The 230686-nt window shown below is 52.9% G+C and carries 212 protein-coding genes, 3 tRNA genes, 1 pseudogene and 1 other annotated feature (2 of these 217 only partly in view); of the genes and pseudogenes, 94 read left to right on the forward strand and 122 right to left on the reverse strand.

All coding sequences use genetic code 11. The features are described 5' to 3' along the window. Positions 1-469, forward strand: partial view of a hypothetical protein gene (locus ABSH60_RS00980; RefSeq protein ID WP_390972314.1) — the 3' portion only. Its footprint begins 845 nt before the window's first position; only the last 469 of its 1314 coding nucleotides appear in the window; the start codon falls outside the window, past its left edge; its stop codon occupies positions 467-469. A 662-nt stretch (positions 470-1131) separates the two neighbouring features. Here the strand turns inward: ABSH60_RS00980 and fliE are convergent. Next, positions 1132-1446: a flagellar hook-basal body complex protein FliE gene (fliE, locus tag ABSH60_RS00985; protein ID WP_390972316.1), complete on the reverse strand. Its 315-nt coding sequence runs from the start codon at positions 1444-1446 to the stop codon at positions 1132-1134. A 282-nt stretch (positions 1447-1728) separates the two neighbouring features. On the opposite strand from fliE, the gene fliF reads away from it, so the two are divergent. The 14 genes from fliF (at position 1729) to ABSH60_RS01055 (ending at position 14286) form a co-directional block, all read left to right on the forward strand. Continuing rightward, positions 1729-3435 carry a flagellar basal-body MS-ring/collar protein FliF gene (gene fliF, locus ABSH60_RS00990; RefSeq protein ID WP_390972318.1) on the forward strand — a complete coding sequence of 569 codons (1707 nt, stop codon included), beginning with the start codon at positions 1729-1731 and terminating at the stop codon, positions 3433-3435. After that, entirely contained in the window at positions 3432-4424 is a 993-nt protein-coding gene (fliG, locus tag ABSH60_RS00995) for a flagellar motor switch protein FliG (RefSeq protein ID WP_056769895.1), read from the forward strand. The genes fliF and fliG overlap by 4 nt, the downstream gene beginning before the upstream one ends. Beyond that, positions 4417-5187: a flagellar assembly protein FliH gene (gene fliH, locus ABSH60_RS01000; protein WP_122095051.1), complete on the forward strand. Its 771-nt coding sequence runs from the start codon at positions 4417-4419 to the stop codon at positions 5185-5187. Before fliG ends, fliH begins: the two co-directional genes overlap by 8 nt. Further along, the gene (fliI, locus tag ABSH60_RS01005) at positions 5184-6548 is read left to right on the forward strand and encodes a flagellar protein export ATPase FliI (RefSeq protein ID WP_122095049.1); all 1365 of its coding nucleotides are present in this window, start codon (positions 5184-5186) and stop codon (positions 6546-6548) included. The genes fliH and fliI overlap by 4 nt, the downstream gene beginning before the upstream one ends. A 77-nt stretch (positions 6549-6625) precedes the next feature. Further along, on the forward strand, positions 6626-7072 hold the full coding sequence (gene fliJ / locus ABSH60_RS01010) for a flagellar export protein FliJ (RefSeq protein ID WP_056769886.1): 447 nt from the start codon (positions 6626-6628) through the stop codon (positions 7070-7072). Continuing rightward, positions 7069-8421 carry a flagellar hook-length control protein FliK gene (locus ABSH60_RS01015; protein WP_390972322.1) on the forward strand — a complete coding sequence of 451 codons (1353 nt, stop codon included), beginning with the start codon at positions 7069-7071 and terminating at the stop codon, positions 8419-8421. The genes fliJ and ABSH60_RS01015 overlap by 4 nt, the downstream gene beginning before the upstream one ends. Positions 8422-8617: 196 nt before the next feature. Then, a complete protein-coding gene (gene fliL, locus ABSH60_RS01020; protein WP_056769878.1) occupies positions 8618-9118 on the forward strand; it encodes a flagellar basal body-associated protein FliL in 501 nt (166 codons plus the stop codon). A 7-nt stretch (positions 9119-9125) separates the two neighbouring features. Then, the gene (fliM, locus tag ABSH60_RS01025) at positions 9126-10142 is read left to right on the forward strand and encodes a flagellar motor switch protein FliM (RefSeq protein ID WP_056769874.1); all 1017 of its coding nucleotides are present in this window, start codon (positions 9126-9128) and stop codon (positions 10140-10142) included. Continuing rightward, positions 10135-10551 carry a flagellar motor switch protein FliN gene (fliN, locus tag ABSH60_RS01030; protein WP_056769872.1) on the forward strand — a complete coding sequence of 139 codons (417 nt, stop codon included), beginning with the start codon at positions 10135-10137 and terminating at the stop codon, positions 10549-10551. Before fliM ends, fliN begins: the two co-directional genes overlap by 8 nt. Then, positions 10551-10982 (forward strand): flagellar biosynthetic protein FliO, encoded by a 432-nt coding sequence (gene fliO, locus ABSH60_RS01035; protein WP_390972325.1) that lies wholly within the window; start codon positions 10551-10553, stop codon positions 10980-10982. Before fliN ends, fliO begins: the two co-directional genes overlap by 1 nt. Next, positions 10979-11758, forward strand: a complete 780-nt coding sequence (gene fliP, locus ABSH60_RS01040) for a flagellar type III secretion system pore protein FliP (protein WP_056769869.1) — start codon at positions 10979-10981, stop codon at positions 11756-11758. Before fliO ends, fliP begins: the two co-directional genes overlap by 4 nt. Before the next feature lie 113 nt (positions 11759-11871). After that, positions 11872-12141: a flagellar biosynthesis protein FliQ gene (gene fliQ, locus ABSH60_RS01045; RefSeq protein WP_056769862.1), complete on the forward strand. Its 270-nt coding sequence runs from the start codon at positions 11872-11874 to the stop codon at positions 12139-12141. Between the two features lie 3 nt (positions 12142-12144). Beyond that, complete coding sequence (gene fliR / locus ABSH60_RS01050; RefSeq protein WP_056769860.1) at positions 12145-12933, forward strand: flagellar biosynthetic protein FliR; 789 nt, start codon at positions 12145-12147, stop codon at positions 12931-12933. Positions 12934-13071: 138 nt separating this feature from the next. Next, positions 13072-14286, forward strand: a complete 1215-nt coding sequence (locus ABSH60_RS01055; RefSeq protein ID WP_390972328.1) for a hypothetical protein — start codon at positions 13072-13074, stop codon at positions 14284-14286. A gap of 74 nt (positions 14287-14360) precedes the next feature. Here ABSH60_RS01055 and ABSH60_RS01060 read toward each other — a convergent pair whose 3' ends face one another. The 11 genes and pseudogenes from ABSH60_RS01060 to nfsA all read right to left on the reverse strand — a co-directional run bounded on the left by ABSH60_RS01060 (position 14361) and on the right by nfsA (position 25518). After that, positions 14361-15167 carry a histidine phosphatase family protein gene (locus ABSH60_RS01060; RefSeq protein WP_390972330.1) on the reverse strand — a complete coding sequence of 269 codons (807 nt, stop codon included), beginning with the start codon at positions 15165-15167 and terminating at the stop codon, positions 14361-14363. Between the two features lie 26 nt (positions 15168-15193). Continuing rightward, complete coding sequence (locus tag ABSH60_RS01065; protein ID WP_390972332.1) at positions 15194-16489, reverse strand: OprD family outer membrane porin; 1296 nt, start codon at positions 16487-16489, stop codon at positions 15194-15196. Positions 16490-16839: 350 nt separating this feature from the next. Further along, positions 16840-17997, reverse strand: a pseudogene (rlmC, locus tag ABSH60_RS01070) (23S rRNA (uracil(747)-C(5))-methyltransferase RlmC); the annotation flags it as partial. 70 nt (positions 17998-18067) lie between these two features. Next, positions 18068-18526 (reverse strand): YbjO family protein, encoded by a 459-nt coding sequence (locus ABSH60_RS01075; RefSeq protein ID WP_056769846.1) that lies wholly within the window; start codon positions 18524-18526, stop codon positions 18068-18070. A gap of 73 nt (positions 18527-18599) precedes the next feature. Beyond that, positions 18600-19445: a putrescine ABC transporter permease PotI gene (gene potI, locus ABSH60_RS01080; RefSeq protein ID WP_056769843.1), complete on the reverse strand. Its 846-nt coding sequence runs from the start codon at positions 19443-19445 to the stop codon at positions 18600-18602. Further along, a complete protein-coding gene (potH, locus tag ABSH60_RS01085) occupies positions 19442-20395 on the reverse strand; it encodes a putrescine ABC transporter permease PotH (protein ID WP_056769840.1) in 954 nt (317 codons plus the stop codon). Before potH ends, potI begins: the two co-directional genes overlap by 4 nt. Before the next feature lie 12 nt (positions 20396-20407). After that, complete coding sequence (potG, locus tag ABSH60_RS01090) at positions 20408-21541, reverse strand: putrescine ABC transporter ATP-binding subunit PotG (protein WP_056769838.1); 1134 nt, start codon at positions 21539-21541, stop codon at positions 20408-20410. A 166-nt stretch (positions 21542-21707) separates the two neighbouring features. Next, the gene (potF, locus tag ABSH60_RS01095; RefSeq protein WP_122095037.1) at positions 21708-22817 is read right to left on the reverse strand and encodes a spermidine/putrescine ABC transporter substrate-binding protein PotF; all 1110 of its coding nucleotides are present in this window, start codon (positions 22815-22817) and stop codon (positions 21708-21710) included. A 428-nt stretch (positions 22818-23245) separates the two neighbouring features. Further along, on the reverse strand, positions 23246-23731 hold the full coding sequence (locus ABSH60_RS01100; protein WP_056769832.1) for a YbjN domain-containing protein: 486 nt from the start codon (positions 23729-23731) through the stop codon (positions 23246-23248). 143 nt (positions 23732-23874) lie between these two features. Beyond that, positions 23875-24777: a 30S ribosomal protein S6--L-glutamate ligase gene (gene rimK, locus ABSH60_RS01105; protein ID WP_390972336.1), complete on the reverse strand. Its 903-nt coding sequence runs from the start codon at positions 24775-24777 to the stop codon at positions 23875-23877. An 18-nt stretch (positions 24778-24795) separates the two neighbouring features. Then, a complete protein-coding gene (nfsA, locus tag ABSH60_RS01110; protein ID WP_390972338.1) occupies positions 24796-25518 on the reverse strand; it encodes an oxygen-insensitive NADPH nitroreductase in 723 nt (240 codons plus the stop codon). A gap of 281 nt (positions 25519-25799) precedes the next feature. Between nfsA and ABSH60_RS01115 the strand changes: the two genes are divergently transcribed. After that, positions 25800-26066 (forward strand): GrxA family glutaredoxin, encoded by a 267-nt coding sequence (locus ABSH60_RS01115; protein ID WP_056769821.1) that lies wholly within the window; start codon positions 25800-25802, stop codon positions 26064-26066. A gap of 99 nt (positions 26067-26165) precedes the next feature. Here ABSH60_RS01115 and ybjM read toward each other — a convergent pair whose 3' ends face one another. Continuing rightward, positions 26166-26537, reverse strand: coding sequence for an inner membrane protein YbjM (gene ybjM, locus ABSH60_RS01120; RefSeq protein ID WP_056769819.1), 372 nt, complete (start codon positions 26535-26537; stop codon positions 26166-26168). Between the two features lie 326 nt (positions 26538-26863). Between ybjM and ABSH60_RS01125 the strand changes: the two genes are divergently transcribed. Beyond that, complete coding sequence (locus ABSH60_RS01125; protein ID WP_056769816.1) at positions 26864-28546, forward strand: aspartate:alanine antiporter; 1683 nt, start codon at positions 26864-26866, stop codon at positions 28544-28546. A 289-nt stretch (positions 28547-28835) separates the two neighbouring features. Here the strand turns inward: ABSH60_RS01125 and ABSH60_RS01130 are convergent, their stop codons facing one another. The 5 genes from ABSH60_RS01130 to ABSH60_RS01150 all read right to left on the reverse strand — a co-directional run bounded on the left by ABSH60_RS01130 (position 28836) and on the right by ABSH60_RS01150 (position 32130). Beyond that, positions 28836-29057, reverse strand: a complete 222-nt coding sequence (locus ABSH60_RS01130) for a DUF6434 domain-containing protein (RefSeq protein WP_217203888.1) — start codon at positions 29055-29057, stop codon at positions 28836-28838. A gap of 28 nt (positions 29058-29085) precedes the next feature. Beyond that, entirely contained in the window at positions 29086-29487 is a 402-nt protein-coding gene (locus ABSH60_RS01135; RefSeq protein ID WP_238485149.1) for a bleomycin resistance protein, read from the reverse strand. A gap of 137 nt (positions 29488-29624) precedes the next feature. Next, the gene (ompC, locus tag ABSH60_RS01140) at positions 29625-30734 is read right to left on the reverse strand and encodes a porin OmpC (protein ID WP_122095019.1); all 1110 of its coding nucleotides are present in this window, start codon (positions 30732-30734) and stop codon (positions 29625-29627) included. A gap of 600 nt (positions 30735-31334) precedes the next feature. Then, entirely contained in the window at positions 31335-31622 is a 288-nt protein-coding gene (locus ABSH60_RS01145) for a hypothetical protein (protein WP_056769791.1), read from the reverse strand. Then, entirely contained in the window at positions 31615-32130 is a 516-nt protein-coding gene (locus tag ABSH60_RS01150) for a GNAT family N-acetyltransferase (RefSeq protein ID WP_390972342.1), read from the reverse strand. Before ABSH60_RS01150 ends, ABSH60_RS01145 begins: the two co-directional genes overlap by 8 nt. Before the next feature lie 333 nt (positions 32131-32463). Between ABSH60_RS01150 and ybjG the strand changes: the two genes are divergently transcribed. Further along, the gene (gene ybjG, locus ABSH60_RS01155) at positions 32464-33069 is read left to right on the forward strand and encodes an undecaprenyl-diphosphate phosphatase (protein WP_056769790.1); all 606 of its coding nucleotides are present in this window, start codon (positions 32464-32466) and stop codon (positions 33067-33069) included. A gap of 72 nt (positions 33070-33141) precedes the next feature. Here ybjG and ABSH60_RS01160 read toward each other — a convergent pair whose 3' ends face one another. Beyond that, positions 33142-34353, reverse strand: coding sequence for a serine hydrolase (locus ABSH60_RS01160; RefSeq protein ID WP_056769787.1), 1212 nt, complete (start codon positions 34351-34353; stop codon positions 33142-33144). Between the two features lie 304 nt (positions 34354-34657). Continuing rightward, on the reverse strand, positions 34658-35581 hold the full coding sequence (locus ABSH60_RS01165) for a LysR family transcriptional regulator (protein WP_056769786.1): 924 nt from the start codon (positions 35579-35581) through the stop codon (positions 34658-34660). Between the two features lie 156 nt (positions 35582-35737). Here ABSH60_RS01165 and ABSH60_RS01170 point away from each other — a divergent pair, with 156 nt between their 5' ends. The 3 genes from ABSH60_RS01170 to ABSH60_RS01180 all read left to right on the forward strand — a co-directional run bounded on the left by ABSH60_RS01170 (position 35738) and on the right by ABSH60_RS01180 (position 39220). Next, positions 35738-37171 carry a M20/M25/M40 family metallo-hydrolase gene (locus ABSH60_RS01170; RefSeq protein WP_390972346.1) on the forward strand — a complete coding sequence of 478 codons (1434 nt, stop codon included), beginning with the start codon at positions 35738-35740 and terminating at the stop codon, positions 37169-37171. Next, positions 37168-38451: an MFS transporter gene (locus ABSH60_RS01175; RefSeq protein ID WP_217203892.1), complete on the forward strand. Its 1284-nt coding sequence runs from the start codon at positions 37168-37170 to the stop codon at positions 38449-38451. Before ABSH60_RS01170 ends, ABSH60_RS01175 begins: the two co-directional genes overlap by 4 nt. Before the next feature lie 148 nt (positions 38452-38599). Beyond that, positions 38600-39220 carry a glutathione S-transferase N-terminal domain-containing protein gene (locus tag ABSH60_RS01180; RefSeq protein ID WP_390972348.1) on the forward strand — a complete coding sequence of 207 codons (621 nt, stop codon included), beginning with the start codon at positions 38600-38602 and terminating at the stop codon, positions 39218-39220. 50 nt (positions 39221-39270) lie between these two features. Here ABSH60_RS01180 and ABSH60_RS01185 read toward each other — a convergent pair whose 3' ends face one another. Further along, positions 39271-40422, reverse strand: a complete 1152-nt coding sequence (locus ABSH60_RS01185) for a PQQ-dependent sugar dehydrogenase (RefSeq protein WP_390972350.1) — start codon at positions 40420-40422, stop codon at positions 39271-39273. Between the two features lie 301 nt (positions 40423-40723). Between ABSH60_RS01185 and ABSH60_RS01190 the strand changes: the two genes are divergently transcribed. The 3 genes from ABSH60_RS01190 (at position 40724) to yicI (ending at position 45701) form a co-directional block, all read left to right on the forward strand. Beyond that, positions 40724-41797 carry a sugar ABC transporter substrate-binding protein gene (locus tag ABSH60_RS01190; protein WP_136376193.1) on the forward strand — a complete coding sequence of 358 codons (1074 nt, stop codon included), beginning with the start codon at positions 40724-40726 and terminating at the stop codon, positions 41795-41797. A 180-nt stretch (positions 41798-41977) separates the two neighbouring features. Then, positions 41978-43345, forward strand: coding sequence for a glycoside-pentoside-hexuronide family transporter (locus ABSH60_RS01195; protein WP_056769772.1), 1368 nt, complete (start codon positions 41978-41980; stop codon positions 43343-43345). Between the two features lie 31 nt (positions 43346-43376). Beyond that, a complete protein-coding gene (gene yicI / locus ABSH60_RS01200) occupies positions 43377-45701 on the forward strand; it encodes an alpha-xylosidase (protein WP_390972353.1) in 2325 nt (774 codons plus the stop codon). Positions 45702-45763: 62 nt separating this feature from the next. Here the strand turns inward: yicI and xylR are convergent, their stop codons facing one another. From xylR to xylF, 4 genes are all read right to left on the reverse strand, one after another. Next, positions 45764-46951 (reverse strand): D-xylose utilization transcriptional activator XylR, encoded by a 1188-nt coding sequence (gene xylR, locus ABSH60_RS01205; RefSeq protein WP_056769768.1) that lies wholly within the window; start codon positions 46949-46951, stop codon positions 45764-45766. A gap of 180 nt (positions 46952-47131) precedes the next feature. After that, positions 47132-48331 carry a xylose ABC transporter permease XylH gene (gene xylH, locus ABSH60_RS01210; protein WP_122095009.1) on the reverse strand — a complete coding sequence of 400 codons (1200 nt, stop codon included), beginning with the start codon at positions 48329-48331 and terminating at the stop codon, positions 47132-47134. Further along, positions 48324-49865, reverse strand: a complete 1542-nt coding sequence (locus tag ABSH60_RS01215; RefSeq protein WP_390972355.1) for a xylose ABC transporter ATP-binding protein — start codon at positions 49863-49865, stop codon at positions 48324-48326. The genes xylH and ABSH60_RS01215 overlap by 8 nt, the downstream gene beginning before the upstream one ends. 68 nt (positions 49866-49933) lie before the next feature. Beyond that, the gene (gene xylF, locus ABSH60_RS01220; RefSeq protein ID WP_056769764.1) at positions 49934-50926 is read right to left on the reverse strand and encodes a D-xylose ABC transporter substrate-binding protein; all 993 of its coding nucleotides are present in this window, start codon (positions 50924-50926) and stop codon (positions 49934-49936) included. A gap of 381 nt (positions 50927-51307) precedes the next feature. On the opposite strand from xylF, the gene xylA reads away from it, so the two are divergent. The 4 genes from xylA (at position 51308) to ABSH60_RS01240 (ending at position 56041) form a co-directional block, all read left to right on the forward strand. After that, positions 51308-52627 (forward strand): xylose isomerase, encoded by a 1320-nt coding sequence (gene xylA, locus ABSH60_RS01225; RefSeq protein WP_056769763.1) that lies wholly within the window; start codon positions 51308-51310, stop codon positions 52625-52627. Positions 52628-52733: 106 nt separating this feature from the next. Then, a complete protein-coding gene (xylB, locus tag ABSH60_RS01230) occupies positions 52734-54185 on the forward strand; it encodes a xylulokinase (RefSeq protein ID WP_390972358.1) in 1452 nt (483 codons plus the stop codon). Positions 54186-54951: 766 nt separating this feature from the next. Beyond that, entirely contained in the window at positions 54952-55356 is a 405-nt protein-coding gene (locus ABSH60_RS01235; protein WP_122095003.1) for a CidA/LrgA family protein, read from the forward strand. Continuing rightward, positions 55349-56041, forward strand: a complete 693-nt coding sequence (locus tag ABSH60_RS01240) for a CidB/LrgB family autolysis modulator (protein ID WP_056769757.1) — start codon at positions 55349-55351, stop codon at positions 56039-56041. Before ABSH60_RS01235 ends, ABSH60_RS01240 begins: the two co-directional genes overlap by 8 nt. A 180-nt stretch (positions 56042-56221) precedes the next feature. Here the strand turns inward: ABSH60_RS01240 and flgL are convergent, their stop codons facing one another. From flgL to flgB, 11 genes are all read right to left on the reverse strand, one after another. Further along, positions 56222-57184: a flagellar hook-associated protein FlgL gene (flgL, locus tag ABSH60_RS01245; RefSeq protein WP_390972360.1), complete on the reverse strand. Its 963-nt coding sequence runs from the start codon at positions 57182-57184 to the stop codon at positions 56222-56224. A gap of 63 nt (positions 57185-57247) precedes the next feature. Then, on the reverse strand, positions 57248-58903 hold the full coding sequence (gene flgK / locus ABSH60_RS01250) for a flagellar hook-associated protein FlgK (protein WP_056769754.1): 1656 nt from the start codon (positions 58901-58903) through the stop codon (positions 57248-57250). Positions 58904-59090: 187 nt separating this feature from the next. After that, positions 59091-60041: a flagellar assembly peptidoglycan hydrolase FlgJ gene (gene flgJ, locus ABSH60_RS01255; RefSeq protein ID WP_056769753.1), complete on the reverse strand. Its 951-nt coding sequence runs from the start codon at positions 60039-60041 to the stop codon at positions 59091-59093. Then, the gene (locus ABSH60_RS01260; RefSeq protein ID WP_056769751.1) at positions 60041-61147 is read right to left on the reverse strand and encodes a flagellar basal body P-ring protein FlgI; all 1107 of its coding nucleotides are present in this window, start codon (positions 61145-61147) and stop codon (positions 60041-60043) included. Before ABSH60_RS01260 ends, flgJ begins: the two co-directional genes overlap by 1 nt. 10 nt (positions 61148-61157) lie before the next feature. Continuing rightward, positions 61158-61874, reverse strand: a complete 717-nt coding sequence (locus tag ABSH60_RS01265; protein ID WP_122095614.1) for a flagellar basal body L-ring protein FlgH — start codon at positions 61872-61874, stop codon at positions 61158-61160. 138 nt (positions 61875-62012) lie between these two features. Then, positions 62013-62795 carry a flagellar basal-body rod protein FlgG gene (gene flgG / locus ABSH60_RS01270; protein ID WP_056769747.1) on the reverse strand — a complete coding sequence of 261 codons (783 nt, stop codon included), beginning with the start codon at positions 62793-62795 and terminating at the stop codon, positions 62013-62015. 21 nt (positions 62796-62816) lie between these two features. Next, positions 62817-63572: a flagellar basal body rod protein FlgF gene (locus ABSH60_RS01275; RefSeq protein ID WP_056769745.1), complete on the reverse strand. Its 756-nt coding sequence runs from the start codon at positions 63570-63572 to the stop codon at positions 62817-62819. 29 nt (positions 63573-63601) lie between these two features. Further along, entirely contained in the window at positions 63602-64849 is a 1248-nt protein-coding gene (gene flgE / locus ABSH60_RS01280) for a flagellar hook protein FlgE (RefSeq protein ID WP_122094997.1), read from the reverse strand. A 177-nt stretch (positions 64850-65026) separates the two neighbouring features. Next, entirely contained in the window at positions 65027-65716 is a 690-nt protein-coding gene (gene flgD, locus ABSH60_RS01285) for a flagellar hook assembly protein FlgD (protein WP_056769742.1), read from the reverse strand. Between the two features lie 11 nt (positions 65717-65727). Further along, a complete protein-coding gene (flgC, locus tag ABSH60_RS01290; protein ID WP_056769739.1) occupies positions 65728-66132 on the reverse strand; it encodes a flagellar basal body rod protein FlgC in 405 nt (134 codons plus the stop codon). A gap of 6 nt (positions 66133-66138) precedes the next feature. Next, the gene (gene flgB / locus ABSH60_RS01295) at positions 66139-66549 is read right to left on the reverse strand and encodes a flagellar basal body rod protein FlgB (protein WP_056769737.1); all 411 of its coding nucleotides are present in this window, start codon (positions 66547-66549) and stop codon (positions 66139-66141) included. 164 nt (positions 66550-66713) lie between these two features. Here flgB and flgA point away from each other — a divergent pair, with 164 nt between their 5' ends. From flgA to ABSH60_RS01320, 5 genes are all read left to right on the forward strand, one after another. Then, complete coding sequence (gene flgA / locus ABSH60_RS01300) at positions 66714-67439, forward strand: flagellar basal body P-ring formation chaperone FlgA (protein ID WP_217203899.1); 726 nt, start codon at positions 66714-66716, stop codon at positions 67437-67439. 204 nt (positions 67440-67643) lie between these two features. Next, on the forward strand, positions 67644-67946 hold the full coding sequence (flgM, locus tag ABSH60_RS01305; protein ID WP_056769736.1) for a flagellar biosynthesis anti-sigma factor FlgM: 303 nt from the start codon (positions 67644-67646) through the stop codon (positions 67944-67946). 21 nt (positions 67947-67967) lie between these two features. Further along, on the forward strand, positions 67968-68405 hold the full coding sequence (locus ABSH60_RS01310) for a flagellar export chaperone FlgN (protein WP_390972365.1): 438 nt from the start codon (positions 67968-67970) through the stop codon (positions 68403-68405). A gap of 317 nt (positions 68406-68722) precedes the next feature. Further along, positions 68723-69502, forward strand: a complete 780-nt coding sequence (locus ABSH60_RS01315) for an MBL fold metallo-hydrolase (RefSeq protein ID WP_056769733.1) — start codon at positions 68723-68725, stop codon at positions 69500-69502. Positions 69503-69631: 129 nt separating this feature from the next. Continuing rightward, positions 69632-70606, forward strand: a complete 975-nt coding sequence (locus tag ABSH60_RS01320; RefSeq protein WP_390972367.1) for a helix-turn-helix domain-containing protein — start codon at positions 69632-69634, stop codon at positions 70604-70606. Positions 70607-70730: 124 nt separating this feature from the next. Here the strand turns inward: ABSH60_RS01320 and ABSH60_RS01325 are convergent, their stop codons facing one another. Continuing rightward, positions 70731-70934 (reverse strand): helix-turn-helix transcriptional regulator, encoded by a 204-nt coding sequence (locus ABSH60_RS01325; RefSeq protein ID WP_056769729.1) that lies wholly within the window; start codon positions 70932-70934, stop codon positions 70731-70733. Between the two features lie 423 nt (positions 70935-71357). Here ABSH60_RS01325 and ABSH60_RS01330 point away from each other — a divergent pair, with 423 nt between their 5' ends. The 8 genes from ABSH60_RS01330 to ABSH60_RS01365 are packed head-to-tail and all read left to right on the forward strand — an operon-like array spanning position 71358 to position 79437. Further along, entirely contained in the window at positions 71358-72374 is a 1017-nt protein-coding gene (locus tag ABSH60_RS01330; protein ID WP_390972369.1) for a 3-oxoacyl-[acyl-carrier-protein] synthase III C-terminal domain-containing protein, read from the forward strand. Continuing rightward, positions 72371-73387 (forward strand): NAD-dependent epimerase/dehydratase family protein, encoded by a 1017-nt coding sequence (locus tag ABSH60_RS01335; RefSeq protein WP_390972371.1) that lies wholly within the window; start codon positions 72371-72373, stop codon positions 73385-73387. The genes ABSH60_RS01330 and ABSH60_RS01335 overlap by 4 nt, the downstream gene beginning before the upstream one ends. Next, positions 73380-74186 carry an MBL fold metallo-hydrolase gene (locus tag ABSH60_RS01340; protein WP_390972373.1) on the forward strand — a complete coding sequence of 269 codons (807 nt, stop codon included), beginning with the start codon at positions 73380-73382 and terminating at the stop codon, positions 74184-74186. The genes ABSH60_RS01335 and ABSH60_RS01340 overlap by 8 nt, the downstream gene beginning before the upstream one ends. Next, a complete protein-coding gene (locus tag ABSH60_RS01345; protein WP_390972375.1) occupies positions 74183-75475 on the forward strand; it encodes a F390 synthetase-related protein in 1293 nt (430 codons plus the stop codon). The genes ABSH60_RS01340 and ABSH60_RS01345 overlap by 4 nt, the downstream gene beginning before the upstream one ends. Further along, positions 75468-76076, forward strand: a complete 609-nt coding sequence (locus ABSH60_RS01350; RefSeq protein WP_390972377.1) for a phosphatase PAP2 family protein — start codon at positions 75468-75470, stop codon at positions 76074-76076. The genes ABSH60_RS01345 and ABSH60_RS01350 overlap by 8 nt, the downstream gene beginning before the upstream one ends. After that, positions 76069-77193 carry a sterol desaturase family protein gene (locus tag ABSH60_RS01355; RefSeq protein WP_122094987.1) on the forward strand — a complete coding sequence of 375 codons (1125 nt, stop codon included), beginning with the start codon at positions 76069-76071 and terminating at the stop codon, positions 77191-77193. Before ABSH60_RS01350 ends, ABSH60_RS01355 begins: the two co-directional genes overlap by 8 nt. 22 nt (positions 77194-77215) lie before the next feature. Next, a complete protein-coding gene (locus tag ABSH60_RS01360) occupies positions 77216-78319 on the forward strand; it encodes a fatty acid desaturase (RefSeq protein ID WP_390975647.1) in 1104 nt (367 codons plus the stop codon). Beyond that, positions 78316-79437 (forward strand): fatty acid desaturase, encoded by a 1122-nt coding sequence (locus tag ABSH60_RS01365; RefSeq protein WP_390972379.1) that lies wholly within the window; start codon positions 78316-78318, stop codon positions 79435-79437. The genes ABSH60_RS01360 and ABSH60_RS01365 overlap by 4 nt, the downstream gene beginning before the upstream one ends. Here ABSH60_RS01365 and ABSH60_RS01370 read toward each other — a convergent pair. From ABSH60_RS01370 to ABSH60_RS01425, 12 genes are all read right to left on the reverse strand, one after another. Then, positions 79418-79843, reverse strand: a complete 426-nt coding sequence (locus ABSH60_RS01370) for a flagellar protein FlhE (RefSeq protein WP_205965071.1) — start codon at positions 79841-79843, stop codon at positions 79418-79420. The two genes, ABSH60_RS01365 and ABSH60_RS01370, sit on opposite strands and share 20 nt — an antisense overlap. 4 nt (positions 79844-79847) lie before the next feature. After that, positions 79848-81929 (reverse strand): flagellar biosynthesis protein FlhA, encoded by a 2082-nt coding sequence (gene flhA, locus ABSH60_RS01375; protein ID WP_056769715.1) that lies wholly within the window; start codon positions 81927-81929, stop codon positions 79848-79850. Beyond that, positions 81922-83073, reverse strand: coding sequence for a flagellar biosynthesis protein FlhB (gene flhB / locus ABSH60_RS01380; RefSeq protein ID WP_056769714.1), 1152 nt, complete (start codon positions 83071-83073; stop codon positions 81922-81924). Before flhB ends, flhA begins: the two co-directional genes overlap by 8 nt. 221 nt (positions 83074-83294) lie before the next feature. Next, positions 83295-83939 (reverse strand): protein phosphatase CheZ, encoded by a 645-nt coding sequence (cheZ, locus tag ABSH60_RS01385; RefSeq protein WP_056769712.1) that lies wholly within the window; start codon positions 83937-83939, stop codon positions 83295-83297. Positions 83940-83947: 8 nt separating this feature from the next. Further along, on the reverse strand, positions 83948-84337 hold the full coding sequence (gene cheY, locus ABSH60_RS01390) for a chemotaxis response regulator CheY (protein WP_056769710.1): 390 nt from the start codon (positions 84335-84337) through the stop codon (positions 83948-83950). 46 nt (positions 84338-84383) lie between these two features. Further along, positions 84384-85433 (reverse strand): chemotaxis response regulator protein-glutamate methylesterase, encoded by a 1050-nt coding sequence (locus ABSH60_RS01395; RefSeq protein ID WP_056769709.1) that lies wholly within the window; start codon positions 85431-85433, stop codon positions 84384-84386. Then, entirely contained in the window at positions 85433-86305 is an 873-nt protein-coding gene (cheR, locus tag ABSH60_RS01400; RefSeq protein ID WP_056769706.1) for a protein-glutamate O-methyltransferase CheR, read from the reverse strand. Before cheR ends, ABSH60_RS01395 begins: the two co-directional genes overlap by 1 nt. Positions 86306-86374: 69 nt before the next feature. Then, positions 86375-88045, reverse strand: a complete 1671-nt coding sequence (locus ABSH60_RS01405) for a methyl-accepting chemotaxis protein (protein ID WP_390972383.1) — start codon at positions 88043-88045, stop codon at positions 86375-86377. Positions 88046-88113: 68 nt separating this feature from the next. After that, entirely contained in the window at positions 88114-89808 is a 1695-nt protein-coding gene (locus tag ABSH60_RS01410; RefSeq protein ID WP_056769703.1) for a methyl-accepting chemotaxis protein, read from the reverse strand. Positions 89809-90000: 192 nt separating this feature from the next. Next, positions 90001-90594: a hypothetical protein gene (locus ABSH60_RS01415; protein ID WP_122094977.1), complete on the reverse strand. Its 594-nt coding sequence runs from the start codon at positions 90592-90594 to the stop codon at positions 90001-90003. 8 nt (positions 90595-90602) lie between these two features. Then, positions 90603-90899, reverse strand: coding sequence for a hypothetical protein (locus ABSH60_RS01420; protein ID WP_056769698.1), 297 nt, complete (start codon positions 90897-90899; stop codon positions 90603-90605). 197 nt (positions 90900-91096) lie between these two features. Beyond that, a complete protein-coding gene (locus ABSH60_RS01425) occupies positions 91097-92572 on the reverse strand; it encodes an MFS transporter (protein ID WP_390972386.1) in 1476 nt (491 codons plus the stop codon). Positions 92573-92688: 116 nt separating this feature from the next. Between ABSH60_RS01425 and ftrA the strand changes: the two genes are divergently transcribed. Together ftrA and ABSH60_RS01435 are read left to right on the forward strand one after the other, a co-directional pair. Then, positions 92689-93699 (forward strand): transcriptional regulator FtrA, encoded by a 1011-nt coding sequence (gene ftrA, locus ABSH60_RS01430; protein WP_390972388.1) that lies wholly within the window; start codon positions 92689-92691, stop codon positions 93697-93699. A 522-nt stretch (positions 93700-94221) separates the two neighbouring features. Then, positions 94222-94512 (forward strand): Bor family protein, encoded by a 291-nt coding sequence (locus ABSH60_RS01435; protein WP_217203912.1) that lies wholly within the window; start codon positions 94222-94224, stop codon positions 94510-94512. Between the two features lie 479 nt (positions 94513-94991). Here ABSH60_RS01435 and cheW read toward each other — a convergent pair whose 3' ends face one another. The 7 genes from cheW to ABSH60_RS01470 all read right to left on the reverse strand — a co-directional run bounded on the left by cheW (position 94992) and on the right by ABSH60_RS01470 (position 102915). Continuing rightward, positions 94992-95489 (reverse strand): chemotaxis protein CheW, encoded by a 498-nt coding sequence (gene cheW / locus ABSH60_RS01440; RefSeq protein ID WP_056769601.1) that lies wholly within the window; start codon positions 95487-95489, stop codon positions 94992-94994. 97 nt (positions 95490-95586) lie between these two features. Beyond that, a complete protein-coding gene (cheA, locus tag ABSH60_RS01445) occupies positions 95587-97608 on the reverse strand; it encodes a chemotaxis protein CheA (RefSeq protein ID WP_390972390.1) in 2022 nt (673 codons plus the stop codon). Between the two features lie 4 nt (positions 97609-97612). After that, complete coding sequence (motB, locus tag ABSH60_RS01450) at positions 97613-98767, reverse strand: flagellar motor protein MotB (RefSeq protein ID WP_122094965.1); 1155 nt, start codon at positions 98765-98767, stop codon at positions 97613-97615. Next, a complete protein-coding gene (gene motA / locus ABSH60_RS01455) occupies positions 98764-99654 on the reverse strand; it encodes a flagellar motor stator protein MotA (RefSeq protein ID WP_056769595.1) in 891 nt (296 codons plus the stop codon). Before motA ends, motB begins: the two co-directional genes overlap by 4 nt. Before the next feature lie 182 nt (positions 99655-99836). Further along, entirely contained in the window at positions 99837-100445 is a 609-nt protein-coding gene (gene flhC, locus ABSH60_RS01460) for a flagellar transcriptional regulator FlhC (protein WP_056769593.1), read from the reverse strand. Positions 100446-100467: 22 nt separating this feature from the next. After that, positions 100468-100812, reverse strand: a complete 345-nt coding sequence (gene flhD / locus ABSH60_RS01465; RefSeq protein WP_056769592.1) for a flagellar transcriptional regulator FlhD — start codon at positions 100810-100812, stop codon at positions 100468-100470. A gap of 1278 nt (positions 100813-102090) precedes the next feature. Beyond that, entirely contained in the window at positions 102091-102915 is an 825-nt protein-coding gene (locus ABSH60_RS01470) for an SDR family oxidoreductase (RefSeq protein WP_136377239.1), read from the reverse strand. 327 nt (positions 102916-103242) lie between these two features. Then, positions 103243-103364 (forward strand) — a sequence feature (His leader region). A gap of 95 nt (positions 103365-103459) precedes the next feature. On the opposite strand from ABSH60_RS01470, the gene hisG reads away from it, so the two are divergent. Genes hisG through hisIE form a run of 8 tightly spaced genes read left to right on the forward strand, consistent with a single transcriptional unit; the run spans position 103460 to position 110609 of the window. Beyond that, entirely contained in the window at positions 103460-104359 is a 900-nt protein-coding gene (gene hisG / locus ABSH60_RS01475) for an ATP phosphoribosyltransferase (protein ID WP_056769589.1), read from the forward strand. A gap of 4 nt (positions 104360-104363) precedes the next feature. Beyond that, positions 104364-105680: a histidinol dehydrogenase gene (hisD, locus tag ABSH60_RS01480; RefSeq protein WP_390972394.1), complete on the forward strand. Its 1317-nt coding sequence runs from the start codon at positions 104364-104366 to the stop codon at positions 105678-105680. Then, entirely contained in the window at positions 105677-106804 is a 1128-nt protein-coding gene (hisC, locus tag ABSH60_RS01485; RefSeq protein WP_390972396.1) for a histidinol-phosphate transaminase, read from the forward strand. Before hisD ends, hisC begins: the two co-directional genes overlap by 4 nt. Before the next feature lie 14 nt (positions 106805-106818). Then, positions 106819-107883, forward strand: coding sequence for a bifunctional histidinol-phosphatase/imidazoleglycerol-phosphate dehydratase HisB (hisB, locus tag ABSH60_RS01490; protein WP_371414295.1), 1065 nt, complete (start codon positions 106819-106821; stop codon positions 107881-107883). Further along, positions 107883-108473, forward strand: a complete 591-nt coding sequence (hisH, locus tag ABSH60_RS01495; protein ID WP_056769583.1) for an imidazole glycerol phosphate synthase subunit HisH — start codon at positions 107883-107885, stop codon at positions 108471-108473. The genes hisB and hisH overlap by 1 nt, the downstream gene beginning before the upstream one ends. A gap of 5 nt (positions 108474-108478) precedes the next feature. Beyond that, complete coding sequence (gene hisA, locus ABSH60_RS01500; protein ID WP_122094958.1) at positions 108479-109216, forward strand: 1-(5-phosphoribosyl)-5-[(5-phosphoribosylamino)methylideneamino]imidazole-4-carboxamide isomerase; 738 nt, start codon at positions 108479-108481, stop codon at positions 109214-109216. Next, complete coding sequence (gene hisF / locus ABSH60_RS01505) at positions 109198-109971, forward strand: imidazole glycerol phosphate synthase subunit HisF (protein WP_056769579.1); 774 nt, start codon at positions 109198-109200, stop codon at positions 109969-109971. The genes hisA and hisF overlap by 19 nt, the downstream gene beginning before the upstream one ends. Before the next feature lie 23 nt (positions 109972-109994). Then, positions 109995-110609, forward strand: coding sequence for a bifunctional phosphoribosyl-AMP cyclohydrolase/phosphoribosyl-ATP diphosphatase HisIE (hisIE, locus tag ABSH60_RS01510; RefSeq protein WP_122095611.1), 615 nt, complete (start codon positions 109995-109997; stop codon positions 110607-110609). 71 nt (positions 110610-110680) lie between these two features. On the opposite strand, the gene wzzB is transcribed toward hisIE, so the two are convergent. From wzzB to galU, 18 genes are all read right to left on the reverse strand, one after another. Beyond that, a complete protein-coding gene (gene wzzB / locus ABSH60_RS01515; RefSeq protein ID WP_122094956.1) occupies positions 110681-111673 on the reverse strand; it encodes an LPS O-antigen chain length determinant protein WzzB in 993 nt (330 codons plus the stop codon). 195 nt (positions 111674-111868) lie between these two features. Continuing rightward, positions 111869-113278, reverse strand: a complete 1410-nt coding sequence (gene gndA, locus ABSH60_RS01520) for an NADP-dependent phosphogluconate dehydrogenase (RefSeq protein ID WP_217203918.1) — start codon at positions 113276-113278, stop codon at positions 111869-111871. Between the two features lie 146 nt (positions 113279-113424). After that, complete coding sequence (gene cpsG, locus ABSH60_RS01525) at positions 113425-114795, reverse strand: phosphomannomutase CpsG (RefSeq protein WP_390972399.1); 1371 nt, start codon at positions 114793-114795, stop codon at positions 113425-113427. Between the two features lie 4 nt (positions 114796-114799). Continuing rightward, positions 114800-115543 carry a glycosyltransferase gene (locus ABSH60_RS01530; protein ID WP_390972401.1) on the reverse strand — a complete coding sequence of 248 codons (744 nt, stop codon included), beginning with the start codon at positions 115541-115543 and terminating at the stop codon, positions 114800-114802. 2 nt (positions 115544-115545) lie between these two features. Continuing rightward, positions 115546-116961, reverse strand: coding sequence for a mannose-1-phosphate guanylyltransferase/mannose-6-phosphate isomerase (locus ABSH60_RS01535; RefSeq protein ID WP_217203921.1), 1416 nt, complete (start codon positions 116959-116961; stop codon positions 115546-115548). A 7-nt stretch (positions 116962-116968) separates the two neighbouring features. Beyond that, positions 116969-117427, reverse strand: a complete 459-nt coding sequence (locus ABSH60_RS01540; protein WP_217203922.1) for a GDP-mannose mannosyl hydrolase — start codon at positions 117425-117427, stop codon at positions 116969-116971. Between the two features lie 4 nt (positions 117428-117431). Beyond that, the gene (locus tag ABSH60_RS01545) at positions 117432-118394 is read right to left on the reverse strand and encodes a GDP-L-fucose synthase (RefSeq protein ID WP_122094944.1); all 963 of its coding nucleotides are present in this window, start codon (positions 118392-118394) and stop codon (positions 117432-117434) included. A 2-nt stretch (positions 118395-118396) separates the two neighbouring features. Further along, entirely contained in the window at positions 118397-119503 is a 1107-nt protein-coding gene (gene gmd / locus ABSH60_RS01550; RefSeq protein ID WP_122094942.1) for a GDP-mannose 4,6-dehydratase, read from the reverse strand. After that, positions 119500-120546 carry a glycosyltransferase gene (locus ABSH60_RS01555; RefSeq protein WP_390972404.1) on the reverse strand — a complete coding sequence of 349 codons (1047 nt, stop codon included), beginning with the start codon at positions 120544-120546 and terminating at the stop codon, positions 119500-119502. The genes gmd and ABSH60_RS01555 overlap by 4 nt, the downstream gene beginning before the upstream one ends. Positions 120547-120576: 30 nt before the next feature. Further along, positions 120577-121758 carry an EpsG family protein gene (locus ABSH60_RS01560; RefSeq protein ID WP_122094939.1) on the reverse strand — a complete coding sequence of 394 codons (1182 nt, stop codon included), beginning with the start codon at positions 121756-121758 and terminating at the stop codon, positions 120577-120579. After that, positions 121755-122666 (reverse strand): glycosyltransferase, encoded by a 912-nt coding sequence (locus tag ABSH60_RS01565; RefSeq protein WP_390972406.1) that lies wholly within the window; start codon positions 122664-122666, stop codon positions 121755-121757. The genes ABSH60_RS01560 and ABSH60_RS01565 overlap by 4 nt, the downstream gene beginning before the upstream one ends. Further along, positions 122653-123903 (reverse strand): oligosaccharide flippase family protein, encoded by a 1251-nt coding sequence (locus ABSH60_RS01570; RefSeq protein ID WP_390972408.1) that lies wholly within the window; start codon positions 123901-123903, stop codon positions 122653-122655. The genes ABSH60_RS01565 and ABSH60_RS01570 overlap by 14 nt, the downstream gene beginning before the upstream one ends. Positions 123904-123910: 7 nt before the next feature. Beyond that, positions 123911-124471 carry a dTDP-4-dehydrorhamnose 3,5-epimerase gene (gene rfbC / locus ABSH60_RS01575; protein WP_122094933.1) on the reverse strand — a complete coding sequence of 187 codons (561 nt, stop codon included), beginning with the start codon at positions 124469-124471 and terminating at the stop codon, positions 123911-123913. Between the two features lie 3 nt (positions 124472-124474). Then, positions 124475-125353 carry a glucose-1-phosphate thymidylyltransferase RfbA gene (rfbA, locus tag ABSH60_RS01580; RefSeq protein WP_122094931.1) on the reverse strand — a complete coding sequence of 293 codons (879 nt, stop codon included), beginning with the start codon at positions 125351-125353 and terminating at the stop codon, positions 124475-124477. Positions 125354-125401: 48 nt separating this feature from the next. Next, on the reverse strand, positions 125402-126301 hold the full coding sequence (gene rfbD, locus ABSH60_RS01585) for a dTDP-4-dehydrorhamnose reductase (protein ID WP_390972410.1): 900 nt from the start codon (positions 126299-126301) through the stop codon (positions 125402-125404). Continuing rightward, the gene (rfbB, locus tag ABSH60_RS01590; protein WP_390972412.1) at positions 126301-127386 is read right to left on the reverse strand and encodes a dTDP-glucose 4,6-dehydratase; all 1086 of its coding nucleotides are present in this window, start codon (positions 127384-127386) and stop codon (positions 126301-126303) included. The genes rfbD and rfbB overlap by 1 nt, the downstream gene beginning before the upstream one ends. A 54-nt stretch (positions 127387-127440) precedes the next feature. After that, positions 127441-128481, reverse strand: coding sequence for a UDP-N-acetylglucosamine--undecaprenyl-phosphate N-acetylglucosaminephosphotransferase (gene wecA, locus ABSH60_RS01595; protein WP_217203931.1), 1041 nt, complete (start codon positions 128479-128481; stop codon positions 127441-127443). An 891-nt stretch (positions 128482-129372) separates the two neighbouring features. Continuing rightward, complete coding sequence (gene galU, locus ABSH60_RS01600; RefSeq protein WP_056769545.1) at positions 129373-130260, reverse strand: UTP--glucose-1-phosphate uridylyltransferase GalU; 888 nt, start codon at positions 130258-130260, stop codon at positions 129373-129375. 462 nt (positions 130261-130722) lie between these two features. On the opposite strand from galU, the gene ABSH60_RS01605 reads away from it, so the two are divergent. Next, positions 130723-132312 (forward strand): TerC family protein, encoded by a 1590-nt coding sequence (locus ABSH60_RS01605; protein ID WP_217203962.1) that lies wholly within the window; start codon positions 130723-130725, stop codon positions 132310-132312. A 60-nt stretch (positions 132313-132372) separates the two neighbouring features. Here ABSH60_RS01605 and asmA read toward each other — a convergent pair whose 3' ends face one another. The 4 genes from asmA to apbC form a co-directional block, all read right to left on the reverse strand. Continuing rightward, on the reverse strand, positions 132373-134223 hold the full coding sequence (asmA, locus tag ABSH60_RS01610) for an outer membrane assembly protein AsmA (RefSeq protein WP_390972415.1): 1851 nt from the start codon (positions 134221-134223) through the stop codon (positions 132373-132375). A gap of 43 nt (positions 134224-134266) precedes the next feature. Continuing rightward, on the reverse strand, positions 134267-134848 hold the full coding sequence (dcd, locus tag ABSH60_RS01615; protein WP_056769537.1) for a dCTP deaminase: 582 nt from the start codon (positions 134846-134848) through the stop codon (positions 134267-134269). 38 nt (positions 134849-134886) lie between these two features. After that, a complete protein-coding gene (udk, locus tag ABSH60_RS01620) occupies positions 134887-135528 on the reverse strand; it encodes a uridine kinase (RefSeq protein ID WP_056769536.1) in 642 nt (213 codons plus the stop codon). A gap of 146 nt (positions 135529-135674) precedes the next feature. After that, positions 135675-136787: an iron-sulfur cluster carrier protein ApbC gene (gene apbC / locus ABSH60_RS01625; RefSeq protein ID WP_056769534.1), complete on the reverse strand. Its 1113-nt coding sequence runs from the start codon at positions 136785-136787 to the stop codon at positions 135675-135677. A 161-nt stretch (positions 136788-136948) separates the two neighbouring features. Here apbC and metG point away from each other — a divergent pair, with 161 nt between their 5' ends. Beyond that, positions 136949-138979 carry a methionine--tRNA ligase gene (gene metG, locus ABSH60_RS01630; RefSeq protein WP_136375907.1) on the forward strand — a complete coding sequence of 677 codons (2031 nt, stop codon included), beginning with the start codon at positions 136949-136951 and terminating at the stop codon, positions 138977-138979. Positions 138980-139022: 43 nt separating this feature from the next. On the opposite strand, the gene ABSH60_RS01635 is transcribed toward metG, so the two are convergent. Next, entirely contained in the window at positions 139023-139295 is a 273-nt protein-coding gene (locus ABSH60_RS01635) for a DUF1127 domain-containing protein (RefSeq protein ID WP_217203934.1), read from the reverse strand. 168 nt (positions 139296-139463) lie between these two features. Here ABSH60_RS01635 and ABSH60_RS01640 point away from each other — a divergent pair, with 168 nt between their 5' ends. The 3 genes from ABSH60_RS01640 to ABSH60_RS01650 all read left to right on the forward strand — a co-directional run bounded on the left by ABSH60_RS01640 (position 139464) and on the right by ABSH60_RS01650 (position 142962). Then, complete coding sequence (locus ABSH60_RS01640) at positions 139464-140882, forward strand: PLP-dependent aminotransferase family protein (RefSeq protein ID WP_056769528.1); 1419 nt, start codon at positions 139464-139466, stop codon at positions 140880-140882. A gap of 245 nt (positions 140883-141127) precedes the next feature. Continuing rightward, entirely contained in the window at positions 141128-142072 is a 945-nt protein-coding gene (locus ABSH60_RS01645) for a hypothetical protein (RefSeq protein WP_390972419.1), read from the forward strand. A gap of 200 nt (positions 142073-142272) precedes the next feature. Next, positions 142273-142962, forward strand: a complete 690-nt coding sequence (locus tag ABSH60_RS01650) for a fumarylacetoacetate hydrolase family protein (protein WP_390972421.1) — start codon at positions 142273-142275, stop codon at positions 142960-142962. A 20-nt stretch (positions 142963-142982) separates the two neighbouring features. Here the strand turns inward: ABSH60_RS01650 and ABSH60_RS01655 are convergent, their stop codons facing one another. The 6 genes from ABSH60_RS01655 to bglF all read right to left on the reverse strand — a co-directional run bounded on the left by ABSH60_RS01655 (position 142983) and on the right by bglF (position 150116). Next, positions 142983-143789: a hypothetical protein gene (locus ABSH60_RS01655; protein WP_122094910.1), complete on the reverse strand. Its 807-nt coding sequence runs from the start codon at positions 143787-143789 to the stop codon at positions 142983-142985. Next, on the reverse strand, positions 143789-143986 hold the full coding sequence (locus ABSH60_RS01660; RefSeq protein WP_056769520.1) for a hypothetical protein: 198 nt from the start codon (positions 143984-143986) through the stop codon (positions 143789-143791). The genes ABSH60_RS01655 and ABSH60_RS01660 overlap by 1 nt, the downstream gene beginning before the upstream one ends. A 174-nt stretch (positions 143987-144160) precedes the next feature. Then, complete coding sequence (gene ansP, locus ABSH60_RS01665; protein WP_056769517.1) at positions 144161-145642, reverse strand: L-asparagine permease; 1482 nt, start codon at positions 145640-145642, stop codon at positions 144161-144163. Between the two features lie 231 nt (positions 145643-145873). Beyond that, a complete protein-coding gene (gene licT, locus ABSH60_RS01670) occupies positions 145874-146722 on the reverse strand; it encodes a BglG family transcription antiterminator LicT (RefSeq protein ID WP_122094908.1) in 849 nt (282 codons plus the stop codon). An 85-nt stretch (positions 146723-146807) separates the two neighbouring features. After that, on the reverse strand, positions 146808-148205 hold the full coding sequence (locus ABSH60_RS01675; RefSeq protein WP_390972424.1) for a 6-phospho-beta-glucosidase: 1398 nt from the start codon (positions 148203-148205) through the stop codon (positions 146808-146810). 36 nt (positions 148206-148241) lie between these two features. Further along, entirely contained in the window at positions 148242-150116 is a 1875-nt protein-coding gene (bglF, locus tag ABSH60_RS01680) for a PTS beta-glucoside transporter subunit IIABC (RefSeq protein ID WP_390972426.1), read from the reverse strand. Positions 150117-150848: 732 nt separating this feature from the next. Between bglF and ABSH60_RS01685 the strand changes: the two genes are divergently transcribed. Then, the gene (locus tag ABSH60_RS01685; protein WP_056769510.1) at positions 150849-151115 is read left to right on the forward strand and encodes a helix-turn-helix transcriptional regulator; all 267 of its coding nucleotides are present in this window, start codon (positions 150849-150851) and stop codon (positions 151113-151115) included. A gap of 119 nt (positions 151116-151234) precedes the next feature. On the opposite strand, the gene ruvB is transcribed toward ABSH60_RS01685, so the two are convergent. From ruvB to aspS, 6 genes are all read right to left on the reverse strand, one after another. Further along, positions 151235-152242, reverse strand: a complete 1008-nt coding sequence (gene ruvB / locus ABSH60_RS01690; RefSeq protein WP_056769508.1) for a Holliday junction branch migration DNA helicase RuvB — start codon at positions 152240-152242, stop codon at positions 151235-151237. 8 nt (positions 152243-152250) lie between these two features. Beyond that, positions 152251-152865, reverse strand: a complete 615-nt coding sequence (gene ruvA / locus ABSH60_RS01695; RefSeq protein ID WP_013575037.1) for a Holliday junction branch migration protein RuvA — start codon at positions 152863-152865, stop codon at positions 152251-152253. Between the two features lie 87 nt (positions 152866-152952). Next, on the reverse strand, positions 152953-153474 hold the full coding sequence (ruvC, locus tag ABSH60_RS01700) for a crossover junction endodeoxyribonuclease RuvC (protein ID WP_056769506.1): 522 nt from the start codon (positions 153472-153474) through the stop codon (positions 152953-152955). A 108-nt stretch (positions 153475-153582) separates the two neighbouring features. Further along, complete coding sequence (locus ABSH60_RS01705; RefSeq protein WP_056769504.1) at positions 153583-154326, reverse strand: YebC/PmpR family DNA-binding transcriptional regulator; 744 nt, start codon at positions 154324-154326, stop codon at positions 153583-153585. Between the two features lie 25 nt (positions 154327-154351). After that, positions 154352-154798, reverse strand: coding sequence for a dihydroneopterin triphosphate diphosphatase (gene nudB / locus ABSH60_RS01710; protein ID WP_390972429.1), 447 nt, complete (start codon positions 154796-154798; stop codon positions 154352-154354). Beyond that, positions 154798-156594 (reverse strand): aspartate--tRNA ligase, encoded by a 1797-nt coding sequence (gene aspS, locus ABSH60_RS01715; protein ID WP_136375653.1) that lies wholly within the window; start codon positions 156592-156594, stop codon positions 154798-154800. The genes nudB and aspS overlap by 1 nt, the downstream gene beginning before the upstream one ends. 335 nt (positions 156595-156929) lie before the next feature. Here aspS and ABSH60_RS01720 point away from each other — a divergent pair, with 335 nt between their 5' ends. The 6 genes from ABSH60_RS01720 to ABSH60_RS01745 all read left to right on the forward strand — a co-directional run bounded on the left by ABSH60_RS01720 (position 156930) and on the right by ABSH60_RS01745 (position 161124). Continuing rightward, positions 156930-157505: a hydrolase gene (locus ABSH60_RS01720; RefSeq protein WP_122094900.1), complete on the forward strand. Its 576-nt coding sequence runs from the start codon at positions 156930-156932 to the stop codon at positions 157503-157505. Between the two features lie 89 nt (positions 157506-157594). Continuing rightward, on the forward strand, positions 157595-158413 hold the full coding sequence (locus tag ABSH60_RS01725) for a DUF72 domain-containing protein (RefSeq protein ID WP_390975650.1): 819 nt from the start codon (positions 157595-157597) through the stop codon (positions 158411-158413). 110 nt (positions 158414-158523) lie between these two features. Further along, positions 158524-158919 (forward strand): MAPEG family protein, encoded by a 396-nt coding sequence (locus ABSH60_RS01730; RefSeq protein ID WP_122094898.1) that lies wholly within the window; start codon positions 158524-158526, stop codon positions 158917-158919. A 124-nt stretch (positions 158920-159043) separates the two neighbouring features. Further along, positions 159044-159787: a carboxy-S-adenosyl-L-methionine synthase CmoA gene (gene cmoA, locus ABSH60_RS01735; RefSeq protein ID WP_056769494.1), complete on the forward strand. Its 744-nt coding sequence runs from the start codon at positions 159044-159046 to the stop codon at positions 159785-159787. Continuing rightward, entirely contained in the window at positions 159784-160755 is a 972-nt protein-coding gene (cmoB, locus tag ABSH60_RS01740) for a tRNA 5-methoxyuridine(34)/uridine 5-oxyacetic acid(34) synthase CmoB (RefSeq protein WP_056769492.1), read from the forward strand. The genes cmoA and cmoB overlap by 4 nt, the downstream gene beginning before the upstream one ends. Before the next feature lie 225 nt (positions 160756-160980). Next, on the forward strand, positions 160981-161124 hold the full coding sequence (locus ABSH60_RS01745; protein WP_390972432.1) for a hypothetical protein: 144 nt from the start codon (positions 160981-160983) through the stop codon (positions 161122-161124). 463 nt (positions 161125-161587) lie between these two features. Here the strand turns inward: ABSH60_RS01745 and cutC are convergent, their stop codons facing one another. Beyond that, positions 161588-162346, reverse strand: coding sequence for a copper homeostasis protein CutC (gene cutC, locus ABSH60_RS01750; protein ID WP_217203941.1), 759 nt, complete (start codon positions 162344-162346; stop codon positions 161588-161590). Positions 162347-162467: 121 nt separating this feature from the next. On the opposite strand from cutC, the gene ABSH60_RS01755 reads away from it, so the two are divergent. After that, entirely contained in the window at positions 162468-163616 is a 1149-nt protein-coding gene (locus ABSH60_RS01755; RefSeq protein WP_390972434.1) for a PatB family C-S lyase, read from the forward strand. Here ABSH60_RS01755 and ABSH60_RS01760 read toward each other — a convergent pair. Then, entirely contained in the window at positions 163613-164173 is a 561-nt protein-coding gene (locus ABSH60_RS01760) for a VOC family protein (RefSeq protein ID WP_156361945.1), read from the reverse strand. The genes ABSH60_RS01755 and ABSH60_RS01760 overlap by 4 nt on opposite strands. A 218-nt stretch (positions 164174-164391) precedes the next feature. On the opposite strand from ABSH60_RS01760, the gene argS reads away from it, so the two are divergent. Further along, positions 164392-166125: an arginine--tRNA ligase gene (gene argS, locus ABSH60_RS01765; protein WP_056769482.1), complete on the forward strand. Its 1734-nt coding sequence runs from the start codon at positions 164392-164394 to the stop codon at positions 166123-166125. Between the two features lie 66 nt (positions 166126-166191). Here argS and murJ read toward each other — a convergent pair whose 3' ends face one another. The 4 genes from murJ to rimJ form a co-directional block, all read right to left on the reverse strand. Continuing rightward, the gene (gene murJ, locus ABSH60_RS01770) at positions 166192-167727 is read right to left on the reverse strand and encodes a murein biosynthesis integral membrane protein MurJ (RefSeq protein ID WP_056769481.1); all 1536 of its coding nucleotides are present in this window, start codon (positions 167725-167727) and stop codon (positions 166192-166194) included. Between the two features lie 167 nt (positions 167728-167894). After that, positions 167895-168806: a Gfo/Idh/MocA family oxidoreductase gene (locus tag ABSH60_RS01775; protein WP_390972437.1), complete on the reverse strand. Its 912-nt coding sequence runs from the start codon at positions 168804-168806 to the stop codon at positions 167895-167897. Between the two features lie 12 nt (positions 168807-168818). Next, on the reverse strand, positions 168819-169472 hold the full coding sequence (locus tag ABSH60_RS01780; RefSeq protein WP_390972439.1) for a DUF480 domain-containing protein: 654 nt from the start codon (positions 169470-169472) through the stop codon (positions 168819-168821). 9 nt (positions 169473-169481) lie between these two features. Further along, complete coding sequence (gene rimJ, locus ABSH60_RS01785; RefSeq protein ID WP_056769474.1) at positions 169482-170069, reverse strand: ribosomal protein S5-alanine N-acetyltransferase; 588 nt, start codon at positions 170067-170069, stop codon at positions 169482-169484. Between the two features lie 212 nt (positions 170070-170281). Between rimJ and mdtH the strand changes: the two genes are divergently transcribed. The 3 genes from mdtH (at position 170282) to ABSH60_RS01800 (ending at position 173002) form a co-directional block, all read left to right on the forward strand. Continuing rightward, positions 170282-171487 carry a multidrug efflux MFS transporter MdtH gene (mdtH, locus tag ABSH60_RS01790; RefSeq protein WP_390972441.1) on the forward strand — a complete coding sequence of 402 codons (1206 nt, stop codon included), beginning with the start codon at positions 170282-170284 and terminating at the stop codon, positions 171485-171487. Positions 171488-171643: 156 nt separating this feature from the next. After that, complete coding sequence (grxB, locus tag ABSH60_RS01795) at positions 171644-172291, forward strand: glutaredoxin 2 (protein WP_056769471.1); 648 nt, start codon at positions 171644-171646, stop codon at positions 172289-172291. 147 nt (positions 172292-172438) lie between these two features. Further along, the gene (locus ABSH60_RS01800) at positions 172439-173002 is read left to right on the forward strand and encodes a lipoprotein (RefSeq protein ID WP_056769470.1); all 564 of its coding nucleotides are present in this window, start codon (positions 172439-172441) and stop codon (positions 173000-173002) included. A 64-nt stretch (positions 173003-173066) separates the two neighbouring features. Here the strand turns inward: ABSH60_RS01800 and ABSH60_RS01805 are convergent, their stop codons facing one another. The 4 genes from ABSH60_RS01805 to ABSH60_RS01820 all read right to left on the reverse strand — a co-directional run bounded on the left by ABSH60_RS01805 (position 173067) and on the right by ABSH60_RS01820 (position 177067). Beyond that, positions 173067-173651 carry a molecular chaperone gene (locus ABSH60_RS01805; RefSeq protein ID WP_122094880.1) on the reverse strand — a complete coding sequence of 195 codons (585 nt, stop codon included), beginning with the start codon at positions 173649-173651 and terminating at the stop codon, positions 173067-173069. Between the two features lie 60 nt (positions 173652-173711). Continuing rightward, on the reverse strand, positions 173712-174452 hold the full coding sequence (locus ABSH60_RS01810; protein ID WP_390972444.1) for a PHP domain-containing protein: 741 nt from the start codon (positions 174450-174452) through the stop codon (positions 173712-173714). 66 nt (positions 174453-174518) lie between these two features. Next, positions 174519-175460 carry a glyoxylate/hydroxypyruvate reductase GhrA gene (gene ghrA, locus ABSH60_RS01815; RefSeq protein WP_390972446.1) on the reverse strand — a complete coding sequence of 314 codons (942 nt, stop codon included), beginning with the start codon at positions 175458-175460 and terminating at the stop codon, positions 174519-174521. Positions 175461-175585: 125 nt separating this feature from the next. Continuing rightward, positions 175586-177067, reverse strand: a complete 1482-nt coding sequence (locus ABSH60_RS01820) for an oligopeptide:H+ symporter (RefSeq protein WP_390972448.1) — start codon at positions 177065-177067, stop codon at positions 175586-175588. Between the two features lie 393 nt (positions 177068-177460). Between ABSH60_RS01820 and ABSH60_RS01825 the strand changes: the two genes are divergently transcribed. The 3 genes from ABSH60_RS01825 (at position 177461) to ABSH60_RS01835 (ending at position 177835) form a co-directional block, all read left to right on the forward strand. Next, positions 177461-177550: transfer RNA gene (locus ABSH60_RS01825), tRNA-Ser, on the forward strand. Continuing rightward, entirely contained in the window at positions 177508-177651 is a 144-nt protein-coding gene (locus tag ABSH60_RS01830) for a hypothetical protein (protein WP_217203949.1), read from the forward strand. Before ABSH60_RS01825 ends, ABSH60_RS01830 begins: the two co-directional genes overlap by 43 nt. A 94-nt stretch (positions 177652-177745) precedes the next feature. After that, a tRNA-Ser gene (locus ABSH60_RS01835) sits at positions 177746-177835 on the forward strand. A gap of 316 nt (positions 177836-178151) precedes the next feature. Here the strand turns inward: ABSH60_RS01835 and astE are convergent. Genes astE through ABSH60_RS01860 form a run of 5 tightly spaced genes read right to left on the reverse strand, consistent with a single transcriptional unit; the run spans position 178152 to position 184304 of the window. Continuing rightward, the gene (astE, locus tag ABSH60_RS01840) at positions 178152-179132 is read right to left on the reverse strand and encodes a succinylglutamate desuccinylase (protein WP_390972450.1); all 981 of its coding nucleotides are present in this window, start codon (positions 179130-179132) and stop codon (positions 178152-178154) included. A 20-nt stretch (positions 179133-179152) separates the two neighbouring features. Next, complete coding sequence (astB, locus tag ABSH60_RS01845; protein ID WP_390972452.1) at positions 179153-180496, reverse strand: N-succinylarginine dihydrolase; 1344 nt, start codon at positions 180494-180496, stop codon at positions 179153-179155. Positions 180497-180506: 10 nt separating this feature from the next. Continuing rightward, the gene (astD, locus tag ABSH60_RS01850) at positions 180507-181985 is read right to left on the reverse strand and encodes a succinylglutamate-semialdehyde dehydrogenase (protein ID WP_390972454.1); all 1479 of its coding nucleotides are present in this window, start codon (positions 181983-181985) and stop codon (positions 180507-180509) included. Then, complete coding sequence (gene astA, locus ABSH60_RS01855) at positions 181982-183055, reverse strand: arginine N-succinyltransferase (RefSeq protein WP_390972456.1); 1074 nt, start codon at positions 183053-183055, stop codon at positions 181982-181984. Before astA ends, astD begins: the two co-directional genes overlap by 4 nt. Positions 183056-183083: 28 nt before the next feature. Next, a complete protein-coding gene (locus ABSH60_RS01860; protein ID WP_390972458.1) occupies positions 183084-184304 on the reverse strand; it encodes a bifunctional succinylornithine transaminase/acetylornithine transaminase in 1221 nt (406 codons plus the stop codon). Between the two features lie 239 nt (positions 184305-184543). On the opposite strand from ABSH60_RS01860, the gene ABSH60_RS01865 reads away from it, so the two are divergent. The 7 genes from ABSH60_RS01865 (at position 184544) to ABSH60_RS01895 (ending at position 191975) form a co-directional block, all read left to right on the forward strand. After that, complete coding sequence (locus ABSH60_RS01865) at positions 184544-184798, forward strand: hypothetical protein (protein ID WP_390972460.1); 255 nt, start codon at positions 184544-184546, stop codon at positions 184796-184798. A 281-nt stretch (positions 184799-185079) separates the two neighbouring features. Next, a complete protein-coding gene (locus ABSH60_RS01870; RefSeq protein WP_056769447.1) occupies positions 185080-186066 on the forward strand; it encodes an autoinducer 2 ABC transporter substrate-binding protein in 987 nt (328 codons plus the stop codon). Positions 186067-186224: 158 nt separating this feature from the next. Beyond that, positions 186225-187763 carry an ATP-binding cassette domain-containing protein gene (locus ABSH60_RS01875; RefSeq protein WP_390972462.1) on the forward strand — a complete coding sequence of 513 codons (1539 nt, stop codon included), beginning with the start codon at positions 186225-186227 and terminating at the stop codon, positions 187761-187763. After that, the gene (locus ABSH60_RS01880; protein WP_056769443.1) at positions 187756-188745 is read left to right on the forward strand and encodes an ABC transporter permease; all 990 of its coding nucleotides are present in this window, start codon (positions 187756-187758) and stop codon (positions 188743-188745) included. The genes ABSH60_RS01875 and ABSH60_RS01880 overlap by 8 nt, the downstream gene beginning before the upstream one ends. A gap of 1 nt (position 188746) precedes the next feature. Continuing rightward, positions 188747-189700, forward strand: a complete 954-nt coding sequence (locus ABSH60_RS01885) for an ABC transporter permease (protein WP_122094864.1) — start codon at positions 188747-188749, stop codon at positions 189698-189700. Between the two features lie 29 nt (positions 189701-189729). After that, on the forward strand, positions 189730-191370 hold the full coding sequence (locus ABSH60_RS01890; protein ID WP_183847509.1) for an FGGY-family carbohydrate kinase: 1641 nt from the start codon (positions 189730-189732) through the stop codon (positions 191368-191370). Further along, positions 191367-191975 carry an SIS domain-containing protein gene (locus ABSH60_RS01895; protein ID WP_056769438.1) on the forward strand — a complete coding sequence of 203 codons (609 nt, stop codon included), beginning with the start codon at positions 191367-191369 and terminating at the stop codon, positions 191973-191975. Before ABSH60_RS01890 ends, ABSH60_RS01895 begins: the two co-directional genes overlap by 4 nt. Positions 191976-191986: 11 nt before the next feature. Here ABSH60_RS01895 and ABSH60_RS01900 read toward each other — a convergent pair whose 3' ends face one another. Beyond that, positions 191987-193408 (reverse strand): PLP-dependent aminotransferase family protein, encoded by a 1422-nt coding sequence (locus tag ABSH60_RS01900; protein WP_056769435.1) that lies wholly within the window; start codon positions 193406-193408, stop codon positions 191987-191989. A gap of 367 nt (positions 193409-193775) precedes the next feature. Here ABSH60_RS01900 and spy point away from each other — a divergent pair, with 367 nt between their 5' ends. The 4 genes from spy (at position 193776) to ABSH60_RS01920 (ending at position 197665) form a co-directional block, all read left to right on the forward strand. Then, entirely contained in the window at positions 193776-194276 is a 501-nt protein-coding gene (gene spy, locus ABSH60_RS01905) for an ATP-independent periplasmic protein-refolding chaperone Spy (protein WP_122094860.1), read from the forward strand. A gap of 290 nt (positions 194277-194566) precedes the next feature. Further along, entirely contained in the window at positions 194567-196651 is a 2085-nt protein-coding gene (locus tag ABSH60_RS01910; protein WP_217203958.1) for a carbon starvation CstA family protein, read from the forward strand. Beyond that, positions 196644-196949, forward strand: coding sequence for a YbdD/YjiX family protein (locus ABSH60_RS01915; RefSeq protein WP_056769431.1), 306 nt, complete (start codon positions 196644-196646; stop codon positions 196947-196949). The genes ABSH60_RS01910 and ABSH60_RS01915 overlap by 8 nt, the downstream gene beginning before the upstream one ends. A gap of 371 nt (positions 196950-197320) precedes the next feature. Further along, positions 197321-197665 carry a phage holin family protein gene (locus tag ABSH60_RS01920; RefSeq protein ID WP_390972467.1) on the forward strand — a complete coding sequence of 115 codons (345 nt, stop codon included), beginning with the start codon at positions 197321-197323 and terminating at the stop codon, positions 197663-197665. Positions 197666-197956: 291 nt separating this feature from the next. Here ABSH60_RS01920 and ABSH60_RS01925 read toward each other — a convergent pair whose 3' ends face one another. Continuing rightward, positions 197957-200044 carry a glycosyl hydrolase family 18 protein gene (locus ABSH60_RS01925; protein ID WP_390972469.1) on the reverse strand — a complete coding sequence of 696 codons (2088 nt, stop codon included), beginning with the start codon at positions 200042-200044 and terminating at the stop codon, positions 197957-197959. A 509-nt stretch (positions 200045-200553) separates the two neighbouring features. On the opposite strand from ABSH60_RS01925, the gene ABSH60_RS01930 reads away from it, so the two are divergent. From ABSH60_RS01930 to ABSH60_RS01945, 4 genes are all read left to right on the forward strand, one after another. Then, positions 200554-200994 carry a hypothetical protein gene (locus ABSH60_RS01930; RefSeq protein ID WP_056769424.1) on the forward strand — a complete coding sequence of 147 codons (441 nt, stop codon included), beginning with the start codon at positions 200554-200556 and terminating at the stop codon, positions 200992-200994. A 28-nt stretch (positions 200995-201022) separates the two neighbouring features. Further along, complete coding sequence (locus ABSH60_RS01935) at positions 201023-201574, forward strand: putative peptidoglycan-binding domain-containing protein (protein ID WP_390972471.1); 552 nt, start codon at positions 201023-201025, stop codon at positions 201572-201574. A 198-nt stretch (positions 201575-201772) separates the two neighbouring features. Beyond that, positions 201773-202717 carry a LysR family transcriptional regulator gene (locus tag ABSH60_RS01940; RefSeq protein WP_122094854.1) on the forward strand — a complete coding sequence of 315 codons (945 nt, stop codon included), beginning with the start codon at positions 201773-201775 and terminating at the stop codon, positions 202715-202717. A 191-nt stretch (positions 202718-202908) separates the two neighbouring features. After that, the gene (locus tag ABSH60_RS01945; RefSeq protein ID WP_390972473.1) at positions 202909-204702 is read left to right on the forward strand and encodes a glycoside hydrolase family 19 protein; all 1794 of its coding nucleotides are present in this window, start codon (positions 202909-202911) and stop codon (positions 204700-204702) included. Between the two features lie 73 nt (positions 204703-204775). On the opposite strand, the gene nac is transcribed toward ABSH60_RS01945, so the two are convergent. Next, entirely contained in the window at positions 204776-205702 is a 927-nt protein-coding gene (gene nac / locus ABSH60_RS01950) for a nitrogen assimilation transcriptional regulator NAC (RefSeq protein ID WP_390972475.1), read from the reverse strand. A 469-nt stretch (positions 205703-206171) separates the two neighbouring features. Here nac and ABSH60_RS01955 point away from each other — a divergent pair. Continuing rightward, positions 206172-206247: transfer RNA gene (locus ABSH60_RS01955), tRNA-Asn, on the forward strand. A gap of 243 nt (positions 206248-206490) precedes the next feature. After that, entirely contained in the window at positions 206491-207810 is a 1320-nt protein-coding gene (shiA, locus tag ABSH60_RS01960; RefSeq protein WP_136376860.1) for a shikimate transporter, read from the forward strand. A 65-nt stretch (positions 207811-207875) separates the two neighbouring features. Here the strand turns inward: shiA and ABSH60_RS01965 are convergent, their stop codons facing one another. Beyond that, positions 207876-208517, reverse strand: a complete 642-nt coding sequence (locus tag ABSH60_RS01965) for a glutathione S-transferase N-terminal domain-containing protein (RefSeq protein ID WP_390972476.1) — start codon at positions 208515-208517, stop codon at positions 207876-207878. A 91-nt stretch (positions 208518-208608) separates the two neighbouring features. On the opposite strand from ABSH60_RS01965, the gene ABSH60_RS01970 reads away from it, so the two are divergent. The 3 genes from ABSH60_RS01970 to ABSH60_RS01980 all read left to right on the forward strand — a co-directional run bounded on the left by ABSH60_RS01970 (position 208609) and on the right by ABSH60_RS01980 (position 212666). Continuing rightward, positions 208609-210093, forward strand: coding sequence for an AMP nucleosidase (locus tag ABSH60_RS01970; protein WP_256370263.1), 1485 nt, complete (start codon positions 208609-208611; stop codon positions 210091-210093). Positions 210094-210207: 114 nt separating this feature from the next. Then, positions 210208-211638: an EmmdR/YeeO family multidrug/toxin efflux MATE transporter gene (locus tag ABSH60_RS01975; RefSeq protein ID WP_056769414.1), complete on the forward strand. Its 1431-nt coding sequence runs from the start codon at positions 210208-210210 to the stop codon at positions 211636-211638. 317 nt (positions 211639-211955) lie between these two features. Next, complete coding sequence (locus ABSH60_RS01980) at positions 211956-212666, forward strand: YopT-type cysteine protease domain-containing protein (RefSeq protein ID WP_390972478.1); 711 nt, start codon at positions 211956-211958, stop codon at positions 212664-212666. Between the two features lie 78 nt (positions 212667-212744). Here ABSH60_RS01980 and ABSH60_RS01985 read toward each other — a convergent pair whose 3' ends face one another. Then, entirely contained in the window at positions 212745-213227 is a 483-nt protein-coding gene (locus ABSH60_RS01985) for a DUF805 domain-containing protein (RefSeq protein ID WP_056769411.1), read from the reverse strand. 51 nt (positions 213228-213278) lie between these two features. After that, a complete protein-coding gene (locus tag ABSH60_RS01990; protein ID WP_056769409.1) occupies positions 213279-214349 on the reverse strand; it encodes a LacI family DNA-binding transcriptional regulator in 1071 nt (356 codons plus the stop codon). Between the two features lie 280 nt (positions 214350-214629). On the opposite strand from ABSH60_RS01990, the gene ABSH60_RS01995 reads away from it, so the two are divergent. Further along, complete coding sequence (locus ABSH60_RS01995) at positions 214630-215886, forward strand: maltoporin (RefSeq protein WP_056769407.1); 1257 nt, start codon at positions 214630-214632, stop codon at positions 215884-215886. 263 nt (positions 215887-216149) lie between these two features. Here the strand turns inward: ABSH60_RS01995 and ABSH60_RS02000 are convergent, their stop codons facing one another. The 6 genes from ABSH60_RS02000 to ABSH60_RS02025 form a co-directional block, all read right to left on the reverse strand. Further along, complete coding sequence (locus ABSH60_RS02000) at positions 216150-216467, reverse strand: glucose PTS transporter subunit EIIB (RefSeq protein ID WP_390975653.1); 318 nt, start codon at positions 216465-216467, stop codon at positions 216150-216152. A 73-nt stretch (positions 216468-216540) separates the two neighbouring features. Continuing rightward, a complete protein-coding gene (locus tag ABSH60_RS02005; protein WP_390972481.1) occupies positions 216541-218604 on the reverse strand; it encodes a beta-galactosidase in 2064 nt (687 codons plus the stop codon). A 67-nt stretch (positions 218605-218671) separates the two neighbouring features. Further along, positions 218672-219823, reverse strand: a complete 1152-nt coding sequence (locus tag ABSH60_RS02010; RefSeq protein WP_390975655.1) for a glycosyl hydrolase 53 family protein — start codon at positions 219821-219823, stop codon at positions 218672-218674. Between the two features lie 64 nt (positions 219824-219887). Continuing rightward, the gene (locus ABSH60_RS02015) at positions 219888-220739 is read right to left on the reverse strand and encodes a sugar ABC transporter permease (protein ID WP_122094837.1); all 852 of its coding nucleotides are present in this window, start codon (positions 220737-220739) and stop codon (positions 219888-219890) included. 14 nt (positions 220740-220753) lie between these two features. Then, positions 220754-222055 (reverse strand): carbohydrate ABC transporter permease, encoded by a 1302-nt coding sequence (locus tag ABSH60_RS02020; protein WP_056769398.1) that lies wholly within the window; start codon positions 222053-222055, stop codon positions 220754-220756. A 78-nt stretch (positions 222056-222133) separates the two neighbouring features. After that, positions 222134-223360, reverse strand: coding sequence for an extracellular solute-binding protein (locus tag ABSH60_RS02025; RefSeq protein WP_056769396.1), 1227 nt, complete (start codon positions 223358-223360; stop codon positions 222134-222136). A 275-nt stretch (positions 223361-223635) separates the two neighbouring features. On the opposite strand from ABSH60_RS02025, the gene ABSH60_RS02030 reads away from it, so the two are divergent. After that, positions 223636-224739 carry a sn-glycerol-3-phosphate ABC transporter ATP-binding protein UgpC gene (locus tag ABSH60_RS02030; protein WP_390972484.1) on the forward strand — a complete coding sequence of 368 codons (1104 nt, stop codon included), beginning with the start codon at positions 223636-223638 and terminating at the stop codon, positions 224737-224739. Between the two features lie 71 nt (positions 224740-224810). Here ABSH60_RS02030 and ABSH60_RS02035 read toward each other — a convergent pair whose 3' ends face one another. Together ABSH60_RS02035 and ABSH60_RS02040 are read right to left on the reverse strand one after the other, a co-directional pair. Continuing rightward, positions 224811-225143, reverse strand: coding sequence for a DUF496 family protein (locus ABSH60_RS02035; protein WP_013574907.1), 333 nt, complete (start codon positions 225141-225143; stop codon positions 224811-224813). Positions 225144-225322: 179 nt separating this feature from the next. Beyond that, the gene (locus ABSH60_RS02040) at positions 225323-226420 is read right to left on the reverse strand and encodes an FUSC family protein (RefSeq protein WP_056769392.1); all 1098 of its coding nucleotides are present in this window, start codon (positions 226418-226420) and stop codon (positions 225323-225325) included. 225 nt (positions 226421-226645) lie between these two features. On the opposite strand from ABSH60_RS02040, the gene sbcB reads away from it, so the two are divergent. Next, entirely contained in the window at positions 226646-228073 is a 1428-nt protein-coding gene (gene sbcB / locus ABSH60_RS02045; protein WP_390972486.1) for an exodeoxyribonuclease I, read from the forward strand. Between the two features lie 716 nt (positions 228074-228789). On the opposite strand, the gene ABSH60_RS02050 is transcribed toward sbcB, so the two are convergent. Together ABSH60_RS02050 and ABSH60_RS02055 are read right to left on the reverse strand one after the other, a co-directional pair. Beyond that, the gene (locus ABSH60_RS02050; protein ID WP_056769390.1) at positions 228790-230166 is read right to left on the reverse strand and encodes an APC family permease; all 1377 of its coding nucleotides are present in this window, start codon (positions 230164-230166) and stop codon (positions 228790-228792) included. Between the two features lie 504 nt (positions 230167-230670). Continuing rightward, a protein-coding gene (locus ABSH60_RS02055) for a glutamine synthetase family protein (protein WP_136376455.1) crosses the window boundary here: on the reverse strand, positions 230671-230686 show its end. Its footprint extends 1409 nt past the window's final position; only the last 16 of its 1425 coding nucleotides appear in the window; its start codon lies beyond the right edge, outside the window; the stop codon is at positions 230671-230673.

Genomic DNA, 230686 nt, shown 5'->3' on the forward strand with positions numbered 1-230686 from the left:
AACCGATATAGGTGAAAAATGCTTTAACCAACACGTTGATGCCAACTTTAAAAATAGTCTGTCTGAATTCATTAAGCACCCTTCAATAATATTCATGCTCCCATTTGATTCTGGAGTAAAAAGCCAATTAACTGAAAATTATTTTCATGTATACAAAGCCATGGATTTAATAATTAACAACAAAGGCTTTTACTATCAGTTAACATTGATGAAGGATTACTTATTCAAAGATTATAGGTTTTTAATTTTATTAGCCTCGCTCATACTTTCACTTTCATTCAGAAAAAATGAACTCTCTGGTTTACTTTTCATTGTCTCAACTATTGGGTGCTCTCAATTTTATATGGCTTTCTTTGGTGAAGGGTATAGAGACATGTCAAAGCATCTTTTCGGGATGAACTTCAGCTTTGACCTACTTTTATTCGTTTCAATAATATATATATTCAGATTTTCATGTAAGTCAAAATGAAGTGTTGCCACTCTTTTTGAGTGGCATTACCAATCAGAACATACAATTAAATCTCGAAGAAATTTCCTGTAATATGGGTATTAATCACCCATATTTACTATGCGCAATATCAAGTAATCTTCTGATGAATTAGGAGACGCATCAAAAATTAATCACTTTATTACCATCCGTAATGTTGTTGTGTTACCACCATCATTCGTCATAAAAAAGCTGAATACCCCTGATACTCATCCAATTATGTTGAAATATTCCAGGTTACATCGAACGTGCTGTCTGACTTTTAAAATTATTAGCTGACGGGAAAATGGCCCTCGGAAGACAATACCACTGTAATCAGATTATGCGATTGTGGTAATTCGGTCTGAGTTGCTCGTAACTATAATAATACGAACAGGGTATGCTTTCGAAGCAATATAAGGAGCTCATGTACTCTTATATTTGATTGGTATCTTCTCAACCAAAAAATGTTGGCGGCCAATTTCCATCAGTATGAGTTCCACTAAAGATATAATTTTCTGTCACTTTAGAGCCTGAGCTATTGCGACTTCTGTCAAATGTACACTCTTCAATTGGATCTTGGCCTTTAGATTACGTAATTAAACATTTCAACACTGTACTCAACTGCGGTAATAGCTGTAGTTCCTGAAGATCTTGCTAACCACCTACACCGACATATTCATCACATCCTGATACGCCGCCACCAGTTTATTTCTGACCTGCACGCCAAGCTGTAATGAAATAGAGGATTTTTGCAGATCGACCATCACATCGTTGAGGCTGACGCCTGGCACGCCCATCTCGAGTTTTTCAGCCTGCAGTTTGGCGCTGTTTTGCGTCTCACTGATCTTGCCTAATGCCGCTTTCAGTTCGCTGGCAAAACCGGCTTCTGACGTGGTGTCGGTCTGCTTAGCCGCGCCTGCCTGCACTGCAGTGGCCTGCATTTGCTGTAAAACACTCTCAATGCCTTGAATTGACATGCTTTCTCCGCTTAACGCTCTGTCGGTGACCAATGGGGTTCTTTCATGGAATGACACCCTATCACATCAGTTTTTTCCTAAACGCCATAATTGACCGCAAAAACCATGGCTTATCGGGCCATTAACTTTGCCCTGCGCGACAAATAATGGCTCACCTAGAAAATAGGCCTGCCTGTGTGGGGGTTTGAAAAATGTCACGCTTCACCGATTGCGCACCTGGGAGTCTGTTTTGTTAAGAGACAACATGAACACCACCGTCCAACAGCTAAATAGGGATCTTGTATGAGTTCCGCAATAGCCGGCGCAGAAAACCCTGGAAGCGGTTTCACTGCTCTGCTTAATCGCCTGCGCGCCAACCCAAAAGTCCCTATCGCCATTGCTGCTGCGGCAGCCGTGGCTATTGTTGTTGTTATGATGTTGTGGGCTAAGCAGCCTACTTATAAGGTGCTGTTTAGCAACCTCAACGACAAAGATGGTGGCGCGGTCGTCACCCAACTGACGCAAATGAATATCCCTTATCAGTTTTCTGATAACGGTGGCGCAGTCCTTATTCCCGCTGACAAAGTGTATGAAACCCGTCTGAAACTGGCTGCGGCCGGTTTACCGAAAGGCGGCGCCGTCGGTTTTGAACTGATGGATCAGGAGAAATTTGGGATCAGCCAGTTCAGCGAGCAGATCAACTATCAGCGCGCACTGGAAGGTGAACTCTCCCGCACCATCGAAACGCTGGGCCCGGTCTCGAGCGCCCGCGTGCATTTAGCCATTCCGAAACCTTCTTTATTCGTACGCGAACAGAAAAACCCTTCCGCTTCCGTCACCCTGAATCTGCAACCGGGCCGCGCCCTTGATGATGGCCAGATCAACGCCATCGTTTATATGGTGTCGAGCAGCGTTTCCGGTTTACCTCCGGCCAACGTCACCGTGGTCGATCAGAGCGGACACTTACTGACGCAGTCAGACAGCAATGGCCGCGATCTCAATGCGTCACAGCTGAAATACGCCAACGAAGTGGAAGGCCGCCTGCAACGCCGCATTGAAGCGATTCTGCAACCGGTGGTCGGCAACGGCAACGTGCACGCACAAATCACCGCGCAGATTGATTACGCCACCCGTGAACAAACTGACGAAAATTACCAGCCGAACGGTGCTGCGGATAAAGCCGCCGTACGTTCCCGCCAGCTCAGCACCAGCGATCAGATTGGTGGCTCTTCAGTGGGCGGCGTACCGGGTGCGCTGAGCAATCAGCCCGCACCGGCAGCGACAGCACCGGTGACCACACCGCCTGCGGCCAACACGGCTCAGAATCAGGCTGGCAACGCTCAGAACGGCGCACAAAACAGCACGGCGAACCGTTCAACGGTGCCATCGAACAGCCGTCGTGATGAAACCACTAACTATGAAGTGGATCGCACCATCACCCACACCCAGCACAGCGCCGGTGCGGTACAGCGCCTGTCTGCGGCAGTGGTCGTCAACTATCAGGTGGGAACGGATGGCAAATCCAAACCGCTGACCGACGAACAGTTGAAGAAGATCGACGATCTGGTTCGCGAAGCGATGGGCTTCTCTACCGAACGTGGCGATACGCTGAACGTGGTGAATACACCGTTCAACGAAGCCGCGGATGACACCGCAGAGTTGCCGTTCTGGAAACAACAGGCGTTCTTCGACCAACTGATCGATGCCGGTCGCTGGTTACTGGTGCTGATTGTGGCCTGGATACTGTGGCGCAAGATTGTTCGTCCGATGCTGCGCAAACAGCAGGCCGAGAAAGAAGCCATTGCCGCCGCTGCCCTTGCCGCTTCCATGCCACAACCTGAAGGCAGCAAACCGGTCAAACTCAGCACCGACGAGCTGGAGAAACGTAAACGTTCACAGCAGCGCGTCAGCGTCGAAGTACAGACTCAACGAGTACAGGAGCTGGCCGATAAAGATCCGCGTATCGTCGCCCTGGTTATCCGCCAATGGATGAGTACCGAACAACCATGACTATGACCGGAACTGAAAAAAGCGCCATTTTGATGATAACCCTGGGCGAAGACCGTGCGGTGGAGGTGTTCAAACACCTCTCCCCGCGTGAAGTTCAGCAAATCAGTGGCGCGATGGCGAATATCCATCAGATCTCCAACAAGCAGCTGGCCGAGGTCCTGAATGAATTCGAGGACGAATCCGAGCAGTATGCTGCGCTGAGTGTGAACACCAGCGAATACCTGCGTTCAGTGCTGACCAAGGCGCTGGGCGAAGAGCGTGCCTCGAGCTTGCTGGAAGACATTCTCGAATCGCGCGAAACCACCAGCGGCATGGAAACGCTCAACTTCATGGAGCCGGTGATTGCCGCCGATCTGATCCGCGACGAACATCCGCAGATCATCGCCACTATCCTGGTGCACCTGAAACGGGGTCAGGCGGCCGATATTCTGGCGCTGTTCGACGAGCGTCTGCGCAACGACGTCATGCTGCGTATCGCCACCTTTGGCGGTGTCCAGCCAGCGGCGCTGGCCGAGCTGACCGAAGTGCTGAACAACCTGCTCGACGGCCAGAACCTCAAACGTTCGAAGATGGGCGGTGTTCGTACGGCAGCAGAAATCATCAACCTGATGAAAACTCAGCAGGAAGAAGCGGTTATCGAAGCGGTGCGTGGTTACGACGGCGAACTGGCACAAAAAATTATCGACGAGATGTTCCTGTTCGAAAACCTGGTGGACGTGGACGACCGCAGTATCCAGCGCCTGTTGCAGGAAATCGAAGGCGAATCGTTGCTGGTGGCATTGAAAGGTGCCGAGCAGCCACTGCGCGAGAAGTTCCTGCGCAACATGTCGCAGCGTGCTGCCGACATCCTGCGCGACGATCTGGCCAACCGTGGCCCGATGCGTATGTCTCTGGTCGAGAACGAACAGAAAGCCATCCTGCAAACGGTTCGCCGTCTGGCAGAGTCTGGCGAAATGGTAGTCGGCGGCGGCGAGGATTCTTATGTCTGATCCAATGAATGACCAGCCGGTACCGGAAAAGAAAACCGCTGAAGAGCGGCAGACCGAGCGTCTTAACGCCCTGCCGTGGCAGCCGTGGCGGCCGGGCGATCTGGCGATGCCCTCTTTCGCCAGCCCGCTTGAGCCTTTGTTTCAGGAAGGTGAAGAAGAGCAGGACGACGGCCAGCCCAAGGTGCAGGTCGATCAGAATGAGCTGCTGAACCTGCAACGCCGCGCCGAGCAGCAGGGTTTTCAGCAAGGTCTTGAAGCCGGTCAGAAACAGGGTTACGCCGCCGGATTTCAGTCCGGTCAGGAAGCCGGGCAACAGCAGGGTTTACTGGAAGGTCAGCAACAGCAGGCCGTTCTCACCGAACACTGGCAGCTTCTGGTGGCCGATTTCCAGCAAACGCTCGACGCGCTGGACAGCGTGATCGCCTCGCGCCTGATGCAAATGGCGCTGACCGCTGCCAAACAGATTTTAGGTCAGGCCCCGATTTGTGACGGTTCCGCCCTGCTCACTCAGATCCAGCAGCTGATCCAGCTGGAGCCGATGTTTAAAGGCAAACCGCAGCTGCGCGTCAACCCGGCTGATTTTGAGCGGGTCGAACTGCAACTCGGCGCCAGCCTCAGTATGCACGGCTGGCGTTTGCTGGCAGATAATCAGATCCACAGCGGTGGCTGTAAAGTCAGTGCGGAAGATGGCGATATGGATGCCTCGATTGCCACGCGCTGGCATGAACTGTGCCGCCTCGCCGCGCCGGGAGATCTCGGATGACCGCCCGCCTGAGCCGCCTGCTGAAATCCCTCGACGATGCGGAAAAACGCATGAGCCGCACGCCGACCGTGCGCCGTTATGGCCGTCTGACCCGCGCGACGGGGCTGATCCTCGAAGCCACCGGCTTGCAGATGCCGCTCGGCGCCACCTGTCTGATTGAACGTCATGACGGCAAAGTGGTGCAGGAAGTAGAAAGCGAAGTGGTGGGTTTTAACGGCCAGAATCTGTTTCTGATGCCACTGGAAGAAGTCGAAGGTATTTTGCCGGGCGCCCGCGTTTACGCGCGTATTTCTCCCGACGGCCACATGGCCGGCAAGCAGCTTCCGCTCGGCCCGCAACTGCTGGGCCGCGTGCTTGACGGCAGCGCCAAACCGCTGGATGGCTTACCGCCACCGGACACCGGCTATCGCGCCGCGCTTATCACTCCGCCGTTTAACCCGTTGCAACGTACGCCGATCACCGACGTACTGGACGTGGGCGTGCGGGCCATCAACGCACTGCTGACCGTCGGTCGCGGCCAGCGAATGGGCCTGTTTGCCGGTTCCGGCGTGGGTAAATCCGTTCTGCTCGGCATGATGGCCCGCTACACCCAGGCCGATGTGATCGTGGTCGGGCTGATTGGTGAACGTGGACGTGAAGTCAAAGACTTCATCGAGAACATTTTAGGTGACGAAGGCCGCGCCCGTTCCGTGGTCATCGCAGCACCGGCCGACGTCTCGCCGCTGCTGCGTATGCAGGGAGCCGCCTACGCCACGCGCATTGCAGAAGATTTCCGTGACCGTGGGCAGCACGTGCTGCTGATCATGGATTCCCTGACCCGCTACGCCATGGCCCAGCGTGAAATCGCCCTTGCCATCGGTGAGCCACCGGCAACCAAAGGCTATCCGCCTTCCGTTTTCGCCAAACTGCCTGCGCTGGTTGAACGCGCAGGGAACGGCATTAGCGGCGGCGGTTCGATTACCGCCTTCTATACCGTACTGACCGAAGGGGATGACCAGCAGGATCCGATCGCCGACGCCGCCCGCGCCATTCTTGATGGCCACGTGGTGTTATCGCGCCGTCTGGCGGAGTCCGGCCACTATCCGGCCATTGATATAGAAGCGTCGATCAGCCGTGCCATGACATCGCTTATCGACGACAACCAGTATTCCCGTGTACGAAATTTCAAACAATTGTTGTCCAGCTACCAGCGTAACCGTGATCTGGTCAGCGTCGGTGCCTACGCGGCAGGCAGCGATCCGATGCTCGATCGCGCCATCCGCTTGTACCCGCAAATGGAGAACTTTCTCCAGCAGGACATCATGGAACGCAGCACGTATGAAGACGCCTGTCTGGAACTGAACATGCTGTTCCCTGGCTAAGACATTACACACAGAACTATATCCATCAACGTGCGCGCTGTATCAGGGCAAACAATGAAGGGTATGAGGAATATCGAATGGAAAGTTCATCACCATTGATCACCCTTTGTTCTCTGGCGCAAAAAGCGCTGGATCAGGCGACCAATCATTTGGGGCAAATCCGGCAATCGCATTCTCAGGCTCAGGAACAGCTCACCATGCTGCTCAACTATCAGCGTGAGTACCGCGAAAAACTGAACACCACCATGACCGGCGGAATTGCGGCCAATACCTGGCAGAACTACCAGCAATTTATCGGCACGCTGGAAGTGGCGATTGAACAGCATCGCAAGCAGTTGCAGCAATGGGATCAGCGGCTCAATGCCGCCGTCAATCAGTGGCAGGATAAACAACAGCGACTGAATGCGTATCAGACCCTGCAAACCCGTGCCAGTGAACAGCAGCGTTCGCATGAGAACAAGATGGATCAAAAGCAGAACGATGAATTTGCCCAACGCAGCGCTTACAGGAAAAAAACGCTATGAATCTGAATATCTTGCCTGCGGCCGTCACCTCGGTGAAAACCACCGTTTCCGCGGCCTCTTCCAGCACGGCGTCGGATGCTGTCGCCACCGGTGATGTTTCCACGACCGGCGCCACCGCAGATTTTGCCAGCCAGTTGCAGGCGCAGCTGGGCGAAAAACTCGATCCTAAACTCGCCAGCCAGTTATCTCAGCTCGGCCAGAAAATCAGTGCCAAAGGCCAGATCCTGGACAAAGCCACGCTGACTCAGGCCGTGACCACCGGCGAAGAAGACGGCAGCCTGGCGCTGGACGACAGCGACCTGAGCAAAATGATTGCGGCGATCCAGTTGTTGCCCAACGGCAGCCTGAAAGGCACCGACCCTTCTGCGGTCAAAAATACCGCGCTCACCGATAAAGACAAAGACACCCAGGCTGACGACGCTACCTCCCTGCCGGTGCAGGCGCTGTTTGCCCAGCTCGCCGCGCAACAGCAACCGGCGCAGCCACTGACCACCGCGACCGCGGCTTCGGCGCAGTCCGCCTTGTCCTCAGACACCGCCGATGCCGATAAAAAGAGTGCATTACTTGCCGGGCTGACCACCACCGCCTCTTCAGTGCTGGCCGATGACGGTAAAACCGCCGTGACCGACAGCAGCGCACCGGCCACGGCCAGTACCGCCACCGCGCACGCGGCAGGCAAAAACACCTCCGCCGCCAGCCCTGATTTCTCCAGCGCGCTGGCTGCGATGACCGCGGCTAACGGCAATGTCGCCGTGGCGGCACAGACCGACAGCCGGACGCCGGACAGCGCCCTGAACCTGGTGAACAACGCCGCGGTGGCCGTCTCTTCTGCGCCGGTGTCAACCACGCCGACCACCACCAGCGCCGTGACCGCGCCGTCCACGCCGTTGCTCAACGCGCAGCTGGGGACGCCGGAGTGGCAACAGCAACTCGGTCAGCAGGTGATGATGTTCAACCGTCAGGGGCAGCAGACCGCCGAGTTGCGCCTGCATCCGCAGGATCTGGGTTCCATCCAGATCAGCATGAAGATTGAAAACAACCAGGCGCAGTTGCACTTTGTCTCAGGTCACAGTGCGGTGCGGTCCGCCATTGAAGCCGCGATGCCTGATCTGAAAACGGCGCTGGCGGATAACGGCATCAGCCTCGGTCAGAGCAGCGTCGGCAGCGACAGCTCGCAGTGGCAACAGGCGCAACAGCAAAGTTCACAATCCGGTTCGCAGCAGGGGAACGCTTCAAGCTGGGCGGCCTTTAATGCCGGTGGCGTGAATGCCGCGGCAGACGCCCTGCCGGTGCCGGTGTCGCTCGCACAGCGTCTTGGCGGTAACAACAGCGTCGATATCTTTGCGTAATTGTTCGCAAAATTGTTTCAGGTAGTTGCTGACGGTCAGTGTTCACTTAATTCAAACGGCAGAGCTGACCTTATTTTTCCCGCCTATTCTGACTATTGAACAACAGGATAAGCGGGATAATCATTTTCAGAATTGATCCGGCAGGTTGGGCTTCCCTCAGCTTATCTGCCCATACTTACAGGAAATCGCCTCATCCATGTCTGACTCCGCTCTCTCGGCCTCGCGCAAAAAAAAGCGACCGCTTTTAATGATTCTGCTTTTACTGGTGGCCCTTGGTGCTTGTGGTGCGGCGGGTTACGCCTGGTGGATGTTGCACAAACAGCAGTCAGCACCGGGTTCGCAGACCGCTGAAGTGAAAAAAAATGAGCCGCCGGTGCCGCCAATTTTCCTGGCGCTGGACACCTTTACCGTCAACCTGCAAACGCCGGATAACGATCCTGACCGTGTGCTTTACATCGGCCTGACCCTGCGTCTGCCGGATGAAAAAAACCGCGCCATCCTGAATGAGTATCTGCCTGAAGTCCGCAGCCGCTTGCTGCTGTTACTTTCACGCCAGAAAACGTCGGATTTAGTCAGTGAAACCGGCAAGCAGCAACTGGTGCAGGAAATCAAACAAGTTCTGGACGTGCCACTGGTCAAAGGTCAGCCCCCACAGGCGATCAACGACGTGCTTTTCACTGCTTTCATACTGCGATAAACAAATTATGGGCGACAGCATTCTTTCACAGGCCGAGATCGACGCACTGCTCAACGGTGACAGCAGCGACAGCGCGGCTGAAACCACAAAAGCGAAAACGCTGGCGTCCGACGACGGCGTTAAACCTTTTGACCCCACGACTCAGCGCCGCGTTGTCCGCGAGCGTCTGCAGGCGCTGGAAATCATTAACGAGCGTTTTGCCCGTCATTTCCGTATGGGGCTATTTAACCTGTTGCGCCGCAGCCCGGACATCACCGTCGGGCCGATCAAAATTCAGCCTTATCACGATTTTGCCCGCAACCTGCCGGTACCGACCAACCTCAACCTGATCCACCTCAAACCCTTGCGCGGGACGGCCTTATTTGTGTTCGCCCCGAGCCTGGTGTTTATCGCGGTGGATAACCTGTTTGGCGGCGATGGCCGTTTCCCGACCAAAGTAGAAGGTCGTGAATTCACCCACACCGAACAGCGCGTGATTAAACGCATGCTGACGCTGGCGCTGGATGCTTATGAAGATGCCTGGAGCGGCGTTTACAAACTGAGCGTCGAGTACGTCCGTGCGGAATTGCAGATCAAATTCACCAACATCACCTCTTCCCCGAACGATATCGTGATCACGACGCCGTTCCACGTGGAAATCGGTGCGCTGAGCGGTGATTTCAACATCTGTATTCCCTTTAGCATGATTGAACCGATCCGTGAGTTGCTGACCAATCCGCCGGTCGAGAACTCCCGTCATGAAGAAAGCCAGTGGCGCGAAAATCTGGTGACCCAGGTTCAGCAGTCCGAACTGGAACTGGTGGCAAACTTCGTCGAAATCCCGCTGCGTTTATCTCAGATCCTGAAACTGCAACCGGGCGATGTGCTGCCGATTGAAAAGCCGGATCGCCTGATTGCCCACGTCGACGGCGTGCCGGTCCTGACCAGCAAATACGGCACCTTAAACGAACAATACGCTCTGCGCGTTGAACATTTGATCAACCCAATTTTAAATTCTCTAGATGAGGAACAGCCCCATGAGTGACACCAATAAACCGTCTGACGCCGGATCGGATAACGTTGACGATTTATGGGCTGATGCGTTTAACGAACAACAATCTGCGGGCAGCGCCAAAGCGTCAACCGAGGGTGTTTTCGCCGCGCTGGGCGCCCAGGAAGGAGCAGGCAGTTTGCAGGATATCGATATGATCCTCGATATTCCGGTCAAGCTGACCGTGGAGTTAGGCCGCACCAAGATGACCATTAAAGAGCTGCTGCGCCTGTCGCAGGGTTCCGTGGTTTCCCTTGACGGTCTGGCCGGTGAGCCGCTGGATATTCTGATCAACGGTTATCTGATTGCTCAGGGTGAAGTGGTGGTCGTGGCTGATAAATACGGCGTGCGCATCACCGATATCATCACGCCATCAGAACGTATGCGTCGTCTGAGCCGCTGATGAGCCAGACTGCCGCGACGGATTCCCCGTACCTTTCCGGGGCGGTGACGCCCGCCACTGCCCATGCCTCCGCGCCGGTGGTGCCCGCCAGTTCCGTGCTGACGCAAGTCAGCTCCGTGCTCGGCGGTATTCTGCTGCTGATTCTGTTTATCGGCTGGGTGGCGAAACGGACCGGTCTCGCACCGCAGGCAAAAAATAACAAGCTGCTGAAAATCACGTCCAGCTGTCAGGTCGGGCGCAGTGAAAAAGTGGTGATTGTGGAAGTGGACAATACCTGGCTGGTGCTGGGCGTGACCGCCCACAACATCACACCGCTGCATACCCTGAGCGCGCCACCGGCCGATATCACGTCGGGCGCTGCTGCCGACAAGCCCGCTGATTTCCGTCAGCTGATGCAAAAAATGTTGAAACGTCCGGGAAAGCAGGCATGACCTTCTTGAGTTCCGTAGTTAACGCTGTCCGTCAGCGTCCTGTTCGCTTGCTTACCCGTTGTCTGCCGCTGCTGCTGCTCGCCAGCCCCGCCGCGTTTGCGCAATTACCGGGCATCATCAGCCAGCAAATGGCGAACGGTGCGCAAAACTGGTCATTGCCGATCCAGACGCTGGTTTTCATCACCACGCTGACCCTGCTGCCCGCGATGCTGCTGATGTGTACCAGCTTTACCCGCATTATCATCGTGCTGGGTTTATTGCGAAACGCCCTCGGCACGCCGTCTGCACCGCCGAACCAGGTTCTGCTCGGCCTCGGGCTGTTTCTGACCTTCTTCGTCATGGCGCCGGTTTTCGACAAGATTTACACCGACGCTTATCAGCCGTTCACTGAAAACAAAATCAGCATGCAGGATGCCATGGATAAAGGCGCTCAGCCGTTGCGTGAATTCATGCTGCGCCAGACCCGTGAAAGTGACCTCGCGCTGTACGCCCGCCTCGCCAACCTGCCACCGCTGGCTGGCCCGGAAGCGGTGCCGATGCGTATTTTGTTACCGGCTTACGTCACCAGCGAACTGAAAACGGCTTTCCAGATTGGCTTCACGGTCTTTATCCCGTTCATGATTATCGATCTGGTGGTGGCCAGCGTGCTGATGGCGCTGGGGATGATGATGGTGCCGCCCGCCACTATCTCACTGCCCTTCAAACTGATGCTGTTCGTGCTGGTGGATGGCTGGCAGTTGCTGCTCGGATCGCTGGCGCAGAGTTTCTACAGTTAATTCATGCCGTTGCCTGATTTTATGGGCGTCAGCGTCGCCGTCAGTGCGGGCACTGCCGGCGTAAAAATGACACGTAAGCCCGCCCACGCAGGTTCACATTTAAAGAGAGATCTATGACTCCTGAATCGGTAATGGCGATTGGCAATGAAGCGATGAAAGTCGCACTTGCGGTCGCTGCCCCGCTGCTGCTGGCTGCGCTGGTCACCGGTCTTATCGTCAGCCTGTTGCAGGCGGCGACGCAAATCAACGAACAAACGCTGTCCTTCATTCCGAAGATCCTGGCGGTGGTGGCGACCATCGTCATCGCGGGTCCGTGGATGCTCAATCTGCTGCTTGATTACATGCGCACGCTGTTTTCCAGCCTGCCGTACATCATCGGTTAACCTATGGTTTCTTTTGACAGCACCCAGTTAGCCGGATGGCTGAGCATGTATTTCTGGCCGATGCTGCGCATTCTGGCGCTGATCAGCACCGCGCCGATCACCAGCGAAAAACAGGTGCCGAAAAAGGTTAAAATTGGCCTCGCGGCGATGATCACCTTTCTGATCGCCCCGGCTCTGCCGGTTGTCGACACCCCGATTTTCTCCACGCCTGCGCTGTGGCTGACCATGCAGCAAATCATGATTGGTACCGCGCTCGGCCTGACCATGCAGCTGGCGTTCGCCGCGATCCGCATGGCCGGTGAAATCATGGGCCTGCAAATGGGCATCTCCTTCGCCACGTTCTACGATCCCAGTAACCGCCTGAACTCTCCGCTGCTGGCACAATTTCTCAACCTGCTGGCGGTGCTGCTGTTTCTGAGTTTCAACGGTCATCTGTGGTTGATTTCCCTGCTGGCCGACAGTTTCCACACCTTGCCGATAAGCCCCAATCCGGTGAATGCTCAGGGCTTCATGGCAGTTGCACAGGCGGGCAGCATTGTGTTCAGCGGCGGCCTGATGCTCGCCCTGCCAATTGTCACCCTGCTGCTGACACTCAACATGGCGCTCGGCATACTCAACCGCGTGGCGCCGCAGCTTTCCGTTTTCGTCATCGGTTTCCCGCTGACACTCAGCATCGGTATTCTCTCCATCGGTATGATGATGCCGCTGCTTGCGCCATTCAGTGAGCATTTGTTCAGTGAAGTATTCGATAAACTGGTGTTAGTCATGAACCAGCTGGCGACCGGACGTTAATATGTCTCTCCCGATGTCCGCGGGTGCTGAGGGTGTATTTATAAAGATTTGCAGCGTATATTCATGTGCCGGGTCATTTCGTGCCCATGACTTACTTATTTAATTAAGATAAAAAGAAAATACAGGGATCAATTTTCTATGACGACTGAAATGGAATCTGAAGTCAAAAGAACAGCCGCCGGGCCACTGCTTTGCTTTATCATTATGATGTCTGCGGGCGTAGCTATCTTTGTTATGCCCGCAAGTTTCCTGATTGCTGTTCCTGCGTTAGTGTTATTTTCGATGGGTTATTTTATCTATTATTTGATCCATACCGGACAACATAAAAAAATCCTTTCCGGTATTATCATCAGTCTCGTTATTACGATCCTCGTCATGATGATCCCGGTCTTCGGATGGATCGCACTGTCGCTCTGGATTTTCTATAATATTTTAAGATCTCTTAAAACGATTAAAAACTTACTTCCTGGGGCCCTGTTCAGCGCCATCCTGTTTGCATTATTAGTCACTCCGGGGATTCATAATTTTAGCGCTTACTCACCTTCTGCACAGTTATCGCTCATTTGCTTCATCGCCTATACCTCACTGACCGTCATATATTGTCTGCGTCTCAACAGGCTTCGGCTGGATACGCAGACTACGCTGTTTAAATGCTCCATGATGTGGCTTTCTGCGCCGATGATTTTCTTGCTCGTCGTGTCGATTGTCGCGTCAGTGAGAACAGCTTTCAGGGCACAAACGTCAATCATTCAGTCAAAGATTAAAGTGCCGCAGCAAGTTTCCGGTTATATGCGCGGAAATACTGCCGTCCAGGGTTACACGCGCAATATTACGCAGACCATTACGACCACATCCACCACGTTGCTGCCGGGAAGCGGGGCTGTGGCAGCATCAGCTGCACGATCGCTCGGTGATACCACCTCGACCGAAGGACTTAGCAGAGATCCCTGGCATATGAATGATGTCACCTCAACCGATAAAGCCCTGCATTTTTACCGTGATGATGAGATGGACACGCTTAAGCTCGGTAAATTTTTAACGTCCCTGAATGCCAGCATTAAAATGCCGCTCCTCAGAGCAGAAGACGTATTATTTTACTTTGATGATACGGTGTTTGGCAGTGGCGCTCGTGGCGTTGTTATTACCCGGAGTGAAATGATTTGTGACTTAGGAAAAGCATACAAATGTTTCCGTCTTGAATTAAGCGATATAAAAGCCCTGTCGATAAGTGGTAGCCTGAATAAGACCATTAAAATTTTGACGCATCATTCAGCACAGCATCAGTTTACCCTGACTCAGTCCAATAAAGGCGCTGAAAAACTTTTCTATGTGTTGAACACGCTGATCCCATAATCGAAATAAGCGCAACAGAGTCCTCCCTGTTGCGCTTATTTTATCTGACGTTACATCAGGCAAACGGTTTCAACCTAATTCCCTTTCCCTTTCTCCACGTAATGCATGTCCCCGATTTTACCGACCGTAAACTTACCGTCTTTATACTTGATCACCGTGACGCTGGCGTTCTGTAATGGCGCACGCAGGTTTTCTTCAGGCGTCATCCCTTCGAGCATCGCCAGAATCGCCATGCCGTGAGAGACGATCAGCACATTGCCGCCGCCCTGTGCGCTGACTTTGCGGGCGATATCTGTCAGTGCGGCCTGCATACGCTGATGGACCTGCGCCGCGTTTTCGGTGGTGTGCGACGGATCAACCTCAGCCAGCGTATTCATCATGGTTTTCAGCGTCACCTGACCGTTATTCAGCGCCTGCGTCAGGGCAGCGAAATCTTTATAGCCGAGTTTTTTCGCCACCGGCTCCCACATCAGTAATTCATGTTCCCCTTCAAACGGGCCGAAGAAGGTTTCACGCAGGCGCTGATCTTCGCTGACCGGCAGGGGTTGCCCGGCTGAGGCTAAGGCAATTTTTGCCGTCTGCCGCGCGCGGCCAGCATCACTGGAAAAGGCAGCGGTAAAGTGAATGTCTTTCAGGCCGCGGCCAAGTTGTTCTGCCACTTCCACCCCGGCGGAGGTCAGCGGCGTGTCTGACCAGCCCTGCGCCCGGTGCGCGGCGTTGAACAAGGTTTTACCATGACGGGTAACGTAAAAAGTCACTTCTCCCTTTTCACCGGCGGCCTGAACCCCAGGCGTCGCCGCCGACACCGTTACGCTGCTCAGGAACAGCGGCAGGCTGAAAGCCAATAAAGAGAACAGCGTTTTCGTTAAGCTATTTTTCATAACAGCATCCTTATCATTGAGGTTAATTAAAAGATTTTGAATTTGTAGTCCAGACGGAATTCCGCCGCAAAACTGTCGGTATCTTTAATATTGCCGTGGTGATCGACAATCGGCGCGGTGCCTTTATGTTCATACGTCCGGCCAGGACCAATCAGGACGAAGAGAGACAAATCTTTCAGCTTTTTCGATGCCGGTTTCCAGACGGAATACAGGTTGAATTCCCCCTCCTGCACCGACTGCCCCTGATAATCGAAGAAACCGTAGTGGGTATTAATGCCGACTAACACCTCCGGAGTGAGGTTGTAACCGACGTCCAGCGACAGCACTTTTTCTTCGTCACGCATGTAATCGAGCCCCGCAGTGGTCATCGAGTTAAAGGTGCCGCGTGAATTTTTGCTCATGTGCCTCGGATACATGCCGATACCGCCGTCTTTATTGGCCTCGGTATAAGCCAGCCCGCCTTTGGTGACCCAGCCGTTGTGTTTCCAGGTCACGTCGGTGGCGTAGTGATTCGCACGGGTGTCGAAATCTTTTTTGCTGTTCGCCATGCTGTTCCATTTATCCAGCCCTTCGGTCATGTATATCTGCACGCCATAAGACAGCGCTTTATTTTGTGTTATTTTCAGCTCGAGGCCATTTCTGCGCAGATAATCTTCACTCTCGCCATAGAAATACAGCGCGGTCAGATTGTCGGTTTTGACCTGAATATCACCGGTATAAATGGCGTTTATCGACTTTGAATCGCTGGTCTGAAAATCCACTTTATCCGGTGAGTCACGGTTTGATGATCGGGTGACGTAACCCAGACGTAACCGGTAGGCGTCGTAGGTAATATCCCCGCTCCAGCCCTGATACGTATTAGGCGCAGCACGCATCGATGTGGTTAATACGCCCAGTTTAAGCAGTTTCCAGCCGCCGTAGAGATTGGCATCCACTCCGCCTTCAGATAATTTTGCCTTGCCATAAATCTGACCGAGTTTATTGAAACCTTTCGCCTTACCCTCATCGTTATACAAAATACCTCTCGACGCGAAATTATCGGCGGCGGCGAGTTTGATTACGCCATAATAAGAGGCATCAACACCGATAACGTCGGAGAGATATCCCGACGTGTAATCCAGTGACAGCCCCTGCCCCCATGCCGAGTGAACGTAGCGTTTATCCGTTTCGCCTTCATTCAGGTATTTCCAGATATTGTGCGTACCGAATTCCAGCGAACTTTTTTTGATAAAATCCGTTTCTGCAATATCGTCGATCCCGGCACATGCCAGTGCGGGAACACAGAGAAGCCCTAATGCCAGTGCCCGTGCGTGCTTTTCCATAGCCTGTTTTTCCATTGCGTCATAACCCGAGGTAGAGTGATTTTTCTGGGTGCATTTATGACAGGCAAAAAAAAACCTGAACAGAAATCCCCCGAGGCGCGCGAGATTTCAGTTCAGGTTTTGCCTGCTGATGCAGTAACAATCCGGAGGCAAACATAGCGGGTTTACGAAACTAAAAACATGAAGACAATCCGCTTTTACGGATTAAAAAAAGGATTTGTGAACTCAGTCATGATTATTCCCCCCGCGTTAAATCAATAACCTCTCTGCCGGTAACACGGAAGTAACCGATATATTTATACGTTCTTTTACCAGGGGCCGGGAATAACACCTGACGCTGTCAGCGTTAATTACCGTGGAGCGTCATGGCGAATTAATAACGCCATCACTTCATAGTGCGCGGTGTGCGGGAACATGTCGAAAAGCTGGACGCGCGCGATGCGGTATTCCGGCAGCAGCGCCAGATCTTTCGCCATCGTCTGCGCATTGCAGCTGGAGTAAAGCACGGTGGATGGCGCCATGCGGCTCAGATAATCACACAAGGTTTTACCGATACCGCGACGCGGCGGGTTCACCAGCACCAGATCGGGCACCTCGCCCTTTCCGGTGGCGAAACCGGTGGAATCGAGCGCCTGAAACTCAACGTTTTGCAGCCCCAGCCGCGCCGCCGATTCTTTCGCGCAGGAAATGGCTTCAGCGCTGATTTCAATACCGGTCAGTTTCATCTGCGGCGTCGCGCAGTGCAGCCCGAAACCGCCCACACCGCAGAATAAATCCCACATGCTGGCGATATTACCGCGCTCGCGCACCCAGTCGCGCGCCGTGGCATAGAGTTTTTCGGCCACCTGCGGATTGGTCTGGAAGAAACTTTGCGGGCGGATAAACAGCGGCACCTGGTTGAAATCCTCTTCCAGCCGCTGAACGTCGGTCAGCGCAATTTCCGTGTCGCCTTCGAGAATAGCCATGTGCACCGGCTGAAGATTGGCAGATATCACTTTCAGCTGCGGCAGTTGCTGTTGCAGCCAAGGCAGTGCGGCCCGCAGTTGCGCCAGTTTGGTGTCCGAGCGCAGAACAAAACGCAGCATCATGCCGCCGTCTTTCCGGCTTTCTGTCAGTAACAGGAATTTCAGTTCGCCGCGCTTACGGGCGACGTTATACGGCGTCAGCCCGGCGCGGGCGATAAAGGTTTTGAGAACGGAAAACACCGCCGGAAAACTGGCCGGATAAAGGGGGCAATCGCATAAATCGACCGGCGTGCCGTCGCGGTGCAGCATGCCCAGCAGCGGTCGTTCAACGCTGCCGCTGACTACCATTTTGGCTTTATTTCGAAAAGCGCGCTCTTCGCCGGTCACCGGTTCACACCATTCGCCCACCGGCAGCCCGCTCAGCAGATCGTGCAGATCTTGCTGTTTGTCAGCCAGCTGGCGGGAATAGGGTTTGTCGAGCCACTGGCAGGAACGGCAGGTTCCTGCGGTGTAGAGTGCGCAATGCATGAAAGAAGTCCGGTCATCAGATGCTGAAAAAAACTGGCGCGCAGTGTACCACCACGCGGCCCGAAAGGCTCACTGGCAGCCGGACTTATTTATTTTCAGCCTTACGTCTGGAAAAGTAGCGACGGCTGCTGGCAGGCAGAAAGAGCAACAACAGGATCGCCATATCGGGGATTTTTTGCTCCAGCAGCGCTAACAAGAATTCGCCCTGCGTTTCAACGTTAAAACGAAAGATACGTGGCCCGAACCAGTCAAATGACGCCAGCAACATATAGCTGACCACGATGGCCTGACAGCCGATAAACGCCCAGCGCCCCCAGCGGCGTGCACGCATCATGGCGTAAGCGGCACGGCATTCCACCAGAATAATCACCAGGCTGGCGAGCATGATGAAGCAATTGAGCCAGGATTCGGCGCTGACTTCGATAAAACTCATCAGCCCTGAAAAGCCCATGGCATCGAGTAACAGTATGAATTCCAGGCAGCGCGTCGCCACAATGGCCGACGCGCCTATCATTACCGGAACGGGGATAAAAGAGAGTCTCATACTTCCTTGTTGTTTCCTTTTCTTATGGTATTCAACTGCTAATCCCCTGAATCATGGGTGTTGCGTCAAGGCGTTAACCTCGTGCAGCGCGCTGGATCTCCTTCACTCTCTGCTTTTCAGCCCGCGACATAAACCACCAGGCAATCATGCCGATGATGCCAACCACCAGCAGGATCAGCGTCGCCAGTGCGTTGATTTCAGGGTTGACGCCCATGCGCACGCTGGCAAAGACCAGCATCGGCAAGGTGGTCGCGCCCGGCCCGGCGACGAAACTGGCGATCACCAGATCGTCGAGCGACAGCGTAAACGCCAGCAGCCAGCCGGAAATCAGCGCCGGAAGGATCATCGGCAAGGTGATGATGAAAAACACCTTCAGCGGCGTTGCCCCTAAATCCATCGCGGCTTCTTCGATTGAGCGGTCCAGCTCGCGCAAGCGCGCAGACACCACCACGGCGACGTAAGCGCTACAAAACGTCACGTGCGCCAGCCAGATGGTGAACATGCCGCGCTCGGCGGGCCAGCCAAAGGCGTGCCCCATCGCCACAAACAGCAGCAGCAGCGCCAGCCCGGTGATCACATCCGGCATAACCAGCGGTGCGGTCAGCATAAAAGCAAAGCCGGTCGAACCGCGAAAACGCCTGAAACGCACCATCACCACCGCCGCCAGTGTGCCGACAATCACCGCCATCGTGGCCGCTGCCGTGGCAATCGTCAGGCTCATGCCCACGGCGTTGATCATCGCGGTGTCATGGAAAAGCTGAGTATACCAGCGGGTAGACCAGCCCGCCCAGACCGTCACGAGCTTGGAGCTGTTGAACGAGTAAATAACCAGCATCAGCATCGGTGCGTACAAAAACGTAAAGCCGATGATCAGAATAAGAATTCGCCACGGCGAACGGACAACCGGTAACTTATTCATTCTTTGTCTCCCAGCTCTTTGTTTTGATATTTGTGGAACCACAGGATCGGCATGATCAGCAGTAACAGCATGATCACCGCCACCGCAGAGGCCACCGGCCAGTCGCGGTTATTAAAGAATTCCTGCCACAAAATGCGGCCGATCATGATGCTGTCCGGCCCGCCAAGCAGTTCAGGGATCACGTACTCACCGACCGCCGGGATAAACACCAACATCGAACCGGCAATAATCCCGCCCTTGGTCAGCGGCATGATCACTTTAAAGAAGGTTTTCAGCGGACGCGCCCCCAGATCCAGCGACGCTTCCACCAGCGAGTAATCCATGCGGGTCAGCGCCGTGTATATCGGCAACACCATAAACGGCAGATAGGAATACACAATGCCGATGTACACCGCCAGATTGGTGTGCAGGATCACCAGCGGCTGATCGATAACGTGCAGCCACATCAGCACATTGTTCAGCACGCCGTTGTCTTTGAGAATGCCCATCCAGGCATACACGCGGATCAGGAACGACGTCCATGAGGGCAGGATCACCAGCAACAGCAGAATGTTGCGCGTCGAGACTTTACTGTGCGCCACCGCCCACGCCAGCGGGTAACCAATCACCAGACATAGCGCCGTGGACACCGCCGCGACCTGAATGGATTGCAGATAAGCTTCGATATACAGCGGATCGTCGGTAAGCGAAATGTAATTGCCGATGTTGAGCGCGATATCCAGCATACCGTCCGAAAAGGTCACCAGATCGGTATACGGCGGAATGGCGCGCGCCATTTCGGCAAAACTGATTTTAAAGACAATCAGAAACGGCAGTAAAAACAGCAGCAGGAACCACACCAGCGGCAGCAGGATCACCAGCTTGCGGCCATGACGCTGTTGCAGACGGCCCATCAGCGCGTTAAAGCCACCCGGAGGTTTACTGACCGGTTGTTCAGAGATTACAGACATATTCAGCCCCTCTTAAACGGTCAGCACGACGCAGCTGTCGGCTTCCCAGCACAGGCGCACTTCATCGCCCCAGGTTGGCATGCCTTTGCGGAAACGGTGGCCGTTCTGCAACTGCGCGGTAATCATCTGTCCGCTGTGTAATCTGACGTGATAAATCGACAGATCCCCCAGATACGCGATGTTCACCACTTCGCCGACCGCAAAGTTGCTGCCATCTTCCGGCACCTCTTCACAGAGCATGATTTTTTCAGGACGCAGCGCCACATACACCGGCACACCGTCGGTCACCGACACATCCACGTCCACTTTCAGCGGATGCACCAACCCCGGAGAGGTCAGGATCAACGCATCGTCCAGACGCTCTTTCAGTACGCCTTCGAACACGTTGACCGAGCCGATAAACTCCGCGCTGAAACGGCTGGTCGGGTGCTCATAAATCTCTTCCGGCTCGCCGATTTGCACGAACTTACCGCGGTTCATGATGGCGATTCGCCCGGCCATGGTCATGGCTTCTTCCTGATCGTGCGTGACCATGACGCAGGTCGCGCCCACGCGCTCAAGAATATCCACCACTTCCAGCTGCATCCGGTCGCGCAATTTTTTATCCAGCGCGCCCATCGGTTCATCGAGCAGTAATAATTTCGGACGCTTCGCCAGGCTGCGGGCCAGTGCCACGCGCTGACGCTGACCGCCGGAAAGCTGATGCGGCTTACGTTTGGCGAATTCCTGCATGTGCACCAGCGTCAGCATTTCTGCCACACGGCTTTTGATTTCCGCCGAGGGTAATTTGTCCTGCTTGAGCCCGAACGCAATGTTTTGTTCCACGGTCATGTGCGGGAACAATGCGTACGACTGGAACATCATGTTGATCGGTCGCTGATAAGGCGGCACCTGCGAGAGATCCACGCCATCCAGGACAATCTGACCCTGCGTCGGCTGCTCGAAACCGGCCAGCATGCGCAGCAGCGTCGATTTGCCACAGCCGGAAGCGCCCAGCAGAGCAAAAATCTCGCCTTTATAGATGGTCAGACTGACATCATCCACAGCGGCCTGGCCGTCAAAAGACTTGGTTAAATTGCGGATCTCCAGTAAAGGCGTGAAACCTTTCTGGGACTTAGGCTGCGGGCGGGGAATAGCGTCGTTCACTCAGAGAAATCTCCGGTATCAGGATAAAGCAGATTCAAATAAGCATAACAGTCAGGGGAAAAAGTGCCTGACCGCTATGCCCAAACTAGGGCCGGAAGCAAAACGTCAGCGGCCCCGCCATGAACAGGCGGAGCCGCTGAGAAGTCTTCCTGACTTTTAAACGGTATTATTTGCCCGTCTTAACCTTTGTCCATGATCTTGTGATCACGCGGTCAATCTTCGGATCCTGAACTTTCAGGCTGAAGAGTTTGGCCTGCACATCCGCTGGCGGATAAATGCCTGGGTTATTACGCACATCTTCGTTGACCAGCGGCGTGGCCGCTTTGTTGCCACTCGCGTAATACACGGTGTTACTGATTTGCGCGATGACTTTCGGCTCCATCAGGTAGTTGAGGAACTGATAGGCTTCATCGAGATTTTTCGCATCCGCAGGGATTGCAAACACGTCAAAGAAGGCCAGCGCCCCCTCTTTCGGAATGCTGTACGCCACGTTCACGCCATTTTTAGCCTCTTTCGCGCGGTTAGACGCCTGCATCACATCGCCAGCCCAGCCAATCGCCACACAAATGTCGCCGTTCGCCAGATCGTTAATGTATTGAGAAGAGTGGAAATAACGGATGTTAGGACGCAATTTCAGCAACAGATCGTTCGCCGCACCGGTGTAATCAGAGGCTTTGGTGCTGTTCGGATCCAGATGCAGGTAATTGAGCACCGTGGCATAAATTTCTGCCGGGGCGTCTAAGAAGGAGACACCGCAGCTTTTCAGCTTCTCTAAGTTTTCTGGTTTGAGCACCAGATCCCAGCTGTCCACCGGCGCATCTTTACCCAGCACCGCTTTTACTTTTTCGACGTTATAACCGATACCGGTGGTCGCCCACAGGTAAGGAATCGCGTACTTGTTACCCGGATCGTGTTGCGCGACCATTTTCAACAAGTCTGGATCGAGGTTTTTATAGTTAGGCAGTTTGCTTTTATCCAGCGGCTGGAACACGCCCGCCGTCAGCTGGCGCTCAAGGAAACTGGCTGAAGGCACCACTAAATCAAAACCGGTGCTGCCTGCCATCAGTTTGCCTTCCAGCACTTCGTTGGAATCAAACACGTCGTAAACCACTTTAATGCCGGTTTCCTTCTGGAAATCAGGCACGGTGTTTGGCGCGATATAATCGGACCAGTTATAGATATGCAGCGTTTTCTCTTCCGCAGACGCTGTGACGGACGCGGCCATTACCAGACCGGCGACAACACCCGATAACCACTTTTTACGCAGGGTGAACATCCGTTACTACCTCCAAGCCAGGGGAATATGTCATTGAATTTGCATCACTGAAATGGATACAAAACCCTTCACTACCAAGCCAACTGCCGGGCACGAAAATATGCATAGGCATTCAATGTTGGCGAATACGCTGCCTGCGAATTAACCGTTTGGTTTTACGACGTAATCACGCTTGATGCAGAGTCAGAAGCATAGCGCCTGCAACCCGCGTGTACCAGCCTCCTGAGACAAAACCGGCGTTTATCGATTAATTATGCAAATTTGATGTACAGCGTCTGGCATTTTAGCCATTAACAAAGTGAAATATAGGGCAACATCGGGTAAACAGCAGCATAACTTATCGCGAAAGCGAATAAAGGCAGCGGAGCCGTGGTTGTTACGGCTCGCAGGAAAGGATCTTTAAAGGAGAGAAAAAATTAAAAAAGGGATCAGTGCAGTAACGGCAGATTGACCGACGTGGCAGGTGCGCCGTCTTCTTCTTCATCACCGATAAACAGCAAGTCATTGGCATGAGCTTCGAGAATGATCATCGACATCTGCTCTTCTGCCTGTTGCAGGAAGAAGGAGAACTGCTCATGGGTCACGCCTACTGCGATAGTCAGCGACTGACAAACAATCAGCTTCGGTAAATTATCGTCCTGAATATCCACGAAGGCTTTGATGGTCAGCGAGCTGGCATTGATCGAGCTTAAATCAGCCACCAGCGGGATCAGCGCCGTCGGCTTCACTTCGGCCAGCGCCGAGAACAAAATCACGTTGTCCACAATGTCGAGCTTGGCATCAAAAATGCCATCGAAATTCTGCATATGCGGCAGATGGAGAGCCTGACAGGAATCACACTCGAAAAAAGAAATGCCCAGCTGATCAAGCCAGCGCCGCAACAGCGCTAAATCAGGGACGATGAGCGAATCCATAGAATGCCTCACGAGTTCAACAACGAAAATAACCCCTTCCGTAATGCGCAGGGCCTTACGAAGGGGCGATAGCTTACGGAATTATGCCGGCCAGCGCTACGATCAAAACCGCCTTGATCAACATTAGGCCGATCAATTGAGAATTAGCCGCCGGATTTTAAGCGAAAACCCGGTTTCGCACGCTGTTCGATGTAATCGATCATCATCCCGGCGATGTCCAGACCGGTGGTCGTCTCGATACCTTCCAGCCCCGGTGATGCGTTGACTTCCATCACCAGCGGCCCGCGATGTGCCCGCAGAATATCCACCCCTGCGATATCCAGCCCCAGCGTCTGCGCGGCTTTCACCGCAATGTCTTTCTCCTGCGGGGTAATTTTGACTTTTTTCGCCGTGCCGCCGCGATGAAGATTGGAACGGAAATCACCCGGTTTGGCCTGACGCTCAATGGCCGCAACCACGCGCTTTCCTACGACCAGACAACGAATGTCCCGCCCTTCTGCTTCGCGGATATATTCCTGCACCAGAATATGCGCATTCAGCCCGCGAAACGCGTCAATCACGCTTTCTGCTGCCTGACGGGTTTCCGCCAGCACCACGCCGATCCCCTGCGTGCCTTCCACCAGTTTCACCACCAGCGGCGCGCCGCCGACCAGCGCGATGAGATCTGAGGTGTCGTCCGGCGCATTGGCAAAGCCGGTAATCGGCAGATCAATGCCTTCGCGCGCGAGGATCTGCATTGAGCGCAATTTGTCGCGCGCCCGGGTGATCGCCACCGATTCATTGAGCGGAAAACTGCCGAGCATTTCAAACTGGCGCAGCACGGCGGTGCCGTAGAACGTGATCGCCGAGCCGATGCGCGGGATCACGGCCTGGTAAATATCGAGCTGCCGTCCGCGATAATGCACACTGGGCGCGGCGGGATTAATGTTCATATAACAAGACAAAGGATCGATGATGTCGATCTCATGCCCCCTGCTCTGCGCAGCTTCCCGCAGGCGTTTGCACGAATACAAAGACCCGTCACGGGAAAGAATAGCAATCTTCATCCGACACTCCGTCGCCGTTTAGCGCGTTGCCCAACCTTGCTTATGCAATGCGTCCAGCATAAACGGACGCTGTTCCTTTTTCAGGGTACGAACGATCAAATCACTCCAGGTATCACGGCGTGCATTGCTGTCACGCTGCAAATAATACTGACTCAGCGCTTCGTCATATTCCGCCAGCACCTCTTTGTTCAGCGGCTGATAGCTGTTTTCATGCACCAGCATAGACTGCGGCATACGTGGCTTCACCTGATGATCCTGCGCCGGAGTACCGATGCAAAAACCAAACAGCGGCATGACAAATTTAGGCAATTTCAGCAGCGCCACAACGTCTTCAACCTGATTACGAATGCCGCCGATAAACACGCCGCCCAGCCCAAGTGACTCAGCCGCCGTCATCGCATTTTGCGCCATCAGCGCGGTATCCACACACCCCAGCAGCAATTGCTCGGCAAGGCCGAGCTCAGCCTGCGGATTGATTTGCTGGTTACGGTTGAAATCAGCGCAGAACACCCAAAATTCAGCAGCGCTGGCAACGTATTTCTGACCGCCGGTATAATCCACCAGCTTTTCACGAAGTACCGGATCGGTGATACGAATAATTGAAGAGCACTGCAAAAAGCTGGATGTCGATGCACCCTGTGCCGCCGCAATGATGGCTTCACGCTGTTCATCTGACACAGGCTGATCGGTAAAAGCACGGATGGAACGGTGGGAACGCAGGAGATCGATAGTCGGTGTCATGAAAAATCCTTGGACTGAAAAATAATATACATCAGCGCTCAATGATTGATGCTGCGCACGCCCTTTGCAAGTCTGGCGGCATCAATTGCTTTAACAATATGCTGTCGTAAAAAATGGCTTTCTGTTCATTTGGATAGGTCAAAGGTATCGGACTGACAGGTAATTCCTGCTTTTTTTTATGGTTTGCAACAGGCATAGTAGCGACATCAAAAAGGTGATGTAGTTAACAAAACGAATCGTTTCCTTTTCATTCATTTTTAAAATCAAACAAAGGAGTCTCCATGTTTGCAGTAATTTTCGGGCGTCCTGGCTGTCCTTATTGTGTCCGTGCAAAAGAGTTGGCTGAAAAACTGACTGAAGAACGTGATGATTTCAACTTCCGCTACATCGATATCCATGCAGAAGGCATCACCAAAGCCGACCTGGAAAAAACTGTTGGCAAACCGGTTGAAACGGTTCCACAGATCTTCCTTGACCAGCAACACATTGGCGGCTTCACTGATTTCGAAGCTTATGCGAAAGAGCATCTGGCATTGTTCAGCAACTGATCCGGCGTTAACAGACGGTCAGTCAAAAAAAATAAGATGACACACAGCATAAAGGCGCTCACTGAGCGCCTTTTCTTTTGGCTTTTACTTATCGCCCGTTCAGGAATGTCTGAACTGGCGGTAAGCTGTCATCAGCAAATGGATCAGCATCGCACCCAGCACGCACCAGAAAATGGCGCTGGTGGCATAAGCCAGCTCCTGCACCGGCGGGCGTATGCGGGGGAAGAACGCCCAGCGCAGCAGAAAACATAAAGGTATAGAAGTCAGTCCGCCGACAAAAGACGAGAATATCGGCGACTCCCTGGCGATCATTGCCGTTAACATGCCGGGCAGCAAAAATAAAAGCAGACCGTATTCAGGACCAGGCCCGGTGTTTCTGACCACGATCCAGCTGTTTTTTAAAGAAATAAAAATCACGATAAAACAGAGACAACACAGAACCGGGGCTCTGACCTTGCGCCAAAGTGCCATTTTACTTCCTCCATAAAGTTGGCGAGTTTTCACAGGCTTTGATGAATTGCATTTGATGCGGTTTTTACCTGACAGAGCCTTCTGGCTCACTTCCCTGACGCGCCACGCAATCCCGCGTAACACAAATTAGGCGTTTACATCATTTTATCCGGGCTTTTCTCTGGCTGAAGAGACGTTCTATGATTAAAATGACGCCCGAACCCTGCTTTTCCCCGTCGTCTGCACTGTGCATACGCGGAGTAAACACGCAGGAATGTTCTCTTTCTGAATTTATCCTTTACATTCTCCCATATCAAGAATTTGTTGGTAAACAATAAGTTATCCTTGTGAATATAAACGTCGCTAGTTTGTTAAACGGGAATTACATCCTGTTATTATTTGTAGTTTTGGCGCTCGGTCTGTGCCTTGGAAAAGTGCGTCTGGGCTCCGTTCAGCTGGGAAATTCTATTGGCGTATTAGTGGTTTCCCTGCTTTTAGGCCAGCAGCATTTCAGCATTAACACCGAAGCGCTCAATCTTGGTTTTATGCTGTTTATTTTCTGCGTGGGCGTCGAAGCCGGACCCAACTTTTTTTCGATTTTCTTTCGCGACGGCAAAAATTATTTCATGCTGGCGCTGGTAATGGTCGGCACCGCGATGCTGCTTGCGCTCGGCCTTGGACGGTTGTTTGGCTGGGACATCGGCCTTACCGCCGGTATGCTCGCCGGCTCCATGACCTCCACGCCGGTGCTGGTGGGTGCGGGAGACACGCTGCGCAATACCATGGGCGGCAACAAAATGCTCGGCCCGGAACTCGACAATCTGAGCCTTGGCTATGCACTGACCTATCTCATCGGGCTGGTCAGCCTGATTTTCGGCGCACGTTATCTGCCAAAACTGCAACATCAGGATTTACCGACCAGCGCGCAGCAAATCGCCCGCGAACGCGGTCTGGATACTGACAGCAAACGCAAAGTGTATTTACCGGTAATCCGTGCCTATCGCGTCGGGCAGGAGCTGGTGGCCTGGGCGGATGGCAAAAATCTGCGTGAACTGGGGATCTACCGCCAGACCGGTTGCTACATCGAGCGTATCCGTCGTAACGGGATTTTGGCGACACCTGACGGCGACGCGGTATTGCAGGTCGGCGATGAAATCTCACTGGTCGGCTACCCTGACGCGCATTCCCGGCTCGATCCGAGTTTCAGAAACGGCAAAGAAGTCTTCGACCGCGATCTGCTGGATATGCGCATCGTGACTGAAGAAGTGGTGGTGAAAAATAACCACGCGGTCGGTAAACGCCTCAGTCAGCTCAATCTGACCGATCAGGGCTGTTTCCTGAACCGCGTCATCCGCAGCCAGATAGAAATGCCGATCGACGACAGCATTGTGCTTAACAAGGGCGACGTGTTGCAGGTCAGCGGCGATGCGCGCCGTGTGAAGAGCGTGGCAGACCGCATCGGGTTTATCTCGGTACACAGTCAGGTCACGGATTTGCTGGCCTTCTGTGCATTCTTTATTGTCGGCCTGATGATTGGCCTGATCACTTTCCAGTTTAAGAACTTCACCTTCGGTATCGGTAACGCGGCAGGTCTGCTGTTCGCCGGGATCCTGCTCGGCTTCCTGCGCGCCAACCACCCGACTTTCGGCTACATCCCGCAGGGTGCGCTGAACATGGTGAAAGAGTTTGGCCTGATGGTGTTTATGGCAGGCGTCGGCCTGAGCGCAGGCGCGGGCATCAACAACGGTCTGGGGGCTATCGGCGGGCAGATGCTGGTTTCGGGGCTGATCGTCAGCCTGGTACCGGTGATTATCTGCTTTATCTTTGGTGCGTATGTTCTGCGCATGAACCGCGCCTTGCTGTTCGGCGCAATCATGGGGGCGCGAACCTGCGCGCCTGCGATGGAAATCATCAGCGACACCGCCCGCAGCAACATTCCTGCACTGGGTTACGCCGGAACCTATGCTATCGCTAACGTATTACTGACGCTGGCCGGGACACTGATTGTCATCATCTGGCCGGGAGCGTGACGTAAGTTATTGATGCGTAATGTGGAAAAATAAAATCAATAATTTTTTTAAAATTTTGCCACATGAAACGAACTTTTATAGTGGGAAGCAGTCTTAATTAGTGCCACTGCTTTTCTTTGAAGTCCCCAAATTTGGAGAGCCCGTCAATCCCGCCTCGTTAGGTTCAAGATTGATGGGTTTTTTCTTTTCTCCTTTAAAATCATTCATTAACCATCAGATAACGCCCTGCTTCGTTGCCCTGGGACAGGAAAACTTCGCCCTGAAAAATGCCGCATTTCATCTTTTTCCGTCAGCCGTTCTTTGGCTCACCATGTCGCCGCGTCCATTCATCCGCCACGTCACCCAGGCTTTTGGGTGTGTCATTACGGATCCACGCCATGAAATCCCGATCAAAGGTAAAATCCTCACCGCATTCCTTTTTTAGAAAGCGTCTGACATTTTGGGTGTTCTTATAGCTCTCATTCACGCGAGTCTGACGCGTTAATGGCTCACTGTGCCAGTCAAATACCATGCTTGTCTCCTGCGGGAGTTGCCCCCTCTCAATTCTCGATCACCCTGATAAGCGAACCGTCGATATCAATCATTACGCCCATTTTCATGCCCCATGACTGGGTTTCTGGCAGATGAACGCACGGGCGTGAATGAGGATCTTCGCCAATACCGGCAGCCTTAAAGGCTGCAAACATTTCATCGACATTATCCACACGCAGGCAGCAACTGAACCAGCTGGTTTGTGGATCAAGATCGGTATGCAGGAAAAACTCCAGCGTGATGCCGCCGCGAACCATGATAAGCCAGCTGTCATCGACGTAGGTCGTGGTAAAACCCACACTGCCGTAGAATTGTTGGGTGTGTTCGAAGTTACGGGAAGGAAGATTGGGTGTCGCGTGATCGGTCATGGCGGCCTCGGCTAATGACAGGTTTATCAAAGGATAAGCCATGATGCCTCAGGTCGCGCGGGAATTAAACGCTTAAGAGAAACGCTGAATGCCATAAAACAAAAAACCCTTCCCGACCGGGAAGGGAATCAGACACAGCAGACTAACAGGCCCGAATTAAATCTGGGCAAAAGGGTTTATCAGAACTGATAAACCAAACCTACCGCCACAATGTCATCGGTGTTGATGCCAGCGTTGCGGGTAAAGCGGGTGTCATCCATCAGGTTGATTTTGTAATCAACGTAAGTGAGCATATTTTTGTTGAAGAAGTAAGACGCGCCGACATCAACATATTTGGTCAGGTTCTGGTTGCCATAACCCTGGATGTCTTTGGCGTGAGACTGCACGTATGCCAGGGACGGACGCAGACCGAAATCAAACTGGTACTGTGCAACGGCTTCGAAGTTCTGCGCTTTGTCTGCATAACCGTAAGCGGTGCTGCCTGCTTTACCGAAACGGTTGGCGTTGTAGCTCTGGGTGTACATCGCTGCCAGGTAAACGTTGTTGGCATCGTATTTCAGGCCGCCGCTGTAAGCCGTAGCTTTATCGCCGTCACCGAGGATCGCCGGGTTGTTACGGCCATTTTGTTCGTTGGTACGGTCTGACGCCATCATTGCTGCAGCAGCACTGAAGCCTTCGCCCAGATCATAGGTCACGGACATGCCGTAGCCGTCGCCGTTTTGTGCCAGTACGTCACGGCCATTGTTGGTTTCAGTCGCGCTGCCGTTTTTACCCTGATATTGCACTGCAACATCCAGGCCATCGACCAGGCCGAAGAAGTTCTGGTTACGGTAAGTCAGCACACCGTTCGCACGCTGGAACATGAAGTTGTCTGCGCCGTAGGTATCGCCACCGAATTCTGGCAGAACGTCAGTCCATGCTGCGACGTCATACATCACGCCGTAGTTGCGGCCATAATCCAGTGAACCAAACTCGGCGAATTTCAGACCCGCGAAGCCGACACGTGTGTAGTTATTAGCATCTTCGCTTTCTGCTTTGTTCAGTGCAGCCTGATATTCCCACTGGCCGTAACCGGTCAGTTCGTTGTTAATTTGTGTCTCACCACGCAGACCAAAACGCATATAAGACTGGTCACCGTCTGAGCCATTATCGCTGGAGAAATAGTGCAGGCCATCAATTTTGCCGTAGAGGTCAAGTTTGTTGCCGTCTTTATTATAAATCTCTGCAGCGCCTGCAGTGCCGGCCATCATCAGAGCGGGAACAACCAGAGAAAGTACGCGTAATTTCATCATCAATATCCTTGATTAATTTATAAACTATAATTTTTGCCATCGGGCAGTATTAATTACTCGCTACTGTGAAGATTTATATCTTCTTCAGGTCCTGAGCAGATGGACGTCAAATTAAACGAGGATAAGTTCCGTTGCAACCAGAAAATATTTGAAATAAATTCCGTTTAGGAATGATTTAAAAATATAACGACTGACCTCAATGTTATTAACATCGGCTGTTATATGAGTGCATATTTTATATAAGACTTTTCCAAACCACCCATTAAAACACTTTACTATCAGTAATATACAACAAAATAAGCCTATCTTTTTTATTATTACATTTTGCAAACACCTGGCGGAATAAATGCTAATTATCTTAATCAGATTATTATTATCTGCCACAAGTATTGTCAGGCAACTTATTAGAAGTGTAAGTTTTTGTATAGATCCGGGGCTGACCTTAACGTTATTATTGCGATTCAAACTAAAATAATTTACCAAAATGAATACAGTGAACCGGTGAAATAATCATTATTCACTTTCAACGCCAGGGTTACGGAATTAAAAAAACCACCTTGCCGGTGGTTTTTTAGACTCTTTCTGCCCTGTCAGAGATTACATAATACGAACGAGGTGCTTATCTTTGCCGCCTAAACGTCCGTCAGTCTGATTCCATTCTTTTTCATACGCCTGATAGGCAAATACAAAAGCCTGATGTCCGTCTTCAAAATTCTGATCGGGACGTTTGTGCCAGCCAGAATAAGCGTCGTAGCGTAAAATTTCATACACGCCTTCCACCGGACGAATAAGGTAGGTGTAATGCTCACAAAACTCCGGCGCATAGGGAATATCTTCCCCTGCTTCCAGAGTGATGAACAGACCGCCGAGACGTAACTTAATCATTGATTTCCTTTTTCATGATCCACAACCGGGTGGTTTGCGTGGCGGTCACATAGGTATTCTCCGTCACCTGATGCATCCCCTGACGCTGATAAAACCCGATAGCGGGCAGATTGCTTTGCAATACATCCAGCCACAATACCGGCTGCCGGTGCGCTCTGGCAGCGGCTTCTGCCGCGGCAAAAAGCTGGCTACCGAGTCCCCGCGAACGGCTGTCCGGGGTGAAATAGAGTTTGCAGAGTTTCGCTCCCCGGCCTTCTGCCTGATCCAGCGGCTGATCGAAATGCAGTTTCGCAAAACCTGCAACGACGCCCTTTTCCACCGCCATAAGCCAGCAGTGGCCGGGGTCGTCTAAACTGCCCAGCATCTCTTCATCGCCAAAATCCTGCACCAGAAAGGCTTCCAGCTCGTCGCTATTGTGCCACAAACTGCCGAAATAGTGGCGGTACGTCTCCCTGCCCAGCTTCTGCAGGGTGATTAAATCCTCAATACCCGCCTGGCGGATCTCCATCAGGTTACTCTCCCTTATCTGCTTGTCTGTATGCGGTTCACGCGAAAATTGACGGGCAATAAGGCGTATTTTTATAGGAGTCATTCCCATGACGCAAAACATTTACGTTTGTCAGGGTTTCCGGCCTGCTTAAGGTTTCATTAAGTTCCCGCTCATAGAATCACCGGCATCGGGAAACTATACGGCACGTCAATGAGTTTGATATTCAGACGATCCCCCCTATATCTTCACGGCAGCATAAACTATCGTGGAACCCACTTTTAGATGTGTTGTCAGTGATTTACTGGCACATTTTTAGGGCTTTTTTGGCCTTTTTTTGATGAGGGTATGTTTATGGAGCAGTTGAACCATCTGCTTTTTTTATGGATTAACGCCACGCCGGCTTCGCCGGAAGCACTGATTAAACTGGCAATATTTCTGGCGGATGATCTGATTATGATCGTCCCTCTGTTGATTATAGGTTTGTGGCTGTGGGGGCATCGCGAGCATATCGGTCAGCAACGTGAGCTGGTCAGCAAAACCGCCATTGCGCTGTTGTTCGCTATGTCGACGGCCAAGGCGCTGTCTGAACTCTTCCCGCACGCGCGCCCGTTTGTTGAAGGGTTTGGCTATAATTTCCTGCATCACTCCCCTGACGACTCTTTCCCGAGCGATCACGGGACGGCGATCTTCACCTTCGCGCTGGCCTTCCTGTTCTGGCATCGTCTCTGGTCCGGCGCGTTGCTGATGGTCACGGCGGTCAGCATCGCCTGGTCACGGGTGTATCTGGGCGTGCACTGGCCGCTGGATATGCTCGGTGGATTCCTGGTCGGCATGCTCGGCTGCCTGTTCTCACAGCTGGTCTGGAATCTGTTCGGCGAGCAGATTAACGCGCTGATGTGTAAAATTTACCGTTTCGGCTTTGCCTTCCCGATCCGCAAAGGCTGGGTACGCGGCTGACAGACAAATCCTGTTCGACGGACAAAAAAAGCGAGGCCACGTGAGCCTCGCTTTTTTATTGCGCTACGGTCATTACTTACCGAAAACGCTGCTGTACAGTCCGCTGATTTTCATCATCACGAAGTCCCAGATGCGGCTGAAGAAACCGCCTTCTTTCACTTCCTGCAAAGCAACCAGCGGGTGCTGATCGATGACTTTTCCGTCCAGACTGAAATCAACCGTTCCGACCACCTGGTTTTTCGCCAGCGGCGCTTCGAGCTGAGGCGTGGTCAGGTGGAAGCTGGCTTTCAGGTTTTTCAGCTGGCCCTTCGGCATGGTCAGTGACGCATTCTCCGCGACGCCCAGCGGCACCATTTTTTCATCACCGAACCAGACGCGCTGGCTGGTAAAGGCATCACCGGCTTTGATCGGCGTCAGCGTTTCATAAAAACGGAACCCCCAGGTCAGCAGGCTTTCACTTTCATTGAAGCGGATACGGTCGCTCGGCGCGCCCATCACCACGGCAATCAGGCGCATCCCGTTAGCGTCACTCGCCGAAGACACCAGATTATAGCCCGCGCCGGAGGTGTAACCGGTTTTGATACCGTCCACGTTCAGGTTGGTGCTCCACAGCAGGCGGTTACGGTTAATCTGCTTGATGTGATTGAAGGTGAATTCTTTTTCTTTATGCAGCGCATATTCTTCCGGCGTATCCCGGATCAGCGCCTGCGAAAGCAGCGCCATGTCGGTGGCCGACGTGTATTGCCCGTCAGCATCCAGCCCGTGCACCGTTTTGAAATGGGTATTTTGCAGTTTCAGCTGCTCGGCGTACCGGTTCATCAGGTTAACGAAGGAATCCTGACTGCCCGCCACGTAATCCGCCAGCGCGATGCTGGCGTCGTTACCGGACTGGATCACAATGCCTTTATTCAGTTCTGAAACCGGCACGCGGTCACCCGGTTTCAGAAACATCAGGGAAGAGCCGCGCAACACCGGATTACCGGTCGCCCAGGCATCGTTACCGACGGAAACCAGATCGTCTGATTTGATTTTTCCGGATTTAATCGCCTGCCCGACCACATAACTGACCATGATTTTACTCAGGCTTGCCGGGTCGAGACGTGCGTCAGGATTAGACTGTGCGAGGATCTTCCCGCTGTTGTAATCCATCAGCACCCAGGATTTTGCATTGACCTGAGGGGCTACCGGGGCGGTGTCCGCCTGAGCGGCGGGAAGCGCCAGCAGCATTACTCCACCGCCCAGCGCGTAAATGAAAGTCCGTTTGAATTGGGAAGAAATTGTCATAGGTATCAGGGCTTTTGTCCGGGTAACTGAAATTTATCTTATCTTTCAATCAGATTGTGCAAGTCTGCAGGTGTAAAAACTACTGCTTTCCGGGGCTGGAATAAACCTAAATAGTGTAAAGATCTTAAGATTAGATGAGATTTCCGGCACGCGCCTCTCCGTTTCTGGCCGGTTCAGGCGCCTCCCGGCATGCGCTGGCGCATTATCTGAGGCTATTTGTAAACATACTAATATATAAAATATCTATAACTATAAACGCCTTACTGCCAGCAGGGCGCCAGGGTTTTGCGCGCAGCCTCGCAAATCAGACATTAAAATCACGAATAAACGCCTCGCTCTCACGTGCCACTTCATCCCGGATAAAATCGATAAACTGACCCACAGCGGCAGAGTGTTTTTTCCCTGCCGGCGTTTGCAGCTGCAATGTCCGCTGGCTGAGTTGTTCGATGTTGACGGATTTAACCCGCAGGTTGTCGCGCCGGGCTTTGTACATGATGGAAAAATGGCTGCACGCCACGATCGCGCCCGGCGTTTGCACCATAAAATCGTACAGCGTCGAAAACCGGTTACAGCTGACCGCGGGCTCAAGGAAAATGCCGCTCATCCGGCAGGACAGATCAAACAGCTGGCGGATGGTGCTGCCCTGCTCGTTCATGGCCAGCGGGTAAGGATGCAGATCGGTCAGTTGCAGGTCGCCTCCGGCCAGTGGGTGGTTCTGGCGCATCACCATGCGCACCGGTGCGGGAAAGGACGCCATGATATCCACACCCCGCTCCGCCACCAGGCTGAACTGTAATGCCAGATCCACGTCACCGCTATGGATCATCTCCGAGACGTCCCCCGCCGTTCCCACATTCAGATAAAACATCACGCCCGGATTAATAACGCGAAAACGTGAAAAAAGCTGCGGCAGCAAATCAAACGCCAGACCGTCGGTACAGGCCATGCGGATCACCGTGCGCCGCACCGCATTCAGCCCCTGAATTTCGGCAATGGCGTGTTCCATATCCATCATGCTTTTGCGCACATGGTTTTCCAGGATCTGGCCGGCGTCGTTAAGCACCATTCCGCGCGCGTGCCGCTCAAACAGCGGCGCACCGATCCGCTCCTCAAGGCGCTGGATCTGGCGGCTGATGGCCGACACCGCCACAAAAAGTTGTTTGCTGGCGCCACTCAGCGAACCGGTATTGGCGACGGCGAGAAAATAACGGATCTCAGCGCTTTGCATAATGGAGTTGCCTCATAAGTGTGCAGACGAGCATTACAATAAAAGCAACGCTAACTTGCAATTATTATTATTGTGGCAACGCTTACGCAGCGCTTAGAGTGAAACTGCTAAAAAAACCAACAATAAGATCACAAACACACAATAAGCAGGTTCCTCATGACAGCGGAAAATATCGTTGAACAGGCGTTAGCCTGGTTTGATCAGGGTGAATACCAGCGCATTCTGGCGCGCAGAGTGGCGATAGCCACGGAAAGCCAGAGTAATCAGCGGGATGATGAACTGGCCCGTTACCTCGATGAAGAGATTAAACCGGCGTTATCTGCGATGGGCTTCACGCTGCTCAGCGTTGATAATCCTCACGCCGCCAACCGGCCTTTTCTTATCGCAACCCGTATTGAAGACAGCGCGCTGCCCACCGTCCTCAGCTACGGTCATGGCGATGTGGTGTTCGGGGACGATGAAAACTGGCGCAGCGATCTCTCGCCCTGGGCATTGAAAGAAGAAGGCGACCGCTGGTACGGGCGCGGCACAGCGGATAACAAAGGCCAGCACAGCATTAATATCGCAGCGCTGGAGCAAATCTTCAAAGCACGCGGCGGGCGTCTGGGCTTTAACTGCAAGCTGCTGTTCGAAATGGGCGAAGAAATCAGTTCGCCGGGTCTGGCAGAACTTTGCCGCAACTATAAAGAACAACTGAGCGCAGATATTTTCCTCGCCTCTGACGGGCCGCGTCTCAACGCCGTCCGTCCGACCCTGTTCCTCGGCTCACGCGGCGCCGTCAATTTCCGTCTGACCGTCAATGCGCGCGACAACGCCTATCACTCCGGCAACTGGGGCGGCCTGCTGACCAATCCGGGCACGCAGCTGGCCAACGCGCTGGCGTGTCTGGTGAACCAGCACGGTCAGTTACAGGTCGCGGCGCTGAAACCGCCTGCGGTCAGCGAAGCCATTCGCGACATTCTCAGCGACGTTGAGGCCGGTGGCGGCGAAAACGATCCGCAGATCGACCCTGACTGGGGCGAAGAAGGGCTGACGCCTACCGAACGCCTCTACGCATGGAATCAGCTGGAAGTGTTGTCATTCCTGACCGGCAATCCACAGCGCCCGATGAATGCCATTCCCGGCCATGCCACTGCGGTGTGTCAGCTGCGCTTTGTGGTCGGTACCGACTGGCAGCATCTGGCGGAACACGTTCGTGCGCATCTGGACGCCCGGGGCTTTCCACAGGTCGAGGTGGAATTTATGCGCGGCTCTCCGGCAACGCGCTTCGATCCGACTGATCCGCTGGTGGACTGGGCGCTGGACATCATGCAGCAGACCACCGGCAAAAAACCGGCACTGTTACCGAATCTGGGCGGCTCGCTGCCTAACGATGTGTTCGCCGATATCCTCGGCCTGCCGACCTTGTGGGTACCGCACTCCTATCCGGCCTGCGGGCAGCACGGCGTCAACGAACACATGCTGATTTCGGTTGCCCGTGAAGGGCTGGCGATCATGACCCACCTGTTATGGGATCTGGGCGAAAGGGGCACAGCCCTGCTCAGTCAACATCACGCACATCACAGCGCGCAAGCCGGAGTTGTTCAATGAGCCAGATAACTGCATCTTCAACCCCGCTTAAGGGAACGGCAGAAAAGCCGAACCTGATGAAAACGTTGTTTGCCACCTGTATCGGCAATGCGCTGGAGTGGTTCGATATCGCGATTTACGGCTTCTTCGCCAGCTATATCGCCCACGCCTATTTTCCGACCTCAGATCCGACCGTCTCGCTGCTGCTGACCTTTGGCAGTTTCGGCGTTTCCTTCCTGATCCGCCCGCTGGGCGCAATTGTGCTGGGGGCTTACGCCGATAAACACGGGCGAAAAGCATCGTTACTGATGTCCATCAGCCTGATGATGATCGGCGGTCTGATCATTGTGGTCACGCCGTCTTACGGCACCATCGGCATGGCGGCACCGCTGCTGATCCTGGCCGCACGCCTGATTCAGGGTTTCTCCGCAGGCGGCGAGTTTGGCAGCTCCACGGCATTTCTGGTGGAACATTTCCCCGAGCGTAAAGCCTTCATCGCCAGTTGGCAGTTTGCCACCCAGGGCGCGAGTACGTTACTGGCGTCGGCGTTTGGCCTGGGATTGTCTGCCATCCTGACCGAAACTCAGTTGCAGGACTGGGGATGGCGTATTCCGTTTATCTTCGGCCTGCTGATTGGACCGGTCGGGTTGTACATCCGCCGTCACATCAAAGAGTCGGAAAGCTTCCGCACTGCTGAGAAATCCGCGTCTCCGCTGAAAGAGATCGTCCGGGCGCAGAAAGGCCTGTTTTTCATCGCCATCGGGCTGATGGTCGTGTCAACGGCCATTAACTACATGCTGAACTATGTGCCGACGTATGCCACGAAAACGCTGCATCTGCCCGCGTCGGCCGGGTTTACCGCGACGCTGTCTGCCGGGATAATTCTGACGGTGGTGACGCCGCTGATGGGATTATGGGCTGAAAAAGTGGGGCGTCTGCCGCTGATGTGGGGCTCACTGGTGCTGTTGCTGATCACCATTTATCCGGCATTCTGGCTGATGCTGGAATACACCTCCGCGCTGTCACTGCTGTTGCTTATCAGCTGGCTGGCGCTGCTGAAATCAGTGTATTTCTCCGCCGTCCCGTCGATGATGGCGGATCTGTTCCCGATCACCACCCGCGCAAGCGGTATGGCTATCAGCTACAACGTTGCCGTGACCGTGTTTGGTGGCTTCGCACCGTTCATCTGTACGCTGCTGATTTCCGCCACCGGCAGCAGCCTGGCACCGGGTTATTACCTGATGGTCGTCGCACTGCTCAGCGTCATTTCCCTGTTTAAAGCGCAGAAGTTACAACGCTAATCTGCCCTTCCCGCACTCAGCGGCGGCTACACCCTGTCGCTGAGTGTTACTTTTTTCCCTTCGCATAATTCTTCGCCGTGGCCTATAGTTTTAGCCAGTCATCATCAAAAAAAGTCCGTATTTTCATATTGAAAACAAGGGGTTCTGAATGATTACCGTATGGGGACGTGAAAACTCGACCAACGTCAAAAAAGTGCTGTGGATGCTGGATGAACTGGAGCTGGCGTATAACATCGTCAACGCAGGCGGCGCCTTTGGCAAGAATACTGACCCGGCTTATCTCGCTTTAAACCCGAATGGTCTGGTGCCCTGCTTTCAGGAAGATGATTTTGTCTTGTGGGAATCGAATGCCATTCTTCGCTACCTTGCCGAATGTTCCGGCAAACCGGAATTCTGGCCTGCCGATGCGCGGCATCGCGCCAGTATCGACAAATGGCTGGACTGGGCGAGCAGCTCGCTGATCGCCCCTTATCGTCAGGTCTATCAGACGCTGGTGCGCATTCCGGAACCGGAGCGCGATATGGCGCTGGTTGCCTCGGGCATGAAGGTGTTTGAGAAATACTGGGCAATTGCCGATGCCGTACTGGCAAAGCAAAAATGGCTCTCCGGCGAAACGTTCGGGATCGGAGATATCCCGCTGGGGATTTATGCGTATTCCTGGTACTCGCTGAACATTGAGCGTCAGTCGCATCCGAACGTTGAGCGCTGGTATCAGCAACTGGCACAGCGCCCGGCCTTTATCAAACGCGTGATGATCCCGCTGAGTTAAGGCCGTTTCTCCTGGGTTACCGGCGGGTCATCCGACCCGCCTTTTTCATGTTAAGCACCCGGCGCAATCTTCAGTAATTTGCCGTCACTCTCATCCGTCAGCACATACACGAAGCCATCCGGCCCGGTCTGCACTTCCCGGATGCGTTCCTTGCGGTCGGTCAGCAACCGCTCTTCACCGGTGACTTTATCGCCGTCAACGGTCAGACGGATCAGAGATTCCCCCGCCAGCGCGCCGATAAACAGCGAATGTTTCCACTGCGGGAAACGGTCTGCGTTATAAAACGCCATCCCGCTCAGCGCAGGAGAGACTTCCCAGTAATAAATCGGATCAACGGCACCGTCGATGCGGGTGCCTTTCGCTTCCGGAATAGGCTGCCCGGAATAATTGATGCCAAACGTCGCCAGCGGCCAGCCATAGTTTTTACCGGGCTGCGGCAGATTCACTTCGTCCCCGCCGCGCGGGCCGTGCTCCGATTCCCATAAGGCGCCGGTCCACGGATTGACGGCCAGACTCTGCGGATTACGGTTGCCATAAGTCCAGATCTCCGGCCTGGCATTCTTATCGTTAACAAACGGGTTGTCCTGCGGCACGCCCCCTTCCGGGGTCAGACGCAAAATCTTGCCCTGCAACTGGCTGAGATGCTGGGCGTTAATTCGCTGATTGTTGTCGCCGGTGGACATGAAGATATTGCCCTTCGCATCGAAGGCAATCCGTCCGCCGAGATTGATGCCGCTGCTGAGCGCAGGCTGCTGGACGAAGATCACTTTAAAGTCGTCGAGACTTTTATTGTCAGACGACAAGGTGCCATATCCCAGCGCCGCATGGGGTTCGCCCTTCTCGCCGGGCTGAGTGAAGGTCAGATAGACACGCCGGTTTTTGGCAAAGTCAGGAGATAAGCGCACGTCCCATAACCCGGCCTGCCCGCTGACCCACACGCGCGGCACACCCTTGAGCGGGGCCGACATTGCGCCGTCAGGCTGCCACAGGCGCATCTGCCCGCTGCGCTCGGTGATCAGCGCGCCCTGATTATCGGGCAGAAAAGCCAGCGACCACGGGTGATCCAGTCCGCTGGCAAGTTCAGTGACTTCTGCACGCGCAGACGCCGGTGAGATAGGGGCTTTCGGAGCCGCGTTAGCGTGGGTGGCCAGCAGGGCCAGTGCGAAAACGGGCAGTAAGGTGTCGCGGAAAGGATAAGTCATCAGGCTTCCTCCGGGGGCATCTTTCAGGTGTGTGCTTTTAGTCTAGGCCATGTCTCTGATTTTGCTCAAAGACTGCCCTCCTCCTATAACTAACAGGAATAACGCCGCGATGAAATATAATAACAACAAAGCATTCCCTCCTTCTTAACATATCGGTAGACTGCTCCGACAGAATAGACGTCTGGACAGACAGACTTCTGTACATCCTCATTCCGGAACGCCCATTTGGCGCGCCGAAACTATCCCAGGGTCATGCTGACATCGCTGCGATCATCTGCCGCACCGACGGAGTTGTTAAATAATGAAAAGAATATCCGCCTCTTTACTGGCACTGAGCCTGTTCTCCGCCCTCCCGGCATTCGCCGCGGATGCCACGCCCGCCCCTGTTCCGGCGGCGATTGCACAACATAATGGCCCGGTGCGTATCGCCATTGTGCGTAATCTCGGTTCTGACGATAACACCACCCAGTTTCTGGCCGGTGCCATCAAACAAGGCCGCGCGCTCGGCTTCAAGGTCGATACATTTCTGAGTAACGGCGACGACGCCAAATTCCAGGATTTCGTCAATCAGGCCATTAGCCAGAAATACGACGGCATCATTCTCTCGCAGGGCCGCGGCCCGTATTCCGAGGCGCTGGTCAAGCGTATCGCGGCGGCGGGTATTGCCGTTTCGGCATTTGATACCGAAGTACCGGAAAATATTCCCGGCGTCACGGTAACCCGTCAGGACGACGCATCCCTGGCGAAAGCCTCCGTCGGCCAGTTGGTGAAAGATTTCAACGGCAAAGCCAACATCGTCAAACTATGGGTGGCCGGTTTCCCGCCGATGGAACGCCGTCAGAAAACCTATGAAGCGATTCTGAAAGAAAATCCGGGGATTCATCAGCTGGAATCTATCGGCGCCGTGTCCTCAGACGTACAAGGCGACACCGCCAACAAAGTCGGTGCTATTTTAGCGAAATACCCGAAAGGTCAGATTGATGCCATCTGGGGTGCGTGGGATGCATTCAGCCAGGGTGCCTATAAAGCGCTGAAAGAAAATGGCCGTACTGAAATCAAACTCTACAGTATTGATGTCTCGAATCAGGACCTGCAACTGATGCGCGAAAAAGGCAGCCCGTGGCAGATGACCGCTGCGGTGGATACGCAGCTGATTGGCGCGGTGAACCTGCGCATCGTGGCGCTGAAAATTGCCGGTGAGAAAACGCCAGCCACCTATGAATTCCCGGCGCAGACCATTGCGCAGTCTCTGCTGCTGAGCCAGCCTGACGGCATCAACGTGACCGGATTGAGCAAAATTATTCCAGGCTGGGGAAAATCAGAAGATTTTACCGCGCCGTGGTTTGCCACGCTGGAAGCAAAGTACAAAAAATAACCCTCTGAAACCTCCCGAAACGGGAGGTTTTTTCACCCATTCTCCGCTCAACTTTCCGCCTTTTGCCCCCTGCGATCACAGAAATAAAGAAACATAATTTCAGAAGCAAAAATCTCAATAGCCCTTGCCCCCGCCAACCGTTAAAACCTTACTCTCCCTTTTCATATGGACGTTGAAGCAATGAGTACAGAAATCCTTTCAGTCAAGGAAAAGATTGGTTATGGATTAGGCGATGCTGCCAGTCATATCATTTTTGATAATGTCATGTTGTACATGATGTTTTTCTACACCGATATTTTCGGGATCCCGGCCGGTTATGTCGGCACCATGTTCCTGCTGGCACGCGCACTGGATGCGATCTCTGACCCCTGCATGGGATTACTGGCCGACCGTACCCGCACCCGCTGGGGTAAATTCCGCCCATACGTGCTGTTTGGCGCAATCCCGTTTGGCATCGTCTGCGTGTTTACGTACACCACGCCAGAACTGAGCATGACCGGCAAAATGATTTACGCGGCCATCACTTACACGCTGCTGACCCTGATGTACACCGTGGTCAATATCCCGTATTGCGCACTGGGCGGGGTGATCACCAACAATCCTGAACAACGCATCTCGCTGCAATCCTACCGCTTTGTACTGGCTACCGCAGGCGGCATGCTGAGTACCGTACTGATGATGCCGCTGGTGAATTACATCGGCGGGGAAAATCAGGCCGTGGGTTATCAGGGCGGCATCGCCGTGCTGGCGATTGTGGCGGCAGTGATGCTGGCAATCTGCTTTGCCACCACGAAAGAACGTATCGATCCGGGCAAACCTACCGGCACCATGCGCGAAGATTTGCGTGATATCTGGCACAACGACCAGTGGCGTATTGTCGGCCTGCTGACCATTTTGAACATCATGGCGGTTGCCGTGCGCGGCGGGGCAATGATGTATTACGTGACCTACATTCTGGGCAATCCGGTACTGTTCGCCTGGTTCCTTGGCGTTTACTCCGTCGGCAACCTGTTCGGCAGCGCGCTGGCAAAACCGCTCACCGACTGGAAATGTAAAGTCAGCGTCTTCTGGTGGACCAATGCCATTCTGGCCGTTCTCAGCCTGTGCATGTTCTTCCTGCCGGTTAACGGCAGCGTCCTGATGTTTATCTTCATCTTTGTTATCGGCGTTTTGCATCAACTCGTGACGCCAATTCAATGGGTTATGATGTCCGACACCGTCGATTACGGTGAATGGAACGATGGCAAACGCCTGACCGGCATCAGCTTCGCAGGCACCCTGTTCGTCCTGAAATTGGGCCTGGCACTTGCCGGCGCCATGATCGGCTGGATGCTGGCGGGTTCTGGTTATCAGTCCGGCGCTGCCATCCAAAACAGCGCCACCATGACCAGCATTGTCGCGCTGTTCACGCTGGTTCCGGCAATCTGCTACCTGCTGAGCGCCATCATCTGTAAACGCTATTACATTCTGCGCACCCCGCTGTTACGTCGCATCATCGACGAAGTCGCGCAGGGCATCCGCCGCAATCAGCAAGAATTTATGAAATGAATTGGAAGCAGTGTAAAAGGAGGGTTTTACCTTGAAAATTAGTGACGGTAACTGGTTAATCCAGGACGGACTCACACTCACGCACCCGTTACAGGTGTTTGAAGTGCAGAGAACGGGTAACGAGATGGTGATTTACGCCGCGCCGAAAGACGCGTCTGAACGCGCCAGCCAGCTTGATTCGCCAATGTTTACGCTGCGATTTTTCTCGCCGCAGACCGGCGTGATTGGCGTGCGCATTACTCACTTTGACGGCGAAGTAGACAAAGGCCCGCACTATCCGCTGATTCAGTCGGATACGCCGGAATTGCGCTTTGAAGACAACGACGAGTTTGCCGCGTTACACAGCGGTTCGCTGTCGGTACGTGTGACCAAAGGCAACAACTGGACGCTGGATTTCCTGCGCAATGGCCGTCGTATTACCGGCAGCGTGGCAAAATCTAACGGTTACGTTCAGGACGGCAACAGCCAGAAAACCTACATGATGGAGCGGCTGGATCTCGGCGTCGGCGAAACTGTGTACGGGTTGGGCGAGCGCTTCACCGCGCTGGTCAAAAATGGTCAAACTGTTGAAACCTGGAACCGCGATGGCGGCACCAGCACTGAGCAATCCTACAAAAACATTCCGTTTTATCTGACCAACCGTGGCTACGGCGTGCTGGTGAATCATCCGGAATGTGTGTCTTTTGAAGTCGGTTCAGAAAAAGTCTCTAAAGTTCAGTTCAGCGTGGAAGGCGAATACCTGGAGTATTTCGTCATCGACGGCCCGACGCCGAAAAACGTTCTCGACCGTTACACCCGTCTGACCGGCCGCCCTGCACTGCCGCCAGCCTGGTCGTTCGGTCTCTGGCTGACCACCTCGTTTACCACCAACTATGATGAAGCCACGGTTAACAGCTTCATCGATGGCATGGCCGAGCGTGAACTGCCGCTGCATGTCTTCCACTTCGACTGCTTCTGGATGAAAGCCTTCCAGTGGTGTGATTTCGAATGGGATCCTCAAACCTTCCCTGACCCGCAGGGCATGTTGCAACGCCTTAAGGCGCGCGGGCTGAAAATCTGCGTGTGGATTAACCCGTACATCGGCCAGAAATCCCCGCTGTTCCATGAAGGCAAAGAGAAAGGTTATCTGCTGAAACGTCCTGATGGTCGCGTCTGGCAGTGGGACAAATGGCAAGCCGGGATGGGCATTGTCGATTTCACCAATCCGCAGGCCTGTGAATGGTACGCCGGGCACCTGAAACGCCTGGTGGATATGGGCGTCGATTGCTTCAAAACCGATTTCGGCGAACGTATCCCGACCGACGTCGTCTGGCATGACGGCTGCGATCCGCAGAAAATGCACAACCACTATGCGTTTGTGTACAACAAACTGGTGTACGAAACGCTGCAGGAAAAACTCGGCGAATCCGAGGCCGTGTTGTTTGCACGCTCCGCTTCTGTCGGCGCGCAGCAATTCCCGGTGCACTGGGGCGGCGACTGCTACGCCACCTACGAATCAATGGCGGAAAGCCTGCGCGGAGGTCTGTCGATCGGCCTGTCCGGTTTTGGTTTCTGGAGTCATGACATCGGCGGTTTCGAAAACACTGCGCCGGCGCATATCTACAAACGCTGGTGCGCGTTCGGATTACTGTCGAGCCACAGCCGCCTGCACGGCAGCAAATCCTATCGGGTACCCTGGGTCTACGATGATGAAGCCTGCGATGTGGTACGTCAGTTCACGCAGCTCAAATGCCGCCTGATGCCGTATCTCTACCCTGCGTCAGCGCAGGCCGCCAGCCACGGTACGCCGGTTATGCGCGCCATGATGCTGGAGTTCCCGGACGATCCGGCGTGTGACTATCTGGACAGGCAATACATGCTGGGCGATAACGTTCTGGTTGCGCCGGTCTTCAGCGAAGAAGGCGATGTGGATTTCTATCTTCCGCAAGGCCGCTGGACGCACCTGCTGAACAACGACGTCGCGGAAGGTTCGCGCTGGCATCGTCAGCAGCATGGTTTCGACAGTTTGCCGCTGTATGTGCGTCCCAACACGCTGCTCGCGCTGGGGAGCAATGATCAGAAACCGGATTACGATTACAGCGAGAAGCCGCAATTCCATCTGTTCGAGCTGGAAGACGGTGTGATTGCTGAAAGTCAGATTACGGATCTGCAAGGGAATGTGGTCTTTACCCTGAAAGTTCAGCGTACAGGCAACACGCTGACGCTGAACAGCGAAGGTAAGGCTACTGACTGGACGCTGTGCCTGCGCAATATTCATCAGGTAGAACATTGCGATCTCGCCAGCGCCTCTGACACCGCGCAAGGGATGATGATCACCCCTGAACACGGTAACCGCCAGTTCGTGATTACCTTATAAAACACTTCTACCCTGCCCCGGCGCTGATTAAGCACCGGGGCAGTTTATGCAAACCTTCTGTTTCAGCTCTCCTGATAAACGCCTTCACCATGAATGCTGCGGTATTCTTTTGGCGTCATTTCATAGCCTTTTCTGAACACCGAATAAAAATATTGCAGTGAAGGATAACCACACATTTGCGAGATTTCGTTAATTGAGATCGACGTCGCCGCCAGCAGATTACGGGCGCGGTCGAGTTTCTCTTCGTGGATAACACCGTGGATCGTCTGCCCTGTTTCATCTTTGAAACGCTTTTCAAGATTCGAGCGAGACATGCCAATGGCATCCAGCACCTGTTCCACTTTGATCCCTTTACAGGCGTGGTAACGGATGTAATGCATCGCCTGGATCACCGCCGGATCACGCAGTGATCGGAAATCGGTAGAGCGTCGCTCAACCACCTTCACCGGCGGCACTAAAATGCGCTGCAACGGCAAATCGCGCTGATCTAGCAGCTGATGCAGTAACTTCGCCGCACGATACCCCATCTGGCGGGTGCCCTGCACCACCGAAGACAACGCGACCCGCGAGAGGTAGCGCGTCAGCTCTTCGTTATCAATCCCGATCACACTGAGTTTTTCCGGCACCGGGATGTTGAGGTGCTCACAGACCTGCAATAAGTGGCGGGCGCGGGCATCGGTGACCGCAATAATGCCGGTTTGCTGCGGCAAGGTTTGCACCCAGTCAGCCAGCCTGTTCTGCGCGTGTTGCCAGTTTTCCGGCGCGGTTTCCATCCCCTGATACACCACACCCTGATACTGCTCGGAGGCCACCAGCGCTCTGAACGCGTGCTCGCGCTCCTGCGCCCAGCGTTTCCCGCCGGTATCGGGCAGGCCATAAAATGCAAAACGATTAATGCCCTTTTCTTTCAGGTGCATAAACGCGGCTTCCACCAGCGCAAAGTTGTCGGTGGCGATGTAATGCACCGGCGGATAATCCTCTTCCCGGTGATACGAACCGCCGACGCCGACGATGGGCACCTTCAGATCTTCAAGCAGCGTCTCTATTTCGCGATCGTCGAAATCGGCAATAACGCCGTCGCCCAGCCAGTCTTTGATGTTATCTATACGACAGCGAAAATCTTCTTCGATGAAGATATCCCAGTCGCTTTGTGAGGCCTGCAAATATTCGCCCACACCTTCCACCACCTGACGGTCGTAAACTTTATTGGCGTTAAAGAGCAGCGTAATCCTGTAGCGTTTTTCAAACATGCCTGTTTCTCACCGATGATTACATTGACTAAAGCCTTGTTCCCCACGCGGAGGAACAAGGCTAATTGCGTTGCTGAATAACACAACGGCAGAAGATCTGTGGATTCTGGATTGTGATTATGTGAGGTAAACCAGATTTCCCTTAGTCAGTGCCGGAAAATTCTGCATATCTCGCCGTATTTATGCCCGACGCTTGGTCGCGGAATCCATCCATACCGCCAGCAGTAAAATCGCGCCTTTGACGATGTACTGCCAGAATGTCGGAACGTCCAGCATGCTCATCCCATTATCCAGGGACGCCATGATGAATGCGCCCATCACCGCACCGGCCACGCTGCCGACACCGCCCGCCAGGCTGGTACCGCCGATAACACACGCGGCGATCGCATCGAGCTCCGCGATATTACCCGCCGACGGTGAACCGGCACCCAGACGCGAACTGAGGATAAGACCGGCGATGGCCACCATCAGCCCGTTGATGGCAAACACCGCCAGCTTGCTGCGTTCGACGTTCACGCCCGACAGCCGCGCCGCCTCAATGTTGCCGCCAATAGCATAAATACGACGCCCGAACGACGTGCGTGACGCCATAAACATGCCGCCAAGCATCAGCGCGACCAGGATCAGCACCGGTGTAGGGACGCCACGGTAATCGTTGAGCAGATAAATCGCCCCCAGTGCCACAATGGCGGTCAGTGCCTGACGGGTCACGTCAGTTCTGGCGGCCGCCACCGGCAGCCCGAGCGCGCTGCGTTGTTTACGTCTGCGCCACTGCCAGCCGATAAACAGCGCCAGCGCCACCGCACCGATCCCAAAACCAAAAGAACCCGGCAGATAACTCTGACCGATTAAAGACATCGCGGGCGTGGTCGGGGACACCGTAGTACCGCTGGTAATGCCAATCAGAATGCCGCGAAATGCCAGCATACCGGCCAGCGTGACGATAAATGACGGCACTTTGCGATATGCCACCCACCAGCCGTTCCATGCCCCCAGTAACAGGCCAAGCACCAGTGTGACCGCAATGGTCAGCGGAAGCGGCCAGCCGAGCCAGACGTCAAATATGGCCGCCACGCCGCCCAGCAGCCCCATCATTGAGCCGACGGAAAGGTCGATTTCTGCGGAGATAATCACGAAAACCATGCCGACGGCCAAAATGCCGGTGATCGCCGTCTGGCGCAGTAGGTTTGAAATGTTTCGCGCGCTGATGTACGCGCCGTCTGTCGTCAGGCTGAAAAAAACAATAATCACCGCAATGGCGGCCAGCATCACAAAGACCTGCAAGTTAATATTTTTTAGCTTTTGCAGGGAAAAGACGGCATCCGGCTTATCCACCGGTGTGGCAGCCGCGGGGGTTCCTGGCTGGGGAAATTTAGACATGCGTTTCACTCCTCAATGCGGCTTCCATGACCTGTTCCTGACTTAAATTGTTGTTGTCCAGACAGGCTTTAACCTGTCCCAGATGCATCACCACCACCCGGTCGCTGAGCCCCAGCACCTCGGGTAACTCCGAGGAAATCACGATGATCGCCATTCCCTGTGCCGCCAGCTGACCAATGAGTTTGTAGATTTCATGCTTTGCCCCGACGTCGATACCGCGCGTGGGTTCATCGAGGATCAGGATTTTGGGTTTGAGTAACAGGCAGCGCGCCAGAATGGCTTTTTGCTGGTTACCACCGCTCAGGCGTCCGATCGCCAGTTCGGATGAAGACGTTTTGATTTTTAGCTGTTTCACCGATTCGCTGATGGTGAATTGCTCCTGCGCCTCGCGCAAAACACCGCCGCTGCTGAACTGACTGAGCGCTGCCAGCGTAATATTGCTGCCCACGGCCATGACCGGCACAATGCCATCGCGTTTGCGATCTTCAGGCACCATCGCCAGCCCGCGACGCATGGCATCACGACAGTCCGTGATCTGCACCTGATGACCTTCCAGCCAGACATCCCCCGACCAACGCCCCGGATAGACACCGTACAGACACTCCATCATTTCGGTTCTGCCTGCCCCAACCAGCCCGGCAACGCCCAGCACTTCGCCCTGACGCAACGTGAATCCGGCGTTATCGACTCTTTTGATGTGACGGTTAACCGGATGCCATGCGTTCAGGTTTTCAACACGCAAAATCTCTGCGCCGATCTGCCGGTGACGTGGCGGGAACAGCTCCGTTAATTCGCGGCCTACCATCATGGAAATGATCTCCTTTTCTGACGTACCGGCCGCGTTGCAGGTGGCAATGTGCCTGCCGTCGCGGATCACACAGAGCTTGTCAGAAATGGCTTTTACTTCAGTCAGTTTGTGGGAGATATAAATACAGGCAATATCGTGATGACGCAGATCCCGGATGATATCCAGCAGAATGGCCGTTTCACTTTCGGTCAGCGATGCGGTGGGTTCATCAAGCACCAGCAGGCGCACCTGTTTATTCAGCGCTTTGGCAATTTCCACCAACTGACGCTGCCCTAATCCGAGATTGCCCACCAGCTGATGAGGGTCGATATCCAGCTTCACCTGCGCCAGCATACGCTGGCAGCGAAGATACATTTTATCGGTGTCCAGCAGGCCATAACGGCCCCACTCGTTGCCGAGAAACATGTTTTCCAGCACGCTCAGTTGTTTCACCAGCGCCAGTTCCTGATGAATAATCGCAATACCTTTTTGTTCAGTGTCGCGGATGCCTTTCGCGCTCAGACGTTCACCGGCGAAATAAATTTCGCCCTCATAAGTGCCCTGGGGATAAATACCGCATAACACTTTCATTAATGTGGATTTCCCCGAGCCATTTTCGCCACACAGCGATAACACTTCCCCGGCAGACAGAGTAAGACTAATATTATCGACCGCTTTTACCGCGCCGAATTTTTTAGTGATATTACGCATTTCCAGCAACGGTGATTTTTCAAATTGTTCTGGCATAGTCAGTATCCTGATAAAAACAACACCGCCGACTTAGAGGTGTTGTTTTCATAGATAATATTGAAAAATTAAAGATCTGATTTTTTATGGAAACCGTCAGCCACTACCGTGCTTTCAATATTATTTTTATCTACCGGAATAGGCGTTAATAAAAATGAAGGCACTTCTTTTTTCCCGTTATTTAAAGTGGCATTAGATTTAGGTGCTTCGCCCTTACCTAACTGCACGGCAATTTCTGCCGCATCATTGGCCAGTTTGGTGATCGGTTTGTAGACCGTCATGGTTTGAGTTCCGGCTTCGATACGTTTGATGGCCGCCAGATCGGCGTCCTGACCGGAAATCGCCACTTTGCCCGCCAGCCCCTGTGCAGACAAGGCCTGTACCGCACCGCCGGCAGTGGCATCGTTGGACGCCACCACCGCATCAATTTTGTTGTTGTTGGCGGTCAGCGCATTTTCCATGATCTTCAGCGCATTTTCCGGCAACCACCCGTCAGCCCACTGGTCACCGACGATTTTGATTTTTCCGTCTTTGATCAGCGGATTTAACACTTTCATCTGCCCGGCGCGGAACAGCTTGGCGTTATTGTCCACCGGCGAGCCGCCCATCAGGAAGTAATTGCCCTGAGGAACGCGCTCCACCAGGCTTTGAGCCTGCAACTCCCCGACTTTTTCGTTATCAAAGGAGATGTAAAAATCGATATCAGCGTTGTTGATCATGCGATCGTACGCCAGCACTTTGATGCCTTCGCGCTTGGCTTCGGCGATAACATTACTCAGCACTTCGCCGTTATAAGGAATGATGACCAGCACATCGACGCCGCGGTTGATCATATTTTCGATCTGCGCCATCTGCGTTTCTTCGTTACCGTTTGCCGACTGAACAAAAACATCGGCGCCCAGCGTTTTGGCTTTAGCCACAAAAATATCACGGTCTTTTTGCCAGCGTTCTAAACGTAAGTCATCAATCGCCATACCTATTTTTATTTCTTTCGCCATGCCTGTCTGGCTGAACAATATCAACGCAGCACAGGCAGAAAGAATCATTTTATTCATTTTCATTTTTCAGACCTTTTATAAGAATAAGAAGAGGCAGATACAGAGAAACCGTACAGAAATGACACAGGGATTGTTGTCGCTGGATAATTAATCGGCAATTGCAGATTTTAATCACCGCGTTATGATTTTTTGTTTATTTCCGGAAGTTTGATGAAGATCATGGTTTGATTGTAATTCGACACTGATTAGTAATTTTATTATCGAGGCATCACGCGAAAGTCAGAGAAAAGCAAGATGAATGGGGTTAATTATGCGATCTACTGCACATTTAATAATTCTATTAAATTGAGTGTGAAATAACGTAATTGTTAGAAGAAGTCACAACTCCGAAGATAGGGCCTCAGCCTCCCAGTCCCGCTGGGCCCGTTTTCAAGGAGTTTTTCAATGCACGCATATTTCGACAAGCTGGATGCAGTTCGCTACGAAGGTGCTAACAGCACTAACCCGCTGGCATTTCGTCACTACAATCCTGAAGAAGTGATCCTCGGCAAAACCATGGCTGAGCATCTGCGTTTCGCAGCCTGTTACTGGCACACATTCTGCTGGAACGGCAACGACATGTTTGGCCCGGGCTCATTTGTTCGCCCATGGCAGCAGCCGGGTAACGAACTGGAACTGGCCAAGGCCAAAGCCGATGTAGCGTTCGAATTCTTCAAAAAACTGAACGTGCCTTATTACTGCTTCCATGACGTGGACGTGTCGCCGGAAGGCGCATCCCTGAAAGAATACGTTAACAACCTGGCGGTAATGACTGACGTTCTGGCACAGAAACAAGAAGCTACCGGCGTGAAACTGCTGTGGGGCACGGCGAACTGCTTCTCTAACCCGCGCTTTGGTGCCGGTGCGGCGACCAACCCGAACCCGGAAATCTACAGCTGGGCCGCGACTCAGGTGGTCAATGCCATGAATGCCACCCAGAAACTGGGCGGCGAAAACTATGTGTTGTGGGGCGGCCGTGAAGGTTACGAAACCCTGCTCAATACCGATCTGCGTCAGGAGCGCGAACAACTGGGTCGCTTCATGCAGATGGTGGTTGAGCATAAACACAAAATCGGCTTCCAGGGCACGCTGCTCATCGAACCAAAACCGCAGGAGCCAACCAAACATCAGTACGATTATGATGTGGCGACGGTGTACGGCTTCCTTAAACAATTCGGTCTGGAAAAAGAGATCAAAGTTAACATCGAAGCAAACCACGCAACGCTTGCCGGTCACTCATTCCATCATGAAATTGCGAACGCGATTGCGCTGGGGATCTTTGGTTCTGTTGATGCTAACCGTGGTGATCCGCAATGTGGCTGGGATACCGATCAGTTCCCAAACAGCGTTGAAGAAAATGCGCTGGTCATGTATGAAATCATCAAAGCGGGCGGGTTCACCACCGGCGGCCTGAACTTTGACTCTAAGGTTCGTCGTCAAAGCACCGATAAATATGATCTGTTCTACGGCCATATTGGCGGCATGGACACCATGGCGCTGGCGCTGAAAGTGGCAGCACGAATGATTGAAAGCCGTGAACTGGATAAACACGTTGCGCAGCGTTACGCCGGCTGGAATACCGAACTGGGCCAGCAAATTCTGCAAGGTAAGATGTCCCTGGAATCCCTCAGCAGCATGGCGCAGCAAAATGAGATCAATCCTCAGCACCAGAGCGGCCAGCAGGAACGTCTGGAAAATCTGGTTAACCGTTATCTGTTTGGTTAATGCATAAGCAATGATTTACGCCCTGCCTGCCTCCGGTTCGCAGGGCGTTATTTATTTATGCAGGCATGAATGGGTTACCCCCTACTGACATAAAAAGGAATCTGGTATGTATCTCGGTATAGATCTCGGCACCTCTGGCGTTAAAGTGATTTTACTCAGTGAAGAGGGTCAGGTGGTTGCCAGCCACAGTGAGGCGTTAACCCTTTCCCGCCCGCACCCGTTATGGTCAGAACAAGATCCCGCCGACTGGTGGACAGCCACCGGCAACGCCATTTCAGCACTCTCGACGCGTCACCCGTTAAAACAGGTTAAAGCGATCGGGATCACCGGGCAGATGCATGGCGCAACCGTACTGGATGCCGGGCAAAACGTCCTGCGTCCGGCCATTCTCTGGAATGATGGCCGCAGTTTCAGCCAGTGCCAGCAACTGGAAGCCGCCGTTCCTGATTCACGCCGTATCACCGGCAACCTGATGATGCCGGGCTTCACCGCACCAAAACTGCTTTGGCTGCGTGAAAACGAACCGGCCCTGTTTGCCAAAATCGACAAAGTATTACTGCCAAAAGATTACCTGCGTCTGTTAATGACCGGCGTTTTTGCCAGCGACATGTCTGATGCCGCTGGCACAATGTGGCTTGACGTTGCCAACCGTGACTGGAGCGACAGTATGCTCGCCGCCACCGGCCTGACGCGTCAGCATATGCCTGCACTGTTTGAAGGCAATGAGATCACCGGCCAGCTGTTGCCAGAACTGGCCGCACGCTGGGGCATGGATTGCGTGCCCGTCATCGCAGGCGGTGGGGATAATGCCGCAGGTGCCGTCGGCGTCGGTTTATATAAAACCGGACAAGCGATGTTGTCACTCGGTACATCCGGCGTCTATTTCGCGGTCAGCGACGGGTTCCTGAGTAATCCGCAGCAGGCAGTTCACAGTTTCTGTCATGCACTACCCGACACCTGGCATCTGATGTCGGTGATGCTCAGCGCCGCCTCCTGTCTTGACTGGGCCGCAAACCTCACCGGCACGGCTTCTGTTGCAGAACTTATCGCGCTGGCAGAGAACACGCCACCGGCAGATTCACCGGTCTGGTTCCTGCCGTATCTTTCCGGCGAACGCACCCCGCACAATAACCCGAATGCCAAAGGCACCCTCTTCGGCCTGACCCACCAGCACGGCCCGGCAGATATCGCCCGCGCGGTTCTCGAAGGCGTCGGTTTCGCGCTCGCCGACGGCATGGATGTGTTACATGCCACCGGCCTGAAGCCGAAAAGCATTACGCTGATCGGCGGCGGCGCACGCAGCCCTTACTGGCGGCAAATGCTGGCGGATATCAGCGGTCAGACACTGGAATACCGCACAGGTGGCGACGTCGGGCCAGCGCTGGGCGCGGCAAGACTGGCACAAATCGCCGAAAATCCGGGCAAACCGGTGGAGCATTTCCTGCCGGAACTCCCGCTTGAACAGGTGCATCAACCCGACGCGCAGAAACATACCGCGTATGGCGCCCGCCGAGAGGTATTCAGGGAGTTGTATAAGCGGCTTGAAGACTTGATGTGATAGTGGCTTCAGCTAATTCTTCAAGGTCAAGGTCAAGGTCAAGGTCGTGGGCGCCGGCCCACACCGGGTTAAGGGGCGTAAACGCGCCCCTTAACAATCCTGCGTTTTTTTAACTGCGCGCTGCCGCTCGCGGGCAATGTTTCAGCGGCTCCGGCTATTGCCGCAAAATCCCGCCGCTGCGCGGTGCCCTCCGCTCGGGTTACAACCCGCGCAAAAACACGCGCGGTTTTCCACCACTCCCTACGGCGTGATTTTTGAGCGCGGCCAATGGCATTTTTAAAATCGAAACGATGTATTTGATTTTGCTTTTCTCTTCCCACTTCGCATGAGGAGGATAAAAACCTTCGTTTTACATAGCCTTTGGCCGCACTCAAAACGACGTCGAATGAACGGTGAGAAACCGCGAGGGGGTTTTTCCGAGCGGGTCCGAACCTGAAATGAGAGCACCGCGCAGCGGCGGCGTTTGCGGCAATAGCCGGAGCCGCTGGAATATATCCTGCCAGCGGCAGCGCGCAGTGAAAAGAGCCCGGGGTTCTTAGGGGTGGCGGCGATAAGCCACCCCTAAGGCCGGTGTGGGTGGCAACCCACGGTCTTGACCTTGAAGTTGAAGTTGAATTTAAACCCCTCCCTCTCCCTGCCTCACTTTCCCCGCGCCAAGACGCCCCCATTTGGAATACACTTCATTCCTAAATTTCATACTGAGTTATGTGGCACAGATCACATCTTAATTGTATGATGAATGCATCATTCAACTGGGTGAAACACCATGAGCAACGCAGTCTCTCTGGCATTTCAATATATTCGGGCGTTTATTCTGATTTACCTGTGTTTATTCGCCGGTAACGCCATTTCCTCTCTTTTGCCTCTCACTATCCCCGGCAGCATTATCGGGATGCTGATTTTGTTTTGCCTGCTCTCAACACAAATTCTGCCGTTTAAATGGGTCAAACCCGGCTGCAACGTGCTGATCCGCTACATGGCGTTGTTGTTCGTTCCTATCGGCGTCGGGGTGATGAATTATTACGAGCAGTTGCGTACGCAGTTCGGTCCGCTGGTGGTGTCTTGCCTGGTGAGTACGCTGGTGGTGCTGCTGGTGGTGGCCTATTGCTCCCACTATATTCACGGCGATCGCGGGACAATTAAGGAAAGCGCGGAGGAAAAAAATGATTGATATTCTGTGGTCTTTGCCGCTGACGCTGCTGGTCTTTTTCGCCACCCGCAAACTGGCGATCAGGCTCAAAATGCCGCTGCTTAACCCGTTGCTGATGTCGATGGTGGTGATTATTCCTTTGCTGCTGGTGACCAACATCCCTTACGCACGCTATTTTGCGGGCAGCAAGATCCTTAATGATTTGCTGCAACCCGCCGTGGTGGCACTGGCGTTTCCGCTGTACGAACAGCTCCACCAGATCCGCGCGCGCTGGAAATCCATTATCAGCATCTGCTTTATCGGCAGCGTGGTGGCGATGGTTACCGGTACCGCCATTGCCTTGTGGATGGGGGCAACACCGCAGATCGCCGCATCGGTATTACCGAAATCCGTCACCACGCCGATTGCGATGGCGACAGCGCAATCCATCAACGGTATTCCTGCTATCAGCGCCGTGTGCGTGATATTCGTCGGGATCCTCGGCGCCGTTTTCGGCCACAGTATTTTGAATCTGCTGAAGATCACCACTAAGGCGTCGCGCGGCCTGGCGATGGGTACTGCGTCGCACGCACTCGGCACTGCACGCTGTGCGGAAATGGATTATCAGGAAGGCGCGTTCAGCTCACTGGCACTGGTGATTTGCGGGATTATCACTTCCCTGCTCGCCCCGTTCCTGTTCCCGGTACTGCTAGCGTTGTTTGGATGAGCTGACCAGAGGCACGACGAGGAAAAAGAGTATGTCACTTCAACCTTAGAAAAAGTGACATACAAAACTGAAAGTACCCGGTTTAAGTACAGTCAGAAAAGAGCCTGCCTGCCCGCGTTAAAACGGGCAGGCAGTCGATAACGAAGAGGAGATGTCTTGCGCGAAGCCGCGCAGGAGGGATTACGAATTCATCTGAAACAGTGACATGCCCTGCATGGTGCTGTACGTCTTATATGACGCCTGAAGTGCAACCTGCTGCAGCGTATAAGTCGAAATTGCTGACGTCCAGTCAGTGTCCACCAAATCACTCAGCTTGCTGGCGTTGGTCACTTCACGGTTATCACCGAGCGTATCCAGCGTGTCCAGCTCACTCATCTGCGTACCCAGCTCTGAACGCACAGACAACACATTGTTCAGCGAGTTGCTCAGGCCACGGTTGGCTTTACCAATCGCGTCCGTGTACTCGGTGTCGGTGGTGTAATCCGCAGACGGCGTTTTCAGGGCTTTCAGCGCACCATCAATGGTTTTGAAGATATCGGTTTCGCTGGGGTCGCCGTTAGGTTCCGCTTTCGCATCACCGGTCAGGGTCTGGAAAACTTCATTACCGGTGTGGTTGATGGTCATGGTACGGCTGGCATCCACCTGCTGAGTGATGGCCGTCGTGCCGCCCGAATAAGACACCGCACCCGTGGTCGCATCTTGCGTAAACGGCGGTGTATCACTCTTATAACCGGCAAAAATATAGCGGCCATTACCGTCGGTGCTGTTCGACATGTTGAGCAGCTGAGACTTCAGGCTTTCGAGTTTGGTCGCCAGAGAAGAACGGTCATCATCGCTTAACGAGCCGTCACCGGCCTGAACGATCAGCGTCTGCGCGTCCTGAATCGTGCTGGTCACGCTGGAGAGAATCGATTCTTCCTGACTCATGCTCTGATTAGCGAAAGTGCGCGCCACCGAAAACTGTTTGTTTTCAGCCGAAGCCTGACGAACCAAAACGGCCTGCGATGCCGCCAGCGGATCGTCCGAAGGCTTGCTCACTTTAGAACCGGTAGACAGCTGTAAACCGGTGGCCTGAAAACGGTTCTGACCATCCAGAACCGCATCCATGTTTTGTTGATAAATCATATTGGTACTAAGGCGCATGGCATCAGTTCCTTATCAGTTCAAATAATACGTTCTAAACACCAGCGGCCTGAGGCGGCGGTATCAGCGAAGGTTGATGATCGCGTCGAAAATCGTCGAAGCCGTCTGCACGACCTGCGCGTTCGCCAGATAATATTGCTGGTAACGTTGCAGATCGCCGTATTCCTCATCGAGGTTAACCCCGGAGATAGACTGCTGCTGTGCGGTCAGCTGGGTCACAATGTTGGCCTGCGCGGTGTTGGTGGTAGTCAGTGTGCTGACCTGGTTCCCCACGTTGCTGACCAGGCTGGCATACGCGCCGGACAAGGTTGATTTACCTTCCACCAGTTTGGCAGTTTGCAGATTCAGCATTTTCTGCGCGTTGGTGTTATCGCTGACGCCGGTGTCTGCTGAGCCCGCAGCGGCGATCAGTGAAGAATCGCTGATCGCGACATTCACACTGCCCGCCACATTACTCACCGTTTTGATGGTGAAACTGTCTTTGGTTGACGGGGTGCCGCTGACAGAAACGGACAGGCCGTCGAATTCCATCGTCGGGTTACCGTTGCTGTCATTCGGGCCAGTGGTCGGCGTGATTTTCGCCCCGTCGGAAACGCGGGTCACATCCCAGCTGCTGCCGTTATAAGCCATGGTGTAATCGCTGGCTTTAACCGCTGACGTGTCGGTGTAGGCCACGCTCACATCCGCCGTACCCTGGTTTTTGGTGTTGCCTACCGTGGTCGCGCCGGTGAAGGTGAAGAAATCCGTGCCCTGGGTGCCATTGAGGTCGAAACCGGCTTTGTTGGTGGTGTTGAAGCTGTCAGCCATCGTCAGCGCTAACTGGCCTAACTGGTTGATGGCCGGTTCCAGGTTATCTTTGCGGAAAGACAACGCGCCACCGAGAGAACCGGTGGTCATGCGGCTTTCCTGAATCTGTGACACGGAGCCATCCGGCTGCGTCATGCCCACGGTCATTTTGGTCGGATCTGCACTGGAGGCGACGGCCACCACAGTTTTAGCATTTCCACCGCTCACCAGTGGCACGCCGTTGGCAAAGGAGACGTTGTAGGTATCGCCATCCTGCTGCGTGACGGTGACACCGGTAATGTCATTGAGCTTGCTGACCAGCTGATCGCGTTGATCGAGCAGCGCATTAGGCTCCTGCCCGGTGCTGCCGCGCGTGGTGGTGATCTGCGTGTTCAATTTGGCAATCTGCGAAGCGAACGTGTTGATCTGGTCAACGTTCTGCGAGATTTGCTGGTTAACGGCAGTGTTCATGTCGTTCAGGTATTTTGCTGAACTGTTGAACTGCGCGGTCAGCCCTTGTGCTTCGCCCAACACTGCCTGACGCGCGGAGCTGTCGCTGGCGTTGCTGGTCAGGGTTTGCAGGCCCTTGAAGAAGGTCGCCATGGTGGCATCAATGCCCGTTGAGCTGTCACCCAGCAAGTCATCAATGGAGCTTGCCTGGCCCAGTTGGGTCGATAACGCGCTGCTGGTGGCGCTGGAACCCAGTAACTGCGTCACCACAAAGGCGTTGTACTCGCGGTTGATGCCGGTGACGGTGACGCCGTTACCGATATAGCCTGCGCCCGTCGCGGTGCCGTTGCTTTGATTGATGATCGTTGTCTGGCGGTTATAACCGGCCACACTGACGTTAGCGATGTTATTACCGGTGGTGCTGAGCGCAGCCTGCGCTGCGTTCAGTCCGCTCATTGCGGTATTGATTAAGCTACTGGACATGAGTGACCTTTTGGCTGCCGGTGTAAAATTTTACCGCCGGATAATTAAAGGGTTCGGGTCGGGGGCTGGCCCTTTTCCCATATTGATCTGGTTATCGGCTTCGACTGCGAAAACTTGAGAAAAAAATGGCAACCGCTTTCAAACTTTTTTCAGGTCTGAGAGGAGGTTGCCATTTAGAACGTGCATATCAGAAAATATCTTTGAGATCATGGCTGTAGGCTTTCACTGCCTGCTCGCCCGCGCCTTTGATTTTCTGGATAACACTCACCAGTTTGTCGGCGTAATTCGGGTCTGTGGCATAGCCCGCTTTTTGCAGCGCATGTGCCGCCTGTTCAGGCGTGCTGGCCGAGGCGACCTGCGCATAGCGCGGGTTATTGGTCAGCAATTTAATGTAATCGCTGATGGCTTCCACATAAGAGCCGTAAACGCGGAAGCTGGCCTGGACTTTTTTCGCCACACCGTTGGAATATTCGGTGGTGGTGATGTGGGTGGTCGGGCCGTCCCAGCTGCTGCCGGCTTTGATGCCGAACAGGTTAAAGCTGCGTTTGCCGTCGCTGGTGGGAATTTCACGTTGCCCCCAGCCGGACTCCAGCGCGGCCTGCGCCATGATCAGCTGATGCGGGATGCCGCTGTCTTTACTGGCCACCTGCGCCGGAATGCTCAGGTTTGAGACGAACTGGCCGCTGCCCTGAGACAACGGCGCGCCGCTGGTGGTGCGGTCAGGTGCCGTCGGGATGGCTTTACGCAGGTACTGTTCCATCGCCTGAATCGGCAGGGTTTTCAGCACTTCGTTGTCCAGCGCCATCGGCACGGTGCCCGCCAGCTCTGAGGGTTGCTTGGTGCCGCCGCTCAGCTGTTCCACCATCATGTCTGCCATGCCCAACCCTTTGTTGGACATGTCCTGCGCAATTTGCTGATCGTACATCGATGTATAAAGCTTGGTTTGCTCACTGCTGAGCAATCCGCCTTCGGGCAGGGCCTGACGCATACTTTTCAGCATCATCTGCACGAACACCCCTTCAAACTGTTTCGCCACTTCCCGGATGTGCGCCTGAGGATCCTGCGCCACATCCCGCTTCAGTTTGTTCAGGGACTGCGCGTCATACGCGGCCCCGGACATCGACATCAGATCGCTCATCAGATAATTTCCAAATCAGCGCGCAGGCAACCGGCTGTTTTCATGGCCTGCAAAATAGACATCAGATCGATAGGCGTCGCGCCTAACGCGTTCAGGGTACGCACCACGTTATTCAGGCTGGCGCTCGAACGCACCTGCTGGATTGAGCCGCCGGACTGACGCACCGAAATATTGGTGTTTGGCGTCACCACCGTCTGACCGCCACCGAATGGCGTATTCGGCTGGCTGACGTCGTTCTGGCGATCCACCACCACGGAAAGGTTACCCTGCGCGACGGCACAGCTGTCCAGCGTCACGTCACGGTTCATTACCACCGAGCCGGTACGGGAGTTGATGATCACTTTCGCATCCATCGGCCCGACGTTGACTTCAATGTTCTGAATCTGCGCCAGAATGCGCACCTGCGAGACATTGCCGCGCGGCACCACAATCTGAATATTGCGAGAATCCAGCGCAGAGGCCACGCCCATTCCCTGACGGTTGATGGCATCGCTGACTTGCTGCGCCAGATTAAAATCTTCGTCATTGAGTTGCAGACTGATCACGCCTTCGGTGCCGAAGGTGCTTGGCAGTTCGCGTTCAATGGTGGCGCCGCCGGTGATACGTCCGCCGGACACCTGGTTAACCGTCACGCTGCTGCCCCCGGCAGAAGCCCCGGCACCGCCGACCAGCACGTTACCCTGCGCCAGTGCGTAAACCTGATTATCCACCCCTTTCATCGGGGTCATCAGCAGGGTGCCGCCGCGAATACTTTTGGCGTTACCCATGGAGGACACCACCACGTCGATGGCCTGACCGGCGCGGGAGAACGGTGGCATCTTGGCGGTTACCATCACCGCGGCAACGTTTTTCAGCTGCATGTTAGTGCCAGCGGGAACGGTTATCCCCAGCTGCGAGAGCATGTTGGTCAGCGTTTGGGTGGTGAAAGGCGTCTGGGTGGTCTGGTCACCGGTACCGTCAAGACCGACAACTAAACCGTAGCCGATCAGGGCGTTATCACGCACGCCCTGTACCGTGGTCAAATCACGAATACGATCGGCTGATGCGGGCAGTATCACCAGGGCGGACATCGCCAGACAGAAGATACCGGAAAGAATTTTTCGCATGATTGCCTCGTTATAACGGCGATAAGTTTAGGAAGAACCGCTGCAACCAGCCCATGTTCTGCGCTTCATTGATGTAGCCATTGCCCACGTACTCGATACGCGCATCCGCCACCTGTGTGGAGATAACCGCATTCGCGCCGCTGATGGTGCGCGGGTTGACGACACCGGAGAACCGGATGAACTCGGTTCCCTGATTAATTTCGATTTGTTTCTCACCGACCACTTTCAGGTTGCCGTTTGCCAGCACTTCGCTGACGGTCACGGTCAATGTGCCGGTGAAGCTGTTATTGGCCGCTGCGCCGCCTTTGCCTGCAAAGGTGTTATCGCCGGAGGTATCCACCGCCGCACGGGCGTTGCCGAACAGGCCTTCCAGATAACGCGGTGTGGTATCAAAGCCAAACTTGGTGGAGCCGTTGCGGCTGGCGTTGGCCGAGGAGCTTTTGCTCGCACTGACGTTTTCCTGCAACACAATGGTCAGGGTATCGCCGATATTGCGCGGACGACGGTCTTCGAACAAAGGCTGATAACCGTAGTTCATCGGCTGAACTGACTGGAAAATCGAACCGTTAGGAACCGGCGGTGCGGCTGGCGCAGGCTGAGCTGTGGTTGTGCCAGGGACCAGCGGGGTATGCGGAAAATACGCGCAACCGTTCGCCAGTAACGTCACTAACAGCGGCAGCGCCAGCTTGCCTGGTCGGTTTACAAGAGAAGTCTTTACCGACGTTATTTTTTTGGTCACCACAGTTATCGCCTTAAAAAAATCGACCTGACAGGAATCAGAAACCGTACAGGACAGGCACGTTTCCGCCCCTGTCCTCTTGTTTTTCCCGCCCTGACCGCAGAATGCCGGTAAGGGCGGCAAAGATTACAGCTGCGAAAGTTTCTGCAGCATTTCGTCCGATGTGGACACCGCTTTACTGTTGATTTCGTACGCACGTTGCGTCTGGATCATGTTGACCAGTTCTTCCGCCACGTTAACGTTCGAGGTTTCAACATAGCCCTGATACAACAGGCCAGCGCCGTTCAGACCCGGCGTGCTTTCTGTCGGCGCGCCGGAGCTTTGGGTTTCCTGGTACAGGTTTTCACCCATAGATTCCAGGCCGCTGTTGTTGATAAAGGTGCTCAGCGTCAACTGACCGACCTGCTGGGCCGCCGTCTGCCCCTGCTGGGTGACGCTGACGATCCCGTCACGGCCAACGGTCATGCTGAGCGCGTTAGTCGGGATGGTGATCGCAGGAATGACCTGATAGCCGCTGGATGTCACCAGCTGACCGTTCTGATCCACCTGGAAAGAACCGTCACGGGTATAGGCGGTGGTGCCGTCAGGCAGCTGGACCTGGAAGAAGCCCTCACCTTTTACGGCGATATCTTTACTGTTGCTGGTCTGCGACAGGTTGCCCTGCGAGAACAGGCGTTCAGTGGAGACAGGGCGAACACCGGTACCGATCTGCAAACCGGAAGGCAGGTTCGTCTGTTCAGACGACTGCGCGCCCGGCTGGCGGATTGTCTGGTACAGCAAATCTTCAAAAACCGCACGCTGGCGTTTAAAGCCGTTGGTGCTGACGTTCGCCAGGTTGTTGGCGATGACGTCCATATTGGTCTGCTGTGCATCCAGACCGGTTTTCGCGATATAAAGCGATGGGATCATGTCGTTACTCCTCTGCCATCATCAGGTCAGTGACAGCAGATTATTGGCGCGTTGTTCATTTTCATCGACGCTGTGGATGACTTTCATCTGCATCTCAAAGCGACGGGCGTTGGCGATCATGTCAACCATGGTTTCGACCGGTTTCACGTTGCTGCCTTCAAGGGTTCCGGGCATCACGTGAATGGTCGGGTCGGCGGCAAGCGCATTCCCACGGGCCTGTGCCGTTTCCGGCGTCAGACGGAACATGCCGTCATCGCCTCGCGTCACTTCGCTCCCGGTGGCTTTTACCAGTTTCAGTTTACCGAGCTGCCCCATGGTGTTGGGATCAGCGCCGGCTTCCAGCACGGCAATGGTGCCGTCCGCAGAGATGGTCAGCTGCGAGTTGGGCGGCACTTCAATCGGCCCGTTGTCGCCCATCACCGGATGACCCTGAACGGTCAGCTGGTTAGTGGGAGACACCTGCATGTCACCGTTACGGGTATAGGCTTCAGAGCCATCAGGCATCTGCACCGCGAGGAAACCGTCCTGCTGTAAGGCAACATCCAGCGGACGGCCCGTGTAGTTAAGTTTCCCCTGCGACATGTCTGCGCCCGGCGTGGACGCGGTGACCAGTGTGCGGGTGTCCAGACTTTGGCCATCCACCGGTACCGCGCGCATCGCTAAAAGCTGCGCGCGAAATCCCGGCGTCGAGGCGTTTGCCAGGTTACTTGACGTGACCGATTGCTGAACCAGCGTCTGGCTGGCTGCGCCCATCGCGGTGTAGATAGCGTGATCCATAGTGCTGCCCTATCGAGTTTTATCGCGCGTTAGCGCAGGTTAACCAGCGTGTTCAGGATGGAGTCCTGAGTTTTGATGGTTTGCGCATTCGACTGATAGTTACGCTGAGCAACGATCATGTTCACCAGTTCGGCACTCAGATCGACGTTGGAAGATTCCAGCGCGCCACTGGTGATGCTGGCGAAACCGCCTTCGCTGGCGATGCCGTTTACGGGCTGACCGGAAGAGGAGGTTGCAGTCCAGACGTTATCGCCTTCAGATTTCAGGCCTTCCGGGTTAGAGAAGGAGCTCAGCACGATCTGGCCGAGTAACTGCGTTTTCTGGTTGGAGTAAGTGCCGGTGATGGTGCCGTCGTTATTGATGGTGTAACCGGTCATCTGGCCTGCGGCATAACCATCCTGCGTCAGGGAACCGATGCTGTTGCTGCCGGTGCTCTGCTGGATACTGCCGGTGAAGTCCAGTGCAACGGTCTGGCCGGGGACCGCGCCGTTGGTGGCGGTGTTCATCGGTAAGGTCAGGGTCAGACCGGTTTGCGCAGCGCCTGTGGCGGAGCTGGTGCTGGTCAGTGCGCCGCTGGTGGTGAAGTTCAGAGAGCCGATTTTGGCGGCGGTTGAACCTGCCACGCTGCCGTCCTGCGAGTAGACATCCCAGCTGTTCGCCAGGGTGGCCGACTTCACGAAGTAGACGTTGTTATCGTGCGCGTTACCCAGTGAGTCATACGTCGTGATGCTGTTGACGTAGTTGTAGCTGGTGTCATCGCTGCTGTTGAATGTGGCTGTTTTCGGCGCGGTATCCGTTGAGTTCAGGTTGGCTACCATTGTGCCACCCACGGTCGATTTGGCGCTCATCATGGTGGTTGGCACGCTCAGGGCAACAGGTTGCGCACCGGCCGCGATAGTCGGCGGTGTGCCGGTGGCCGGATAACCGGTCACGCTCAGACCCTGCATGTTCACCAGATTACGGTTAGCGTCGAGAGACAGCTGGCCGTTACGCGAGTAATACACGGTGCCGCTGCTGTCGGCCAGACGGAAGAACCCGTTTCCGCTCAGTGCAACGTCCAGACCACGGGACGTTGTGGTGGTGGTACCGTCATTGAAATTCTGTGTGACTGCGGCGACTTTAACGCCCATCCCCGTTTGTGAACCGGCGAACATATCGGCAAAAGAAGCGGTCGCGGTTTTGAAACCCACGGTCGCGGAGTTGGCGATGTTGTTACCGATCACGTCCAGGTTGGACGATGCTGCGCTCAGGCCGCTGACTGCTTGTGAAAAGCTCATGTTAGCTCCAGTTTACTGTGTAGTGTTTATGCATCTTTAGCTCCTCCCCTGCGAAGAGGCGTCTTTGGCTCCCTCTCCGGCAACGGCGAGGGTTGGGGGGCGGTATCACGGCTGCGCAGGCGCGACCCGCAATACACACTCCCCGCCTCCCCCTTTGCAGAGGGAGGAGCAAAACGATTACAAAATCTGTCTTACCTGATCGACTGTCGTCGTTCCGCGTACACCGAGATCCAGCGAGGTGCCGGTCTTGCTGTTGATCACGCCGTTGACCAGTGCATAGTTCAGCGGTGTTGCCACCATTTGCTGATTGTTATTCAGCGCATTGATGCTGAAGGAATAGCTGCCGTTCGGGGCTTTGGTGCCGTCGTCCTGCGTGCCATCCCAGGTGTAGCTGTGGACACCGGCAGTCTGGGAACCCAGGCTGATGGTCTTCACGGCTTTGCCCGTAGAATCGGTAATGGTGGCGGTCACGTTGTCTGATGCGCTTTCCAGCTCCAGGCCAAATGGCGTGGTGCTGACGGTGCCGTCGGTGTCGCTGCCGACCAAAATAGTGCTGCCGGAAACCATCACTCCGTGGCCGATCAGCGAACTTGCCTGAACTGAGGTGCCGTTGGTGATTTGCCCGGAAATGCTGCCCAGCGTCGTGTTCAGTTTTTCAATGCCGCTCACGGTGCTGATTTGCGCTAACTGGGTGGTCAGCTGGCTGTTATCCATCGGATTGGTGGGATCCTGGTTTTTCAGCTGAGCCACTAACAGGGTCAGAAAACTGCTGGAGAGATCGTCAGCCGAGCTTCCCGTGGTGGACGTCGCAGCGGTGGCCGCGATGGTGTTATCCGTGGTGTCGTTAATCGACGTGGTAATTGCCATGGTGCGCTCCGCTATTGACCCAGAGTCAGAGTTTTCATCATCAACGACTTGGTGGTATTGAGCACCTCGACGTTGGCCTGATAACTGCGGGAAGCGGAGATGGTGTTGACCATTTCGCTGACCACATCTACGTTTGGCATCTGCACGTAACCCTTGGCATCCGCCATCGGATTACCCGGCTCGTACACCATGCGCATCGGCGCAGGATCATCAACGATCTGCGCCACTTTCACCCCACCGGTTTCCTGTCCAGGTGCAGCATCCACCTGAAAGACCACCTGTTTTGCCTTGTAAGGCTGACCATCAGGGCCGGTGACACTGTCGGCGTTGGCCATGTTACTGGCGCTGACGTTCAGACGCTGAGACTGCGCAGCCAGCGCAGAACCGGCGATATCAAAAATACCAAGCATCGACATGAGCAATTATCCTTGCAGCACCGACATCATTCCTTTGACCTGTCCGCCGAGGACGGTCAAATCGGTCTGATAGCGCACGCTGTTATCGGCGAAGTTGGTACGTTCACGGTCCATATCGACTGTGTTACCGTCCGCTGAAGGTTGATCCGGGATCCGGTACATCAAATCCATATCGGCTGCCTGGACGTTCGATGCCGGAATGTGGCGGTCAGAGGTCAGTGACAAAGACATACCGCTGCCACTGGCGCGGCCCTGCTCCATCACTTTCTGTAACTGACTGGCGAAATCGATATCGCGCGCCTGATAACCTGGGGTATCGGCGTTGGCGATATTGGCTGAAAGTATTTCTTGCCGCTGGGCGCGCAGGTTGAGCGCTTCCTGTTGGAACTGTAGTGCGGCGTTCAATTTGTCGAGCATGCGCCCTCCGCAAATGAGATTTTGGAGCGGACAGCATAATTGCGGGTGTCAATAACCTATCGTCTGAATAAGCATAAAATCGGGCGCTATTTGTCCCTTTAGGAATTGAAAAGTGCGGGTAGACTTGTCGCCAGTAGACTTTTTGCCATCAGGATGAATCGCGAATGAACAGGCTGACATTGCGTCATACGGGTATCACGCTGGGTTGCATCCTTCTCGGGGCACTGTCCGGTGAAATGAGCATTGCCCAGACGGCACCGGTGAGAAGCGCCCCTGTTTCAGCCAACAGCGACACCTTGCTGACGTCGCAAATCCAGCAGTTTTTCCGCCAGCAATACAGTGAAAGCGGAATGCAGGTGACTGTGGTGGTGACGACGCCCGCCGCGCGGCAGCCGCAGTGCCTCGCGCCGCAGTTTATGCTTTCGCCGAACAGCCGCACCTGGGGCAACGTGTCGGTGGCGGTGAACTGCAATGGCAAAAAAAGTTACGTACAGACCAAAGTGCAGGTGAGCGGAACCTATTGGGTGGCGGCCAAAAACGTGCCTGCCGGCGCGCACCTGGCAGAAGCAGATATGCAGCAAAAGACCGGACGGCTGGATCTTCTGCCGCCGAAAGCAGTTTTAGACAGCAAACTGGCGCTGAACGGCGTAACCCTGCGTAACATCAACATCGGCCAGCCGCTGACGCTCTCGATGCTGCGCCGTCCGTGGATGGTGCACGCCGGGCAGGAGGTACAGGTTCAGGCAACAGGCAGCGGGTTTAACGTATCCAGCGCCGGTAAAGCGATGAACAATGCCGCAGCGAATGAATCAGTCCGGATCAGAATGCCGTCAGGGGTGATCGTCAATGGTACTGTGGGTTCAGACGGGTCTGTCACCGTGGAGATTTAGTGATAAATTGTCACTTTTTCGGCAATAAGGTTAAAGTTATTGCGCCACATGTCGATAACACACGTATCAGAGTCGTCACACGACGGCATTTTTAGGGTAAGACCCTACTGTTGCCCTGACCGCCTCGTGTTACACACAAGCCTGCCTCATCGGCCTGTGAAGTGAATAAACGTGGCAGAACAGGCAATTACCGGAGAAAAAATTATGGCTATTGATCGTACTCAAGGCGTGTCGCCTCTCAGCCCGATCCAGCAACGCGACCCTTCTGAAAACGCCGTGCAGAATACGCGTAAAGAAGAAACCGTTTCAGGCACCAAAACCAGCGGTACCGCAGTGACCCTCAGCGAAGCACAAACCTCGCTGACGCAGTCAAGCGCGCAAGATATCAATTCAGCCCGTGTAGACGAGCTTAAGCAGGCGATCCGTGATGGTAAACTGACAATGGACACAGGCAAAATTGCCGATGCGCTGTTGCAAGATACACAGGATTATCTCAAAGATTTTTAAGTTGAAAGGTAATTAGGCCCGATGAAGAACTTTATCAAGACCATGACTACCCTGGTTGAAACGTTGCAGGCGCTGGATCAAGTGATTAATCACGAACAAACGATACTGTGCTCAGGCCGCGTTAACGGAGCGGCCCTGCAACACATTACCGAGCAGAAAAGCTCATTACTGGCCACGGTAGACTATCTTGATAAACAACGTCGTCAGCACGACGAACGCCTGAAACAATCCGCCCCCTACTCACGTCAGCCAGAAATCACTGCGATGTGGAAGCAGGTGGTGCAGATGACCACCAATCTGAGTCAGATCAACCGGCACAATGGATTACTGCTGGGTAAACAGATCGACTACAACACCGAAGCTCTGGCGATCCTCAACGCCAGCCAGTCGCAGAAATTCTACGGTGCAAACGGTCTGGAAACGGTGACAGGACAAAGTGTCCGTAAGATCTCCGTGTAGACTGAAACAGAGTCGGGGGGAACACTTTCCCCTCAACACTCCCCTCGTCTTTCACTTCACCACACTCCCTGCCAGACATTGATTGCACGCGAAAAGCGCAACGCAACAACACCGCCCCCTGATGACGTTTAAACCGGCCCTCTGGCTGCGGCATTGTGCCGGTAACACATTTCCCCTTACGATTGACCTGATTTCATCGACGAATGACCTGTGGGCATGTCACAGCCAGCCCCTCCCTCCTCTTATAGTAAATCCCTCCGAAGCCCCGCAACGACGGTGGCTCAGCCTCAACGTCAGATGAATCACAGGAGCAATCAATGAAATTAACGCAAATCCGCAACGCCACTCTGGTACTGGAATATGCCGGTAAAAAATTCCTTATCGACCCGATGCTGGCAGAAAAAGAAGCCTGGGAGGGTTTTGCGGGGAATGCGCGCCCACACCTGCGTAATCCTATGGTGTCTTTGCCCGTGGCCGTTGAGGATTTGCTGGCCGTTGATGCCGTTATCCTGACCCATACCCATACCGACCACTGGGATGAAGCGGCCCAGCAGGCCGTTCCAAAGGACATGCTTATTTACACGCAGGATGAGCGCGACGCGGCGCTGGTCCGTTCTCAGGGCTTTCTTAACATCCGTGTTCTGAATGATGAAAATCATTTCGTTGATGGCCTGACGATTTATAAAACTGACGGTCAGCACGGCAGTAATGAACTGTACGCTGATGCTCAATGGGGTGAGTTTCTGGGGGATGCGTGCGGGTTGGTCTTTACCCACCACAAAGAGAAAACGCTTTATATCGCAGGGGATACCGTCTGGGTAAAACCTTATGCCAAAAGCCTGCAACGCTTCAGGCCGGAGATTGTGGTGCTCAACATCGGCTATGCGGTTAACGATCTTTACGGCCCGATTATCATGGGCAAAGAGGATGCGCTGCGCACGCTTAACATGCTGCCGACGGCGACCATCGTCGCGTCTCACATGGAATCGATTAACCATTGTCTTCTGACCCGTGCAGAGCTGAGAGCGTTCTCCCTGGAGCACAATATTGGGGACAAGGTTCTTATTCCTGCTGACGGTGACACACTGGTTTTCTGACAGATCATTGCGCCTGACTGAGGGGAAAAACGCCATGGCGACCGTTCAGCTGTTATCCTTTGGTCAGCCAATATCAGCATTTTCGCCACCGGTCATCCGGTGGTTTTCATTTACGCAAAGGTTAACGCTATGTCTGCACTGACAGTTGCCGTGATTGCCACGGCCGGATTCAGCCCGTTTCACTTTTCAGTGCCCTGCATTATTTTCGGGCAGTCTATGCCGCAGCCGGATCTTTTCTGCCTCGAAATCTGTGCTGAACAACCGGGCATTGTCCTGTCTGATATTGGCCTGTCCATGAATGTAAAACATGGCCTTGAGCTACTGGACGTGGCAGACATTGTTATCGTGCCTTTCTGGCGTCACCCGGAAGAACGCCCTTCTCAGGCATTGCTCGATGCCCTGATAAAGGCATGGCAGCGCGGCGCTGAAGTGGTGGGGCTGTGTCTTGGCGCTTACGTACTGGCTTATTCCGGCCTGCTTGATAAACACCGTGCCGCCACGCACTGGGAGTATGAACAGGATTTCATCGGGCGTTTCCCTGCCGTTCATCTGGACTGCAACTCGCTGTACACCACGGATGACCGTCTTATTACCTCTGCCGGAACCGCCGCCGGTATTGACTGCTGCCTGAACATTATCCGTGAACATTATGGTTCCGCGGTGGCTAACCGGGTGGCACGAAGAATGGTCGTTCCTCCCTACCGCGAAGGCGGTCAGGCGCAGTTTATTGAACGTCCGGTCCCGGTTTCTACGCGGGACGGCAAAATGAACGAGCTGATAGAGTACCTGCGGCGCAATCTGAACAAGCCTCACGATCTCGATTCACTGGCAGGCTTTGTCAGCATGAGCAGGCGGACGCTGACCCGTCATTTTCTCAAAGCAACCGGCACCACGCTGGGAGAATGGCTGAACGCCGAGCGTCTTCAGAGAAGCCAGGAGCTGCTCGAAACCACGAACAGCAGTATTGAAAGCGTGGCCGACATGACCGGTTTTCAGTCGCCGGTCTCCTTCCGCCAGAGTTTCAAGGCCAGATTCGGCATCAGCCCAAGTGAATGGCGCCGGGCATTCCGTGGCCCGGCCCCCGTTGAACAGGAAAAAGCCTGAAAGACGGGCGGTTGAAAACGCCGTCTTGCTCAGCACCCTTTCTGAATCGAACCCTCGTTCTACCCTCACTCCCCAAAAAACCAAACCAGGGATATTTCGGTTTGTGCCGTCAGCCGCATTTCCTTTAACTGTAACGGCTCGGCCAGATGATTTCGGCTTTGACGCCGATGGCTTCCGCAATCAACCTTTCGCCTTTAGGCCACCTGCGCGTCAAAGCATTCGACAGCGTGGTGGAACTCAGCCCGGCGTGGCGGGAAACGGCGGACATGGTTGTGCCCGTCTTTTTAATCGCAGCGATGATGTCTGCCTGATGCCAGTCCTTTTTCATACAGCTCTCTCCTGAAAGTGGTAAAGCGAACCACACTGCACGTCGAAACTCCGTTTGCGGCACACGTTGCCCTTTTAGTTCCTACACTATTAAGAGGAACTCAGGCGGGAGCAGGACGCTTTACGTCTCCTCCGGCCAGCCCGAAAGTGGCAACGGCGGCGGGTTTTACCACCGCGACCAGACGTTAACGGGATATCCCTGCAGAATAAACAGGCAATTAACGAGAATGGGATACTGCTTCCAGAGAGTTTTTAGGATTTGCAGTCCGTTGCAGCGAGAAGCGTTGACTGACTTGCGGCACTTAAATCGTGTGTGCTTATGTACCCCAAAAGGGGCAAAACAGGTAATATATCCGCCACATCCTTCCGGGGTTATTTGCACTCACCACCGGCTAAAAATAATCGAAAATACATAAGGATATATGTGGACTCTTTAAGGAATTTACCTGCAGCGCCATCGCTGGTGCCGCTTAAAATCATTTCCTCGGGTGCGGCACTCCCGGCGCATAAAGTGACATCGGCTGAACTGGATGTCCGGCTCGGGAAATCCGCAGGGTATGTGCAACAGCGTTCAGGCGTGGAATACCGTTTCCACGGCGATGACCGCGCCTCGCAGGTTCAGCTTGCGGTGGCTGCCATCACCGATGCGCTTGAGCGCGGAAATATTGCGGCAGACTCCGTCGATTTGCTGATTTTCGCCTCCGCGATCCCGGTGCAGGCGCTGCCTTACAGCGCGGCGCACGTATTGAAAGCCTCGCCGCTGCGTGAAGGCATCAGCACCTTTGATGTCAACGCCAGCTGCGTCAGCTTCATTTCAGCGTTGCAGGTCGCCGCCGGTTTGCTCAATACCGGTGCTTACCGGCGGATAGCGATTGTCAGTGCGGAACTGGCGTCGCGGGGCATCAACTGGGCACATGAAGAATCGTCGATTATTCTGGGCGACGGCGCAGCCTGCGCCATTGTCGAACGAGGCGATGGGCGCAGCGGCATTCTCTCCTGCCTGATGGAAACCTATCCGGCCGGTGTGGATCTGTGCCATATCCGCGCAGGCGGTACCCGACGCAATCCCCGTGCGGGGATCGCCGACAGTGACTTTTTATTTCATATGGACGGCAAGCGCCTGTTCCGCCTCGCCGCTGCACTGATCGAAGAGTATTGGGCGCGGTTATTGTCTGCCGCGCAGTGCGCGCAGGGCGATCTGGCGGCCGTGGTGCCGCATCAGGCCAGCCATGTTTCACTCGAACACATGCGCCGCCGGCTGAACATTCAGGAAGACGTGCTGATTGATATCTACCGTCATCACGGCAATCAGGTATCAGCGTCTATCCCGACCGCGCTGCATTATGCCCTCACCCACGATCGCTTTTCGCCGGGAAAACCGGTGGCGCTGGTGGGCACCGCGGCCGGTCTGACACTCGGCGGCATGGTGCTGATCCCATGAAAATTTTAGTGACAGGCTCCACCAGCGGGCTCGGGCGCAATGCCACGGAGTGGTTACTGGCTGCCGGGCATCAGGCGGTGGCGGCGGGCCGTGATCTTGTGGTCGGGAAAATGCTCACCGACGCAGGGGCGGATTTCCGCTTTGTCGATCTCGACTCTGCGACTCCGGCGCAGCTGACCTCGCTGGTGCAGGGCTGTGACGCCGTCTGGCACTGTGCGGCAAAATCGTCGCCGTGGGGCAAAGCGTCTGACTTTATGCGCACTAACGTGGATCTCACCGACCGGCTGGCGCTCGCCGCCGGGCAGGCCGGTGTGCCGCGGTTCGTGCACATTTCCACGCCCGCCGTCTATTTTGATTTCCGGCACCACGCCGAGATCGATGAAAGTTATCGCGCGAAACGCTTCGCTAACCATTACGCCCGCAGCAAATTTCTGGCGGAGGGTTGCATCACGCAGCGCCAGCAGCAATTTCCGGCAACACGTTTTACCGTGCTTCGCCCGCGGGGATTGTTCGGCGCACATGACCGGGTGATCGTTCCGCGCATTCTTGAGCAAATCCGCCTGAATAAAGGCGTGCTGCGCTTGCCGCGCGGCGGTGAAACGCTGCTGGACCTGACCTTTTCGCTCAACGTCGTCGAAGCCATGTGGCAGGCCACTGCTCAGCCACATCTTCCCCCGGCGGCGATCTATAACATTACTAATCAGCAACCTGAGCGCCTGGGTGACATGTTGCATCAGTTGTTGAATGAACAGCTCGGGATCCGTTTCACTCTCCGGCCTGTGCCTTACCGGCTGCTTTATGGCGTGGCGAGCGGCATGGAGCTGCTGGCTCAGGCGCGCGGGCGTGAACCGCTGCTGACCCGCTACAGCGTCGGCGCGGTGAATTATGATATGACGCTGAGCCAGGCCCGTGCGATTAGCGAGCTGCACTACCGGCCTGTGTATTCCATGCAACAGGCCATCGGGCTGACGGCGCAGGCGATGCGGGAAAATAAAGGAGTGCACCGTGGCTAATCTCACCCCTTTTGACGTGGGCTATTGCCTGCACCCCGGCTGTATGGCCCTCAAAGGCGCGGGCTGGCGGGTGTGTAAATTCCCCGCACGGGCATGGCTGTTAGAGGCGCAGGGCAAGCGCTGGCTGTGGGATACCGGCTACGCCGACCATTTTGAACATTACACGTCCAAAGGCATTTACCGCCTGTACCGGGCCACCACGCCGGTGCATTTCGACTCACGGGATGCGCTGTTCCGTCAGCTGGCGGATCGGGGGATTTCTCCCGCGGATATCACGGCGCTTATCATTTCGCATTTTCACGGGGACCATATCGCCGGGCTGCGGGACTTCAGCGGCGTGCCTGCCATCAGCAGCATGGACGGCTGGATCCGCACCCGTAAACTTCGTGGCCTGGCCGCCCTGAAAACCGCGTTCGTTCCGGGGCTTATCCCGGACGATTTCGAAACCGGGCTGCAATGGATGGAAGCCATGGAGGAAACGCCCCTGCCCGCCGCGCTCGCCCCCTTTGAGGGCGGATACAGCCTGCCTGGCAGCGACAATGAAATTATTCTGGTGCCGCTGCCGGGACATGCTGCCGGACATATCGGCGCATTTGTTCTCACAGATTCCGGCTGGGAGCTGCTCGCCAGCGACGCAGCCTGGTCGCCGAAAAGTTACGAAAGTCTGCGCGGGCCGTCGCGTATGGCGCATCTGGTGATGGACAACAGCGCCGCGTATTACGAAACGCTGCGCCGCCTCAACCAGCTTTATCTGAGCGGCAATGTGAAGATCCACCTGTGCCACGAGGGGGATTTATGATCCCGCTGAAAACCCTGTGGCACTACCTGCGCACCCGCCGGCTGGTGTTTGGCAACCGCGAAACGTTGCTGGCGTGGCAACAGAAAAAACTGCGTCAGTTTGCCCGCAAAACGCTGGCAAAGAGCCCGTGGTTTAAGGCCTGCGCGACCCTGCCGCAAAATCAGTGGCCGCTGATGGATAAAGCCCTGATGATGGCGAATTTCGACCAGATGAACACAGCCGGTCTGAAGAAAGAGGCGCTGCTCGCCTGTGCGCAGCGTGCGGAACGCGACCGCCACTTCACGCCGCAGATTGAGGGGTTCAGCGTCGGGCTCTCGTCGGGCACCTCCGGCCAGCGCGGGATTTTCGTCGTCAGCCCGCATGAGCAGCAGGTCTGGGCGGGCGGAATGTTGGCAAAAATGCTGCCGCAAGGGTTACGCCGCGGTGAGCGCGTCGCGATGTTTTTGCGGGCAGACAATAATCTCTACCACAGCGTGAATAACCGCTGGCTGACCCTTGAGTTTTTCGATCTGTTCGCGCCTTTTCACCCGCAATTGCTGCGGCTGGAAAATGTCGCGCCGACCATTATTGTCGCGCCGGCACAGGTACTGCGGCAGCTGGCGCTGGCGGTGCTGAATCGCGAACTGACGCTCAACGTCAGCAAAGTCATTTCCGTTGCCGAAGTGCTGACCGCTCAGGATCGTCAACTGCTGGAGCAGGTTTTCCCGCAGGTGGGTGAAGTCTATCAGGCAACCGAAGGTTTTCTCGCCGCCACCTGCGAGCGGGGAACACTGCACCTTAATGAAGAGTTTATTCACGTGGAACCGGAGTGGATAGACGACCGCCGCTTCGTGCCGGTGATTACCGATTTTACCCGCCATACCCAGCCGATTGTGCGTTACCGGCTGGACGATGTGCTGGTGAAAAGTGAGCAGCCGTGCGGCTGCGGGCGCGTGACCCTATCCATCGAGCGCATCGAAGGCCGCTGCGACGACTGGCTGGCATTGCCGGGCAAAGACAGGCAGCCGCAGGTGATGTTTGCTGATGCCTGCAACCGGGTGATCGCCAATGCCCTGCCGCTGACGGCAGACTACCGGCTGACGCAGCAAAATGACGTCGCGTTGTTGCTGGAAGCCGAATGCAGCGAAAGCGAACTGACCCTGTGTAAAACCCGGCTGCAGCAGCATTTCGCTGTACAGGGCGTGGACCTTTCTCAGTTACAGTGGACGCTAAGGGCGGGAAACATTCCCGCCAACTTCATGCTTAAAAAACGTCGGATCACCCGCTTAAAGGACACCGTTCATGGTTAATCGTTTATGGCAGATGTTGCTGGGCTGGGGCGCAGTCGGCGTGGTTTATCATCTGACAGATACCTTTCAGACCGCGGGCACCGTGCTGAAGCCCTCGGTGATTGACCGGATGATCCCGTTCAGCCCCGGCGGCATCTGGCTGTATCTGTCCTTTTTCATCATCATCCCGCTGGCTTACCTGACCTGCCCGGCACACCGGCTGCGCTGGTTGCGTAATGCGATGATGCTCACTGCGCTGCTCTCGGGGATGGTTTATCTCGTCTGGCCGACCACCATGGTGTACCCCGCATTCTTAGAAGACTCGCTCAGTGCGCGGATGCTCTCGGCGTTAGCCGCCGTTGACTCGCGCCAGAATTGCCTGCCTTCGCTGCACATGGCGCTGACCGTACTCTCCGTCTGGGCGCTGAGCAGCCGCCATCTCTGGAAAACCGGCCTGTATATGCTGTGGTGCCTGGCTATCGGGTTCTCAATTTTGCAGTTACGTCGCCATCTGTTTGTCGATCTGCTAAGCGGTGCCGGTCTGGCACTTGGCGTCGGCGCGCTGCTGTGGCGGTTCATGTTGATTACGCCGTCTGGTCACAAGGAAAGTGCTCATGGTTGATTTAATTATTCCGATCATCTTTATGCTGGTGGTGGTGTTAGGCGAAGCCTGCCTGTTGCAGTATTTGCGCAAAGAGCCGGTTAACTGGCGCGATGTGATGTTTAACCTCAACTCAGGTCATGTGATGTTGTGGCTGTTTCGCGGGCTGGAGATTTTCTGTTACGGGCTGGTTGTCACGCATTTCAGCCTGAACTGGGTCAGCGGCTGGCCTGCGCCGCTGATGTGGCTTTTCGCGTTGCTGGCATGGGATTTCGGTTTCTACTGGCTGCACCGGCTGCATCATAAATTTGGCCCGCTGTGGGCAGTGCACGTGGTGCATCATCAGGGGGAGCACTTCAATCTGTCGCTCGGCGTGCGTAATTCCTGGTATTCGTCGCTGACCTCGATCCCGTTCTTTATGCTGCTGGCGATTGCCGGTGTGCCGCTGTCGGTATTTATCGCCGTGTCGCTGCTGCACTACAGCGTGCAGTTGTTTAATCACAACGCGCTGACGCCCAATCTCGGGTTCCTCGAGAAAATTTTCGTCACGCCTTCCCATCATCGCGTACATCACGTGAATGACCGTTTCTACGCGGATAAAAACTGCGGCGGCACGTTCATTTTCTGGGACAAAATGTTCGGCACCTACTGGCCGGGTTTGCCGGAGGGCGAATTTACCTACGGTTCAGGTAAACAGCCGCACCCGCAAAATCCGTTCTGGGCGAGCAATCAGCCGTTCTTTCAGTATCTGAAACTGCCATTGCGCTATCGTCATAAACCGCCGCAGTTCCGCTGTGCCACGGCCAGCCTGCTTACCGGTGCGCTGCTGCTGTTCTCGCTGGTGATTGGCTATGTCTGGCAATACGGTTACGGCTATCAGGGCACCACGCTGGCGCAGGTCACCCTTTTCCTGTTGCTGATGGCCGGTACGCTGGCGCTGGGCGCAATTGCCGAAGGCCGTAAAGGGGGCGTCATCGCGTGGCTGCTGATCACCGTCGCTCTCCCGCTGATTTTCCTCCTCGGTCTGGGCTGGCACGACAGGTTCTGGATCTGGCTGATGCCGTTAATCAGCCTGCACGGCGTCAGTCTGGCGCTGGGCGTGGGCCGACGTCAGACTGAGGTGGCCGCCTGTGAGTAAATTAACGGATCTGCCGCTATTTATGCCCGATGGCGAACAGGCGTTTCACCGCGCCCTGAACCAGCAGGCGCTGGCGTATTTGCAGGCGCGGGGCGACCACCGCTACGCCGATGGCGTCAGTTTGCTAAAAGCCGTGGCGCTGACCTTGCTGTGCGTGGCGGGTTATGCGATTTGCCTGAGCCAGTACAGCGGCTGGGGATTTTTCGGCGGCTACCTGCTGTTTGTGCTGGCGGGCATGTTGCTGAACGTCAACGTCAATCACGACGCGTCGCACAACGTGTTCTTACGCAGCACGCGCGCCAACCGGATCATCAGCCGTCTGGTGACGCTGCCGTTGGGTGTCGATCCTGATTACTGGCGCATCCGCCACGTCGGGTTTCATCACCGCTATGCCAACGTTGAGCATTACGATCTCGACACCCAGGAAAATGGCATCTTCCGCCAAAGTCCGTATCAGAAACATCGCCCGCACATGCGCTATCAGCATCTTTACTGGCCGCTGATCGCCGCGCTGTCCCTGCCCTATATTGCGTGGATTTTTGACTGGTCAGACAGACTGGGCAAGACACCGCTGAAACTGACCGGCGCGCTGCCCGGCAAACGCGGCTGGGCTATTTTCACCGGTTTTAAGCTGCTGCATTTACTGCTGGTGCTGGTGATCCCGCTGTTCATCGCGCATGCCCACCACATCAGCGCGGGCGTGGTGATAGCCAGTTACCTGATAAGCCAGATGATCGCATCGACGTTCGTGGTGTTTCTGCTGCTCGGCACCCACTGGGCGCAGGCGGAATTCTATGATGCGCCCTCGCAGGGCAAAATGCCGCAGGGCTGGTATAAACACAATTTTGCCACCGCCTGCGACTGGCACCCGACGCCGCTGTGGCTGGAGAAATGGTTTGGCATGCTCAATCTGCATCTGACCCACCATCTTTTTCCCGGCTGGCATCACCGTCACTACCCGGCACTGGCGAAGATCATTGCCGGACTGGCCGCAGAACACGGGTTGCCGTATCGCTGCCTGAGTTACCGGCAACTGATGCGCGAACAGCAGACGTTTTTGCGCGCAATGGGCAACGGTGACGATCCGCGCACGGCTGAAGGCGGCAACCCCTGGAGCCAGCCATGACGGCGCCAGGGTATCAGCAGCGTGAGGATCTGGCGCTTCACCGCGACCTGACCAAAGCCGCGAACCGGTATCTGTTGCAGCATCAGGATCATCGCTTTGCCGACGGGCGGATGATCGCCAAATTACTGTGCCTGCTTGCCCTGTGCGCGCTGTTTTACACCACGGCGCTGCTCAGTGATAACCGGCTTATATTTGCCTGTGGTTATTTCGCGTTTATTTTTACGGCAATGTTACTGGCGATCAATGCGGTACACGACGCCTCGCACAATGCGTTTTTCCGCCAGGCATGGGCGAACCGTGCGCTGAACCTGGTGATTTGTATTCCGCTCGGGCTGGATGCCGATTGCTGGCGGGTGCGACATGTGGAATGCCACCACGCCCACCTGAACGTGCAGGGCTATGATCTGGATATTGAGGAAAACGGCGTGCTGCGTCAGACCCCGTTCCAGCGCATCAAAGTCTTTATGCAGATGCAGCATTATTACTGGCCGTTTGTCGCGGCACTGACCTTCCCCTGCATCATCTGGTTTTTCGACTGGATCGACCGCGCGGGCAAAACCCGCGTGCAGCCTAAAATGCGCCATCAGGGCCTCCGCGGCTGGGCCGTGTTCCTCACCGCAAAAATGTTGCATCTGCTGCTGGCGCTGGCGCTGCCGTACTGGGTTTTACATCAGCAGGGCATGGGCGGCGACATTCTGCTGTGGTGCTATTTAGGCGGGCAGATGCTCTCTTCGCTGATTTTTGTGGTGCTGATATTGGGGTCGCACTGGGCGATGGGCACGTTTTATCAGGTGCCGGAAGACGGGCGTTTTAAGCATGGCCGTTATCGCCACGTGTTTGCCACCACCATCGACTGGGTGCCTTATCCGCGCTGGCTCTCTTATTGGCTGGGTGAGCTGAACCGCCATCTGACGCACCACATTTTTCCCGCCTGGAACCACCGCCATTATCCGGCGCTGTCGGCGATCATTGCGCAGGTGACGCAGCGTCACGGCGTGACGTACCACTGTGTTTCACTGAAAGATATTCTGGTGGCCCAGCAGCGTTTTTTGCGGGCCATGGGGAAAGGAGAAACAGCGCAGGGGCTGATGGATAAACCTACTGATAATTCACAATAACCTGATTACTGAGCACGCGTAACGGCGGATTCATCGCCCCTTTACCGGGTACAAAATACACCAGTCTCATGGGCGAGATGGCCGCCTGACCGTAAAAAGATCGGGTCTGACCGCTGTCTGCATCGAGCGCCACGCAGCGGTTGGTCGTATTGCATAACGACACCTGAAGCCCCGCCGGACGCGGCCCCGTCAGCCGGTAATTCCAGCTGACCGTGGTGATGGTCGCCGACGCCCGCTGCCGCAAAGGGGAACTCTGCGGTGCCGCGAGCGGCGCAGACGAGGCCATCACGCCCCGGTTTTGCAACGTCACGCCGCGCTGGGTGTCCGACCAGGAGCCGGACGCCGCCAGCACCGGCGCGCTGATCAGCATCAGAGACCCCATCGCCACGCGCAACAGTTTGTTCATGTTCTTATTCACCGCCGATAGTCGCGGTCATGCGGATCTGGCGGCTGTCGCTCATTTCCAGATTCGACATCACCACAATCTGCGGCAGGGAACGGCGCAGGAAGCGCGAAAGCAACGGACGCAGCGCGTGGTTCACCAGCAGAACCGGCGGCGCACCGAGCATATCCTGACGCTGTAACGCCGCTTCAGACTGCGTCAGCAGACGGTCAGCCAGACCCGGTTCCAGCCCGCCGCCGCTCTGCAAGGCCTGCAACAGCAGACGCTCCAGCGCGGTATCCAGCCCGATAACCTGCACTTCACCGGTGCCAGGGAACCATTGCTGGGTGATCGCCCTGCCCAGCGCCACGCGCACCACCGAAGTGAGCTCGTTCGGATCAGGCTGGGTCGGTGCGTATTCCGCCAGGGTTTCAATAATGGTGCGCATATCGCGGATCGAGACGCGCTCGGACAGCAGGTTTTGCAGCACTTTGTGCATGTTGGTCAGCGAGATGACGCCCGGAATAAAGTCTTCGGTCAGCTTCGGCATTTCTTTGCTGACCCTGTCCATCAGTTCCTGCGTTTCCTGGCGACCAAACAGCTCTCTGGCATGCAGACTGATCAGGTGATTGAGGTGCGTGGCGACCACGGTGCTGGCTTCCACCACCGTAAAGCCCTGAATCTGCGCCTGTTCACGCATCGCCGGTTCAATCCACACCGCCGAGAGCCCGAAGGCCGGATCCACGGTCGCTTCACCCGGCAATTCGCCAATGGCACTGCCCGGATTGATTGCCATCCAGCGGCCAGGATGCGCGGTGCCGGTGCCAATTTCGACGCCTTTCATTAAAATCCGGTAGCCCGCAGGCGGCAATTCGAGGTTATCGCGGATGTGAACAACCGGCGGCAGATAGCCCATTTCCTGCGCGAATTTCTTACGAATACTGCGAATACGCCCGAGCAGTTCGCCATTTTGCGCGAAGTCCACCATCGGGATCAGACGGTAACCGACTTCCATGCCCAGCGGATCTTCCAGCTGAACGTCCTGCCAGCTCGCTTCCACCAGCTGTTTGTTTTCCCCTTCGACCGGCGCGGCTTCTTTTACCACCGGGGCTTTTTGCTCCTGACCACGGATCCACCAGGCCAGCGCTAACAGGCCGGTCGTGAACAGCAGGAAGACCAGGTTCGGCATGCCCGGCACCATGCCGAGTAAACCCAGCACGCCCGCACTCAGCATCATAACGCGCGGGTTACGGAACAGCTGAGTCACCATCTGCTCGCCGACGTCCTGATTGGTACCGACGCGGGTCACGATGACACCGGCCGCCGTGGAGATCACCAGCGCTGGGATCTGCGCCACCAGGCCATCACCGATGGTCAGCAGGGTGTAGCTTTCCGCCGCGTGGCCGAAATCCATGTCATGTTGCAGTACGCCGACCAGCAGGCCGCCGACCACGTTAATGATCATGATCATCAGACCGGCAACGGCGTCACCGCGCACGAATTTACTCGCACCGTCCATAGAACCGTAGAAGTCCGCTTCCTGCGTGACGTCGCTGCGGCGCTGTTTGGCTTCATCTTCACCAATCAGACCGGCATTGAGATCGGCGTCGATAGCCATCTGTTTGCCGGGCATGCCGTCGAGCACGAAACGCGCGCCGACTTCGGCGATACGCCCGGCACCTTTGGTAATGACCATAAAGTTGATCAGCACCAGAATGATGAACACCACGATACCGATGGCGAAGTTACCGCCCACCAGGAAGTGGCCGAAAGCTTCGATCACCCGCCCTGCCGCCGCGCCGCCGGTGTGACCTTCCAGTAAGATCACACGGGTCGAGGCCACGTTAAGCGATAAACGCAGCAAGGTGGAAAACAGCAGAATGGTCGGGAACGCGGCAAAATCCAGCGTGCGCTGGGTGAACATCGCCACCAGCAGCACCATGATGGAAAGCGCGATGTTAAAGGTAAACAGTAAGTCGAGCAGGAACGGCGGCAGCGGCAGCACCATCATCGACAGGATCATCAGAATCAGGATAGGGCCAGCCAGCACCTGCCATTGTCCGGACTTAAAGTTGGCGGGTAAACGCAGCATCGCGGCCAGATTAGCCATGGGTATCACTTTCTCCTGCAAAATCCAATGCGTCAGGCACCGGTAAATGTTGAGGTTTTTTAGGGATCAGTCCGCCTTCACGCTTCCAGCGTTTGAGCTGATAAACCCAGGCCAGAACTTCCGCGACCGCGGCATACAGCGCGGCCGGGATTTGCTGACCAATATCACTGTGCCGGTAAAGCGCACGTGCCAGAGGCGGCGCTTCCAGCATCGGAATTTTGTGTTCGGCACCCAGTTCTTTGATGCGCAGCGCCACGTTGCCCGCACCTTTCGCCAGAACTTTTGGCGCACTCATTTTGTCTTCGCTGTACTGCAACGCCACGGCGTAGTGCGTCGGGTTGGTGACAATCACGTCGGCCTTCGGCACATCGGCCATCATCCGGCGGCGGGCCATCGCACGTTGCTGCTGGCGGATACGCCCTTTAACGTGCGGGTCACCTTCCTGACTTTTATGTTCGTCGCGGATGTCCTGCTTGCTCATGCGCAGTTTCTTCAGGTTGCTCCAGATTTGCCAGAACACGTCGAACGCCACCATCGGCGTCAGCCCGAAGACCACCATCAGCCCGCAAAATGCCACCATGCTCAGCGCTTCACCGAGCGCGGGAATGGTCGGCTGGGCGATCAGGCGCAGCATTTCCGGCCACTTATGCCACAGGTATAAACCGGCGACGCTGCCTACCAGCGACGCTTTCAATATCGCTTTCAGCAGTTCCGCCAGCACCTGACCGGAAAACAGCCGCTTGAATCCGGCAATCGGATCCATACGGCTGAACTTAAATTCAAAGGATTTGGCACTGAACAGCAGGCCGCCCAGCAACAAGGGCGCGGCGAGCGCGATCAGGATCAGCCCGCCAATCACCGGCAACAACGCCATCACCGCTCGACCGAGCAGTGACGCCATTTGCTGCAACATCTCCCGGTCGTTGCCGATGATGTTGTGATCGAAATTCAGCCCCTGGGCGATCATCACGCCAAGCTGGCGCGCCATGGATTCGCCGGACATCCACAACAGCGTTAATCCGCCGCCGAGCATCAGCATCGAGGTCAGTTCACGCGAGCGCGGGATCTGCCCTTCTTCACGGGCTTTTTCCAGCCTGTGGGCTGTGGGGGCCTCACTTTTTTCGAGATCGCTTTCTTCAGCCACCGGCGGTTCCTGTCAGCATTTACCCGCCGCTCAACAGGCAACGGGCACAATTTCACGCATAGCATGACAAAAGCGGCTAAGTCTTATGGATGGAACAAGGGGGATAAATGCGGGTTATTCCACAGATGGCGGCAGAGGGGGAAAATAATTAAAAATTTTGGATAAGAGAAACACCTCTTTGCATAGCACAAAGAGATGTTCTTTTGAGGCAGGCAGACGCATCAGAAACCTAATGAATCCAGCAGGTCATCGACCTGTTCCTGCGAGGCCACCACGCCGACACCGTTGGTATCGAGCTGCGGGCCGTTGAGCAGGCTGTCGTTTTCACGTTTCGCTCTGACCTGTTGCTCAGGAATGTTTTCCATCAGCACCATCAGCAGCTGATTTTCAATTTCCTGCACCACGGTCATCATGCGTTTGATCACCTGACCGGTCAGATCCTGGAAATCCTGCGCCATCATGATTTCCATCAACTGTGCGTTGGTGAAACCGGTGTGCTCAGGCACTTCTTTCAGGTAGCCGCGGGTATCAGAAACCAGTTCGCGGGCGTCAGACAGTTCGATTGGATTCTCAAACCATTCCTCCCAGCGCTTGTCGAGCTTTTTGGCACCGGATTCCAGTTTGTTCTGACGAGGCTGCGCCGCTTCCACGCAGTTCAGGGCGCGTTCTGCGGCCTGCGCCGTCATGGTGACGACGTAGTCGAGACGGTCACGCGCGTCAGGGATCGCTTCCGCGGCCTGAGCAATGGCCTGATCCAGGCCAAGTTCACGCATACTGTCGCGTAACATACGGGTCAGTTGCCCAATGCGGGCGATAATATCGCCCGCGGTTGCTGCATCATTTGCAGGCATTGGTATCTCTGCCATAACTGCTCCTACATGCCCAGTTTTTCGAAGATTTTGCCCAGCTTTTCTTCCAGCGTGGCGGCGGTAAATGGCTTGACGACGTAACCACTGGCACCGGCTTGCGCGGCGGCCACAATGTTCTCTTTTTTCGCTTCGGCGGTGACCATCAGTACCGGCAGTTTTGCCAGTGCGGCATCCGCGCGGATGGTTTTGAGTAAATCCAGACCGTCCATGTTTGGCATGTTCCAGTCAGATACCACGAAGTCAAAACCCCCGGCGCGCAGTTTGTTCAGCGCATCAACGCCATCTTCCGCTTCTTCCACGTTCTGGAAGCCCAGCTCTTTCAGCAGGTTGCGAACAATACGACGCATGGTAGAGAAATCGTCTACTACCAGGAATCTCAGATTTGGATCGGCCATGTTTTATCTACTCCTAAGGTTTGCTACCCAGCGCAAGGCTGAAAAATTAAATACGTAATGCCTGACCGGCTGATATTTGTGCCAGCATGCGCTGGCTGATTTGGCTGAGATCCACCACTTCATTGACGCCACCGGTGGCGATAGCCTCACGAGGCATACCGAAAACCACACAACTGGCTTCGTTTTGTGCCAGGGTATACGCCCCTGCGCGGTGCATCTCCAGCATGCCGGCGGCGCCGTCATTGCCCATTCCCGTCAGGATCACCCCAACGGCATTGCGTCCGGCGAACTGCGCCACCGAACGAAATAACACGTCAACCGACGGACGATGGCGGTTCACCGCCGGGCCGTCGTTCAACTTAACCTGATAGTTGGCCCCGCTGCGTGCCAGTTCCATGTGTCTGTCGCCCGGCGCAATGTACGCATGCCCCGGTAAAACGCGCTCGCCGTCTTCAGCCTCTTTTACGGTGATCTGGCACAGTTTGTTCAGACGTTCGGCAAAAGAGCGCGTGAAGCCCGGCGGCATGTGCTGCGTGATCATCAGCGCCGGACAGGTCGGTGGCAGCGGTTGCAGAACGTGGCGGATCGCTTCGGTTCCGCCGGTGGAAGAGCCAATGGCGATCAGCTTTTCACTGCTGAGCAGCGGCGTATGGCTGAGAATGCGCGGCTGTTCCAGATTTACGCTTTTGTTCAGGCGCGCTTTTGACGCGGTGCGGATCTTGTCAGCAATCATTTCGCTGTAAGCCAGCATGCCTTCGCGGATCCCAAGCTGCGGTTTGGTGACGAAATCAATCGCCCCCAGTTCCAGCGCGCGCAGAGTGATTTCCGAGCCTTTACCGGTGAGCGATGACACCATCACCACCGGCATCGGGCGCAGACGCATCAGTTTTTCCAGAAAATCCAGCCCGTCCATGCGCGGCATTTCCACATCCAGCGTCAGCACGTCCGGGTTGAATTTCTTGATCAGATCCCGTGCGACCAGCGGATCGGGCGCGGTCGCCACCATTTCCATGTCGGGATGGCTGTTAATGATTTCAGTCATCAGCTGACGCATTAACGCCGAGTCATCGACGCTCAATACTCTGATTTTATTCATTACCTCTCCTTGGCGAGGCCATAGACGGTCTGGCCGCGCAAATAAAATTCCCGGCTGATCTGGCTGAAGTTTTCGGAGTGGCCGGCAAACATCAGGCCACCCGGCTTAAGTAACGGAACAAATCGGCGTAAAATTTTCTCCTGCGTTTCTTTATCGAAATAAATCATCACATTACGGCAGAAAATTGCATCAAAGGGTCCGTTAAGCTGCCACTGGTTTGCCAGTAAATTCAGTTGCTGGAAGGCCACCATTTGCGTCAGTTCCGGACGGGCACGCACCAGACCACTGTGCGGGCCGGTGCCCTTGAGGAAGAACTTCTGCAACTGTTGCGGGCTGAGCGTGCGCAACTCTTCCTGGCGATAGACGCCCGCCGTGGCTTTTTCCAGCACCTGAGTATCGATGTCGCTGGCCTGAATACGGCAGTTCGCCATACGCGGCCCCAGCGCTTCGCTCAGGGTCATGGCGATGGAGTACGGCTCTTCGCCCGTTGAGGCGGCGGTGCTCCAGACGCTGTAATTATTCGGCCTTGAACGCGCATGTTCCGCGAGTATCGGGAAGTGATGCGCTTCGCGGAAAAATGCCGTCAGGTTAGTGGTCAGCGCATTAATGAACGCCTGCCATTCCGCGCTGCTGGTATCACTTTCCAGCATCGCCAGATAACTGCCGAAATCGTTCAGCCCGAGGAGCCGCAACCGCCGTACCAGGCGGTTGTAGACCATCTCCCGTTTGTGATCCGCCAGCACGATACCTGCGCGCTGATAAATCAGCTCACTGATCCGGCGGAAATGGATATCTGACAGCGGTAACCGCTGGATCATCTGTGCCATGATCGAAGTGTTATCAGCACTCAGTGGCGAGCCTGGTTGATTCATGGTGCAGCTCCAGTAACGAACAGGTGGTATTTCTAAACCTTTGTTGACACTTCATGGCCGTCCGGTCTGTCAGAATGTTTCCCAGTTATCCGCCGATCCCGCACGCGCGGTCACAGGGAGTAACGCGGGTGGCGTCAGCGAACGTGGCGCAAAACCAGACGCCGGTGTGTTGCGCGGTGCATGCCCGCTTTCTGACGTCGAGAGACGGAAGACAGAGACAGCACGGGTCAGGTTCTCAGACTCCACTTCCAGCGCATGGGTGGAAGACGCGGCCTGCTGAACCAGCGTGGCGTTTTGCTGCGTCACCTGATCCATCTGCGTCACGGCAATCGATACCTGCTCGATGCCACGGCTTTGCTCATCCGACGCCGAGGCGATTTCGCCCATGATGTCGGTGACGCGGGTCACGGCACGCACGATGTCATCCATGGTGTTGCCGGCAGATTCCACCAGTTCGGAACCCTGACTGACGCGGCTGACGGATTCGTCGATCAGCGCTTTGATCTCTTTTGCGGCCTGCGCACTGCGTTGTGCCAGACTGCGCACCTCGCCGGCCACCACGGCAAACCCGCGCCCCTGCTCGCCCGCACGGGCGGCTTCGACAGCGGCGTTCAGCGCCAGAATGTTGGTCTGGAAAGCAATGCCGTCAATCACGCTGGTGATGGCACTGATTTTCTTCGAGCTGCCTGCAATGTCATTCATGGTTTTCACCACGTTGCCGGTCAGTGCGCCGCCTTTTTCTGCGGTATTTGAAGCATCGCGCGCCAGCTGTGTCGCCTGACGGGCGTTCTCGGCGTTCTGTTTCACCGTCGCGGTGAGCTGCTCCATGCTGGCAGCCGTTTCTTCCAGAGCGGAAGCCTGCTGTTCAGTACGCGCCGATAAATCGGTGTTTCCCGCAGCAATGCCTTTCAGGCCGGAGAACATGGTGTCTGCGCCGTGACGCACGGTGCGCACGGTATTGGCCAGCGACTGCTGCATCTGTTGCAGGCTGTCGAGCATCACTTTAATTTCGTAACGGCCTTCGACGGTGATCGGTGCCGAGATATCTCCCGCACCGATGCGGTCAAAATGACCCCGCATGACGGTCAGCGGCTGGAACAGAATACGGCGGGTGATCACCAGCGCCAGGGCGGTCAGCAGCACCAGCAGAACCACAATCACCGAGGTGTTGATCATCACGTTCTGGTAAGACGCCACGGTCTGCTCTTTAGCCTGGTTAAAACGGCCACCGACATACGCGGTGTAATTCCCCACGTCTTTCTGGAACTGATCCTGGTATTTCTGTGCCGGGCCGTTAAGGAAGCCCTGCATATCACCGGCGGACAGCATGTCGTTCAGTGACTGCAACATATCGTGCAACTGCTGGTAGCTGGCCTTGTTCACCGCCGTCAGTTCAGCCGCTTTTTCGGTTCTGCGGGGCAGCGCCAGAAACGCTGCGTAAGCATTTTCGGCATTTTTCAGGCTGGCTTTGGCATCTGCCATCAACTGCGTGATGTTTTCCTGCGGCTGTTTCAGCGCCAGACGCGTGGCCGCGCGGTTCAGGGTATTACGGGTTTGCAGCAGATAAGACCAGGTCTGGTTGAGCGCATCCCGCTGCTCAGTGGTATTGGCAATCTGCTCGAAATTAGTTTTATCCGTGTGGGCGGCGTACAGCGATAAACCGCTGTTGACCAGTTGCATCACAAAAAACACTAACAACAGTAAAAACATGCAGGTGGACACACGGATGTGCTTAAACATGGATAACCTCTTTATGTGCCGGCCCTGACCGGCACAGTATTTCTTATAATTATTGCGATGTACGTGGCTTAAAAAGTTTCCCAGTTTTCAGACAACTTGCTCTGTGCCGCTCCACCTGTACCGGCCTGAGAACCTGACAGGTTCGGAGTCAACAAAGGCAGTCTCGTCGAAGACGAAGTCACCGGGCGCACGCTGTTATTGACGGATTGACTCAGTGTGAATACCGCCACAGATTGCGTCAGCAGGCTCGCCTGCTCTTCCAGCGCCGCCGAGGCGGACGCGGATTCTTCAACCAGTGAGGCGTTCTGCTGCGTCACCCGATCCATTTCGGTAATCGCCTGCGCGACCTGCTCAATCCCGCGGCTCTGCTCGTCAGAGGCCGACGTGATTTCGCCCATGATGTCGGTGACGCGGGTGACCGCATTCACCATGTCGTTCATGGTTTCACCGGCACTTTCAGCCAGTACCGAGCCGGTATTAATGCGGCTGACAGAATCATCAATCAGCCCTTTAATCTCTTTGGCAGCCTGCGCGCTGCGCTGTGCCAGGCTGCGAACTTCTCCCGCCACCACCGCAAAACCGCGCCCTTGCTCACCGGCACGCGCTGCTTCAACCGCGGCGTTCAGTGCCAGAATGTTGGTCTGGAAGGCAATCCCGTCGATCACACCGGTAATGTCAGTGATTTTCTTCGAGCTGCTGGCGATGTCGTTCATGGTATCGACGACGTTGGCCACCACTTTGCCGCCCTTCAGCGCCGTTTCCGATGCGCTCAGCGCCAGCTGGCTGGCCTGACGGGCGTTTTCGGCGTTCTGTTTCACGGTCGCGGTCAACTGCTCCATGCTGGCTGCGGTTTCTTCCAGTGCTGATGCCTGCTCTTCCGTACGCGAAGAGAGATCGCTGTTACCGGCAGAAATTTCGCTCGCGCCGCTGTAAATCGCGTCGGCACCGTGGCGCACGCCGGAGACAGTACGAATCAGTTCTTCCTGCATGTACTTGAGACTATCGGCAAGCTGGCCGATTTCATTACGGCTTTTCACCACTATTTCGTGCGTCAGATCGCCGGTGGCGATTTTACGGATGGTGACGACGATATTTTTCAGCGGATGGATCAGGATGCGCTGAACGCCGACCCAGGCCAGAATGATGAAAATCGCCAGTACAATCAGTACGGTACCCAGCATCCACATCGCATGCGTGAAGGAACTTTCGCTGACGTGAACCGCCTGGTCATACAAATGGTCGTTCTGATCGATATAGGTCACGAACGCTTTTTCGAAATTGTCCTGATACTGCTGTGTCGGCTGTTCGAAGAAATCGTTGATACGGCCAAGGCCGATCAGCTCGATAAGTTCTGAGAGCGCGTCGTGAAGCACCTGATATTGTTTTTTAGCATCTTCAGCAAACGCCGGGTTCTGGCTGGCATCCGCAGGAATTTTTTGATAATTAGCAAAATGCTGGTCAGCAATTTTCAGATCTTTAGTCGCCGTGTCGATCAGTTCTTTGACCGTCGCGCCGCTGCCCATCTGGTTCGCATCGAGCATGAAACGGATCCCGGCACGGTTGAGCGTGTTACGGGTTTGCAGAAGGTAAATCCAGCTGGCGTTGAATTCCGCCTGCTGTAAACGAATCTGCTGCGAGGTGGTGAAATTGTCTTTGTCCGTCTTTAAGGATTTAAAGAACAGGCCGCCGGATACCAACTGTAAAGCACCGAAGACCATCAGTAAGATCACGATGCCCGTGACCACTTTCATACGGTTAAACATGTTGTTCCTTTTTAAATGAGAATTATCTGGAAGGGTTATCGGCAGAAATGAGGGGAACTTTATGTGAAGGGGATCAGATTTTTTGGCTGACGCAGGGCACTCTCCCCGGCAAGCTTCAGAGGCCCGGCATCGCCAGCGATAAGATCAGAAAGGACGTCATGGCACAGAGTGTGATTCGGTGGTCTGAGGAAATTACGCCACCGTGGCGACAAAACTTTTTAACAGAGCGATGCGATGCGCATCAGGGCTGACCATCAGGTCATGGTGGATCATCAGCACCACGGCTTTTAATAACTCAGTGGTGGTGTCGATGTGTGACAGCGATTTTAACTTATCGATGTCATTGCCGATTTCACGCCCTTTCAGGGACAGGCGTTTATTGGCCGGACCGCTCGCCAGTTCTGACGTCAGCAAGGTGACCAGCTGCACTGCGGCTTCCGGGTTGGACGCCAGCTGATGAATGTAATATTTCAGCAGTAACGGCACGAAATCGGGGGTTGCGCCTAATTCCGCACTGGCAAGATTTAACAAATCAATCATGTGCGCCGGGACACGGCTTTCCACAGCTTTGCGCTGCAACTGCAGTTGCTTTTTAATCGCAGGCACCGACTGATAAGGGATCACCGCGACGCTGTCGCAGGTCTTACAGACGCCCGCGATAATGTTTTTCACGATGCCGCTGCCGTCATCAAACGGCACATCGCGCAACTGATAGCTGACCATCCTGAAAGCCTCACACACTCCGCATGCGGCTCTTTCTTCATCCCCTACTTTAACAATAATCATATTTTCCCTTAATGATGAACGCTGATGAAAACACTGTTGGGTTCTGCAAAATACCATTTGATGTACCAGTTAACCCCGGCATACCAGAGGGTAATAATGTGGACATCAAGACTGCTGTCTAGATGGTGGCGGCGACTCTGGTAGTGTTGCCCGGTAGCCAGACCGATCACCCTCTCCAGTTCCTGTGACGTCACCTCCCCCGTGCTTAAAAGATTTTTGAGATGAATTTCACGTCTTACCGCAAACCTGACTTGCCCATTCTTTAAACACGCGATCACCTTCCCTTTGATCTCTTTGAAACTCATGCTGCCTCAATGTACGCCACGTGTCGTACTTAATCAAATTATCATTTTGCCCACGTATATTTGCGTGAAGCCCCGTCCCACCGGGCTATCACGCCATAATCCGCAAAAAGATGCTCAGATAAAATGATGAATTTTCAGGCAACTGGAAGGTGTTACGCAAAAACGTGCTGCACGAAATGCAACACGGATGTTTAGGGTCAGTACGGCTCGCAGGATGCGCTTTTGCGCCGCCCCCTGACGTTAAACAGCAAATAACTTGCCACTGCCAGCACCCAGACCCCGGCTGCGCCATAGAGCAGAATGCCTGCAAACCCTTGCGTCAGCGCCTGTTCAACCTGCCCGCGGTGCAGAGTTTCAACGGCAGAACCTCCTGCGATACGCCCGGCCAGTGAAGAGATATCTGTTGCCGCTGGCATGGATCCTTTCAGGCTCGCGGCAATTCCCGCCACCAGCAGGCTGCCCATCAGGGCAATGTTGACGGAAAGCGTGATCAGCCGTGCGCTGATATCAATACCCGACGCCATTCCCGCCCGGTTTGCCGCAACGGAACCGGTGGTGGTGTTGGTTACCGGCGTATTGGTCAGCCCGAGAGCGATACCTGCCAGCAGCGCACCTGGCATCAAACTCATGTGATGCACAACGGCGATTTGCATCAGAATGAAACCTGCGCCGATGGTGAATAATCCCAGCGGGATCAGACGTGATGCGCCAAAACGGGTGGTCAGCTTTTCACCCAACGGCGGCATCAGCAACGTGGGCAACGTGTAAGCCAGCAGTGCCAGGCCAGTGGCAACGCTGCCATACCCCAGCCCGGCCTGGTAGTACACCGGCAGGTAAATCATCAGCGGCCAGAAGCTGAAGTTCATCCCCACCGATCCCATCAGCGCACCGGAAAATGCCCGCACGCGGAAGACTGAAAAATCGAACATCGGATGCGAATGGCGTTTTTCAATCCAGATGAACAGGGCAGCGCTGACCGCGGTGATCAGCATCACGGCGCGCGCGGTGACGCTGTACCAGCCCAGGCTGCCGCCCTGCGTGATGAGATACGTCGCGCCCATCACCGTCAGCGATAACGTGACAAGCCCGCCGAGATCCAGTTTTTTAGCCTGCGCGTCGCGGGATTCCACCACGTTTTTCAGCGCCAGAATCAGCGTCAGTAATGCGATAAACCCGTGTACCAGAAATACCCATTGCCAGCTCAGCCACGCCACTAACATGCCGCCTACGATCGGCCCGAAGCCCAGCCCGAAGCCGAAGGTTATCCCCCAGGCGGCAAATGCGCGGCTGCGCGCTTTCCCTTGTGGAAACTGGGATGACAGTATCGCAATCAGGCAGGTCAGCATCGCGCCGCCGCTCAGCCCTTGTAAAAACCGCCCGACGATGAGCCACGCCGCAGTGGGCGCCAGCCCGCACATCAGAGACGTCACCCCGAAGGCGAAAATACTGAGGATGAAAACGCGCTTACGCCCGTATTTGTCCGCCAGTGTACCGGTGGCCATCAGCACCGTGGTGCAGGCCAGCGTGTAGGCATTCATGATCCACTGCAACTCCCTGAAGCTCGCGTGCATCTCCTTTTCGAGCACCGGCAAAATCACCGGCACGCTGGAGATTTCCAGCCCTGACATCAGCGCGGCAAGACAAACCGCCATCAGTGCCAACATGTTTTTCATATCTGGTCCCTGCAAAACGTTAAGAGAGTGCCAGCATGGAAGATTGGCGGCGTGCTGGAAATCCATCCGGATGCCATGTATCGTCAAGATCATGCCAAAATCACCGGTAACCCATCATGCGCATTACTTCCCCTTTTCCGCTCCCTGCCCGCTCGCCCGCGCCCCTGAACCGGCGTCTGGTGTTGCTGGCCTATGAGTGCCTGTGCACGTTCGAGTTCGGTATTGCGGTCGAAGCTTTCGGGCGGGCCGACGATGTGTTTGGTGAGCCTTTGTATGACCTGTGTGTCGCTTCGGTGGAAGAAGGCACTTTCGGCGCGCAGGGCGGCGTCCGGCTGGTGGTCGATGGCGGGCTGGAACTGCTGGAGGAGGCAGGTACGATCGTGATCCCCGGCTGGCGAAGTGTTCACGAACCGGCGTCAGAGGCGCTCATCATCGCGTTGCAAAAAGCGCACCGCAACGGCACCCGCATTGTCTCGATCTGCGCAGGCAGCTTTGTGCTCGGCGCTGCCGGACTGCTCGATGGCAAACGCGCTACCGCGCACTGGAACAGTACGGAAATTCTGGCGCAGCGCTTTCCTGAGGTGCAGGTCGAACACGGGATGATTTACGTGGATGAAGGCAGCATTATTACGTCTGCTGGCGGCGCGGCGGGTGTGGATTTGTGTCTGCATCTTATCCGTCGTGATTACGGTATTGAAGTTGCCAACCGCACGGCGCGCCGCATGGTGACGCCGCCGCTGCGTGAAGGCAATCAGGCGCAGCTGATTCAGCAACCCGTTCCACGGCGTCAGACCAAAAATCTCGCCCCGCTGCTGGACGATTTACGCAGTCATCTCAATACGCCGCTGGTGATTGAGCAGCTCGCCGCACAAGCCGGTATGAGCCGCCGGACTTTTCTGCGGCGTTTTCACGATGCAACGGGCACGACGCCCGGCGAATGGATGCTGAGCGTCCGGCTGGAAAAAGCCTGCGCGCTGCTGGAAAACGGCACATTAAGCATTGACCGCGTCGCCGAACAAGCCGGTTTTGGATCACCGGAAACCCTGCGCCATCACTTCCGCCAGCGTCTCGACACCACCCCGACGAAGTGGCGAAAAGCCTTCATCGAAAGGCGCTTGGCGGGCTAACGTGGCAGGCGGTGCCGGGGTTTTTGAGCTGCCTGTGAGGTAGTGAACTGTTCAATTGTGAGGGTTGGGTATTGAACGGCAAAAGATTAACGCTGTTCGGTGGGAAATACCCTCTTTTTTAGGGGTGTTTGTGACACAAAATTTCAATGGGTTAGCGAAGGCACGGAAAAGAAGGTATCGCTGAGAAGCCCTTAATACCCTACCCCAATCCTTCGCAGGAGAGGCAAAAACGGGTGGGATTTTACAAACGGACTGCCATCAATCATCACCTGCATAAATGCACCGCGGTTATTATAAATTTGGGATCGGAATATTATTGATTCTCATTTATCTGAAAAATGCAACCTGCTAATAACCTTTACGCTCCGTTAATACAACATATAAAAATCTCAGTCCTCACATAGTTCAACGCCGGGTAAACCATCTGCTTTAATAACTAATAATAGTAAGTGGTCGGATTTGTAAAAAAACCGATAAGTCAGAAGATGTGATTTCACTTCCTTATTATCAATATGAGTTATTATGAAAAAATTAATTATTGCGGCTGTCGCTGCAACGGTATTATCAGGGTGTGCTCAACAGACATTTAACTTAAGAGATGATATTGCAGAACAACCTGCTCATGTCACCAAGCAAGCTTTCTTCGTCAATGGTATTGGGCAGGAACAGACCATAGATGCAGCGAAGATTTGTGGTGGCGCAAATAAAGTTGTTCGTACAGAAGTTCAGGAATCAGGTATGGATGTATTCCTGCATGTTGTAAGCTTAGGTATATATACACCTCGCGAAGCACGCGTTTATTGCGCGAAATAGTTATTAAAGATAATTTTCATTAAAGCCTGCTGTCATTCACATTGATTACCAGTAGGCTCTTTTTAACAATGCAACGAGATTATTGTAATAACCCCCTATCCCCTCGATAATTTCATTAATTCTCTTTTCATCCAGTTTTAATTATCCGTTAATCTTACACTGTCTATGGAATTCAGCAATCTTGCCCGGCGGATATTGGATCATCCGGTCATTTCTGTGGGATTATTTAATTTTTAAATCGGGACTGGCGTACTCAAAAATCTTGCTTGACGAAGCAGTCTGAAGACCAGAGGCTTCAGGGCCGGGGGAAGGAGCCGCGCAGCGGCAAGATTTTGCGCCACATGTTGCGGTTGCAGGATATGACTTTGGTGCCTGCGACTGCGCGAAGCGGTAAAAACGCAGGATTGTTAAGGGGCGCGTTTACGCCCCTTAACCCGGTGTGGGCCGGCGCCCACGACCTTGACGTTAATGAACGAAAATCAAATTTTCGTCACGCTATCCACTAACGCCATCTCTTCACTGCTCAGCAGCTTCTCAATATCCACCAGAATCAACATACGGTCACCCAGAGAACCTAACCCGGTCAGGTATTCGGTTGACATAGTCACTGCAAATTCTGGTGCGGGACGGATCTGATCTTGCGTTAACGACAGCACGTCGGATACGCCGTCAACCACAATACCCACCACGCGGTTTTCGAAGTTGAGGACGATCACTACGGTGTTTTCATTGTAGATCACGTCTTCCTGCGCGAATTTCACCCGCAGGTCGAGAATGGGTACGATGACGCCACGCAGGTTGGTGACACCTTTAATGAACGCCGGAGTGTTCGCAATACGGGTGACCTGATCGTAACCGCGGATTTCCTGCACTTTCAGGATATCGATGCCGTATTCTTCGTCGCCCAGGGTAAAGATCAGGAACTCCTGTCCTACCGTTTCGCCCGCAATTTTTGCCACAGTTGCAAGTCCTGCCATGTTGTTCACCTTAAATCAGCCTGAGTTTTTACGCCCGGTGGCCGTCACCTGACGGGCCAGCCACCGGCGGTTTTGCATGCTTTTATTGTTAATCACATCAGGCGGCAGATGCGCCAGTTGCACGCTTGTCACGGTTCAGTGCCTGCAATGCAGACACATCAACAATCAGCGCCACGCTGCCGTCACCCAAAATAGTGGCGGCGGAAATGCCCGGCACTTTGCGATAGTTGCTTTCCAGATTCTTCACCACCACCTGGTGCTGACCGATCAACTGATCAACCAGTAAGGCGTAGCGGCGACCTGCACTTTGCAGGATCACGACAATGCCCTGTGTGGCTTCAGTTTTCGCGCCTTCAACGTCAAACACGTTGTAGAGCTCAACCAGCGGCAGATATTCTCCGCGCACCTGCAGAACGCGCTCGCCACCGGCCAGCGGGTGCAAATCTTCCGCCAGCGGTTGCAGCGATTCCATCACCGCATTCAGTGGCAGAATGAAGACTTCTTTACCCACTTTCACCGACATGCCGTCGAGGATCGCCAGCGTCAGTGGCAGCAGGATACGGATGGTGGTGCCTTTGCCTTGCTGGGAATGGATTTCGACGTGACCGCCCATTTCCTGAATGTTTCTCTTCACCACGTCCATGCCGACGCCACGGCCTGAGACGTCGGTGACTTTTTCCGCCGTCGAGAAGCCCGGTGCGAAGATCAGCATGCCGACATCTTCGTCACTCATGCTTTCGCTGACGTTCATGCCTTGCGACAGGGCTTTCGCCAGAATACGTTCGCGGTTCAGACCGGCACCGTCATCCACCACTTCGATGCAGATGTTGCCGCCCTGATGCTCCGCAGACAGCGTCAGGTTGCCGGTTGGCGGTTTGCCGTTGGCAATACGCGTTTCCGGCGTTTCGACACCGTGATCGAGACTGTTGCGCACCAGGTGCGTCAGCGGATCGATAATGCGTTCGATCAGGCTCTTATCCAGTTCGGTAGAGCTGCCGAGGAGGGTCAGTTCGATTTGCTTATTCAGTTTGCTCGCCAGATCACGCACCAGACGCGGGAAGCGGCTGAAAACGTATTCCATCGGCATCATACGAATCGACATCACCGATTCCTGCAAATCACGGGCGTTACGCTCAAGCTGCCCCATGCTGTTGAGCAGGTCGCTGTGCGCCACCGGATCCAGCAGATCGGAACGCTGCGCCAACATCGACTGGGTGATCACCAGTTCGCCGACCAGGTTGATCAGCTGATCCACTTTCTCGACTGCCACACGGATGCTGGTCGATTCCGGCGCTTTTGGCGCGCGGGCTTTCGGCGGTTCGCTGCTGGGTACTGCCGTCAGGACCGGGGCGGGACGCGCCACAACAGCGGTTGCTGCCGGTTCTGCTATCGCCACCGATGCCGCAACGGCAACCGGTGTGGCCGGAACAGAAGCCTGGGTGAAGCTGATTTGTTCGGGTTCGAGCACGAAACACAGTACCGCGATGATATCGTCTTCGGTGACCGTGGTGACAAGCGTGGCTTCCACGCTGTCTTCGGTCTGTACCGGATCGACGATGTCGCCCAGATTCCCCAGCTCTTCCAGCATCACCGGCACTTCCTGCGGCTTCAGACCGGACAGGCGAACGCGCATCCCGCCTTTACCCGCCGCGGAGGCCGCAGGGGCTGCCGTTTGTGCAGGTTCGTCAGTGACGACGTGGAGATCTGCTGCCGGCTCCCGCGCTTGCTGCGCGTCGAGCGCCAGTTGTCTCAGGGCCGCACAGATGTATTCAAAACTGTCTGCATCGGGATCCCGGGAAGATTTATAGGCGTCCAGTTGCTCCTGCATAATGTCTTTCGTTTCCAAAAACAGGTTGATGATGTCGGTGCTCAGGCTCATTTCTGCGCGTCGCGCACCGTCGAGCAGGTTTTCCAGTAAATGGGTGGTTTCCTGCAGAACCGTAAAGCCAAAGGTCGCTGCTCCGCCTTTAATTGAGTGCGCTGCGCGGAAAATCGCGTTGAGCTGCTCAACGTCGGGCGCTTGCGGATCAAGCAACAACAGGTGTTGCTCCATGTCCGCCAGCAGCTCGTCGGCTTCATCAAAAAACGTCTGATAAAAATCAGTTATATCCATGCTCACGTGATCACCTCTGCTGTGAATCGCGGCTTGTTGATGTGGTCGCAGGTGCCGGACCTGCGGCAGCAGCCGGAGCTGTCGTCGCAGGTTGAGCGTCTGCCGATGTGGTCACAGGCACCTGCGTCTCAATCCTGGTTGCAGGGACTTCTACTACTGTTGGTGCTGATAATTCTGGTGCGGCAACGGCCGGTGCCGGGCTCTGGGTCGGTGCCACGGAAGCTTGCGGTGCCTGAACTTTCGGTGCCAGCGCAGGTGCGGTACTGCGGCCAGGTACTTGTCTTTGCAGCTCGCCCGCGTCACTGATCGTAATCGCTTCGCCCTCGCTGTTTTCCCGCTCAATGGCTTCCTCAGCATGTCTGTTGAGGACCAAAATGCTGATGCGACGGTTGATCGCATCGCCTGCCGGATGATTTTTGAGTTGCATGGTTGACCCCATGCCCATCACCCGCAGAACTTTTCCTTCGCTCAGGCCGCCGACAATCATTTCACGGCGCGACGCATTGGCGCGGTCGGTGGACAATTCCCAGTTGCTGTAGCCACGTTCACCCTGGGCATACGGCATATCATCGGTATGGCCCGCCAGGCTTATCTTGTTAGGGAAATCATCCAGCACCGGACCAATCGCCCGCAAAATATCGCGCATGTACGGCTCGACGATGGCGCTGCCGAGCTGAAACATCGGGCGATTCTTGCTGTCGATAATCTGAATGCGTAAACCCTGTTCGGTCAGGTTAATCATCAGATGCGGGCGCAAATCTTTTAAACGTGGATCCGATGCCAGCATCGCTTCCAGTTTGTCCTGCAACTTCATCAGATCGCCGGTTTCACGCAGTTCACGGGCATCGCCCTGTGACTGGATCATCTTATGCACTTCGCCGTCCTGCATGGTCGGGTCTGCCCCGCCGCCAGGGATCGGACTGGTGGCATCGCTGCTGCGCGGTCCGCCGGTAATGGCCACCGCCAGCGGCGTACGGAAGTATTCGGCAATCTGTACCAATTCTTTAGGGCTGGAGATCGAAATCAGCCACATCACCAGGAAGAAGGCCATCATCGCTGTCATAAAGTCAGCGTAAGCAATCTTCCATGAACCGCCGTGATGCCCGCCGCCGTGCTTACTCTTTTTCTTACGTACAACAACGATGGGATGGCTCTGATGCTTCATACTTTTTCTTCTTCAGTTTGTTGCTGGTTAGGCGATTTAACCTGACGAACGTGCTCCTCCAGCTCGATAAACGAAGGGCGTTCTGAGGTGTAGAGCGTCTTACGGCCAAACTCGACAGCGATCTGCGGGGCATAACCGTTGAGGCTCGACAGCAATGTCACTTTGATGCACTGCATCATTTTGGTGTTTTCAGCACTTTTCTGACGTAACACGCTGGCCAGTGGTGAAATAAAACCGTACGCCAGCAAGATGCCGAGGAAGGTACCGACCATCGCATGGGCAATCAGCGCCCCCAGCTCTGCGGCCGGACGGTCGGCGGCGGCGAGGGTATGAACAATCCCCATCACCGCAGCAACGATCCCGAATGCCGGAAGTGAATCCCCGACCAGCGCCAGGCTGTTGGCCGGCACTTCGCTTTCGTGTTCGTAGGTTTCGATCTCTTCATCCATCAGCGCTTCGATTTCAAACGCGTTCATGTTGCCGCTGACCATCAGACGTAAGTAGTCAGTCAGATATTCCACTAAATGTTTATCGGCAAGGATGCGCGGATAATTAGCAAAAATGTCGCTTTCAGCGGGATTGTCGATGTCATTTTCCAGCGACAGCATCCCCTGTTGGCGCGACTTGGCTAACAAGCGGTAAAGCAAGGCCATCAAATCCATATACAACGCTTTGTTGTATTTAGACGCGCGGAACAGCTGCGGCAGCGCGCGCAAGGTGGATTTAATCGCTTTACCGTTGTTACCGACAAAGAAGGCACCGATACCGGCACCGCCGATGATCAGCAATTCTGCTGGTTGATATAACGCGCCCAGTTCCCCGCCGACGAGCATGAAACCGCCAAACACTGAGCCCAGCACCACGATGTAACCTATTATCACTAGCACGATGAATCCTTAATTCGATGTGGTTTTAGGGCGAGGAAAAGCGCACCGCCATGAGCCTGCCGTTTTCTATGCAACCCGGATGATTTGCATAAAAAAAGTGCCAGACAAAGGCTGAGAGATGAGGGGGAAAATAGGGAGCGGTGTTACCACCGCCCAGGCATTCTTACTGCGACCCTGACATCTCAGACTGCGCGCTTGACCTTTTCGTCCAGCTCTTGAGATGTTATATCGGCAACCTGCGGGGAAAGTTTACGTTTTTTTACTGCGCGGGATGGGGGTTGGCAGAGACTGCAAACAAACCCGTGACGGGGCTGGTGTGCATGGGTAATAAATGATCCGTCACAGCAGTTACAGGCAGAAAGCTGCAACATACCGCTGTCCACGAACCGGACCAGCGTCCAGGCGCGGGTCAACGCTAAAATCGGCGCTTCTCCCGGCTGTTCAGGACACTGCTCAAGATACAAACGATAGGCGCTGATCACCGCTTCGACACCATTACAATGCCCGCTCTTCATCAGAAAAGAGTACGCGTTGTAAAACATCGAAGAGTGAATGTTTTGTTCCCAGGTCATGAACCAGTCTGTCGAGAATGGCAGCATGCCTTTCGGTGGCGGGCTGCCACGTAATTCTTTGTACAGTTTAATCAGACGGCCACGGCTTAACTGCGTCTCGCTTTCCAGCATCTGCAATCTTGCGCCCAAAGAAATCAGCTCCATGGCGAGCTGAATATCGCGGGCTTCCTGAACAATACTTTTTTCTGCCGGTTTGGCTGGCGTCTCTTTGATTAGCATGTTGCGCCCTTAATAGACATGGCTACGCCCTTTTCTTCATGGCGCCGCTGTCTCTCGCCGCCAGACCTTTAAGCAGGTGGCTCGACAGCAGGATACCGGTGTGGATTTGTTGCAAATCATCTACACGGGATTCCTGGGTCAGGCGTTCGATGGTCTTACTGTCATCAAAGCGGAACTGACAAAGAAGCTGATTCGTTTCAGCTAATTTAACCATTTGTGGCAACGTAAGTTGGCCTAAGGCGTCTGCCATCACGTCGTCAATCCCCAGCCGGAACATCGCGGAGGCCTTCTCGTCATTAATCAAACGCTGTGCCAAAAGTAAATATGACAGGTTGATATCATATATGTGCTTAAGCAATTCGGACATGCTGTTCTACCCCATTACCGATGCCACATTTTTAATGTGGCTGATTGATAGACATATTCCATGCAGCAAGAGTTTTACCCGGCCTGTCAGGGAGTATTTTTTCACTATCAAAACAATTAGTTCATTGGCTGCTTAATAAATCTCACGATGACAAATGGATTTATCCCGCGGTATTTACTTCACCGCCAATACAAGTTTGTTCCTGATGTAAACTAAATTAAGTGTGACAATTGCAATGCTAAGTAATCTTCAAACATATCAGTTTTGTTGTACTGGCAGGGTCCGTTGCTGTGATGGCATCTCATTCAGTGAAACGCTTTTACATACATTATTAGGAATAATCTTACTACGACGCAACTCTACCCCTGTTCCCTTTATACATACAATCTAACTGATCACAAATTTTGAATAAAGTGTGACACACATCACACTTTAGAAATTTATTTTATCCTAAAAAGCGCACTTTATCGTAAAAATTTGCGCAGTTTTAACGCAAAAGTAAAAAAGCATCTAAAAACCCTTCCCCAGACTGCCTTTTTTCGCCTTTTTGAGATCAATTTGTACAAAGACCAGCTAAAGCCAAATGATAAGAACATTCAGTGATTAAGCATAGCTTGTGCAGTGAAATGTGCTGGTAATTTCCGATAGTGTGATCAATGTGCTATCGCGTTAAAACCCAGTCATTACGCGGTTTGCAGAGGAAGTGTGTTGCGGGATTTTGGTTAAATTTGATTCAAAAGGTTTTGAAAACGTGAACAACTACACGATTTGAAAAGTAAAAAGACAATGAGTGTAAGGGAATGTGTTCAGGGACGGGAAGTCATCCGGTCAGCAGACCAGATTGATAAGCAGATATGATGAAAAGAGGACAATGTCCCGTGCTTCTCTATCGGCAACTCTTCACGAAAACTTTAGTGATTGGGCTTAAAAAAGTGGTTTATTCCGGACAATCGCAAATAAAAAGAGAGTGATTAGGAATATTATTACCTAATCAGCAGCCTGCTCCTCGTAAACCTGCTAACAGAGCATAAAGAACATCTTTCATTACTCCATGAGCATGGGGATTTAATTAGCCAGTGAAATAAAGGGTTATTCGCGGGGTTTTATAAATAAAGAAAGCACTGCTTTAACAAAAAACAGGGTTTTGGAGGCGGGAGACTTTCATTCAAAAGCAAAAACGAGGAGGCGGGAGTTAAGGTTCACAAATTAAAACCTGCCGCAAAATCCGGCAGGTCATCACATATTATTATTACCCTCAGGGTAATGATGGATAATCGATTAAAAAGGCATCGTCCGTGGATCGGGATACTGATACTCGAACCCCAGCTCCTTGCAGATGCGCTCACCGTCGACGATTTTTCCTTTGGTTGCTGAAGTTTCTTCAGCAAACGTCGGCGCCTCAAGCCCCATCTGGCGGGCCAGCGCCGGGTAAAACTCGGCTTTTGCCGGATGTTTAGGGGCGCACAGATTATAGGTGTGCCCACCCTTTGGCAGACTGAGCAATAAGGTGATGGCGGCGACAACGTCATCCTGATGCACCAGGTTGACGCCATTCTGCCCCCCTTTCACGTCCGTTTTGCCTGCCATGAAGCGCCCCGGATGACGATCGCCCCCCACCAGACCGGCCAGCCGTAACACATCCACCGAGGTATGCGGCAGGCTGTGTAACCAGCTTTCTAATTCTTTCAGCACTTTTCCACTGGAGGTCACCGGCTCAAGGGCGGAACCTTCGCGCACGATGTCGTCCCTTTCACCGTAAACAGACGTGGAACTGGTGAAGATGATGCGTTTTACGTTGTGTGCCAGCGCGCTGTCTGTCAGCTGCTGCACGGCCTGGAAGTAAAGCTCGCTGCCTTCGACGGTTCTGCGTGCCGGTAAGGTGATGATCAGCGCATCAACGTTCAGCAGTTTATCCAAATCTTCCGCTTCACATTCCATCTCCGGGGTGAACACCAACGGATAGCAGTCAATGCCGACCATTCTGGCGGCATCTACACCGTCAGGCGTGGTTTTGCTGCCCACTACGTCGTAGCCTCTGCCCGCCAGCGCCATCGCCAGAGGCATTCCCAGCCAGCCCAATCCAATAATAGAAACCTTTTTCATCTGTTACTCCCTCTGCTCGGTGGCCGATGGTCACCACTGCGCCATCTGCCGTTCGCGTTCTCGCTTCTCTTTATACTAGCCTTTCTCTCCTTATAGATGCGTAAGCTTTTCCAGGAGACTGTGAACAGATCATTCATTTTTTCGATGAAACAGCCCATGAAGATAAGAAAAACTCATCATCCGAAAAAAAGGTTGCGCACTTGCCGCCCGATAGTTTAGTTTTATTGGCAACAGAATTTGATTTGTGTGGCGCAGACTTCGTTATGAATAACGCCGCACCGAATGAACACTCAGAGAGACTGACATGACAAACGTTCTGATTAACCACCATCATCACCATCACCCTGACTAGTCTTGCAGGCGATTGGTGCTGGAAGACTGTCTAGATCTTCCAGTGGAGCAGAACGCAGAGAAAGCCCCCGGAAGAACACTTCCGGGGGCTTTTTTTTTGGCCTAACGAATTGAAGTAAAAGCATTTGTACAAAACTCTGCACACAACATTTACCAAAACATTAAAACTGAAAACAAAGAAATTGAGGTCATCATGCTGGATAAAACACGTTTACGGATAGCAATGCAGAAATCGGGTCGCCTGAGCGATGAGTCACGCGAATTGCTGGCACGCTGCGGGATTAAAATCAATCTGCAGGAACAACGCCTGATCGCCTTCGCAGAAAACATGCCGATCGACATTCTGCGTGTCCGTGATGACGACATTCCGGGGCTGGTAATGGACGGTGTGGTTGATCTGGGCATCATCGGTGAGAACGTGCTGGAAGAAGAGTTGCTGGCACGCCGCGCTCAGGGCGAAGATCCGCGTTATTTCACGCTGCGTCGCCTGGACTTCGGCGGTTGCCGTCTGTCGCTCGCGACCCCGCTTGACGCAGAATACACCGGCCCGCAAAGCCTGCAAAACTCCCGCATCGCCACCTCATATCCGCACCTGCTCAAGCAATATCTCGACAAACAGGGCGTCGATTTCAAATCCTGTCTCCTGAACGGTTCTGTTGAAGTCGCGCCACGCGCCGGTCTTTCTGATGCAATTTGCGATCTGGTTTCCACCGGCGCCACGCTTGAAGCCAACGGCCTGCGCGAAGTGGAAGTGATTTACCGCTCTAAAGCCTGTCTGATCCAGCGCGACGGCGAAATGCCGGAAGCCAAACAGCAACTCATCGACAAAATGATGACCCGTATTCAGGGCGTCATTCAGGCCCGTGAATCCAAGTACATTATGCTGCACGCGCCAAGTGAGCGTCTGGACGAAATCGTTGCCCTGCTGCCAGGCGCTGAACGCCCGACCATTCTGCCGCTGGCCGGCGATCAGCAACGTGTAGCGATGCACATGGTCAGCAGCGAAACGCTGTTCTGGGAAACCATGGAAAAACTGAAAGCGCTGGGCGCCAGCTCAATTCTGGTTCTGCCAATCGAAAAAATGATGGAGTAATGCCATGCAGCCTAACGCGTTCACTACCCCGATTGACTGGCAGCAATGCGACGAACAACAGCGTCGCGATTTACTGACCCGTCCGGCGATTTCGGCATCCGACCGTATTACCGAATCTGTCAGCGAAATCCTGCGCCGCGTGCGCAGTGAAGGCGACAGTGCGTTGCGCGAGTTTTGCGCCCGCTTTGATAAAACTGAAGTGCAAGGGCTGCGCGTCACTGCGGCACAAATCGAGGCAGCATCCGCGCGTTTAGGCGATGACGTTAAACAGGCAATGGCGCACGCCGTTCGCAATATCGATACGTTCCACCAGGCGCAAAAACTGTCCATTGTGGACATCGAAACTCAGCCCGGCGTGCGTTGCCAGCAACTGACCCGCCCGATCCAGTCTGTAGGTTTGTACATTCCGGGCGGATCTGCGCCGCTGGTATCCACGGTATTGATGTTAGCGACGCCCGCGCGGATTGCCGGATGCCAGAAAGTGGTGTTGTGCTCGCCGCCACCTGTGGCTGACGAAATTCTGTATGCCGCGAAGCTCTGCGGCGTGGAAGAGGTGTATCAGCTCGGCGGCGCGCAGGCGATTGCCGCCCTGGCATTTGGCACCGAAAGCGTGCCGCGCGTGGCGAAAATCTTCGGGCCGGGCAATGCCTATGTGACCGAAGCCAAACGGCAGGTCAGCCAGAGTCTGGACGGCGCAGCAATTGATATGCCAGCCGGGCCTTCCGAAGTGCTGGTGATTGCCGACAGCGGTGCAACACCTGACTTTGTCGCCTCTGATTTACTTTCTCAGGCAGAACACGGCCCGGATTCACAGGTCATTTTGCTGACGCCGGACGTGAAGATGGCGCAGGCCGTTGGTGAAGCTGTTGAGCGCCAGCTGCAAACGCTGTCCCGCAGCGAGATTGCCCGTCAGGCACTGGCCAGCAGCCGTCTGATTGTCGCGAAAGACATCGCGCAGTGTATTGAAATCAGCAACGCCTACGGCCCGGAACACTTGATTCTGCAAACCCGTGAACCGGAACAGCTGGTTGACAGCATCACCAGTGCAGGTTCGGTGTTCCTCGGCGACTGGTCACCGGAATCCGCGGGCGATTACGCTTCCGGCACCAACCACGTTTTGCCAACTTACGGATACACCGCCACCTGTTCCAGCCTCGGTCTGGCGGATTTCCAGAAACGGATGACCGTTCAGCAGTTAACGCCGGAAGGTTTACTCGGTCTGGCGACCACCATCGAAACCCTGGCGCAGGCGGAGCAACTGACTGCACATAAAAATGCTGTGACACTGCGGGTCAATGCCCTGAAGGAGAAAGGATTATGAGCGATGAAAACACGCTGAGCATTCAGTCTCTGGCACGCCAGAACGTGCGCGAACTGACACCTTATCAGTCCGCCCGACGTCTCGGCGGTAACGGCGATGTCTGGCTTAACGCCAACGAATACGCCATTGCACCGCAGTTCGAACTCACCGCGCAGACCTTCAACCGGTATCCGGAGTGTCAGCCTGCGCTGGTGATCAACCGCTATGCGGCTTACGCCGGTGTTGATCCGGAACAGGTGCTGGTCAGCCGGGGCGCTGACGAAGGCATCGAGCTTTTGATCCGCGCATTCTGTGAGCCGGGCAAAGATGCCATCCTTTATTGTCCGCCAACTTACGGCATGTACAGCGTCAGCGCGGAGACGATTGGCGTGGAAGGCCGTACCGTTGCGGCAAAAGCGGACTGGTCTTTGGATCTTCCGGCAATTGAAGCTGCTCTTGACGGCGTAAAGCTGGTGTATATCTGTAGCCCGAATAACCCGACCGGCAATGTTATCCGCCCGGATGAACTTCGCGCGGTATTAGACATGACCCGTGGCCGCGCCATTGTGGCAATTGATGAAGCCTATATTGAGTTTTGCCCGCAGGCGACAGTCACTGGCTGGTTGCAGGAATATCCGCACCTCGCGGTTTTGCGCACGCTTTCCAAAGCCTTTGCACTTGCCGGTCTGCGCTGCGGATTTACGATTGCCAACAGCGAACTGATTGCCTTATTAATGAAAGTGATCGCGCCTTATCCTTTATCTACGCCGGTGGCAGATATCGCGGCACAGGCGCTGAGCCCGGAAGGGCTGGCGATTATGCGTCAGCGCGTGACCGAAGTGACCCAAAATCGCGAATGGTTGCTGGCAGAGCTGAGAAAATGCGATTGCGTTGAACAGGTCTTCACCAGTGAGACGAACTATGTTCTTGCCCGTTTTACCGCATCAAGCGCAGTATTTAAAAACCTCTGGGATCAGGGCATTATCTTACGTGACCAGAACAAGCAACCGGGGCTTTCCGGCTGCTTACGTATCACTATCGGTACACGGCAGGAACTGCAGCGCGTCATTGATGCTTTGCAACCGCTACCGGGCGCCAATGCCCCTCTTATTCAACAGAACAGCCCCCGCAAGGAGCACATGTGAGCCAGAGTCCTTTATTGCAAAAAACGCTCTTCATCGACCGTGACGGTACCCTGATTTCAGAGCCGCCAGAAGATTTCCAGGTCGATCGTCTGGACAAACTGGCACTGGAACCGGGTGTGATCCCTGCCCTGCTGGCACTGCAAACCGCGGGATTTAAACTGGTGATGATCACCAATCAGGACGGGCTGGGTACCGACAGTTTCCCGCAGGAAACCTTCGATCCACCGCATGACCTGATGATGCAAATCCTGACCTCTCAGGGCATCGTTTTTGATGAGGTGCTGATTTGCCCTCACCTTCCGGCCGATCACTGCGATTGCCGTAAACCTAAAACCAAACTGGTGCAGGGCTACCTTGAAAGCGGGCTGCTCGATACGGCCAACAGTTATGTGATCGGCGATCGTGACACCGATATTCAGCTGGCAGCCAATATGGGCATCGCCGGTCTGCGTTATCAGCGCGACACCCTGAACTGGGCGGCCATCGCCGATCAGCTCACCAAACGCGACCGCCACGCCAGGGTGAACCGCGTGACCCGAGAAACGGCGATTGATGTGGATGTCTGGCTGGATCGCGAAGGCGAAAGCAAAATCCGCACCGGCGTGGGCTTTTTTGATCACATGTTGGATCAGATCGCCACGCACGGCGGTTTCCGTATGAACATCGAAGTGAAAGGCGATTTGTATATCGACGATCACCACACCGTGGAAGACACCGCTCTGGCGCTGGGCGAGGCCCTGAATAAAGCCCTCGGCGACAAGCGCGGCATTGGACGTTTCGGATTCGTGCTGCCAATGGATGAATGTCTGGCACGCTGCGCGCTGGATATCTCCGGGCGTCCGCACCTCGAATACAAAGCCGAGTTTAACTATCAGCGCGTCGGCGACCTGAGCACCGAAATGGTCGAGCACTTCTTCCGCTCACTGTCCTACGCTATGGCCTGTACTCTGCATCTGCGTACCAAAGGTAAAAACGATCATCACCGCGTCGAGAGCCTGTTCAAAGCCTTTGGCCGCACACTGCGCCAGGCAATTCGCGTTGATGGCAACACCCTGCCGAGTTCCAAAGGAGTGCTGTGATGAATGTCGTTATCCTCGATACCGGCTGTGCCAACCTCTCTTCGGTGAAATACGCGGTTCAGCGGCTGGGCTACGAGCCAACGGTGAGCCGGGAAGCCGAGATCGTGTTGCAGGCTGATAAGCTTTTTTTACCCGGCGTCGGGACTGCGCAGGCCGCGATGCAACAGCTGGAAGAACGTTCGTTAATCGAACTGATCAAAGCCTGTACCCAGCCTGTTCTCGGTATCTGTCTGGGTATGCAGTTGCTGGCGTCCTCGAGTGAGGAAAACGGCGGGATTGATACTCTCGGTATCATTGAAACGCCGGTGCAGCGCATGCCAGATCTCGGGCTGCCTCTTCCGCACATGGGCTGGAACCAGGTTATCGCCAACGCCGACAGCCATTTATTCCGCGGCATTGATGAAAATGCTTACTTCTATTTCGTCCACGGATTTGCCATGCCGGTATGCGAAAACACAGTCGCTCAGACACTTTACGGCGAGCCCTTCAGCGCCGCCGTACAAAAAGACAACTTCTTCGGCGTGCAGTTTCATCCCGAGCGTTCCGGTGCCGCGGGCGCGAAGTTGCTGAAAAACTTTCTGGAGATGTAAACAGCATGATTATTCCCGCTTTGGATTTGATCGAAGGCAGTGTGGTGCGTTTGCATCAGGGCGATTACGGTCAGCAACGTGACTACGGCAACGATCCGCTGCCGCGATTGCAGGATTATCAGCAGCAGGGTGCGCAGGTTTTACACCTTGTCGATTTAACCGGCGCAAAAGACCCGTCGGCACGACAGATCCCGCTACTGACGACATTACTGGCTGGTGTCTCCGTGCCGGTGCAGGTCGGCGGCGGCATCCGCAATGAGCAGGATGTCGAAGCGTTGCTGAATGCCGGTGCCACACGCGTGGTCGTCGGCTCAACGGCGGTCAAAGATCCGGCCACCGTTCAGGGCTGGTTCAGCCGTTTCGGCGCTGATGCGCTGGTGCTGGCGCTGGATGTTCGCATCGACAGCAACGGCACCAAAAACGTCGCCATCAGCGGCTGGCAGGAAAACTCAAACGCTACCCTGGAGCACATCGTCGAACAGTATTTGCCCTTTGGGCTGAAACATGTGCTGTGCACGGATATCTCCCGCGACGGTACACTGGCCGGTTCCAACGTCGAGCTTTATCGCGAAGTGACTGCACGCTATCCGCAGGTTGCATTTCAGGCCTCCGGCGGCATCGGCTCGCTGGATGATATTGCAGCCTTACGTGACAGCGGCGTTGAAGGCGTGATTGTCGGGCGCGCATTGCTCGACGGTAAATTTAATGTGACGGAGGCAATCTCATGCTGGCAAAACGGATAATCCCCTGCCTTGACGTAAAAGACGGTCAGGTAGTGAAAGGCGTGCAGTTCCGTAATCACGAAATCATTGGCGATATCGTGCCGCTGGCGCAGCGTTATGCGCAGGAAGGCGCGGACGAGCTGGTGTTCTACGACATCACCGCATCCAGTGACGGGCGCGTCGTGGATAAAAGCTGGGTGTCACGCGTGGCAGAAGTGATCGATATTCCATTCTGCGTGGCTGGCGGCATTAAAAGCCTCGAAGATGCAGGACGTATTTTGCAGTTCGGAGCGGACAAAATCTCCATCAACTCCCCTGCCCTGGCCGACCCGACGTTGATCAGCCGTCTCGCCGACCGTTATGGTGTACAGTGCATCGTGGTGGGCATCGATACCTGGCACGACGCAGCGACCGGAACCTATCAGGTTCATCAGTTCACCGGTGATGAAGCGCGCACCAAAATCACTACCTGGCAAACCATCGACTGGGTGAAGGAAGTTCAGGAGCGTGGTGCGGGTGAAATTGTGCTGAACATGATGAATCAGGACGGCGTGCGTAACGGCTACGATCTGGAGCAGTTGAAGATGATCCGCGAAGTGTGTCACGTTCCGCTGATCGCCTCCGGTGGCGCGGGCACCATGCCGCACTTCCTCGATGCCTTTACAGAAGCACGCGTCGATGGCGCACTGGCAGCCTCAGTGTTCCACAAACAAATCATTAATATTGGCGAGCTGAAAAGCTTCTTGGCCGAAAATGGCGTGGAGATCCGCTTGTGAGTAATCAGGATGTAAATACCGGTCTGCTGACCGGAGAACAAATCAGCCAGCTCGACTGGGAAAAAGTGGATAACCTGATGCCGGCTATCATCCAGCATGCCGTGTCGGGTGAAGTGCTGATGCTTGGTTATATGAATCAGGAAGCGCTGAGCGTTACACAGTCTTCCGGCAAAGTGACTTTTTATTCCCGCACGAAAGAACGTCTGTGGACCAAAGGGGAGACATCAGAAAACTATCTGAATGTTGTCAGCATCACCCCGGATTGCGACAACGACACCCTGCTGGTTCTGGCAAATCCCGTCGGCCCGACCTGCCACAAAGGCAATAACAGCTGCTTCCATCCGGCAGAAACCGACTGGGCATTCCTCTATCAGTTGGAAGAGTTGCTCGCCTCACGCAAAACAGCCGACCCGGACAGCTCCTACACCGCGAAACTCTACGCCAGCGGCACCAAGCGTATTGCACAGAAAGTCGGTGAAGAAGGCGTCGAAGTTGCGCTGGCGGCAACAGTCAACGATCGCTTTGAACTGAAAAATGAAGCATCGGATCTGGTTTATCATCTGCTGGTCTTACTGCAGGACCAGGATCTGAACCTCAGTGCTGTGATTGAGAATTTACGTCAGCGCCATAAGAAGTAACGCTGGATTTCGGACACAAAAAAGCCGCCTTTGCAGATGCATTGGCGGCTTTTTTTTTGTATGGCAAACTGTCAGTTACGGGGGTTGTAACTCTTCACCATGTTTCGCCCCAGCACAATCACAGAACCCAGAATAATACCCAGAACGGCACCAAGCAGTAAAATTAACACTTTCTTAGGGCTGTCTCTATGTATTGGCAGATCAGGTTTCATAACGTAGCGAAGCGAATAAGTTGAATCAGGTTTAGATTTTAACGCAGCGATAGCTAACAATGTTTGACGAGCCTGAAAATAAGAAGCATCTAATGGCAATGGCCGTGTGGCTTCATTTTTAATGGTGGCAGACAATGCATCGCTACCAAGAACAAAAAGAGTGTCTTCGGAGAGTGTTTCAGCCTGCTGAACCAGAGTATCTTTAATATTGGCCTGTTGGGCAACCAGCAATGCCTGATTCAACATTTTCAAACGAAGATCTTTCTTCTCCTGAGCGACCTTTTCCTGAGTTGCTAAATCCTCTTTGAGGTCTTCAACTTTAGAATTGATGCTAATTTGCAAGTCATTATCAAGTTCAGTAACTACCCGCTTGTTAATCTGCTGTATGTAAGTCGTGAGGGTTTTTTGTGCCTCCCCAGCAGTTTTAGCGGTATAACTGATTTTGAGAGGGACAGGTTGATCTTTAACGGCCGGAGTTATTATAAGCTTTTCCGGATCCGCCTGATTATCAAGCTGTTCAGATAAAGCAGAAATTGAAGCATTGAACCGGCTGAAAAAACGTTGTTGAACATCAACTACTGTGGGAGCATTTGAAGGATTCTGGCTGTACAACACACTCATCGCATTGTTGTAGTTAGCTATTTGACCAGAATCTGGATAAGTTATAATTGCATCTGAAGTCCATTTTTGTTTGGCTACCAGCACATAAACTGTCGCTAAAATAATTGCAAGTACCATAACAGAGATTATGACAACTTTCCCACGCCACAACTGCATGAGAACATCGATCAGGTCAATCTCTTCATTTTGCTTCGAAGACAGGTTATTTGTCATTTTATTATCTTGATTCATGATTACCCTACAGAAAACAGTCACATTTGGTCAGTGATATGTGTCCATCGATTATAGACAGATTTATTTCGAAATTTTCCATTAAAAGTAATAATTTTCTTAAGAATCCCCCGAAAAAATAACTTAGGGTATTTATAGAGGGATATGCAAAAAAAACGCCCCTGATCTGGGGCGTAGTAGATTAAACAGCTTATATTAATCCAACCATTCCGTATGGAATACGCCGTCTTTATCAGTACGTTTGTAAGTATGTGCACCGAAGTAATCGCGCTGTGCCTGAATCAGGTTAGCTGGCAGAACCGCTGAACGGTAGCTGTCGTAGTAATTGATCGCAGCAGAGAACGTTGGCGTTGGAATGCCGTTCTGAACAGCATAAGACACCACATCACGCAGCGCTTGCTGGTATTCATCAGCGATATTTTTGAAGTACGGAGCGAGCAGCAGGTTAGCAATGGAAGCATTCTCAGTATACGCATCGGTAATTTTCTGCAGGAACTGGGCGCGGATAATGCAACCGGCACGGAAGATCTTAGCGATTTCGCCGTAGTTCAGATCCCAGTTGTTTTCATCAGAAGAGGCTTTCAACTGTGAGAAGCCCTGAGCGTAGGAAACAATTTTGCCCAGATACAACGCGCGACGCACTTTCTCGATGAACTCAGCTTTGTCACCCTCGAAAGGTTTAACCGCCGGGCCAGACAATACTTTTGACGCAGCTACACGCTGATCTTTCAATGAAGACAGGTAACGGGCAAAGACTGATTCAGTGATCAGAGTCAGTGGCTCGCCGAGATCCAGAGAGCTCTGGCTGGTCCATTTACCAGTGCCTTTGTTGGCCGCTTCATCAAGAATAACGTCAACCAGGTATTTACCTTCTTCATCTTTCTTAGTGAAGATATCTTTGGTGATGTCGATAAGGTAGCTGTTGAGCTCACCTTTATTCCAGTCAGCAAAAGTAGCAGCAAGTTCTTCATTGTTCAGGTTGAGAGACTGTTTCAGCAGAGAATAAGCTTCAGCAATCAGCTGCATGTCACCGTATTCAATCCCGTTGTGAACCATCTTGACGTAGTGGCCTGCACCATCTGCGCCAATGTAAGCGACACAAGCATCACCATCATCAGCACGTGCAGCGATTTTCTCGAGGATGGGAGCAACCAGTGCATACGCTTCTTTCTGACCACCAGGCATGATAGATGGGCCTTTCAGTGCGCCCTCTTCTCCGCCGGAAACGCCAGTACCGATAAAGTTGAAGCCCTGCTCGGACAGTTCACGGTTACGACGAATGGTGTCTTTATAGTAAGTGTTGCCGCCATCGATGAGGATGTCGCCTTTATCCAAATGCGGAGTCAGGGATGCGATGGTTTTGTCAGTTGCTTCACCGGCTTTCACCATCAGCAAGATACGACGTGGTTTTTCCAGCGAGTCAACAAACTCTTCGACGGTGTAGTGCGGGACCAGATTTTTACCCGGGTTTTCAGCGATGACTTCATCAGTCTTGTCGCCGGAACGGTTAAAAATGGAAACGGAATAACCACGGCTTTCGATGTTAAGCGCGAGGTTACGGCCCATGACCGCCATACCGACAACGCCGATCTGTTGTTTGGACATTACAAACTCCTGTCTTTAGGATGGGTGCTACGACTACGATGCCGTACTGAATGCATTTCTGATGTTAACTCAGGAGATGTGAAGTGGATAGAGTTAGATGCCGCATTGCATTCAGTTGGTGGACTATCATTCAGAAAGGTGAAACCTTATGAAGAAAGAAGTTTCATAATTTCTGCAGTCTTTTGCTTCATCAGCAACTCATCACCGCGGGATTCAACATTTAACCGCACAACAGGCTCAGTATTAGAACTTCTAAGATTAAATCGCCAATTCTCAAAGCTCATACTTATTCCATCAGTATGATCAATCTCCTGAGCCAAAGGAGCAAAATGTTGATAAACATGGTCTATAGAAACTTTAGGATTAGCTAATTTACTGTTTATTTCCCCACTCGCTGGCCATGCAGCCACTCTATCTTCAACCAGTTGACTAAGTGTCTGACCCTTTAAACATAAAAGCTCAGCCACTAACAGCCAAGGGATCATTCCACTATCACAATATGCAAAATCGCGGAAGTAATGGTGAGCACTCATTTCACCACCATAAATAGCATCTTCTTCGCGCATACGTTCTTTGATGAAAGCATGCCCCGTCTTCGACATAATCGGCGTACCACCGCCTTTAGTCACAATATCGATAGTATTCCATGATAGTCGAGGATCGTGAATGATCTTCGAACCTGGATTTTTTTCTAGAAATGCGGCTGCGAGTAATCCGACAATATAATACCCTTCGATAAACTCTCCTTTTTCATCGAACAAGAAACACCTATCAAAATCTCCATCAAAAGCAATACCCATATCGGCACCATGCGTGACTACAGCATTACTGGTATCAGAACGGCACTCGGGCAATAATGGATTTGGGATACCATTAGGGAAAGTTCCATCAGGTTTATGATGAACTTTGACTAATGTCAGTGGAATATTTAGCTTTTTGAAACGCTTCTCGATTGCATCAATAATTGGCCCTGCAGCACCGTTGCCAGAGTTAATAACAAACTTTTTCGGAGTAATATTATCAACATTTACATAAGAAAACAGGTGATCGATATATTGGTCGACTACAGATATTTTTTCGTAACGTCCCCTATTGGAATCATCTACTGGAGAGAAATTGTTTTCCTCTGCTAAACGTTGAATATCTCGAAGTCCTGAGTCACCGCTGATTGGTCGTGAATCGCGGCGAACCAATTTCATGCCGTTATAATCCATTGGGTTATGACTGGCGGTAACTTCTATGCCGCCATCAACGTTGAGATGAGAAGTAGCAAAGTAAATCTCTTCTGTTCCGGATAAACCAATGTCCAGAACATCTACTCCTGCATCCTGTAAACCTCGCGCTAGTGCCAACTTCAAAGATTCACTGCTAAGGCGCACATCACCACCCAAAACAATTGTTTTAGGTTTTAAATATTCACCAAAAGCACGGCCAATTCTCCATGCTATATCTTCATTGAGCTCTTCACCCAAACGGCCACGGATATCGTAGGCCTTAAAACATGTTAGAGGGGGCATAATATCACTTTATAAATTGAGGTAATTTAGATAAGTTTTTAAACAAAAGTGCAATTGGCCAAAAAAGGCCATTCATTTTGATTACGTTTACGTCTTCTCTAGACTTTTGAATTATGTTTTTCAATGAACGATTGCTTATACCGCCAACGCGCATTTTAGTGAGCACCCTTGGCAAATATACAGCTTTTGCTTTGTGAACCCATAGATATCTAAGCAGGGAATCGTAATCAGCAGAAATTTTATAGTTTAAATTAAAAACACCCCATTCAATATAACGAGAGCGCTTCATATAGAAACTGGGGTGAGGTGGCATCCACCCATATTTCAGTTTACTGACGTTATAATCCCCACTTTTCCATTTTCTGACCACATGATTTGTATTGTCCTGCGAAACATATTCTAAATCCGCATAGACAGCATCGAAGTTACCTTCTGAAAATTTTGAAACAATATCAGTTATAGCATCAGGATAAGCTAGAATATCATCAGAATGTAAGAATCCTATTACATCACCAGTAGCAGCAGATATTCCCTTATTCAGAGCATCATAAATACCTTTATCGGGTTCACATATAACAGTTGACACACGAGTTGAGTACTCATTTATGATCTCAAGTGTATTATCTTTCGAATTCCCATCAACAATAATATACTCGATGTTATTATAAGTCTGACTTTCAAGTGATAAAATTGTATCTTGTATTGTTTTCGAACTATTAAAGGTCGCCGTAATAATAGTAACTTTCATGGTCAATATCCCACACCTCGATCATCGACACGAACAACATCATCTTCAGATAAGTAGATCCCTGTCCTGACTTCAATAATTTCAAGGGGAATCTTACCTGGATTTTCAATTGAATGGGCGATTCCGATCGGTATATATGTAGACTCGTTTTCAGTCACTAAATATGTTTCATTACCTCTTCGAACTTTGGCTGTTCCGCTAACAACTATCCAATGTTCGGCACGGTGGTGATGTATTTGTGTGGCGGTGCGTTGTTCTGGATTAACAGTAACTTTTTTTACGTGAAATCTGGCACCCTCGGAAACTGCATCATGCGATCCCCATGGTCGGTAAACCTCACGATGCTGGAGATACTCTGTGCGATTGAGTGCTTTTAATTTATTAACAATTTCCTTTACATCTTGTACATGGCTTTTATTCGCAACCAGAAGAGCATCTTTAGTTTCTACTATGACTAAATTATCTACGCCGACAGTCGCCACTAATTTATTTTGCGAGTAAATATAGCTGTCATGCGTGTTAAACGTAATCACATCGCCACGTACTGCATTATTTGAATCATCTTTGGCATTCACGTCCCAAAGGGCAGACCAAGAACCCACATCGCTCCACTCTGCATCCATCGGCACTAGTACAGCGTCTTCTGTCTGCTCCATTACCGCGTAATCGACAGACTCCTCAGGACAGAGAAGGAATTCATCATCGTCTAGTCTGATAAAATCTAAATCAGTATGTTGCCCCGATAATGCCTTTAAGCAAGCGTTGTAAATTTCAGGGCGAAACTTTTTGATTTCAGATAAGTATTTTGATGTTTTAAAAAGGAACATGCCACTGTTCCAATAATATTTTCCTGTGGATAAATATTCACACGCTTTATCCATATCTGGTTTTTCAACAAAAGCATCAACCTCATAGGCAGAATTACCCACTGGTTCGCCTTGCTTAATATAACCGTAACCCGTTTCAGGATATGATGGCACAATTCCAAAAGTAACTAGCTTTCCATTTTCAGCATGTGGCAAAGCAACTTCAACTGCCCTTAAAAAAGCATCCTCATCTTTAATGACATGGTCTGCTGCTAAGATAAGCAGAAGAGGATCATTTTGATTCTGTTGTGCCTGTAGTGCGGCAAGTGTAATTGCGGGAGCGGTATTACGACCAACAGGCTCTAAAAATATGCCACCGTATGATATATTTTTTGAACGAAGCTGTTCAGCAACTATAAAGCGGTGCTCTTCATTACAGATGAAATAGGCGGGTAGATGTGACACATTTTCCAATCTCGAAATAGTATTTTGCAACATAGTGCTTTCCGAGGTTAAAGCAAGAAATTGTTTGGGATAAAGTGCACGTGACAAAGGCCACAAACGACTACCAGCACCACCAGCCATAATTATTGGCAGCAATTTAGATGACATATCATTATTACCTATTCTGAAAATAGTTTTTTGTATACAAATGAACATCATCAGATTTCATGAGTTCATTTATGTCAAACCATTTATAACTATTATGTTGTTCTAAAGGCAAGCGTTCTAAATTAACATCTTCATTTACATCATATGCGAGCACAACATAATGAGTGGAGATGTTGTCACTAGCATAGCTATCTTCATAATGATGCTGATATACACCTCGGAGAGCAGCACCATTAAATTCAAGAGGTGTTTTTAACTCATCGAATGTCAACCGAAGAAATGCATCTTCAATTTTTTCATTTTTACGGATACGACCACCAGGGACAAACCAAAAATTCTTGGCTGGTTTATTAAGCCGTTTCCCCAAAAGAAACTCGCCGGAGCTATTTTGTATAATGAAGTCGATGGAAACGAGAGGTGTATTTTGAATAACTCTCAGAAAATCATCATCACTTAACAGATTCATAATACTATTTTCTTATTAGTTGCTGATTTTCCAAAAACCAGGCGTAGGTTTTTTCCAACCCTGTTTTCAAAGCGGTTGTATAGGTCCAACCCATGTCGGCCAAGCGCTCAACATTCATCAATTTACGTGGTGTACCATCAGGTTTGGAGCTATCAAAGGATACTTTTCCTTTGAAATTAACAACATCTGCAATGGTCAAGGCCAGCTCTTTAATAGAGCAATCTTTTCCAGTTCCTACGTTAATATGGGATAACATTTCATGAGTATTCTCATTATAGGTAGACTGGGACAAATTCATTACAAAAATGCTGGCGTCAGCCATGTCATCTACATACAAAAACTCTCTCATTGGCTGTCCGCTCCCCCAGACAACAACTTCTTCATCACCATTAAGCATTGCCTCATGAAAGCGACGTAACAAAGCAGGAACGACGTGCGAGTTTTCAGAGTGAAAATTGTCGTTCTCCCCATACAAATTTGTAGGCATTACACTGCGGTAGTCTCTGCCATATTGCCTGCTGTATGACTCACACATTTTTATTCCGGCTATCTTTGCTATTGCATAGGGCTCGTTCGTCGGTTCAAGGACACCAGTAAGTAAAGCGTTCTCTGCCATTGGTTGATCAGCATTTTTAGGATAAATGCAACTTGACCCCAAAAATAATAATTTCTGAACTCCTGACAAGTGAGCAGCATTTATAACGTTGCATTCGATCATCATATTTTCATATATGAATTCAGCGGGAAAAGCATTGTTAGCATGTATCCCACCCACTTTGGCGGCTGCCAAATAGACCTCATCTATATTCTCAGTTGAAAAGAATTCACTAACATCTTTTTGTGAAAGAAGATCAAGTTCCTGATGAGTACGGGTAATTAATTCGACATTTGAGATGGATGACAACTTTTTATAGATAGCCGACCCTACCATGCCACGATGACCTGCAATAAATATTCTTTTTTTCATCTTTAACTTTCCACAGAAATTGAAACGTCATAACCATTTGCTTTCAGTAACGCATGCTGTTTTGCCTTGCTGAGATCATGTCTTATCATTTCTGTACACATCTCCTCAACAGTAATAAGAGGTTCCCATCCTAAGACATTCTTAGCTTTACTCGGGTCACCTAATAAGGTTTCAACTTCTGCAGGACGGAAATATCGAGGATTAACAGAAACAATAGTATCCCCAATTTTAACACCCGGTGCATCTTCTCCAACAACCGAAACTACTGTCGCAATTTCATCAATCCCGGTGCCACTAAATTGCAACTCGATACCGAGCTGAGCAGCTGACATACGGACAAATTCTCGGACAGAGATTTGTTTGCCTGTTGCGATTACAAAATCATCGGCTTCATTTTGCTGCAGCATCATCCACTGCATACGGACATAGTCTTTTGCATGCCCCCAATCCCTCAAAGAATCCATGTTGCCTAATTGGAGAGTAGTTTCTAAACCTTGAGCAATATTAGAAAGCGTACGGGTGATTTTTCGGGTGACAAATGTTTCTCCACGACGCGGAGACTCATGATTAAAGAGGATGCCATTGCAGGCATACATCCCATAAGATTCACGATAGTTCACAGTGATCCAATAAGCATACATTTTAGCGACAGCATAGGGTGAGCGTGGATGGAAAGGGGTTGTCTCTTTTTGAGGAATTTCTTGCACCAAGCCATATAACTCAGAAGTGGAAGCCTGGTAGAAGCGAGTTTTATTTTCTAATTTGCAAATACGGATCGCCTCTAAAAGTCTCAAAGTGCCAATCGCGTCGACGTCTGCGGTATATTCTGGCGACTCAAATGAGACGGCAACGTGGGACATAGCCCCCAGATTGTAAACTTCATCAGGTTCAATTTCTTGCATTAAACGGATCAAGTTAGATGAGTCTGTGAGGTCGCCATAATGCAGATGAACATTTTTACTATTGCTCAGCGCGCTATCAATACGTTCTGTGTTAAAAGACGAAGTCCTGCGAATGATACCATGAACCTCATAGCCCTTTTCTAATAAGAGTTCAGCTAAATAAGAACCGTCTTGACCAGTAATACCCGTGATTAATGCTTTTTTCATTTTGGATCTCTTATTTCATTATAGAAATTTAAAGTTTGCTCTGCCATCTTCGACCATGAATATTTTTGAGAATGCTCAAATCCGGTAGCGATCAAATTACTGCGATAAACATCATCTTTTAGTACCACCAATGCATCACTAATCTTATCACTTGTAATATCGTCTATTAAAATTGCAGCGCCTGAAGCTATCTCACTCACTGAAGAACTATTACTACCGATGACCGGACAACCAGATTTCATAGCCTCAATAACTGGAATACCAAATCCTTCATACAATGACGGATAGATTAAACAATAGGCTTGTGAATATAAATCATTAAGAAGGACTTCTGTTACATAACCGGCATGTCGATATCTTCCAGGAACATTCCCTTCCAAAAAGTTAATCTCGTCATTAGTAAACTGCCCGCCACCAACAACAACAAGATTTAAGTCAGAATGAGTCGACAATGACTGGACACAGGCGCTAAAGTTTTTATATCCATTTCGTGCACCGACGAAAAGCACATATTTCTCTGAAGATTTTTTGTTTGCTGCAGGCTTAAAATCACCCACACCGTTATATATTACTTTAATTGGTATATTGGCTGCTTCTGGAATGAATTTTAATAAATCTTTTTTTGTACATTCTGAAATGCAAATAATACCATCGCTCCCTAAGATAGCTCTCTTCTTTTGCCAATGATGTACATAACTTTTAGCGCCACGAGAAAAAATCTCTTCAGTGAAGTCATGAACTGTTGTGATTACAGTTAACTCGCTCCTGATTTTTTTATTCGGCAAGCGATAATAGCTTGAGTGGAAAATAGAACTTCCTTTTTCGAAAAAACCCAGATCAACATCAAGAAACCGTTCAATGTTCATATTTAATCGAGTCTTAGTATTTACAGGCAACCCTTTAACATAAGGATTATTATTATCGTAAACAATCAAACTATAGGAAATATCGTTTTTTTTGATTTCTTTTATCAACTCATCGAAATAAACAGAAATCCCACCCGACTGTTGCAGGGAGAAAATAATACCGTCAATTATAATCACAAGCTCTCCAAGTAATTAGCCAGATAATCTTTAAATTGAACAAAGAAAAGTTAGCCCCATTTTATGCAGTACTTGACATTTTTGCTCTGCACGGGCGTAAAGACCACGGTCATCTAAATAGTTAATTTGCTGAAATATTGTTGTTTGATTTAAAATCCCGTATCTTGAATGGTCGTAAAGCAAAGGGCGTGCAATTTGAGATATTAAGAATAAGTACAACCATATTCTAATAAGTGGTATTTTTGCCCTATAATTTATCTTTTCAATAAATATTGAGTTAGAAATATTTGCACTCAACAAAATAACTAAAAATGGTACACCATACCAACCAATACGAGTCATTACTGGCATCATCTTTCCAATAATGATGCTAAAGCTAAAATACAAAACCACGCCAGGTATTATTATATTTAGAGAGGATTTTTGGAAATCATTATGCTTGTTAATATTGAGATAGGTTTTTATGACTATAAATAATAACAAAAAGTCAAAAATGGTACCAATACCGGCCGAAAATTGTGGTTGGTATGCTTCAGAACTCAGATAGTAACTAAGTTTTTGCTGTGCAATACTACCAGGCTGCAAAAGCATATACACCATATTTAAAGTTACAACAGGCATTACCAAAAATATAATTGATACAATTAACACACCGAATGAACTCAGCTTAGATAATCTTACTGAAATCATTGGAATTAGAAAAATCAAACCAATTAAAGCAGTAGTGTGAAATGTTGTTGCCAATATGATTAATAATGCGTACTTGTACTTTTCTTTACTAAATAAGTAAGGAATGGCAATTAATAATAATGAAATAGCTATCGATTGTCGTATAGCCTCAATATAAATAACCCAACTAAAAAAACTCATTAACGCGAAATATATAAATGCTGGATTTTCGAATTTCTTTGAGAATCGATTGATTGCATAAACATTAAAGGCAACAATTAGCGCGTTATACCCAAGAAAACCAAGCCCACCAAATGCTGAAACAAATATATTAAAACCGAACTCGAAAGTCGGTGTATTTACAGTACAAATACTATTTTCAATACAGTCATAATTCAGGAAATATCCTATCCAATCACCTCCCGCTGGGTAGGTACATGCAAATGTTATAAAGGTGATGATTAAAGATAATATTCTTCCTTGTCTCTGAAAACCATAAGCCGCTATGAATAACAACAAAGTAAAATAGATAAAATAGATCATCGTTTTACCATGAAAATAATGAAAATTAAGATTGAATAAGCTTTTTTACTTTGAAAGAAAATCGCTGGAAATATTTCTTTAAAAGCAAAACCAACGCTTTTTTTACCTTTGATGTCTACTCCCTGCAGAATATCATTCGATGGTATATTTTTTGCTTCGTCAAGTAGAGTGTTTATACTTCCACGATACTTTATCATCTTAGTAATATTCTTATTTAATGATAAAAGTTTTTTAATAAAGCCTTTATTTCCACCACCAACGACGTTGTTGCTATGTTGCCTATACCGAATAGTTCTAACGTCGAGGTATTCGAGACCGTTTTCAGTGGCGGCGTTTAGTGCCAACCAATTATCATGCATTGTTATTCCTGCAGGTATTGGCAGGCATTTATCTAACAATCTTCTATTAAGTATAGTAGTACAACCATAAACGCTACATTTCCACAATAGTTGCACAGGGTTTAAATTCTTCAGAGGATCGATAGAATTACTTTTATAAAAGCTCTCAGATATCGTGACTAACTTGTCGTCTACAATTTCTAAGTCACTAAAAACCATCAGTGGTTTATCAAACGTATCTCTTGCAGAGATATAAGAAAACAGTTTCTCAACTCGATCATGATTCCAATAGTCATCTTGGTCGGCCAAAAGGACATAGTTTGCACGAGTCGCCCTGAGTGCACAGTTGAAATTGTTAACAACCCCTCCCTGCCTTTCAGTATTAATCAGCTTTATTCGCGGATCTATTTTTTCGTATTTGTTAATAATGTCGAGTGTTTTGTCAGTTGATGCATCATCACTTATGTAGAGAGTCCATGAAGAGTATGTTTGATTAATAATAGAAAGTATTTGCTCTTCAATATAAGACTCTCCATTATAGGTTGCCATAGCTATATCAACGTGAGACATATTTCTTCCTAGACAAAATATATAATGCAAAAAAATCCAAACTAACTCTTAAGGTCCAGGCAATTGCCGTCCCAATAAGCGAAAAATGGTTCGTAAGATAATACAGCGCTATTAAATATGGGACCAACTCACACATGTGAAGGGTAGCAGTAATTTTGGCGTACCCTGCTGCCTGAATTTTTGAAAATGGTATTTGCGCTAATGCGTTGAATATAAAGCCGATTAAAAGGATTCTTAATATAGTAGCAGGTTCACCCGCATAAGCACTCCCCATCCAAACAGTCATAATAGTATTTGCGAAGACAAAACCTACAATGACTATAGGTAAACACGCCCCGAGCATAAGATAAAAGCTCAACTTCTCAAGTTTGTTTTTATCAGACGCCAGACTATTACTGCTCAACTTAGGAAACAATGCTCTCGACAAGGCCGCAGGTATGTTTAGGAGTCTTGCCACAGCCTCAGATGGTGCCGTATAAAATGCAACTTTACTCGCACCTAAAACGTGAGAAATTACAAAGCGATCGAAATAGACCATAATAGGACTAATAATATTACTGATAGTAATCCAACCACCAAACATAATTAGACGTCGCAATGTTTTATAATTGAAACGTATACCTGCACTGACAATGAATTTTTGCGCGAAAAAGAAGCTAATTGTTAGTGAGGCAATTCTACCGATTACCAAACCTAAAATTGCTGAATATAATGTATGATTATAGTATGCAAATATTGCAGGGAGTATTGCAAGGGCTGAACTGGTTATAGTTCTCTGAATGTTTATATTAGCAAAGCGTTCCATCCCTTCCAGGGAGGCAAGCCAAATCTGATTTACCAAAAATACAGGCACTGCTATTGATAGTAATTTAAAAGATTTTTCAAAATTGCTAGTGAGATCATTCGAAACGTTTAGAAAACCGGCTATTTCACCTACTGATAAAAATATTAATATTGCAGCAAATAGCCCAAGAATTGCTACGGTAATAGTTGCTGTCGATATTATATTTTTTCTTTCTTGCAAATCCTCTCTAAATATTGAGATTTCTCTAATCACTGCTCTTGTGAGGCCAGCATCGAAAATGCTTGCATATCCCACTACAGCAAACGCAAGGGTAAATAAACCAAAACTCTCTGTTCCCAGCGTTCGAGCCAATATACCTAGACTAGGAATTGCTACTAATGTAGGGATAACAAAACCAGCTAGATTGTATATACTATGTTTTATTAGGCTCATATCTGCCTTAAGAATTTACATTTTTTGTATTTATATCTGCAAATTTATTACCTAAGAGATCTTTTGAAGATAGCTCAGGTTTTGAATTTTCAATTGGCCATTCAATTGCTAGGGTTGAGTCATCCCAAGCGATGCATGATTCATCTTTTGGAGAATAGTAATCCGTCGTTTTATATAAAAATTCTGTATTATCTTTAAGTGCATAAAAACCATGTGCAAAACCTTCAGGTATCCAAAGCTGACGTTTATTTTCAGCGGATAAGTAAACACCTACCCACTTCCCAAATGTCGGAGATGATTCCCTGATATCAACGGCAACGTCATATACCTCACCTTGCGCGCACCGAACAAGTTTACCTTGTGCATGCGGTGTACGCTGGTAATGCAATCCTCTAAGCACACCCTTTGAAGATTTGGAATGGTTATCCTGGACAAAATTCACTTTACCACCAACGGCTTCTTCAAATATCTTCTGGTTAAAACTTTCAAAGAAGAACCCACGGTCATCACCAAATACTTTTGGCTCGAAAATTAATACATCTGGAATTTCAGTTTTTATAACATTCATAAATCAATGACCTTTGACCATTTTCAGCAAATATTGACCATAGTTATTTTTTGATAGTGGTTCGGCTAATACCCTAACCTGTTCAGCTGTTATGAAACCTTTGCGGAAAGCGATTTCTTCGGGGCAAGCAACTTTCAGTCCTTGGCGCATTTCAATTGTTTGAATAAAGTTACTTGCCTCAATGAGGCTCTGATGTGTACCTGTATCCAACCATGCATAGCCCCTGCCCATCATTGCAACCTGAAGTCGGCCTTCTTCCATATAGATACGATTGATATCGGTAATTTCATACTCACCACGCTTAGACGGTTTTAATCCTTTTGCCATTTTAACAACGCTATTGTCATAAAAATATAAACCCGTAACTGCATAATTACTTTTAGGCTCTACAGGTTTCTCTTCTAAAGAGATGGCTACTCCTGCTTTATCAAACTCAACAACACCGTAGCGCTCAGGATCATGAACATGGTATGCAAATACCGTGGCACCAGACTTTTTAGCCACCGCTGTTTCTAGTTGTTTTTGAAGATCATTTCCGTAGAAAATATTGTCACCAAGTACCAGGGCACAATCATCGTCACCAATAAACTCTTCACCAATTACAAAAGCCTGAGCCAGACCATCCGGGGTTTCTTGAACTTTATATTGCAGGTTCAACCCCCACTGGCTACCGTCTCCCAGCAATTGTTCAAAACGCGGTGTATCTTGCGGGGTACTAATAATCAATATATCCCGAATGCCCGCCAGCATGAGTGTGCTGATCGGGTAATAAATCATAGGCTTGTCATAAATAGGTAAGAGTTGTTTACTCACTGCCATTGTTACAGGATATAAACGTGTACCAGATCCGCCTGCGAGAATAATTCCTTTACGAGTGGTCATATTAAGCTCTCAATTTTTTAATCTGCCCCTTGAGGCAGTACAATCATTTTATAGGCCTGAAGGTGTGAATAACTCTGCAAGCATGCGTTTAACGCCGATATCCCAGGATGGCAAGGTTAAATTAAAGGTGTCCTGGAATTTACGGTTATCGAGCCTGGAGTTATTTGGGCGACGTGCGGGTGTTGGATACGCGCTTGTCGCAACAGGTAGCGTTTGCTTTAAGGCCAGTTTAAAGTCGTTATTCTGAGCTTCAGCAAAAACCAAATTTGCGTAGTCAAACCAGGTTGTTGAACCCGAAGCTACAAGATGGTAAAGACCCGCGACTTCAGGCTTACTAAGCGCTGCTCTGATTGCATGAGCAGTACAATCGGCAAGCAGTTCTGCACCTGTAGGCGCGCCAAACTGATCATTGATGATTGACAGTTCTTCTCTGTCTTTAGCAAGTCGAAGCATAGTCTTAGCAAAGTTGTTGCCTTTACCGGCATACACCCAACTTGTACGAAAAATCAGATGTTTCGGGCAATACTTCTGAACGGCCACTTCTCCGGCAAGTTTCGTCTCACCGTAAGTATTTAACGGCCCGGTTGCATCATCCTCAGTCCATGGGGTTACGCCATCACCAGGGAAAACGTAATCTGTGGAATAATGGACTAACCAAGCACCGATGGCAGCAGCCTCTTTTGCAATAGCTTCAACACTTGTTGCATTTAATAGCTGTGCGAAATCCCGTTCTGATTCCGCTTTATCAACAGCTGTATGGGCAGCTGCGTTGACTATCACATCAGGTTTAATTCGGCGAACTGTTTCTGCAACGCCTTCAGGATTACTGAAATCTCCGCAATATTCTTGCGTATGTACGTCAAGCGCAATAACCTTTCCCAACGGTGCGAGTGCTCGCTGTAATTCCCAACCTACCTGACCCGTTTTACCGAACAGAAGAATATTCATTATTTGCGCTCTCCATAATTCTGCTCAACCCAGGTCTTGTAGGCTCCGCTTTTTACGTTGTTCACCCACAACTTATTATCTAAGTACCACTGAACAGTTTTGCGGATACCGCTTTCAAAGGTTTCGACCGGTTTCCAGCCAAGTGCATGATTAATTTTCTCTGCATCAATCGCATAACGACGGTCATGACCCGGGCGGTCAGTCACATACGTGATCTGTTCGCGATAGGATTTTTCTTTAGGAACCAGTTCATCCAGCAGATCACAAATAGTCAGAACCACATCGAAGTTTTTCTTCTCATTATGTCCTCCGATATTGTATGTCTCGCCAACTTCGCCGTTAGTGACCACGGTATAAAGCGCGCGAGCATGATCCTCTACATATAACCAGTCGCGAATCTGATCGCCCTTACCGTAAATCGGCAAACTCTTTCCTTCTAATGCATTTAAAATCACTAAAGGAATGAGTTTCTCCGGGAAATGATACGGCCCGTAGTTGTTAGAACAGTTGGTGACAATACAAGGGAGGCCATACGTGCGCTGCCAGGAGCGAACCAGATGATCGCTTGATGCCTTCGATGCTGAATAAGGGCTGCTTGGTGCGTAAGGCGTTTTTTCAGTAAACAGAGGAAGTTTTTCCTCAGCATTCCACTCATCCGGATGAGGCAAGTCTCCATAAACTTCATCGGTAGAGATATGATGAAAACGGAATGCCTCTTTTTTATTGCCCGTCAGCTGTGACCAATAAGCACGCGTCGCTTCAAGTAAGGTATAAGTCCCTACAATATTGGTTTCAATAAATTCAGCCGGCCCCGTAATTGAACGGTCAACATGACTTTCGGCAGCCAGATGCATGACGGCATCAGGTTGGTGCACCGCAAAAATCTGATCAATTGCCTCTTTATTGCAGATATCAGCCTGGACGAAAGCATAATGGTCATTCTGAGCGATCATGGAAACAGACTCAAGATTACCTGCGTAGGTCAGCTTATCGACATTAATCACGCTATCTTGAGTATTATTTATAATATGGCGAACTACCGCAGATCCTATGAACCCAGCACCACCTGTCACTAATATCTTCATTTAACTTTCTCTTTTTATCCATCTTAAATCTGAATTTTAAGTTTTAAAATATCGCTATGATCTATTATTTTCTTTAAGAGACCCTATCTTAGCCAGCTTATTTATAAACAACACAAAAGCGCCAAAACAAGCAATAAACAAAATGAGAACACCAAGCTGGTTATAATTCATCATATCAGCGTAGATGCCTACTGCAGAGAATGATATTGCTATGGCCAATACAACACCTAACGCAGTTGAATGCGTAAAACCATATTTCAATAATATGTGGTGTAAATGCTCACGATCGGGCTTGAAGGGACTGTCACCTCGTCTGACCCTTGAAATCATAACGCGAATCATGTCCATCAAAGGAACAGCGATAATCCATAATGCTGTAACCGGATGCAATATGGCAGTTGTACCCTGCGTCGCAAGAATAATTAACCAGATTACGGTAAATCCAATTAATGTACTCCCGGCGTCTCCCATGAACACTTTAAATTTACGTCCCCACGGGATGCCAAGATTGAGAAGAATATAGGGTAAACAGGCGATGGTTAAACAAATACACCACTGTGCAAGTTCATATTTTCCATGTAAAGTGAAGGCGATACCTAAAGAGGCAAAGCTTACGCATGATAATGCCCCCAAAAGTCCATCAATACCGTCCACCATATTGAATGCATTAATTGCACACATAACAGCAAAAATAGTAATCAGATATCCTAGTACGCCCAATCCAACAGCATATCCCAGGAATATATCGCCTAAAGAAGAAAGATGTAACCCACTGAACATCATAACAATAGCGACAAAAGCCTGGAGCAAAATTCGCGGCGTAACTGGCAAATCAAACCTGTCGTCCAATACACCAACAAATAACAGAAGACTCACACAGATAATGTAGTATTCAAAATTTGGAAACCAATTTGGTTGTAAAAAAAACAACACCCAAATAGATATATATATTGAAACTCCGCCCACAAGAGGAATATGCCCGTTATGATGTTTCCTTGCATTAGGTTTATCTACTAATCCTACGCGCCGGGCAACCCTACGGGCAACAAATAATGAAGCTAACGCACTAAAAAATATTATAATATATTCTTGCATGACCGCACCATGTTCAATAGATTAATGTTTTATACACCCTAAATATTATTAATATATGATAAATACTTATGAAACTTCATGAACGTAGTTTTTTAGCCATTTAATAAATTTTGCTTCCGGTAAACTTACGACCTGAACAACCCTGTCGGTCTTGGTAATGGAGACAAAAACGAAGTAAATTTGTACTGCGGGCAAACAGTGTACAGTAAAAATCCACGCTACCGCCCCTGGCTCTGAAGCTACCAATGTGCTTATTTTGATAACAAACTAAATATCAAACACTTATAAGAGTACCATCTTCCACTCTTACTAACCAGGGAACCTCCCCTGACTGACTTAATCGGTAATTTTTATCCTAAACGTATGCGATAGCAAGACCTAATCATCTTAAAAGACATCGCGATAATCTTCAGAACACATTGATTTTGTTTAAAAACGTAACCGGTTAGCGCTGTACACAAATCGGTTAATAACAGTCACTCTACTTTTCCATCGCTAATTCAGTAATATATAAACTTCAGAGTTGCCATAATATGATTTTCAGCCACGGTTTAATGTTGATTTATGTTTGTGCACATAGCCTAGCTCAATACTCTGATTAACGCAGCCTAAACACACCTATTTTGTGAATAAATGCCTGTTTAAACAACAACATTGTACAGATAACGTACTGTAGGTAATCGATGCATAAATGCTTCGGTCATGATTACTTTATAATAGGATTTCGATTAATAAATAAGTGACTGCTTGCCTATTTTTCAGGCATAAAGAAGTAAATCACTCTTTCATAGAAGTCTTTTTAGCTGTGCGGTCATGTTCACAAGCAGGATCTCTTCGCTCATAAAAAAGCACCATAAAAATGGTGCTTTCAGAACCACAAAAGTCAGTAGATTACTCGCCAGCAAACTCTTTAAGCCAGGCTTTGAAAGCGTCACCTTGTGAGTTATGGCGCACGCCGTACTCCACAAAGGCTTTCATGTAACCCAGCTTATCGCCACAGTCATGTGAACGACCGGTCATAGTGAAAGCTTCAACGGTCTTTTTTTTCATCAACAGTGCAATAGCATCTGTCAGCTGAATTTCGTTACCTGCGCCGTAAGGTGTGATCGCCAGCAGCGGCCAGATATCTTCGGAGAAAACATAACGTCCTACTACTGCCAGGTTGGATGGCGCATCTTTACGCTCTGGCTTTTCAACGATTGCCGTCATTGGTGTGCTTTTACCTGGCTCACCCTCAACGCCGTTACAATCGACAACGCCATATTTAGAAACGTCTTCTTCCGGCACTTCTTCAACCATAACCTGACTGTTACCGGTTTCTTTAAAACGGGTCAGCATGGCGGCAAGGTTATCTTTGCGCAGATCGCTGGTGGAATCGTCCATCAGAACGTCTGGCAGGATAACTGCGAAAGGTGAATTACCAATCAATGGCTTGGCGCACAGAACAGCATGACCAAGACCTTTGGATTGCCCCTGACGCACGTTCATGATGGTCACACCTTTAGGACAGATGGACTGCACCTCTTCCAACAACTGACGCTTGACGCGTGTTTCCAGCATGCTTTCCAATTCGAATGAGGTATCGAAGTGGTTTTCGATCGCATTTTTTGAGGAATGCGTAACCAAAATAATTTCTTTGATGCCCGCTGCAGCACATTCATTAACGATGTACTGGATTAAAGGCTTATCGACGATAGGCAGCATTTCTTTTGGAATGGCTTTCGTCGCTGGCAACATGCGTGTGCCCAGACCGGCAACAGGGATAACAGCTTTTAACATTGTAAAGGATACTCCTTGAAACCTATTGTGTGTAAATTCAGTCAGTTAGCACCAAAGTACGTCAGGTAGTTCACCAGGCTGAAAATGTAAATGCAAACTTATTACCCAGCACGATATTTTCTTCCGTGAGTATAGACCCTGTGATGTCATTTAGGGGACCATACTGCTCACCCGGAACATCAAATACATATTCTGTATATGTGATTACGATACCAGTAAGCAGCACCAAACGGTAAGCCTAAGACGCAAAATTAGGAATGTTGAACCTGTTCGGCGGTTTTATCATCACAATTTGCTGCATTCCAAATCATTTGGTTTAGCCACTCTAACTTAGCGGTCCCTGATGTGCTAATCCTCCCATCAGGCAGGGTACCCCACTGTTTTAGATTTGAATTTTCCTCCTCTGGCGCCCATTATTCAACGTGCGGCAACCGCCGTGTGACTAAAGGTGAAAAAAGTAATATGGAATGGATCGCCGATCCGTCGATTTGGGCCGGGCTGGCTACCCTGGTAGTACTCGAAATTGTTCTGGGCATAGATAATCTCATTTTTATCGCCATTCTTGCGGAAAAACTTCCTCGTCAGCAACGCGACAAGGCGCGTGTCACCGGGCTTTTACTGGCATTAGTGATGCGGTTACTGTTGCTGGCCTCGATCTCCTGGCTGTCTACACTCACCCGCCCTCTTCTGACTGTGCTGGGCCATGCATTCAGTGCCAGAGACATGATCATGCTGACCGGCGGTGTGTTCCTGCTGTTCAAAGCCACGATGGAGTTAAATGAGCGGCTTGAAGGGAAAGACGAAGAGCAAACTCAGCAACATAGTGGGGCAAAATTCTGGCCCGTTGTCGCGCAAATTGTTGTGCTCGATGCCGTCTTCTCGCTGGACTCGGTCATCACGGCCGTCGGGATGGTCGATCACCTCGCCGTAATGATGGTTGCGGTATGTATCGCCATGGGTCTGATGTTGCTGGCAAGCCGTCCGCTGACGCGCTTTGTTAATGCGCATCCGACTATTGTGATTTTATGCCTTAGCTTCCTGCTGATGATCGGGTTCAGTCTGGTTGCGGAAGGCTTCGGCTATGCGATCCCTAAGGGCTATCTTTACGCTGCAATTGGTTTTTCGGTGATCATTGAAGGCCTGAACCAGCTGGCACAGTTTAACCGTCGACGTTTTTTGTCCTCCCGCCGTTCATTGCGTGAACGCACTGCCGAGACGGTTCTGCGTGTTCTGCGCGGTAAGCATGAAGAAGCGGAACTGGATGCACATTCCTCGGGCATGATTGCCGACAGCGCAAATGAAGAGGATGCGATTTTCAATCAGCAGGAACGTCACATGATTGAACGCGTTCTGGGGCTCGGACAGCGCACCGTCAGCAGCGTGATGACCTCACGCCATGATGTTGATAACCTGGAGCTTAACGACCCGGTTGACGTGTTAACGCAGCAAATTGCCAATAATCAGCACACGCGTATTCTGGTGACAGAAGACAGCTCAACAGATGAACCGCTGGGCGTGGTTCACGTGGTTGATCTGCTGAAACAGCAATTGTTACAAAATGAACTCGATCTTAAGGCGCTGATCCGTCAACCGCTGATCTTCCCCGAACAACTTTCTTTGCTGATGGCCCTCGAACAGTTCCGTCAGGCCAAAACGCACTTTGCTTTCGTGGTCGATGAATTCGGTTCCGTTGAAGGCATTGTGACGCTGACGGATGTGATGGAAACCATCGCCGGGAACCTGCCGGAGTCGGATGAAACCCCTGACGCACGTCATGACATTCAGCAACTGGAAGACGGCACCTGGATCGCCAATGGCTATATGCCGCTTGAAGATTTGGTGATGTATATCGCCCTGCCGGTTGACGAGAAACGTGAATACCATACGCTGGCGGGGCTGCTGATGGAGCATACGCAAAGCATCCCGCAGGTGGGGGCGCAAATCACCATTTATGATTATTTGTTCGAGCCACTGGAAGTCAGCAGTCACCGGATCCTGAAAGTGAAAATCACATCACTGAAGCCGCAAAACGACAACGACTACGAAGTTTAATCATTGTTGTAAAAAAAAACGGGTGCCCTGTTAAGGCACCCGTTTTTTATTCGTAAGACATTACTTATTCAGAAGCTTTTCTACTTCGTCATTTCCTTTGCTGTCTTTACGTTTATCTATCCAGTTCTGAATCGCGCTGCGCGCGCTCTGTTCCAGCGTCTGTCTCAGCACCTGATCAACCTGCAACTGATAACCCATCTGAGCCCACGGCCCGTAAACCCGCAGGGGGATATCGGTGGTTTTCAGTGTATTAATCAGATTGCTGTCACCCTTCCAGCCACCGGTCACACGGATGAGCAAGTTCATGTCAACCTGCTGATCTGCCATGTTAATGGTGCCGTTACCTTTCGCTGTCACCATCGGCGACTGACCTTCAAGATTTTTCAGCGTTAAGGTACCCGCGGCAAGTTGTCCCTGAGCTCTCAGCGTATCGATCTGACTGTAATGATCATAACGCTCAAGCCCCTGAACTTTGTCGCTGCTGCGGGCAACGGCCTGCTGGATAAGCTGCTGAATATTAATGCCATTCAGATGCGCATTATCCATTGAGAGTTGTCCTTCACCCTGCCAGCGTCGCGCGAAATCTGCGGCGGAAAGCCCTTTGCCATTTACGTCACCTTTGAGTGTGAAGCTCCCGGTCAGCGCTTTTGGCAGGCCATAGGCGGCCAGTACATCCCCCAACTCAATCTTGTTCACGTCCGGCACCAGATGAACCTGAATCTGTTTACCGGTGACATCCATATCGCCAGGCAATGAGAAGGTACCTGTGCCCATGTTGCCGCTAAAGGTGGATAAACCGACCTGCCCCTGCTGATTAACCGCGTTCAGTACCAGATTTTGAATTTTCAAACCACGATAGGTCAACTCTGCCACCTTCAGCGCCAGACTGGCATCGAAGTTTTGCAGATTACTTAAACCATTGGGTTGATTGTCCACATCACGGGCAATGACCGGTGCTGAGGTAACAGCAGGCGTACTTTCACCGGATGTCTCATCCGTTTTAGGCTGCCAGCCGCTAAGGGCATCGAGATCGAGCTTATTGGCGGTTAAATTCAGCTGATAATCAGGACTATCGCCCAGCGTGGCAGATGCGGTTCCGGCGATCTGATTTTCGTTCGCCGTTAAGTTCAGCTGGTTAAGTTTGACGGTATCCGTATCGCGCTGATAACTGGCCTGCATAGCACCGCTACCCTGAACGCCCTTAACCGGAATATCGGCACCGCTGAGCTGATAGGTAAATTTGCTGATATTCGCCGCGAAGGCCTGAGGATAATGCTGCATATCCAGTTCGGCAGTCATGGTGAATGCCAGATCGCGCTGATTGCGGCTGATGCGGCTGGAAACCTGAAGAGTGGCCTGACGGTTATCGTTCTTGTCCATTTCCATGTTGATATCACGAACATTAATTTGATCATCGTTGCCACGCTGCCAGATAAGCAAACTGTCGACGATGCTCAATTTATCGATATCAAATTTCCAGCCAGCCTCAAGATCGGGTGCTGCCGGCGCCACTGGCGTCGGGGTGGAAGGAGCCACCGGCGCGCCGGGCTGGTTTTCTTCACTGTCAGGCGTTAACCGGACAACCGCATTTTTCAACAGCACTTGTTTTACCGCAAGCTGATGAGAAAGCAGCGGCCAAAGTTTGACGTCCAGCCGCATGTTTTCCGCGCTGACCACCGGCGCTTTCGCACCCGGCGCAGTCAGGGAGGTTTGCCCTGCGATAATGCTCATCTGAGGCCAGACATGCCAGCGCAACGGACCGTTAATCGCGAGCTGATAACCGCTTTTCATCTCAACCCGCTCCACCATGTACTGGCGGAAGTCGTTTGGATTGATCAGAAATACCAGCGAAGTCATGCCGGCAATGATAACCACCAGTAAAATAACCAGTGTCGTCAGTAGTCTTCTCATGCCTTCCTCACGTTTTTATCCGACCTGCGGATAAAAAGCTGAATCAGTCTTCATCAATACGGCTGGCAACCGCGCTTTGCTGGTCGCGATATTTCGCATCCTGACGGCTGTTATAAGGGCGTGCCGCCGGGCCGGAAAGTGGCTCGAAGCTCAATGCACCAATCAACATGCCCGGGCGAAGCGCCAGTGGCAATTTACCTGAATTATAGAACTCCAGCACGATGCGTCCCTGCCAGCCCGGATCGATACGGTGTGCCGTCACGTGAACCATTAACCCCAGACGTGCGAGGGAGGAACGCCCGTCCAGCCAGCCGACCAGATCGTCGGGAATAGAAACGGTTTCAAACGTCACGGCCAGCGCAAGTTCGCCCGGATGAAGGAAGAACGCCTCGCCTTCAGGCAGGACGATCTCATCACTCATCACTTTATCGAGAGAGGCACTGACTTCGTCCTTCGGGCCACTCAGATCGATAAAACCTGCGTTGTGCCCGAGGAAAACGCGAAATCCATTACCCAGACGTACATCTACTGTAGCACCGTTAATACGTTCGACAGGCGGACGCGGGGAAATGCCTAATTTGCCACTGTCCAGCCAGGCTTCTATATCTCGATCGCAAAGTCTCATCGTTTCTCCGGTATGGTTTTCTACGGCTGCATCCGCGATTAGTTAAAGAATTGGCTGATTTTCGCCTTGAGGATATCAATCGCAATCCGGTTCTTGCCGCCGCGCGGCACAATGATGTCTGCGTATTGTTTGGAGGGTTCGATAAATTGCAGGAACATTGGGCGGACGGTTTTCTGATACTGCGCCATCACGGAATCCATTGAACGGCCACGTTCGTTGACGTCACGCTTCATGCGGCGCATGAGGCAGATATCCAGCGGCGTATCCACGAAGATGGAGAAGTTCATTTCCTGGCGCAGACGCACATCAGTCAGCAGCAGGATCCCTTCCAGAATGATGACTTTCTTAGGTTTCAGCGTCACCGTTTCGGCAAGCCGTGTGTGCTCAATAAAGCTGTAGCTCGGCAATTCGATTGCCTGGCCTGATTTCAGCGCCTGTAAGTGCTGAAACAGCAAATTGTGGTCCATCGCACTTGGATGGTCGTAGTTGGTTTTGACCCGCTCTTCCATGGTCATGTGGCTTTGGTCTTTATAGTAGCAATCTTCAGGGATCACCCCGATGTGCTCATCGCCTACCTGATCACGAAGTTCACGGTATAACGTACTGGCGATAAGGCTTTTTCCCGAAGCAGATGCGCCAGCGATACCTACGATGACACACTGATGGAATTTGTCAGACATAAAATTAAAGACCTGATTTGGAAGTTGGAAGGCAAGCACAGACGTGTGCTTTGAACGCGCCAATTATAAGTTCAAGACAGCGCCTGATGCCAGCGTTAAGGCTGTGTAATCGCTGACATCAGGCAATAAATCGCAGAGTTGAGAGATTAAACTGCGCGGAAAGCGATTTCTGTAGGAATTGCATCGCCTTTCCAGAACAGCTGTGATGCGACTTTTGACGCCAGTTCACGGTAAATCGTTGTAAATTCACTCTCCGGGTTAGACACCACCGTCGGTTCACCGCGATCTAAATCCTCACGAAGCGAGATGTGTAACGGCAATTGTGCCAGCAATTCACAACGGTATTTTTCTGCCAGCCGTTGCGCCCCGCCGGTGCCAAAAATCGGTTCGTGGTGACCGCAATTGCTGCAAACGTGCATGCTCATATTTTCGATAATGCCTAACACCGGCACATGCACTTTCTCGAACATCACGATGCCTTTCATCGCGTCGAGCAGCGCGATGTCCTGGGGTGTGGTGACAACCAACGCGCCGGTAACAGGAATATTTTGTGACAGCGTCAGCTGTATATCACCGGTACCCGGTGGCAGGTCGATGACCAGATAATCCAGATCCGGCCACAGCGTATCCTGCAACATCTGCATCAACGCTTTGCTGGCCATCGGGCCACGCCAGACCATGGCGTTCTCATCGGTAACCAGATAACCAATTGAATTCGTTGCCAGCCCATGCGCCATAATGGGCGACATATGCACACCATCCGGCGATGTCGGGCGCTCATCTTCAGTGCCCAGCATGTTTGGTACTGAGGGGCCATAGATATCGGCATCCAGAATCCCGACCTTTCCACCCTCGGCCGCCAGCGCCAGCGCCAGATTGACAGCGGTGGTGGACTTCCCTACGCCGCCTTTCCCCGAACTGACCGCCAGAATATTACGCACACCTTTAATGCCCGGCTGCTCGTTGGCCCGTTTCATGGTGGCGATGTCGTGACGCAGGTTCCACTGAATGGCGGAGGCACCCGTCACGCGCAGCAGTTCGCCGCTGGTTTCATCTTTCAATACTTCGAAACCGCTTTTCCAGGCGAAGGGAAGTGTCAGATCGATATGCAAAACCTCATCCATTAACACGCAGTGATGCAGTGCTTTAATGGCGTTGAGATCTTTTTGCAGAGTGGAATGGCGGAAGGTGGCCAGTACGCCGGTCACTAGTGCGCGCAGCCCCGCGGGGGTGGTCTGCTGTGGGGATTGAGATGTCATCCCGGCTCCTTGAAAGGGGTTGTCAGACTATTTATTAAACGACTTATTCTCTAAATAGCATAACAGAAGAGATGTAGAGATCCCCCGTTTGTTTACGCGGGGCGGCGCTTTCGGTTAACATCAATACCCCTGATTTCAACAACAGAAAGCAAGCTCTTACTATGGCTCAAGTCGCGAAAAAAATTTTGGTAACCTGTGCACTTCCGTACGCCAACGGATCCATCCATCTTGGTCACATGCTCGAACACATCCAGGCTGACGTCTGGGTTCGTTTCCAGCGAATGCGCGGCCATGAGGTGCACTTCATCTGTGCGGACGATGCGCACGGCACGCCGATCATGCTGAAAGCACAGCAACTCGGTATCAAGCCGGAAGAGATGATTGCCGAAATGAGCCAGGAGCATCAGAAAGATTTCGCCGGCTTTGGCATCAGCTACGACAACTATCACTCCACGCACAGCGATGAAAACCGTGAGCTGTCCGAGCTGATTTATGGTCGTCTGAAAGAAAACGGCTTCATCAAGAATCGCACCATTTCTCAATTGTACGATCCGGAGAAAGGCATGTTCCTGCCTGACCGTTTCGTCAAAGGCACCTGCCCGAAATGTAAATCGCCCGACCAGTACGGCGATAACTGTGAAGTTTGCGGTGCGACCTACAGCCCGACCGAACTGATCGAGCCGAAGTCCGTGGTGTCTGGCGCTACGCCGGTCATGCGTGATTCCGAGCACTACTTCTTCGATCTGCCAGAATTCAGCGCGATGTTACAGGCGTGGACACGTTCAGGTGCATTGCAGGAGCAGGTCGCGAACAAAATGCAGGAATGGTTTGAGTCCGGTCTGCAACAATGGGATATCTCCCGTGATGCGCCATATTTCGGTTTCGAAATTCCGGATGCGCCGGGCAAATTCTTCTACGTCTGGCTGGATGCGCCTATCGGTTACATGGGTTCCTTTAAGAATCTTTGCGACCGTCGCGGCGATCTGAACTTCGACGAATTCTGGAAGAAAGATTCAACGACCGAGCTGTATCACTTCATCGGTAAAGATATCGTTTATTTCCACAGCCTGTTCTGGCCAGCCATGCTGGAAGGCAGCAACTTCCGCAAGCCGACCAATCTGTTTGTTCACGGTTACGTGACGGTCAACGGCGCGAAGATGTCCAAATCCCGCGGTACGTTCATCAAGGCCAGCACCTATCTGAACCATCTGGATGCCGATTGCCTGCGTTATTACTACACCGCCAAACTGTCTTCCCGTATTGATGATATCGATCTGAATCTGGAAGATTTCGTGCAGCGCGTGAACGCCGACATCGTCAATAAAGTGGTTAATCTGGCTTCCCGTAACGCTGGCTTCATCGCCAAACGTTTCGACGGAAAACTGGCGGATACACTGGCTGACGAAGCCCTGTTTAAAACCTTCACCGATGCCGCTGAGAGTATTGCGCAGGCGTATGACAGCCGCGAATCTGGCCGTGCTATCCGTGAAATCATGGCGCTGGCCGATCTGGCAAACCGTTACGTGGATGAGCAGGCACCGTGGGTTGTGGCGAAACAGGAAGGCCGCGACGCCGACCTGCAGGCTATCTGCTCAATGGGTATCAACCTGTTCCGTGTGCTGATGACGTATCTGAAACCTGTTCTGCCATCGCTGGCCGAGCGCAGTGAAGCCTTCCTTAACACCACGCTGAGCTGGGATTCCATTGCGCAGCCTTTACTGTCGCATCAGGTCAATCCGTTCAAAGCGCTGTTTAACCGTATCGAGCTGGATAAAGTGGCCGCGATGGTTGATGCATCAAAAGAAGACATTGCGGCAGCGAAAGCGCCGGCAACAGGTCCGCTGGCGGATGACCCGATTCAGGACACCATCACATTTGATGATTTCGCTAAAGTGGACATGCGGATTGCGCTGATCAAAACCGCAGATTTCGTGGAAGGTTCGGACAAACTGCTGCGCCTGCAACTGGATCTGGGTGGCGAGACGCGTCAGATTTTCTCCGGCATTCGCTCTGCGTATCCTGATCCAAAAGCGCTGGAAGGCCGTCTGACCATCATGGTCGCTAACCTCGCACCGCGTAAAATGCGCTTCGGTATTTCTGAAGGAATGGTGATGGCGGCTGGCCCTGGCGGGAAAGAGATCTTCCTGCTCAGCCCGGATTCCGGTGCACAGCCTGGTATGCAGGTGAAATAAGAACGTATGACGACTCCTCCCCCGTCAGGGGGAGGACCTTAAATCACTTCGGCCAGTTAGGCCAAACACTGCGTGGATATTCTCTGTCGATATCCGATTTCGCCAGCCCGATATCTTTCAGCTGATCCGCACTCAGTCCGTGTAAAATTTTGCGGCTGACCCGGCGCTCATTCCAGCCATATACCACGGCAAACAACTGTTTTAACCATCCGCCTTTTTTAACCGGCATCTGTACTGCACGCTCAGCCACCCCGACATCCGCACAAACCCTTGCCTCACACCCTGCAAACTGACGTTCTTCAATGATATTTTTCATATTCTTCTCCCGTTAACGACCTGACAACAGGATCGGATAAACGGCAAAAACATTACAGATTCAGTTTTTTAGTATTTCAACCATACAGATCTGGATCCAATCACAGATACGGGGTTAGATTGTATGCATCTGTACTGTTTTGTTTGCGCCGAGGTTGAGGAAAAGATAATGAACCGTTATGAAAATCTGGCGAACGTATTAAGTGACCGCATCGAACAGGGGTTGTATCCCGCCGGGATCCGTCTGCCCTCCGTGCGTGTATTGAGCAGTGAGCATGGCGTCAGCGTGAGTACGGTTCAGCAGGCTTACCGCGTGCTGGAAGAGAAACAGCTGGTGGAAGCGCGTCCTAAATCTGGCTACTTCGTGAAAGGCGCGAGGATACAGGCCGCCCTGCCCTCTGGATGCCGCCCGGCGCAACGACCCGTTGAGATCTCACAGTGGGATCAGGTGCTGGATCTCATCACTTCCCCGCATCGTCCCGGCGTGGTGCAACTCGGGCGCGGCTCTCCGGATGTTACAGCGCCGACGCTCAAACCGCTCAGTCGCCTGATGGGGCGCGCCGGTCAGCATCAGAATCTCAACGCGTTTCATTACGACAGCATCTACGGCTCGGAAGATTTGCGCGAGCAGATCGCCCGGCTGATGATCGACAGCGGCAGTCATATGGATGCCAGCAATATCCTGATCACCACCGGCTGTCATGAGGCGCTGTCGATCGCCATCCGCTCCGTGTGCGAACATGGCGATATCGTCGCGGTCGATTCCCCGAGTTTTCACGGTGCAATGCAAACCCTGAAAGGCTTCGGCATGAAAGCACTGGAAATTCCTACCGACCCGGTCACCGGAATCAGCCTGGAAGCGCTGGAAATGGCGCTTGAACAGTGGCCCATCAAAGCGATACAGCTGACGCCTAACTGCAATAACCCGCTCGGCTACAACATGCCGGATGAGCGCAAAAAAGGCTTACTGCGTCTGGCGCAGCGTTACGATCTCGCGATTATCGAGGACGACGTCTATGGCGAACTGGCGTATCAGTATCCCCGCCCCGCCACCATCACCTCTTTCGATGAAGATGGCCGTGTTCTGCTGTGCAGTTCGTTTTCGAAAACGCTGGCGCCCGGTTTGCGTGTCGGCTGGATTGCACCGGGCCGCTATCATGACCGCGCCATCCACATGAAATACATCACCACCGGTGCCTCCGCGACGCTGCCACAAATTGCCATCGCCGACTTCATCAAACAGGGACACTATCTGCAACATATGCGCCGTATGCGCAATCAGTACCAGCGAAACCTGTGCGTAATGACCGACTGGGTCATGAAATATTTTCCCTGCGGAACGCGGGTCAGCCGTCCTCAGGGGGGATTTTTGCTGTGGATAGAACTGGATGAGCGTATTGATACGCTGCGGCTAAACCGAATGCTGGAAGAATATAACGTGCAGATCGCCATCGGTTCGATATTCTCCGCATCGGGAAAATACCGCAATTGCCTGCGGATGAATTACGCCCAGCCCCTGACGGCAAAAACCGAGCGCGCGGTACAGCGGGTAGGGATGTTAGTTTCGCAGATGCTCGAAGAAAGCTGAACATCATGGCTCGCCAAGGCTGATCATCTGAGACTGTCAGCCCTGAAACCCTGCGCACCCCAATAAAAAGACGTTGGTGATTTTCTCACCCCCCGAAATCCGTGGCTTGTTTCTCGGGCTCGGATTTTTCTCACCTCAGGTTGATATAGCGCATAAAGCGTTTCCTCCGAAGCTTATATCTTGCCCAACGCCCGGCACGGGTTGCACAGCGAATAAAACAATAAAAACTTCCAAAGGAATTGGATATGAAACACCTCATGACTGCGCTGATTCTGTGCGCACCTCTCGCCACCACGGCATATGCTTCATCAGTAACACCACAAACACTTCATGATTCCGTCAAGAAAATCGGCGCTGCACAGGCCATCAGCCATCTGAATGAACAAGAATTTCAAACACTGACGTCCGGTATTACAAAGGCCGATCCTGAATGGCTAAAATTGGTACCGGAAATCGCACCGGGGATTGAGGGAGGCAACGCCAGTACCCTCGTCGAAGCGCTGGCAAGGGCCTTATCAAAGGATCCCAAAAACGTCATCAGCGCCCTGTCCGATCCCGCATCCGCCAGTTTGCCGGGTAAAGAAAAGGTCTGTACGCTGCCTTTCCCCGGTGAAGCTGATGCTTCTCTCGCGCGCTATTATCGTCTGACTGAACCGGCACTGAAAAAAATGGGTGAAAAGGGAAAATCTTGCCTCAATGAGTTGCATGAAGCCTTTGGGAAAATAAGAACCAGCGCCCAGGATCAGCAGAATTTTTCACTGAACCGGCGGAAAATTACCCCCGCCCTGCTGTGGTCTGCGATGGAGAAAGACGGTGCTGAAAAAGTCGCCAGTTCACTCTCCGTTGCCAGCCGAAAGACCCTGCAAGACGGGATTTCTCAAGGGGATCGCGAATGGCTGATGATTGCCGATGCCCTGGTCAATGTGACGGATCCGCAAACCCACGCGATGCTGATGCCCGCACTGGCGACAGCGCTCAGCCAGAATCCGGGCGATGTCCTCAAAGTGGCCGAAGGAAATATTGAAACCGATATCCTCTGCGCCATGCCCTTCCCCGATGCCAGCACAAGTGCGCTCTCCGCGTACTATCAAAAAACGCAAACTGCACTGCTCAGGCTGCATCGCCGGGGGGAAAACTGCCTGAAGGTACTTCAGAGAGAAAATGAATTGATGGTGAATAAATCCCGTTAAACCGCAAATCACGCGCCAGGGACCTTCCCCGTCCTGTCCCGGCTTTCAGAAATACACAGCAGCTGATTGTTTTTATGACGATGAGCCGGGGCGCGTTACACATCGTGACCGTCAGACATTGACCAGTAACAACAATTTGCTGGTCAACCGGGGTGTGCTTTGCAAATATAACAATACGTTAACTTTGTGAAGTGAATACGATGACCGAATTTGTAATTGCCGTACCTCAAACGCCTTCTCTGGCCGTTGAAGGCCAGAGTGCACGTTTCCCGCTACGCCGCGTCTACTGCGTTGGACGTAACTATTCTGAGCACGCCCGCGAAATGGGTCATGATCCCGATCGCGAGCCGCCTTTCTTCTTCTCCAAACCTGCCGATGCGGTTGTGCCTGCCAGCGGCAGCGTTCCCTATCCAGGCCTGACGGAGGATTTGCATTACGAAGTCGAGCTGGTGGTCGCCATCGCCAAAGGCGGTAAAGATATCGCCGCCGCCGATGCTCTTTCGCACGTCTGGGGTTATACCGTGGGCGTCGATCTGACCCGCCGTGATCTTCAGGCACAGGCGAAGAAAATGGGCAGGCCGTGGGATTTCGCAAAAGGATTTGATGCCTCAGCACCCGCCAGCCCGCTGCTGCCGGTCAGCCAGACCGGTCATCCGGCGTCGGGTAAAATCTGGCTGGACGTCAACGGAGAGAAGCGCCAGCGCGGTGACCTGAGCGATCAGATCTGGCAAGTGGCAGATGTCATAAGTTATTTGTCGCAGGCCGTTGAATTGCAGCCGGGCGATCTGATTTACACCGGAACGCCAGCAGGCGTCGGTGCCGTGCAGCGCGGTGATGTGATCACCGGCGGCATTGAAGGCCTGAGCGATTTCACCTTCACGATGGCCTGAAGATAACCGGACGCCTGATCTCAGGCGTCCTTTTCCCCGATTTTCTTCTGCATATCTTCTTCGATCAGCGGGATCAGCTTCTCAAACGCACAGGCACTGGCCGGGTCAAACAGCGACAACGTCTCAATCTGGCTGAGCAGGATCACTTTGCGAAAATTCAGGGCATCCACCGGCTTCGATACCGGCGTGATGCCATGTTCGCTGTAATAGCGGGCGTAATTGTGTTCCACACGGAGTTCGAGCGTGTCCTTGTCGCAATAGCCACTGACCATCGGGATCACCACGACATTATCGGAGGAGGACGTTTCGCATCGTGCAGTATGCACCATGCCGATATAAACCCGGCGCGATTGCAAAGTGATGAACACCATGTCGCCCTGCTCCATGCACTGGTACAAAATACCTTCCACACCGTTGGCGCGCGTCAGTTGCTTGTAGAGCTCCTTGCGTCCGGCGGTGTTGAGCCGTAACCCCTGCGACCAGGTCGTGCGCATTAAACACAGCATCACCGATACCGCAAGCATAATGACCACCGGCGCCTGGATCCCGAGGAAACTCCAGTTGATAAAATCACGGTGGTAGTGCACATCCTGATGTAAATGCGACAGCTCAGGCAGCCAGTTCACCACCGTGGAAATGCCCCACAGCGCCAGATACACCAGTGCAATCACCAGTACGCCCTGTAAGACAAAAATGCAGCCGTACAGCGCCACCAGGAAATAGACATCCCAGCCGAACGTGCGTTTGAGTTTGAAACGAGATGAGATGTCGCGGGTGGTGTACCAGTACCCGCAGACCATTAACACCATAAATACCGCCGTTGCCATTACAACACGCTCATGCGTTTGACGTGACGGGCGAAATCTTCCTGCATCTCCTGATTGGCAGGATTAACCGAAGCGGTGCCATTTTCGTCGATCAAAATGCGCTCCCCTTCTTCAAGCGTATTTTCAATATCGGCAGCACTGAACAACCCTAAAAACTTTTCAGGGCTGGAAAAAATTTGTAGCAGGATCTTAAACATGCGTCTCTCTTGTCTTTGCAAAGACCTAAGACTAGTCAACTGATGGGGAAAAAGGGACAAAGGCCGGGCAGTTTAGGAATAATTACTTGTGCTGGCTTAAAAAGCCGCAATGATAAAAAGGGCCGCCTTTGCGAGCAGCCCTTGGTCGTTTTTCACAGCAGTACGTGGAAGGAATTACTTCACTTCTGCGCCGTCATGATGCGCTTCTTCGTGCGCGTCCTGCGCTTGTTTGACTTCTGCAGCGCGTTTGCGCAGACCTATCCAGCCCAGCACCAGCAGAATGATCAGCACCGGAATGGTTGCAATGGTGTACGTGCCGTTCGGGTAGTCAAACGCCATCAGCACCAGCACGCTCGCCAGGAAGGCCAGCGTCAGCCAGGAAGTCACCGGCGCCCACGGCATTTTAAAGGACACGTCTTTCGCACGGCCTTCTTTAATCGCGGTACGCAGCTTCATCTGGCAGACGATGATAAATGCCCATGAACTGAGGATGCCCAGAGAGGCGACGTTCAGGACAATCTCAAACACCTGCGAAGGCACGTAGTAGTTCAGCACGACGCCGATAATATAAATCCCAACGGTGACCAGAATGCCCGCATAAGGCACCTGCTGCGCACTCATTTTTGACATGAATTTCGGCGCAGAACCGCCCATCGACAGAGAACGCAGGATACGGCCAGTGGAATACAGCCCGGAGTTCAGGCTCGACAGCGCCGCCGTCAGCACCACGATGTTCATGATGGTACCGATGTAAGGCACACCCAGTTTGCTGAAGAAAGTCACGAACGGACTTTGCCCCGCCTGATAGGCATTCCACGGCAGCAGCAGCACAAGCAGCACCACCGAACCCACGTAGAATAAGGCGATACGCCAGATCACGCTGTTGATGGCTTTTGGCAGCACTTTCTCAGGATCTTTGGTTTCGCCCGCCGCCGTCCCGACCAGTTCGATCGCGGCGAAGGCGAAGACCACGCCCTGCACAAGCACCAGCGCCGGCAAGAGGCCGTGCGGGAATATACCGCCGTTATCTGTGATCAGATGCAGGCCGGTCGAATTGCCATCAAGTTCCTTACCGGTGCCGAGGAATACCACGCCGACCACCAGGAAGATGGCGATGGCCGCGACTTTGATCAGCGCGAACCAGAATTCCATTTCGGCGAACCACTTCACACCAATCATGTTCATGGTGGCGACAATCGCCAGTGCGCCCAGCGCGAACATCCATTGCGGAACATCACCGAAGGTTCCCCAATAGTGCATATACAGAGCCACTGCGGTGATATCGACAATCCCGGTCATCGCCCAGTTAAGGAAATACATCCAGCCAGCAACGTAAGACGCTTTTTCGCCAAGAAACTCACGTGCATAAGAAACGAAACTGCCGCTGGTCGGACGGTGTAACACCAGTTCGCCAAGCGCACGCAGGATAAAGAAAGAGAAAATACCGCACACGGCGTAAACAATCGCCAATGCCGGACCGGCCATCTGCAAACGTGCGCCTGCACCGAGGAACAAACCGGTACCGATAGAGCCGCCAATAGCAATCATCTGAACCTGACGATTGCCCATGCTTTTGTGATACCCGTCGTCGTGCGAATCCAACCAGCGTCTTTTAGCAGCGCGTTTGGCCTCTGCCGACTTTTTATGAGACTTCATTCGATCTTGTTCTCCAAAAATGACCTTCGCCTGGACGTCTTATAGGGCAAGCAACCGATTGCAAGCCTGGACGTTTACGTGGTTTATCCACTGTATTTTTTTAGCCGGAACTGTTTTCAAGCAATAACGGCGAAGGATGCTACCTGTTCTCACTTACCGAGGCAAAAAAAAACGTCACTAAAAATTGTTATCACTCATATTTCGCAGGACGAATTTTGTGGATACGTGCGGTCAGGATGTCTCTTTTGGCAGGCTCTCTTTTCTGACCCGCTCAATGTTAATTGACAGGTACATGACCTCTTCAGTGGTCAGCTCACGCTGATATTGCGCGCTCAGGTAATCACCAATCTTTTCGGCACAGGTCCAGGCCTGTGGGTAATTTTCTTTCACCGCCACGTGCAGCGTCATGTCGTCGTCAGCCACTACCGTACGGCTCAGCATACGCTGTGCGAAAAATTTGAGATGGGTGACAAACCGCTGATAACTGAGAGATTCTTCGTCATACTCGAGCCGCAACTGGTATTTCACCAGGTTAAGAATTTCCTGCATGACGCGGGTGATCTGCGCCACTTCAGGCATTTCGCCGTTAAGCTGAGCATTCACCAAATGGAGGGCAATAAATCCCGCCTCGTCGGGCGGCAGGCGAACGCCAAGGCGGCGGTCAATGATCTCCAGCGCGTCGAGCCCCAGCGCATATTCTTTCGGGTACAGACGGCGGGTTTCCCACAGCAGCGCATTACTGATCGGCACACCCTTTTTCTGCCGTTCGATGGCAAAATTGCAGTGATCGGTCAGCGCGATGTACAGATTTTCCTGTAATTTGCCCAGACGGGTGCGCGCCAGCGTGATGATGTGATCACAGGTGGTCATCACTTCCATCGGAATATGGGATAAAAGCTCGGTCAGGCGGGCAACCAGTTCATCATTTTGCAGCGCAAAGATTTTCTCGATTTTACTGTCGTCGAGTTCATCTCCCGTTTTTTTCATAAACGCCAGCCCGCAGCCCATGACCACCTGTTCGCGTTGCTGTTCGTTAACGACAACCACCACATTATTATTGAGTATTTTGGCGATTTTCATTCTAACTCCCTGAAAAGAAAAACCTGACCATCCGTACGGATGATCAGGTTTTGTCTGCCGCTGTCTACGGATCTGCCTGATAATATCAGGATTTCAACGATGCACCGTGAGATTTAATCACGTCGGTATACCAGAAGAAGCTTTTCTTACGGCGACGTTCCAGCGAGCCATTGCCCTGATCGTCGCGGTCAACGTAGATATAACCGTAGCGTTTGGAGAATTCAGCTTTCGACGCGCTCACCAGATCGATAGGCCCCCAGCTGGTGTAGCCCATCACTTCCACGCCGTCCTCAATCGCTTCACGCACCTGAACTAAATGGTCGTTGATGTACTGAATGCGGTAATCATCGTTGATACTGCCGTCGGCTTCGAGCTTATCGCGCGCACCCAGGCCGTTTTCAACAATAAATAACGGTTTCTGATAGCGGTCATACAGCTCATTCATCAGGAAGCGCAAACCTTCCGGGTCAATCTGCCAGCCCCATTCTGAACTTTCCAGATGCGGATTTGGCACCATGTTCAATATATTGGCGCGCGCTTTGACATTCAGCTCTGCGTCGGTGGTCACACAACCGGTCATGTAATAACTGAAAGAAATAAAGTCGACGGTTTCTTTCAGCGCCTGTTTGTCTTCCGCGGTGATGATGATTTCCATGCCGCGATCTTTAAAGAAACGCGGCATATAGGCCGGGTACGCACCGCGCACCTGAACATCACCGAAGAATAACCAGTCACGGTTCTGTTGCAGCGTTTCCATCATGTCTGCCGGTTTGCAGGTCAGCGGGTAGAGCATGCCGCCCAGCAACATATTACCGATTTTGGCATCAGGAATAATCTCGTGGCAGGCTTTTACCGCTTTGGCGCTGGCAACCAGCTGGTGGTGGATCGCCTGATAAATTTCCTGTTTGCTGCTGTCTTCCGGCAAGCCCACGCCGGTAAAGGGTGCGTGCAGCGACATATTGATTTCGTTGAACGTCAGCCAGTATTTGACCTTATCTTTGTAACGGCTGAATACGGTGCGGGCGTAGTTTTCAAAGAAGCCGATGGTGTCGCGGCTTCCCCAGCCACCGTGTTTTTTTACCAACCCGTAAGGCATTTCGTAGTGAGAAAGCGTCACCAGCGGCGTAATGCCGTATTTTGCCATTTCATCAAACAGGCGGTCGTAAAAGGCCAGTCCGGCCTCGTTTGGCTGCGTTTCATCACCCTGCGGAAAAATACGCGTCCAGGCAATTGACGTCCGCAAAACGGTAAAACCCATTTCGGCAAACAGCTTCATATCTTCCGGATAGCGGTGATAAAAATCGATCGCCTCGTCTTTGACGCCGAAATCACCCTCCACACGCTCCTGCACCGGACCGAAAACGCCCTGCGGCTGCAAGTCTGAGGTAGACAATCCTTTACCGTCGGTCAGGTATGCGCCTTCTACCTGATTGGCTGCCACTGCGCCGCCCCATAAAAAACCGTTTGGGAATTGCTTATTCATATGAACCTCCTGGCTCTGGTCGTTATCGAAAAAAAATTATCGTAAAAGCGTAAGCAGTGGCGTTTGTTCACTGACGTCCTGGCCAATACTGGCCGGGATCACGTCAAGGTAATCGTCACTGTTGGTCATCAGCACCGGCGTTGTCAGATCGTATCCGGCGTCCGTGATGCCCTGAATATCGAATTCGAGCAGCAAATCGCCCTGCTTCACCACCGCATCGACGGCGACATGTGGGGTAAAGAATTTGCCGTCGAGCTTCACGGTATCGATGCCGACGTGGATCAAAATTTCCGCGCCGTCTTCGCCCTCAATTCCGATGGCATGATGCGTTTTAAACAGAGAAACCACCGTGCCGTTTACCGGTGAAACCACCCGCCCCGCTGTCGGTATAATGGCGACACCTTTACCCAGCAGACCGCTGGCAAATGTGGGATCTTTTACCTCTTCCAGCGCCACGCAGGTGCCGGTCATCGGGCTTGCGATCAGCGTTTTACCCCGCGGTGCCTGTGCCAATTCTGCCGCCACTTTCGGATCGGGTCCGGCTGCCACCTCTTCTTCTTTCATGCCGAAGAGATAAGTTGCCAGGGCAGCAAACACCAGGGCAATCAGCGTACCAACAATGGCCGCGGTGACTGTCTGGTCAAAACCTGTCGGAGGGATCACCTGAGTGAATGTGAAAATGCTGGCAAAACCGAAGGAGTAAGCCGTGGTCTGGAAATAGCCAAGGATCGCCGACCCTAATGCACCGCCGACGCAGCCAAAGATAAACGGCCTGCGGCGCGGCAGGTTGATGCCATACACCGCAGGTTCAGTGATGCCGAAAATCCCGGCGCTGATGGCCGACCCCGCCAGCGCTTTGGTTCGGGCATCTTTGACGCGCAGCATGACGCCGATCACCGCACCGACCTGCCCCATAACCGCAGGGAGTAACAGCGGCAGCATGGTGTCGTGACCGAGAATACTGAAGTTATTGATCATCAGCGGCACCAGCCCCCAGTGCAGGCCGAATATCACACAAACCTGCCACAGCGCGCCCATAAAGGCACCGGCGATCATCGGGCTGACGTGATAAATAAACTGATAACCGTTTGCCAGTTGCTGGCTCGCCCACGTCGCCACCGGGCCGATCACCAGGAATGTCAGCGGAACGATCACCATCAGGCAAATCAGCGGGGTAATAAAATTGCGCAGCGCACCGGGCAGGATTTTCATCGCCCGTTTTTCCAGCCAGCTGGATGCCCAGGCTGCGAGGATCACCGGGATAACCGATGACGCATAGTTAATGAAAATCAGCGGAATACCAAAGAAATGCTCGGCCGGAGCACCGGCCTGCTGAGCGTCAAAAGCGGCAATCATCAGCGGATGCACCATGGCTGCGCCAATCATCATCGTCACAAAGGGATTACCACCGAATTTTTTACCCGCTGTAAAACCAATCACCAGCGGGAAGAAATAAAACATCGCATCGCTGGCGGCAAACCAGACTTTATACGTACCGCTTTCCGGCACCAGCCAGCCGCAGGCAAGCGCCAGTGCCAGAAACCCTTTGAGGATCCCTGAGGCAGCCATGATGCCGATGAACGGCGTAAAAATACCTGAGATCACATCAATTGCCCGCGCAAACAGGCTGCCCTTGTCGCCGGACTCTTCGTCACCCCCTTCGGAAAGCGGGCTGGTTTTCACCAGCGCTTCGTAGACTGCGCCTACGTGATTGCCAATCACCACCTGAAACTGGCCGCCACTTTCCACAACCATGATCACACCGGGATTTTTTTTCAGCCCTTCCGCATCGGCCCTGGTGGTGTCTCTTAATTTAAAGCGTAAACGGGTTGCACAATGCACCACGCTGTTCACGTTCTCTTTTCCGCCCACTCCGCGGAGAATTTCATCGGCTAACGTTTTGTATTCCATGGTGTTATCTCATCAGAGTAATGGCGTCGTGCACGACATTGCCGGTATATTCCACAGGGGCGGCCGGCCCCTGAATTCAGGCCAAAAAAAAACCTAAACGTCCGGTCTCTCCGCACAATGCGAAGAAACAAGAAGTTTAGGTTTTGCCTGTCAGACAGTAACAATCCTGCTCTCTGAGGGGATTCTCTGGTGAATCCCTTCCGGATACAAGTCGTAATCCCGGACAAATCGTGAAAATGTGACCGGCCTCAGATTATGTGCAGAAGTCTTGCCTCACAAGCCCCCGGGCGGCGTTCGTTGCGGGCATAAAGCGCTAAATAAGCGGCGTAAGGCTACAAAATTAGTAAGCTGTGTATTGCAACCTTGGTAACCGTTTACACGTTGCGCTATAATTCCTTGTCGCGGCAAAATCCGCGTCCGGGATTCTCAACCTGAATGTTCACTGGCGACATGGAATGCACACACATTCTATGTCTGAGTCTGCGCACACCTATTGCCTGTACAAACAACAAGCAATATCTCAATGGTGGCTCAGGCGGGGCTGACTTAGGTCAGGCCGGTATCCAGTAGAACCGGTGTTGAGAACCCCGTCAGGGCTACCACCAGCGAGATTCTCAACTCCAGTGGCGGCCAAACATTAATCTACTGGACAATGTGAAATGAAAGACAAGCCAAGGCAGGCACTCCCCCTCTCCCGGTCATTATGTGCCCCAGATACGCAGAGGCCGCATTATGACTAACTCCAGAGAAGACTGGCATCCCGCCGATATTATCGCGGCAATTCGCAAAAAAGGTTCAACGTTGACGGCACTCTCCCGGGAGTCCGGACTGGGTTCTTCCACACTCTCAAATACCCTTTCACGACGCTGGCCGAAAGGCGAAATGATCATCGCGCAAATGATTGGCGTACCGGCCTGGGAAATCTGGCCTAGTCGTTACTACAATGCCAAGGGTGAGTTAGTTGTGCCGAAGTTGCGTACCCCTAAAGCGGAAGTTTAGCCCGTGACGCGGTGAGAGCCCGGCTTTCACCGCCTTTTGAACCCAGCCTTTTCCTGAATTGCAGAAAACAAAACGGACGCTGATGCGTCCGTTGCAGAATATTTTGTCTGATATCGGGCTTATTCTTCGTCGCGAGAAAGTCCGAAATGCTTATAGGCATGATTGGTTGCCATTCGCCCGCGCGGCGTACGCTGAATAAAGCCCTGCTGGATCAGGAATGGTTCAATCACATCTTCGATGGTTTCACGTTCCTCACCAATCGCCGCCGCTAAGTTATCCAGGCCGACAGGTCCGCCGGAAAATTTATCTATAATCGCCAGCAGCAGCTTCCGGTCCATATAATCGAAACCTTCAGCATCCACGTCCAGCATATCCAAAGCGCCATTGGCGACATCACCGTTGATCGTTCCGTCCCCTTTCACTTCTGCAAAGTCGCGCACGCGGCGCAGCAGACGGTTAGCGATACGTGGCGTGCCGCGTGAACGGCGGGCAATCTGATGAGCCCCCTCTTCGGACAACTCCAGCCCCAGGCATAATGCACTTCGCCCGACGATGTGTTGTAAATCCGCCACCTGATAAAACTCCAGGCGCTGCACAATACCGAAGCGGTCGCGCAAAGGAGAGGTCAGGGAACCGGCGCGGGTCGTGGCGCCAATCAGAGTGAACGGCGGCAGGTCGAGCTTGATCGAGCGCGCGGCAGGGCCTTCGCCGATCATGATGTCCAGCTGGTAGTCTTCCATCGCCGGATACAGAATTTCTTCAACAACCGGCGACAGACGGTGGATTTCATCGATGAACAGCACATCGTGCGGCTCGAGGTTGGTCAGCATCGCGGCCAGATCGCCGGCCTTTTCCAGCACCGGCCCGGAGGTCGTGCGCAGGTTAACGCCCATTTCGTTTGCCACGATATTGGCGAGAGTGGTTTTCCCCAGCCCGGGCGGTCCGAAAATCAGCAGGTGATCGAGCGCGTCTTTGCGTTGCTTAGCCGCCTGAATAAAGATTTCCATTTGCGAGCGCACGTGAGGCTGGCCAACATATTCCGACAGCAGCTTGGGGCGGATCGCACGATCAATGACTTCTTCTTCGGTGAACACTTCGGACGAAATCAGGCGGTCAGCTTCGATCATCTCTTACCTCACAGCGCAGCGCGCAGCGCTTCTCTAATCAACGTTTCTGATTCAGCGCCGGGTTTGGCGACTTTGCTGATCATACGGCTGGCTTCTGGTGGTTTGTACCCGAGGGATATCAGGGCTGCAACGGCTTCGCCTTCAGCGTCAGATTCTTTCGCTTTCGACGCAGATGCAGGTAGCGTGATATCAGTATGATTGTTAAACAAATCACCGTTTAATCCTTTAAACCGGTCTTTCATTTCGACGACCAGACGTTCTGCGGTTTTCTTACCGACGCCAGGTAACTTGATTAAGGCGGTGATTTCTTCCTTTTCTACCGCACTGACGAACTGTTGTGCCGACATGCCTGACAGGATAGCCAGCGCCAGTTTTGGCCCGACGCCGTTAACTTTAATCAGCTCACGGAACAGCGCGCGCTCTTGTTTATCGTTAAATCCGTAGAGCAACTGAGCATCTTCGCGGACGATAAATTGCGTGAAGATGATAGCTTCCTGACCCAGTTCCGGCAATTCGTAAAAACAGGTCATCGGCATATGCACTTCATAGCCCACGCCGTTGGTTTCCAGCAGCACCAAAGGGGGCTGTTTTTCCAGAATAATGCCTCGTAGTCTGCCTATCACGTTCATTTTCCTTATCAGGTCAAAAGCTGCGATGTTTATATCATAAAAAAGGCTGGATGGATATCCAGCCTATGGGACTTGCGGCGTCTATCGCATACGTCCGCGTGCCATCTGTAATTTGTCCGTGCTGAGCCGGATGGCGTTCTGGCTCATGTGACAGTGAGTGATGGCAATCGCCAGCGCATCGGCCGCATCGGCCTGCGGATTAGCCGGAAGCTTCAGCAAGGAACGCACCATGTGCTGAACCTGCGATTTCTCAGCGGCACCGGTACCCACGACGGTCTGTTTCACCTGCCTCGCGGCGTATTCAAACACCGGCAAATCCTGATTCACGGCGGCCACAATGGCGGCTCCGCGCGCCTGACCGAGCTTTAAAGCAGAGTCGGCATTCTTCGCCATAAATACGGATTCGATAGCAAAAAAATCAGGCTGAAATTGCGTGATAATTTCCGACACACCGGCATAAATCAGTTTCAGTCGTCCCGGCATATCGTCCACCACGGTACGGATACAACCGCTGCCGAGATAACTCAGCTGACGCCCTGTCTGGCGAATAATGCCATAGCCGGTGATACGCGAACCGGGGTCGATCCCCAGAATAATAGCCATAGCCAGTCAACGCCTTGTGTTGTCGTTTTTTTGCAAAGTTGGGGAGAGTATAAACTGCCGGGGGACAACAGGATAGCCAGCCGGTGGTAGCCACCGGCGGCACTGAGATTACAGAGTTTCTGCGATCTCGTCAGAGATTTCACCGTTGTGGTAAACCTCCTGAACATCATCACAATCTTCCAGCATGTCGATCAGGCGCAACAATTTAGGTGCAGTGTCTGCATCCATGTCTGCTTTGGTCGATGGGATCATGGTGACTTCGGCGGAATCCGCTTTGAAACCGGCAGCTTCCAGTGCATCTTTCACGTCGCCCAGACTTTCCCAGGCAGTGAACACGTCGATAGCACCGTCATCGTATGACACGATGTCTTCTGCGCCCGCTTCCAGCGCGGCTTCCATCACGACATCTTCATCCAGACCCGGTGCGAAAGTGATCACACCTTTTTTGGAGAACAGGTAAGCCACGGAGCCGTCTGTCCCCAGATTGCCACCGGTTTTGTTGAAAGCATGACGCACTTCCGCCACGGTACGGTTGCGGTTATCACTCAGACATTCAACCATTACCGCCGAACCACCAGGACCGTAACCTTCATAAATGATGGTTTCCATGTTGGTGTCGTCATCACCGCCCACGCCACGCGCCACGGCACGGTTGAGGGTGTCACGGGTCATGTTATTGGACAGGGCTTTGTCGATAGCCGCACGCAGACGCGGGTTAGCCGCAGGATCGCCGCCGCCGAGTTTTGCTGCCGTTACCAGCTCACGAATGATTTTGGTGAAAATCTTGCCACGTTTAGAATCTTGCGCCGCTTTGCGGTGCTTAGTGTTGGCCCACTTACTGTGACCTGCCATAAAAATCTCCAAAAAGTCTCAAGTCTTAACAGACCGAATAGTTTACAAATTCTTCAATCGCCTGCTGGTTGCTCGGGGAGACCGTCAGCGCTGCGGCTGCCGGCTTATCGAGCCACCGGTACGCGTGATGTTCCGTAAGAGGCACCTCACGCTCGTCGGGTAACGCCAGACAGAACCAATGTTCTTTGTTGCGGGTTACGCCCGGAGCATAGCGATGGCGCAAATGCGCAAATATTTCAAAGTCCTCACAGCGATGGCAGTCCTGAAGAGTCAGGCTTTCACCTGCGATGTCGATTCCGACCTCTTCCATGACTTCACGCTGCGTGGTTTGATTCGGGGATTCCCCGTCCTCCAGGCTGCCGGTTACCGACTGCCAGAAATTCGGGTCATCCTTTCGTTGAAGCATCAGCACCCTGCCGGTGTTTCTGGCGTAGATGACGCACAGTATCGACTCAGGACGCTTATAGCTCATTAGTTATTCTCTGTATTTGTGTCTGGCGTCACTTCTTTTTTCGCCACGACTGCGATGCCCAGTTCCAGCAGGGAAGCCGGATTGGCAAAGCTTGGGGCTTCGGTCATCAGACAGGCCGCTGCCGTGGTTTTCGGGAAGGCGATCACGTCACGGATGTTGTCCGTACCGGTCAGCAGCATCACCAGACGATCCAGACCAAATGCCAGACCCGCGTGCGGAGGCGTGCCGTATTTCAGGGCGTCGAGCAGGAAGCCGAATTTCTCGCGCTGTTCGTGTTCGTTAATACCCAGAATGCTGAACACGGTCTGCTGCATTTCGCTGCGGTGAATACGCACGGAACCGCCGCCAACTTCATAACCGTTGATGACCATATCGTAAGCATTCGCAATCGCGGAAACCGGATTCGCCGCCAGCTCTTCTGCGGTCATGTCTTTCGGCGCAGTGAACGGGTGGTGCATGGCGCTCAGGCCGCCTTCGTCGGTGTCTTCGAACATCGGGAAGTCGATCACCCACAGCGGCGCCCACACATCGTCCTGAGTAATTTTCAGGTCGCGGCCCACTTTGAGGCGCAGTGCACCGATAGCGTCAGTCACGATTTTCGCGCTGGCTGCGCCGAAGAAGATCATGTCGCCGTCTTGAGCGCCGGTGCGTTCAATCAGGGCAGACAGCAATTCTTCGTTCAGGAATTTCGCAACCGGGCTCTGGATACCTTCCAGACCTTTCGCCACTTCATTCACTTTGATGTAAGCCAGACCTTTCGCGCCGTAGATTTCGATGAATTTCGCGTATTCGTCGATTTGCTTACGGCTCAGGGACGCACCGCCCGGCACACGCAATGCAGCCACACGGCCTTTCGGATCGTTGGCCGGATCGGCAAACACTTTGAACTCGATATTTTTCATCAGGTCCGCGACGTCAACCATTTCCATCGGGTTACGCAGGTCAGGTTTGTCGGAACCGAAACGACGCATCGCTTCTGCATAGGTCATGATCGGGAAGTCGCCCAGATCCACGCCTTTAATTTCCTGCCACAGCTCGCGCGCCAGTTTCTCCATCACTTCACGCACCTGTTCTGCGCTCATGAAAGAGGTTTCGACGTCAATCTGGGTAAATTCTGGCTGACGGTCAGCGCGTAAATCTTCATCACGGAAGCATTTTACGATCTGATAATAACGGTCAAAGCCGGACATCATCAGCAGCTGTTTGAACAGCTGAGGAGACTGTGGCAAGGCATAGAATTTGCCTTTGTGCACGCGGCTTGGCACCAGATAGTCACGCGCACCTTCCGGCGTGGCTTTGGTCAGCATCGGAGTTTCGATGTCGAGGAAATCATGGCTGTCCATGAAACGGCGCACGAAGCTGGTGATTTTTGCACGCGCTTTCAGGCGGTTCGCCATCTCAGGGCGGCGCAGATCCAGATAACGGTATTTCAGGCGCGCTTCTTCGGAGTTGACGTGATTGGAGTCGAGCGGCAGGGATTCTGAACGGTTGATGATGTTCAGGCCGCTGGCAAACACTTCCACTTCCCCGGTCGCCATGTCTTTGTTGAACTGGCTTTCAGGACGCGCGCGCACGGTGCCGGTAAGCTGAATGCAGAACTCGTTACGCAGTTCAGACGCCAGTTTGTAGGCTTCTGCCTGATCGGGGTCGAAGAAAACCTGAACGATGCCTTCGCGGTCACGCATATCGATGAAAATCAGACCACCCAAATCGCGTCGACGGTTAACCCAGCCACACAATGTCACTTCCTGGCCCACATTGGACGCATTCAGTTTTCCACAATATACAGTACGCATAACGGTATCCTTTTGATCCCACTACCCGGCCTTATGGCGCACAGGTACAGAAACGGTTATTCACTCTGGTCGCCCGCCCGCAAAACGCTGCGGCGCGCGGAATAGGTTTTATACGGGTCGAAAAAAGGCGGCTATTATAAAGGAATTTCCTTCGCAGGATAAGTGCGAACACGTCAACGCGGGCGCGGAAATTCACTCGTGTTGCAAGCTACACATAATTTAACAAAATTATCCCCAATGCGATCCCCGCGTTAGCATAGACTCGCGCAATCCCCTTTGTACACGCAGTTCATAATTCCTTTCGCTATTAATGAGATAACCGGGAGCTAAACGCCATGAAACTTGACCCTAACACTACCGCGCTGGTACTGATCGATTTACAGAAAGGAATTTTACCTTTCGCGGGTGGCCCGCACACGGCGCAGCAGGTGCTGGATAATGCCACTGAACTGGCAAACCGCTTCCGTAAACTGGGTGCCCCGGTAGTCATGGTGCGCGTGGGTTGGTCGGATTCTTTCGACGAGGCGCTGAAACAGCCGGTCGACATTCCCGCAGCAGCCCCCGAAGGCGGCCTGCCTGCCAGCTGGTGGGAATTCCCGGAGCAACTGGGCGTGACTGACAGTGATCTGCTGGTGATCAAACGTCAGTGGGGCGCGTTCTACGGCACCGATCTGGATCTGCAACTGCGCCGTCGCGGCATTAAAAGCATCGTGCTGGCGGGTATTTCCACCAATATCGGTGTGGAATCCACCGCGCGTAACGCCTGGGAACACGGCTATGAACTGGTCATCGCAGAAGATGCGTGCAGCGCGCATAACAACGATCATCATCAGTCCAGCGTACAGTTTATTTTCCCACGCATCAGCCGCGTACGTTCGACCCTTGAAGTGCTTGCCGCTCTGCCGGAGTAACGTTACCCTGCCCTGACGCATTAATTTTGCTATCCTGACGCCGCCCGCTGAGGCGGCGTTTTGTTATGGAAGAATCGGGAGAATTCGGCATGTATATTGGTTTACCGCAATGGCATCACAGCGCCTGGGCAAAGATTGGTTTGCGCGATCTGGCTGATTACGCGCGGTATTTCAACTGTGTCGAAGGCAACACCACCTTTTATGCCCTGCCAAAGCAGGAAGTGGTGATGCGCTGGCGCGACATGACACCGGGATCCTTCCGTTTCTGTTTCAAATTCCCTTCTGCCATCAGCCATAAAGCTGCACTGGCAAACTGCCAGGAAGATGTCGATACGTTTTACCGCACGCTCGGGCCGCTCGGCGAACGCATCGGCCAGTTATGGCTTCAACTGCCCGCAACCTTTGCGCCGCAACATCTTGACCGTTTATGGCAATTTCTCGATGCGCTGCCCGCCGGATTTGATTACGGCGTCGAAGTCCGGCATCCGGATTTTTTTGCGAAAGGCGATGACGAGCGGAGGCTGAATCAGGGGCTACGCCAGCGGGGCGTCAACCGCGCTATTCTGGACAGCCGTCCGGTACACAGTTCCGCCTCGGTGACAGAAGCGGTACTCGAGGCAAAACGTAAAAAGCCCGTGCTGCCACTGCACGCCGTAGCCACTGCATCGCGCCCGCTGGTGCGTTTTATTGGCGGTGACGTGCTGGAAGATAACCGGCCTTTGTTTGCGCAGTGGATAACCAAACTCCAGGCGTGGGACGCACAAGGGCTTTCGCCCTATTTATTCATCCATACGCCGGATTGCACCGACGCTCCCCAGCAGGCAAGAAGCCTGTGGCAGCAACTGCGCCAGCAAATGCCTTCGGTGTCGCAGGAACCCGACTGGCCTTTGCAGGACACGTTGTTCTAAGAAAATTCTCTTTTTCATGACGACAGTATTTAGTCAGACCGCTATCATAGCCGCGCAGCGGAGAAAAAAATGGCTCCGCCGGATTACCTGGAATAACCAAGGAAGTCATCATGATTAGCGCGTTATATGTCGTGCTTGCCGCCATACTTTTGATCAAACTCTCTTTCGATGTTGTCCGTTTGCGTACCCAATACCGCATTGCCACCGGCGACGGCGGCTCTTACGAATTGCAAACGGCCATTCGCGTGCACGGTAACGCCGTCGAATATCTGCCGATTGGTTGTTTGTTATTGCTGTTTATGGAAATGAACGGTGCTGCCGTCTGGATGATCCACGCCTGCGGCCTGTTACTGATAGTCGGACGTTTATGTCATTATTACGGGCTAAAGAATCGCGAATTTGCCTGGCGTCGCAACGGCATGGCCGCCACCTATATCTCGCTGGTAGTGATGGTCATGGTGAATATTTTTTACCTGCCGTGGTCGCAGTTCCTCAACTTCAACTGATTTTGGATCTTTTTCCCGTCAGTTTGCAGTGAACACCGGTGCGCAGGTATCTGCCTGCGCCAGTATCTGCTAAAATCTGCCCTCAACTTTTTACCCACACTCTTTTCTGGCCTGACTCACCACTATGGCAAACCACGATACGCTTTTTTCTGCACCAATAGATAAGCTCGGCGACTGGACGTTCGATGAACGTGTGGCCGAAGTTTTCCCCGATATGATCCAACGTTCAGTACCGGGATATTCCAACATCATTTCGATGATTGGTATGCTCGCCGAACGCTTCGTTCAGCCTGATACGAATGTCTACGATCTCGGTTGTTCGCTGGGTGCCGCCACGCTGTCGATGCGTCGCAACATTAAGGTACCGGGCTGCGAAATTATTGCTGTCGATAACTCCCCTGCCATGGTAGAGCGCTGCCGCCGACATATTGATGCTTTCCGCGCCGAGACGCCGGTTACCGTCATTGAATCGGATATTTTGAATATCGAGCTGAAAAATGCCTCGATGGTGGTGCTTAACTTCACCCTGCAATTCCTCGAACCTGACGATCGTCAACGCCTGCTCAATCAGGTGTTTGAGGGAATGCGTCCGGGAGCGGCGCTGGTGCTGTCAGAAAAATTCAGCTTTGAAGATAAAGACGTCGGCGAGTTACTGTTCAATATGCATCACGATTTCAAACGTGCGAACGGCTACAGTGAACTTGAAATCAGCCAGAAACGCAGCATGCTCGAAAACGTGATGCTGACCGACTCCGTCGAAACACATAAAACCCGCCTGCGTCAGGCCGGTTTCCAGCACACGGAAGTCTGGTTCCAGTGCTTTAACTTCGGCTCACTGATTGCGCTGAAAGCCGGAGAAGCACAATGATCGATTTTGGTGATTTTTACCGCGTTATCGCCAAAGGGCCGTTAAGTCCGTGGCTCAATACCCTTCCCTCCCAGCTGACCGCCTGGCAAAAAGAGTCGCTGCACGGCAAGTTCAAACTGTGGTTCAACTCCGTCGATCGCCTGCCGCTGATCAAGCCAGAACGTCTGGATTTGCTGCACAGCGTCAGCGCTAACATGGAAGTGCCTTTACCGGCCGGTCAGCGCGAAGGCATTGAAAACCTGCTGCGCAATATGATGCCATGGCGCAAAGGCCCGTTCTCATTGTATGACGTTGAAATCAATACCGAATGGCGTTCTGACTGGAAATGGGATCGCGTTCTGCCGCATATTTCCCCCCTGACCGGACGAACCATTCTGGACGTTGGCTGCGGCAGCGGTTATCACATGTGGCGCATGATTGGCGCAGGCGCACATCTGGCGGTCGGTATCGATCCGATGCAGTTGTTCCTGTGCCAGTTCGAAGCGGTGCGTAAATTGCTCGGTGGCGACCAGCGTGCACACTTATTGCCGCTGGGCATTGAACAACTGCCTGAACTCAACGCTTTCGACACCGTTTTTTCAATGGGTGTGCTGTATCACCGTCGCTCGCCGTTGGATCACCTTTACCAGTTAAAAAACCAGCTGGTCAGCGGCGGCGAACTGGTGCTGGAAACCCTGGTGGTCGAAGGCGACAGCCAGCAGGTGCTGGTGCCAGGCGACCGTTATGCACAAATGGGCAATATCTACTTCATTCCTTCCGCTGATGCGTTAAAGGACTGGCTGGTCAAATGCGGTTTTGTTGATGTGCGCATTGCCGACGTCAGCGTCACCACCGTCGAAGAACAGCGCCGAACCGACTGGATGACCAGTGAGTCACTGGCCGAGTTTCTTGACCCGAATGATCCGACCAAAACTATTGAAGGCTATCCGGCACCGCGCCGCGCCCTGCTTATCGCCCGCAAACCATAACGCCTGCCCTTCCCTCCCGTCGCCTGGCGGGAGTTTCAATGTCGACATTTTCCTACACGTTCTGTAACACCATCAGCAACAACTTAAGTGAAAAAGGGCTAACCTTTTAGGGTTGGCTATCCGTTTGTTCTGACAGAGATCGTCGTTTACGTGTTGGGAGGAAATATGAAGTTCCCTAATGGCAGTATCGTTAAACACAGATCCGGAGACATCAAAGGTTCCGTCATGAATACTTTTGAATCGGCAAAGGGAGTGGTGTCGTACTACGTCACGTGGGGGGATGGAACCAGCAGCCTGCACCAGGAAAATGAGCTGCAGTGGGCCAATATTGACGTCGCAATCCGGATTAAAAATTTCTACGAAAAGTAACCTGCCTGCAAATAATCCCCCGTCACTGGCGATAAACCCGCCGGGTTTATCGCTTTTATCTTAGGTTAACGCGTGCTGTGTTACAGGCCTTTGTAAAGCTTCTGCTTTTTGCGCTTTATTAATGGATTGATGGATGCCGTTTCGTGTATAAAATCGTCCAAACTCCTTCATCTGATCGCGATGCCCCCCGCTTCGCGGAGAACGTCATGCGCAGAAAAATCCGCTTCCTGTTAGACAGAGCCTTTATCGTTTTTGGCCTTTTCATTATGTGTCTGGTCGTCAAAGCTGGCATGTTTGGCGTGGCGCTGCTGACCTGGGGCTGAAAGCACGGCAGCAGGACTGCCTCGTTGCCATAATCCGCGCACAAAAAAAGCCCCGCCAAAACGACGGGGCCTGGTACTTGCGCAGGGCGACGCAATAAGGGTCGTAAGACCCAATTAAATCTGTTTAAACCTTGCGTCGATCACGCGGACCGGGATATTTCATCGTCGAACTGCAATGTGCTTTTCATTGCGGCAACAATATCGCCATCCACGCAATAACGACTGAATTCATCAAAATCTGTGTCAGAACTCATGGTGACACCGGCTTTACGGTAGCGCATGGCTGATTTCACCTGACGCCCCGCCGAACTGTGCAATTCTGTCAGCCCGATATCCACGAACTTTTGCAAATTGGTCAGACGCACACCTGCGCCTGCCATAATGATAGGACCACGCGTTAGCTGATTCAGTTCCCGAAGTATCGGCAATCCGACTTCGGCATTCTGTTGCTGGCCAGAAGTCAGAATGCGCGCCACCCCTAACTGAGTCAACTGCTCGAGCGCGACCTTCGGATTGAGGCACATATCGAAGGCTCGGTGGAACGTGACCGCCATATCTGAGCACAGCGCCATCACTTCCCACATGCGCGGCATATCGATATGCCCTTCCGCATCCAGCATCCCGACCACGATGCCGGGGAAACCCATATCACGCATACAGGCAACGTCACTTTTCAGCACGTCGAATTCACTCTGGCTATAGCAAAAGTCACCACCCCGTGGCCGAACAATCGGATGCACCGGGATAGTCACTTTTTCCCTCGCCAGTTTGAGGGTACCGTAGCTCGGGGTGATTCCCCCGTCTGCCTGGCTCGCGCACAACTCGACGCGATCTGCACCGGCCTGCTCTGCCGTTAACGCACAATCTACGCTGTAACAACACACTTCTAACTTAGTCATGTGACCTCTCCTGAAAACGGCATTATGCTACAACACTTGTTTGTAACCGACCATGTCGCGTAGGCTCTTACAGATGAGCATCCCCGCCCAATTGCTTACTGCTTATTTAGGAAAACTAACTATGACACTCAATTTTGATTTATGGGTAGACCGCAGTCACAGCGATAGCCTTAAGTGGCATAAATACAATAATCAGGATGTCATTCCGCTTTGGGTAGCAGATTCCGATTTTACCGCTCCGCCTCAGGTGATCACCGAATTACAACAACGCGTCGCCGAGGGCGTTTTTGGGTACGGTTTTACGCCACCTGAACTGATTGAACTCGTGGTTCACCGCATGCGCGAGCGCCACAACTGGCACATTAAACCTGAGTGGATTGTCTGGTTGCCGGGCCTTGTTTGTGGTCTGAACGTCGCGGTACGCGCCAACGTTACTCAGCATCAAACCAGCCTGTTACCCATGCCGATATATCCGCCATTTATTCAGGCCGCACAGTCAGAAGGCCGCGGTTACAAAGCCGTACCGGTCATCCAGCAACATCAACGCTGGGTGGCGGACTTCGCCGCAGTTGAAAGCCAGCTTGATGGCAGCGAAAAACTGTTGATGCTGTGCAATCCCTACAATCCGGGCGGCACGGTGTATCGCCGTGAAGAATTGCTGGAGCAGCAGGCGTTCGCAAAACGTCACGATCTCGTGGTGTGCTCCGACGAAATACACTGCGACCTGATTCTCGAATCCGGCCTTCAGCACATTCCTTTTGCCTCGCTAAATGACGATGCCGCGCAACGTTCAATTACGCTGCTTGCGCCGTCAAAAACCTTTAATCTTGCCGGGCTGGGCGCCTCAATGGCGATCATCCCGAATACTGAATTACGCCGTAAATTCCTTGAAACCAGCAAAGGCATCGTTCCTCACGTCAACATTCTGGCCTTTATCGCGGCTACCGCTGCCTATCGTGACGGAGATGCGTGGCTTGAGGCGCAACTCGATTATTTACGCGCTAACCGTACGCTTGCGACAACCCGCATCAACGCCATGCCTGGCTTAACCATGCTGGCACCGGAAGGCACCTACCTCGGCTGGATAGACGCAAGCGCCTTGCCGGTGGCCGACCCTTACCGCTTCTTTGTTGACGCAGGCGTGGGCTTTACGTCAGGGGCGGAATTTGGTGCCCCTTCTTTCGTTCGCATCAACTTTGCCTGCCAGCGCGCTTTACTTGAAAAGGCACTGGACCGCATGGATGCCGCCCTGCAAGAGCTGACGCGTTAATCCACTTCCCTTTCGCTGGCAACAATCTCGCGCAGGCTGTGCGGGTGAAATTTGATCGTCACAGACCCGTCGGTGATCGCCAGCGTCGGGTTGGCCAGCCGCTCATGTTCACCTTTTGGGGCGCTTTGTTTGAGCTTGATGCCCGGCATTATCAGGGCATCGTCGGCAATCAGCGCCAGCGCACGCGTATACAACCCTTCTTCATCACCCGGCAATACAATCTCAATGTGTTCCCAGCCTTCATGCGGATAACGCTTCTCACCAGGGTAAGGTAATTCTACCAGATCGATGTGCAGCGGCCCGACTGTGAGGGGCTCATCCAGCGTAAACAGGCAGATAGGACGCCCGTTAATCTCTGTCTCGTTAAGCAGTGTGCCGCAGCGGGCCAGCCCGGCACGCCAGCGGTCGGCCGTCGTGTTTTGATGGCAGCGCACGGAAATGTGATCGGCGTGAAAATCTGCCAGATTGATCTGCAACTTCGCCGCAAATGTTGTTAACACACTGACAAAACGCGATAAATCATCGGCTAAATCCTGTAATTCAGGCACATGTTTCATGGCAGGCATCCTAACTCTTTTCAGTTTGCGAATCTTCAGGGTCGGATAATTTACACAGGCTTTCATCCGGTTGCCAGAGACACGCCGCAGAATCACGCTTTACTGCGCCACAGACGTGCGCCAATACTGACTCCACAGGCCTGATATGATATAAACACGCATCATTTTCGGTTCATCCGAAACAGAACGGGCAGTTAATCAAAACATAAGGTAATCCGGTGAATATACAGTCACTTCTTTCAGAAAAAGTCAGCCAGGCGCTGATCGCAGCAGGTGCATCTGCCGACAGCGAAGCGCAAGTCCGTCAGTCCGCCAAAGCCCAGTTTGGTGACTATCAGGCTAACGGTGTTATGTCAGTGGCAAAAAAACTCGGCATGCCACCGCGACAACTGGCAGAGAAAGTGGTTGAACTGTTGGATCTGAGCGGCATCGCCAATAAAGTTGAAATCGCCGGGCCGGGTTTCATCAACATTTTCCTCGATCCAGCCTTTGTCGGTGCACACGTCGACAGCGCGCTGACTGACGCCAAACTGGGCGTCGCGCCGGTGGAACCGCAGACTATCGTCATCGACTACTCCGCCCCTAACGTGGCGAAAGAGATGCACGTTGGCCACATCCGCTCCACCATCATTGGTGATGCGGCGGTGCGTACCAACGAATTCCTCGGCCACAAAGTGATCCGCGCTAACCACGTTGGCGACTGGGGCACCCAGTTCGGCATGCTGATTGCTTACCTTGAGAAAGTGCAAAACGAAAATGCCGGTGATATGAACCTGGCTGACCTCGAAGAATTCTACCGCGCGGCAAAGAAAAACTACGATGAAGACGAAGCCTTTGCCGAGCGTGCGCGCGGCTACGTAGTGAAACTGCAGGGCGGCGACGACTATTGCCTGCAGATGTGGCGCAAGCTGGTCGATGTGACCATGAAGCAAAACCAGCTGACCTACAATCGTCTTAACGTCACTCTGACTCAGGACGATGTTATGGGTGAAAGCCTGTATAACAGCATGCTGCCGGGCATTGTTTCTGATCTGCAGGCCAAAGGTCTGGCCGTGGACAGTGAAGGCGCTGTGGTTGTCTATCTTGATGAGTATAAGAATAAAGAAGGCGATCCAATGGGGGTCATCATCCGTAAAAAGGATGGCGGCTACCTGTACACCACCACGGATATCGCCTGTGCGAAGTACCGCTACGAAACGTTGGGCGCCGATCGCGTACTGTATTACATCGACTCCCGTCAGCATCAGCACCTGATGCAGGCCTGGACTATCGCGCGTAAAGCCGGTTACGTCCCGGATTCCGTCGCACTCGAACACCATATGTTCGGCATGATGCTGGGTAAAGACGGCAAACCGTTCAAAACCCGTTCAGGCGGCACGGTGAAACTGTCCGATCTGCTGGATGAAGCGATCGATCGCGCCCGTAAGCTTATTACCGAGAAAAACCCGGAACTGAAAGACGCAGAAGAGCTGGATAAGCTGGTCAACGCTGTCGGTATCGGCGCGATCAAATACGCAGATTTGTCGAAAAGTCGTACCACTGACTACATCTTCGACTGGGATAACATGCTGGCGTTCGAGGGTAACACCGCGCCTTATATGCAATATGCGTATACCCGCGTAGCGTCCATCTTTAAACGTGCGGACATCGACGTGAACAGCCTGACACAGCCGGTTGTGCTGCGCGAAGAACGCGAAGCGGCGCTGGCCACCCGCCTGTTGCAGTTTGAAGAAGTGCTGACCGTTGTTGCCCGCGAAGGTACGCCGCATACCATGTGCGCCTACCTGTACGATGTGGCCGGCCTGTTCTCCAGCTTCTACGAACATTGCCCGATCCTGAACGCAGAAGATGAAACCAGCCGCAACAGCCGCCTGAAGCTGGCACTGCTGACACAGCGCACGCTGAAAACCGGTCTGGATACACTGGGTATCGAAACCGTAGAACGTATGTAATTCGCGGTTTTGTGAGATTAAAAAAGGGCGCTCAGGCGCCCTTTTCTGTTTCTGTCATTCGTGGAATCAATCCAGACGTCGCGCAAATTCCTTCACCCGGAAACCCAGCAGGCCGAGTACGGCGAAATACGCTACCACACCCGCAGCGACCACTGCCGCAAGTCGCACCAGGCGATAAGCCATTCCGCCCACGTCCCAGGCTGGCATCAGCCACATCATGCCGATAAGTGCAGCGGACATCGCAAGCACCGCCACAAACAGCTTAATCAGGAAGACTTTCCAGCCCGGTTGCGGCTGGAAAATATCCTGCTTACGCAATTGCCAGTAAAGCAATGAGGCATTCAGGCAGGCGGCCAGACCAATCGACAGCGAAAGCCCTGCGTGTTTCAGCGGGCCGATAAACGCCAGGTTCATCACCTGCGTCATCAGCAAGGTAAACATGGCGATTTTCACCGGCGTTTTGATGTCCTGACGGGAATAGAAACCCGGTGCCAGCACTTTTACCACGATTAACCCCATCAGCCCGACGGAGTAGGCGACCAGCGCACGTTGAGTCATCGATGCATCAAACGCGCTGAATTTACCGTACTGGAACAGCGCAACGGTCAGCGGTTTCGCCAGAATGCCCAGCGCCACAGAGCTCGGTAACGCCAGCAGGAAACACAGACGCAGGCCCCAGTCCATCAGGCGGTTATATTCGGCATGATTACCGCTTGAGAAACTGCGTGCCAGCGAAGGCAGCAGGATAGTGCCCAGCGCCACGCCCAGCACACCGGACGGGAACTCCATCAGGCGATCGGCGTAGTACATCCACGAAACTGAACCTGAAACCAGAAATGAGGCAAAAATCGTGTTTATGATCAGTGAAATCTGGCTTACAGAAACGCCCAGAATCGCCGGTCCCATCTGGCGCATTACGCGCCAGACGCCCGCATCTTTCAGGTTCAGACGCGGAAGTACCAGCATGCCAATTTTCTTGAGGTGCGGCAGCTGGTAACCCAGTTGCAGCACGCCACCGGCGACGACCGCCCAGGCCAGCGCCAGCACGGGAGGATGAAAGTACGGGGCGGCAAATAAAGCAAAACCGATCATGCTGACGTTGAGGAACGTCGGCGCAAACGCCGGAATCGAAAAGCGGTTCCAGGTATTTAGGATCGCCCCCGCCAGAGAGGCCAGAGAAATCAACAGGATATAAGGAAACGTAATGCGTAACAGCGAACTGGTCAGCGCAAACTTATCCGGCGAATCAACAAAACCGGGCGCGGTGATGTAAATCACCCACGGCGCGGCGAACATCCCCAGTATCGTCACCACCGCCAGTACCAGCGTCAGCAAACCGGAGACATAGGCGATAAACGTCCTGGTCGCCTCTTCGCCCTGCTGGGTTTTATACTCAGCCAGGATCGGGACAAAAGCCTGAGAGAATGCGCCTTCGGCAAAAATACGGCGCAGCAAGTTGGGAAGTTTAAACGCCACAAAGAAGGCGTCGGTGACCATGCCGGCCCCAAAAACGCGTGCCACGATGGCGTCGCGCGCAAAGCCCAATACACGTGAAAACATCGTCATGGAACTGACGGCTGCCAGAGATTTAAGTAGGTTCATGTCATTTTTCTTAATTGCCGGTGGGACTTGTAAATCAACGCGTTAATCATCAAAAACCACCCGCCTGTCTCGAAGATGCGCATAGTCTACGCATCCGCCCTGCAATAGCCACCGGCAGTTGTTATATATTGTAACCATCTGAGCCGGTGCCGTTTTATCGCGACGCGTCAGTTTTCCAGCAGTTTCTCAATGAAGGTCTGGGCATAAATCGCCTGTTCGCCGCTGGTTTCCGGTGCGGTCTGGTTGGTCACGCAATCCACAAAGTGTTCAATCGCCCCGACGAATCCGCGCTGCGTCAGCGTGCTTTGCCAGCCCGGCACCGGTGGCTGCGTCAGAACATCTTGCTGTTCTTCGCGCCAGAGCCGCATATCGTCAAGCTGGTAGAAAGCCCCGTCGGTCACGGCCTGCACGCTTTCACGCGAAGTTCCCGCGCGGCGGTGCATTGAGGTCGTCACCAGCGTTTCACCGCACAGGAAATGGTGTTCGCCGTAAAGCATCTGGTTGGATTCATTCACCTGAATCAGCCCGCTTTCCAGACTGGCATTGCCGCCCGCCAGCCACAGCGCGGTATCAACCACATGCAGATAATCATCCAGTAAAGTGAAACGCAGATCGTTTGGCCCGACGCTGTCGGTACGATGCTTATCCATGCGCACGGAGGCCGGTTCGCCCATCTTTTCTTTCAGCTGGCGATACAACGGCGCATAGCGGCGGTTAAAGCCCACCATTAATGTTTTACCCGCTTTATGCGCCCGCTCAACCAACTGCTCAGCCTGCGACAGTTCCGCTGCCAGTGGTTTATCGACGTACACATGCACGCCCTGCGCCAGCAATTGCCCGACGACATCGAAATGGCTGGCCGTGCTGCTGTGAACAAACACCGCGTCACACTGGCTGGCCAGTTCATCGATGCGGGAGAAACAGGCCATGCGGTAACTGTCGCAAATGGCCTGAGCTTTTTGCTGATTGGGAGAAAAGCCCCCCACCAGCGTCCACTTTTCTGCATGGCTCAGTACCGGCAGATACGCTTTTTGCGCGATGCCGCCCAGACCGATAACTCCAATACGCAATTTACTCACAACCCGCTCCTGTTAATCGGCCAGATGTTGCAACACATTTTCCAGACGCTGCTTCAGTTCTGCCACTTCCGCTTCAAGGGTTTCCACACGCGCAGCCAGATCAGCGCTTTCCGGTGCGGCGCTGAACAGAGGTTCATCAGCAGCGCTGGCGACATTGGTGACTTCGCCGCTGAACAAATGCATATAACGGCTTTCACGTTTACCCGGTTCACGCGCCAGACGCACGCAGAACGGGCCATCTTCACGTTGGGTCAGTTCTGTCAGCGTTTGTTCAACTTCGGCAACGTCAGAAAAATCATGCAGACGATTGGTGCGCGTACGCAGTTCACCCGGCGTTTGTGCGCCGCGCAGCAACAGCGTAGTGACCACGGCCACTTCCTGCGGGGAAAACTTCAGATTGCCAAATTCAGAGTTACAGAAACGATGCTCGTATTTCATGGTGCGTGAACCGCTCAGGGTGCGGATGATGTGCTTTCTCAGCAGCAAATCCAGAGTTTGCTGAACGTCGCTTTCGCTAAGCTCCATCACCGGTTCACGGTTGGTCTTCTGGTTGCAGGCCGTGGTTAATCCGTTGAGGGTCATCGGATATTGTTCTGGCGTCGTCAGCTGTTTTTCCAGCAAACAGCCCACCACGCGGGCCTCGCGGGCACTGAGTTCATGTTTCATCTTGCTTCCTTATCGGGACGGGGGTGTCCATTCTCGCCAGGTCAGGGCAGTCAGTACGTGATCCTGCCATTTACCGTCGATCAGCAAATAGTCGCTGGCATAGCCTTCGCGCTCGAAACCAAGGCGCTCGAGCAACTGACCGCTGCGTTTATTGTGCGGCATATAGTTGGCCATAATACGGTGCATTTTTTGCTGACGTTGCATATAACGGATCAGCGACTGCAATGCCTCCTGCATCAGTCCCTGCCCCTGCCATTCCTGCCCCAGCGAATAACCGAGAAAACAAGCGTGAAATGAGCCGCGTAATACGTTGCTGAAATTCGCCACGCCCATCACGCGATTTTCGTCAGGATCGAGCAAAATAAAATAGTACGCACTGCCCTGTTTCTGCATTTCGGTAATCAGGCTCAGACGAGCCTGCCACCCGGAGGGGTAACAATGACTTTCGTCTCTGACCGGTTCCCAGGGTTTGAGAAACGCCCGGTTCTCCGCATAGTATTCCGCAAGCCGGTGCGCATCACGATCGTGCACCAGGCGCAGAACCATCCGGTCAGTGGTAAGCCGCACCTTAGGCGCGGCAGATTTATAGCCAAACATCCCTTCCCTCCACATCCCGCATGGGTCGATAAATAGAATTTATAGGAAACCATAAAACATGCCTAATTCTGCCAGTCAGAACGCGGCTTGACGATAAAAAAATATTATCTATAGCGCCCTATCTAAATGCCTGTTTCCGGTTCAGACTGGAACGGTCTTTTCTCCTTTCTGTATCTGCCGGACAGGATACAAATAATCGCTCATGGTGAAGCATGTCTCTGGTATCACAAGCTCGGAGCTTGGGTAAGTATTTTCTGTTATTAGACAACGCGCTGGTTATTTTAGGCTTTTTCGTGGTGTTTCCGTTGATCTCGATCCGATTTGTCGATCAACTGGGATGGGCCGCGATGATCGTAGGTCTGGCGCTGGGTGTCCGGCAGTTAACGCAACAGGGATTAGGGATATTCGGCGGTGCCATTGCTGACCGTTTCGGTGCCAAGCCGATGATCATCACAGGCATGTTGTTACGCGCCGCCGGTTTCGCCACCATGGCGATGGCCGACCAGCCGTGGATATTGATTTTCTCCTGCATACTTTCCGGCCTGGGCGGCACTCTGTTTGATCCGCCCCGCACGGCACTGGTCATCAAACTCACCCGCCCGCATGAGCGCAGCCGCTTTTTCTCGCTGATGATGATGCAGGACAGCGCCGGTGCGGTGATCGGCGCGCTGATCGGCAGCTGGCTGCTGCAATATGATTTCCACTATGTTTGCTGGGCCGGTGCGGCCATCTTCTGTCTGGCCGCGGCCTGTAATGCCTGGCTGCTGCCGGCTTACCGCATTTCCACCATGCGCACCCCGATGCGTGAAGGCATGATGCGCGTGCTGCGCGACCGGCGTTTTCTGTCCTACGTGCTGACGCTGACCGGTTATTACATGCTGACCGTGCAGGTGATGCTGATGCTGCCGATCGCGGTTAATGACGTGGCGGGCAGCCCGGCCGCCGTGAAATGGATGTACGCCATTGAAGCCGTGCTGTCCCTGACCCTGCTCTACCCGATTGCGCGCTGGAGCGAGAAACGGTTCCGCCTCGAACAACGCCTGATGTTTGGCCTGCTAATCATGACGCTGAGCCTGCTGCCGGTCGGGCTGGTCACCTCAATCAATCCGCTGCTGCTGCTCATCGGCTTTTTCTATATCGGCTCGATCATTGCTGAACCGGCGCGCGAAACCCTCAGCGCGTCGCTGGCCGATTCACGCGCACGCGGCAGTTACATGGGCTTCAGCCGCCTTGGGCTGGCGCTGGGCGGTGTCATCGGTTATACCGGCGGTGGCTGGATGTACGACACCGGGCGCGCCCTCGAACTGCCTGAATTACCGTGGTTTTTACTCGGCATCGTGGGCTTTATCACCCTCACTGGCCTGTACTGGCAATTCAACCTCCGACGCATTGAGCCAGCCATGCTCAGCGGCGGCTAATCTCTGTGCGTTACACCGCGCTTACCGGAGCGCGGTTTGATCTCCCCGCCTTAATTACCCATACTGAATCTTATAGTTAGATAAAATCCGAACCTACATCCGGCATTTTCCACGCACCCTACAGGTCACCGCCGGCGAAAACAGGAGCCATGAAATATGAAACTTTACGTTTACGAACATTGCCCTTTCTGCGTAAAAGCACGCATGATTTTCGGTTTGAAGAACATTCCCGTTGAACTCAAAGTTTTGCTGAATGACGACGAGCAAACGCCGATTTCGATGGTGGGCAAGAAGATGGTGCCTATTCTGCAAAAACAGGACGGCAGTTTTATGCCAGAGAGCATGGATATCGTGAATTACATCGATAAAAGTGACGGAAAACCGCTGCTGACCGGCCCGACGAATGCGGCCATTGCCACCTGGCTGCGCCACGTTTCCGAATACACTGGCCGTCTGTTCCTGCCCCGCTTTGCCACCGCGCCACTGGAAGAGTTTTCCACCCCCGAAGCGCGTAAATATTTTTCCGATAAAAAGCAGGCCGCCAGCGGAGATTTTCAGGAGCATCTGAAGCACTCCGACGGATTGATCAAGAAGGTCAGCCAGGATTTACGCGCCCTCGACAAACTGATCGTCGAACCTAACGCCGTGAACGGTGAGCTTTCTGAGGATGACATTCATCTGTGGCCGGTGCTGCGCTCGCTGTCCATTGTTCAGGGTGTTGAATGGCCCTCCCGCGTACAAGCCTACCGCGACAATATGGCGAAACAGACGCAGGTCAATTTGCTCACCCGCCTCGCAAGCTAACCCGTCATTGAGCCGGAGATCGTTCTCCGGCTTATTTTTACTTTCCATCTGCGCCCTCAGCACTTAGGCTAATCAGCGTTGTCTGATTGGAGCCATGCCGTATTACGGTCATGCTGACAAATAAAGTGTTCATGTAATGAGGGAAGAATGACAAAACGAATTCTCGGTGCCGCATTTTTGCTGTGCGCCACTGTGCTGACCGGGTGTAACCAGCTCACGCAGTACACCATCAGCGAGCAACAGGTGAATGATTACCTGCAAAAGAACAACAATTTCGAGAAGCAACTCGGTGTACCTGGGCTTGTGGATGCGAAAATTGTTCTGACTCATCTCAGCAGCCAGATTGGCCGCGCTGAGCCGGGCGTGGTGACCCTGACCGGTGACGCCAGTGTAGATATTTCCTCACTGTTCGGCCCTCAGAAAGCGGATATGCATCTCACCCTCAAGGCTAATCCTTCGTTCGATCGCGAGAAAAGCGCCATTTTCCTGAAAGATATGCAGGTGGTGGATTACACCATCAAGCCGGAAAAAATGGACAGCGTGATGAAAGGGCTGATGCCGTACCTGAACAATTCGCTGAAAACCTATTTTGATCAGCGTCCGGCCTATGTGCTGAACGGCGATCGCAGTAAAGGTGAAGCGATGGCGAAGAAACTGGCGAAAGGCATTGAAGTGAAACCGGGTGAACTGGTGATCCCTTTCACTGAATAATTATCGTCCGTAAAAAAGCCCGGCGCATTTTCATGGCCGGGCTTTTGTCATTTCAGGGGACGATTTACTGATCGTCTTCCTCGTCATCTTCCAGATCGTCTGGCAGCTGCTCTTCCAGTTCGTCGCGCATCGCCTGCAAGGCTTCACGGCTGATTTCAGACAATGTGCGGTAGAAACCGCTGGTGGCATGCGCTTCCACTTTACCGAGGAACTTGCCACACCACGGGAACAGGAATTCATCAAACAGCGTGATTTGCGCGCTGACTTCATCTTCCTTCGACTGATCTTCCAGCCATGACGCCGCCAGCAGCATTGCGCCGAAATGGTCGGCAGGCCCCTCGCCCAGCGGCATTCCGCGCTGTTGCAGGAAAGTGCGCACATCCATTTCATTCGCCCCTTCCACATAATCACTGCGGAAAGGGGAAACGGCGCATTCTGAACCGACAAACAGATGATTAAATTCAGCCGCCAGCGTTTCAGGGTTGGCGCTTTCCTGTAAACGTATCAGCAGCGCATTTTGCTCCAGCGGCCAGTGCTCACGCAGTTTTCCGTCCTGAATCAGGCCAAAAAGTGGAACCAGTAACGGATCCTGCGGCTGGCGGTAAAACAGCGTACCGAGTACGCGGCAAACAATAGAAAACTCATTCATAACAGTAACCTGATCAGACAATGAAAAGGGCTAAACCCCTGCGATTTGGCGGCGACAATGTCACAGTTCGCTGAGTTCTGCAATTGGCGCACGGCCACGCTTCTCCAGAAAATCCAGGAAACGGCGCGGGCTGACGTTCAGAATACGGTCTTCAGGGAAATCCACTTCACGCAGAATTCGCTCGCAATGTTCAAATCCGCCGAGGGAATACGCGATATGCGAATCCGACCCCAGCGCCAGCCAGCCACCGGCTTCTTTCACCGCCAGCGCAATGGCGCGGCAATTAGGCTCGCTGCCCACGCGGGAGTGAATAAACGACGAATTATTCAGCTCCAGCGCCACGTCATATTTCGCGGCAGCCGCGGCGACGGCCGGAATATCTATCGGGTATTTCGGGTTACCGGGATGCGAAATAATATGCACGTCTCCGCCCGCCATCGCGGCAATCATGGCGGCGGTGTGGGTTTCTTTATCGACAGGTTGCATCACCGGCTCGTGGAAACCGGCGATGATCACGTCGATCTCGGTGAGCATCGGGCCGGTACAGTCGATATCGCCATCAATATTTTTAATATTTGATTCGATACCGCGCAGGATGCCAACGCCGTTCACCAGACGCGGCCAGACCCGCATATTCATAAAGTGCCAGTAGTGCGGCGCATCGGCCATATCAGGGCCATGATCGGTAATGGCAAACAGCTTAATGCCCTTTTCCGCTGCTTCATCAATGTAATCATGCAGCGTGCTGTAAGCATGCGTGCTGGCCACAGTATGCATATGTAAATCGACCGGGTACGGCATGTACTCTCCTTGAGAATGTTCCGCTGCGGCTAAATGACCACAGCTTTAATCATGTTAGCAGACTCGTCAGTAACCTCGCGCAAGATCGACACGTCCTGCCGGTTCACGCCCCGCCTCTATCGCCAGAATATTATTCACAATGCTGTCCATCGCCTCTTCCGGCAGCGTGTCCGCCGCCACGTGCGGCGTGATGCTCACGCGCGGATGCGTCCAGAACGGATGCATAGCCGGTAACGGTTCTTCGACAAAGACGTCAAGCGTAGCGGCGGCAATCTGCCCGCTGTCGAGCGCGCGCAGTAAATCACCTTCCACCAGATGTCCGCCACGGCCGAGGTTAATCAGGTAAGCATTATGATGTAAATATGTGAACAGTTGATGATCGAGAATACCGGCGGTGTGCGGCGTATTGGGCAACAGATTGATCAGCACTTTGCAACCGGTGGCAAATGCCTCCAGCTGGTCGTCGCCGAAGAAACTCTGCACGCCTTCCTGCGACTTGGCACTGCGGCTCCAGCTGCGCACGGTAAATTTCATCCCGGCCAGCGTTTTCGCCACGCTACTGCCGAGCACGCCGGCGCCGAGAATACCGACGGTAAAATCACTGCGTGAATGCGGCGCAAGAGGTCGCCACTGTTTTTGTTGCTGGAAAAGCTGATATTCATCCATCCGGCGGAAATAGCGCAGCACACTCGCCAGCGCATACTCCTGCATCTGCAACGCCATGCCGGTGTCTTCGAGGCGGATCAGCGGCACACCGGCGGGCAGAGTGCCGGGCTGACGCGCTTCCTGGGTGAGAATGGCATCGACCCCCGCCCCCAGCGCGAAAATGCCTTTAAGCTGGGTTCGCGGCGCCAGCATGGCATGAGGCGGACGCCACACCAGCGCGTAATCTGCCGGTTCGTCATCAGCCGCATTCCATACGCGGACGTTGGCCTGCGGTAATCTTTTGGTTATTCCGTCAATCCAGGGTTTGGCATCAAATGTAGGGTGGTAAAAAATTATGTTCATCTTTGTGACCTCCGGTGTGCTGATAGATTTCCCTGAATATCATCGGGATGCAACCCTGAGGCCGAAAAAAGAACAGGCCCCGAAAATCGGAGCCTGTGAAATAAATGATTGATGAGATAAAAAACTCAGGCAGCAGCAGGCTCACGGCTGATCAACCGGCGCAGCTGCGGGATCAACACCAGCAGTACCACACCGGTCGCGACAGAACCCCAGCCCAGCGCGTTGAACACCTGGCTGTAACCCGGATTGGTGACTAACGGCGTGCTGCCCGCATTTTGCGGCATCAGCCCGGAGATATAACTCGCCAGTACCGAGGCCACGCCGGTGACCATCATCCAGCAGCCCATCATCACACCCTGATAACGCGCCGGAGCCAGTTTACCGATCATGGCGTAACCTATCGGCGAAATCAGCAGCTCACCGATACTTTGCAGCAGGTAGCTGATGGCAATCCATTTGAACGCCACCAGCCCGTCGCCGCCTGCCAGATGAATACCAAACGGCAGCACCAGCATACCCAGCCCCATGCAGAACAGGGAGGCGGAGAACTGCGTCGGGATATCAATGTTCCAGCCGCGCTGACGCAGGTTTTTAAACCACAGCGCCATCAGCGGCCCGCCAATCACAATCACCAGCGTATTGATGTTCTGGATCCATTGCGGTGCCACACGAATGCCGTACACGTTCAGATCAATATTGTGCTCAGAGAACAGCATCAGGCCCATCGGTGCCAGCTGATAGAGCGTCCAGAACACCAGCGAACCGAGCGCCAGCAGCAGATAAGCTTTCATCCGGCGGCGTTCGTCAGTATCACGATGACGGAACGTTACCAGCGCCATCAGTGCAAAAATAATCACGCCCAGCACCACCACAAAATAACTGCTGAACTCGGCGTGGGTCAGCAGCATACGGATAACCGGCACCAGCACGATCAGAATGGCGATACCGACCGCCATCCGGCGTAACATCTGGCTGCGGCTGGCTTCTTTAAGCGGTGTGCTGATATCAGCCAGAATCGACCAGCGGGACAGCGTCACGACGATCGCCGCAACATTTCCCAGCGTGGCGAACAGGAACAGCGCACGGTAGTTTTCGCTCAGCTGGAAATACCCGGCCACGGCAAAGCCGATGAAGAAACCGAGGTTCATCCCGGCGTAGTTCCACAGGAAAGCCGACTCGCGGCGATCGTCGTCCGGCGCAAACCGCTGTGTCAGCATCATGTTCAGGCAGGTGACGTTCAGTCCGCTGCCGGTGAGGAACATCGCCAGCCCCCAGTAAAGGCCGGTCACGCCTTCAAGTGCAATCAGCGCACAGCCAAACACCTGCAACACCATGCCCAGCACAAACAGGTTACGGTTGCTGAGATAGCGCCCGCCAAGATAGCCGCCGAACATGTGCAGACCGTAGTTGAACGCACCAAACACGCCCATAATGGCGTTAGCATTATCTTCACTAAAGCCGAGTTTTTTCGTGGCATACAGCACCAGCGTGGAATACAACACGGCGAAGCCGAGCGTCGCAAAGGTCTGAACGAAGAATAAAGTGCCTGCACCCGCGGGTATCGCGGGCCGGTGTTGCGACGTGGTCGCGTTGTTTGGCTGACTCAAGAATAACCCCTGTCCCGGTTTATGGAATAACGCTGCTTCGTCTGACGACTTGTACAGTTCTTATAGGAAGCAATTTTTCGAAGGGCAATGTTATACCGCCACGACTAGCGCTTTTCACAACATATGTTGCTATTTGAGCGTAACAAAACGTGTTTGCGGGTTAATCACACACTTATGCGGTTTACTCATTATTGACTCTGCGAGATTAGAAAAATTAATCTCCTGCGCAGCGCCCCAATGGTTGTTCAGGCTTAACGCGTTATTTGCTCTGTAAATCATCAAATTGCTCTAAGTTTGGCTAATCGGCACGGAACCTGCAAAAGAATGTTGACGATGAAGCGACTTTTCCCTACATTAGCGCCGGTCAGCAGCACTGCGGTGCGACTGACAGCTGGAGAGGTGTCTGAGTGGCTGAAGGAGCACGCCTGGAAAGTGTGTATATGAGCAATCGTATCGAGGGTTCGAACCCCTCTCTCTCCACCACATTAAACGGAAAAGGTTCTGATGAAAATCAGGACCTTTTTTGTTTTGGGCGCTCTAAAAATCCGGCTGCCCGTGAAATATTCCCGCTGAACAGACTCTGAGCGCCTGACACAAAACGCCGAAAATTTTCTTGACCCCTCGCGGCTGTCTCCCTATAGTAGCGCCCCGTTGCAACGCTCGCGCTGTAACGAACACGGTGAGGTGTCTGAGTGGCTGAAGGAGCACGCCTGGAAAGTGTGTATACGAGAAATCGTATCGAGGGTTCGAACCCCTCTCTCACCGCCAAATTAAAGAAAAGGGTCCTGATGAAAATCAGGACCCTTTTCTTTTGGTTGCCATTCTAACGCGTCAAATTTCATGATTTTCATCCATGAAAAAGGCGGGTGTCCCCCGCCTTATTGAGATCAGTTTCTTTCAGAACCAATCGTATTCGTCATAAATCATGTTCATATGATCCTCCCTGAACCGTTTAACTACGTTTTCGCGTAACAAAAACATGCAATGAATTCAACGCCATGCCGAATCCGATGAACACAAATTACTCACAAGAGCGCTATCTTGCAATACTGTATGAACAAATCAGGAAGACGTCTCGCAAAAATCACATCTTCACCAGCATCAGCCCTGCCCTTAATCCCAGTGCGACATTCGGGTTCGGGAACAGCACCGCTTCTTCGTCTGCTTCCACTTTATAGATCCTGCCGTTTTCCTGTGCGATGACATAACCCTGGCTGAACGCGGTGAAATTCACAGCATCAGCCGGGACAAACAGCTGAAAATCTTCTTTTGAGCGGATCACGTCCTGCACCACGCGGTAATGCACCAGCGGCGCGGCGGCTTCACGGGCGGGTAAGGGTTCGCCGCTGACCAGCGTTTCCAGCGCGCGGCGGATGCCGGTGAACTGCGCATGATCGTTACTGCCAAACGGCAACGCTTTACCCAGCTCCAGCGTGCAGCTGTCTGCCTGAAAAACGTCGCTGCTGAAATGGGTAAAAGTGCCGCCCGGTGAGCGATGATGCACCAGAGCGTCCAGCCCGGCAGCGTCGAGCCATTCGAGCATAGATTGCGCTGGTGGCCGTGCCTGAAAAGGCAGCAGGCCGAAACGCACATGCCGGGATCCGCGGATCGCCGTGTGCAAGTCATAATGCAACCGCTGCGTGGCCCCGGCGGCGGCGGCGCTGCGGTAGAACAGCGCCATCACCTGCTCCAGCTCCTGCGCGCGGCGGGTTTCATCGTTGGGTTTATAACGGGCGTGGCGGCCACCAAACATGCGGTTCATGTCGGTATCCACATAACGTTTGTTGATGCGCATTGACGGCGGATTACCCAGCAACACCAGCAGCCGGGTTCGCAGCAGCCTTTCGCCTGACAACAGCTCGCTGACCAGCTGGCTGAGCAGCTCGATGGGCGCGGTTTCGTTACCGTGAACGCCCGCAGAAATCACCGCCGCCGTCTCACAAGGCTGACGCGGTGAAAGCTCGAGGATCCCCTCGCCGCGCCACTGCCAGTCCAGCGTTTCCGTTTGTCCCGAAGGCTCAGACACCGGCTCGCCGGAAAGCGTCACCGCCAGAAAATCAAACATCTGTTCACTCCTGTGATGGCTCAGCGCTGGAACGGATAAATCGGCCCCAGACCGAGAATATTGGTCAGTTCATCGAGCGCGGTGCGCACTTCGGTAAGTAGTTGCGGATCGGCCAGATCTTTGGCCTGCATCCGGTCACGGTAATGTTTATCGACCCAGGTATTCAGGCTGATAAACTGTGTGTCGCTCATCAGGGAGCCCACATTGACCGCGTTCAGTTCATTGCGATTAAGTGCCACGCGCAGACGCAAACACGCAGGTCCGCCGCCGTTACGCATACTTTCGCGCAGATCAAACACTTCAATCTGATTCACCGGTCCGCCGCTTTCGATCAGCGCCGATAAATAAGACCAGACCCCCACATGCTGACGGGACTCTTCCGGCACCACCAGCAGCATTTTGCCGTCGGATTTGGTCAGTAACTGGCTGTTAAACAGGTATGTCGCGACCGCATCGTCAAGAGACACTTTTGACTGCGGCACTTCAATGGGCTGGAAATCCAGATCCAGCGCGGCCATTTTGCGACGAATTTCCTCCAGTGCGACGGCAGAATTCACAAACGCCTGTTCGTGATGGAAAAGCACGTTGCCGTTGCTGACAGAAATGACGTCGTTATGAAACACACCGCTGTCGATGGCCTGCGGGTTTTGCTGAACAAACACCGTGCGTTGCGCATCCAGCTGATGCAGACGTGCCACCGCGTCACTGGCTAAGCGGGTCTGACGCGCAGGATAGCGCACCGGTTCGTTTTCGCCGGTGACCAGCCCGTCGCGTCCGTACACAAAAACCTGCACGCCGGGCTTGTCATATTCGCCGCACAACCGGTTATGGTTGGCCGCCCCTTCATCACCCAGCGCGCCCACCTGCGGCAGCGCCCCGTGATGGGCAAAATAGCGGTCAGCATGAAAGGTCGCACGCAAAATGGCCGATGTGGTGTCGGCTTCGATCGCGCGATGAAATTTATTGTTCAGATTCGCCACCGTGAAATGCACTCGGCCATCTGCGCTGTCGGCTGAGGGCGACACCGTGGCGGCGTTCGCCACCCACATGGCCGATGCCGAGCTTAGTGACGACAGCAGACGCGGCGAGTACGCCTGCGCTTTGGTCAGCACTTCACGGTCACTGCCGCCAAACCCCATCTGCCGTAAGGTACTCAGATGCGGGCGTTCATGCGGCGGCAAAATGCCCTGCGCAAAGCCCAAATCGGCGAGCGCTTTCATTTTCAGCAGGCCCTGTTTGGCCGCCAGACGCGGGTTCGCCACCGCGTTCTGATTTTTGGTTGAGGCTTCGTTGCCAAACGACAGCCCCGCATAATGGTGCGTCGGCCCGACTAAACCGTCGAAATTTGCTTCACATCCAGACATGCCTGTCTCCTCAGGTTGTGCGGAAATCGATACCCGGCGACAGCGTCGCGGGGAGTTCCAGCGTGTCTGTTTCCAGCGAGGCCATTGGCCACGCGCAATAATCGGCTGCGTAATACGCGCTCGGACGATGATTCCCCGACGCGCCGATCCCGCCAAATGGCGCATTACTCGACGCGCCGGTGAGCGGTTTGTTCCAGTTCACAATTCCCGCCCGTGCTTCCAATAATAGCTGCTCAAACCGATCGCGCCCGGCGGAGATTAATCCGGTCGCCAGCCCGAAGCGGGTCTGATTCGCCAGGGCAATGGCGCTGTCAAAATCGCTGTAGCGGTGAATACTCAGCAACGGCCCGAAGTATTCTTCATCAGGCACCCCCGCCACGCCGGTCAGATCGATAATCCCTGGCGTCAGCACGGTATTAAGAGGATCAGGGCGGGTCAGCAGCAGCAGCGGTTTGCCGCCCAGCGCCAGTAATTCGTCCTGCGCTTTCAGCATATTGCGTGCGGCTGCGTCAGAAATCACCCCGCCCATAAACGGCTGGGGCTCATCATTCCAGCCGCCAATGCGCAGCTGCAGGGTCACCTCCAGCAGGCGCGCGATAAACGCATCGCCCGCCGCGCCCTCTTTCACCAGCAGACGACGCGCACACGTGCAGCGCTGCCCGGCAGAAATAAACGCCGACTGAATGGTCAGGTTAACCGCCGCATCAATGTCTTCCACCGGCTCAACGATCAGCGCGTTATTACCGCCCATTTCCAGCGCCAGAATCTTTTCAGGCTGACCGGCCAGCTGACGGTGCAACTGATAACCGGTTCCCGCGCTGCCGGTAAACAGCAACCCGTCGATATCTGCGCAGGCCGCCAGCGCTTCACCGGTGCTGCGCCCGCCCTGCACCAGATTCAACACGCCGTCGGGTAAACCGGCCTGTTGCCATAACTTCACGGTTTCTTCCGCCGTTTTAGGCGTCAGTTCACTCGGTTTGAAAATTACGGTATTGCCCGCCAGCAATGCCGGAACGATATGGCCGTTCGGCAGATGGCCGGGGAAATTATACGGGCCGAACACCGCCAGTACGCCGTGCGGACGGTGGCGCAGCACCGCTTCGCCGTCCGGCATTGCGGTATGTTTTTCGCCGGTACGCTGCTGGTTGGCTTCCAGCGAAATCGCCACTTTGCCGATCATGGCCTGAATTTCGGTCAGCGTTTCCCAGCGCGGTTTGCTGGTTTCCTGGCTGATGATTTCCGCCAGCCGGGTTTTATGCTCCGTCAGTAAACCGGCAAAATGCTGAATAACCTCCGCGCGTTCTGTCACGGTTTTGCGCGCCCAGGCGGGAAATGCCGTGCGGGCAGCCCGGCAGGCCATATCAACATCTTCCGCGTCAGCGCTCAGCGCCGACCACAGCAGGGTATTGTCCGCCGGATTGATTTTGTTCAGCTGCGCGCCCTGTCCGCTGCGCCACTGGCCCTGAATAAAGAGTGCGGGTTGCATCATGCGAGAGTTTCCTTTTTGAGAGGTTGCGTGGGAGCGTTCAGGTTGCTGCCGGGAAACAGCGCCACGGCGCGCATCATGTCGCCCTCACGCAGCCCGAGAATGTCAGCTTCGGCTGAACTGAGCGTCAGGGACTGCGGCGATTCTTCGCCCGCAATCAGCAGCGCCCGGAAGTTCTGATACTGCTCATTGGCTACCAGATACAGCGGCTCATCGTCGCCGTCCCGGTGGTCTGCCAGACGAACCGGCCACAGGCGGCTCTCTTTCACCGCGCGCAGCTGGTCAATTTCACCTTCCAGCGTCGGGCCGGCATCGAAAATATCCACATAGCCCTGATAACTCAGCCCTTCGCCTTCCAGCACCGCACGCGCCGGGGCGGTATGCGGATGCACTTCGCCGATCACTTCGCGGGCTTCGTGGCTGAGCAGATCGGTATATAAAGGATGTTTGGGCATCAGCTCGGCGATAAAGGATTTCTGCCCCATGCCGGTCAGGCGGTCGGCTTCGGCGAATTCCATCCCGAAGAAGTGCCGCCCGACGCTGTCCCAGAACGGCGAATGGCCGCTGTCGTCTGAAACACCGCGCATTTCGGCGATCACCTTGCGGGAGAAATATTCACGAAACGCGGCCAGAAACAGAAAACGGACTTTCGCCAGCAGCTGACCGTTTTTGCCATTGCGGTAATCGGGATCGAGAAACAGCGTGCAAAGCTCGGTATACCCGGTGTGATCGTTGCTGAGAAACAGCGTCGGCACCGGTTTATAAATATTCAGACTTTTGGAGGCGTGCACCAGCGTGCCGAGGCGGAAGTTGTACCACGGCTCGCTCAGGCCCACCGCCACTTCGATGGCGCTTACCCCCACCACTTTCGGCTGTTCTGTGTCTTCGAGCACAAACAGATAGCCCTGATCGGGTTTATCCAGACGGCCTTCCCAGGTCGCCACTGAACGCTCAATGCGCGCGCGCAACTGCGCCTCATCCTTGGGCAAAGACGTTAAACCGATGCCGGTTTTGCCTGACAACTGCAGAATATCGGCGAGATCGCCGGGCCGCACAGGTCGAATCAACATCATGATGCTCTACCTCATTTATCCCAAAGAATCACGCGCACAGGCGCGCAACGGCACGCTCAAGGCGGTTCAGCCCTTCTTCAATATCAGCCCCCGGTATGATCAGGGACGGCGCGAAACGCAGTACATTCGGCCCGGCAATCAGCGCAATCAGCCCCTCTTCTGCGGCCAGCGTGTTCAGCTGTTTGGCCTGATCCTGATAACGCTCGCTCATCACGGCGCCGATCAGCAGGCCCTGCCCGCGCACTTCGCTGAATACCTGATATTGCTCATTGATGCGTTTCAGGCCATCGGCAAACCACTGATGGCGCTTGTGCACGCCTGCCAGCACGTCCGGCGTATTGATCATCTCAAACACTTTACCAGCCACCGCCGTGGCCAGCGGGTTGCCGCCGTAAGTGGTGCCGTGCGTGCCCGGCTGGAACAGCACGGCATAGCGGTCGGTGGTCAACATTGCGCCAATAGGGAAACCGCCGCCCAGCGCTTTGGCGCTGGTCAGAATGTCCGGCACCACGCCGTAATGCTGATACGCATACAGCTCGCCGGTGCGCCCGACGCCAGTCTGCACTTCATCAAAAATCAGCACCGCCTGATGCCTGTCACACAACTCACGCAGGCCTTGCAGGAATTCGGCCTGCGCGGGCACCACGCCGCCCTCGCCCTGGATCGGCTCGACAATCACCGCGCAGGTACGGGAGGAAATCTGGCTGGCGACCGCGGCCAGATCGTTGAACGGCAGATGGGTAATCGCCTGCGGCAACGGCGCAAAATCTTCCGAGTATTTCGGCTGACCGCCGGTGGTGACGGTAAACAACGTGCGCCCGTGAAACGCGTTTTTGAAGGCGATGATTTCATTCTTTTCGCCGCCGGCTTTGTTGCCATAAAGGCGCGCCAGTTTGAGCGCCGCTTCGTTGGCTTCCGCCCCCGAGTTACAGAAAAACACCTTGTCGGCAAAGGTGGCGTCGATCAGCTGTTTCGCCAGACGCAATACCGGTTCGTTGGTATAGCCATTGCCCAGATGCCAGACTTTATCCGCCTGCTCAAGCAGCGTTTTACGAATTTCCGGATGGGCATGACCCAGCGCATTCACGGCAATGCCGCCCGCAAAATCGACATAATCTTTGCCCGTCTGATCCCACAGCCAGGATCCTTCGCCGCGCACCGGAATAAACGCGGCAGGGGCATACACCGGCACCATCCAGTCATCAAAGTTCTGGCGGCTGACGTTTTGTGGCTGCTGTTGGTGTTCCATATAAACCTCTTAATGTAAGGCCAGTGACTGGCTGAATTCAGGGTGCAGGAGCCCGCCCCCCATACCGGCAGGATTTCTGGTTATTGGTTTGTTATTTAAAAGTTAATAAATAATCTCACTCAGTCACATCATAGAGTGCAGGCTTCGTGCCAGCAAAGGATAAAAGTGAATAAAAAGAATCAGCACCAGAAAAAACAATCACTTAAACGCGACCGTTATTCACTTTAAATGCATAAAAAATGAATAAACAAAAAAATCCCCTTTCGCAGCAACGAGGGGCAAAGAATGAGTATGCAGGGAAATATTTTGATGTTTGGCGCAATGTTTTCGTCAGGATTGTGATCCGGCGCGTATCACCTGTGCTGTCGCGCAGAGCATTGCCAGAAAACGGTGCAGGCGCGCACGGTTTTGGCGCATCCGCTGCCGTGACCCTGTTCACACTCTGCGCAAATAAAAAAAACCACAGGCGCATCCTTTCTGAAAAGCCCCCGTGAGGTGCTTCATATGTGTTTAATTTGTTAATTAATTGATTACTTTTTGTTTAATTGTTATCGGTAACACCTGCCATAGCGCGCCCGCATGAACCTGGTGATAGATTTAATTAACCAATATTTTACATATAAAGTCATTTGATTTAACAATTAAGGACTTTGATCACATTCTGTTTACGAGCGAGAGAAAACGGCTTTCCCGTTAAGTTAATCTCTGAGTGTGGAATAAATAACCACTGCCCGTTCCCTACACCAGAACAGAACATCATAAGAAAGGTACAGACATGAAATTTAACCTCGCATTAGTCAATGCATGTGTGGTTTCAGCATGCATGTTATTCACGACACCGACATTCGCCGCCAAGCCTTACGACATCGCCGTGGTCGCCAAAGTCACCGGCATTCCCTGGTTCACCCGCATGGAAGTCGGCGTAAAAGAAGCCGCGCAAAAACTGAATGTGAATGCCTATCAGGTTGGCGGTTCAACGCCTGATCCGGCACAGCAGGTTAAAGTGATTGAAGATCTGATCGCCAAAAAAGTGGACGCCATTATCGTGGTGCCCAACGACGCCAAAGTGCTGGAGCCGGTGCTGAAAAAAGCCCGCGATCAGGGCATCGTGGTGTTAACTCATGAATCGCCGGATCAGCAAATTGGTCAGTGGGATATCGAAACCATCGACAGCCAGAAATATGCCGAAGCCAATATGGATGAGCTGGCGAAAGACATGGGCGGCAAAGGCGGATACGCCATTTATGTCGGTTCCCTGACCGTGCCATTGCATAACGCCTGGGCAGACGCCGCCATTAAATATCAGAAAGAAAAATACCCCGATATGCATGAAGTCACCTCACGCCTGCCGGTGGCCGAAAACATCGATAAGTCTTACTCCACAACGCTGGACCTCATGAAAACCTACCCTGATCTGAAAGGGATTATCGGTTTCGGTTCGCTCGGCCCGATCGGTGCCGGTCAGGCCGTTCAGCAGAAACGTGCGAAAAACAAACTCGCGGTAGTGGGTATCGCCATGCCCGCTCAGGCTGCGCCATACCTGATGCGCGGTGATATCAAGAAAGTGCTGTTGTGGGATCCGAAAGATGCCGGTTACGCCTTAGTGACCGTCGCCGACCAGTTGTTACAGGGTAAAGAAGTGACCAAAGACCTGAGCATCGAAGGGCTGGGCAAAGCGGATGTGGATATGGATAAACACGTGATCCGCTTTAATAAAATTCTGGAAGTCACTCCAGAGAATGCAAAATCACTCGGCTTCTGATGTAGCTTTTTAATTCTTTAATTTACCGGAGACATATTTATCTCCAGCGCCACACCAGGCAAATAGAAACAGATACGGCGTTGTGTGCTGTGCCGTATCTGAATTTCTAATCAGACATTGAATACTTATTCTAAATAGAACGTTGTAAGGATAATGTGATGAACACTCTCACTCCGTCGTCCAGTTCGCGCACGTCCCCTGCCCCTGCTGAGGCTTTTATCAGCCTCGAAAAAATCAGTAAAAAATTCCCCGGCGTTTTAGCGCTGGATAATGTCAGCCTGACGCTGAATAAAGGCGAAGTGCACTGTCTCGCCGGTCAGAATGGCTGCGGTAAAAGCACCATCATTAAAGTCATTTCCGGCGTCTATCAGCCGGAAAAAGGCGCGGCAATTACGCTCGATGGAAAACTTTTTCATAGCCTGACGCCGCAACTTTCTTCTTATTACGGCATTCAGGTTATTTATCAGGATCTCTCTTTATTTCCGAATTTATCGGTTGCCGAAAATATTGCCATCCACCGTTATTTACCGGGCGGCGATTTTTGGGTACATCGCGAGGCAATGCGCAAAAAAGCTGTGGCCGCTATGCAACGGGTCGGAATTTCTCTGGATCCGGATCGTAAAGTCGAAAAGCTGTCGATCGCCGACCGTCAGTTAGTGGCAATATGCCGCGCAATCGCTGCTGACGCCAGCCTGGTGATCATGGATGAACCCACCGCGTCGCTGACCCGCACCGAAGTGAACGGCCTGCTGCGGGTGGTGAATGAGCTGAAGGCCGCGGGCATCTGCGTGGTGTTCGTCAGCCACCGCCTTGATGAAGTGATGGAAGTCGCCGACCGCATCAGCGTGATGCGCGACGGCAAACTGGTGGGCACCTATCCGGCCAGCGAACTCGACAGCAATGAGCTGGCGTTCCTGATGACCGGACAGCGTTTTACCTACAGTCATCTGCCGCACCGCGCACCGGCCAACGTCACGCCGCTGCTGGAAGTCAGCCACCTGAGCCGCAAAGGCCAGTATCAGGATATTTCGCTGTCGCTTCGCCAGGGCGAAATCACCTCGATTATCGGCCTGCTGGGTTCAGGGCGTACTGAACTCTGTATGAGCTTATTCGGCATGAGCCAGCCGGACAGCGGCGAAATCCGCGTTAACGGCAAGGCGGTGAAATTTCACAGCAACCGCGACGCCATCCGTCACGGTATCGCTTACGTTTCGGAAGACCGTCTTACGCAGGGGCTGATCATGGAGCAATCCATTTACGACAACACACTGGTGTCGATTTTCGACAAGCTGCACACCGCCACCGGGCTGATGGATCACCGCAAAGCGGCGTCAGTGGTGAAAGACCTGATTCGTGACCTGAACATCAAAGTCTCCGACAGCGGCCTGCCGGTGAAAACGCTTTCCGGCGGCAATGCGCAGCGTATCGCCATCGCCAAATGGGTGGCGACGCAGCCGCATATTCTGATCCTCGATTCGCCGACCGTCGGCGTGGATATCGCCAATAAAGAAGGCATTTACCGTATTGCCCGTGACCTGGCGGAATCCGGCATGGCGGTACTGATGATTTGCGATGAAATTCCGGAAGCTTATTACAACAGTCACCGGGTGCTGGTAATGCGTAAAGGCGAACTGGTGGCGGAATTCGCCCCGCACCAGAGCAGCGAAGCGCAGATTGCGGAGGCGATCAATGGATAACAACGCACTGTCGAAACTGTTCTCCCGGCACGAATTCTGGCTGGGATTACTGGTCCTGCTGCTGGTCATCGGCCTGAGCCTCAGCACCAGTGAATTTATGACGCTCGGCAACCTGACCGACGTTGCCACCAGTTACGCCATTCTTGGCATTCTGGCCTGCGGCCTGTTTGTGGTGCTGATTGCCGGGGGCATCGACATCTCCTTCCCGGCGGTGACGTCCATCGGTCAGTACGTGATGGCGAGTTACATCCTCCATCACGGCGGCAGTTTTCCGCTGGCGTTTGCCATGTCGATGGGCACCGGTTTGCTGCTCGGGCTGGTCAATGGTTTTCTGGTGTACTGGCTGCGCGTGCCGGCCATCATCATCACCATCGCCACGCTGAATCTGTTCTACGGATTGCTGGTGTACCTGACCAACGGCACCTGGCTGTACGGCTTCCCCGACTGGTTTATGAATGGCATCAACTGGTTCTCCTTTACCGCCGCGGACGGCTACGACTATGGCCTGACGCTGCCACTGCTCAGCCTGCTCGGAGTGATTATCGCCACCGGTGTGCTGATGAACCGCACCCGCGTCGGACGGCAGATTTACGCCATGGGCAGCAACCGAGACGCCGCGTCGCGCCTTGGTCTGAACATTCTGCGGCTGCATTTTTACGTCTACGGTTTTATGGGATTACTGGCGGGTATTGCTGCGGTGGTTCAGGCGCAAATCACTCAGTCCGTCGCACCGAATTCCCTGCTCGGCTATGAACTGACGGTGCTGGCGGCGGTGGTGTTAGGCGGCACCAGCATGACCGGCGGGCGCGGTTCGCTCACCGGCACCATTCTGGGTGTCATGCTGCTGGCCTTCCTGCAAAACGGCCTGACGTTGCTGAGTATCTCGTCTTACTGGCATCAGGTGTTCAGCGGCCTGATCATTCTGATCAGCATCAGCAGCACGGCGTGGAATGAAAAACGCAAACTGGCAAAGGGGATGTGACATGACGACCTTAACCCGATTTTTCCCCGGCGACCGCATCATCCGTTTGCAGTTGCTGATCATCGTTGCCGTGGCCGTGTTGTTCTCCTTCACGCTGGGCGGCAGTTTTTACAGCGTCGGCAATTTCCAGTCGATCTCTTCGCAGTTGCCCATTCTGGGCATGCTGGCGCTGGGGATGGGCATCACCATGCTTACCGGCGGCATCAACCTTTCGGTGATTGCCGGTGCGAATGCCTGCTCGCTGGCCATGGCGGCCATTATGGTGGCGCACCCGAATCAGCCGGAATATTTCGCGCTGGCGATGCTCGCCGGTCTGGGCGTGGCGGTGGCTATCGGTGTGCTTAACGGCGCGCTGATCGCCTACGTGGGTGTCTCGCCGATTCTGGCGACGCTCGGCACCATGACGCTGATTGCCGGGCTGAATATCCTGCTGACCAGCGGTGCGGTGATTTCCGGCTTCCCGGCGGCCATCCAATATCTGAGCAACGGCAGCCTGCTGGGCATTCCGGTCGCCCTGCTGTTGTTCCTGCTGGTGGCGCTGCTGTTATGGGTGTTGCTCGAACACACCACCCTTGGCCGCAGCCTGTATCTGATGGGCTCCAACGAACAGGCCACACGCTTTAGCGGCGTCAACACCCATAAAGTGACCATCGCGGTGTACGTGCTTTCCGCCCTGCTCGGCTGGGGCGCGGCACTGCTGATGATGTCCAAATTTAACTCGGCGAAAGCAGGCTACGGCGACTCCTATTTACTGGTGACCATTCTGGCCTCCGTGCTCGGCGGGATTAACCCCGACGGCGGCTTTGGCCGGGTCATCGGGCTGGTGCTGGCGCTGATCGTCCTGCAAATGCTGGAAAGCGGCCTCAACCTGATGGGCGTCAGCAGTTACCTGACGATGGCCCTGTGGGGCGGCGTCCTGATCCTGTTTATCGCACTGCAAAACAGAAAATCTTAAGCGAAAGCTTTTTACCGAAGGGAAAGAACATGGCGAGTTATTTTATTGGAGTAGACGTAGGAACCGGCAGCGCCCGCGCGGGCGTCTTCGACATGACCGGCCGCATGGTCGGCCAGGCCAGCCGTGAGATCACGTTGTACCGCCCGAAAGCCGATTTCGTCGAGCAATCTTCCGATGAGATCTGGCAGTCCGTCTGTAACGCCGTGAAAGACGCGGTGAATCAGGCCGACATCAACCCGATTCAGGTGAAAGGTATCGGTTTCGACGCCACCTGTTCGCTGGTGGTGCTGGATAAAGAAGGCAAACCGCTGACCGTCAGCCCGTCCGGGCGCAGCGAGCAGAACATCATTGTGTGGATGGATCACCGCGCCATTACGCAGGCGGAGCGCATCAACGCCACCGGCCACCGCGTGCTGGAATTCGTCGGCGGGATTATTTCACCGGAAATGCAGACGCCAAAACTGCTGTGGCTGAAACAGCATATGCCCACCACCTGGAACAACGTCGGGCACCTGTTCGATTTACCGGATTTCCTGACCTGGCGCGCCACGCAGGACGCCACGCGCTCCCTGTGTTCCACCGTCTGCAAATGGACCTACATCGGCCACGAAGACCGCTGGGATCCGAGCTATTTCCGCCAGATCGGGCTGGAAGATTTGCTGGAAAATAATGCAGCGAAAATCGGCAGCGAAGTGAAAACCATGGGCGAACCGCTGGGGCATGGTCTGACCCAGCGCGCCGCCGCCGAAATGGGCCTGATGGCTGGCACGGCGGTCAGCGTCTCGATCATTGATGCGCACGCAGGCAGTCTTGGCATTCTCGGCGCCAGCGGCGCATCCGGCGAATCGGCAGATTTCGACAACCGCATCGCGCTGATCGGCGGCACCTCGACGGCACACATGGCGATGTCGCGCAGTGCGCGCTATATCGGCGGCATCTGGGGTCCGTATTACTCGGCGATTTTGCCGGATTACTGGCTGAACGAAGGCGGGCAATCCACCACCGGCGCGCTGATCGATCACGTCATTCAGTCGCACCCGTGCTATCAGGATCTGCTGAAACAGGGCAAAGACAGCGGCAAAACCATTTACGAAGTGCTTAACGCTATCCTGCGCAAAATGGCAGGCGAACCGGAAGACATTGCCTTCCTGACTAAAGACATTCATATGCTGCCCTACTTCCACGGCAACCGTTCACCGCGCGCCAACCCGACGCTGACCGGTACGCTGACCGGCCTGAAACTCTCGCGTACGCCGGAAGATATGGCACTGCATTATCTGGCGACCATTCAGGCGCTGGCGCTCGGCACCCGTCACATTATCGAAACCATGAATCAGAGCGGTTACCGCATCGATACCATGATGGCAAGCGGCGGCGGCACCAAAAACCCGGTGTTTGTGCAGGAGCATTCCAACGCCACCGGCTGCGCGATGTTATTGCCGGAAGAAAGCGAAGCGATGTTGCTCGGCAGCGCCATGATGGGCACCGTCGCGGCGGGCGCGTATGACTCGCTGCCGGAAGCCATGGCCGCCATGAGCCGCATCGGCAAAACCGTCACGCCGCAAACCAACAAAATCAAAGAGTATTACGATCGCAAATACCGCGTATTCCATGAGATGTACCACGACAGCATGAAGTACCGCCGCCTGATGCAGGGGGAAACCGAATGAATGCAGAGGAAGAATTTGCTCTGGCGTGTCAGGGCTGGCAGACCTACAGCCAGGAATTACTGGCATTGCAGCACCATCTCGATGCCGATATCTGGCAGCAGTTGCTGACGCTGGTGACCGGTTGTAAGGGCAAAATAGCGGTGACCGGCGTGGGCACATCGGGGATTGCGGCGCGCAAAATCGCCCATATGCTGGCGTGCGTTGAACAACCGGCGGTGTACCTCAGTGCCACCGATGCCGCGCACGGCGACTTAGGTTTTATGCGCAGTGATGACCTGATGATCCTGATTTCGCGCGGCGGAAACTCCGAAGAGCTGACGCGCCTGCTGCCGACGCTGAAAGCCAAAGGTGTGGCGATCGTCAGCGTGACCGAGAATCTGGATTCAGCCATTGCCCGTGCCGCCACGCTGGTGGTGAAAACCCATATCCAGCGGGAAATCGATCCGCTGAATATGCTCGCCACCACCTCTATCGTGCTGGTGCTGGCGGTGTTCGACGCGCTGTGCGGCAACATCATGCTGCGCAACGGCTTTGACCAGCAACGTTTACTGAAAGTGCATCCGGGCGGAAACGTCGGTAAGACGCTGCGGGAACAGGATGTCTGACAACGCGCTTTTCACTGCTTAATCTCCTCCGCCACCAGCGCCGCCAGAATCGAGATGGCGCGCGCGGTGTGCGGAGCCCATTCGAAAGACGTGTTGATACGGATGCAGTGGCTGAAACGCTGATCGGCAGAAAACATGCTGCCGGGCGCCACACTGACGCCTTTTGCCAGCGCCAGCTGATAGACCCGCGCCGCATCGACGTTTTCCCCCAGATCCAGCCATAAAAAATAGCCGCCCTTTGGCTGGCTGACAGAAACCTGTGCGGGGAATTCGGCGAGAATGGCGTGATACATCGCCATTTGCCGCTGCTCGAGTACGCGGCGAAGACGGCGCAGATGGGTGTCATAACCTCCCTGCTGTAAATAATCGGCCAGCGCCAGCTGCACCGGCACGCTGGCCGATAAAGTGCTCATCAGCTGTAACCGCTGGATGCGCTCGGCGTATGCCCCCGCCGCCACCCAGCCGACGCGAAAACCCGGTGCCAGACATTTAGAAAATGACGAACAGTGCAGGATCTCGCTGCGGTAGGACGAGGCCTTCAGCGGCACCGCGCGTTCACTGCCGAAATAGAGTTCGCTGTAAACGTCATCTTCAATAATGGCGACCTGGTGCGCCTGCAAAATTTCCACCAGCCGGGCTTTGTTTTCCGGCGGCAAGGTACAGCCGAGCGGATTCTGATAGCTGGACATCAGCCAGCAGGCTTTGATCGGGTAGGTTTCCAGCGCTTTTTCCAATGCATCGGGATCCATGCCGTACCGCACGTCAGTCGGAATGGCGACCGCTTTGAGTTTGCGCCGCTCAATGGCCTGCAACACGCCATAAAAAGCCGGAGATTCAATCGCCACCCAGTCTCCCGGCTCGGTCACCATCTGCAAACTCAGCCCGAGCGACTCCATCGCGCCAGACGTAATGACGATTTCATCCGGCGCGACTTCGATACCGTTTTGCGCATAACGCTGGGCAATGCTGCGGCGCAACTCTTCGTTACCCGGCGGCAGGTTGGCAGTGGCGCTGTGAGGGGACATCCGGCGCACGGCGCTGGCAAGCGATCGCGCCAAACGCGGCTGGGGAAATAACGTCGGATCCGGGAACGCCGAGCCAAGCGGCACCACGCCAGGATCTTGTCCGGCTTTGAGAATATCAAAAATGGCATCGTTGACGTCCACCTGCTCGGCGGCGTGCAGACGCTCGTCCGGCTGATGGCGCACCGGACGCTGCAATCCGGCAGCCACGTAGTAACCGGACTGAGGCCGCGCGACGATCACTCCCTGACTTTCCAGCAGCTGGTAAGCCTGCAATACCGTCATCAGGCTCAGGCCAGACTGCTTGCAGGTATCGCGCAATGAAGGCAGGCGATCGCCGGGCAGCCAGACCTGGGTGTCAATTTGTTTGCGCAGCGTGCGCGCCAGCTGGGCATAGCGGGATTCAGTCATAATGCGGATCACTGTTACAGGCGGTGTTAACGAAATGAAAACTATTATGCCTGTTTTCGCCTGTTCATCGCCAAGTAAACCGTGAGTAAACTTCAAACATTCTTTACACGCGGGCTATAGCGGCAAATCATTCATCATGTTAATGTTTGAATCCTTCGCATGACTCGGATTTATCCGAACCGCCATTCACGTCTGTTCGCCTAACCTTACGCTTTCTAAACATTTTCTCCATGATTGCGCGAAATGTGTCTCTCCGACTTTCAGAATTTTACATCTACCTCGCATTACTATTCATTGGATTCAGTAGACTTGCTTTCGTCGAAACAAAACGGGCAACGTGCCTGAATCTTCAATAAGGAATTTTATTATGCGTAAACTTACCGCAATGATTGTGGCTTCAACCCTGGCTCTGAGCTCTGCTTCTTTCGCGTTTGCTGCTGAGACGACTGCACCTCCTGCACCTGATGCTGCTCACGGCAAAATGCTGCATCATAAAGGCCCGCAACACATGAACCCGTTTGCCGGCCTGAACCTGACTGAGCAGCAAAAAACTCAGATGAAAGACATCATGAAAGACAGCGGCGCACGCCCTGACCGTGCCGCCATGAAAGCGCAGATGGATCAGATGCACAGCCTGGTGGCGACCGACAGCTTCGACGAAGCTAAAGTGAAATCGCAGATTGATACCATCACCAAAGCACAGTCTGACCGTATGCTCGACCGTGCCCGTGCAGAGAACAAAATGTATAACCTGCTGACACCTGAGCAGAAAAAACAGTTCAACGAGAACTACCAGAAACGCTCTGCCAAAATGGAACAGATGCGTGACCACAAACCAGGCCAGGAAAAACCTGCTGCTGCAGAATAATCCCCGACCTGACAGAAATAAACCGGCCTTCGAGGCCGGTTTTTTTTTGGTTTTTTCCTGCCCCGCCACAACTTTATTGTCATCCGACCAGTACTCTCTGCGCAAAGCGTAAACCGCATCACACTTCCGCTTTTAACTTCAAACTTTTCTGTTCAAAAACATTATTTTTGACCAGTAATTTAACATAGTCGCAACGTGCCGCTGGCGCGCCGACCCTTACCTCCCTACCTCACACTCTCACAAAAAAAGTGGCCAGCACGACAAAGGACCACTCACAAGGAGTTGTAATCATGAAAAGCGTCAAGTCCGGGATAACCTGGCTGGTGGTGGCGTTCATCGGAGCCTTTGCTTTTTGCATGCTGGCGTTAAGTCGTGGCGAACACGTCAACGCGCTCTGGCTGGTGGTTGCCGCCATTGCCTGTTACAGCATTGCCTACCGTTTTTACAGTCTGTTTATCGCCGAAAAAGTGTTTGAACTCGACGATAAACGCATGACCCCCGCCGAGCGTCACAACGACGGGCTGGATTATGTGCCGACCAATAAATGGGTGCTGTTCGGCCACCACTTTGCGGCGATTGCCGGAGCAGGCCCGCTGGTCGGCCCGATCCTCGCCGCGCAAATGGGCTTTTTGCCGGGCACCATCTGGATTTTAGTCGGCGTCATGCTGGCCGGTGCGGTGCAGGATTTCCTGATCCTGTTTATCTCTACCCGCCGCGATGGCCGTTCTCTCGGGGAAATGGCGAAGCAGGAGCTGGGTAATTTCGCAGGCGTCATCACCATGCTTGGGGCGCTGGGCGTGATGATCATTATTCTGTCGGCGCTGGCGCTGGTGGTGGTCAAAGCGCTGGCCGACAGTCCGTGGGGGCTGTTCACCATTGCCGCGACCATTCCGATTGCCCTGTTTATGGGCATCTATATGCGCTTTCTGCGTCCGGGGAAAATTGCTGAAGTGTCGGTGATTGGCTTTGTGCTGATGATGCTCGCGATTATTTACGGCGGCAACGTGGCGGCGGACCCGTACTGGGGGCCGTTCTTTACCCTGCACGGCACCACGCTGACCTGGGTGCTGGTAATTTATGGCTTTATTGCCTCGGTATTGCCGGTCTGGCTGCTGCTGGCACCGCGCGATTACCTTTCTACGTTTCTGAAAATCGGGGTGATTGCCGGGCTGGCGGTCGGTATCGTCTTCGCCATGCCGGAAATGAAAATGCCCGCCGTATCGCGTTTTATTGACGGCAGCGGCCCGGTATTCTCCGGCAGCCTGTTCCCATTCCTGTTTATCACCATCGCCTGCGGGTCGATTTCAGGTTTCCACGCGCTGGTTTCCAGCGGCACCACGCCGAAACTGGTGGAGCGCGAAAGTCACATCCGCTTTATCGGCTACGGCGCGATGCTGATGGAATCGTTTGTGGCGATCATGGCGCTAATTTGTGCGTCAGTGATCGACCCTGGCGTCTATTTTGCGATGAACTCACCGGCGGCGCTGATTGGCACCACGGTGGAAAGTGCCTCGCAGGTGATTAACGGCTGGGGCTTTGTCATCACGCCGGACATTCTGACGCAAATTGCCAAAGACGTCGGCGAGCAGTCAATCCTGTCCCGCGCCGGTGGCGCACCGACCTTCGCCGTCGGCATGGCGCACATCATTACTGAGGTATTTAACAGCCGCGCGATGATGGCCTTCTGGTATCACTTTGCGATCCTGTTCGAAGCCTTGTTCATCCTGACCGCCGTGGATGCCGGTACCCGCGCCTGCCGTTTTATGGTGCAGGATCTGGTGGGCGTTGCCGTCCCTTCTTTAGCCAATAACCGTTCGTGGATCGGCACGTTCGCCGGTACTACCGTCGCGGTCGCGGGCTGGGGTTTCTTCGTGTATCAGGGCGTGGTCGATCCGTTAGGGGGCATCAATACTCTGTGGCCGCTGTTCGGTATCGGCAATCAGATGCTGGCCTCGATGGCGCTGATCCTCGGCACCGTAGTGCTGTTCAAAATGAAAAAACAGCGTTATGCCTGGGTGACTATTTTGCCGACCATCTGGCTGTTCATCACCTCGATGACCGCAGGCTGGCAGAAGATTTTCCACGAAAAACCGTCGATTGGATTCCTGGCGCAGGCGAAGAAATTCTCTGCCGGGATCGACAGTGGTGAAATCATCAAACCGGCCAAAACGCTGGCTGATATGCATACCATCGTGCTGAATAATCAGATCAACGCCGTGCTGTGTGGCTTCTTTATGCTGGTGGCGGTGACGATGCTGGTGTCGTCGTTCTTTGTTATCCGCCGCGCACTGAAATCCGCCACGCCGACGGTACATGAAACAGCCGTGGTGCTGCGCCGTGAAGGCCGCCCGGTTGGCGAGGTGCGCCATGTCTGAGTCACGCGCATTGTTTAAAACACCGCGACCGGCGTCGTTTCGCATCATCAGCTGCCAGCCGCTGTTTATCGTCGAGCCAAAGCCGCACAACGTTTCCGGCTGGCTGAAGCTGGCTATCCGGCGCACTGCGCAGAGTTTCCGGCTGATGGTCGGCGTGCAGGATTACCAGAATTATGTGCAGCATATGAAGGTGCGACACCCGGATAACGAGCCGATGTCCGAGCGGGAGTTTCACCGCCGCTGTCTTGAGGCAAGATTTCCCAGCGAAGGCGGGAAGATGGGGAAATGTCCGTGCTGAGGCGCAGAGTTTCTGTGCCGTGAACTAAAACCTTGCGCAGCCCGTCACGGATGATGGGCTGATATGCTTAGTGTGCGAACAAAATTATCACGCGCTTTATCTTTCTGAAATTCAAACGCTATTATTTTTTTAAATTGCCGGCCGGTGTGTGGGATAAAAAACTCACTGTGCGGCCTAAGCCTTTCTGCTTAAGAAAAAACCTCGCCCGGTTGCGGCCTGCTCCCCTTTCGTCTTCTCACTTTTCGCGATTGCACGGCTAAAAACCGTCACGCAAAAATGTGTGGCTATGTGATTTTTGCCCCGCGTCTTCTGGTGATAATTTAACCATACACAAGTTAACCGGTTTTATTCTTACCTTAGAGGAAAGCATCATGATTGGCGCAGCACATGCCAGAGATATCGTCACCATAGAGCACAGTATTGTTTTTGCCGTTATGGGAATGTCAGCGTGGGGTGGCGTCGTTCGCTACATCATGCTGAGACAGAAGAAGGCTTTCATGGAAGAACTCAAGGCCTGTCTTTTGCAGGTTATTGTCTCCTGTTTCAGCGGCATGATATTGAGTATTTTCGTTTTGTCGCACGATGCCAACGATGACAAGCTACTGGTCATCGCCGGGCTGGGCGGCGTGTTTGCCGGGCCAATTATCACCCTGCTCGGTAAGAAAATTTCGGCGTTCATTGACACCATGACCCCCGCACCGAAACAACAAGGTTAATCCTTTCCCCCGACAGACCCACGTCTGCGGGGGATTTTTTTTGCCCTCTTCCCGCGCTGTACGCCCTCTTCGTTCTGCTTTAACTGTCTCAACCAGCCACTCTCCCTCAGTACGCCAGGCAACACCCTGCGCTGTCTCGGATACAGCCTGCTGAACCTGCGTGTCTGACGCGGGTTCGGCAAGCTGCATCAGCCCACCGTTGAAGCAAAAAAAAGCGGGACACCAGTAAGTGTCCCGCTTTGCGCTTTCATTAGCATGAGGTCAGAACCTCATGACATCTGCGTGGTGTAATCAGAGTAACTTCCACTGTGACCATTCACCGGTGAACTCTGCCAGGCCTGGCTCGTTTGACTGAGTCCAGTAGTTAGCCACGTAATCTTTTCCTTTATGGCTGACTTTATCGCCGGTGTTGTACACCTTGCCGGATTCCCACTCGTCGTATTTACCTGCCGGTGCTGGCGTTGGTTCCGGAGTCGGTTCTGGCGTCGGTTCTGGGGTAGGTTCCGGCGTCGGCTCCGGGGTTGGTTCAGGCGTCGGTTCAGGCGTTGGCGTCGGGTCGATCACTTCTTCACCAAAGACCACCAGCGTGTAGTTTTTGGCAACGGAAGTGGCCGCATGGGTGTCAGTGACCGTCAGGGAGAACTGGAACTCTGCACGGCTGACCACGGTTGGCGCAATAAAGGTAATGGTTGACGTGGTGGTGCTGTTTGGCGAAATGCCCGCCGGAACGCTCCACTTGTAGGTCAGCGCCTCGTTATCGGCATCGCTGGAGGCAGCACCGCTCAGACGCACTTTTGAACCGCTGATCACCTGCAACTGGATATCCGCAACCGGAGTGGTATTGGTGGCAGGTTTATCACCATCAGGCACTTCGCCGGCGACATTGATACCGTCGAAGTAGAACGGTGCCATATCGACAACCTGATTAGTCACGGTGCAACCCAGACCTTCACGGGCGGCGTTAACCAGCACGCCGTTGTCCTGATCGATAGTCCAGGTAAACAGTGCGCCAAGCCCTTTTTTCGCTACATACTGACCTTTAGCCCTGACGCTGCGCGGAGTATCAAGGGAGACGAACAGTTTGGTGTCTTTGTTGTACAAGTAATCAGCGTCTGCAACCTGGTCGGTGTACACGCTGAAACCGTTACGGCCTTTCTGGTTTTCCAGATCGATATAGTTATTGATCAGGTCATACCATTCGCTGCAACCGCTTTCGAATGTGCCGGTGGTTTCAGCATTGGGTGTCGGTGAGTAGGTGCCTTTGAGCGGAGAGTAGCTTTCCAGAACCGCATTCTGGCCGTTACGTGAGTACCCCGCATAACCTACGTTAATGCGGTCAGCCGGGAAGCCTTTCGCCAACAGGTAATCAACGATGGTATCCACGCCCCAGCCGCCTTCTACCAGCGCGTGCAGGTTGGTGTGGTGATCGAGTTTCTCTGCCCACGGCGTACCGTAGAAGTCGTACGTCATCACGTTGATGCTGTACAGACCGTTTTTCAGCAGTGTGGCGACATCTGATTTTTCCAAAATCGCCACTACCGCAGAACTGGCGATACTGATTTTGACGTCACTGCGTTTAATGGCTTTGAGCTCTTTAGTGATTTCAGCCAGCAGCAATGCATAGTTCGCACCATCAGAATCGCTGTAGGCATTGTTGTTACCGGCGTTGCCCGGATATTCCCAGTCGATATCCACTTCAGAGAACATCGGGAAGCGGGTAAACAGTTTTGCCACGCCTTTTGCAAAGGTGCTGCGACCCGCAGACGTTTGCGACATGTTGTGGAAACCGCTGCTCATGGTCCAGCCGCCGATACTCATCGACAGTGCCAGGTCATGCCCCTGGGTTTTGGCTTTGGCTTGCAGATCACGCAGGCCGCCGACGATACCTTTTACTGTCGCCTGAGTGGCGGAGTTCACGTCCATTTCTTCCCAGCCGGACTCTTTCAGGCCAACGTTGTTGCTGGTCTGGAAGTCGCCCCATGGGTCGAGGAAGGTGGGTTCGTTAGTGGATTTGTTCAGATTGCTTGCTGCGCGGGCGATAACTTCCGCTTTTTCGCCGGTGCTGTCGCCGACAATGCCCAGGAAGCCAAGAATGATTTTGTCATACGCCGTCGGGCTGACGTTGGCTAAATCATAACCGCGACCGCGGTTAGCCGGGGTGTCATCTCCGTCGGTCTGACGGCTGTCATACTGCGACCAGTCAGTGTAATAACCGAAAACTTTAGGTTTATTGGTGGTGTCATACTTGTTGTACACCGGTTTAGCCACGCGGGCAGAGGTATAGCTATATTTCACCGTGTCTTTCGACGCGTCAAAACCGTCCGCTTTATAAGATTTGTCAGTCAGAGAATCTGTTTTAATCAATTTACTGGTAGCCATAATAGTTTCCTGAATAGAAGTTAAGGGTCTAACAGCGTCTTGCTGTTGAAGCTATAATTAGTGAGAGGACGTTTTCTCTCAAATCATCATTCAGCATAAATATTTTTGACAACGATGATGTTCAGGAAATGAGCATCAATTTTTTATCTGATAGTGCAGGAAACTGGACAAGTAATGAGCTGCCGGGGTTTTGCAATCAAAAACATCACCCTGCCGGTTTAAGCAATGAGTCACAATACGGGTTTCATGTGCCACCGATGATATAAATAAAATCCTATAATTCAACGTCAATCATTCAATTTTTATATTTTCTATTTCAAGTTAAACTCAAAAGACCTTTTAATTTCACTCAAAAAACCCGTCAACTTTTATAACAGATCACAACTTATCTAAAATTAATCACAATATTCTGATTGAATGTGGTGAATTTCAAAAAAGAAGATACGATAAATCCTATCAAAAAATGAATGTCAGCAATTTTCTACCACCGGACTGGAGAGTGTTGAAAGATGAGCGTTTATCTTATTAATGGGCTGTACGTTTTCAACGAAGGAACGAAAGAGTTAAAGACGCTGAATAATGGAATGAATATTAAACTGACCACGATGCGAGCCCGATGCCTCAGTTTTATCATTGAACACGCTAAAGACGAAGTGATAGAGAAGTCAGCGATATCTTATGCTTTATGGGGTGCCAGAAGTACCTTTACCAGCGACGCCAGCCTTACCCAAACACTCTATTTAATTCGCCGCGATCTTAAAACATTAGGGTTAGATGAATTATTTATCACCGTGCCTAAATCAGGCATTCGGGTGAATACCTCAATAACAATCGATATAATTCAGGAAAAAAAACCTAAAACAAAAATATCATATAACCCTATTTTACTGAGTCTGATTGTATTAGTGCTGTTAATCGGAGTAGGTGTATATCTTACCTTAGTTATCTGAGATCTCTTTACTCACAGAGGGTTCCACTATGCCAAGAAATCCTATTATTGATGCCGTGCTGGAAAATGAAGGGGCTTATATAAACCATCCCGACGATCCGGGCGGCGCGACACATTGGGGCATCACCGAAAAGACCGCACGTGATTATGGCTATACCGGCGATATGAAAGCATTTACCCGTGAACAGGCATATATCATTCTGGAGAAAAACTACTGGTATCAGCCAGGGTTTGACAAAATCCACGCCTTGTCGCCGGCTCTGGCGTTGGAGCTATGTGATACCGGGACAAATATGGGGCCTTCCGTGGGTATTAAGTGGCTACAACGCTGGCTCAATGCATATAATCAGCAAGGCCAGGTTTATCCCGATATCACCGTTGACGGAAAAATTGGGCCTGCCACGCTGAATGCGCTGGCCGGGTTCCTGAGACTGCGCGGGCAGGAAGGAGACGCTGTTCTGGTCACTTCGCTCAATTGCAGCCAGGGACAACGGTATCTTGATTTAGCCGAAAGTAAGGCCAGTAATGAATCCTTCATTTACGGCTGGATGAGAAACCGGGTGCGCCTGATAACGCTTTAAACATAAGTGTTTCTTATACAAATAAATGAGCTGCAATAACTTCACTTGTGATACACAACATCGTTTAGCTATTAGGAATTAATTCAAACCACTCATTAATGCATACAAATATCATGATATTTTGAGATTTTTTTACTTTATTTGTAGCATCACAATGTGAATGATGCAGGCTCCATATCTTGATGACGGAGAAAAGTAATGATTTACGATAAAATAAATGAGTTTGATTATAATCTGATCAAGATCATGAATGAAGTGATAGTCTCTGGTAGCCTTTCGCGCGCAGCTGAAAAACTTGAACTCTCCGTTTCCGCGGTCAGTCTTTCCATTAATAAATTACAACGTTTCTTAGCCGTCGAACTTTTTATCAGAACTGCTCAGGGCATGAAACCAACACAAATAGCCCTGGACATTCATGAATCTTTTTCACATGCCATGTGTATAATTGATGACGTGGTTCATAAAGCTAAAAATCAGGAAAAAACCGTCTCTTCAGTTAAAGTCATGTGTTCTGACTTAATCGAAAGTTTTTACTTTCAACGTTTACATCAGCAAGATGATTTACAGGAAACCCTTCTCGCCTTCACTAACTCCACCATATTTAACCATGATGAATGTGTGAGAAATCTGCTGCAATCTGGCAATGACATCGTGCTAAGTAATTTTGCCCTTCACCACCACAGCATCACCTCTGTTGAAATTGATTCCGTGGATGATTTCGTGGTGGTGTGCAGTTCCGGCAGTTTACTGGCGTCACAACCCGCCTTTACGCTTTCACACTATTACACGTTACCCCATGCCGTGTATTGTCACAGCGAAGGGCAGACCATGAAACTGGTGTCGGTTAATAATCGTCATATCCAGAATGAAAAAACCAACATGCGCAAAGTCATTTATAACTCATCGTCTATGAATGGCATCATTGCTGCCGTTGAGCGTAGTGATATGATCGCCATCTTTCCGAGAAAAGTGGCAGAGTATTTTATTGAAAAACGTCACAGCAAATTAGTGACATTTACATTACCCGATGACATTCATCATGAAACCTTAAAAACATATGCAAACTTTGTCACCAGAACGACCAAAGTCCGAGGTGTTAATAATATCATTTCTTCACTCAAGGCCGTTGAAACCTGCTCCTGAAAATAAATGATTATCTCAACGGCACAACGCAAAATCACACGTAATTAATGATGGACAATGTTCTTATTTTAATAGTGAAGTAACCCGGTGAAGATTACCCTTTCAATGTTGGTCTGAGACTGACATTGAAAACACAAACTCCTCAGAGTTTTTATTCTTGTACTTATTGTAACGAATGAAGGGTATTCACTATGCATCGATTAAAGCCTCAGTTTTATTTAAATCTTATTACCGCATCCTGTTTGCTGGCTGCAAGTTCTGCCGCGCTGGCGGAGGAAACCCCTGCCCCTTCAGAACCGTACGTTATTAAAGAAAGTGATCTGATCAAAAAAGAAAATTCATTAACGCAAAACCCGCTGATGCAGGAAGTGAAAGCTTCCATCCGCACGCTGGATAATGATTCCGTTGAAAAAATTGCGCCGGGCCGTGCGGCAAACCCGGATAACGTAAAACGCGTTGAGAAAATCCTCAGCAAAGAGCAATGGGATTATATTTTCCCGCTCCGCGCGCCGGAATACAGTTATGAAAACTTCATTAAAGCGATAGGTAAATTCCCGGCAGTTTGCGGTACTTACACCGACGGACGTGATTCCGACGCGATTTGCCGTAAAGGCCTGGCAACGATGTTTGCGCACTTCGCGCAGGAAACCGGCGGACATGAAAACTGGCGCCCTGAGGCGGAATGGCGACAGGGGCTGGTGTGGCTGCGTGAAATGGGCTGGGCCGAAGGCCAGAAAGGCGGCTATAACGGCGAATGTAATCCGGACGTCTGGCAGGGGCAAACCTGGCCTTGCGGTAAAGACGCGCAGGGTGATTTCGTCAGCTATTTTGGTCGCGGGGCAAAACAACTTTCCTATAACTACAACTACGGTCCGTTCTCAGACGCGATGTTTGGCACGGTCAGAACGCTGCTCGATAAACCGGAACTGGTCGCGGACACCTGGCTGAACCTCGCCAGCGCCGTGTTCTTCTTCGTCACACCGCAGGCACCGAAACCCAGCATGCTGCACGTGATCGACGGAACCTGGCAGCCCAACGCCCATGATAAAGAAAATGGCCTGGTGCCGGGGTTCGGCGTGACCATCCAGATCATTAACGGCGGCGTGGAGTGCGGCGGTCCGACCGAAATTGCTCAGGGTGAAAACCGTATCTCCTACTACAAAAGTGAAGCGGAATACCTGAAAGTGCCGGTGCCTGCCAATGAAGTGCTCGGCTGTAAAAACATGAAACAGTTCGATGAAGGTGGCTCAGGCGCACTGCCACAGTACTGGGAACAGGACTGGGGATGGGATCCGAGTACCCCGACAGGCTCGACGTATTCCTGTCAGTTAGTCGGCTACCAGACGCCATTCTCTGCGTTTAAAGAAGGCGACTACAAACGCTGCGTTCAGCACTTCTTTAATGTGTCGATTGTTGATGACTCCGGCAAGGTCGAGCCGGTCACGCCAGCGCCGGATCCGACGCCAGCGCCAACCCCGGACCCAACCCCTGCCCCGGCGGACACTAACGTGGCGCCAGTGGCAAAACTGAGCGGGCCGATTGGTGATGTGGAAAGTCAGGCGAACGTGACACTTAACGCCGCCGCGTCCAGCGATGCGAACGGTGACAAACTGTCTTACTCCTGGCTGCTGCCAAACGGTAACACGCTGGAGGGTACCGACCGTGACAGCATCAGTTTTGTTGCGCCGACGGTGACGGTGAAAAAACAGTACACCTTCACACTGACCGTTTCGGACGGCAAGAAAAGCGATGTGGCTTCTTATACGCTGACGGTGACGCCGCAGGTGCAACCATTGCCGGATACCGGCACGGGTAAAACCTGCGCGAACAACTGGGACGCACAAAAAATCTACTACGGAGGCGAAAGCGTTGTGTGGAAAGGCAAGGAGTATCTGGCTAACTATTGGACACAGAACAATGAACCCGGAAACCCGGAGTTCACTGGCGAATGGTCACAATGGAAGGAAATTAAAGCCTGTAAGTAAACCTTGTTTTAATGGTCACTCCTGACCGGGGAAAATCAAATGGGCGATCGACGATCGCCCATTTTTTCATGGTTCAGCTTGCTACCAGCATCGGTTCAGGAACCGGCGTGCTCTGCTCCGCAACCAGTCCCAGCAGGATTTTCTTCACCGCCATCGCCTCCGCCGACAGTGCCCGCGTTTCTGAGATACACAGTGAAAGCGGCACCTGAATGGCCGGGCTGCTGATGCATGACATCCAGGCTTTCGCCGGGCCGATCATGGCACGGGCGGCGGACTCCGGCAGGATCGTCGCACCCAGCCCGCTGGCTACTGCGGCGGTCAGCGTGGCGGAAGATTCAATTTCACCAATGATGTTAGCGCTCAGGCGACGCAAAGACATGGCATCGTCCACCAGACGGCGCATGACGTTATAAGCACGCGGCATAAACAGATTCAGTCTGGCCACTTCGCTCAGCTCAACGTATTTTCCCGGATTCGGCACAGCATGCGTGCCCACCAGATACAGATCTTCCCTCATCAGCGGCTGACTGCACAGCCCGGGTTCCGGGCGCGCGCCGTACAGCACTGCCATATCCATGCGGCCATCCAGCACCCATTCACCCAGCGCCGTGCCAAAGTTTTCATTGAGATACAGCAGAATGCCGGGATGCTGCTCGCGCACTGCCTGCAACAGCGGCAGCGCCAGCTGTGAAGCCGCCGTGCCCGGCGCAAGGCCGACCGATACCTGCCCGCTGAGCGATTGCCCGGCGCTGCTTACGGCGCACTGCGCCTGCTCGCACTGACGCAAAATGGCCTGCGCATGGGAATAAAGAATGTGACCGGCTTCCGTGGGCGTGACGCCGCGCTTGGTGCGAATCAGCAATTGTTGCTGCAATTCACCCTCCAGCGTCGCCAGCTGCTGGCTCAGCGCCGGTTGAGCGATATGCAGAACCTCAGCGGCCTGCGTCAGGCTGCCGATATCGACGATTTTCACGAAGTACTTTAAACGCCTGAGATTCATCTCTGCCTCCATCTTGCGCGGTAAGGGGTACCCTGAACTGACGTAATGCACGAACAGCGTATTTATAAGCAGCTCTGATAAAAGCAAGATCTGCGCCAATCTCCGGCGGGCAGATGAAAAAACGGGCGCATCCCCGCCAGTCCCCTGGAACATAAGAGAAAACGGTCGGATGGCGCGCGCGGAAAATGGCTGCGCAGAAAAAAATGCAGTGTGATCGCGCAATAATTTCATCGGGAGCGCACCAACATAATGCATTCTTATGGTTAAGCCTTATCAATTAGCAGGATGAATAACTGGCGGCTTTTAGGGGCATCAGACGCTCAGAGATTGCAGCCCCGACCGCTCAAACCGGCCTTTTTGACTCTATTCTCAACAACTTGACCAAACTATCAGCAAACGCACACATTTATGCAGTTTCCCCTTTGACATGCACAGGGGCAGTCGCTATTATTCGCCCCGTTCCAACGATTCCTCTGTAGTTCAGTCGGTAGAACGGCGGACTGTTAATCCGTATGTCACTGGTTCGAGTCCAGTCAGAGGAGCCATATTAGAAACGCCCGCTTAAGGAAACTTAAGCGGGCGTTTTGCTTTGGTGTTTTTGATGTGCTTGCCTGCTTTGCCCCTTTTCTGCATAAAACTCCCCTTTCATTTTGCAAAAGCGTTTTAACCTGGCGGTTGACGCTGTAGTCTCAGTAGCGGTTTTTGTTAAGCTTTTTGATAACTCAATAACCTTTTGCCTATTTTAATAACGAAAAAGTTTAGAAATCTGAGGAACAGACAGGACAATTATGGACGCCATGCTCACTGCCCCCCGCCCCGATGAGGAAATACCTTCATATCACCGTGCCCGCCGGGCTGCCTGGGGGAGCTTCGTCGGCGCAGTCGTCGACTGGTTTGATTTTTTACTCTACGGCATCACCGCCGCGCTGGTGTTTAACAGTGAATTTTTTCCGCAAATTGACCCGGCAATGGGCACGCTCGCCGCGTTTGCCACCTTCGGCGTAGGCTTCCTCTTCCGCCCGCTTGGCGGCATTGTCTTTGGCCATTTCGGCGATCGTCTGGGTCGCAAACGGATGCTGATGATGACCGTCTGGATCATGGGCATCGCCACCGCATGCATCGGTATCCTCCCCTCTTTCGCAACCATTGGCTGGTGGGCCCCGGCTCTGCTGGTCACCCTGCGCGCCATTCAGGGTTTTGCGGTCGGCGGCGAATGGGGTGGCGCTGCGCTGCTGGCCGTTGAAAGTGCACCTTCGGGCAAAAAGGCGTTCTACAGCAGCGGCATCCAGATGGGATACGGCGTCGGTCTGCTGCTGGCTACCGGTCTGGTGTCGCTGATAAGCCACCTGACCACCGACGCCCAGTTCCTCAGCTGGGGCTGGCGTTTGCCGTTTCTGTTCAGCGTTGTGCTGGTGCTGGGCGCGCTGTGGGTCCGCAACGGCATGGAAGAGTCGGTCGAGTTTGAACGTGCTCAGGAAGCACAGCCCAAAGAGGCGAAAAAACGCCTGCCGGTCTTCGAAGCACTGAACCGCCACCCCGGCGCATTTTTGAAAATCATCCTCCTGCGCCTTTGCGAATTGCTGACGATGTACATTGTCACCGCGTTCGCACTGAACTATTCGACGCACAACCTGGGGATGTCGCGTGAGCTGTTTCTCAATATCGGATTGCTGGTCGGCGGGATAAGCTGTCTGACGATCCCGCTGTTTGCCTGGCTGGCGGATCGCTTCGGACGTCGCCGCATCTACATTACCGGCGCATTCGTCGGTGCCCTGAGTGCGTTCCCGTTCTTTATGGCGCTGGAAGCACGTTCCCTTGTCGGCGTGGTAATTTTCTCGTTACTGCTGGCTAATATCGCTCACGATATGGTGGTGTGTGTGCAGCAACCGATGTTCACGGAAATGTTTGGCGCAGGTTACCGCTACAGTGGTGCCGGTGTGGGTTATCAGGTCGCCAGCGTGGTGGGTGGCGGATTTACGCCGTTTATTGCCGCCGCGTTACTGAATTTCTCCGGCGGTGAATGGCATTCCGTCGCCATTTATCTGATGGCGGGCTGTTTGCTCTCGGCCCTGACAGCGATAGTGATGAAAACACCTCAGCCGGACTGAAAAGTAAGCCATTAAAAAAGCCCGCTTAATGAAAGTTAAGCGGGCTTTTTGCATCCGGGGCGGCGTTAAACCACCCGCAACTCTTCGTAGGACACCATCACATGCTCCGCAAATGCCGGACGCTGTTTAAGTTTTTCATAATATTGTTCGATGGCCGGGTAAGGTGGCCGATCAATGGCGATATCAAAATAGCGATACAAACTGTGTCCAAACTGAATATCGGCCAGCGTGAATTCACTCCCGGCAAGGTAGCCATATCGGACAATCTGCGCCTCAGCAATCGCCAGTTTCTTGTTCAGGTTCTGCAATGATTTTTTCAGCGCCTGATGATCCTGATCTTTCGCCGCCGTTCTCACTACCATCCAGAATACCGGCGCGGTGAAATTCATCGCCACCCCGATTTTTGCCCATTCGGTCCATTTATCGATGTGCGCACGCCGTTCAGCATCCTTCGGCCAGAATGTCTCAGCACCGTATTTTCCGGCCAGATAGCGCAGAATGGCGCCGGTTTCCCACAGGGCCTCCCCTTCGCCATCGCGGATCACCGGAACGGTGCCGTTCGGGTTCATCGCCAGAAATTCCGGCGTGTCATTGCCGCCGTATTTATGGCCGATGTCAGTTCTTTCATACTGCAGGCCTAATTCCCCGATACACCACATCAGCGCCTGCACATTAGACGACGTTTTTCTGCCCCACACCCGAATCATTCACTGTCCCCTGTTCGTTCATAAAAGCGTCATCCGGTTTTCATAGCCTAATAAAACATTGGCGGCGCTCTTCAGACAAGCCATATTTAGACTGAATGATGATGAACAAAGCACAAAGGAAAAGCGTATGGATAACACGTCCCTCACCGCGGTACAGGCGATTGAGAAGCTCGAAGAAATGTACAACAACTCGGTCGCCGCACTGCGGGATGCGATTAAAGATTTCATTGTTCAGGGCACGCTGCCGGACGTGGCTGACCGCGCGGCGGGATTATTTGTTTACCCTGAACTGCGTGTCAGCTGGGATGGCGTAACGCCTGCCAAAAATCCGACCCGCGCCTATGGCCGCTTCTCGCATCCGGGACGCTATTCCACCACCATCACCCATCCTGAACTTTTCCGTCATTATCTGACCGAGCAGCTGTCATTGCTGGAGGAAGAGTACAATGCGGTGATTGAAGTGGTGCCGTCGCAACAGGAAATTCCTTACTCTTACGTGATCGACGGATCGGACCTGATGCTCGACCGCTCAATGAGCGCGGGGCTTGCGAAACATTTTCCCACCACGGAACTGTCGCAAATTGGCGATGAAACGGCAGATGGCCTGTATTACCCCGGCGATACCTTCCCGCTTTCTCATTTCAACGCGCTGCGGGCTGATTTTTCCCTCGCGCGCCTGCGCCATTACACCGGCACGTTGATTGAACATTTCCAGCCTTACGTGTTGTTCACCAACTACACGCGCTATGTCGATGAATTTGTCAGCTGGGCGTGCGCACAGATTGCCGATCCGGACAGCCCGTACGAAGCGCTGGCCTGCGCGGGCAGCGTGTTTATCACTGCCGATACGCTTTATCCGGAACAGGCGGTGTCGGATCTGGCGTGGAAAAAACACCAGATGCCGGCCTATCACCTGATCGCCCGCGACGGCGCGGGGATCACGCTGGTGAACATCGGCGTCGGTCCGGCCAATGCCAAAACGATTTGCGATCACCTCGCAGTGCTGCGCCCGCACGTCTGGCTGATGATTGGTCACTGCGGCGGATTGCGTGAAACGCAGTCCATTGGCGATTACGTACTGGCGCACGCGTATCTGCGTGACGATCACGTGCTGGACGCGGTGTTACCGCCGGATATCCCTATTCCAAGCATTGCCGAAGTGCAGCGCGCGCTGTATGACGCCACCAAAAAGATGAGCGGAATGCCCGGCGAGGAAGTGAAACAGCGCCTGCGCACCGGCACGGTGGTCACGACGGACGATCGTAACTGGGAGCTGCGTTATGCCGCCTCGGCGCTGCGCTTTAACCTCAGCCGTGCCGTGGCCGTCGATATGGAAAGTGCGACCATTGCCGCGCAGGGTTACCGCTTCCGCGTCCCGTACGGCACGTTACTGTGCGTCTCCGATAAACCGCTTCACGGTGAAATCAAACTGCCCGGTCAGGCAAACAAGTTTTATGAAGGGGCGATTTCAGAGCATTTGCAAATCGGCATCTGCGCCATCGATCTGCTGCGTGCCGAAGGGGATCATCTGCATTCGCGAAAATTACGTACCTTTAACGAGCCTCCTTTCCGATAATTGTTTTTTAACACTTTAATTCAGCCCCTTCTTAAAAAAGACTTTGCATAATGCGAAGTCTTTTACCATCATAATTTAAAACGCTGTTCTACTTTCTGCCACACTGGAATTCTCTTGCAAAACGTCATCGTCTCTTTGCGCAAAGCCATCGAGCGCACGCCCTGGTATCCGAAACGGCGTTCTTACCGCACCCTGTTCTGGCGTGAAATCACGCCCCTCGCTGTGCCCATCTTCTTCGAGAATGCCTGCGTCCTGCTGATGGGCGTACTGAGCACTTTTCTGGTCAGCTGGCTGGGCAAGGAAGCGATGGCGGGCGTTGGTCTGGCAGACAGCTTCAACATGGTGATCATTTCCTTTTTTGCCGCGGTCGATCTCGGCACTACGGTGGTGGTGGCCTTCAGCCTGGGTAAGCTCGATCACGAACGGGCGCGTGCCGCTGCGCGACAATCGCTGGCGATCATGACCGTTTTTGCCGTACTGCTGGCAATTCTTCTGCAATTTTCCGGGCATGTGATCATCGACATGATCGCCGGTAACGCCGAGCCGGAAGTCAAAGAGATGGCGCTTTCCTATCTGCAAATGAGCAGCTGGAGCTATCCGGCGGCGGCCATTGCGTTGATCGGTTCCGGCGCGCTGCGCGGTGCCGGGAATACCAAAATTCCGATGCTGCTCAACGGCGGCATGAATATTCTCAATCTGGTGATCAGCAGCGTGCTGATTTACGGCTGCTTTGGCTGGAATGGACTGGGCTTTATCGGTGCGGGGCTCGGGCTGACCATCGCGCGCTATATCGGTGCCATCGCCGTCATTGCGGTGCTGATGGTCGGCTTTAATCCGTCGCTGAAAATCTCCCTTAAAAGTTATTTCCTGCCGCTCAATACCAATATTCTGCGCGAAGTGCTGGGCATTGGTATTCCGGCCAGCATTGAATCGGTGCTGTTTAACGGCGGTAAACTGCTGACGCAGGTTTTCGTCGCCGGTATGGGCACTAACGTCATCGCCGGTAACTTTATTGCCTTCTCCATTGCCGCATTGATTAACCTGCCGGGCAACGCGCTGGGATCAGCGTCCACCATTATTGTCGGCACGCGGCTGGGCAAAGGGCAAATCGCACAGTCCGAGCGCCAGCTGCGCCATATATTCTGGCTCTCGACATTTGGCCTGTGCGTTCTGGCGTTCATCTCGGTGCCCTTCGCCGGCGTGCTGGCGCGCTTTTACACCAATGAAGAAGACGTCATCGACGTCGTCAAAATACTGATCTGGCTGAACGCCGCGTTTATGCCCTTCTGGGCGGCGTCATGGGTGCTCCCCGCCGGATTAAAAGGCGCACGCGACGCCCGTTTCACCATGTATGTCTCGATGGTGGGCATGTGGGGTTGTCGTATTGTGGTGGGGTATTTCCTGGGTATCGTGCTTGGTTTTGGCGTGGTGGGTATCTGGCTTGGCATGTTCCTGGACTGGATCGTGCGCGGTATCTTCTTCTACTGGCGCATGGCCAGCGGCCGCTGGCTGTGGAAATACCCGAAATCGAAGAGAACGGAATAACGGCCAACGTTAAGAAGTCAGTTCAGGCATCCGGCGTAAGTCTGAACGTTGGCGGAAAACGGTCTATATAAATAATTATTTCATATGCATTAATCAAATGCATATGAAATTAATATATCAACACAGTGAATAAAATATTTTTTATACAAGAAAACAAAACAACTTAACTCATCGACATCCGGTAACCCTCTGTATTTTATAAATAAAATTAGAATAAACTTTGTGGTCATATTTATAAATTGCTTCCACCTGGCGAATAAATTATATTCCGTGTCGCTTTTTTTATAATACCTTTCCATTAAAATAAGAAGGTTTAAATGCCAGCAGATATCGACAATCTTGTTACTATGCTTAACGGAAAAAGAAATAAATTCCTGCAGGATGATTATATTTCAGGAAATCAATGGGATAATATTAATCCTATGCAACGTCAAGGTGCATGGACAAACAATAATTATGACTCGCAGGGAAATATTCAATACCACGGCCTTGGAGCCGGAGTTTGCCTTGGACTGTCGAGTGCTTACTTAATTTCTGGTACGACGTGGCCTGATTTTATGAACTATATTTCGAGTCCGCTGGGTAAAGTTCAGATTCGCGGCGTGCAGAATTTACTGAAGGAGCTTACTCTCTCCCGGCCAAAAAACCTGTCAACATATAAATGTCAGGGAAATATTAATTCCAAAGATGTCATGACAACCGTCCTGAGAAATAAAGGAATTTCTTATATAAAAGGGGGCAATATGATGACAAACAAACTATTAGAATCAATAAGAACGGATATACTTCAATATATGTCCTCCCAAAACGGGTATATTATTATCATAGGTGGCCAGGCAGGACTTCATGCTTTCGCAATAAGAGCAGGAGTAAACGTTTTAAAATTTTTTGACCCCAACCATGGTGAATTTATTTTTCCGACCATGAATGGCCAGGGGGATTTAATGGCACTTTTCTTGTTGACCTATATAGCTGACCGTTACCCGAATTTTAATAAATGTGATGTTTCTTGTTTTAAACTTAGATGAATTAATTTTTTAAATCCTTTACATCATGGGCGCCGCGGAGTTTGCCGCCCGGCAAACTCCTGACTCACATAGTACGTCTTATCCGGCAACGGCCGGCTTTTGTAAATCCACCGGCGTTTTCGACTTCTGGCAGCAGAGGTAGATGATCCCCAGCAGCGGGATCCAGCCGAGCAAAATGCCCAGCACCACATTCAGCACGGCGTAAGTCTCCGGCGAAGCGTACTGGATCAGGATCATATTCAGCAACCGCGAGACGACGCCCGCCAGATAGACACCGCCAAACCACCAGCCTGAACGGTTGATGTCATGCATGCGGCGGATGCCAACGGCCAGCAGCGGCAACGCCAGAACCAGGGCAAACAGGCTGTAGGCCATTCCGGCATACAGCACGCCGATATAAGGATCGCCTGACATGGAAAAGAACGAAATCACGCCCATGACCAGCAGGATCATCAACAAAACATTGCCGAGGGTGAAAACCCAAAACGCCTTTCGGGTCGCCCTGCCCGAAAATTTCACATAGCCTTTCCAGCCCTGCAAATAACACTGCCATAAGGTCATTACGTCACTTCCTTTTACTTTCCCAAAGAGTCCGAGGATTTAAACCGTTTCTTACTGACCGCGCAACCGCGAAGCGAGTTTATCCAGCTGATCGGCAATCTGGTTCAGATCTTTGTCCTGCTCTCCCGGCGCACGGGTGGAGTTCCGCACCACCAGCTTCGCCGGTAACAGGGTGGACTCGGTGACGTCATTTTTCGTCGCCAGCAGGCGTTCCACCGCCTCTTTGCTTTGCAGATCCAGATCCAGCGACACCGTGGTCAGCGCCGGATGGAAAAACGCGCTGTCGTAAGTATCATCGTAACCGATGATCGACACCTGTTCGGGAATGGCAACGTTATGCTGATGCAGCGCGCTGATAACGCCCAGCGCCATCTGATCGTTGCCCACCAGCATGGCGGTAAACTGCGGCGTCTCACGCAGGATGTGCAGCGCATTGTAATAGCCGCTTTTGGCGCTCCAGTCACCGTGGATCACCGTGACTGGTGCCAGCCCCTTCTCCCTGAGCGTGTCCTGCCAGCTTTGCAGGCGCAGGCGCGATGACACTGACTCCTCCGGCCCTGCCAGCAGCGCGAAATCGCGATGCCCTAACTCCAGCAGATATTCCACGCTGGCGCGTGAGCCGTCGGCGGGATTGAAGCAGACATTAAACACCGGGCTGCCCGGATCAACGTCGAGGAACAGACACAGAATATCGCGGTTATTTTCGTAGATGTGCTCTGCTTCAGCGCTTTCCAGCGGAATGTTGATGATGACGCGATCGACCCGCTGAGATTTCAGTTCGTTGATCGAGTCCTGAATGCTCTGGTTTACATCTTCATCAATCATCGAGATCAGCACCTGATAACCGGCCTGATGAGCATACTTTTTCACTGACGCTGCAATTTGCGAAGGCGCGTGTAAGGCCAGCGACGTGGTCACCAGCCCCAGCGTGAAACTCTGTTTACCCACCAGTTGCTGTGCCAGACGGTTAGGCACATAACGCAGCACGTCTATCGCCTGTTCTACCTTCAGGCGGGTGGCTTCGGAAACGTTGGCTGACTTGTTTAACACCCGTGAAACGGTCTGATAAGAGACACCGGCGTAGCGGGCGACATCTTCCAGTGTCGAACTTTTCGATTTCATTCTTTTTCTCTGCCTGCAACCTGTGAACGTAGCTTACCTCCACAATCCTCGGGTCAAACTACGGGATCTCAGATAAAAGTTCAATCTGAGGCGCGCCGCACTGCATAAGTTATACGTTAACATTGCATAATCTTGTGATTTGAATCACTAACGGTTTATTTATAACACACAAGTTCTGGATCTAACTCACAATTCAGAATGTGTAAAATTGATCATTGTTGTTTCTGGGTATCTTATAGAATCCGTAAATGTGAACGTCATACAATCATAAGGAAAAATAATGAAACACAACTTACGCACTCTGGCTGTGGCGGTTTCCCTCGCCCTCACGGCAGGCCCTGCAGTGGCAAATGATATTGATTTTCATGGTTATCTGCGCTCCGGGCTGGGTGTTTCCGGCAGCGGCAGCTTAGAGCAATTCCAGAAAAACAAAGTCGGTCGTCTGGGCAACGAAAACGATACTTACGGAGAAGTGGAACTGGGCAGTGAAGTCTACAAAAAAGACGATGTGAGTTTTTATGTCGACTCGATGGTCAGCATGGTGTCCGACGGCTCAAATGATGATGAAAGTACCCTCAATGACGACGCGCAATTCGGGCTGCGTCAGCTGAATTTGCAAATTAAAGGGCTGGTGCCGTGGGATAAAGATGCGGTGATCTGGGGCGGTAAGCGTTACTACCAGCGCCATGATTTACACATCATCGACACCAAATACTGGAACATTTCCGGTGCCGGTGCCGGGGTGGAAAACCTGAAGTTGGGCGAAGGCGCGCTGTCTGTGGCCTGGATCCGTGGCGATGCCAATGACGTGGATTACCGCGTTGACGGCGATAACGACGTCAACATCAACTACATTGACGTGCGTTACGCCGGGATCAAACCCTGGAGCGGCGCGTGGATGGAGATCGGTGCCGACTACGCCATGCCAAACCTGACGCACGATCAGAAAGAGTACGGTGGCCTGTATGACGCGGATAACGGCGTGATGCTGACCGGCGAAATCAGCCAGGATATGTGGGGCGGCTATAACAAACTGGTTTTACAGTACGCAGACAAAGGCCTGGCGCAGAACATGATTTCCCAGGGCGGCGGCTGGTATGACATGTGGAATTACACCAATGACGCCACCGGTTATCGCGGCATCATCACCGGGCTGTTCCCGATCACCAGTAAATTCAGCCTTAACCACGTGCTGACCTACGGCCACGCCGACAACATCACCGCGTACACCGACACCACTGAACTGGTTTCTCTGGTGGGCCGTGCGCAGTACCAGTGGACGGATTACGTGCGTACCATCGGTGAAGTGGGTACGTTCTATCAGAAAGATGATTACAAGAACGGCTCGAACTATAAACAAGGTGGCCAGAAATACACCCTGGCGATGGGTCTGGCAGCCGGTCCTGAGTTTATGTCGCGCCCTGAACTGCGTGTGTTTGCATCGTATCTGAATGATTCCGAGCACGGCGATACTTTTGAAGATCACACGAAATCCGATACCTGGAACTTTGGGGTTCAGGTTGAAGCCTGGTGGTAAATTTCCTTCATTTCTGAAGCTGTCGCTGCGTTGGCTTGCCGACTTGCCACAACTTCACTGATTTTGGAAAGTTGAAGTCATGTTGTACAAAAAAGTCATATCCTCATTGTTATAAAGCGACAGATAAAAACTTAATTTCTCTTGTAGGGGATCGTTACGTTTTTTCTCCGCACAGCAGCATCATTATTATTGATTTAAAATAAGAAACAATAAAGGCAGCCTGGTGTCGGGCTGCCTTTATTTTTAGCATTATTTAAAAAGACTTAATTACTTTTTAAAACAAATTTCTCTGTCATTAATTTCTTCAGGCTGTCGGACTGCTTACCAAATATGGCATGAACTTCCTGACCAATAATGACCACCCCTATCGCCCCCGCCTGCTGGATGGCACCGGAGTTAACTGGTTTAAGCGCTTTCACCTTGACGCGCAGCCTGGTGATACAGGCATCGACATTAATAATATTATCGCGGCCACCGAGCGCCTCAATTAATAACGACACATCCGTGGACGGTGGTACGTCATCTTTCAGGTTTTTATTCTTCGCCGAGAACACATGCATAAAGTCTTTAATATTGACCATCATTAATCCTCTCTTGCAGAAATGAAAAAACGTGCAACAGGGAATATTCCCCATTGCACGCCGGTAATACCTCTTATTGCGCGATTTTACGTGTCAGGATCTGATAACCAAATGCCGGTAACGTCAGTTTGCGCGGTAAATTGCCGCCGTGAACGATATCCTGATAATCCAGCGGCAATGTGACACTCTGACTTTGCGCACTGTAGTTTTGCAGGAAGATAAACTCGCTTTCGCCGTCGGTACGCCTTGCGGCGGTCATGCCTTCCGGCAGCGGCGTGTTAATGGCGCGCGGCAGATGCATTTCTTTCGCCAGCGCGGTGAAGAAATCGGCATGGAACTGGGCGTCGTTGCGCGATGCCACGTAGTACGCCTGCCCTTTACCGTACAAATTGACGGTAACGGCCGGGGCACCGGCATAGAAGTCATCGCCATAGGTGGCGAGCGCCGCCGCGCCTTCCAGATGGATCACCTCACACAGCTGCGATGCACGGTACGGCCCGCTTAACCCCAGCGCATTACCTTCGACACCGGCGACGCTGTTGTGCTGCTCGTCGGTCAGGCTGTCGATCTCTTCCGCCCAGATCCCGAGCACAGGGCGTAACGGTCCGGGGAATCCGTCGAGGAAACACAGATCGGTTTCGTTGACGATGCCGCTCCAGTAGGTGGCGACGAAGCGCCCGCCGGTCTGCACGAAATGGCTTATGCGCTCGCTGACCCCTTCGCGCACCATGTACAGCATCGGCGCGATCACCAGATCGTAGCCCTGTAAATCGCAGTCGGCGTTGATCACGTCGACGGCAATGCCTTGTGACCACAGCGCCCGGTAATGATCGGCAACGGTGTTTTCATAATGCAGACCGGCGTTGCGCGGCCCCATGGCATCGTCCATCGCCCAGCGGCTTTCCCAGTCAAAAATGATCGCCACTTTGGCTTCCACGCGGCTGCCCGCCACCGGCGCTAAGGCGGATAAAATCGTGCCGAGCTCGGCCACTTCGCGCCCCACGCGGGTATCTATATGCCCGACGTGATCGACCACGGCGCCGTGGAATTTCTCAGACGAGCCGCGGCTTTTACGCCACTGGAAATACTGTACGGAATCCGCACCGTGCGCGACCGCCTGCAGCGAGGAAAGAATGTGCATTCCCGGCTTTTTCAGTTTGCTGGTCGGCTGCCAGTTGGTGAAGCTTGGCGTGGATTCCATCAGCACAAAAGGTTTGCCCTGCTTGAGGGTGCGCATCAGATCGTGGTACATCGCGGTGTACGCCGCGAGGCCGATATCATCCTGACGGGTGTGCCACATCGGGTAGCTGTCCCAGGAGATGAAATCCAGCACACCGGCGAGCTTCCAGTAATCGTAATCGTAGAAATATTCCATGAAATTGGTGGTCGCCGGCAGCGCCGGGTTTTCGGCTTTCAGCGGGCGGATCTCGTCGCTGCAAAAACGCGTGACCTGGTCGGTATTAAAACGGCGCCAGTCGAGATTCAGGCCGTGAACACCACTTTCACCCTGCGGCGACGGCGATTCCAGCTGTGACCAGTCCGTGTAAGTGTGGCTCCAGAACGTGCTCCACCAGGCCTGGTTCAGCGCATCGAGGGTGACGTAGCGCGCTTTCAGCCAGTCACGGAACTGCTCCTGACAGGTGTCACAATGACATTCGCCGCCGTACTCATTGGAGATGTGCCAGCCGATCACCGCCGGATGGTGCGCATAACGTTTTGCCAGCTGGCCGTTCATCAGTTGGACTTTTTCGCGATAAACCGGTGAGCTCAGACAGTGGTTGTGACGCCCGCCGTGCAGCGCTTTGACGCGGTCGCGCCCGACGCGCAACACTTGCGGGTATTTCTGCGACATCCACGCCGGACGTGCGCCGCTTGGCGTGGCGAGATAGACAAAAATACCGTTCTCATGCAGACGGTCGAGCACCTGATCCATCCAGTCAAACGTATAGCGCCCTTCTTCAGGCTCCAGCGCCGACCAGCTGAAAATTCCCACTGACATCACGTTGCAGCGCGCTTCTTTCATCATTTCGACGTCGCGGATCAGCACGTCAGGCGTGTCCAGCCATTGCTCGGGGTTGTAGTCCGCGCCGTGTAACAGGCCGGAAATCTTACTGCTCAGAAGAGGGAATTTCGTCATGCTTAATCCTTTAAATCCTTAAGAAAAAGTCAGTGCTCCCCGGCCAATGTGACCGGGGAAAAGGAAATTACTTGAATACCTGAATGGAAGGCAGAACCTGACCGTCACAGCTGAACAACGCCTGATTTTCGCGGGCATTGCCCTCTTTCCAGTGGTCGTTGATGTAGGTCATGCCCGCCGGCGTGGCCCAGCCTGCACCGCTGACCGGGATCCACGTCGGTTCCCAGTAGAACAGGCCTTTGCCACGGTGATCCGGCACGGCCACCAGACTTTTGATCATGTCGCTGAGGAAGTCTGCCTGCCCCTGCACCGTGCCCGGATAGCCGCCGTCTTTGGCTTCTTTTTCCGTGAAGCTGTTTTCAGCCGCATCACAGTTTTCGGTGCTGTAGCCATACGCCACTTCCACCACGATCACGTCTTTGTTGTAGCGTTTGCTGATGTCGTCCATGTTGGTTTGCAGCGCAGAGATCGGGCCGTTCCAGTAGGTGTAAAACGACAGGCCGATAACGTCGTAAGGCACTTTGCGCTGATTGATTTCATCGAACCACCAGCGGAAGGTATCGTTCTTGGTGCCTTCAGCCAGATGCAGCATGATTTTGATGTCCGACGGATTTTTTTCATCGGCACGCACACCGGCAATCGCCGCATTCAGCAGCCCGGCCAGACGGTCAAACTCACCGCCGCCCTCGCCCCAGCTTTTGCCTTCCGGCCACAAAATTCCGCCGTTCATTTCATTGCCGACCTGCACCATGTCCGGCACCGTGCCCTGTTCACGGAATTTGGCGATCACTTCGCGGCTGTAATCATGAATGGCCGTTTTCAGCTGCGGATAATCCATTTTCGCCCAGCTTTTCGGCTTGAACTGTTTACCGGGGTCTGTCCAGAAATCGCTGTAATGGAAATCGAGCAGGATTTTAAAACCCTGCGCTTTGGCGCGTTTCGCCAGTTCCAGCGTGGTGGCCAGATCGTTATTGCCGCCGCCGTAAGGTTTGCCATCCGCATCTTGCGGATCCACCCACAGGCGCAGGCGCACATAGTTGAAACCGTTCTGTTTGAGGATCACCATCGCATCGGTTTGCTTATGGTTTTGATCGAAGAACTTGCCGCCGTGCTTTTCCACATCAATCAGCGTCGAAATGTCTGCGCCTTTGATGAAATCCACCGGGACGTTGGCGACTTTTTTAATCACCACGTCCTGCGCCATGCCGGAAAATGACATCGCCAGCAGCACGCAGGCCATTGCGCTTTTATTGAACATCTTTTTAGAAAAGAGAGTCATTGGATTATCCTTTGGTACTGCCAGCCGTCAGGCCGGAAACGAAGTATTTTTGTAAGGCGAGATAGAAAATGGCGACCGGCACGGCGATCAACACCGCACCTGCGGCGTACATGGTGTAATTCGCGCCCATTTTCTGCGCCACCAGGTTGTACAGGCCAATCGGCAAAGTGTACTTATCGGGCGTGCGCAAAATGGTGCTGGAGAGAATGAAATCACCCAGCGGGCCGGTGAAGGAAAACAGCGCGATCACCGCCAGTATCGGTTTGGAGAGCGGCATGATGATTTCGATGAAAATACGGAAATTCCCCGCCCCGTCCATTCGCGCTGACTCATCCAGATCTTTCGGAATGGCGTCGAGATAGCCTTTCATCAGATAGGTGTTCATCGGGATCATGCCGCCGACGTAAATCAGCACCAGCGCCAGATGGCTGTTGATTAACCCCAGTAACTGCGCCAGCACAAAGATGGCGATCAGCGCCGAAAACTGCGGGATCATCTGCAATAACAGGAACAGCATCAGCCCGTCTTTGCGGCCTTTAAAGCGAAAACGCGAGAAGGAATAGGCGGTGAAACTGACGCAAATCAGGGTCAGCACCATGGTCAGGAAGCTGATTTTCATCGAGTTCCAGTACCAGCCGACATAATTCACGTCGCCGCTAAACAGGTCTTTGTAGTGCTGGAACGACACGTTCTCCGGAATAATCGAGGTACTGAGCAGGCTGTTACCGGCATTCAGCGACGCGCCGACGGTCCAGATCAGTGGATAAATAATAATGACCGCCACGATCAGTAACAGGACATAACTCAGCGAAAGGCGGATAAACCGGTTTCTTTTAATACTGCTGTTCTTACTCATCACCCTGCTCCCGCTTACGCCATATCATCTTGTTTAAATGAATTGGTTGAACGGAATTGCCACAGCGCAATACCGACAACAAATATCGACAGCAAAATCGTAATGGTCGCGGCAATGGCATATTGCGAGGATGACATGGTGAGTTTATATATCCATGACACCAGAATATCCGTACCGCCTGCATTCGATCCGGCCACCGCCGGGCCACCGTTATTAAACAGATAGATAATATTGAAGTTATTAAAGTTGAAGGTGTATTGCGTGATAATGATCGGCGCAATGGAATATAAAACCAGCGGCAGCGTAATGGTTTTTAATTTCTTCCAGGTGCTGGCACCGTCCATGGTGGCGGCCTCATACAAATCATTCGGAATGGCCTGCAATACGCCGGTGGTCATCGCAAATACAAACGGGAAACCCAGCCAGGTCTGCATCATGATGAGCGCCGTTTTGGTCCAGAACGGATCCGTCATCCACGCCTTGGGTTCAATGCCTAACGCCGCCAGAATGCCGTTGTTGATCACGCCGAAAGAGTCGTTGAACATCCCGGCGAAGACCAGAATAGTCACGAAGCCCGGTACCGCCCACGGCAAAATCAGAACGGTGCGGATTAGCGCTTTGAAACGTAAATCTTTCTGATTGACCAGGATGGCCAGCATAACGCCGACGCTGCATTGCAGCGTGGTCGCCAGCACTGTCCAGACCACCGTCCATTGCAATACGTCCAGCAATGTGGAGCGCCAGATATTGAGCGTGAAGATATTAATAAAGTTTTTGAACCCCACCCAGTCGACTAATTTGGCCGGTGGCGTGTGGTATAAGTTGTAATTGGTGAACGCGATGGAGAAACCGAAAATAATCGGGAACACCACCACAAACACCAGCAATATAAAGCCCGGCGTGATCATCAAATAAGGGAAACCCTCGCGCAGCAATAAATGATATTGCTTTCTGACGCCGGGTAATTCCACGCCCTGATCGCGTCGTTTGCCGTTAACCCAGGCATCGCGCAGGCTCAGATAATAAAAGCCGATACCAAAGGCGGCAATCAGGACGCTGATAATGCCCTTGGCTAATAAGAAGATGGAGTTATCACGCGGCACTTCTTCGCCCAGCGTATATAAGCCCCAAAATCCCTGTTGCAGGAAATCATAAAAGACACCGGCGAAACAAAACAAAATGACAAAAAACAGACTTCCCTTGGCCCATTGTCGGTTATAAAACTGACCAAAACCGGGAATAAGCGCCGCCGCCAGAGCCACCGGTGCATGGTGGCTGGCTGCGTGTGGCGCATGGTTTTCCTCGTGGAGACGCATAGACACAAAGATGTTCCTTTCACTGGTGAGGGCGTGAATTCACGCCCTCCTGTCAGACGTACAAAGTGTGTTACCGGATCACTCGTTGCTGGCTTTCGCCGCTTCGATTTGCATCTGGATATTTTTCACCGCGTCATTCATGGCGGCCTGCACCGGTTGCTTGCCGGTCACGCCCAGCTGAATACCGTTGTTGGCCGGCCCCCACACTTCCTGCATTTCCGGCACGCCCGGCATCGCCGTGGCATGGGTGGATTGCAGTGCCACGGCGTTGGCGCGTTCATCATTTTTAATCATCGGATCGTTAACCAGCGCCGTCAGTGCCGGGATTTCTTTGGTCACTTCATAGCGCACCTTGGCGTATTTAGGCTGATTGATGAAGGTGATGAATTTCTCTGCCAGCGGTTTTTGCTTGCTGTAAGTGGATACCGCGTAGCCTTTCACGCCGAGGAAAGAGCTCATCGGTTTGCCATTAGGCAACAGCGGCAACGGCATCACGCCGTAGTGGATGCCCGCCGCTTCATACGGCTGGAACGCCCACGGGCCGGTGATAACAGCGGCAGCTTTCTTCTCCGTGAACAGGGAATCAATGGCATTCAGTCCGTTTTCGCCGGTGATCCCTGCCGGGAATAACCCGTCGGCATAGAATTTTTTCAGATAGGTCACCGCTTCAATGCTGCCCGGCTTGTTCAGGCCGATGTCTTCGACGTTGATTTCGCCCTTCGCATCTTTACCGAAAATGTACCCCCCCATCGATGCCATCGCGCCGTAGGCGTAATAGACTTCGTCAAACTTGGCTAACAGGCCGTATTTGCCTTTCGCCCGCTCTTCTTTGGAGAAGGTGTAATACTCGTCGAGCGTCGCCGGTGCTTTCGGCAGTAAGTCTTTGTTGTAAATCAGCACCAGCGTTTCCACCGCTTTTGGCACGCCGTAGGTCTGGCCTTTCAGCTGGAACGCGTTGATCGCCGAAGGCGTAAAGCTGTCGGTGAAGGCTTTGTCGAGGGTCAGCGGGGCCAGTAACCCCTGCACAACCGCCGTACCGAGCTGATCATTGGGGATCACGACAACGTCGGGGCCGATGCCTGCCGGACCATCCAGACGTAATTTCTCCGTTTGTTGTGCATAAGGCGTTTCCTGCACAACGACTTTGACGTTGTTCTCTTTTTCAAAATCTTTCACCGCGTCGGAAATACCGGAAGATTTCTTAATATCTTCCCAGATAAGTAGCTGTCCCTCTGCTGCCCGGACAGCCTGGCTGCTCAGGCTTAACGACATCAGTACCAAGGCAGTAAGGTGTGTAATTTTCATTGTTGCTCCTGGATGTGAAGGTATAACATTTTTGTGTAGAACCTAACGACACCCAATCAATAACCCGTGTTTAAAACCCTTTAAAACCTGACAACACAGTGATTAATGTCGCTTCCGAATTCGTGTTATACGTTAAACTTTGAATCTTAAAATCACTACCAAAAGATGTGTATTGTGTGATCTCCTCTCCAAAATTCGAACCGACCTGTGCAAACGTTTACACAAGGTGGTTATAGTCCGAAATATCAGCGGTATGAATCTTTAAGAGGCCAAACATGTCCAGCATCAGACTTAAGAATGTGGTGAAGCGTTTCGATAAAACGGTCACGCTGCATGACATCAATATTGATATTGAAGACGGAGAATTTACGGTGTTTGTCGGGCCGTCCGGCTGCGGAAAATCCACATTGCTGCGCATGATTGCCGGGCTGGAAGACATTACCGAAGGTGACGTTTACATTGGCGAGCAGCGGGTGAACGACGTTGACCCTTCACGCCGTGGCGTGGCGATGGTGTTTCAGTCTTACGCGCTCTACCCGCACATGACCATTGCCGAAAACATGGGCTACGGACTGAAAGTGAACGGCGTGCCGAAAGAGGAAATCCGCCATCAGGTCGAGATGGTCGCCAAGACGTTACAACTTTCCCATCTGCTGGACAGAAAACCGAAGCAACTCTCCGGCGGTCAGCGCCAGCGCACCGCCATTGGGCGTGCGATTGTGCGCAATCCGCAGGTGTTTATGTTCGATGAACCGCTTTCAAACCTGGATGCCGAACTGCGCGTTGATATGCGTTTACACATTTCCAAGCTGCATCAGGAACTGAAAACCACCATGGTGTACGTGACGCACGATCAGACCGAAGCCATGACGCTGGCGGATAAAATCGTGGTGATGAATTACGGCAAAATAGAGCAGATGGGCGCGCCGATGGACCTTTACTACAATCCGGTCAATAAATTTGTTGCCGGTTTTATTGGTTCACCGAAAATGAATTTCCTGCCCGCCGAGGTGCTGAGCTGGCAGCCGGAGCGGCTGGAAGTGCGCCTTACGCCGGAGAAAACCCTGACGCTGGCATTGCGCACCGCGGAACTGACGAGCGGCGACCGCATTACCCTGGGCATTCGCCCCGAGCATTTGCTGTCAAAAGAAACAGAGAATGCGCTGGAATTTAACTGCGAAGTGGTTGAGCGGCTGGGCAACAGCACCTATCTGTTCGGCCAGTGTTACGGCACCGATGGATTCAAAATGCTGCTGCCGGGCGATATGGCGTTCAACCCGTACCAGAGCCTGACCACCTGGTTTGAGGCCGAACTGTGCATGGTTTTCAACGATCAGGGTTTGCGGATAAGCGCGGCCAGCCTGTCTCATCTGCATTAATCGTCACTCACGCATTCTGGACATAAAAAAACCGGGCTTAAGCCCGGTTTTTGCTTTTGGCGGAAACGAAATTACTTGGTTTCGTTGGCTTTGATTTCGCCCATCGCTTTCAGCTTTTTGGACATTTCACGACGTTCTTTCGACAGGTCTGCATTGCGGATGATGTAATCATCAACGCGATCTTCATAGTCGCCGCGCATGCTGGCAATGATCGCCTGAATTTCGTCGATGCTCATGCCTGGTTTGATGTAATCGCTCAGGTTGTCGAGGAGCAGAACGCGCTTCTGGTTGTCGCGGATTTTCTTTTCGTTGTCTGCAATTTCACGCTGTAATTTGTTTTTACGACGGAAAATGCGCACAAACTCCAGAACGTCCTGGAAACTCGGCTTATTGATATTGTCCATTTTAACACCTTCGATTAAGTTACACAGATTCAGTGACTGACTTGTCGCAACCGCTTATTCACATGTGACTGACAGTGAATAACAACTTAGCAAAAAGAGGAGCAAAGTGCGTGCTGCGCGCTCAGATAATCGTCCAATACCGCCATCTTACCCGTTTTAGGCGGCAGAAAAAAATCCCTTCATGCTTTCGGCGTTTTACCGCTGCTTATTTGAGCTTCTTCTTTTTGCATGGTCAGGGTGATCAGATCTCCCATTGACTTCAGTTGTTCCGCCACCTGCGCGCTCAGCCAGACGTAACCATAGACTTGCGCTTCCAGATGGTGGGCGGCATTCATTTCTGCCATCAGCGCTTTCAGCTCTTCTGCAGATTCATTCAGCTGATGGCTGATTTTCAGTTCATCGCCCCGCGTGCCGTTAAGCAACATCAGGCTCAGTTTTTCCAGCGTATCCAGTATCAGCAACTGCGCACTGCGCAAGGTGCGCGCGTTGAGCATCAGGAAATGGCTTTCGCGTGAACTCCAGTAAGCATCGGCCAGCAGTTCGAGCGTACATAACAGATTTCGGCTGAGGGTCTGGACAGCGTCAAACACCTCGCGGGGAATGTGCGATTCTTTGCTGGCGGGCGCAAACAGTGAACGCATTTTCACCATCTGACTCATCGCCGATTTCAGCTTGCCATGCAGGTGCGGGCGTTCAAGCAGATTGGGGGAAAGCCAGGCGCTGTAGATTTTGTTGAGGGACATCAGGTAGTCGGCCATCTGCATGCGCCAGTGAATAAAGGCGCGCTGCGGATAAATGCTGGCAAAAAACAGCGCCAGAAATGAGCCAAATATCACATCACCGGAACGCCACAGCGCCATTTCCATATCTCCCGGCCCGGCCCCGCACACCACAGCCAGCGTAATGCCGATCAGCAGCGCCATGTAGGGACGTTTTCCGAGCGTCAGATAACCGCTGACGAACATCACGATGGCACACCAGACCAGCATCAGCGGCAGCGAATAGAGTTCCAGCCACAAGGCGATGAGGCCCGACGCCGATCCCAGTACCGTCCCGCTGACGCGCTCCATCACCCGCTGAACCACGTTACCCCAAAATGAAATCGGCCCCATCACCACCACCAGCGTGATCAGCGGCCAGGTGCCTTCAGGAATGTGAGTCAGGCGGACGATCAGGAATGTCAGGATAAACGCCAGTGCAATACGCAGCGCATGGGTGATGCGGTAGTGGCGATAGATGACGTTATCCAGCGGGGAAATTTTCTTGTCGAGACGCACGTTTGGCCTGCCATCGGCGATTATTCAATGAGAGCGTTAGTTTAGCCGAGTTAGTAAAGTGGATCACCCCGGTTTGGTCAGGGTTTTGCGGGATGCGTGCGGGAAATTCCGGCGATTTGCGGGGTCTGTTGCGCTACTGAGGATTTTGTCATGACATCGTTGCGTCGGATGGTATCCTATCCGGCGATTCACCCCCAATTCCGCACTGATAAGGTTATCTTCGTCATGTCAGACAAGCCTCAAAAAACGTTTTACTTCCACGATTACGAGACATTCGGTAAAAATCCGGCGCTGGATCGCCCTGCGCAATTTGCCGGGGTGAGGACTGACGAAGAGTTCAATATCATCGAAGAGCCGTTAGTGATTTATTGCCGCCCTTCTGATGATTACCTGCCGGAACCGGAAGCGGTGATGATCACCGGCATAACGCCCCAGATTGCGCTGGAACGCGGCCTGAGCGAAGCGGAGTTTACCGCGCAAATTCACCAGGCGTTCAGCGTGCCGGCCACCTGCATCGTCGGCTATAACAATATTCGTTTCGATGATGAAGTCAGCCGCAATATTCTTTACCGCAACTTTTACGACCCCTATGCCTACAGCTGGCAGAACGGCAATTCGCGCTGGGATCTCCTCGACGTGATGCGCGCCTGCTATGCGCTGCGCCCGGAAGGCATCAACTGGCCGGAAAACGACGAAGGCTTCCCCAGTTTCCGCCTCGAACATCTGACCAAAGCCAACGGCATCGAACACGAAAATGCCCACGACGCGATGGCCGATGTCTACGCCACCATCGCCATGGCGAAGCTGGTCAGGCAGGCACAACCACGCCTGTTCAGCTTCCTGCTTGAGCATCGCAGCAAACATAAACTCAATACGCTGATCGACATTCCCTCGATGGCGCCGCTGGTGCACGTCTCCGGCATGTTCGGTGCCGCGCGCGGCAACACCGCGTGGGTTGCGCCGCTGGCGTGGCATCCTGAGAATAAGAACGCCGTGATCATGTGCGATCTGGCCGGTGATATGTCGACGTTGCTGGATCTCACTCCTGATGAAATGCGCGAGCGCCTTTACAGCCGCCGCGACGCGTTGCAGGCGGGGCAATCGCCTTTGCCAATTAAACTGGTGCACGTCAATAAATGCCCGGTGCTGGCGCCGGCCAAAACACTGCTGCCGGAAAATGCCGAACGGCTGGGGATTGATCGTCAGCGCTGTCTGGAAAACCTGCAACTGCTGCGCCAGAACCCGCAGGTGCGCGAGAAAGTGGTGACGATGTACGCCGAAGCCGAGCCGTTTACGCCATCGGACGACGTTGATGCCCGCCTTTACGACGGTTTCTTCAGCGATGCCGATCGCGCTGCCATGCGCATTATTCTGGAAACCCGCCCGGAGAATCTTCCTGCGCTGGATCTGACGTTTAATGATTCCCGCATCGAACCGCTGTTGTTCCGTTTCCGCGCACGCAACTACCCCGAGACACTGACGGATGCCGAACAAAAGCGCTGGATGTTACATCGTCAGACCAAGCTCACTGACGAGCGTTTTCAGAATTATGCATTAGAGCTTGAAGCGCTCTATAACTTGCATGAGGGAGATGGGGAGAAGATGGCGCTTCTCGGGGCGCTGTTTGAATATGGGAAACGGTTAGCTTCGTAGATTGCAGAAGCCGCTGCAATGCCGGCCTTTCCAACCTGACCGAGGTTATTTCGGTTTCTTAATTGCAGTGTTCACTTAACGCGCTGCGCCGAAACCGCCCAAAGGAGGGAAGTGCTTTCCCTCCTTTGGATTCCTCCCCGCTTTTTACTGCGCGCTATCGCTGGCACGGCGGACATATCCTGTGGCAATAGTGGGTGGCGCAAAACCCTGCCGCTGCGCGGTGCCCTCTCCCGGTCTTCGAGCCTAAGGTCTCGAAGCCGCTCCGTTCGGCAGGATTTTTGATCGCGCCCTCTCACCTTTTTCAAAGTCAAAACCAGATGAATGATGATTTCAAAATCAATATCAGATGAATGTTGAGCAACGCGTTTTGCTTTTAAAGTGATACGAACGGTTGAAGTTGTGACCTGGAAGCCAGTAGCCGCGTTCAAAAATCACGCCGGAGGGAGAGGTGAAAAACCGCGTTTTTTTGCGCGGGTTGTAACCCGACCGGAGGGAATCGCGCAGCGACGGGATTTTGCGGCAATAGCAGGAATACCTGAAACATAGCCAGTCTGCATGGCACGGGTTTGAAAAAGCGAGGGGAGTGCAGAGGGGAAAAGTCTTTCCCCTCTGCTCGGTTTCGGCGCAAAAGCTCAGGTAATCGCAGACAGTGAGAAACCGAAATATCCTCAGTCCGCGTCAGCAATAAAAGCCCCCATTGCAGCGGCCCTCTGCCATTACGCCTCGGGGGCGATTTCCCCGCTCATCTGCGGTGGCTGCTTCCTGAAAGCATTGGTAATAAACGCCAGATAACCCAACCCGATAGCGCCCCACACCAGACCCAGCGTCATGGAGCTGGATTCCAGGTTCAGCCACAACGCACCCACGGTCAGCGCACCAATCACCGGCAGGATCAGATAGTTGATGTGATCTTTCAGCGTGCGGTTACGTTTTTCACGGATGTAGAACTGGGAAATCACCGACAGGTTTACGAAGGTGAATGCCACCAGCGCGCCGAAGTTGATCAGCGCCGTTGCCGTGACCAGATCAAAGGTCACCGCAGACATCGCTACCACGCCAACCAGCAAGACGTTGAAGGTCGGGGTACGCCATTTCGGATGCACATAACCAAACAGTTTTTCCGGGAATACGCCGTCACGGCCCATCACGTACAGCAGACGGGAAACACCGGCGTGCGCCGCCATGCCAGAAGCCAGAACGGTTACGCAGCTAAAGCACAGAATGACGGACTGGAAGAACTTACCGGCCACGTACAACATGATTTCAGGCTGCGAAGCGTCCGGATCTTTAAAGCGTGAAATGTCCGGGAAGTACAGTTGCAGGAAGTAAGACACCACAACAAAGATGATGCCGCCGATAAGCGCGGTCAGGAAAATCGCTTTCGGGATGACCTTGCCCGCGTTCGGCGTTTCTTCTGACAACGAACTGATGCCGTCAAAGCCGAGGAACGAGAAGCACAAAATGGTCGCACCGGTGATCATCGGCACCACGTGCGCGTTTTCACTGAAGAACGGCTTGGTGGTCGCCAGCGTCCCCATGCCCTCGCCCATGTAAACACCACGGACCAACAGCCCCAGGAACACCACCATGATCGCCACCTGCACCACCACAATAATGCTGTTGAGGTTAGCCACCACTTTGATGCCGCGCAGGTTGAACGCGGTCATCATCGCCACCAGCGCGGTAACGAATATCCACGACGGCACGCCGGGGAAGATCGCTTCCAGGTAAATTTTCGCCAGCAGGATGTTGATCATCGGCATGAACAGGTAGTCCAGCAGTGATGACCAGCCCACCATAAAGCCGACGTGCGGGCTGATGGCTTTTTGCGCGTAAGTATAAGCAGAACCAGCAGACGGGAAACGCTGCACCAGTTTGCCGTAGCTCACGGCGGTAAACAGAACGGCGATCAGCGCGAAGATGTACGCGGTCGCGACGTGACCATCGGTCAGGCCGGAAACGATGCCGAAGGTATCGAAAATGGTCATCGGTTGCAGATAGGCAAGACCCATCATCACAACCTGAACCAGCGTCAGGGTTTTACGCAGTTGAACGCGCTGAGTGGCCGGAGCGGCAGATGTATTAGCAGACATGGCTCAGTCCTCCCTGAATTGCAGACACCGGGCGCTTAAACGCCTCTGAACGCAACGTACAGGGAAAACTTCGTGAGTTATTACCAGTAAACGGGGGATAGATCTTCACATCGCTGGATACGCAAGTGAAGGCTGAGCGAATGTGGCCGCAGCGGAAAGAAGCACCGGCAGGCACCGGTACAGGTTTGAAATATTGCCCCATGTTACATTTCCTCATAGTGGCGACCGTTGTTAATTTGGGATCGCACACGAACCTTGTTATCTATCCGGATCTGGGTCCGGCCTCTGTTGAATTAGTTTGGGTACTGCACATACAAAAAAAATAACCGGCGCCTTTAAGCGTCGGTTATCTGCAGTGCGGCGTATTTTGCACAAATCACGCATGAATGACAAGATTCATAGGCTTTCAGTTACAAATTCTTTTCCAGATTTAAACATTCGTGCATGGATTTCCTCAAAGTGCGGGCACTGATAACGTAAAAACGGCGCCCGTGGTGAAGGAAATCAGGCGTTACGCAGC

This window comes from Rahnella sp. R3(2024), from assembly GCF_042920125.1.
GTDB lineage: Bacteria > Pseudomonadota > Gammaproteobacteria > Enterobacterales > Enterobacteriaceae > Rahnella > Rahnella rivi.

Excerpts from the sequence above, each read along its gene's own strand:
- ABSH60_RS01875 (WP_390972462.1), top strand. The coding sequence starts at position 186,225 with ATGAACACTCTCACTCCGTCGTCCAGTTCGCGCACGTCCCCTGCCCCT.
- fliQ (WP_056769862.1), top strand. The coding sequence starts at position 11,872 with ATGACTCCTGAATCGGTAATGGCGATTGGCAATGAAGCGATGAAAGTC.
- ruvB (WP_056769508.1), bottom strand. The coding sequence starts at position 152,242 with ATGATCGAAGCTGACCGCCTGATTTCGTCCGAAGTGTTCACCGAAGAA.
- ABSH60_RS01990 (WP_056769409.1), bottom strand. The coding sequence starts at position 214,349 with ATGAAATCGAAAAGTTCGACACTGGAAGATGTCGCCCGCTACGCCGGT.
- ABSH60_RS01645 (WP_390972419.1), top strand. The coding sequence starts at position 141,128 with ATGAAACACCTCATGACTGCGCTGATTCTGTGCGCACCTCTCGCCACC.
- fliE (WP_390972316.1), bottom strand. The coding sequence starts at position 1,446 with ATGTCAATTCAAGGCATTGAGAGTGTTTTACAGCAAATGCAGGCCACT.
- fliO (WP_390972325.1), top strand. The coding sequence starts at position 10,551 with ATGAGCCAGACTGCCGCGACGGATTCCCCGTACCTTTCCGGGGCGGTG.
- fliP (WP_056769869.1), top strand. The coding sequence starts at position 10,979 with ATGACCTTCTTGAGTTCCGTAGTTAACGCTGTCCGTCAGCGTCCTGTT.
- cutC (WP_217203941.1), bottom strand. The coding sequence starts at position 162,346 with ATGACTAAGTTAGAAGTGTGTTGTTACAGCGTAGATTGTGCGTTAACG.
- flgA (WP_217203899.1), top strand. The coding sequence starts at position 66,714 with ATGAACAGGCTGACATTGCGTCATACGGGTATCACGCTGGGTTGCATC.
- ABSH60_RS01805 (WP_122094880.1), bottom strand. The coding sequence starts at position 173,651 with ATGAATGAGTTTTCTATTGTTTGCCGCGTACTCGGTACGCTGTTTTAC.
- ABSH60_RS01860 (WP_390972458.1), bottom strand. The coding sequence starts at position 184,304 with ATGGAACACCAACAGCAGCCACAAAACGTCAGCCGCCAGAACTTTGAT.
- ruvC (WP_056769506.1), bottom strand. The coding sequence starts at position 153,474 with ATGGCTATTATTCTGGGGATCGACCCCGGTTCGCGTATCACCGGCTAT.
- ABSH60_RS01545 (WP_122094944.1), bottom strand. The coding sequence starts at position 118,394 with ATGAAAAAAAGAATATTTATTGCAGGTCATCGTGGCATGGTAGGGTCG.
- ABSH60_RS01965 (WP_390972476.1), bottom strand. The coding sequence starts at position 208,517 with ATGATTCGGGTGTGGGGCAGAAAAACGTCGTCTAATGTGCAGGCGCTG.
- ABSH60_RS01945 (WP_390972473.1), top strand. The coding sequence starts at position 202,909 with ATGCATCGATTAAAGCCTCAGTTTTATTTAAATCTTATTACCGCATCC.
- fliF (WP_390972318.1), top strand. The coding sequence starts at position 1,729 with ATGAGTTCCGCAATAGCCGGCGCAGAAAACCCTGGAAGCGGTTTCACT.
- ABSH60_RS01315 (WP_056769733.1), top strand. The coding sequence starts at position 68,723 with ATGAAATTAACGCAAATCCGCAACGCCACTCTGGTACTGGAATATGCC.
- ABSH60_RS01135 (WP_238485149.1), bottom strand. The coding sequence starts at position 29,487 with ATGGCTTATCCTTTGATAAACCTGTCATTAGCCGAGGCCGCCATGACC.
- ybjG (WP_056769790.1), top strand. The coding sequence starts at position 32,464 with ATGGAGCAGTTGAACCATCTGCTTTTTTTATGGATTAACGCCACGCCG.
- ABSH60_RS01920 (WP_390972467.1), top strand. The coding sequence starts at position 197,321 with ATGATTGGCGCAGCACATGCCAGAGATATCGTCACCATAGAGCACAGT.
- shiA (WP_136376860.1), top strand. The coding sequence starts at position 206,491 with ATGGACGCCATGCTCACTGCCCCCCGCCCCGATGAGGAAATACCTTCA.
- ABSH60_RS01745 (WP_390972432.1), top strand. The coding sequence starts at position 160,981 with ATGAATACTTTTGAATCGGCAAAGGGAGTGGTGTCGTACTACGTCACG.
- flhA (WP_056769715.1), bottom strand. The coding sequence starts at position 81,929 with ATGGCTAATCTGGCCGCGATGCTGCGTTTACCCGCCAACTTTAAGTCC.
- flgD (WP_056769742.1), bottom strand. The coding sequence starts at position 65,716 with ATGGCAATTACCACGTCGATTAACGACACCACGGATAACACCATCGCG.
- ABSH60_RS01410 (WP_056769703.1), bottom strand. The coding sequence starts at position 89,808 with ATGTTTAACCGTATGAAAGTGGTCACGGGCATCGTGATCTTACTGATG.
- ABSH60_RS01980 (WP_390972478.1), top strand. The coding sequence starts at position 211,956 with ATGCCAGCAGATATCGACAATCTTGTTACTATGCTTAACGGAAAAAGA.
- ABSH60_RS01075 (WP_056769846.1), bottom strand. The coding sequence starts at position 18,526 with ATGAGACTCTCTTTTATCCCCGTTCCGGTAATGATAGGCGCGTCGGCC.
- rimK (WP_390972336.1), bottom strand. The coding sequence starts at position 24,777 with ATGAAGATTGCTATTCTTTCCCGTGACGGGTCTTTGTATTCGTGCAAA.
- ABSH60_RS01535 (WP_217203921.1), bottom strand. The coding sequence starts at position 116,961 with ATGTCATCTAAATTGCTGCCAATAATTATGGCTGGTGGTGCTGGTAGT.
- ABSH60_RS01560 (WP_122094939.1), bottom strand. The coding sequence starts at position 121,758 with ATGATCTATTTTATCTATTTTACTTTGTTGTTATTCATAGCGGCTTAT.
- ABSH60_RS02050 (WP_056769390.1), bottom strand. The coding sequence starts at position 230,166 with ATGTCTGCTAATACATCTGCCGCTCCGGCCACTCAGCGCGTTCAACTG.
- ABSH60_RS01830 (WP_217203949.1), top strand. The coding sequence starts at position 177,508 with ATGAGCAATCGTATCGAGGGTTCGAACCCCTCTCTCTCCACCACATTA.
- rimJ (WP_056769474.1), bottom strand. The coding sequence starts at position 170,069 with ATGTTTGGCTATAAATCTGCCGCGCCTAAGGTGCGGCTTACCACTGAC.
- sbcB (WP_390972486.1), top strand. The coding sequence starts at position 226,646 with ATGTCAGACAAGCCTCAAAAAACGTTTTACTTCCACGATTACGAGACA.
- ABSH60_RS01730 (WP_122094898.1), top strand. The coding sequence starts at position 158,524 with ATGATTAGCGCGTTATATGTCGTGCTTGCCGCCATACTTTTGATCAAA.
- ABSH60_RS01425 (WP_390972386.1), bottom strand. The coding sequence starts at position 92,572 with ATGAAAAACATGTTGGCACTGATGGCGGTTTGTCTTGCCGCGCTGATG.
- ABSH60_RS01890 (WP_183847509.1), top strand. The coding sequence starts at position 189,730 with ATGGCGAGTTATTTTATTGGAGTAGACGTAGGAACCGGCAGCGCCCGC.
- fliR (WP_056769860.1), top strand. The coding sequence starts at position 12,145 with ATGGTTTCTTTTGACAGCACCCAGTTAGCCGGATGGCTGAGCATGTAT.
- ABSH60_RS01360 (WP_390975647.1), top strand. The coding sequence starts at position 77,216 with ATGCCCGATGGCGAACAGGCGTTTCACCGCGCCCTGAACCAGCAGGCG.
- fliJ (WP_056769886.1), top strand. The coding sequence starts at position 6,626 with ATGGAAAGTTCATCACCATTGATCACCCTTTGTTCTCTGGCGCAAAAA.
- rfbD (WP_390972410.1), bottom strand. The coding sequence starts at position 126,301 with ATGAATATTCTTCTGTTCGGTAAAACGGGTCAGGTAGGTTGGGAATTA.
- cpsG (WP_390972399.1), bottom strand. The coding sequence starts at position 114,795 with ATGCCCCCTCTAACATGTTTTAAGGCCTACGATATCCGTGGCCGTTTG.
- ABSH60_RS01275 (WP_056769745.1), bottom strand. The coding sequence starts at position 63,572 with ATGGATCACGCTATCTACACCGCGATGGGCGCAGCCAGCCAGACGCTG.
- ABSH60_RS01055 (WP_390972328.1), top strand. The coding sequence starts at position 13,072 with ATGACGACTGAAATGGAATCTGAAGTCAAAAGAACAGCCGCCGGGCCA.
- cmoB (WP_056769492.1), top strand. The coding sequence starts at position 159,784 with ATGATCGATTTTGGTGATTTTTACCGCGTTATCGCCAAAGGGCCGTTA.
- licT (WP_122094908.1), bottom strand. The coding sequence starts at position 146,722 with ATGAAAATCGCCAAAATACTCAATAATAATGTGGTGGTTGTCGTTAAC.
- ABSH60_RS01530 (WP_390972401.1), bottom strand. The coding sequence starts at position 115,543 with ATGAAAGTTACTATTATTACGGCGACCTTTAATAGTTCGAAAACAATA.
- motB (WP_122094965.1), bottom strand. The coding sequence starts at position 98,767 with ATGAAGCATCAGAGCCATCCCATCGTTGTTGTACGTAAGAAAAAGAGT.
- flgJ (WP_056769753.1), bottom strand. The coding sequence starts at position 60,041 with ATGAGCGATCTGATGTCGATGTCCGGGGCCGCGTATGACGCGCAGTCC.
- ABSH60_RS01995 (WP_056769407.1), top strand. The coding sequence starts at position 214,630 with ATGAAACACAACTTACGCACTCTGGCTGTGGCGGTTTCCCTCGCCCTC.
- ABSH60_RS01930 (WP_056769424.1), top strand. The coding sequence starts at position 200,554 with ATGAGCGTTTATCTTATTAATGGGCTGTACGTTTTCAACGAAGGAACG.
- ABSH60_RS01215 (WP_390972355.1), bottom strand. The coding sequence starts at position 49,865 with ATGCCAGAACAATTTGAAAAATCACCGTTGCTGGAAATGCGTAATATC.
- hisD (WP_390972394.1), top strand. The coding sequence starts at position 104,364 with ATGCAGCCTAACGCGTTCACTACCCCGATTGACTGGCAGCAATGCGAC.
- fliL (WP_056769878.1), top strand. The coding sequence starts at position 8,618 with ATGTCTGACTCCGCTCTCTCGGCCTCGCGCAAAAAAAAGCGACCGCTT.
- ABSH60_RS01060 (WP_390972330.1), bottom strand. The coding sequence starts at position 15,167 with ATGAAAAATAGCTTAACGAAAACGCTGTTCTCTTTATTGGCTTTCAGC.
- ABSH60_RS01925 (WP_390972469.1), bottom strand. The coding sequence starts at position 200,044 with ATGGCTACCAGTAAATTGATTAAAACAGATTCTCTGACTGACAAATCT.
- xylA (WP_056769763.1), top strand. The coding sequence starts at position 51,308 with ATGCACGCATATTTCGACAAGCTGGATGCAGTTCGCTACGAAGGTGCT.
- ABSH60_RS01565 (WP_390972406.1), bottom strand. The coding sequence starts at position 122,666 with ATGTCTCACGTTGATATAGCTATGGCAACCTATAATGGAGAGTCTTAT.
- ABSH60_RS01325 (WP_056769729.1), bottom strand. The coding sequence starts at position 70,934 with ATGAAAAAGGACTGGCATCAGGCAGACATCATCGCTGCGATTAAAAAG.
- ABSH60_RS01310 (WP_390972365.1), top strand. The coding sequence starts at position 67,968 with ATGAAGAACTTTATCAAGACCATGACTACCCTGGTTGAAACGTTGCAG.
- dcd (WP_056769537.1), bottom strand. The coding sequence starts at position 134,848 with ATGAGACTTTGCGATCGAGATATAGAAGCCTGGCTGGACAGTGGCAAA.
- ABSH60_RS02030 (WP_390972484.1), top strand. The coding sequence starts at position 223,636 with ATGTCCAGCATCAGACTTAAGAATGTGGTGAAGCGTTTCGATAAAACG.
- wecA (WP_217203931.1), bottom strand. The coding sequence starts at position 128,481 with ATGCAAGAATATATTATAATATTTTTTAGTGCGTTAGCTTCATTATTT.
- ABSH60_RS01190 (WP_136376193.1), top strand. The coding sequence starts at position 40,724 with ATGAAAAGAATATCCGCCTCTTTACTGGCACTGAGCCTGTTCTCCGCC.
- ftrA (WP_390972388.1), top strand. The coding sequence starts at position 92,689 with ATGCGCATTACTTCCCCTTTTCCGCTCCCTGCCCGCTCGCCCGCGCCC.
- hisC (WP_390972396.1), top strand. The coding sequence starts at position 105,677 with ATGAGCGATGAAAACACGCTGAGCATTCAGTCTCTGGCACGCCAGAAC.
- ABSH60_RS01185 (WP_390972350.1), bottom strand. The coding sequence starts at position 40,422 with ATGACTTATCCTTTCCGCGACACCTTACTGCCCGTTTTCGCACTGGCC.
- ABSH60_RS01065 (WP_390972332.1), bottom strand. The coding sequence starts at position 16,489 with ATGGAAAAGCACGCACGGGCACTGGCATTAGGGCTTCTCTGTGTTCCC.
- flgG (WP_056769747.1), bottom strand. The coding sequence starts at position 62,795 with ATGATCCCATCGCTTTATATCGCGAAAACCGGTCTGGATGCACAGCAG.
- udk (WP_056769536.1), bottom strand. The coding sequence starts at position 135,528 with ATGTCTGACAAATTCCATCAGTGTGTCATCGTAGGTATCGCTGGCGCA.
- gndA (WP_217203918.1), bottom strand. The coding sequence starts at position 113,278 with ATGTCCAAACAACAGATCGGCGTTGTCGGTATGGCGGTCATGGGCCGT.
- ABSH60_RS01165 (WP_056769786.1), bottom strand. The coding sequence starts at position 35,581 with ATGCAAAGCGCTGAGATCCGTTATTTTCTCGCCGTCGCCAATACCGGT.
- nac (WP_390972475.1), bottom strand. The coding sequence starts at position 205,702 with ATGAATCTCAGGCGTTTAAAGTACTTCGTGAAAATCGTCGATATCGGC.
- ABSH60_RS01145 (WP_056769791.1), bottom strand. The coding sequence starts at position 31,622 with ATGATTAAGTTACGTCTCGGCGGTCTGTTCATCACTCTGGAAGCAGGG.
- ABSH60_RS01370 (WP_205965071.1), bottom strand. The coding sequence starts at position 79,843 with ATGAACAAACTGTTGCGCGTGGCGATGGGGTCTCTGATGCTGATCAGC.
- ABSH60_RS01150 (WP_390972342.1), bottom strand. The coding sequence starts at position 32,130 with ATGGAGATCCGCCAGGCGGGTATTGAGGATTTAATCACCCTGCAGAAG.
- ABSH60_RS01800 (WP_056769470.1), top strand. The coding sequence starts at position 172,439 with ATGACAAAACGAATTCTCGGTGCCGCATTTTTGCTGTGCGCCACTGTG.
- ABSH60_RS01635 (WP_217203934.1), bottom strand. The coding sequence starts at position 139,295 with ATGAAAAATATCATTGAAGAACGTCAGTTTGCAGGGTGTGAGGCAAGG.
- potH (WP_056769840.1), bottom strand. The coding sequence starts at position 20,395 with ATGTCTGTAATCTCTGAACAACCGGTCAGTAAACCTCCGGGTGGCTTT.
- ABSH60_RS01395 (WP_056769709.1), bottom strand. The coding sequence starts at position 85,433 with ATGAATAAAATCAGAGTATTGAGCGTCGATGACTCGGCGTTAATGCGT.
- gmd (WP_122094942.1), bottom strand. The coding sequence starts at position 119,503 with ATGAAAAAAGCATTAATCACGGGTATTACTGGTCAAGACGGTTCTTAT.
- metG (WP_136375907.1), top strand. The coding sequence starts at position 136,949 with ATGGCTCAAGTCGCGAAAAAAATTTTGGTAACCTGTGCACTTCCGTAC.
- rfbC (WP_122094933.1), bottom strand. The coding sequence starts at position 124,471 with ATGAATGTTATAAAAACTGAAATTCCAGATGTATTAATTTTCGAGCCA.
- potI (WP_056769843.1), bottom strand. The coding sequence starts at position 19,445 with ATGAATAAGTTACCGGTTGTCCGTTCGCCGTGGCGAATTCTTATTCTG.
- fliG (WP_056769895.1), top strand. The coding sequence starts at position 3,432 with ATGACTATGACCGGAACTGAAAAAAGCGCCATTTTGATGATAACCCTG.
- ABSH60_RS01880 (WP_056769443.1), top strand. The coding sequence starts at position 187,756 with ATGGATAACAACGCACTGTCGAAACTGTTCTCCCGGCACGAATTCTGG.
- hisF (WP_056769579.1), top strand. The coding sequence starts at position 109,198 with ATGCTGGCAAAACGGATAATCCCCTGCCTTGACGTAAAAGACGGTCAG.
- grxB (WP_056769471.1), top strand. The coding sequence starts at position 171,644 with ATGAAACTTTACGTTTACGAACATTGCCCTTTCTGCGTAAAAGCACGC.
- ABSH60_RS01660 (WP_056769520.1), bottom strand. The coding sequence starts at position 143,986 with ATGTTTAAGATCCTGCTACAAATTTTTTCCAGCCCTGAAAAGTTTTTA.
- cheR (WP_056769706.1), bottom strand. The coding sequence starts at position 86,305 with ATGAATCAACCAGGCTCGCCACTGAGTGCTGATAACACTTCGATCATG.
- astE (WP_390972450.1), bottom strand. The coding sequence starts at position 179,132 with ATGTTTGATTTTCTGGCGGTGACGCTTTCCGGCGAGCCGGTGTCTGAG.
- ABSH60_RS01985 (WP_056769411.1), bottom strand. The coding sequence starts at position 213,227 with ATGACCTTATGGCAGTGTTATTTGCAGGGCTGGAAAGGCTATGTGAAA.
- flgK (WP_056769754.1), bottom strand. The coding sequence starts at position 58,903 with ATGTCCAGTAGCTTAATCAATACCGCAATGAGCGGACTGAACGCAGCG.
- ABSH60_RS01915 (WP_056769431.1), top strand. The coding sequence starts at position 196,644 with ATGTCTGAGTCACGCGCATTGTTTAAAACACCGCGACCGGCGTCGTTT.
- ABSH60_RS01780 (WP_390972439.1), bottom strand. The coding sequence starts at position 169,472 with ATGAAACATGAACTCAGTGCCCGCGAGGCCCGCGTGGTGGGCTGTTTG.
- ABSH60_RS02025 (WP_056769396.1), bottom strand. The coding sequence starts at position 223,360 with ATGAAAATTACACACCTTACTGCCTTGGTACTGATGTCGTTAAGCCTG.
- apbC (WP_056769534.1), bottom strand. The coding sequence starts at position 136,787 with ATGACATCTCAATCCCCACAGCAGACCACCCCCGCGGGGCTGCGCGCA.
- ghrA (WP_390972446.1), bottom strand. The coding sequence starts at position 175,460 with ATGAACATAATTTTTTACCACCCTACATTTGATGCCAAACCCTGGATT.
- ABSH60_RS01365 (WP_390972379.1), top strand. The coding sequence starts at position 78,316 with ATGACGGCGCCAGGGTATCAGCAGCGTGAGGATCTGGCGCTTCACCGC.
- ABSH60_RS01240 (WP_056769757.1), top strand. The coding sequence starts at position 55,349 with ATGATTGATATTCTGTGGTCTTTGCCGCTGACGCTGCTGGTCTTTTTC.
- ABSH60_RS01655 (WP_122094910.1), bottom strand. The coding sequence starts at position 143,789 with ATGGCAACGGCGGTATTTATGGTGTTAATGGTCTGCGGGTACTGGTAC.
- ABSH60_RS01100 (WP_056769832.1), bottom strand. The coding sequence starts at position 23,731 with ATGGATTCGCTCATCGTCCCTGATTTAGCGCTGTTGCGGCGCTGGCTT.
- flgB (WP_056769737.1), bottom strand. The coding sequence starts at position 66,549 with ATGCTCGACAAATTGAACGCCGCACTACAGTTCCAACAGGAAGCGCTC.
- ompC (WP_122095019.1), bottom strand. The coding sequence starts at position 30,734 with ATGAAATTACGCGTACTTTCTCTGGTTGTTCCCGCTCTGATGATGGCC.
- xylF (WP_056769764.1), bottom strand. The coding sequence starts at position 50,926 with ATGAAAATGAATAAAATGATTCTTTCTGCCTGTGCTGCGTTGATATTG.
- ABSH60_RS01355 (WP_122094987.1), top strand. The coding sequence starts at position 76,069 with ATGGTTGATTTAATTATTCCGATCATCTTTATGCTGGTGGTGGTGTTA.
- ABSH60_RS01870 (WP_056769447.1), top strand. The coding sequence starts at position 185,080 with ATGAAATTTAACCTCGCATTAGTCAATGCATGTGTGGTTTCAGCATGC.
- ABSH60_RS01415 (WP_122094977.1), bottom strand. The coding sequence starts at position 90,594 with ATGATTATTGTTAAAGTAGGGGATGAAGAAAGAGCCGCATGCGGAGTG.
- ABSH60_RS01160 (WP_056769787.1), bottom strand. The coding sequence starts at position 34,353 with ATGACAATTTCTTCCCAATTCAAACGGACTTTCATTTACGCGCTGGGC.
- galU (WP_056769545.1), bottom strand. The coding sequence starts at position 130,260 with ATGTTAAAAGCTGTTATCCCTGTTGCCGGTCTGGGCACACGCATGTTG.
- ybjM (WP_056769819.1), bottom strand. The coding sequence starts at position 26,537 with ATGGCACTTTGGCGCAAGGTCAGAGCCCCGGTTCTGTGTTGTCTCTGT.
- hisA (WP_122094958.1), top strand. The coding sequence starts at position 108,479 with ATGATTATTCCCGCTTTGGATTTGATCGAAGGCAGTGTGGTGCGTTTG.
- ABSH60_RS01910 (WP_217203958.1), top strand. The coding sequence starts at position 194,567 with ATGAAAAGCGTCAAGTCCGGGATAACCTGGCTGGTGGTGGCGTTCATC.
- wzzB (WP_122094956.1), bottom strand. The coding sequence starts at position 111,673 with ATGAATCAAGATAATAAAATGACAAATAACCTGTCTTCGAAGCAAAAT.
- ABSH60_RS01755 (WP_390972434.1), top strand. The coding sequence starts at position 162,468 with ATGACACTCAATTTTGATTTATGGGTAGACCGCAGTCACAGCGATAGC.
- ABSH60_RS01350 (WP_390972377.1), top strand. The coding sequence starts at position 75,468 with ATGGTTAATCGTTTATGGCAGATGTTGCTGGGCTGGGGCGCAGTCGGC.
- ABSH60_RS01175 (WP_217203892.1), top strand. The coding sequence starts at position 37,168 with ATGAGCCAGATAACTGCATCTTCAACCCCGCTTAAGGGAACGGCAGAA.
- murJ (WP_056769481.1), bottom strand. The coding sequence starts at position 167,727 with ATGAACCTACTTAAATCTCTGGCAGCCGTCAGTTCCATGACGATGTTT.
- fliN (WP_056769872.1), top strand. The coding sequence starts at position 10,135 with ATGAGTGACACCAATAAACCGTCTGACGCCGGATCGGATAACGTTGAC.
- fliM (WP_056769874.1), top strand. The coding sequence starts at position 9,126 with ATGGGCGACAGCATTCTTTCACAGGCCGAGATCGACGCACTGCTCAAC.
- xylH (WP_122095009.1), bottom strand. The coding sequence starts at position 48,331 with ATGTCTAAATTTCCCCAGCCAGGAACCCCCGCGGCTGCCACACCGGTG.
- ABSH60_RS01195 (WP_056769772.1), top strand. The coding sequence starts at position 41,978 with ATGAGTACAGAAATCCTTTCAGTCAAGGAAAAGATTGGTTATGGATTA.
- rfbA (WP_122094931.1), bottom strand. The coding sequence starts at position 125,353 with ATGACCACTCGTAAAGGAATTATTCTCGCAGGCGGATCTGGTACACGT.
- ABSH60_RS01320 (WP_390972367.1), top strand. The coding sequence starts at position 69,632 with ATGTCTGCACTGACAGTTGCCGTGATTGCCACGGCCGGATTCAGCCCG.
- ABSH60_RS01885 (WP_122094864.1), top strand. The coding sequence starts at position 188,747 with ATGACGACCTTAACCCGATTTTTCCCCGGCGACCGCATCATCCGTTTG.
- ABSH60_RS01470 (WP_136377239.1), bottom strand. The coding sequence starts at position 102,915 with ATGAAAAAGGTTTCTATTATTGGATTGGGCTGGCTGGGAATGCCTCTG.
- ABSH60_RS01335 (WP_390972371.1), top strand. The coding sequence starts at position 72,371 with ATGAAAATTTTAGTGACAGGCTCCACCAGCGGGCTCGGGCGCAATGCC.
- fliH (WP_122095051.1), top strand. The coding sequence starts at position 4,417 with ATGTCTGATCCAATGAATGACCAGCCGGTACCGGAAAAGAAAACCGCT.
- ABSH60_RS02015 (WP_122094837.1), bottom strand. The coding sequence starts at position 220,739 with ATGAGTAAGAACAGCAGTATTAAAAGAAACCGGTTTATCCGCCTTTCG.
- ABSH60_RS02035 (WP_013574907.1), bottom strand. The coding sequence starts at position 225,143 with ATGGACAATATCAATAAGCCGAGTTTCCAGGACGTTCTGGAGTTTGTG.
- ABSH60_RS01570 (WP_390972408.1), bottom strand. The coding sequence starts at position 123,903 with ATGAGCCTAATAAAACATAGTATATACAATCTAGCTGGTTTTGTTATC.
- ABSH60_RS02000 (WP_390975653.1), bottom strand. The coding sequence starts at position 216,467 with ATGGTCAATATTAAAGACTTTATGCATGTGTTCTCGGCGAAGAATAAA.
- flhC (WP_056769593.1), bottom strand. The coding sequence starts at position 100,445 with ATGCTAATCAAAGAGACGCCAGCCAAACCGGCAGAAAAAAGTATTGTT.
- ABSH60_RS02020 (WP_056769398.1), bottom strand. The coding sequence starts at position 222,055 with ATGCGTCTCCACGAGGAAAACCATGCGCCACACGCAGCCAGCCACCAT.
- ABSH60_RS01260 (WP_056769751.1), bottom strand. The coding sequence starts at position 61,147 with ATGCGAAAAATTCTTTCCGGTATCTTCTGTCTGGCGATGTCCGCCCTG.
- ABSH60_RS01895 (WP_056769438.1), top strand. The coding sequence starts at position 191,367 with ATGAATGCAGAGGAAGAATTTGCTCTGGCGTGTCAGGGCTGGCAGACC.
- aspS (WP_136375653.1), bottom strand. The coding sequence starts at position 156,594 with ATGCGTACTGTATATTGTGGAAAACTGAATGCGTCCAATGTGGGCCAG.
- nfsA (WP_390972338.1), bottom strand. The coding sequence starts at position 25,518 with ATGACACCGACTATCGATCTCCTGCGTTCCCACCGTTCCATCCGTGCT.
- ABSH60_RS01725 (WP_390975650.1), top strand. The coding sequence starts at position 157,595 with ATGTATATTGGTTTACCGCAATGGCATCACAGCGCCTGGGCAAAGATT.
- ABSH60_RS01170 (WP_390972346.1), top strand. The coding sequence starts at position 35,738 with ATGACAGCGGAAAATATCGTTGAACAGGCGTTAGCCTGGTTTGATCAG.
- cheW (WP_056769601.1), bottom strand. The coding sequence starts at position 95,489 with ATGGCAGGACTTGCAACTGTGGCAAAAATTGCGGGCGAAACGGTAGGA.
- ABSH60_RS01130 (WP_217203888.1), bottom strand. The coding sequence starts at position 29,057 with ATGGTATTTGACTGGCACAGTGAGCCATTAACGCGTCAGACTCGCGTG.
- xylB (WP_390972358.1), top strand. The coding sequence starts at position 52,734 with ATGTATCTCGGTATAGATCTCGGCACCTCTGGCGTTAAAGTGATTTTA.
- rfbB (WP_390972412.1), bottom strand. The coding sequence starts at position 127,386 with ATGAAGATATTAGTGACAGGTGGTGCTGGGTTCATAGGATCTGCGGTA.
- spy (WP_122094860.1), top strand. The coding sequence starts at position 193,776 with ATGCGTAAACTTACCGCAATGATTGTGGCTTCAACCCTGGCTCTGAGC.
- flgE (WP_122094997.1), bottom strand. The coding sequence starts at position 64,849 with ATGAGCTTTTCACAAGCAGTCAGCGGCCTGAGCGCAGCATCGTCCAAC.
- ABSH60_RS02010 (WP_390975655.1), bottom strand. The coding sequence starts at position 219,823 with ATGTCATTTTCCGGCATGGCGCAGGACGTGGTGATTAAAAAAGTCGCC.
- ABSH60_RS01650 (WP_390972421.1), top strand. The coding sequence starts at position 142,273 with ATGACCGAATTTGTAATTGCCGTACCTCAAACGCCTTCTCTGGCCGTT.
- hisH (WP_056769583.1), top strand. The coding sequence starts at position 107,883 with ATGAATGTCGTTATCCTCGATACCGGCTGTGCCAACCTCTCTTCGGTG.
- ABSH60_RS01605 (WP_217203962.1), top strand. The coding sequence starts at position 130,723 with ATGGAATGGATCGCCGATCCGTCGATTTGGGCCGGGCTGGCTACCCTG.
- ABSH60_RS01435 (WP_217203912.1), top strand. The coding sequence starts at position 94,222 with ATGAAAAAATTAATTATTGCGGCTGTCGCTGCAACGGTATTATCAGGG.
- ABSH60_RS01235 (WP_122095003.1), top strand. The coding sequence starts at position 54,952 with ATGAGCAACGCAGTCTCTCTGGCATTTCAATATATTCGGGCGTTTATT.
- ABSH60_RS01940 (WP_122094854.1), top strand. The coding sequence starts at position 201,773 with ATGATTTACGATAAAATAAATGAGTTTGATTATAATCTGATCAAGATC.
- asmA (WP_390972415.1), bottom strand. The coding sequence starts at position 134,223 with ATGAGAAGACTACTGACGACACTGGTTATTTTACTGGTGGTTATCATT.
- ABSH60_RS01685 (WP_056769510.1), top strand. The coding sequence starts at position 150,849 with ATGACTAACTCCAGAGAAGACTGGCATCCCGCCGATATTATCGCGGCA.
- ABSH60_RS01720 (WP_122094900.1), top strand. The coding sequence starts at position 156,930 with ATGAAACTTGACCCTAACACTACCGCGCTGGTACTGATCGATTTACAG.
- ansP (WP_056769517.1), bottom strand. The coding sequence starts at position 145,642 with ATGAAGTCTCATAAAAAGTCGGCAGAGGCCAAACGCGCTGCTAAAAGA.
- ABSH60_RS01180 (WP_390972348.1), top strand. The coding sequence starts at position 38,600 with ATGATTACCGTATGGGGACGTGAAAACTCGACCAACGTCAAAAAAGTG.
- flgL (WP_390972360.1), bottom strand. The coding sequence starts at position 57,184 with ATGCGCCTTAGTACCAATATGATTTATCAACAAAACATGGATGCGGTT.
- ABSH60_RS01760 (WP_156361945.1), bottom strand. The coding sequence starts at position 164,173 with ATGAAACATGTGCCTGAATTACAGGATTTAGCCGATGATTTATCGCGT.
- fliI (WP_122095049.1), top strand. The coding sequence starts at position 5,184 with ATGACCGCCCGCCTGAGCCGCCTGCTGAAATCCCTCGACGATGCGGAA.
- ABSH60_RS01935 (WP_390972471.1), top strand. The coding sequence starts at position 201,023 with ATGCCAAGAAATCCTATTATTGATGCCGTGCTGGAAAATGAAGGGGCT.
- bglF (WP_390972426.1), bottom strand. The coding sequence starts at position 150,116 with ATGGAATACAAAACGTTAGCCGATGAAATTCTCCGCGGAGTGGGCGGA.
- astB (WP_390972452.1), bottom strand. The coding sequence starts at position 180,496 with ATGTCTGGATGTGAAGCAAATTTCGACGGTTTAGTCGGGCCGACGCAC.
- ABSH60_RS02005 (WP_390972481.1), bottom strand. The coding sequence starts at position 218,604 with ATGACGAAATTCCCTCTTCTGAGCAGTAAGATTTCCGGCCTGTTACAC.
- flgC (WP_056769739.1), bottom strand. The coding sequence starts at position 66,132 with ATGTCGATGCTTGGTATTTTTGATATCGCCGGTTCTGCGCTGGCTGCG.
- astD (WP_390972454.1), bottom strand. The coding sequence starts at position 181,985 with ATGATGCAACCCGCACTCTTTATTCAGGGCCAGTGGCGCAGCGGACAG.
- cheZ (WP_056769712.1), bottom strand. The coding sequence starts at position 83,939 with ATGGCAGAGATACCAATGCCTGCAAATGATGCAGCAACCGCGGGCGAT.
- ABSH60_RS01675 (WP_390972424.1), bottom strand. The coding sequence starts at position 148,205 with ATGAATAAGCAATTCCCAAACGGTTTTTTATGGGGCGGCGCAGTGGCA.
- flgM (WP_056769736.1), top strand. The coding sequence starts at position 67,644 with ATGGCTATTGATCGTACTCAAGGCGTGTCGCCTCTCAGCCCGATCCAG.
- xylR (WP_056769768.1), bottom strand. The coding sequence starts at position 46,951 with ATGTTTGAAAAACGCTACAGGATTACGCTGCTCTTTAACGCCAATAAA.
- cmoA (WP_056769494.1), top strand. The coding sequence starts at position 159,044 with ATGGCAAACCACGATACGCTTTTTTCTGCACCAATAGATAAGCTCGGC.
- nudB (WP_390972429.1), bottom strand. The coding sequence starts at position 154,798 with ATGAGCTATAAGCGTCCTGAGTCGATACTGTGCGTCATCTACGCCAGA.
- ABSH60_RS01115 (WP_056769821.1), top strand. The coding sequence starts at position 25,800 with ATGTTTGCAGTAATTTTCGGGCGTCCTGGCTGTCCTTATTGTGTCCGT.
- mdtH (WP_390972441.1), top strand. The coding sequence starts at position 170,282 with ATGTCTCTGGTATCACAAGCTCGGAGCTTGGGTAAGTATTTTCTGTTA.
- ABSH60_RS01540 (WP_217203922.1), bottom strand. The coding sequence starts at position 117,427 with ATGAATCTGTTAAGTGATGATGATTTTCTGAGAGTTATTCAAAATACA.
- ABSH60_RS01345 (WP_390972375.1), top strand. The coding sequence starts at position 74,183 with ATGATCCCGCTGAAAACCCTGTGGCACTACCTGCGCACCCGCCGGCTG.
- ABSH60_RS01810 (WP_390972444.1), bottom strand. The coding sequence starts at position 174,452 with ATGCCGTACCCGGTCGATTTACATATGCATACTGTGGCCAGCACGCAT.
- ABSH60_RS01015 (WP_390972322.1), top strand. The coding sequence starts at position 7,069 with ATGAATCTGAATATCTTGCCTGCGGCCGTCACCTCGGTGAAAACCACC.
- ABSH60_RS01900 (WP_056769435.1), bottom strand. The coding sequence starts at position 193,408 with ATGACTGAATCCCGCTATGCCCAGCTGGCGCGCACGCTGCGCAAACAA.
- ABSH60_RS01640 (WP_056769528.1), top strand. The coding sequence starts at position 139,464 with ATGAACCGTTATGAAAATCTGGCGAACGTATTAAGTGACCGCATCGAA.
- ABSH60_RS01420 (WP_056769698.1), bottom strand. The coding sequence starts at position 90,899 with ATGAGTTTCAAAGAGATCAAAGGGAAGGTGATCGCGTGTTTAAAGAAT.
- astA (WP_390972456.1), bottom strand. The coding sequence starts at position 183,055 with ATGATGTTGATTCGACCTGTGCGGCCCGGCGATCTCGCCGATATTCTG.
- hisG (WP_056769589.1), top strand. The coding sequence starts at position 103,460 with ATGCTGGATAAAACACGTTTACGGATAGCAATGCAGAAATCGGGTCGC.
- ABSH60_RS01865 (WP_390972460.1), top strand. The coding sequence starts at position 184,544 with ATGAATAAACAAAAAAATCCCCTTTCGCAGCAACGAGGGGCAAAGAAT.
- cheY (WP_056769710.1), bottom strand. The coding sequence starts at position 84,337 with ATGGCCGATCCAAATCTGAGATTCCTGGTAGTAGACGATTTCTCTACC.
- potF (WP_122095037.1), bottom strand. The coding sequence starts at position 22,817 with ATGTTCACCCTGCGTAAAAAGTGGTTATCGGGTGTTGTCGCCGGTCTG.
- flhD (WP_056769592.1), bottom strand. The coding sequence starts at position 100,812 with ATGTCCGAATTGCTTAAGCACATATATGATATCAACCTGTCATATTTA.
- ABSH60_RS01705 (WP_056769504.1), bottom strand. The coding sequence starts at position 154,326 with ATGGCAGGTCACAGTAAGTGGGCCAACACTAAGCACCGCAAAGCGGCG.
- ABSH60_RS01405 (WP_390972383.1), bottom strand. The coding sequence starts at position 88,045 with ATGTTTAAGCACATCCGTGTGTCCACCTGCATGTTTTTACTGTTGTTA.